The organism is Larkinella sp. VNQ87 (assembly GCF_049445795.1).
Taxonomy (GTDB): Bacteria; Bacteroidota; Bacteroidia; order Cytophagales; family Spirosomataceae; genus Larkinella.
Window position 1 is genome coordinate 1 of the sequence record NZ_JBMSDT010000007.1, and the last position, 230,686, is coordinate 230,686.

A 230,686-nucleotide genomic window follows, 5' to 3' on the forward strand; every position below is an offset into this window, starting at 1 on the left:
CGCAACGCCCCCACTTAGGCTACCGCAACATGGGACGCAGGCCCATTGAAACCGTCGAGCAGTTTTGCACTCAGCAAACAAATATCAAAAGTAAGATTGTCAAACAAGAAAGTTAAGAGTACATTTTATTAAATACAATACCGGCACCATCGCATAACTCAACCATTCCCATTTCTTACCTTGATCGATCAACTCCTGAATACGCTCGTAGCTTAGCTGATCGGCGAGGCTATTGAAATAGAGTTGATCTGATACCAGAAAATAACTGAAGGCCCACTGAAGAAAAAAGGCTATTAAACAAAGTAAGAAGAATCGATATAAATTTGCTGACAATACCATCATATATACTGTTTATTTTACATATACATCGTTTAATTCTTTGTATTTCCACGCTCTATCTTATTTGATAAATAGACTGTAAGTATACCTATAAAGAATCCTAATATTGCCCATATGATATCTAGGCTATTTCCAAAAAAATAGGTATACTTTACTCCTGCTGGTAGATAAATAATTATAGAAATCACAATAAATACTATTCCTAGATATCTACTAATACCAATCCAAATGTTTTTCTTATTCATGGGTATAAATAATGCGATATTTGATAGGGCAGTTATTGGAAACTACCCTATCAAAAAATCAATATGATGTATCCCCGGCGAGACATAAGGCGGCTCCTACCACTACGGCTCCAATACCTACAGGTCCCAATACCCAACCAAAACTTAATGCAGTGCCAACACCTGCAGCCCAACCTACACAGAATGAACGTAAGCTACCACCAACATGTTGGCTCATTTGGTCATTTTCAATTGTTTTCATTGCTCCTTTGAATTTGGGAATAATTACAAATAAATTCTTTTGAGTAAAGAACCGGTACAAAAAGTTCCGATAGACGCTCCTATAAATCCCCAAGTTGCGTAAGCAATTGGAGCGGTGGTAAGCGCAGCTACTGTACCAACGCCTATTGCAAATCCACAGGCAGCATCTATGTCACCTCCTTGCAATTGCTCCAATTGTTGTATTTCTAGTCTTTTCATAATAATGAGATTTTTAAGTGAAAACATACTTCCATCAGCGCTGATGACCCAAACATCGCACTTCGCACTGCACTAAAAATGCAGTCGCAAAAAAATTAAAGAATTTTAAGCTTTTCTTTCACCAACTGCCGCAGAAAAGACACGGCTCTCATCAAAGTGCTCCAACTGGCCCCGTAAGTTTTCTAACGCCTGTTGGTAAGTTGGCTCAGTCAGCAGTTGCCTTATCTTCCGCTCCATGTCCAGCGAACGGTCTTTTCGCAGATCACCCATCAGTCCGCAACCGTGATAAACCAGCCGGGCCGTTTGTCCATTCTGATCCCAGGTATCGTTGAGCGGATAGGCCAGCATCGGTACCCCACCTAAAACTCCCTCCTGAATCGAATTGCCACCACCGTGCGTCACAAAGACATCGCAGTGCCGGAGCATATGCAGTTGCGGAACGCGCCCGTAAATCCAGCCGTTGGAGATACGCGCCGGGAAAGCGGTTTGCAATTCCGGGCCTACGGATGCAATAAGCCGCCAATTCGGGTGGCTGGCCACGGCTTCGATGAGCGTTTTATAAAAGCGCCTGAGTAAACGCGGTTTGGCATGAGCGTTCGAAACCGTACCCAGTGAAGCATAGACTATTCTCAGTTCCGGGTTCGCCGACTTCTCCTGCTCCAGTTGCTTTCGCATCGTTATGTAAGCAGGTGACAACTCCTCCACGCGGTCCGTGTCGACCATCAAGCCCAGGTATTGCTGAAACGAATGAATGGTTCGCTGCGGAAATTCAAACGCTTGCGGATACAGAATCCATTCCGGTACCTGATCGAACCCGGTGTGAAACGTTTTATCGCTTCGAATCCGATACCGATCCGGCACCTGATTTTGCCGAAATTTCTGCCGAATAATCCGGTGATTACTCCGCCCCAGGTATTTGATGGTCTGCCATCCCCATTTTAACCCTCGTAGCCGGTAATACTGACGCCAGGCTCCCCGAATCGACTCCGGCGTATCGACACCCGGAATCCGTCGGCTGGTCAGGGGTGGCGTATCCGCATCTTCGTAGACGGAGAGCATGGTTTGCAGGATCACCACCTTGACTTTTTTATCCTTGATGAAGGGATAGAGCGTAATAAAATCCGTGCTATAAAAGGCGTCAATGAAAATCCATTCCGGTTTGAACGTCTCAACTATCCGTTGTAAATCCGTAGATCGCATACGAAATGTTTTATCGGTAAACCGGTCGAGTAACGACTCCAGATAGGATTCTCTTTTTTCTTTGTGCGTCGCTTCTTCCACCCCGATTCCAAAGGGTAAGCTTTGTAACCAATGCACCGTAAACCCTTGCTGATGAACCTGCCGGGCTACTTCCGGCGTTCCCAGATACCCATACACGATTTGATACCCATTCGCTTGCAGTTGCCGGGCCAACTTAAAGGTAAGATTCAGGTGCCCATATGCTGGCACCATCAGGAACAGAGCAGTCATAATCCGGAGGTTAGGGTTAAAAGGTAAGGATGACCCCAAAAGGGCTTACAACCGCCAGTACCATAGTTCATTCCCCAATCCGACCCTCCCCCCGACAGCCTTCCCATCTGCTCAGCATCCAGTTTTCGCCTAAACTGAAAGACAATCTCGCCTTCTTCCGTGTAGTAATACGTCCGGCGAATGGGGCAATACGCCAGTGGCACGCCCAGGTCGTTGACCAACTCGTCGCGGATTTTGTACCAGGCCCGTTCACTAATGCCTAGTTTTTCGGCTAATTCTTTAGGAGAACCGGTTGCGCGTTTCCGAATCAGGTAATTCAGGGCTTCGTAGCGGTTGTGAAGTTTTGCAAGCATGGGATAAGAAACGTTTAGGATTGGTTGTCAGACGTTTCCTATCTGCCAAAAGTCACACCCTGCTGGTTATTTTTTTTGAAACGATGAGCAAACGGTTGGCTAGCTAAACCAACCAAGCAATTTGGTATCTTGAAAGGCATAAACCAAAAGGAGTCGGCCACAACGTGACCGACTCCTTTTGGTTGTTTTCAGACAGTTTTTTACACGAGCACCGCGTTCAGCAACTGCTCCAGAATCAGCCGTCCGTCGGTATTGCCCAGAAGCGGATCGGCGGCCCGTTCGGGGTGCGGCATCAGGCCGAAGACGTTTTTGCGCTCGTTGGCGACACCCGCAATGTTGTCGAGACTGCCGTTCGGGTTAGCTTCGTCCACGATGTTTCCGGCTTCGTCGCAATACCGGAAAATGACCTGGTCGTTATCGTTCAATCGCTTGAGGGTGTCGGCATCGGCAAAATACCGGCCTTCGCCGTGGGCGATGGGAATTTTATAGGCCTTATCGTCCAGTTCCGCCGTAATCAGGGCGCTTTTCGACTGCGGACGCAGGTAAATATTCTTGCAAACGTATTTCTGGTTCGTGTTCCGCAGCAGGACGCCCGGCACCAGCCGCGCTTCGGCCAGAATCTGAAAACCGTTGCAGATGCCCATCAGGTAACCGCCCCGCTCGGCGTGTTTGATGACCTCGTTCATGATCGGCGAAAACCGGGCGACGGCACCCGTGCGCAGGTAGTCTCCGTACGAAAAACCGCCGGGCAGAATGATGAAATCACAGCCTTGCAGGTCGTGATCTTTGTGCCAGAGTTTGACAACGTCCTGCTTGAGTTGGTCCCGCAGGGCGTGAACCGCGTCGTCGTCGCAATTGGAACCGGGGAATACTACTACACCGAATTTCATACGTCATTGATTTACGTACAAAAGTAACACTTCTCAGGCAGAAAGTTGGCGAAAATTTACATTCAAACCATCGCCCGGCTTTCCTGCACTACTTTTTCGTAATAGGCCTCGTACAGCGGCAGAATCTTTGAGATTTCAAACGCCTTGGCGCGTTCGAGGGCATTCCGTTTGAAAACCGGCAGGTTGTTGTCGTCCAGGATGAACAGGGCGTTTCTGACCATATCATCTACATCGCCGACGTTGCTCAGAAAACCGGTCACACCGTGGACGTTGAGTTCGGGCAAACCGCCCGCGTTCGACGTAATCAGTGGCACTTCGCAGGCCATCGCTTCCAGGGCCGCCAGCCCGAAACTTTCGTTTTCAGAAGGCATCAGGAATAGGTCGGCCACCGACAGCACTTCCTCGACGGCATCAAGTTTGCCCAAAAACCGCACATCACCGTAAATGCCCATGTCGCGGCACAGCTTCTCGATCCGAACCCGCTCGGGCCCATCGCCAGACAACAGCAACTTACTGGGAATCTGCTGGTTAATTTTATGAAAAACCTGCACCACGTCGTCAATGCGCTTCACCCGCCGGAAGTTCGACGTGTGCACGATCAGCTTTTCACCGTTGGGGCAAATGGCCATCTTGAAATGATCTTTCTTCTGCCGCTTGAAGCGTTCGAGGTCAATGAAGTTCGGAATGACCTCAATATCCCGGCGAATGGCAAACTGGTCCAGCGTTTCCTGCCGGAGATTTTCCGAAACCGCCGTGACACCGTCCGACTCGTTGATGCCGAACGTAACGACCGGTTCGTAGGAAGCATCTTTACCGACCAGGGTAATGTCCGTGCCGTGCAGTGTGGTAACAAACGGAACGTGCCGCCCCTGCGACCGCAGAATCATCTTCGCCATGTAAGCCGCCGACGCGTGCGGAATTGCATAATGGACGTGCAGCAAATCCAGCTTTTCGTACTGCACCACGTTGACCATCGCGCTGGAAAGCGCTGACTCATAGGGCGGAAACTGGAACAACGGGTACGTGGGTATATTTACTTCATGGTAAAAAACATTTTCGTTGAAAAAGTCCAACCGGGGCGGTTGCTGGTAGGTGATAAAGTGAATTTTATGACCGGCTTTGGCCAGGGCTTTGCCCAGTTCAGTCGCGACAACACCACTTCCCCCGAACGTCGGGTAACATACGATGCCAATTTTCATAAATCAGATGTGTGATTGAGGGACTGAAAAACCGAAGGAGTGATGGATAATTTCATTACGCCTTCGCCCCTTCAGTCATTTCCCATAACATCAATTGCGGCCAATTGTGTTCACGGATTGGAAGCTGCAGAGAAAGATTTTAATGGCAACCCGGATTCACGTATCTTTGACTAACTGAATGTCTCTCTGGCCATGAACCCAAACGTTCGGAGCAGTTCGGCCCGTACGGGTACTCCGCCTTTTCATGTTTTTGTGTTGGGATTCCTGCGGTTGATCCGGGTGCAAAACCTGCTGATCATCGTGGCTACGCAGTATTTTGCCCGCGTCACGCTCATTGGCCCGCGCGACAACTGGCCCAGCCTGCTGCTGGACACCAAGCTCTTTTTGCTCTCGCTTTCAACGGTTTGCATTGCCGCAGCCGGGTACATCATCAACGATTATTTCGACATCAAGATCGATATTGTCAACAAACCGGAGCGGGTCATCATCGGGCGGTATCTGAAACGGCAGATTGCGATGGGCGCTCATCAGGCCCTGAATTTTCTGGGCGTCCTCATCGGTTTTTACCTGAGCAAATGGATTTTCGTGGTCAACGTGCTGTCGGTCACGCTGCTCTGGTTTTACTCCTCCAAATTCAAACGCGAACCGTTCATCGGCAACTTCGTCGTGGCCTTCCTGACGGCTCTGGCCCTGATCGTGCTGGCGGTTTACTACCGAAAGCAGGTTGATTTACTGCTGATTTACGCCCTGTTCTCGTTTGTCATCACGCTGGTCCGCGAGATCATCAAAGACATGGAAGACGTGAAGGGCGACGCCCGCTTCGGCTGCCGGACGCTGCCCATCATCTGGGGATTGCGCCGAACCAAACAGGTGTTATACGGCATCATTGCCGCGTTCATCCTTTCGCTGTTTGCCATCGCGTACCTGCTCGGGAATGAACAGTTATTCTGGATGTTCGTGATTCTGCTGATCCCGATTGCCTGGCTAGTCTACCGGCTGTTCCGGGCCGATACCAAACGGGATTTTTCCTACCTCAGTTCGCTCTGCAAACTGATCATGCTCATCGGCGTTGTCAGCATGGCCTGGGTTTAACTTCCGCTTACTCAGTTGTTTGCTTCGAATGGCCGAAAAGTATTTACCTTTCGAATGCAATTTTTTCTCTCTAAATATGAAAACACTTTTTCTTCTCTTATGCCTGGGATTCCTTACCCGGGCAGACCACTCACAGGAATGTCTGGGAATCAAATTTAAAGCGGGTGCCAGCTACGAAATGCTTTCCTACAACGCCAAAGACAAGCCCGTCGGACGGCTGGTGTACACCGTCAAAGACGTTAAAACCGAGGGCGGATCGACCCTGATCAATGTGGTGATGCAGTCATTCGATGAGAAAGGAAAACCGGCTCCGGAAATGAATATCAAGTATAGCTGCACCGGCAATGAACTGATCGCCGATCTGTCGGGCTCGATGCTCTCGGCCTACGAAGCCATGAAGGACATGGAAGTCCGGGTCAAGTCCAACAAACTGATTTACCCCAAGCAATATACCGCAGGCGCCAAACTGCCCGACGGCGAACTGATCGCGGAGACGTACAACAAGGACACCAAAATGATGGACATGGATCTTCAGGTGGTCAACCGGCAGGTCGAAGGCCAGGAGAGCCTGACCACGCCCGCCGGAACGTTCAGTGTGTATAAAATCAGTTCGGACATGAACATGACCAACCGCACAATGGGCATTCCAATCCGGGTTTCGTTCCGGACGGTCAGCTACCGAGCCAGCGATGTGCTGTTCGACATCAAAAGCGAAACCTACAACAAAAACGGCAAACTGAAAGTCTATTCGGTTTTAAACAAACTGAGCGGCCAGTAAATCCGGCCGCTCAGGATCGCTTCGTTCTTCTATCGTCGGTTTGGCGCTTACTGAACCGTCAGATCAAAGTTCAGGTCAACATCATTGCTCCCCGGCGTAGCCGTCCCGTCTTTGGTTCCGGGCTGGTGGCGAAGCTGCACACGCAGTTTTCCGGTCGCAGCAGCATTCGTTTTCAGGGTACCTTCCAGCCCGATGGGCAGGTTATTGGCATCCTTGTCGCCGTAGGTATACGTGGCCAGCGTGGCCGGATTGGGCGTAAAAACAAACAGATGTTCGTCGCTTTCTTCTTCCACTTCCTCCGTCATATCGACGGCCGGATTCTTACTTTCGTCCAGTAACTCGACGCTCAGGTTGTAGGTCGTGTTTGGCTTAAGCGTAATCCGGTCAAATTTCGTCGGAGCCTGCCCGCCTTCGCCGTCGGCATCGCGGTAGGAAAAGGTTTGTGTCGTGGTCGTTCCCTGCTCCGTAAATTTCAGGTTGACCGTCGTGATTAGTTCGTTTTCATCCGCCGGTTCGGGGTCATCCGCGTTATCGTTGCAGCCCGTAAACAACGCCATCAACGTTCCCAGCATCAGTACCCAACTCAATTGCCGCGTAGCTTTTACCTTGCTTTCCATATAATTCATCGTTTGCAGACGAAAACCGCCTGAATAGTTGCATCAAGGTTGCAAAATTAGAAGGTCGCAACAAGGTTGCAAAAATTAATGCAACTTTATTGCAACTATTTTTGTCTCCTACCAAACCAACCCTTTATTTTGTCGGTTGTAAGAGACAAAGCCACGGCGTATGAAACTGGACGTATTGAACAAAAGAGCGGATTATATCGGAATTAGCGGATCTGTTTTATGCATCATCCATTGCCTGATTACCCCTGTTTTGCTGGTTTCCTCCTCTTTTCTGGCCAACGATACGGTTCGCGTTGGTTTTTTAAGCCTTGATTACCTGTTCATTGGGGTTAATATCCTGGCGGTTTACTTTGCTACCCGGCATTTCACAACGCCCGCGATCAAAATCGGTTTATGGTTTTTCCTGAGCGTTTTTGCCGTTGCCATCCTGTTGGAAGATGTCAACGAATCGTTTGAATACCTGGGCTACGCAGCGTCCCTCGGGTTGGTAACGACCCACCTGGTCAACATCCGGCTGCACCGGCTGCGGCACTCGCATTAACATTCTTCATCTAGCGGCAGTGGCAACCAGAAAACCGGTGACCAAACTGTGCGAACGCAATGTAGCACGGACCGCTGGTCCGTGGAAGGCTTGATTAACCAAGCTGTACGAACAGTTGGCACGCACATTAGCTTTAAGCGGTTTTCCTTCCAAACAGATACCCAAATCAAAAAATAAGCAAATTACTTGCATTACTAAATTTTGCTTCCGATTTTTCGGGTACGTACACGATTCTACTCTACCCTCCTCTTGATAAAATATTCTATGCCTAATACCCTTAACCGCCGAAACTTCTCGTTACTTACGGCAGCAACCGGCCTGGGCGCTTACCTGCTCCCATTGGCCGGTTTTAGTCCCCGGCGTTCGGAGCCGGTTGCCGGGAAACGGGTGGGCATTATCGGCCTCGACACCTCGCACAGCATCGCCTTCACCAAAGAACTCAACAGCCCGACGCCCAACCCCGACTGGGCAGGCTACCGCGTGGTGGCAGCCTATCCGAAGGGAAGCAACGATATCGAGAGTAGTGTCAAACGCATTCCGGGGTACATCGAGGAAGTCAAAAAAATGGGGGTTGAAATCACCGACTCGCTGGAATCCCTGCTTGGTAAAGTCGATGTGGTGCTGCTCGAAACCAACGATGGTCGGCTGCACCGCGAGCAGGCGCTGAAAGTGTTTGCAACCGGCAAACGCGTGTTTATCGACAAGCCCATTGCCGCTTCCCTGACCGACGCCATCGCTATTTTTGAAGCCGCCAAAAAGAAGGGGCTCACCACCTTTTCGGCTTCGTCGTTACGCTACATCAAAGGCCTTCAGGGACTTGACAAAAGCCAGGTCGTCGGTGCCGACACCTTCAGCCCGGCGGTTCTGGAAAAAACACACCCCGATCTGTTCTGGTACGGCGTCCACGGCGTCGAAACGCTGTATACCGTGATGGGGCCGGGTTGTCAGAGCGTCGTGCGGGTGCATACGCCCGATACCGACGTGGTGGTCGGCACCTGGAGCGACGGGCGCGTGGGCACTTTCCGGGGCACCCGGACCGGCAAGCACGAATACGGCGGAACGGTTTATACCAAAAACGGAAATGTGACGCTGGGCCCGTACGGCGGCTATAACCCATTGCTGAAAGACATTATTCAGTACTTCGAAACCGGCGAAACACCCGTCAAACCCGAAGAAACGCTGGAAATCTTCGCCTTTATGGAAGCCGCCGACGAGAGCAAACGCCGGGGTGGCGCAGCGGTCACGCTGGAAAGTGTGATGAAAAAAGCGCAAAAAGCCCTGTAAGTCCGCCGGATTTCGTTCATTTAATTCCAGGCTCCAACGATTCGCCAAACCGCCTTCTCATGACCCACCCCGGCAACGGGCCGCAACGCCTTAAAATCACCAACGGCCGCATCCTGACGCCCTACCGGCTGCTTTCGTACGGAACGGTTTTGATTACCGGCAGTACCATTACGGAAATCAGCGAGCGCGACATCGAGGTGCCGAATGCCCTGGTCCTGGATGCGGGTGGCGCGTACATATCGCCCGGTTTTATCGATTTGCACGTCCACGGCGGAGGAGGTCACGACTTCATGGACGGCAGTGAAGAGGCTTTTTTGCGAATTGCCGAAACGCATGCACACTACGGAACCACCGCGCTGGTGCCGACCACGCTGACCAGCAGCCAGGAGGGCCTTTTCAACACCCTGGGTCTGTACGAGCAGGCCAACCGCCGGAATACGGCGGGCGCCCGGTTTTTGGGCATGCACCTGGAAGGGCCCTATTTTGCCATGAGCCAGCGGGGGGCGCAGGACCCGCGTTACATCCGTGATCCCGATCCGGCCGAATACCAGGAAGTGCTCGAACGCTCGTCGTCGGTAACGCGCTGGAGTGCGGCTCCCGAATTGAACGGAGCACTGGCCTTCGGGCGGTTTTTGCGCTCGAAAGGGGTGCTGGCGGCTGTCGCGCATACCGACGCCGTGTACGACGAAGTGCTGGCCGCCGTCGAGAACGGCTATTCGCTGGCCACGCACCTGTACAGTGGCATGTCGGGCGTCAGCCGCCGAAACGGTTTTCGGTATGCCGGTGTCGTTGAAAGCGCTTATCTGCTCGACGAGATGGACGTGGAACTGATTGCCGACGGCATTCACCTGCCCGCTCCGCTGCTGAAACTCGCCTATAAAATTAAAGGCCCCGACCGAGCCGCCCTGATTACGGATGCCATGCGTGCCGCCGGGATGCCGCCCGGCATGAGCAGGCTGGGCAGTCTGCACGACGGCATCGACGTGATTATCGAAGACGGTGTGGCCAAACTCCCCGACCGGCAATCGTTTGCGGGCAGTGTGGCCACCGCCGACCGGCTGGTTCGGACCGTCACCACCCTGGCCGATATTCCGCTGCCGGACGCCATTCGGATGATCAGCAGCACGCCCGCGCGCATCATGGGCGTGGCCGACCGGAAAGGCGTGCTAGCCCCCGGAAAAGACGCCGATATTGTGATTTTCGATGCCGACATTGCCGTCCAACTGACGATGGTGGAAGGGCGGATCGTTTACCAGCGCGACACCATATCGGTTCTGCAAAACCAATCGCACGACTCCTAACTTCCCACGAATGCTTAGTTCATCCCAAACGAACCAACTGACCGTACGCCGGTTTCCGACCCGGGCGCTGCTGGGTGAGCAGGCCGCCCAAGCTGCCAGCGAACGGATTCGCAGCCTGCTGGCCGAACGCGAAACCATCAGCATCATCTTTGCCGCAGCGCCTTCCCAAAACGAATTTCTGGCCGCGCTGGCTCCGGAAACAGCCATTGACTGGAGTCGAATCCATGCCTTTCACATGGACGAATACGTCCAATTACCGGACGAGGCTCCGCAACGCTTCGGCAACTTTCTGAAAGAGCGGCTTTTCGACCGTGTCCCGTTCCGGTCGGTCAATTACCTGAACGGCAACGCGCCCGACCTGGCGGCTGAGTGTGAGCGGTATAGCAGCCTTCTGCGCCAGTACCCGGTCGACATCGTTTGCATGGGCATCGGCGAGAACGGCCACATTGCCTTCAACGATCCGCACGTCGCGGATTTCAACGACCCGGTTTGGGTGAAAGTGGTGGACCTCGACCCGGTTTGCCGTCAGCAACAGGTCAACGACGGCTGCTTCGACCAGCTTGCGGCCGTTCCGACCCACGCCTTGACCCTGACGATTCCGGCACTGATGCAGGCACCCCATATTTTCTGCATGGTGCCCGGCATCAACAAGGCTTCGGCGGTTTTTCACACGCTGCACTCGCCCGTGAGCGAAACGCACCCGTCGACCATCCTGCGGCTGCACGAAGCCGCCACTTTATTCATTGACGACAAGAGCGCTTCCCAACTTCCGCAGTGAGTACTCCGTAAAAAACAGATTATAGTTTATGGTCTATAGTTCACGGAATCAACTAGCTGATTATAAACTATAAAAAGCTAGTTTTTCTCGATATTAATAAGGCGAAATTTTGATCTTTATTTTTTTAATCTCAGAAATTAATTTTTCTTTATTCGAGGGGTCATACTTCGGAAATAAAAGATGATAAATAGTTGCTAAACTATCGGATGGACAATACCCAGACTGTATTTTTTTATTTTTTGTTGTTCGAGTCAAAACATCCTGAAATAACCATTCCTGTCTTAAATCAAGAAATGTATTTTGGATAACCGCAGCATCTTTATTACCAAGCACCTCTTTAGTTAAATTCAACAAAAGCACATCAATTTTCCTCAAATTTTCATAATACTTTTCTTCCTGTACAATAGCTTTATTGCAAAACTCTTTATTATTATCTTGAGTTTTACATTTACTTACACAATATAAATATACAGGCAGTAAAGCAATAGATTGCTTCGACAATTTCATATCTTTCTGCGTCGTCAATAGAAGGTTGGCAACTTGAATCGAAAAGATTTTTAACAATTTTGCACTTACTGAGCCTAATAACCCCGGCCGGTTTTTACGGGGTTATATTCTGTTAACTCCGTAGATTATGGTTTGAACCCTAATGCTCTTAGAAGCGTTGTGGTGGATAAATCAAATAGCCTCTAATCAGTACATAGAGTAATTTAACCCGTTAATGACGCTGTGAGATTATGATTAATTGAAGGAGTCTCTGAATTCCATTGGAGTGAGTTTGGTTTTTGCCTTGAACAGCTTGCTAAACGATTGCAAATGCTCGAATCCCAGTCCATAAGCAATCTCACTAACGGACATTTCGGTTAACGATAATTTTTCTTTTGCTTTAGCAATTAATTTTTCATGAATGTGTTGCTGGGTTGTCAGGCCTGTCAGTTGTTTCAGCATACTTCCCAGGTATTTACTGGAGATATTCAGGTTGTCGGAGATGTACTGAACTGTCGGTAATCCTTTTAGGGCTAAATCATCGCTATTGAAGTAATCCGAAAGCAGTTTATCCAATCGGTCTAATAGTTGATGATTCGTTATTTTCCTTGTTATAAATTGACGTTGATAAAAACGTTCCGCATAATTCAGAAACGTTTCAAGATGCGAAATAATAATATCCTGGCTGAATTGATCAATATTTGAATTGCACTCCAGCTTGATATTTTCGCCTATTGCATTAATGATCGCTTCTTCTTTTTGCGAAAGAAACAAGGCTTCATTCACAGCATACCCAAAGTAGTCATACTTCTTTATTTTTTTTGCAAGCGGGGTACCCCAAAAGAAATCAGGATGTACCAGCAATATCCAACCGACAGGCCGGGTATCGGAGTCATGATCCTGACCACTTATGATTTGGTTGGGTGCCACGAATGACATTACACCTTCGTCGAAATCATATTTTTGTTGTCCATAGGATAGCGTATTGCAGTTTCTCTTGATGGAGATCATATAGAAATCAAGAACTACACTAATATTCGGCACACTTTTGATTTCGCTGGTTTCTATGATGCTGATGAACGGATGTGATGGTGGCGGCAATTCCCGCAGTTTATGAGCCTGGGATATGGTACTAACTCTTATAGGTGGCTTATTCATCTTGTTAAGGATTAAAATTTATATAGATTGATACGCGGCTACCCTTCTGCTCACAACGAAGCAGGCAGTCGCCGTAAGCAGACTGAAAACCGGTGTTACGAACAGGCCGGCTTGTAAACCATTTTCAACACCTTTTGCGGTTGCAGCATCACTGATCATTCCCACCAAAAGTGGGGATAACGTTGCCGAAAACAGCCCTGAGCCCAACATCAACAGCCCTGAAGCCAGGGCTTGGTTTCCGGCCCCCGCGATCAGGTGCCCGGCTCCGAAACCGTATGGCAGCAGGAATGCAAATGAAAACATCGCGGGCACAAACAGGGCAATCGATAGCCAGCTTACGGGTACGAACAGTGCCGCCAGAGTTGTGGTGGCCGACAGGCCAAAAATAAGGGCGGGTGGGTTCAACAACGTGTCGGAGCCCCGGTTTACAGCCCTATCGAACAATCTGCCGCCAAGAAGTGTCCCTGCAATCCCCATCAATCCCTGCAAGAGCCCGAATGAAATACCGACTTCGCTCGCCGTAAGCCCGTGTGTCCTGATCAGGAAAGGAGCGGCAAACGCGTAAAATGGCGCGGATGCAAATCCCAGTAAATTAGTGGCGATGAATAACCAAAGGAACGCCGGTTTTGCCAACAGTTTTCGGGCAGATCTATAAAAGTTTTCACCTGCCTCCCGTTTCATCACGCTGTTCTTTTCGGTAAAAAGTATCACCAGCATCACGACCACCACACCGAAAGCACCTGCCCCAAAAAGCGCCTTGCGCCAGCCAATATGGTCGCTTGCCCATCCGCCAAGGGCAAATCCCACCATCGTACCCAGCGGAATACCCATCGCGAATAAGCCGATGGCACGCCCACGGAGTTGTTCCGGAATTTTGTAGACGATCAGGGCGTGACTGGCGGGTGTCCCTCCGGCTTCCCCAAGAGCGACCCCAATGCGTGAAAGCGCCAGAGCCGTAAATCCGGTCGCTAAACCGCCCAAACCGGTCATGGCGCTCCAAATCAGGATACACCCCACCAAAACCTGCCTGGCCCAGCCTTTGTCCGACAACCGTGCAAGCGGCAGAGAAGCCAGTGAATAACTAAGCGAAAAGGCCATGCCCGTAATGAGCCCAAGCTGCGTATCACTCAACCCCAAATCCGCTTTGATGGACTCGGCCAGAATAAAGGGCAAAATCCGGTCTACCTGACTGAAAATGCTTACCAACACCAGCGTTAGCAACAGTGCGGTTCTGCGCCAGCCATCAACCCACTGGCTTTCTCCGATTGGACGTGATGCGACTTCACGGTTCATCGTAATTTTCTCATGGCTGTGTGGTAAAGCCTGCTTATTTCAATTTCTGGCATTCTCGGTGTCCAAATTTAAGCAGGGAATCTGGCGTAATTTGGCTCATTATAGGCTTATTACAAAACCTGTCCAATGAGGTGTTATAATTCAACCCTTACGCCGAAGGTGGGAAATATCCCTAGTCCGATATTCGATATTCTGCCCGTTTCGGGAACGAATTGCTCGGAGTTGATATTAAACCGGTTGCTGACGTTGACCAAATCGACAAAGGCGGAAAAAGTGCCCCATGCTCTTTGTACATTGTAATCCGCTCGTAAGTCCAGACTGATAAAGTCCGGTAACCTTTCGCCATTTACGGCGGTTATTTCCTGCGAATACCGCATCATGCTGGGATCATTCAGCACGTTGGAATGAACGATAAACCGGTCCGTTGGTCGCCCTGTGCTGTAGCGAAACTTCCCGGAAAAGACCCACTTGTTGCTGGGCTTGTAGCTCCCTAACAAACTGATGGTGTGCGGAATGTTGAAAATGTAATTGTATTCGCCTAACCCATCCTGGTCATCCCTTTTACTTTCCATATAGGAGTAGCTTATTTGCCCGTAATAATTTTTAGACAACCGTTTTGTCAGGCTTATATCTGCGCCGTAGGCATAGCCGGTTCCATTGTTGGTTAAATAGCTTTGTGACCGGTTGGGTTGCACGACCACATCGTCAAATTGCTTGTGCCAACCTTCGGCCACCAATTTTAAATCGCTCGAAAATTGGATTTTGTAGCCAAGAATGGATTGAATAGAGCGTTCATTTTTAAGTTTGTTAGCCGCATGCTGCCCGGCAACATCCGAGTAAGCTGCATCCTGGTAGTAGATGCCACTGGCAAAATTCAAACTGTGCCGGTCGCTCAAGGCAATGCTGCCGCTCAGTCGTGGTGATAGCGTATGCTGTTGGGTAAAACCGGTATAATCATACCGTAGGCTGGGATTCAGGGTAAACCGATCCGTGATCCGCCAGGAAGCCGTGAGGTACCCTGATCCGTTAAAGGCCCTGTCATCAAAAGCTGAGTTAAAAAGGGAGGGATCTAACACTTGATAATAGCGCGCCGGGTTGGTGCGGATGTCTCTGGTGCGGAATGTATACACCGTGTCAGTGCGGCTCAGACTTCTTTCGTAATCCAAACCGATTACCATCGCATCGATCCCGGCCGTCAGTGTCAGCTTATCGAAACGCCGGGTGTAGATGGAACGGTACCCAAATTCCTGTTGGTTGTTTTTGATACGCCTTAGATTCGGTTCGTACGTACCATAACTTGGGTCAATAATAACGCCCTCAGGGTCAAGCGATGGATTGAACCTGCCAAAATTGTTGTCGACAGTGGATGCCCGGTAATAGAGCACATTTTTTAAATAGCTGCTGGAACTGATCAGCGTTCGCAAGTTAAGGCCTACAACCGTTTTGCTATCCCGGTGATTCCAGAGGATGTTCCGGCCGCTATTGTCGTCGTTGATATTGATTCCGGCTTCCAGATCATCCCTGGTTTTACTGGTTCTTTCGGGATTATACATGGCAATAACCGAAAGTTTGTTCTTCGCATTGAGTTGTGTGGTGGTCTTTAAGATGTAATCGCCGAAGGAAATCGTTGATGGGGCTACACCCAAAAGATTGACAAGCATGGCAAAGTTTTGATACCGGCCAGAGGCAAATACACTTGTTTTTGGAGATATGGGACCGTCTGCGATCAGGGTCGCGCCCAGCAAATCGAACTGCCCGCTGAATGACCAGGTTTCTTTATTCCCTTCCTTGACGCCAAGATTCAGCAATGAGGATGATCGCCGTCCGTTGACCGCGTCAAAACCGCCGTTTTGAAACTGCACGTTATCGATGATCCGCGGTGCGAAAATACTGAATCGTCCTCCGTTTGGATCGTTAAAACCCGAGTTAAACCCCTCGGCCTCCAAGTGCGAGAGATTGAACATCGGTATGTCATCCACCATATAGATGTTGTCCTGCGTGCCTTGCCCCCGTGCGGCAATGGCTGAAAATTGGGAACCACTGCTGACAACGCCCGGCAAACTGGAGAGCGCCCGCATAATATCACCCTGCGCACCGGGATTTCTGAAAATTTCTTCTCTTGAATAGGAGTAGGCAGAAACCGGGGTGAGTGGATTGACTTCTCCTTTGAACGCGCTGATGGTGACTTCATTGAGCGAAGAGGCATCTTCCAGCAGCTCAATTTCGGAGTAGTAGGTTTTATTGGATGTGATGAGGATCTCCGTGATGTTTTTTGTCTGAAAACTGATACTGGATATCGTTACGGAATGCGTACCCGTGGGAATGTTGCGGATGATGAATACGCCGTTCGTATCCGTTGAAGCTCCGAGTTGGGTGTTGTCGATGCGGATACTGGCCCCTATAATTGGCTGTTTGGTCGATTGCTCCAGAATTTTCCCTTTGAATTCGCCGGTTGTCTGTGCCGCAGTAAGCGCACTCACCAGGCACAGGGACAGCAAGAGGATAAGGCTGTTTAAACTGTTTTTTACTTCCATTTTTCGGCTCTTTGTTGGTAATGCAAAGTTGCAACCGCTTTAGAAGACGGATTTAGCCGAAAGTCGGAATGTTTTAGCCAAAAGGGAAGGTATTTGAGAGGGGCGGTTTTGACGGCACCCCGAAGTTGCCTAATTTCCAAGGCTTCGCAGCACCGCACTCGCCAGAAAATACGGCAAAATTTGAAAACCTAGCCAGACCATCAGGATAACAACGCCTGTATTTTTCAGCAAGCACCTGACGTTCAAAGCAGGGTTTTGCGAGAGAAGAACAGAACTATCAGGCATTTACAGGGTTGCTGTCCTTTCTCGCAAAACCCGCTTCAACCCTACAGTATTTGTTCCTGCACGGCCTGATAGACCGTCCTGACCGTTGGCTGGAAGCCGAGACGGCGAGCCAGTGAACCATCACTGTGGAGGTACCAGGGGTTCATAAGCGGCTCGGAGGAGGATTCCAACTGCTCACCGACCAAGTGGGCTAATTCGTACACCGACACCGGCGCTTCATCGGAGATATTGACAACACGACCGTCCAGCGCACCGGACAGGGCCAGGTTCATCGCGGTGGCGATGTCGCGGTGATGGATGGTACTGATTTTCATAGCGGGATGCCAGTTGGCCGCTTTCACATGCTTCGGTAGCGACTCCAGATGCCCGTCTCCGTCACCGTAGACAAAAGGAAAACGTAAAATCGACCAATTGAGGCCACTTTCGCGCACTTCCTTCTCAGCCGCAACCTTACTGGCAGGGTAGGGATGTTGCGGTTCGACCACGTCGTCCTCACGGCCCGGATGCGGATTGTTGGTAGCGTAGACGTGGGTCGTACTGGCTAGGATGAAACGTGCGTCGGGCGCATGGGCCGTGGCCGCAGCAATCAGGTTGCGCGTACCTTCGAGATTGCTTTTCCAGATCAAATCAGTGTCCGTGCTGCGAAACACGGCTGCCAGGTGAATAACCGCCGACACATCCCTGACCGCCTTGGTGAGTGAAGCCGGATCAAACAGATCGCCTTCTACGACCTTCACCCCGGCCGGAACGTCTTTGCCCCCGCGCACCAGCGCACAGCAGTCAAAACCCGCTTCCACAAGACGCGGCAGAAGACGAGCTCCGACAAGTCCGGTTACACCCGTCACCAGTATTTTACCCAATGCGTTGTTCATGACTTTAAAAGTTAGTAATGAACAAAGCTCGTTAGCGCGCCGTAAACCCAGCCGGACGAAAGCCGACGCGTTCAGGACAAATCCTGAAAAAACTCGGCGACGGTTTTACCGGTTACCTTTTTAAACAAGCGGGAAAAGTAATCAGGATCATTGAAGCCGAGTTCAAAAGCCAGTTCCTTGACCGAAGACCGCTCGCCGTAGTACATCCGGCGTCTGGCTTCCAGGATCAGACGATTCGTCACAAATTCTTTCGGCGAGAGTCCCGAATACTGTTTAACCAACTGATACAAACTATCCGTACTGAGGGCAAGCTCCTGGGCAATATCCTTAATGGCCGGGTGGTCGGTCAGGTTGTTTTCGACAAATAATTTGAACCCGATGTATTTGGTCAGTCGGTCATCGGCCGGTTTTCGCGCCCCGGCAAAATAAGCCGCATTAATTTCCGTCAGGAGACTGTTTAAATGGGCTAAGATGAGTTCAGGCTCCGTATCCGAAGCCGTTAATAACCCCTGAAGGAGTCCAAAAATCGCCTGAACCCGACTCGCTGCCACCGGTGAAAACTGTATTTTTTGCTGATTGAGCGGATTCAGCAGGAACGGAAATTGCCGGGGTAATCGGGACAGGCATTCGTCATCAAAGCCCAATTTATAATAATTGTCCCCGTGCACAGCCAGATCCAATTGTTGAATCTGGTGCGGCAGGGAGAAAAGTAACTCATGCGTTCCAACGTCGAAGGTTTCCCCATCAACGCCATACCGAACAGAGCCATCCAGGACAAACAGCAGGAAATAATAGGGTAAGCGGTGGGTGGGTCCGTAGTTGGCTATGGCCTCCGGAGACACGCGACCAAAATTCGGCGAAACGATCCGAATGGGCAGTTGGTTATTCTGGCTAAAATCCTCCGGTAACGAATTGGGACTGGGCATGCTCGCGACTACCTAACCGTATTGTATCCAAAATTACATTCCTTACCCGGAAAAGAAAATGCGGAAGTATCGGGATGCTCCTGAACTAATATTCCAGATCGAACGATTGGGTCGACGGTTTGAACTGAATCCGGTGCATCCGGCCTTTCACCACTTCCAGTTTCTGCCCCGCAAACGAGCTGTTCAGGATTTCCAGAATCGCCACCGGGCCGCTGAACTTGGACGCCAGCGATTTGCGACTCGGCAAGGTGTACGACTCCAGTTTTTTGCCGGTCGGCGAACTGATCCGGAACTGAATCGGCTGGCTGTAGGCGTTGTAAATAACCGCCCCCGCGTCGATCAGGCTGGCGTGCGCGCCCCGCGTCGGGTGCGGATCGGGCTCGTTCAGGTCGACCACCGTCACGTAATCGACTTCCAGGGTATCGCTATCGGTTTTATTCCGGTTGCGGTCCGGCCGACTCACCAGCCGCAGCGGTTCGGGGCTGTCCGGTTTTCGGCGCTTGAACAGAAACTCCCCGTAGTAAGGCGGCAAGCCCTCAATTTCGCCGAACCGGGGGCGTTGCCGGTTTGGCGTGTTGTTATGCACGGGGTATTTCAAACTTTCGTACAACTCACTGCCCGTGATGTAATCCTCGGTGTTATCGCGCAGCCGTTTGGTGAGGTAATTGATAAAAATGCTGCTGTCGGGCACTTCGGCCTGGTGGCTGCTGCTGAACACCTGACGACTCTTTTGATTGTAGACTTCCTCCCAGGTCCGGGCTTCGGTGCTCTGGTCCGTAAAACCGCGCCGGACCATCAGGTTGGAGCCAAAACAGGCATCGACAATCACCAGCAAATGCTGAACCCGCAACGGACGCAGCAAACTGACCAGATCGTCGTTCGACAAAAACGTGGTCAGGTCGCCGTCTTTGGCATCCTGTAAGGCCCAATATCCTTCTTTTGAGGGCGACTGAATGCCGTGACCGGCAAAATAGATCAGCAGGTTATCATCCTTGAACAGCGTGTAGGCCAGCGCCATCAGCGAGTCGCGCAGTTCTTTGCGGGTCGGGTCGATCATCGTCGTGATCGTGCTGAATTCGTACTGCGACCCCAGCACCCCGGACAGCTTCGTGATGTCGATATCCGGGCCTTTCAGCCGCAGCGCCGGGTCGCGGTAGTTGGTAACACCGATCAGCAGGGCGTGGTATTTGGCGGTTTTGAGATCCGGTTTGTAAAGCGTCGGCGACTGAATGCCCAGGTTGTTGATCTTCTTCTTTTTGAGCGAAACCTGCAAATCGACCTGCACCGGCGAACGGTTATTGCTCTTCACATACACATACATCTCCTTCACGTTGGTGTTGTCGAAATACGTGGTGTCACCCTGCTCGCTGACCACGGGGGCCTGTTCTTTGATCAGAAATTTCGCCGTATTGTTCTTCAACTCGCTCAGTTTGGCGCTGAAAACTGTGTAGCCGTTCGTCTTGGTCTGCCCGGCCTGCTCGTTGATGCCGCAGGGCCCGTCGCAAAACTTGAGTTCGACCGTGATGCTCCGGGGATTCACACCCTCTTCCGGTGTTACGATCATTTGCAGCGTATCATCAACGGCAATGTTATTTTGTTCAACGTGAAACGCCACCCCACCAAACGGCATGCTCCGGCCGGTGGCATCCGAAAACGTCGCGGCCCGGATTTTCATTCCCTTGATCGTGATCGGCAGGGGCGGATAATACGTACTGTCCCGTTCCTGCCCAACGGCCTGTAGGCCAAGCGAAACGAGAAGCATGCTACTGAGACAACGGAAAAAAAGGCTCATGGTCGGTAATTGTTCAACAAGCTGCTTGTAAACCATACACGTTTCCTAAAAGTCCAGCAACGAGGTCGTAATCCCGTACGTTGTCTGAACCTGCGATTTAATTTCTGCCCGCTGCTGCGGGGCATACCGGCTTTTCAGCCAGCCGTCGATACGGGCCGGATCGGGCCAGATCATCGCCCGGTCGCGCAGGGCCGTTACCCAAAAACCGCCCCGCTCGGGAACGGCCAGATGATGAACCGGGGCCTTAAAACCGGCGATCGGGTTGCCGTCGGCCGTCCAGATTCCCAGGGTGGTCCCGGCCTGCGTCAGAATGGTTTCCTGGGACGAAAAATACGCATCCCGAACGAATGTCAGATGATCGAGGTGACGAAAAACGCCCGTATCCAACTGCACGAGCAGCACGCGTTTATCCGCGCCACTGAACAACAGCACTCTTTTTCCGTCGGGCGAAAACCGGGCCATTCCGCTCACCGTCAACACCGAATCCCGGCCCGTTTGCCGGTTCCGGACGTGAATCGTTTGATTTTTCTTTTTGTACAAAACCGTACGACCATCCGGCGACAGTTGGGCCACCGGCGACGGAACGGCCAAAACCGGACGCCACGGCCCCCGCCCACCCGAGCGTTGCCACAAGGAACTACTGTCGGTCGTGTTCAATACCACCGACTGCCCATCCGCCGACAACCCGGCCTCTGTAAGCTGTTTGGCCGGAAAATGCGCCAGCCTTCGCCCCTGCCGGTCCCACAAAAAGGCTTCCGTGGCCGTGGCCGTCAGCAGAACGCTGCCATCGGTGGCTGCTCTGACAAGCTGCACGTCGGCGGGGTGCGGGAGCGTGACAAACCGGGGGTCCTGCCGGGGCCAGAGGTAAACGTCGCCCGGTTCGGTGAGACACAACACGGTTTTTCCATCGGGCGAAAACTCCGCCAACTTCACGCCCTGGGGATTTCGGTAGCTATCCACCGGGACGCCCGCCCGGTTCCAGAGCTGGAGCAGTCCTCTGTCGGTATTCGAAAGGGTGAGCATCGTCTGACCGTCCGGCGAAACATCCATCACCCGCACTTCCGAATCGAACGGGAGCATCGTCGGTTTGCTGCCGTCGGGATGGCAAAAATAAGCCTTGCGACCCTCCACCTGAATCACCATCGTTTTTCCATCTTTCGCCAAAACCGGCACATCGACCTGCGGCTCGTCGGGCAAAAAGCGGGTCGGTGTCCGCTGGCCCGGTTGCCAGGTATACACGCCCGATTGATCGTAAAACAGCAGGCGTCGGCCGTCGGGCGTAAACGCAAACCAGTCGATCGGACCGGAGGTCTGCAAGCGGCCCCGTTCTTGTTTCGTTGGCCAATCCCAGAGCCGGAACCGGGTTTGGACCGCATGATCGACGGTCTGTTCCCGCAGCAAAATCGTCCGGTCGTCCGGACCGAATCCACCGACCGACGCGGGCAGCGGGTCCAGCACCTTCCCGTTTCGGTCGCGCAGCAGGGTTCGCTCGTCGCGCATCCGCGTGAGCAGCCGTTGGCCGGAAGGTGAAAATTCGGCCCCGACCACCGACGAATCCTGCGCCAGCCAGAGCGGTTTTTCCCGCAACGGCCAAAGACCGGTTTTTCCATCGGCGGTCCCCAGCACAACCATCTGATCACCAGCGATGTCATAAAACAAAACCGCCCCCCCAACCGGCAAACTGTCGAGGAGCGTCTGCGTCCGGCAATCCCAGCGATAAACCCGGTTTTCGGTGATGAGCAGCAACGTGGTTCCATCGGGCGAAAACCGGGCTTCCTGCACGGGCGAAGGCAACCGGAGCCGGTTTTCGTACGGGCGGCCGTTGTAAAAAGCATTGTACAACGCTCCGGTCGTGAGGTCGTTCGGATTGGTGTCGTGCGCCCAGGCACTCATGATCAGGGCGCTGACGGCATCCATCTTGTCCATTAGAAAAACCACACTCTGGGCGGTCGATTTCTGCCATTGCGACCAGGCCAGCCCCACGGCCATCAGCGCCAGAACCGCCAGCGCCGACACCCCCGCGACGGTCAACCGCAACCGCCGGTTCCGGCGCTGTTGCTGCTCCAGTTCGGCGCGTTGCAGTTTTCGGTGGTATGTCTGACTGATTTCCACATATTTCCAAATCGCGTCGTGGTCGGGGGCGTTGCGGGCCAGTTCAGTTCGGATGGCATCGGGTTTCCAGCGGATTTCGGTGAGTCGGCGCGGGGACAACAGCAGATCGTCGGCATGGCCCTTCTCGGTCCACTCCCGAAAATCGTCCTTTAGCCGCCGGAGAATATCGTTCAACTGCCGCTGCTCGGCCGACCGGCCGCTGTCGATCACTTTCGCCAGGCTGTCGTGCGCCAGTTCGTAGGTATCCTCTTCGCGCCGGAGAATGCGCGACCGTTCCAGGCCATCGACCACATTCTCCAGCAGCGGCAACAGCAAATTGGCGTAAGCGCCCAGCGATGGCAACGTCTGCGACTGGCGGGTTCCTTCGTAGGTTACAAACGCTTCCAGCACCGTCGCGACCGGTTTTTCATCGCCCGCCGAAAACCGGATCGCCAGGGCGGTTTTTTGTTCAGCCAGAAAAAGTTCGAGCACATCGTCGACCCGCCCCACCTGCTCCACCAGCGCGGGCGTGATCGTTACGGCTTCTCCCGGCTGTTCGGGCTGCGCCCGACGCCAGAGCCGATCCAGATACACCTGAAGATACGGCAATTGGAAGGAATGCGACCCGTTCTGGTTGTTCTTCAGAATCGCATCGACCGTTTTCGACTCCTCTTCCACCCGCAGTCCGGCGATCTGCCCCAGCGTGCCGATAATGACCTTGCGCAGGTTGGCGGTATTCATCGGCTCTACACGCAACCGGAAATCGAACAAACCCGGCAGCCGGTCTTCGAGCGGGTAAAGCGGGGCCAGAAAATCTTCCCGGATCACGAGCAGGACTTTGCAGGGCGCGGACGTACGCACCAGGGCCAGCAGAAAAGTGCCAAACCAGGCCTGTTCGTCGTGGTCTCCGCTGATGTACAGTTCTTCCAACTGATCAAAGATCAGGTAAACCGGCCGGAGCAGCCGCCGGGCCAGTTGGGCCACCAGGGCTACGGGATCGGTTTCGTCGGTGGGGGGCAACAAACCGCTCAGCGTCGCCAGTACCGACTCCCGGAGGTCGGTTTTCCGACGAATCAGCAACAGGAAGTAATCCGAAGCCGGGAGGTCTTTGGCCAGTCCGCACTGCACCAGGCTGGTTTTACCCGTTCCCGATTGGCCGTAGACCAGCACCAGCCGACACCGGGCCAGCAGTTCGAGCAGGCGGTTTTGCTCCCGATCCCTCCCGAAAAACCGCTCGGTATCGTCGGCGGTGTAGGCGTCGAGGAATTTAAAAGGGCTGGCGACGGTCGGAGAAACAAGCATCGTTATTGGCCGGGAAAATCAAATAAATCGTCTTCATCGGCCGGAGCCGTCACGGTTTCGACCGGCGCTGCGGTCTGCGAAATAGCCAGCAACTGGTGAATGGCGCTGAACTGGTCCCGCAGTACATCGTAGTCAAACCGGAGTTGGTCGTCGGTGGTTTCCAATCCTAATTTATCGTCGTGCAAATCGTCGTTCATCTTGATTTTCAACAACTTCAACTTCGGCGAAGCTACCCGTTTAAACCACAGTTCGCCCGCCCGGAACGAATGAAAACTGTACAGATCAAACACACTGTTGTCGCTCCGGCAATAAGCATTCTGGTCGATGATCAGGGGAGCAATGTTCAGAAAACCGCCCGGAACCGGCTCTTCCACCGAACGATCGTCAATCAGCCGACGCTGAATTTTGACCAGCAAAACCGACTGGCATTCCCAGAGATCTTTCAGCCGGTCTTCCTGAAATCGCCCCCGGTTGCTGCCTTCGTACACTTCCCGCAGCACCACTTTCTGGTGCCGGTATTCGGGGGAGCGGTGGAAAAACCGCACCACCTGAATGGTTTTGAAGGATTCAAGCCGGTAATTGGCCCAGAAACCGAGCTGGCTGCAAAACGCCACGAGATGGGCTTCACCCCGCTGGCAAAGACTGCCGATATGGCCCAGGCCGTCGCCCGCGTCCAGTTGTTTTCGCAGTCCGTGAAAAAAAACAATACTTTGCAGAAAGGCATCCTGTTCGTCGATTAAACGGGCCAGGTCGCGAATTTCCGGGATAAACAACTCCTTCTGCCCGGGCGCGACGAAGCGGTACAAGGTCTTCAGGGTAGCCACCAGACGTTCGGGCGGCAGGTCGGACCAGCCTTCGGTGAGCAGTGGTCGTAACAGTTCGGCCTCGCCCTCGGGCAGGGGATTCGGGTCGTTTTCCGACAACCGGAGCAGCGGCCCCGCCAGCACCTGCGCCAGCAGCGTACTGACGAGCAGATCGACCACCGATTCGTACAGGTTGACGTACTGGGTTAGCCGCTCGACCGTCGCCGGAATCGGAATCCATTTCCCGTCTTTCCCGATGGCGGGGGCCAGAATCCGGCGCAACGGCTCGAAAACCGGGTACGGCAGCCTCGACTGAATCTCGCTGTTGAGCCACAAAATCTGGTCTTCTTCCGGCATTTTCAGCTTTCGCTGGAGCTGATACAAAGCCGTCAGCGTGGGGTCATACTGCCGCAGCGCCTTGAACAGTTCGAGCCGTAGCGTAAAATTGGGCGTGTATTGCGGCTGTCCCTCCGGCACCGTGACCGGCCATTCCCAGCCAGCCGCTTCCTCGTCCGGCGCGTAGAAATACCACTGGTTGCGGGTAACGGGTTTGGTCAGCCGGATACTGCCCCGGTCGATGCTTTCGATGGCAATCGGTTCGGCCAGGGCGAGCGTTTTCCGGGCCGAATCCAGGGCTTGTTTGATCGATTTCTGGTAGATGAGCAACGCTTCGTAAAACGCCAGCGAAAATGTTTTGGCAGCCCGGTCCTCCACCGGCGTCTGGGTCGCGATGATGCAGCCCCGAACGTTGTGCTCAACGAGTAAGCGAATATGGTCGAAGGTGGAGCAGCCATTCAGAAAAATCAGGGCCAGATTGGGGCAACCGGCCAGCAAACCGGCCAGCCCTTCGCCCCGGGCCGTGGTGTCTTCCAGTTCGAGAATGGTGCTTCCGGCGTGGCCGCTGAAGTGAAAAATCATCAGCGACGGCTGGTTATTCAGGATTTTCTGCGCTACCGCACCGGTCGTCGCATACGACAACCGCTCCTTCACCACAACCCCATCTTTGCTGCGCATATCCAGCAGCCGGTCGATGCCCTCGTCTTCTTCCTGCAACACCCGGAGCCGACGGCTGGGATCGTCATCGTTGGCAAAGCACAGTAAAATGGTATTCATAGCGTTGCTTTCGTCAATTCATGGGCTTGCCCGACCGTGTTTTCGGCCGCTTCCGGCAGGCTTTCTTCCGCAAAATACATATCCAGTTCCTCTTTATTCTTGACCGGCACCTTGCCCCGGTACGTACACCGGAAGCGGTTTTTGACCAGTTGGTAGGTGGTTTCGGAAATATTGACCTTATCGACTTCGCCGTGCTGCTCCATCCGGGCGGCAATGTTGACGGTGTCGCCCCAAATATCATAGACGAATTTTCGGACACCCACGATGCCAGCGACGACCGGCCCGGAATGAATGCCGATCCGAAAATCGAAAACCGGCTGGCCGTTGCGCTGGCGTTCGAGTCGGCTCTGTTGCAGGAATGCCCGGATGTCGAGGGCCGCCCGCACCACTTCCTGCGCGTTGTCGGGGTAGGCCACGGGCAGTCCACCCGCGCACAGGTAGGCATCGCCGATGGTTTTGATTTTCTCGATCCGGTAACTATTCAGGAGGGTGTCGATGGATTGGAAGTAAAAATCCAGTTCGCTCACGAGTTGCTCGGGCGAGAGCTGCTCCCCGGCTTTCGAGAAGTTTTTGATGTCCATAAATAATACGGTCACCGGGTCGAACCGGCGCGGAACCGAATGCCCGCTCAGCTTCAGTTCCTCCACGATCGGTTCGGGCAGAATGTTGAGCAGCAGGTCTTCGGAGCGTTGTTTTTCCTGTTCGAGTTCGTGGGTGCGCTGCCGGACGCGTTCTTCGAGTTCGCTATTCTGTTCGCGCACCAACCGTTCATTTTCCACCAGCAGTTCAATTCGCTCCCGAACGGCTTTCTCGCGTTCGAGTTTCAGCAGGTTGACGCGGTAGGTGAGCGCAATCGTGAACAGGATGATTTCGACCCCGACGCCGAGGTGCATGCTTTCATAGGTCCAGAACCGGTGGGGAAGTTGGCCGGACGTGTACAGCAGAAAAATAGAAATGGCGACGTAAAACGCCAGATTCCCCAGCACGTAAAGAAGGGCCGGTTTGAAGTTTCTCCGGTAAACAACAATGCCTGCGGTGACGCTAAACACCCCTTCCAGCAGGGCCACCACCGGCACGATATCGCTGTTCCGTCCGAAGGGTTGCCCCAGCACGGCGACGATGGTGTTCAGAATGATCCCGACGGCATAGAACCCCAGCACACCCAGCCCAATTTTATAAAAAACCGGGGCCAGTCGGCGCAATTTCAGGAAAGACAGCGTAAAGAGGACGTGCAGCATGCCGGTCATGCCAGCCAGCGCCGTCGCGTAGTGTTCGGCAACGGGGTTGGCAGGCCAGAAGGCTTCGTTGGTATGGCCCCGAAACAGCGCCAGTTGCAGCCCGATAAACAGCACCCAGAGCGCATACCGCAGGTTATTGGCTTCGCGCAGCCGGAAAAACAACAACAGATTGTATACAAAAATGATCAGGATAAACCCGTAGTACAAGCCGTAAAACAGGTCGGTATGGTGCTGGCGTTCCAGCAGTTTGGGAGCCGCAAGGCAGAAAATCGGCAAACGCTTCGTATAGACGCCTTCGACATACACATAGACCGTGTGAGCCTCACCCCGGGCCACCGTCAGCGGACAGAACGGGTTGCTTTTCCGGAACGGGTAGGCGGTTTCCGACCGCAGCATTCCGAGTTGATGCGTCGCCAGGACCCGGTTTTTGTCAGTTTCAAAAACCGTTAGCCGTTCGGCCCCCAGGACGATAAATTGCAGAAACAGCGGTTCGGTAGTTTCGTTCTGAATCTGAAAAGTGTACCAATAGCCGAAGCGGTGGTTGTACGGTTCGATCAACCGGCTGTCGGTGGGCGAAAACCGGTAGCGCTCCGGCTCGTTCAGGAGTTGCTGAATCGACACACTCCCGGCGGGCACCTGCCTCATCCGGCTGACGGACCAGACGTCGTAGACCTGCGCGGGGTCCTGAATGCGAATGGGAGCTGCCGGGGCAGTCTGGACCAGAAAAAAAAGCAGCAAAAACCGGGTCAGACGAGCAACGAGGTCATTCCGCACCGGGCGGGCTGTGGAGGACGGCCGGTTTGCCATCGGGCGGGAGGGGCAAAACAGAGGAGCTGGTTTCATCGTCGTTCAGGAAACCGTGGGCATCAGAGCCGAGCGCAGCATCACATCGACCTTGTGGGCCGTGGTGCCAAATTCTTTCCGGGCAATGTATCGCAACGGCAAATGCAGCAACCAGGGCGGCCGGATAATTTTGCGCCCCAGCGCAGCCGACGCCGTTTCGAGTTCGGCCCGCAGTCTTTCTCTTTCGGTTTCGGTGATGGCCTTAGCCAGTTCGATACTTTTCTGCCAGGCCAGCGTGCGCCCCCGTTTCATGTACGCCTTTTCGGCATTTTTAAGCTGTTCATCCAGATACGTCACCACCAGCCCGAACGGGCGGTAAATCCGGGCGATGTTGTCGTTCATCTGATCGTACATATCGTCGAACAACTGATTCATCCGGTCGTAATCGTTCCGGAAGCGGTGAATTTCGTCACCCGGAAACAGGTCCGTGACCACCAGGCTGAGGTCGTACGTGATGTGGGCGTTGGCGGCTGCAAAAATATGCTGGTTGGTCGTGATCATCTGGCGGGCCGCATCGAACGAAACCTGCCAGGGCGCCGAGGCCGGTTCGTCGTCGAAGTAGTGATTCAGGGCTTCGAAATACCGGTTGCCAAACCGCACATCGACCTCCTCCATCTTTGCATTATTCTCGAAAAGACCCATCCGGATGCCATCGGCCACGCGCTGAGTGACCATCCGGTACACCGCCGTAAACAGGCCGATGGGGTTGTTCTGTGCCCGGAAATGCCGTAACACGTTGTCGAGGTAAAAAATCACTTCGTCGATGCGTTGAACGGTCGGAATCCGAAACTCCGGTTTGCTGGCCTGCCAGGTGTCGGTCAGGGCCGAGGGGAGGTAAAACTGTTCGTTCTTGCTGCCATTATGGTAATCGAGCACCATTTCGATCATTGTACTGCTGAAAGCGCGGCCCAAAGCGGCCACCAGCACGCTCCGCTCCGAAACGCTTCGAAACCGCTTGTCGAGCCATTGCATGGCATTCAGCGCGAAGGAGTCGTCTTCGGCATCTTCCCGCCGGACCTGGAGCATGTCGGCATAGGGATCGCCGATGAAAAACCGGACCAGCACATGCGCCACTTCCCGGAATGGTCCGAACGATAACCGACTATCCATCAAATCGATACAGGCATCGGTTAGCTCCGTTCCTTCCACCGACGGACCCGCCTGTTGCTTCAGGATCGCATCCATGAGCATCCGGCATTCGTCGGCATCCTCCGAGTTCAGGTCGTCATCAACGCCGATCAGGTGGCCCACCACCCGCCAAAGGTGAAAGTAAGCATCGCTTTCCTCGGGCGTCAGTTCAATGTCCAGTTGCTTCAAGCCATCGACAATGACCACGTTGAACGACAGCAACGTGCCGACCAAATCCTCCTGATTAATCGGGACTCCGTAGGTTTCCAGATCCCAGCCGCGTTCCTGGGCGTGAAACCGGATGGCCGCGTGCATCAGCCGCACTTTCTGGATCGACAGAATCGCGTCGCCATTGTGTTCAAAACTGTTGGGTTGCAGAATGTTGACCACAAACTGGGCGGTTTCCATCAACCGGCGCGTAAACGAATCCAGCGACCCGTCGTGGACGCGCAGCCGCCCCGTCCGGTAGAGCACCTTCGCACCCCGCCAGCAGGTGTAACAGAGCGGCAGGGATTTGCAAAGCAGAATCATCAGGATTTGGGGGCCGTACTGCCGGAACACATCGGCGGCAATCATGAGCTTGTACGGTTTTGCCCAGGTCGGCAATTTGCGGGTTGCCACAAAATACTCCTCCACCACGGTTTTCACGTCCATTGGCAGGGCATCGAACGCCGGGTTCGGGAAGTCCCGGTTTCGGACCAGCATCTGAAAAATCTGGTCGATTTCGCCTTTCTGGTTCCGGTCGAGCAGCGTCTGGATGACAGCATCGGCCGGAGGGTCGCCGACCCGGCGTTTTTGCCACAGAAAGTCATCGGTCCAGGCGGCTGCAAGTGGGGACGTCATATACGGTGGAGAGAGAAGTGACTCATTGTTACCGAAATATAAGGAAAAGTTAAGAATAACCGTTCCCGCTTACACCATCGGACAGCTACACCGCATCGGCCTCGTCCCAGGTCAGTAAACCAGGTTCGTATTCATCTTCATCCAGTTCGACATACGGTTTGCTCTCGGGCGGAGCGCCAGCGCCCCGAACTTCCACCGCTTCCCGCAATTGAATCAGTCCCGTAGCCGGATCGACGTGTAACCGAACACACGAAAACGCAAAGGTCAGGTATTCTTCACCTTCGAACGAAAGCGACGATTTGTCGCCCGTCACCCGTTTCAGGCTGGTCTGGGCTTTCGCCAGGTACTCGCTCCAGGCTGGCAGTCCGGCTTCCAGGCTTACCTCGCTGCCCGACTCATTGTTGATGCCGATCAGGTTGCTGACAATCACATCCGACACCAGCAGCATTTCGTAGGCATCGTCCCCGAAGAAAAGCCCGACGGAAGGGTGTTTCAGGTTGATCCGCTGCCCGATGAGCGCCGAGCCCAGCGAGTTCAGATCGGCGTACCGGCGCTTCACATTCCGGAAACTGAACGATAGGGTTTTCACCCCTTTCAGAGTAGCCTGCACCGGTGCCGAATCGGCTTTCAGGCCCTGCAAAAAGCCCTGAAGCAACTGCAAACCGATTTCTGCATCCACCTTGCGGGTCCGCTCCAGGGCCGCCGACGAAACCGGATCTTCGTTCAGCGCGAACGACCAGTCGTTGTTTTTAAGCAGAAATTTCAGTTCCCCACGAAACTGGATGGCATCCTTCCGTCGGGCTACCACTACCAGCGGTTTTACCCGCGCTTCCGGAACCCGGAGGGGCGTCGCGCCAAACGTCTCCCGCAGCCACTGCGTGGTATCATTCTTACACAATCGAAAACGAAAGCCCATAGGGAGTTAAGAATTAAGAGTTATGAGTTATTTGGGAAGCTGGTTGAGTGGATACTTCCGTTAATGTTAAATGTAAAACGCTAAATGCTGAATGTAAAAGTGAAGTAGCCGGAATTAGCAGCGCCAACCGCCGGGCGGCCCCGTCTTAACTCATCACTCTTAATTCTTAACTCATCTCGTCTATTCGTTCGAAAAACCGGGATGCGACGCTGAGAAACCCTTTGTCGTTGGGGTGGATTTCGTCGTACCAATTGTCTTCCAGCCGCTCGGTGCGCCGGACGGTGCCGCGCAGGTCGAGGTACGAAGCCTGCTTGAATTCGCCAGCAACGGCCGCCAGGCGTTCGTTGAAAGCGTCGATGATGTACCGGATCAGGGCTTCGCGGTCGGCCTGGGCGCTCATGCCCCGCTCGATCATGTACCGGCCCAGCCAACTGCTTTTCTTCGGATAGAGCGCCGTATCGATCGGGATAATGTAGTCGTACCCGTGTACAATGACTTTCACGTCCGGGTAGCCCAGTTCGACCAGCCGGAACAACCGGCGGTAATGCTCCTGGAGTTTGTCCAGCGCCGGGATCAGGTTGTCGTTCAGGTGACGTTCCGGAAACGGCAGCGAGTCGTCGGGCTGGTCGCGCAGGTAATCGCGGAACTGCTCGCCCAGGATATCGTTCCCACCACCGCTCAAGAGCAGGAAAGCCGGTTTTTGCTGGGCCAGTAGTTCCAGAAAAGCCGGTTTTTTGAGGTAATTCGCCAGCAAATCACCCGCCGACGCGATGCTGTAAACATTGTGGACCCCGGACAGGTAATCGATAATGTCCTTGACCAAAAACGGATACTGAAACCACGAATCGCCCTCGGCCACGATCCGAAGCCGGTCGGGATACTGAAACAGGTTTTCTTTGTACTGCCGGAGTCGCATCCGGTTGGCAATGGGGTTCACGACGGCCAGTTTGACATCCATCCAAAGCCCCTTTTGGCCGGGCTGTTCGATCACCTGAATGTCGGGCTTTACCGCAAGCTGCGACTGCCAGGCGTTGCCCGGTGCCGTTTCGTAATACAGCCCGAGCGTACAATCGGCCAGCACATCGGCGGCCAGCGAACCCGGTTCATCACCCCGTCCTGGTTGAAGTCGGGCCTGTAATTCGTAAGCCGCCACCTGGTTATGGAGCGGGTTGATGATCCGAACATCCAATCGCTGCGTCCACCATTTCGGGAACACCTGCGGAGGGCGAATCGAACCGGCCCGCACCGTCGAATCGGTTTCTTCCGTGCTTAAATCCGGGAGGGTGGGCGGACTGGGCAGCGCGTCCAGCGTCAGAAAGGCCAGCGTCGTTTCTGACAGTGGGTCGGCCGTCAGGATAAACTGGTAGTGCTCGGTTGCCCCGGGCCAGTTGTATTGCCGGATCACTTCTTCCAGAAAGAACGACACGGTTTCGTCCCGCTTGTTGAGGTTGTACGGGTCGGGCTGGCCAAGCACCAGCGTCTCACCCGGCAACAGTTTTTGGTTGGTTTCCAAAAACGACGTATTTGACATAAAATCCCGCGAGAGGTACAAAACCGTGCAGTACAGCGGCTGCCGGGTCGGATTGTGCAGCCGGATGACGGCCGAGGCACTCCATTCTCCGGCGGTTTTTTGCAGCGTAATCGGGATGGGTTCCGCGCCCGGCTGCGTCAACCGGACGGGCGTTCCGTGGGTAGGAATCACCTCGATTGGCAAAAAAGGCGGCTGGGCCTCCGTATTCCGGAGTTCTTTCAGGTAGTGCCAGCGGGCCAGGTGCTGCAAGGTTCCGGCGAGTTGTGTCAGGGCCGTTTCTTCACCGGCCACAATCGGCTGAACCAGGGGCCGGTACGGGTCAAGCGGGCGGGTCAGGTAATAAAGCCCGTTGCGCATCCACAGGGCAAAATCGGCCTCCGATTCCTGCTCCTCCGGGACAAAAACCGCCCCCGCTTTTTCGGACAGGGCCGCTAACAGGGCCACCGCTCCGGCTGCGTCGCTGTTGACGGCAAGGTAGAGCCGAACCGGACGGGTTAGCAAACCGCTGACCGTGGCCCGATACACCCGATCCCGGTTGAGCCGCATCCGCAGCGCATCCGGCAGGTCCAGAATCGTGTAATCCGGCCCGATCAGGCTGATACCCACCTCGTTGGCCTGCCCGGTTTCGGGATCGACCACCTGGATGGTTCCGGTGGTTTGGCCCACGCCGTGAATCGCGCCGACGTCCATCTGCCAGCCTTCTTTGCTATTGCGGGTCACTTCCACCACCTGCGCGTCAACCGTGCCCGGGCGGTTCAGGAAAAGCGTTTGGAGGCTTTGGCCGTTCGCGCTCCCGGCCGCATAGATGCGGGGGCGCTGCTGGTAGCCGAAGCGCATGTACTGACGAACCCGGTTGTGCAGCGTTCCGTAGGAAATCAGCCCCCCGCTCGTCCGCAAAACATTCAGTAGGTTTTTGGTAAAAATACCTTCCGAACCTACTTCCACTGCCGATTCGTCGGATTCGCAGGCGGCTAGCTGAAGGTGTGCATCCTGGGGCAAAACCGCGTCGATCCCCTTGATTTTCAGGTCATTTTCTGTAATGGAATCGCTGAACAGAAAACCGCTCCAGGGCCGAAGCGGGGCCAGGGCGCTCAGGCGTCGTTCGCGCACTTCGACTGAGCCCAGCGAGGCTTTCAGCCAGGAGAAATTCCGGGTGTTGTCACCGGAATGGCAGCAATCAAAAATGGTCACGATATGCGCTCCGGTTTGAGTCAGTTCGTGTATCAGATACCGGAGTTCTTTGTCGGCCAGCAAGTAGTCCCAGGGCTGCTCCCCTGCCCCATCGTAACAGACCAGGCATTCCAGGCGTCCGTCGGTTTCGGCGGCCCAGCGTTCGCGGTCGGCTTCTTCCTGGGTGCCGTGTCCGGAAAAATAAAACAGGATCGTATCTCCGGCCGTGGCTTGCCGCAAATGCGTCCGAAAAGCATCGATCAGGGCGGTTTTGGTTGCTTCTTCATTGCACAGCCTCCGCACGTTGAGTTGAAAGTCCGGCTGATCGCGCAGATACCGCTCCACCGCCTGCACATCCGCTACCGGGCCGCTCAGCGCGGGGGCCTGCCGATACTGATTGATTCCGACTAACAACGTATACAAACGAAGGGAGGAAGGAGCCGGGTCGGGCGTCGTAGAGAGGTCTGCCATCATATGTTATCAGTGGGCTTAGGGCCGTGTTAAGATAGAGGATTTGCGTGAACTCCCTGTCAGCCAGCGTCTACTTTTATGCAAACGGCATTTCGGGGACCGACCAGGCAGGGATTTCCACCGGAAAATCCCCGTAATCTGCTTCAATAGCGGTTTGGCTCCTAACAAATAGGTTAGTACGTCGGTTATAGATGCTATCATATATCCACGACAGAGATGCCGCCTACATTTACAGACTATGCCGAGCATTTTCCTCTTTTTTACCAGATCGTATCGGATAGCCAGACCGGTGTTGTGGTTTTTGAAGCCATACAGAATGAAGCAGAAGAACTGGTCGATTTTCGGTTTGCGTACATCAACCCGGCCGGTGCGGCCTATTTGGGAAAAAAACCGGAGCAATTACTGGGTCAACGTTATCTGGCGTTTTTCTCCGAAGCCCACAGCAGTGGCCTGTTCGACGCCTATTGCCAAGTGTTGAAAACCGGCGAGCCGCTCCGGTTGCCGGAAGTTTACTACAATGCCGACGGTATCAATGGCTGGTTTGATCTGCGAATCAGCAAGTTTGACCATGCGGTGGTGGTCAGCTATTCCAACATTACCGCTCAAAAGCAAACCCAACTGGCACTTGAAGCCCAGGCGCTGCAACTCCGAACGACCCTCGATGCATCGATCAGCAGCATTTTTTACATGACCGCGATTCGGAATGAACAGGGTCGCATCATCGACTTTCTGATGGTCATGTCCAACAAAGCCGTGCTGCGCAGCAACAACATGACCCCGGAGCAGGTGGAAGGCAGGCAGTTGCTGAAAGTTTTTCCGGGGAATGTCGATAACGGTTTTTTCGACCTCTATGTACGTGTGACCGAAACCGGCCAGCCCGAAAGCAATATTAGTTATTACCGGGACGACCTGGGGCTGGAAGGCTGGTTTGAGGTGTCGGCCGTCAAGCAGGACGATGGTGTCGTGGTGACGTTTATGAACATCACCGACCAGAAACGGACTGAAAACGAGTTGCAGCAGAAAAACGCCGAACTCCAGCGCTCAAACCAGAGTCTGCAAACGTTCGCCTACATCGCCAGCCACGATTTACAGGCTCCGCTGCGGAAACTCCAGGCGTTCAACAGCGTACTGACGCATCAATTCGGAGCCGATCTAAAACCGGAAGCCAAAGACATTCTGGACCGCATGAACGTGGCCACGGCCCGCATGTCGAGCCTGATTCACGATTTATTGCTGTATTCGCGGGTGACGACCCAGCCGCACAGCCTTACCCGGATTTCGCTCATCGAGGTGGTGGCCGATGTGGTCAGCGATCTGGACCCGATTATCCTGGAAACCGGCACTTCCATGCAGATTGATCCGTTGCCCGAAGTAACCGGCAACGCGGTGGAGCTGGGGCAACTGTTTCAGAATTTGCTGGGCAATGCCCTGAAGTTTCGACGGCCGGGTGTACCGCCGGTGGTGTCCGTCACGCACTCGCTGGTCGTGGGGCCGGAACTGCCCGAGGTTCTGAAACCCAAACAGACCCCGGCACGTTTTCACCGCATTCGGGTAGCCGACAACGGCATCGGTTTTCAGGCCAAAGACCGCGACCGTATTTTTCAGATGTTCCAGCGTTTACACCATAAAAACGAGTTTGAGGGAACCGGGATTGGCCTGGCGATCTGTCAGCGGGTGGCCGAAAACCACGGCGGCACCATCATTGCGGAGGGCCGACCGAACGAAGGGGCGGTTTTTGACGTGTACCTGCCTGTCTGATCGAATTCTTTTTCAGATTTTTTTTTGGACAGAAAGTAGTAAATGAACGGCTTTCGCTTTTGGAGATACGAGTTCGGTCCAGGGAATCATTTTGACGACCGAGGCCTACACTCACCGGATTATTGTCCACCTACCAATCTCTGTTAGCAAGCGCCCGGACCCTCCGTCCGGGCTTTTTCTATGGTAACGCGTTCAAGACTCAGCCCCACTTGGCCTGCCGGATGTGGTCGATACTGATTTTGATGCTCTCCAGCGGGGGGCGTTTGCAGACATCCTGCTCCACGAAGTAGTGCGTCAACCCGGCTTTTTTAGCTTGCTTAAACAAGGCACCAAAGTCGATTGAGCCCGTGCCGACTTCGGCGAATTCTTTCTCCGGGGTTTTCGCCATGTCTTTGACATGCCAGAGCGGGAACCGGCCCGGATACTGGGCAAAGTAGTCAGTGGGCTGTTCCCCGGCTTTCACCATCCAGTACAGGTCGGCTTCCATCTGCACGCTGGTGTTTTTCAGGAGCAGGTCGTACGGTTTTTGCCCGTCGACGCGCTCGGTAAACTCAAAATCATGGTTGTGGTAGCCCAGGATCAACCCAGCTTTTTTGGCCGTTTCCTGACCTTTACCCAACAGGTCCACCAGTTGCTTGTAATCCTCCGGTTTGCGTTCATTGGGCATCAGAAAGGCGATGATGATGTATTTCTGGCCCACGGCGGCTGCATCGTCGACCACACGCTGCCAGTTGCGGGTCAGGCCGTCTGTTGCCCCAAACTGGTTCGAGCGCGCCGTGAGCGTGTGCCCGCTCACGGCCGACAAACCGTTGTCTTTCAAAATCTTGCTGTATTCGGTTGCGGTTTTCCCGAAAAACTTGCCATCGTTGTACCCAAAGTTCTCGACTTCTTTGTAGCCCAGTTTGGCTACGTCGGCGAGTATTTTTTCAATGCCTTGTTTCTGAATATCGTCCCGGAGCGTGTAGAGTTGCAGGCCCACGGTTTTGGCTTTGGCGCTGGCCAGCGTGTTGAGCGACAGCAGCGAAAGCGCACTGAGGCCGAGGGAGGTTCCGAGAAATTCTCTGCGTTTCATCATCTTGTATGGTATTCTAAAAGGTTGCTTTTGTTGGTTGCTGGATGAACTGGATAACTGGATACTGGATAACTAGAACTTCGTTGTCGCGAGCGACAATGAAGACTTTTCGGTGAAATATCTACATGATCCCTTACGCTCTGATCCAGCATCAGCTATCCAGCATCTCCTGTCTGCCTTCAAAACTGCCCCGCCCATTCAATACCGGCCACGATATGCGGCATGGCGTTGGGGTCGGTAAAGGTTTCGGGGGTGTGCCCCAGGCCAGTGTAAAAAATCCGCCCTTTTCCCACGGTGTTTGTCCAGGAAATCGGGTGATCGCCCTCCATCGCTTTCGGCCATTTGGCGACGTAGGACTGCTCATTTAACGTCAGCAGCACCTGAATGCGGTTTTTGCCCCGGACGCTCTGCTTAAAATTGTACCATTCGTCGGTTTTTCCCCAGCGGGCGGGCAGATGCCGGGTCGTCGGGTGCGCGGGCGCATCGGTCCGGATCTCGGCTTCGGGCGTATGGTCCGGGTACAGCGTGTGGTCGCGGAAATGCGTGCCAAGCATCTGATCGTACCATTGCCAGTTGTATTCCGTATCCGAAGCCGAGTGAATGCCGACGTAGCCCCCGCCGTTTTCGATAAACCGTTCAAACGCCTGCTCCTGCTCCGGTGTCAGCACATCGCCCGTCGTCGACAGAAAAACGACGACTTTGAACCGCTTCAGATACTCGTCGTTGAAAAAGGCTCCGTTTTCAGTAGCCCGGACATCCCAACCCCGCGCTTGGCCGGTTTTCTGCAAAGCCGCCAGACCCGGTTCGATGGACTCGTGCCGAAACCCGTTCGTCTTGGAAAAAATCAAAACGCCTTTGGCCCCAATTGCTCCCGGGTCGGCCGGACGCTCGGTTTCGAAGACCGGTTTTTGCCACGGCAAACTGCGCGTGAGCGAAAGGGCGTATAAAAAACCGGCCCCCGCCAGCAGCAACACGGTGACAATCAACCCCAGTACGATTTTGACCAGTTTTCGGAGCATGGCGTTACGGGATAAATTGTACCGTCACCGGCACAAATAACGTGTTTTTGGGCGTTTTTTCGTTTTTAAACACAAAATACAGATCGTGTAGCCCGGTGGTCGGCGTCAGCGCAGTTTTGACCATCTGCGGCTGAAACATCGCGGCTCCCGATTGTTCTTTTCCAGGAACGATCTCATCGGTTTTGCCAACCAGTTGGCCCGTCGGCGAATCCAGCCGGACTTCGATGCGCCCGCCCACCGGACTGATCTGCGAGGGCATTGCCACCGCAAACAGCAGTTCCCGGATGCTGGTCAGGTCAAGCTGATTGAATTTGACGTACGTATCCGACGCCTGAACGATGGTCATTGGGTACGGCTGTGGGCCCATTTTGAACAGCATGATGTTTTTAGACTGGCTATCGCTCGACCCCAGCGCGACCGTCGGGTTGCGCAGCGCCAGCACCTCCTCGGTCGTTTGCGCCGGAATGCCGTTCGCACCTTTGTCCTTATACGACGCCCGTATCACCAGCTTGCCTTTGGCGTTCGGATCGATGGCGTAAGTTCCCTGAAGCGGTAGGCTCGGCGCAGCGGTTTTGGCGTCAGCCAGCGTCAGAATGTATTTCACCATTTCGCCCGCGTCGGCTGGGCTCAGTTGCGGGTGGGCCGTCATGATGGCGTCGCCCCAGACGCCCCCGCCCCCTTTGATGATCTTGTTCGACAGACTCGCCACGGCGTTGGCATCGCCTTTGTAGTGTTTAGCGACCTCAACAAAAGCCGGTCCGACCGACTTTTTATCCGTAAAATGACAGGCTTTGCAGTCGCTTTTGTCCATGAGCGATTTACCCACGCCCAGGTAAGCCGCTTCGCTGAACTGGTGTCCGGCCTGGGCCGGAGCGGTTTCGTCTTCGTAACCGGCCCACACCAGCACCTGACTAGCCAAAATGCGGCCGTTCGCCAGGCTACCATCTTCTTTGTCGCTCACAGTCACCTGGTACGCGATGGGCTGGTCGGGAAAGTAAAAGCTGCGGTTACCTTTCATCGACAGACTCACCTGCGGGGGCTGATTGCCCGCCAGAATCTCCATCTCGCGAGTTTCCTTCGAGCCTTTCGTGTCCGTAACGGTCAAAACCGCTTTATACCGACCCGGTTTCTGAAACGTGTACGTCGGGTTCGGGGCGCGCAGGGTCACAGGCTGCCCGCCGGTTTTCGGACCAATCTTCCATTCATAAGTCAGCTTGTCGCCGTCGGCATCCTGCGTTCCGGCCGACGACAGCCGAACGGTCAGCGGCACGGCCCCGGCTTTCTGGTCGGCGGTCAGTTGCACCACCGGTTTGCGGTTGCCGCCGTTGTATTCGATCCGCACCAGCCGCGAATCGTCGTTCTGCGTAAACCAGCCTGTGCCGTATTCCAGCACGTACAGATCGCCGTTCGGCCCAAACGCCATGTCGATGGGGTGGCTAAATGGCATATCGGGCAAAAACCGCTCTAACTGACTCATGTTGCCCTGTTGATCGAACGAAACCGTCAGAATCATGTCGCGCATCCATTCAAAAAGGAACAGTTTGCCGTTGTAGTAATCCGGGAAAGCGCGTTTGGCGTTCGGGAAATCGGCTTTGTAATACACCGGTCCGGCCATTGCGCTGCGTCCCCCGCTGCCCATGATCGGAAAATGCTGGCTTTCGGAAGCCGGGTACGAGATCATGGCAGGCTGGGCCGGGGGCAATTCGCGCAAACCCGTGTTGTTCGGCGACTCGTTGATGGGGTGCGCCGGGTCGAAAATCGCGCCGGATTGGTTGGTGGCAAAATCGACATTGTAATAGGCTTTGTTGGCGCCCACGAAATACGGCCAGCCGAAGAAACCCGGTTTTTTGGCCTGGTTGTATTCGTCCTCGGCGGTCGGGCCGACGTTCACAGAATCCACCCCAGCATCCGGCCCCACGTCGCCCCAGTAGACATACCCCGTCCGCTTGTCGACCGAAATCCGGTAGGGATTTCGGTGACCCATCGTGTAGATTTCGGGGCGGGTTTTGGTGCGGTCCGACGGGTCGGTTCCTTTCGGGAACAAATTGCCGTTCGGGATGGTGTAGGTGCCGTCAGCTTCGGGATGAATGCGCAGGATTTTGCCCCGCAGGTCGTTGGTATTGCCCGACGATTTCTGGGCATCCCAGGGGCCGCGACCGGGCCGCTCGTCGATGGGTGCGTAGAGCGTCGCGCGCGGACTGGTGTTGTCGCCGGTCGAGAGGTACAGGTTACCGTCGCGGTCCCAGTCGATGGAGCCGCCCGTGTGGCAGCACTGTTCGCGCTGCACCGGCACGTCGAGCAGGATTTTTTTCGACGCCAGCACCAGCTCTTCGCCCCGCAGTTCGTAGCGGGTCAGGATGTTGCGCGACGCTCCGGGATCGGAGTAGAACAGGTAAATCCAGTGGTTTTGGCTAAAATTGGGGTCCAGGTTCAGGCCCAGCAGCCCATCTTCGGCTTCGGTTTCGGTGCCCTCCTTATCTTTGTACTTCGTGCTAACCGGAATCGTCGCAATGGTTTTCAATTGCTTCGTGACCGGACTGTACAACCGGACGGCCCCGTGCCGCTCGATGAACAGCACCCGCTCATCGGGCAGGATGGCCATTTCCATCGGTTCGTTCAGTTTTTCGGCCAGAACTACTTTCGTGAAGCGGTTCGTTTCGGGCACCTCCGCCGACGACTGCCCCAAAGGCCGGGCCGAATACGACCACAGCCCAATGGCCCCGGCCAGTAAGCCAACGCCCAACCCAGCAGTTTTTACCGGAAGTAGATTCTTTTTCATCATAGAATTGTGTATTTTCAACACAATAATACAAGATTTCAAGTTATTGTGTACACATTACACACTACAAATAAGTAAAATAAATCCGTATGAAGTCCAGTACTAGCCAGGAAATACAGCTAAAATGGAATGCCGACGCGTTTGTGCCCCGCGTCTCGATTGATCTGGTCATCTTCGGCTTTCACGACGGGCAGTTGAAGGTGCTGCTGCTACGCTGGAAAAACGGGGAAGACTGGATGCTCCCGAGCGGTTTTATTCTCCACGAAGAAGATATGGAAAATGCCGCTCACCGCAGCCTGCAACAACGGACGGGCCTGCAGTCGGTTTTTTTGCAACAGTTTCACACCTTCGGCGAAGCCGACCGCTTCAAACACTTCAGCAAACAGGAAACCATGCGCCGACTCGGTTTTCCGGGCGATACCGACGAACCGCTTTTTCGGCGGCATGTGTCGGTGGGCTATTACGCGCTGGTGGAGTTTGCGGAGGTGGTGCCTACGCCGGATGAACTGACGGACGAATGCCGCTGGTGGGATGTCGAGGAAGTGCCGCCGTTGCTGTTCGACCACAACGACATGATTCGACTGGCGCTCAAAGTGTTGCGTCGACAGTTGAGCTACCAACCAATCGGCTATAATCTGTTGCCCGAAAAATTCACGATGCCCGAGTTGCAGCGGCTGTACGAAACCATCCTGGGCCAGCCCCTCGACCGCCGGAATTTTCAGAAGCAAATGCTGGGCTACGGTATTCTGGAGCGGCTGGAAGAACGCAAAACCGGGGGTGCGCACAAAGCACCGTATCTTTACCGGTTTGATAAGGAAAAATACGAACAAGCCCTGGATGATGGCATGAGTACCCACGGACTTTAGTCCGTGTGACCCAGTGTACCATTAAGTTGATACCAACTACTAGATCATAAAAGCTCACACGGGCTAAAGCCCGTGGGTACGTTAGGCTAAAACCGGCTTCACGACCTTCCCGGCCACGTCTGTCAAGCGGAACGGGCGGCCCTGAAACTGGTAGGTTAGCTTGGTGTGGTCGAAGCCCAGCAGGTGCAAAATTGTGGCCTGAAGGTCGTGGACGTGTACCTTATCTTTGGTGGCATAATAGCCGATGTCGTCGGTTTCGCCGTAGCTGAATCCGCGTTTGACCCCGCCCCCCGCCATCCAGACCGTGAACGCGTCGAGGTGGTGATCGCGGCCCATAAACGGCAGCGTCTGGCCGTCGCGGTTTTCCTGCATGGGTGTCCGGCCAAATTCACCGCCCCAGACCACGAGCGTTTCGTCGAGCAGACCGCGCTGTTTGAGATCTTTGAGCAAGGCCGTCACGGCCTGGTCAGAAGCGGTGCATTTATCCCGCAGGCCGGTTTCGATGGACCCGTCTTTGCTCGTGCCGTGCGTATCCCAGCCCCAGTCGAACAGTTGCACAAATCGCACCCCGCGCTCTACTAACCGCCGGGCTAACAGACAGTTCCGGGCAAACGAGCCTTTGTTCGGATCGACGCCGTAGGCATTCAGAATGTAGTCCGGTTCGCTCTTGATATCCATCGCGTCGGGCACCGACATCTGCATTTTGAACGCCATTTCGTACTGCGAAATCCGGGTCAGAATCTCCGGGTCTTTCACATCTTCGTACTGCTGCCGGTTGATGTCGTTGATGGCCTCGATGGTTTGCTTCCGGATGTCACGGTTCATGCCCTGCGGATCGGAAACATACAAAACCGGGTCGCCGTCGGTGCGGCACTGAACGCCCTGGTACACCGTCGGCAGAAAACCGCTGCCCCAGACCGACTTGCCCGCGTCCGGCTGTTTGCCGCCCGACGCCAGCACGATAAAACCGGGTAAGTTGTCGTTCTCCGAGCCCAGGCCATAGGTCACCCACGAACCAATGCTCGGCCGACCCAGCCGGGCCGCGCCGGTGTGCATCAGGAGTTGCGCCGGAGCGTGGTTGAACTGGTCGGTGTACATCGACTTGATGAACGTAATATCGTCGGCCACGGTCTGCAAATGCGGCAGGTAATCCGAAATCCAGGCCCCCGACTGGCCGTGTTGGGCAAACTTGCCCTGCGGGCCGAGCATTTTCGGTACCCCCCGGATGAACGCAAACTTCTTGCCTTCCAGCAACTCCTGCGGACAGTCTTTGCCGTGGTATTTGACCAGTTCCGGTTTGTAATCGAACAACTCCAATTGCGAGGGCGAACCGGCCATGTGAATGTAAATCACCCGCTTGGCTTTCGGCGAAAACTGCGCCGGGCGCGGTGTCATCGGCTCATTGGAAGCCGGGGCATTGGCTGCCGTTTGGCTTTCTTTTTTATCGAAAAAACCGCAGCTCGTCAGCGCCGAACCCAGCGCCATCGCGCCCAACCCAGTGGAACAGGTGTGCAGAAAATGCCGCCGAGTTTCGCGCTGCAAAGCCGCTTCCTGAAGTTCTTTGAGTAGCTTGTTCATCGGGTTTATTCTTTGGTAATCACCTCGTCCAGATTGAGCATGGTGTTGGCTGTCACGGTCAGAGCCGCCAGTTGGGGCGTCGCGTCGGTGCAGGCCAGCAGTTTTTTGGCTTCGTCGGGATGTTGCTGATAATACGTTTCGGTATTCCGGTATAGTTTGGTCAAAACCGCCAGTTTCTTCGGGGCCAGATCGCGCAGCATCACCAGCCGGAAACCGGACTGAATCTGTTGTTCGGGCGTTTTACCGCGCCCTTTCATCGTTTCGGCCAATCGCTGGGCGGCTTCGACGTACACCGGGTCGTTGAGCGTCACGAGCGCTTGCAACGGCGTGTTCGTCCGCAGTCGACGCAGTTGACAAAACTCCCGGCTGGGGCTGTCGAACGTAATCATCGACGGATACGGGGCCGTGCGCTTCCAGTAGGTGTATAACGCCCGGCGGTAGCGGTCTTCGCCTTCGCTCAATTTCCAGCTTTCCCCGCTGTAGGGCGACTGCCAGATGCCGTCGGGCTGCACCGGCATGACGCTGGGGCCAAACTGCTTGCGGCTCAATAAACCGACCACGGCCAGGGCCTGATCGCGCACCTGCTCGGCCGCCAGCCGGACACGCGGGCCACGCGCCAGCAACTTGTTGAACGGATCTTTCGCCAACAGTTCGGGCGACGCCTGGGAACGCTGGCGGTAGGTAGCCGACATGACCATGCGTTTCAGCAGTTTCTTGACGTGCCACCCATCGGTTTCCATGAACTCCACGGCCAGCCAGTCGAGCAGTTCGCGGTGCGTGGGCGGAATGCCCTGCGTGCCGACATCCTCGACGGTTTCGACAATACCGGTGCCGAAGAGTTGTTCCCAAAACCGGTTGACGGCCACCCGCGCCGTCAGCGGATGCTCGCGGCTAACCATCCATTTGGCTAATCCCAGGCGGTTTTTGGGTAAGTCTTGTGCCATCGGCGGCAGCGATTTCGGCACATCAGGCTTCACTTCTTTTCCCTTGACGAGCCAATTACCGCGCTCAAAAACGTGCGTTTTCCGGGCCAAATCGCCGGTGCCTTCGTACATGATGGGCGTCGACTCGGGCCGGGCGTTCAGGAGTTCGGCCAGCTTCCGATCCATCTCGCCCAGTTCGTGGGCGGGCTGGTCGGGCAAAGCGGCCTGAAACGATACCCATTTGATTTGTACCCAATCCTTCGGTGTTTCCGGGCTTTTCAGGCTCAAGTACAAGTTATGCCGTCCCGAAACCGGCGGCAGGGCAAAAATCATGGTCGTGTCGCGACCGCTTGGCACCGGCGAAGCGAGCAAAACCGGGCCGTTTAAACTATCCTGGTGTACTGTCAAAACCGCATTTTTGGCCTTCGTGCCCCACTGCATGATCAGGCGGTTTTTGCCCGTCAGATTCACGTTTTTGATCCGCCCGGAGCCGCCGTCCTGCACCCCGAAAAACTTGGCATCCAGCAGCGAGGCATTGACGTACTCGTCAAAATCGTGCGAGTTGATTTTGGGTTCGGTGATCCGGACGAAGTGCATCCAGTCCTGCACCTGCTTCGGATGTTTCAGCCGGTTTTTCAGCCAGCCGTACAGTTCCTGCACCTTGACCGAATCTTCTTTCTTGTAAAACCGCAGAGTCGGCGTTTCGGTGGTCACATCCTCGTCGCGGGAGTTGTTGAAGAACGCCAGATACTTATAATATTCCTCATTAACGAATGGATCGTACGGGTGGCTGTGGCACTGCACACACGAAAAGGTGGTTCCCTGCCAGACATCCCAGGTCGTGTTGACGCGGTCCATGACGGCGGCCACCCGGAACTCCTCGTCCTGCGTGCCGCCCTCGTCGTTGGTCATCGTGTTGCGGTGAAAACCGGTGGCAATCAGTTGATCGTCAGTCGGGTTCGGCAGCAGGTCACCCGCCAGTTGCTCGATGGTAAACTGATCGAATGGTTTATCCTGGTTGAAGGCCTTGATCAACCAGTCCCGGTAGCGCCAGATATTCCGGCCGGGGTCGCGTTCGTAGCCTTTGGTGTCGGCGTAGCGGGCCAGATCGAGCCACATGCCGGTCCAGCGTTCGCCGTAAGCCGGAGACGCCAGCAGGCGATTCACCACTTTCTCGTAGGCATCGGGCGATTGGTCGGCCACAAAATCAGCCACTTCTTTTTCCGTCGGCGGCAAACCCGTCAAATCCAGCGACACCCGGCGGATCAGCGTGGCGCGGTCGGCTTCGGGCGAGGGTTTCAGGCTTTCAGCCTTGAGCTTATCTAGGATAAAATGGTCGACTTCGTTTTTGGCCCAGTTCAGCTCATCATTTTCAACGATACCCAGCCGCGACCAGAACGTGCCGATCTGGGGCACCTCCGGTTTTTCGACGGGCTGGTAGGCCCAGTGATCTCCCCATTCGGCACCCTGGTCGATCCATTTCCGCAGCAGTTCGATTTCTTCCGGTTTCAGCGGGGGCGCATCCAGCGGCATCCGTTCGTCGGGGTCGGTGAGCGTCAGTCGCCGGATGAATTCACTGGCGTCGGCATCGCCCGGAACAATGGCATGTTTGCCGGATTTGGCCGGAGCCAGGGCTTCGTGTTTGAACAGCAGGCTAAAATTGGAGGCTTTCTTGACCCCGCCGTGGCAGGCAATGCAATTTTTATTGAGCAGCGGTTTGATTTGGGTATTAAAATCCACCTTGTCCTCAAAAACACCAAGGAACGAGGTTAGCGTGAGGGCTACCACCACGACCAGCCCGCCAACGACGATGAGTTGAGGCTTCATAATTCCAGATTCAGATTTCAGGTACTACTCTCATTTACAAAGAGAAAAGAAATGGCCCTATATACTTACACAGCTTACAAAATTTATAAACTTTTGCCACTTTTCCTCATGAAATAAGTGAGAATGACTGACCGGAACCTTCGCAGATTGCTGGAAGATCAGGGCAAACCGACCCTATTCGCTCCGTAAACTGTTCACCGGATTTGCCAGGGCGGCTTTTATGCCCTGCAACCCAACCGTCAGCAAGGCTACGATAAGGGCCAGCAAACCCGCCACCGCAAAGACCCACCAGGCCGGATCAAGCCGGTATTCGAAGCTCTGAAGCCATTCATTCATGGCGTACCAGGCGACAGGCGTTGCCACAGCAATGGCCATGCCGACCAGCTTCAGAAAGTCTTTTGATAACAGCGCAACAATACTGCTCACCGATGCGCCCAGCACTTTCCGAACCCCAATTTCCTTCGTCCGTTGTTCAGCCGCAAAAGCCGCCAGCCCGAACAGGCCCAGACAGGCAATCAAAACCGCTAATACCGTGAAGGTCAGCAGAATCTCGCCCTGCTTCTGCTCCGCTTTGTATTGTTGTGAAAAATTTTCGTCCAGAAAATGAAACTCGGGTGAGTTGGCCGGGTCGAAGGTTTTGTAAACCGCCCGGATGTGGGCCAGGGCTTCCGTCACGTTACCGGGTTGAATCCGGACATACACATTGTCTTTTTCAAACGGGGCAGGCATTTGCAAGACCAGCGGTTCAATTTTATGCTGAAGCGAATAGGTATGAAAATCCCTGACAACCCCCACTACGCGGGCTTCGGCCGTGTTTTTCTCATTGTCAATGTAATACTTCAGTCGCTTGCCGACCGGTTTTTTCCAGCCGAGTTGTTTCACCAGCGTTTCATTAACCAACACCGCCCCCATCCAATCACTTTTGAACGATTCCGAGAAATTGCGACCGTCCAGCAGCTTGATTTCCAGCGTCTTGAGGTAATCCGAATCGACCGAAAACTTCTGAACGACCTGCGAACTGGGCGAAATCAGGCCGTTTTGCTCGAAGAACATCCCACTGCCGCCAATGTTGTTGTTGCCGATCGGGTTACTGGCCGCCGACGCGCTCTCGATCAACGGGCTTTGCACCAGGGCTTCTTTGAGGGCCTCCACCCGTTTCCGAACGTCTTCGTTGTCAATGTGAAACGTTAGCACCTGCTCTTTGTTGAATCCCAGATCCTTCTGCATCACAAACCGCATCTGGCGATACACCAGACCCGAGCAGGCAATCAGGGCAATGGCCGCCACAAACTGGAAAACGACCAGCGACTGCCGGAACAGGGTACTTCCCAGACGGTCGCCAACCAGCCCGCGCAGCGCCGTTACGGGCCGAAAACCCGACAGCATCAGGGCCGGGTACAGGCCGCTGAGCGCACCAAGGACCAGCGAGAGCAAAGCCGCCCCCAACAGCGTCGCCAGGGAGTGATCAATGGATAATGACTTATCGGCCAATTGGTTAAAAAACGGCAACGCGGTTATGACCAGCACCATACTGACCAAACCGGCCAGAAAGGTCATGAGCATCGATTCGGTCAGGAATTGCCCGATCAGTTGCCAGCGGTACGATCCAATGGCCTGCCGAACGCCGACCTCGCGGGTGCGTTTCAGGGAACGGGCGGTGTAAAGATTCACGTAGTTGATACAGGCAATCAGCAGGATCAGCGCAGCCACGCCCGCGAAAATGGAAACCGTACGAGAATTACCGTTCGGACTGATTTCGTAGTCCAGGTGCGAGTGCAGGTGAATGGCCGTCAGCGGCTGAAGTTCGATGCGGTAATCGACGTTGCCCATTTCCGGTTTGATGTATTTCTCGAAAAAACCGGGCAGTTTCGCTTCCAGCGTTTTAGGATCGCTGCCTTTCGCCAGCAGCAGGTAGGTATACAATTCAAAATTCTGCCAGCCGCTGGTGTAATTGGTCGGCATGGAGCGCAAGGCGCTAAATCGCAGGTGCGAATTGGTCGGGATATCTTCAATAACGCCCGTAACGGTATTGGGAAAATGGTTGCTGAACTCGACGGTTTTGCCGACGGCTTTGCGGGCATCCCCGAACAGGGTTTCGGCCAGGCTCCGGGTTAACACAATCGTTTGTGGCTTTTGCAGGGCCGTAGCCGGATCGCCGTACAGAAACGGCAGGGTAAACACGTCGAACACCGCCGGGTCGGCGAAAAAAATGTCATTGGCCTCGATCTTTTTGTCATTGAACGTCAGCGTTCCTCCACCTTCCGGATGAAGCCGAACGGTTTTTTCCACCTCCGGATACTCCTTTTGCAATGTGGGTCCGTAGGGCGCCGAGGTGGGTGCCAGCTTCAGGTTGCCGCCCGACCACTGGGCGTAGTGAACCACCCGGACAACGCGGTCGGCCTGGGCATGAAACCGGTCGTAACTCCACTCATCGATCACGTACAAAGCCATCAGCCAGACAGCCGCCATGCCAATGCCCAGCCCAACCACGTTCAGCCCGCTGAACAGTTTGTTTTTCCAGAATGTCCGAAGCGTGATTTTCAGGTAATTGTGTAGCATGTCCGTAAACCGTTGAAGTGATGAAACCGCAGTCCTGCGTTCCGGCCAATCAATTCCCAAACACCGTACCAAAATGCCAACTCATTGATTAGCAACAATTTTACTAGCAGTCATTTCGAACCTGTCCGTAAATGGACGGTTTCGCTGACCGGTACTGGACATCCGCTCACCGCACGGCCGGTTCGAGCATTCGCAGGGTTCCGGCATCGGCGTCTATCTCAGCTTCGATGCCCACGGGAACCGTAAACTTGTGCGTGATGTGCCCGATCATGGCACCTGAATACGCCGGTTTTTTGAGCGGAACGATATGGTCGCGGAAGACATCTTCCAGCGTCAGCGAACCGTAGCCTTTGCCGGGCTCGCAGTCGGTACATTTCCCGAACACAAACCCGCTGATCTGGTCGAGGACGCCCGCCAGTTTGAGTTGCGTAATCATGCGGTCCATCCGGTACACATCTTCGTTGATATCCTCCAGAAACAGAATGCTGCCGGTCCAGTCGGGCAGGTATTTCGAGCCCATCAGGTGGCTCAACACCGTCAGGTTGCCGCCCAGGAGCCGCCCGCGTGCCTTGCCGGGGTGCAACGTCATCACCCGGTCTTTGGTCTGGGTAAGCAAATCGCCCTTGTCGCGCGGATTCTCCATTAAAACCGCCTGTCCATCCAGCAGCGTTTGCCGGAAATAATTGACCGTGAACGGGTTGAAGGTCGCCGAACCGACGGGGCCGTGCATCGTCACGAGGCCGGTTTGAGCGTGAATGCCGAGCAACAGGGCCGTGATGTCGCTGTAACCCACCAGGATTTTCGGATTCCGCCGAATCAGGTTGTAATCCAGCAGGGGCAAAAGTCGCGCACAGCCCCAGCCGCCGTGCATGGCCATGATGGCGTTCACACCGGGGTCGGCAAACATCGCGTTGAGGTCGGCGGCCCGGTCGGCATCGGTCCCGGCCAGGTAGCCGTAGCGGTCGAAAACGTGTTTGGCCACGACGGTTTTGAAGCCCAGCGCCTGCAACGATTCGATCCCGATCTGCACGGTTTCGTGCGTGAAGGCCGGAGCCGCCGGGCCGACCAGGGCGACGGTATCGCCCGCTTTCAGTCGGGGCGGTTTGAGGGTAGGAACGGGAGCCTGAAAAACCGAGGTGGCTGCGGCAGCCGTGAACGCTTGGAGGAAGTTTCGGCGGGAAAGCGACATTTTTGATCGATCAATAGTACAGGTGACGATGAAAACCGTACCAAGATAAGCCGGAATCCGGCGCAATTCCGTACCTTTTAGAAAGGAATTATAGTTTTTAAAAAATTTTAAAATACTTTTATTGGTGTTCCCAAGAAGTATACCGAATTTTGCCGCTCCGCTCGAACCACAATCTACTATCCGTTATGATTTCTGAACCTTCCGTTATCGAGAACGCGTCAGGTCGTCAACCCGGTGAGCCCGTTCAGTCGGCCATCACCTACGAAAAAATCCCCACGCACATTTACGCCGATGCGAAAGACGCGTCCCGCGCCGTAGCCCGCGAAATCGCTGAACTCATCCGCGAAAAGCAGGAAAAAGGAGAATTGTGCGTACTGGGTCTGGCCACGGGTTCGTCGCCCAAGACGGTGTATGCCGAACTGATCCGTCAGCACCGCGAAGAAGGACTGAGTTTCCGGAACGTCGTATCGTTCAACCTCGACGAATATTACCCGATGGAACCTGACTCGCTGCAAAGCTACTGGCGGTTTATGAAGGAGCAGTTGTTCGACCACGTCGATATTCCGGAGGGCAACTACTTTATTCCGGACGGAACGATTCCGGTCAATAAGGTAGCCGAATTCAGCCGGGCGTACGAGGAAAAGATTCAATCGTACGGCGGTCTGGATTTTCAACTGCTCGGGATCGGGGGGAACGGTCACATCGGCTTCAACGAACCGGGTTCGCTGATCAACTCGCACACCCGCCTGATGATGCTCGACCACTCGACGCGTGCGGCCGCGGCCGGGGACTTCGGCAGCCTGGCGAAAACGCCCAAAAAGGCCATTACGATGGGGGTTGCGCCGATTTTGAGCGCGAAACGAATTGTGCTGCTGGCCTGGGGGGAACGCAAAGCACCGGTGATCCGGGCCGCACTCGAAGGCACTGTCACCGAACAGGTTCCGGCTTCGTACCTGCAAACGCACCCGAATACGCTGTTCGTCATCGACCAGGCGGCTGCCTCCGACTTGACCCGGATGCAAACGCCCTGGCTCGTCGATACCGTCGAGTGGGATAACCGCATGATCAAGAAGGCCGTGACGTATTTGTCGCGCTCGCTGGGCAAACCGGTTTTGAAGCTGACCAACAAAGATTACAACGACAACGGGATGAGCGATCTGCTCGCCCAGGTGGGTCAGGCGTACGATCTGAACATCGACGTTTTCAACCAACTTCAGCATACGATTACGGGCTGGCCGGGCGGCAAACCCAACGCCGACGACACAAACCGGCCCGAACGCGCCCTGCCCGCCAGCAAACGTTGCCTGATTTTCAGCCCCCACCCCGACGACGATATCATCTCAATGGGTGGCACGTTCCAGCGCCTGCACGACCAGGGCCACGAGGTGCACGTAGGTTATCAGACCTCCGGCAACATTGCCGTGGCCGACGACGAAGCGCTGCGGTTTGCGGATTATGTGGTCGATTTCAATGAGAAGTTTGGCATCGATAGTCCCGAAGCGACCCGGATTTTCAAAGACGCGGCTGCTTTCCTGCGCGAGAAGAAAGACAGCGAAATGGATACCGACGAAGTGCGGTACGTCAAAGGGCTGATCCGGAAGGGTGAAGCCAAAGCGACCTGCCGGTTTGTCGGGATTCCGGTCGAGAACGCCCACTTCCTGAACATGCCGTTTTACGAAACCGGCAAGGTGGAGAAAAAACCGCTGGGCGAAGACGACATTCAGGTGGTGATGGACGTGATCCGGCAGGTCAAACCGCACCAGATTTATGCCGCTGGTGACCTGGCCGATCCACACGGAACGCACAAAGTCTGCCTGGATGCCATCATGGAAGCCGTTCGCCGGTTGAAAAACGAGGAGTTTATGAAGGATTGCTGGGTGTGGCTCTACCGGGGCGCCTGGGCCGAGTGGGACATTCACGAAATCGAGATGGCGGTGCCGATGTCGCCCGACCAGTTGATGCGGAAACGGCTCGGGATCTTCAAGCACCAGTCGCAGAAAGACGGCGTGGTGTACCAGGGCACCGACTCGCGGGAATTCTGGCAACGGGCCGAAGAGCGCAACCGGGCGACCGCGGGCCTGTATAACCAGCTCGGTCTGGCCGAATACGAAGCCATGGAAGCCTTCGTCCGCTGGCATTTCTAGTACCCACGGACCGCCGGGCGGCCCCGTTTAGTCCGTGTGAATTTTCAGTATCCAGGAGATAAATAGCCGTGTGACTTCATGCTATGATCGCCGTCTTATAGCATGGAGACACGGACTAAAGTCCGTGGGTACGGATGAAAATAGAATACCGCCGTAACTTGCCCCATCTGCAATATGTTGGGGCAACGTTTTTTATAACCTTTTGTCTGAAAGGCTCCCTGCCAGCCGAGGTCGTCCGGCGACTCGTGGACGAACGGCAGGCGGCTCTCCGTCAGATTCAACAAAAACCGCCCACATCAGACGAAATTGTCAACGTCCACAAACGGTATTTTGCCAAAATTGACCGCATCCTCGACCAGGGTACATCCGGGAATCGATGGCTTCAAAACCGCTCGATTGCCGAACTCCTCGCCGACAAAATCAAGTCGTACGACGGCGAATCGTATGATCTGATCGCATTTTGCATTATGCCCAATCACGTGCATCTGGTGGTCGATTCGTCGGTGCAACTGGAAAAGGTAAGTGGTCTTTCGCAACCTGACGACCAGCATTATCGCCAGTTGTTTACGGTTTTGCAACAAATCAAAGGTAGTACGGCGTATGGTGCCAACCGGATGTTAAACCGTACGGGAGCGTTCTGGCAACCGGAAAGCTATGATCATGTCGTGCGGAATGTGCAGGAGTTAAAAAATATCGTTAATTATACACTCCAGAATCCCGTCCAGGCCGGTTTGGTAACCGACTGGCGTGACTGGCCGTTCAGTTTCCTGAACGAACGTATTTATTAACGTACCCACGGACTTTAGTCCGTGAGTTGCTAGTTTCTCCATGAGATAACTAACACTCACGGACTAAAGTCCGAGGGTACGTTAGCCAACTGATTTTTTATGGAACCACTCACCATTCCCGGAAAACACGGACTGAAGTCCGTGGGTACGTCAAGACTGCTCTCCCTCGACACCTTCCGGGGCATCACCGTCGCGGCCATGATTCTGGTCAATAATCCGGGCGATTGGGGGCACATCTACGCCCCGCTCGGGCACGCGAAGTGGCACGGCTGGACACCCACGGATTTGATCTTTCCGTTTTTTCTGTTCATCGTCGGCGTGTCAATTTCGTATGCACTACAAAACAAAGAACGGGCCGGGCTGGTGGGCAAGATTGTGCGCCGGAGCCTGATTCTGTTCGGGCTGGGATTGTTCCTGAACCTGTTTCCAAAATTCGATTTCACGACCGTCCGGATTCCGGGCGTCTTACAACGGATTGCGCTCGTTTACCTGGCCTGCTCGCTGATTTACCTCAAAACCGACACCCGCACGCAGGGCTGGCTGATCGGTATGCTGCTCGTGGGGTATTGGTTGCTGATGACGGTCGTACCGGTCCCGGATTTCGGCCCGCCCAACCTGGAACCCGAAACCAACCTCGGCGCGTGGCTCGACCGGACGCTGCTCGGCGGGCACCTCTGGAAAACCGCCAAGGTCTGGGACCCGGAAGGTATCCTGAGCACTTTGCCCGCCATTGCCACCGGTTTGTCGGGCATTCTGGCCGGAGCGCTTCTGAAATCCGACCGACCGGAAGCCGAAAAAACCGCCTGGCTGTTCGTCGCGGGCTGTTTTTCACTCCTGGGTGCGTATGTCTGGAACGGTTTTTTCCCGATTAACAAATCCCTATGGACCAGTTCGTTCGTGCTGTTGACATCCGGATTGGCATTACAGGCGCTGGCATTGTGTTACTGGCTGATCGACGTGCAGGGCTACCGACGCTGGACCAAACCGTTTGTCGCATTCGGTGTCAATGCCATTACGGTTTTCTTCTTGTCGGGTTTAATTCCGCGGATTCTGAACCTGATCAAAGTGCAGCAGCCGGATGGTTCGGAAGTTGGCGCGAAGGAGTGGCTCTACCAAACATTTTTCGTCCCGTATTTCGACAGTCCGTATAATGCCTCGCTGGCGGGGGCGCTCACCTTCGTGCTGATCTGGTTTGGGATACTTTACGGGATGTATCAGAAAAAAATCATTATCAAAGTATAAATAATACCAGTAATTTCGGGTACCATACGGCAAATGCGTTAGAACCGTATACACCTGATCCAATGAACAAACTATTGGCTACCGGCCTTGCCCTGGCCCTGCTGGCAACCGGTGCAAATGCCCAACAACCGGCGAAGACAACACCGAAAAAGAAACCGGCTACCCCCGTTAAAACCGTTGCAGCCGGTATTCCCGCCGAATTGAAACAGCCGATTCCATTTGATCCCGACGTAAAAGTCGGCAAGCTGGCCAACGGCCTGACATATTACATCCGCAAAAATACCGAACCGAAAAACCGGGCCGAACTGCGACTGGTGATCAATGCCGGATCGGTGCTGGAAACCGACGAGCAGCAGGGTCTGGCGCACTTTCTGGAGCACATGGCCTTCAACGGCACGAAGAATTTCCCGAAAAACGAACTGATCAGCTTCCTGCAATCGTCCGGCGTCCGGTTTGGGGCCGACCTCAACGCGTCGACCGGGTTTGACGAAACGATTTACCAGTTACCCGTTCCGACCGACTCGACCCGGCTGTTCGAACGGGCATTTCAGATTCTGGAAGACTGGGCGCACAACCTGACAATGGACCCGGCCGAAATCGAGAAGGAACGGGGCGTCATTCTGGAAGAAGCCCGCTCGGGGCGCGGGGCCGGGCAGCGGATGCGTGAGAAGTATTTCCCGCTGATTCTCAACAACTCCCGCTACGCCAGCCGTTTGCCCATTGGCAAAGATGAGATCATTAAAACGTTCAAACCGGAGGTATTGCAGCGGTTTTACAAAGACTGGTACCGCCCGGATCTGATGGCCGTGGTGGCCGTTGGTGATTTTGATGTCGCGCAGGTCGAGGGGATTATTCAGGAGAAATTCAGCCGCATCCCGGCGGTGAGCAATCCAAAACCGCGCGTAAAGTACCCGGTTCCGCCCCACAAGGATACCAAAATCGCCATCGTAACCGACCCCGAACAGCCGAACACGCTGGTGCAAATCATGTACAAGCAGCCCGAAACCAAGGAGAAAACCTTGTACGACGTGCGCGAAGCCATCAAGCGGGTGTTGTTTAATTCGATGATCGGCAACCGGATCAATGAACTTACTCAGCAGTCGGACCCGCCGTTTCTGGCCGGATACAGCAACTACGGCAGTTTCCTGGGCGATCAGGACGCCTTCAGTTCGTACGTGATTGCGAAAGATGGGAACGTGGAACGAGCCGTGACGGCAATTCTGGACGAAACCGCCCGCGTCGACCGCTTCGGCTTTACCGAAACCGAGTTGGAACGCGCCAAAAAACAATACGAAAAAGCCATTGACCGGATTTACCGCGAACGCGACAAAACCCGCTCGGCCAATTATGTCAGCGAATACGTCGAGAATTTTCTGCACGGCGATATTCCGGTCAGCATCGCGTTCTACCGTGAGTTTGTTGAGAAATACCTGAAAGGCATCACCGTCGGCGACGTCAACAACCTGGCTAAACAGTTCATTACCAAAGAAAACCGGGCGGTGGTGATCATGGCTCCCGAAAAAGATAAAGGTAAACTGCCGACCGAAAAGCAAATCCTGGCCCTCATCGACAATGCCGGGCGCAACGTGACGGCCTACGTCGACAAAACGCTCGACAAACCGCTGCTGGCGACGCTGCCGGTCGGTAATCCGGTGACGAGTGAGAAACAGATCAAGGACATTGGCGTGACGGAGTGGACGCTGCGCAACGGTGTCCGGGTCGTACTGAAACCGACTGATTTCAAGAATGATCAGGTTATTTTTTCGGCGACCAGCCTGGGCGGCACTTCGCTGTACTCCGACAAGGATTACGAGTCAGCCCGGTTTGCTTCGACGCTGATGCAGATGAGCGGCATCGGGGATTACAACCAGATTCAGTTGGGAAAATACCTGACCGGCAAAACCGTCAGCGTAGCCCCTTACATCAGCGAATCGGCCGAAGGCGTCAGTGGCAGCACCACGCCCGACGACCTGGAAACCGCCCTGCAATTGGTGTATGCGTACTTTACGGCTCCCCGCAAAGATCCGGAGGTGATCAAAGGTTTTTTGTCCAATCAGAAAAGTTTCCTGCAAAACCAACTGGCAACCCCGACTCCGCAGAAGGTGTTTCAGGATACCGTCCAGGCCGTTTTGGGCGCGTACAATTTCCGCCGATTGCCCCTGACACCCGCCCGTCTGGAACAAGTCAACGTCGACCGCGCCGAGGCTATCTACAAAGAACGGTTTGCCGACGCCAGCGACTTCACATTCTTTTTTGTCGGCAGCTTCAAGGAAAAAGACCTGAAACCGCTGATTGAGAAGTACCTGGGCGGTTTGCCGTCGATTAACCGGACTGAAAAATACCGCGACCTCGGCATCCGGATTCCGGCGGGCAAAATCGAAAAAACGGTCACGAAAGGACTGGAACCCCGGACGACCGTACAGATGGTCTTCAGCGGTGATTTTGTCTGGACCTCCGAAAACACGACCCAGATCGACGCTTTGGCCGAGGCACTCGAAATCAAGTTGACCGAAACGTTACGGGAAGAAGAAAGTGGCGTTTACGGCGTTGGCGTCAATGGGGCCTACGCCAAAATACCGGCGCAGCGGTATACGTTCCGGATCGGTTTCAATTGTGCGCCCGAGAACGTCGACAAGCTCATCAACCGGACCCTGGCCGAAATTGAGAAGATCAAGCAAAATGGCGCCGATCCGAAAGATATTGAGAAGTTTAAAGCCGAAACCCGGCGCGAAACCGAGGTTCAGTTGAAGCAAAACAATTTCTGGCTGGGCTACCTGTCCAACCAGTATTTTAACAACGACGATCCGACGGAAATCCTGCACGAAGACGAGTTTCTGAAGCAGGTGACGCCCGAAAGCACCAAACAGGCGGCCAACCAGTATTTCGGCAAAAACTTCATCAAGCTGTTGCTGGTGCCCGAACGGAAACCTTAGCGACAGCGGTTTTAGCGAAAGGTCAATTCGCTGACCTTTCGCTAAAATGCTTGAGGCCTGGTTTCATAAAAAACCTAACTTGCTATGAATCTGCGCTTCTGTCATGCATTATCAGAAATATCAGCCCGCTGCCCACCTGCGCCCGTTTGTCGAATGTTACTACATTTGGGAGAACAACCAGGTGCTAACACAACCCATCACCGTCGAATCGCCCCCCAACGGCTTCGGTTCGCTGGTTTTTAATTTCGGAACACCGTATCAGCTTCAAAGCCCCCGGCGCGGTACGATTGCGGTTCCGACCTCTTTCCTGAGCGGCCAGTCGACCAGTAGCTATCAACTCGGTTTACAAGGGCAGATCGGGATGGTTGGGGCGGTTTTCCGCCCGGCGGGCCTGAACAGTCTCTTCGGCTTGCCGATGTATGAATTTACGGACGAGCGCGTGGAACTGGCGGCTGTTCTGGGCGATCGAATTCACGTCATCCAGGACCAGATTAAGGAGACGCCGGACAGGGCCGGGCGAATTGGATTACTGGAAGCCTTTTTAAGCAACCAGTTGATCCAGCAGGGCGCGGTCACCGACCGCACGGATTACGTAGCGAACCGAATTGTTGACCAGCGCGGCATCATTAATATTCCCTCGCTGATGGAGGAGTTATACGTTTGCCGGCGGCAGTTTGAGCGGAAATTCCTGCAAAAAGTCGGCGTCAGTCCCAAGTATTACGCCCGCATCCGGCGGGTCGGGTACTTGTGTTCGCTGCTGGCCAGCCAGCGCTGGAACGTGGCCGACTGGCACGATGTGATTTACCGGGCCGGGTATTACGATCAATCGCATTTCATCCGGGAGTTTACCGGTTTTACGGGGCGCGTACCGTCGCTTTATGTGCGAAACAATGCCGAACTGGCCAACTTTCTCACGGCCTGACCGGTCGGCAGAATGTCGCATTTTTACAATAACGCCCGATCAGCTTCCGGTAATTTTGGTCGATCATTAAACCAAAACGACAATGAAAATCACGCAAACTGAATCACTGACCGACCTGACCCGCAAAGGCACCAGCATCGAATTTTTCTCGGCCTACCAGGAGCGCGACATCGAGCGCATGATGGCCCTGTTTGATCCCAACGGCGCGTTCTGGCTGATGCCCCTCGGCCCCGAACCGCAGGGCACGATTGGCGAGCTCGGCCGGAATTTCTGGACGGGCGTCATGGCAGCTTTTCTGGACATCGACAATACCGTCGACAAGGTAACCGCCGACGGCGACCGGATTGTCTGCAACGTCGTTCTGTTTGGAACCCAGGCCGCTGATTTTGCGGGTATTCCGAACAAAGGGTTGCGCTTCAACAGCGACCACATCTTTATTTTCCACTTTAACGAAGACGACAAAATCGCGTCGGTGGCCATCGACTGGGACCACGCGCGTTTCCAGCAGCAACTGGGCATATAATGTTTTTAGTGACAAAAGAGTGAAGACATGAGAGCAAGGAGTGATGTTTCGAAAGTAGTCTTTACTCTTTGCTCCTCTTTCTACCAACAACAAAGCTTTTGAAGATGAAACTTCTGAAAAAAACGGTGATCAAAACCCGGCTGCGGATCAACTGGCAGCGGTTTTGGCGGTACCGGTTTTTCTAAATTAGGCCAATATCGTTTGGATAGGAATGAATCTGCGTGACTCGTTCCTATCCAAACGCTCGTTTACCTCAGCCCCGCAATACTGGTCAAACCGACAACTGCCAGCGAGCCTGCGTGAAAACGCCCCAGGCCAACATACACTCGTGATGGTCAGCGACGTGTAAAGGCCACTCCGATTAAGTTACCTCCCTTCCAACATAGGCGGCCATAAGCAAGAGTACGGTCATCAAACCGGACCCCACCGCAGCAACGGGTGCATGAGCTACCCGGCAAAGTAGCGAGAGCAGCCGCAAAACTCCATTTCCAGACCGACCACTTCACCAACCGCCCGGGAAAATCAGCGCCATCGAGAGCGGTTCGTAGCCCCTTAGTTTCAGAAATACCCTTGATACACGCATCAAAGCCGTCAGCGCGGTGCAGACCCGGCAAATCCTGGGGGCAGTTTTAAGGTAAAATCAGATAAAGTTCTTTGCTATTCGACCGGTTAGTAAATAACACGCCTGTTTTAAACACCCTGCGGTGTAAATTATACCGAACAAGCTGATAAACAACGGGATAACATATAAAAAAATGATACCACTTCTAAAGTCGAGTCTGTTGACACTGGCTCTGATTCTGACGTTTGTCGTTGGCTGGGAGCTGTATTGGCGCAGCCAGAACCTCGGGCTTTCCTACAATGACGACGAAAGCCTGTGGGCGCACACCCGGAAAGAGATTTACCGGAGCAGTCCGTCGAAACCAGTTATCATTGGGTCATCACGCGTCAAGTTCGACCTGGATCTGGCTACCTGGGAAGCCATGACCGGCGAAAAACCGGTACAACTCGCTCTGGTGGGGACAGCCCCCCGACCCTTGCTGACGGATCTGGCCAATGATCCGAACTTCAAAGGAACACTCATCATTGGCGTTACCGAAGCTCTTTTCTTTGCGCCCGACGGTTCGTTCCCGGAACGGGAGGCTACCAAACGGGTTACTTTTTATCCCAAGTGGTCGCTTTCCCAGCAAATTAGCTTCCACATCAACCGGGCACTGGAACCCTGGCTTTACTTCTTGGACGAAGAACGACTGGCGCTCAGGCCCTTGCTGACCGACCTGCCCATTCCGCCCCGCCCGGGTACCTGGGGTGGGCCGAAATTTCCAAAGGAATTTTCGATTACTAAGTCCGACCGACAGGAAGCCATGACGGATGCGATCGTGGCTGATACCGCCATTCAGAACAAAGTGAAAGCGGTTTGGCTGGACATTGGTGCCCACAGCCCGAAACAAACCATGCCGGATGCGATGCTAACGGGCATTTTCGATTCCGTCAAGAAGTCGGTCGACCAGATTCGGGCACGGGGTGGTCAGGTGGTTTTTGTCCGGATGCCTTCGGACGGTCTCTTCTACGAAGTCGAAAAAAGGAGCCACCCGCGGGCCAAATACTGGGATCGGCTGCTGGCGCATACCCGGACACCCGGTATTTACTTTGCGGATTTCCCGGCATTGTCTAAATACCGATGCCCGGAGTGGTCGCACCTGGCGCCGAACGATGCGGTCACGTTCACGCGGGATTTCATTCCGATTCTGAAGCAGAAAACCGGCTGGGCCATCCCGATCCGACCGACCCAAACGCCCGTCGTTACCGCTTTGCTTCTTCCCCACCAATAGCTCAAAACGATCATGGTTTTCAACTCCTACAGTTTCGCCCTCTTCTTTGTGCTGCTTTTGGTGCTGCACAACCTTCCTCTACCCTGGAAGATAAAGAAGGTTAACTTACTACTGACCAGCTACTTATTTTACGCCCTCTGGAATCCGCCCTTCATTTTGCTGCTCTGGCTCTCAACGGTGGTGGATTTTTACATGGCCCGGCTGATTTCCTGCGAACAGCGATCCGCCCCCCGCAAACTCCTCCTGACCGTCAGCCTGTTGCTTAACCTCGGCATGTTGAGCTACTTTAAATATGGCGGTTTTTTGCTGGAAAATTTTACGGCTTTGCTGTCGGCGATGGGCATTGTGTTTCAGGCAGCCAAACCCGATATAATCCTACCCGTCGGTATTTCCTTCTACACCTTCGTAACACTTTCGTATACGCTGGATGTGTACCGCCGGAAAGCTGAGCCGGAACCTTCTTTTCTGAACTTTGCCCTCTTCGTTACGTTCTTTCCGCACCTGGTAGCGGGGCCGATTGTCCGGCCCGAAGACCTGATTCCGCAGTTTAAGGAACCCCACCGCGCCACGACTCAGCAGATGACCTGGGGGCTTTTTCTGCTGTCGCTCGGGCTGTTCATGAAAGTCGTGGTTGCGGATACGCTCCTGGCCGACTCCGCCGATACGGTTTTTGGGGTACCTTTTCCGGTGCAGCCGCTGGATGCCTGGATGGGCGTCATGGCGTTTTCAGGACAGATCTTCTGTGATTTTGCGGGCTATTCGACCTGCGCCATCGGCATTTCGCTGTGTCTGGGGTTTGTCCTGCCCGACAATTTTCGGTATCCGTACGCGTCCATCGGTTTTTCGGATTTCTGGCGTCGGTGGCACATTACGCTCTCAACCTGGCTGCGCGATTACCTCTACATTCCGCTGGGCGGAAACCGCAAGGGAGCTACCAGAACCTATATCAACCTGATGATCACGATGTTGCTGGGCGGATTGTGGCACGGAGCCTCCTGGAATTTTGTGATTTGGGGCGGGTTGCACGGTGTTTTTCTATGCGCCGAACGGCTGATCCGGGATTGGTCCGGGAAACGGCAGCGTAGTTTTGCCGGAACAAATCGGCCGGATTCGGCCTTGGTTGGGTCCGTTGCACAGGCTTCGATGCTCCCGGTTTCGTGGAACGGCAAAGTGGGCAATTTCGGTCTGGCGCTGCTCACGTTGTTTCTGGTCGACATCACCTGGGTGTTTTTCCGCACGCCCGATTTCGGCAGTGCGATGCGAATTCTGCTGTCGATGTTTGGCGTCATTCCCAACGGAGCAGCCCTGCTCACATCCCTCGACATCCTGAAAGTCAGCTCAGTGACGACGATTCTGATTGCCTGTCATTGGTCGATGCGAAATTCGTCGCTGGTGAAACTCGGAGCGCGACTGCCGTGGTGGCTACTCGGCCTGGTCTGGGCGGGCATGGTAATTTTACTGATTCTGACCCAGAAAAGCACGAACTCGTTCATCTATTTCCAGTTCTGATAACCGCCCTAAATCCGTATGACCTCACCGGGATTGAATACGCGCCGGTGCTGAAGACCCCATTGGGCAATTTTCATTGGCTACCCGGCACCTACAACACGTCCCGTACCCCGCCCAGGCTGCGGGGGTATCTTTTCCAGTGTATAGGAATTTCCGGTTAATCGATGAATTGCAGTAATTCGATGCGGTTCTGGAAGGGATCGTGGAAGAAAAACCGCTGCCGCCCGTCGATGTCGGACGAGTACGTAATCTCGATTCCCTGATTGGCCAGTTCGGCCCTGGCTTCGTCCAGGTTCGTGATTTCAAAAGCCGGATGCCGTTTGGAATACGGTCCGGGGGCTTCCTCGCGAAGGTGAAGCTCAATGTCACCGATCGAAAACCAGAGCGCCCCGCCCGGATGTTCGCCGGGTACTTCGGTCAGGCCCAGCACCTGAGTGTAAAAGGTGCGCGCTTCCTCCCGTTTGCCTTCCGGGATCGCAATCAAAATGTGGTCTAATCGCTTGAATTGAATCATGTTTCGTTGAACGTTGCGGCCCTGGTAGCCCGGAGTCTGCAATATCGCACCAGAACGGCTTTTTTACCAACGAAAACCGGCTTGTAAATTTTGTAAACGGCTTTTCCTCAGCGTACGCGGTTTTTCTTAACTTGCCCACGGCCGATCAGCCACTGACGCAACCCTTACATTTCATGTCTCTCGAACAGCTTCTTGACTCGGTAGCGACTGCCCGAAGCCGGTATATTGGTGATGTGCAACAACTTACGGAAGCACAGGCCCGCTGGAAACCCGACCCGGATGCCTGGAGCGCCGTTGACATCACCGAACATCTGTACTGGGCCGAACACGGCGGCATCTGGGGCATGTGGCGGATTTTGCAGGACAAACGCGACGGCAAACCGCCCGTCTGGACCGGCGAACTCATCCACCGAGGCTTACCGATTGAAGAAATTGTGGCCCGGACCTGGCAAGTGAAAGAAAAGGTGCCACCCATTGCCGCACCCCGCATGGGTGGTTCGGTGGCGTTCTGGCTGGCTGCGCTGGAGAGCCTGCAACAACCCCTGACAAAGCTGAGTCAGGAACTGGCCGATGAAGATTTCGAGGCCATCATTCACCCGCATCCGATTTCGGGTCCGCTGGATGTCGGGCAGCGGTTTGAATTCCTGCGGTTTCATATCGACCGCCACCGGAACCAGGTGGCGGAGTTGCGGGCGCAGATGCCCGTGTAGAAAACCGGTTTGCTTCTTTTTGAAAAACCGGCAAACCGGTTCAGATAAAATTTCCGGCGCTTCACATAGAACCGGTCCCCTTCTCCCTTTTTTCTGCCTTCTTTTGGGGCTTGAATAGCGGCTTCCGCCCGAAGGTCCGCGCGCAAATACCTGTACGCAACAAATACAATGAACACCTTCACGAATGCACTTCCGCTGGCCAACTGCCTGCTGGCGGTGGCCCTGCTGGCCGGATGCAAAGGCGATGGCAGCGAGCTTTCGCCCGATCAACCCAAAAAAGGCCACCTGACCGGCAAGGTGACCGATCCGCAGGGAAAACCGCTGAAAGGAGCCGAGATCGTGGCCGACAATACCTGGCTGTACAACAGCAACCTGGTCACCCGAAGCGACGCGAACGGCGCGTATTCCATTGCCTTACCGGCGGCTGCTTCCACGTATCAGGCCACAGCCCAGCTTCAGGTCAGTTACCACGGGCAGACCTACGAGCTTGATCTGCGCCCTGACGAGCCCGAAGGCTTCACCCAGGACGGGGCCGTTCGCAACTTTCAATGGGCTTTGAACGGAGAATACCCCGATCATGCCGGGCGGTTTTACGGCGGAACGATTACACTCGACAAAGAAATCGGGAGTGAGTTGTACGACGTTGAAAACATCCTGTTCACGCTGACGCCGGTGGGGCCGCTGATCGACGGTTCGACGGGCAAAACCCTGAAACTCAAAAGCGGCCAGCCCCGGACTAATTCCTACGGAAAACTGGTCGACGTGCCCATCGGGCGGTACCGGATTTCGGCGGTGCACGAACCGAGCGGGGCTAAAATCCGGGTTCGCAACAAAAATGGCACCTTCGCGGCCGACGGCACCGTGACGCTCGATTTTTACGGCAACCAGTCGCCCTGGTACTGCTTTAACTGCATGGTGATTGAATATGGCGAGTAGACAAGGGTCGGTTCGGCGGAAAAACTGAAAATTCGGGGGCTGTTTATACCGGTTTTCATAGGCTGCGGTTATCTTGTAGCGCCTAAACCAAAACCGGCCATGAACTTCCAGATCTTCCCCGACTACAATGCGCTCTCGCGCCATACCGCCCAACACATTGCCGATTTGTTGAACCGCAAGCCCGACGCGCTGATCTGCGCGGCCTCCGGCGATACGCCCGTGGGCACCTACCGGGCGCTGGTCCAACTGGTCCGAGAAGGTAAAACCCGCGTCGACCGCTGCACCTTTGTCGGGCTGGACGAGTGGGTGGGGTTGGGGCCGGAGAGCGAAGGGAGTTGCGCCAATTACCTCCAGCGCGAACTGTTCGGGCCGCTGGGCATTGGGCCGGAGCAATACCGGCTGTTCGACGCCCAAGCCGCCGATCTGGAAGCCGAATGTGAGCAGATGAACCGGTTTGTCGACGAGCGGGGCGGTTTTGATCTGATTCTGGTGGGCGTCGGGCTGAACGGCCACATTGCCCTCAACGAACCCGGCACGCCCTTCACCCTGAAAGCCCACGTTTCGGAACTGGCCGAAACAACCATTACCGTCGGGCAAAAATACTTCTCCACGCCCACCCCGCTGACGCTCGGCATTACGACCGGCCTGCAACAACTGATGGACGCCCGCGAAGCCATCCTGATTGCCAGCGGCTCCAAAAAAGCGCCCGCGATCCAAACCGCCCTGCAAGGCCCCGTCACCGAGGAGTTTCCGGCCAGCATCATGCAGACCCACCCGAATGCGTTTGTCTGGGTAGACCGGGAGGCTGCGGGGAGGTGATCTAATTCCCCTCCACCGTCACCAGCGCCCGACCTGTGGGGATTCCGGCTCCGCAGGAACTGCTTAGGGATGTAACCGTATATTCGGTCGATTTGGTCGGGGCCACGGTCAGCACATACGGGTTCAGGAAGGTCCCGTTCACTTTCGCACCGTCGGATAGCACGAACGACCAGGGCGGCAACCCGTTTTTGAAAGCCACCCGCACCTTGGCGGTCTGGCCGGGCCGGATGATGCCCTCGCCCGATACCACCGCCTGACTCACGTTCGGGGCCAGCACCTTGATCGTAGTTTCCGAACCGGCCACGGCTGGGCTGGTCGAGGTAACGCGCAGCCGCACGGTATTCAGCGTATCTTTCAGGTAGGCCGGGTTCACGACGGCTTTCAGCACACCATCTTTATACGTCGTGGGCAAACCGATAAACCGCCCGCTGGTGTCGGCCACCTGTACAATGTATTTGTTGTTGGCATAAAACCGCCCCCCGGTCGTAAATGGCACCGTGATTTCGGAACCGTGGCAGATTGTACGGGCCGACAGGTTGCCGGTCGTGATGGTCGACGGCGGAATGTTAACCTTCACAAACGCCCGCCCACTGTATTCACCCACCCCGCAGGCCCCACCCGCCGAGGTGATGGCGTACGGCGTCGGATTGTTCGGCGTCACCCGGATCGTGTGCGGACTGCGGGTGATGTTGTTTTCGTAGGTTCCGTCGGACAGCAGTACAAACCACGGCCCTCCCCCGCCAAAATCGACGGTCAGTTCAGCGGTTTTTCCTTCGTCGATCCGAACGGTATCGTTCCGCAACACCGCGACGGCCTGGGCCGCGACAGCCAGGTTCTCGGTTCGGCTGCTAACCGACGGCAAGGTCGCCATCACGCGGATTTTGTACGAACCTTTGGGCGAAATCCCGTACGGCAGCCGGGCCACCAACGGGCTGGCCGTGCCGGCGTTAGAAATCGTCGTCCAGTTGTCGGTCGAGTCGGCCAGTTGCACCACAAAACCGTTCCCGGCCTGGTATTTGCCCGTTGCCGTAAACGCTACTTGAAAGGGCGTTCCGGTACAAATTCGGTAGCCGCCGTTTGGTGCTTTGAGGGCAATTTCCGGATTCGGGTTTTCATTGACATTGACAATGATTTCGCCCGAAACCGTACCCGTACCGCACGGCCCGCTGACGTTGACGACTTTGTAAACGGTCGGCTTATCGGGCGTAACGGTCACTTCGTAGGGCGTGGTCATCGTGTTTTGCACCTTCGTGCCGTCCGACAACACGAACGACCACGGCCCGTGCCCGCTCAGGGCCACGCGAAAGGTCGCCGGTTGGCCGGGCAACACCGTCACGGCGTTGCTGCCGTCGGCCAGTTCGATCCGGGCGGTGGGCGCGGGCAACACCCGCAAGGCTTGCAGCGTGCCGTTGACCACCGGGTTCGTCGACGACACCCGCAGTCCGTACCGGCTCCCGGCGGCCGTATTGACCGGAATCACGCCCGACAACGTGCCGTTCCCGAAGGCCCCGGCTTTGGCAGGTTCACTCAGGTTGGTTACTTTTCCGGCGGCATCGACCAGTTGCAGCACAAACTGGTTATCGGGCGAAAACCGCCCGCCCGACGAGGTATAGGGCACCGAAACCGGTGACCCGGCACAAACCGCTAATCCATTTAAATCGCCCGTTACTACGTCCGGCAGGGCTACTTTGTGGCTGTCGGCCTGGGCCTTCAAAGCCGCCGAATCGACGCGAAACGTGGTGTCGCGCCGAAAAATGGCTTTGTAGGCGCTGTCTCTCAGGTATTTTTCAATCAGCGTATCTTTCCGAATCTCGATCAGGGTGTCTGCCGAAAACCGGTGATACCCTGCACGCGGGCGGTTTCCCGATGCCCCGAGGGTGATCAGGCCGACGACGCCCAAAAGGATACTGACCAATGTAAACTTATTCATACCACTGCGGGTTGACGTCAAAACAGGTGTGTGATTCCGTATAAAAACTAAACTTTGCGCAAAAACCGCTTTTAGTCTGTAAAGGTCGCTAATCTATAACGGAAATTTGGCAGACCGCCGTACAAAGTTATCAAGCCCACATGAACGAGGACGTACTTCTGCTCCAGGTAACCGAAATTATTTCGGAAACACGCGACACCAAAACCCTGATGTTACAGCCGACCGACGGCCGACCGGTGCCCTACCGCGCCGGGCAGTTCCTGACGCTGCTGTTCGATCACCTGGGGCACGAAGTTCGCCGGTCGTATTCGCTCAGTTCGGTGCCGGGCGAACCGCTCACCCTCACCATCAAGCGGGTGGAAAACGGCGAGATTTCCCGGTTTTTGCTCGATCACCTGCGCGTGGGCGATGTACTCCGGAGCCTGCCCCCGGCGGGGCGGTTTACGCTCGATCCGCAACCGGAACGGCAACGCGATCTGGTGCTGATCGGGGCCGGAAGCGGTATTTCACCCTTGTTTGGTATTCTGAAACAGGCCCTGCGCGACGAACCGCAAAGCCACGTTACGCTGCTCAACTGCAACACCAGCGAGCAAACGATTATTTTTTACGACCAACTGGAAGCGCTGCGCAACCAGTACCCCGACCGGTTTCAATTGATTCATCTGCTCAGCCAGCCGTCGGACGATTGGCGAAAAGCCGGTAACATCCGGCGCGGGCGGCTAAACAACTGGCTGCTGGAAACGATGCTGCCGGAGTTGGTCCGGTTTGAACGGGCTAAAGCCCGTTGGTACGTGTGCGGGCCGTTTGCGTTCATGCGGATGGTGCAGTTTACGCTGGTGTACGCCGGGATTCGGCCGGACGCCATTAAAAAGGAAAACTTTGTCATTGAGCCAGTTACGCGCACGCCCCCGCCCGAACTCGCCAAAGACCACCGGATGCTACTGCGGTTTCGCGGAACCGAATACGACATCGACGTACCGGCTTACAAATCGATTCTGCAAGCGGCCCTGGATCACGGTGTTCACCTGCCGTATAGCTGCAAGGGCGGCCGGTGTTCGAGTTGTGCGGCCCGGTTGCAGGCCGGGCAGGTCCATATGACGATCAACGAGGTGCTGACGGAACACGACCTGGCCGAAGGCTGGGTGCTGACCTGCACCGGCTACCCGGCAAGCGAAGGTCTGGTACTGGAGGTGTAAAATTCTCCTGAAACGGATAATTACATAAAACAGAATCAAATTTTGTTTTATGTAATTATCTTCTTAGATTTATCCATCACCTACAAAAGCCAACGTTATGACAGTTTTTATCACTCGACCCGCTAGACGTAATGCGAGTTATTGCGAAGAAAGCTATCAACGAATATGCGCTGGCCAACGCTCAGGCAACCGACGCCCTTAACGAATGGTACCTAAAAACCGTGGCCGCCGATTGGAATAGCCTGACGGATATCAAGAATACCTTTAATTCAGTCGACTATGTCGGAAATGATCGATTTGTCTTTAACATCAAAGGCAATCAATACCGGCTGGTTGCCATGATCTTTTTCAATATTCGCTCGGTGTACATCCGCTTTATTGGAACCCATGCCGAGTATGACAAAATCGATGCTTCTTCCGCATGAGCCATGTGGCAGGCACAAACAGCTAAGGGGTAGCTATGATTCTTGAAATTAACACGAACCAACAGTACCAGCAAGCGATGGAAGCGATTGAAGGCTTCCTGGCGAAAGGTTCAGCCGGGCTCAGTGAGTCGGAACTGGCCGAATTACAACGACTCTCCCTGCTCGTTGAGAAGTATGAGGACATTCATTATCCGATGCCCGTCGAACCGGCTACTTTACCGGAAATGATCCGCTTGCGGATGTTTCAGGAAAACCTGAAGCAGAAAGACGCGGCCAGGCTGTTAGGCGTTACGGAAACCCGGTTATCGGAGGTTTTATCCGGAAAACGGCGGGTCAACATGGATATGGCTAAGCGACTGAACGACAAGTTGAAGATTCGGGCTGAATTTATTTTGCAAAGGGCGTAAATCGGAACCATAACCTACAATTTTTGGCTGAATGTAGCTTAACTCTACGTGAGTTCTCTACTTGAGAACAGCTACCCAACCCGATCCAGGCGGGCAAAACCGCCCCCGAAAGAAGTCCCCCGGATTACTTTCCTCTGCCCGAAACTTCATAACTTTATTTTCTGTTAGGGTTTAGAATAAGGTTTTCACAACGTGACGGAAAATAACACCCCCGCCCGAACTGCCGGGCTTACTGACATTGACCTGACGGGCTACGAACAGATTGAGGTATTGGGCGCCCGCGAACACAACCTGAAAAACATTGACGTTACTATTCCCCGCAACAAACTGGTGGTCGTGACCGGCATCAGCGGCAGCGGCAAATCGTCGCTGGCGTTCGATACCATTTATGCCGAAGGGCAACGCCGGTACATGGAAAGCTTTTCGGCCTACGCCCGCTCGTTCATCGGCAACATGGAGCGGCCCGATGTCGACAAGATCAACGGGCTGAGCCCGGTGATTTCCATCGAACAGAAAACCACTTCGAAAAACCCGCGCTCGACCGTCGGCACCACGACCGAGATTTACGACTTTCTGCGGCTGCTCTACGCCCGCGCCGGGGAAGCCTTTTCGTACGTCACGGGCCGGAAAATGGAGCGGCAGTCGCAGGACCAGATCATCGACTCGATTCTGACGCACTACGCCACTAAAAAACTGACGCTGCTGGCGCCCATCGTGAAAGGCCGAAAAGGACATTACCGCGAATTGTTCGTGCAGGTCGCCAAACTCGGCTACACCAAAGTGCGCGTCGACGGAGCCGTGCAGGATATTGTGCCCAAAATGCAGCTCGACCGGTACAAGGTTCACGACATCGAGATCGTGATCGACCGGATTGTACCCAAACCCGAAGACCGGTACCGGCTGAGCCAGTCGGTGCAGACGGCGCTGAAGCAGGGCAAGGGTGCCATGCAGATTCTGGACGAGAAAAACCAGGTGACGTATTTCTCCCAAAACCTGATGGACCCCGAATCGGGCATCAGCTACGACGAGCCATCGCCCAACACGTTTTCGTTCAACTCGCCCTACGGTGCCTGCCCGGTTTGCAACGGCCTGGGCATCATTGAAGAAATCACTGAAGAATCGGTCATTCCCGACAAATCACTGAGTATCAGCCGGGGAGCCATTGCCCCGCTGGGCGAATACCGCGAGTTGTGGTTTTTTCGGGAAATCGAAGTCATTCTGAAAAAATACAAACTCAGCCTGACGACGCCGGTGGAAAAATACCCGCCGGAACTGCTGCACGCCCTGCTCTACGGAACCGAAGAAGACGCCACGATGCCGTCGAAAAAGTACCCCGGGCAGGATTACTACAACTTCAAGTTTGAGGGCGTGATTACCTTCCTGAAACGACAGCAGGAAACGGCAGACGGGGCCGGTCGCTCCGACAAAATTCAGGAGTGGCTGAAGGATTTTACGGTCGTGAAAACCTGCCCCGAATGCGAGGGCGCACGGCTGAAAAAAGAGTCGTTGTATTTCCGGATCGACAACAAGAACATCTCGGAACTGGCCCGAATGGACATTGCGGAACTGGCCGTTTGGATGACCGGTCTGGAAAACCGCCTGTCGGACCGCCAGAACGTGATTGCCAAAGAGATTCTGAAGGAAATCCGCAAACGGATCGGTTTTCTGCTCGACATCGGCCTGGATTACCTCATGCTTGACCGCCCGCTGCGGACGCTCTCCGGTGGCGAAGCGCAGCGAATCCGGTTGGCCACCCAGATCGGCACCCAACTCGTTGGTGTTCTGTATATTATGGATGAACCGAGCATCGGCCTGCACCAGCGCGACAACGTCAAGCTGATCGATTCGCTCAAAAACCTGCGCGACCTGGGCAATACGGTTTTAGTTGTTGAGCACGACAAGGATATGATGCTCGAGTCGGACTTTATTCTGGACATCGGGCCGGGCGCGGGTCGTCACGGCGGGCAGGTGGTCGGGGCCGGAACGCCCGTGCAATTCCTGACCAACGGCAGCACCACGGCGGCTTACCTGAGCGGTCGGCGGGCCATCGACGTACCGAAAAACCGGCGGAAAGGCAACGGCAACTTCCTGACAATCAAAGGCGCAACGGGCCATAACCTCAAGAACGTCACGTTAAAGTTACCGCTGGGCCAGATGGTTTGCATCACGGGCGTTTCGGGCAGCGGCAAATCGTCGCTCATCCACGAAACACTGTTTCCGATTCTGAACAAGCATTTTTACAAATCGAAGCGCGAAGCCCTGCCGTTCAAGTCGGTCGAAGGACTCGAACACCTCGATAAAGTGATTGAGGTCGATCAGTCGCCGATTGGCCGGACGCCCCGCTCGAACCCGGCCACGTACACCGGCATGTTCTCGGACATCCGCAGCCTGTTTGCCGAACTGCCCGAAGCTAAAATCCGGGGCTACAAACCGGGGCGGTTTTCGTTCAACGTCAAAGGTGGGCGCTGCGAAGAGTGCGAAGGAGCCGGGATGAAGAAAATCGAAATGGAGTTTTTGCCGGACGTTCACGTCATGTGCGAAACCTGCAAGGGCAAGCGGTTCAATCGCGAGACGCTGGAGGTACGGTTTAAGGGGAAATCCATCGCCGACGTGCTCGACATGACCGTGGAGCAATCGCTGGAGTTTTTTACGAGCCAGCCGAAAATCCTGCGCAAAGTCCAGACCCTCAACGACGTCGGTTTAGGCTACATTACATTGGGCCAACACGCGACCACGCTCTCGGGTGGGGAAGCGCAGCGGGTGAAACTGGCCGAAGAGTTGTCCAAAAAAGATACCGGCAAAACGCTGTACATCCTCGACGAGCCCACGACCGGGCTGCATTTCCAGGATATTTCGCACCTGCTCGACGTGCTGAACAAACTCGCCGACCGGGGCAATACGGTTCTGATCATCGAACACAACTTGGATGTGATCAAGGTCTCGGACCACGTCATCGACCTCGGCCCGGAAGGTGGCAACAAAGGTGGCCAAATCATCGCCGAAGGAACACCGGAGAAAGTAGCCAAAGCCAAAGGCAGCTATACCGGCAAGTTCCTGGCGCTGGAGTTGGCCGACAATGGAAACCGTTGAAACGAGTCCTCAAAACTCATCCTAAAGCCTATATGCGCGAACGGGCTAGTTGACCCGCAACCTGGTTATTTTTCTTTTCCTGCGTCTGCCTCCCAGCGTAGTCTTCGTTTTTCGGGTAAACTAATCCGGCGAATGAGTTTTCGTCGCCGGTTGTCGTTTTTACGCGGCTATCGACATCGAAAATGCAGAAAAATCATCCGGTCTGACGGCCCTTCCCGGTCGCCCTTCAACGGATCGTTGATTTGGCTACAACAACCGTTGATTTAGCTACTTCCGTGATTTACAATCCTGCCAACTTTGTAGTGTAATCATTAACAATTAAACACTTAAAAAAATGGACACGAAAAAAGTATGGTTTGTAACCGGAGCATCAAAGGGGTTGGGATTATCCCTGGTGAAAAGATTATTGAATGAAGGCTACCAAGTAGCCGCTACTTCCAGAACGGTTGAAAGTTTGGAAAAAGAAATAGGCAAATCCGCTAATTTTCTTCCGTTGGAAGTAAACGTAACCGATGAAACAAGTGTAAGTAGCGCCATTGCTAAAACCGTGGAAGTATTCGGCACTATTGATGTCGTCGTGAACAATGCGGGCTATGGCCAGTTAGGTACTTTGGAAGAATTGAGCGACAGCGAAGCGCGTGAAAATTTTGACACGAACGTCTTTGGTTTATTGAATGTAATGAGAAATGTAATGCCTCATTTACGTAACAAAAAATCAGGACATATTATCAACATTTCTTCCATTGCCGGATTTTTAGGAGCGTTCCCTGGCTGGGGTATTTACAATGCAACCAAATTTGCCGTTGCCGGATTAACGGAAGCATTTTCGGCAGAAGCAAAATCGTTGGGGATAAAGGCAACGATTGTTTATCCCGGCTATTTTAAAACAAATTTTCTGTTGAAAGGCTCGCTTCGCCTAGCCGAAAATCCGATTGCCGAATACAAAGAAGCAAGAGATCTGGAAGTCATCCACGATACCCAAATCATAGGCAATCAACCAGGTGATCCTGAAAAAGCAGCACTGGCTTTTATCCAGTTGGCAGAAAATGAAAATCCGCCACTTCACTTCTTTATGGGCAGCGATTCTTTTGGAATGGCCAAAAATAAAATTGACATTTTACTAAGTGAATTGAGTGCCCATGAAGCATTGAGCAAATCCACCGATTATTAATGCCAGCTACGAGCTTCCCGGCCACCTAACGGCCGAACGTGCAAACCCCGCATGAGCCCCGCCTTCCTTTAAGTACGAAATTATCACCTTTGTTATCCGCACCTAAAGGAAGGCGAGGGCCTTGTTGACTATATATTTTACTAAAATAATATGGCTATGGACAGTACAAATACGAAGGGAACCGTATTAATTGTCGATATTAGCGGATACACAAAGTTTATCAATAACATCGATATACAAAACGGTGTTCAGATTGTCAGAACATTACTTAATACCATCATAAAACAAGACAGGCTATCACTCTCCATAGCTGAAATAGAAGGCGATGCCGTTTTATTTTACAAGCTTGGAAAACCATTTCCTATTCAGCTTTTGATGGCTGAATTTTATTCAATGTTCAATGCATTCAAAACGGAAATCGATCTTTTGGAGAAGCAATTCCCTGCTCTAAAAGATTTAAGTTTAAAAGCGGTAACCCATTATGGCAGTATAGAACAATACACTATTGGCGGATTTCAAAAGTTATATGGAAAGGTTTTGGTAGATGCACACCGATTACTTAAAAATAGCATTCCTACCGATACATATGTGATGATAACCAACCATTACTTAAACGCATTAACGGAATCAGAAAGCCAATACATTTTATTCAACGGTTACCAACGGTGCGATTTATATGATGTAGGAAAACTATGCTATACTTATATTCCGTTTCCAAAAACCGTCTATAAATAACAACCTTGTAATGCGTTGCCCATAAATTTAGCATGGCAGAACAATTGATTTCCTGAAAAGAAGTTTACCTTTAATTACTTTCCTGATAAAGACATGAAGAACAATAAGGTACATACATTCAGCTCGATTAGCCAGTTTCATAAGATGAGCAATTTACCGAAGCCAGAACACCCGTTGGTAAGTCTGGTGGATTATGGCCTGGTGGAATATCAGACCGATGAAAAGGAAATCAGTTGGGTACAGAATTTTTATACTATCGGATTGAAACGGAATATACAGGGTAAGTTTCGTTACGGGCAGCAGCAGTATGATTTTGATGAAGGACTATTATCGTTTGTTGCATCAGGACAGTTGGTACATCTTTCTGTCGAAAAACCTACCGTAAAACCATCCGGCTTCCTGTTGCTGATTCATCCTGATTTTATCTGGAATACTTCGTTGGCTAAGACTATAAAACAATGCGATTTCTTTGGCTACGCTGTCAATGAAGCCCTCTTTCTTTCAGAGAAAGAGGAAACCGTCATTACCGATATTTTCCTGAATATTCAGCGGGAATACCACTCTAATATTGATAAATTCAGTCAAAAAATCATTATTTCACAAATAGAACTGTTACTAAATTATTGTGAACGGTTCTATCAACGCCAATTCATAACCCGAAAGAAAAGCAGCCACCAAATACTTGAAAGACTGGAAAATATACTTGATGATTATTTTGGCAACGATAATCTGATAGACAAAGGGTTACCCACCGCTCAATACATTTCAGATTCACTGAACGTATCGCCCAACTATTTGGGCAGTTTGCTCAAAACTCTGACCGGACAAACTACCCAGCAACACATTCACAATAAACTAATCGAAAAAGCAAAAGAGAAGTTATCAACTACTAATTTATCGGTCAGTGAAATTGCTTATACATTGGGCTTCGAACATCCTCAATCATTCAGTAAAATGTTTAAGTCCAAAACCAATCTTTCGCCTTTGGAATTTCGAGCTTCTTTCAATTAATGGGTCATTCGTAAAGCTGTCCATCGAAGTCCGGTTTTTGGGTCTGCCTTTGAACCCAACAAACTCAAACGGGCTTTAGCCCGTGGGTACGTTACCAGCGGACGGACTGGAATTTCCAGCCGGGCTGCACTTTCTGCATTTCGATTTCGTCGTCCCGCTTCGTTAAGCCGCAGTCGAGGTAATTCTGGTGCAGAGCCGCCAGGGCTGCGCGGTCGAGTTCCACCCCCAAACCGGGTTCCTGCGGAACGGCCACCGAGCCTTCCTCAAATGAAAACCGCCCCCCGACAATCACCTCGTCCGACTGCCAGGGATAGTGCGTGTCGAGCGCGTACGGTACCTGCGGCAAAGCTGCTCCGAGGTGCACCATCGCGGCCAGCGAAATGCCCAGATGGCTGTTGGAGTGCATCGACAAGCCACGCCCAAACGTTTCGCAAATCCCGGAGAGTGTCATCGAGGCCCGCAAACCACCCCAGAAATGGTGATCGCTCAGAATGATGTCTTCCGAACCCACCGCGATGCTATTCGGAATGTCGTCGAACGAGGTCGTGCACATGTTGGTCGCCAGGGGTGTTTTGATGGCTTTTCGCACCCGGGCCATGCCTTCCTGCCCGCGCGTCGGATCTTCCAGGTATTCCAGAATCGGTTCCATTTCCCGGCCATACTGAATCGAGGTCTCAACCGTCCAAAGCGCGTTGGGGTCAATTCGCAGCGGTACATTCGGCCCAAACGCTTCGTGCAGCGCAAACATGGCGTTCACCTCCTGCCGGGGTTCAAAAACCCCGCCTTTGAGTTTGATCGACTGAAACCCGAACTCCGCGCACATGGCCTGCGCCTGCGCTACGATTTCGGCCGGGTTCAGACCGCTGGCTTGCCGGGCAGCCGCCCAACCGGTTGCGTTCGGGTCGGTTCCAAAACCCAGTTTTCCGCCCGCGCCTTCGTACTTATAAAACAGATAGGCCGAAAATGGCACCCGGTCGCGCATTTTACCCCCGAGCAGATCGACCACCGGGCGACCCGTCACCTTCCCGATGATATCCAGGCAGGCCACCTCAATGGAACTGAAAATGTGCACCATCTTCCGCTGATCCCAGGGCGTTTCGCCCCGCTGGGCGGCCGTGTCGGTCCCGAAATGGTTCACCAGCACCCGCCGGATTTCGTTGAGTTGAAACACGTCCCGACCCATCAGCAAATCGCGGGAGGCTTCCAGCGCCCGGTCGATGTCGCGGTTGCCCGGTATTTCGCTGATGCCCGAAACTCCATCATCGGTCAGCAGTTCCACAATGGTCCGGAGGGCGTACGGCGCGTGCAAACCGGCCGCATTCAGCAAGGGCGGATCGACAATGGCAATGGGTGTTACGGTAATTTCTTTGATTCGGGGACCGGTTTTACCGGAAAAATCGGGCGATGTGCGCATAGAAAAACGGGGTTCAACTGACTTCGTCGGATACGGCCTGAAGCAGTCCTTTGATGTATCCGTATGCAAAAGAAAAAGCCTGCAACGTACTACCCGGATCGCGGTGGTGCGGCACATGATCGGGCATCACCATACCCGAAAAACCGACATCACGCAGCGCCCGGACGACGTGCAGAAAATTCATATCGCCGTTGTCGGGGTACACTTCCTGGAAGTTATTCCAGCCGCCTTTGATGTTCCGCAAATGGACGTTGAAAATCTGGTTTCGCTCGCCCACCCACTTGATAATCGGCATGATCTCGGTTTTCGGGTCTTTCAACCCTTCGGCAATGGAGCCGATGCAGAAATTAAACCCGTGGTATTCCGAATCGTAGAGTTTGGCAAACCGCTGAATGCCTTTAAACACGTCCGGGCTGTTCCAGCGCGTGATGCCCCGGTAGCCCACGGGCGTCGGCGGATCGGCAATGTGGTTGGCCATCTTGACCTTGTATTCCTTCGCCACCGGCAGAATCCGGTCGAGCATGTACGTAATCCGCTCAAACATCTGATCGATCGAGACATCACCCGCGACGGTTTTCGGATGGTTCTGTTTCAGGGCTTCCTCGTAATTCCAGGTGCTGTAATCGGCATTCCCGCGTTTGGGGTCGGTGGTCCGGCCCGTCCGCAACACCGGCAGAATCGTTGTGTTGTAGTTCAAAACTTTAATGCCGGTTTTCCCGGCGACCTGAATCATTTGTTGCAGGATCTCGATTTCGCGGTCGCGCTCGGGACTTTTGCCGAGCATGATGTTGGGGTATTCCACCTTGTCGATGCCCGCCGACGTCAACGGAAAGTGGTAGGCGTCGAGGCTGATTCCGTATTTTTCGCAGGCTTCCCGCTTCCGCATCGAATCGTCGAGATCCCAGCCCTTGCCGGGAATGGTTTTGGGCGATCCGCCGTCGAGGTTGTAGACGCCGTGCCGGGCCTTGAACTCCAGATTTTCGACCGTCGTGCCGCCCGACTGGCAGCCCACTTTCATCAGGACTTTTTTGGGCACGACCCGGTTTTCGGCTTTCGCCGATTCGGGACCAAACGCAGCCGCTCCGACGGAACCGGCCGTAACCACTTGGAGAAATTCTTTCCGTTTCATCTTGGTAAGGGCTTAAAAATGAATGTTTAGGTACTTACAACCCCAACCCTCTAAAGGGAGCTTTCAAATCCGGATTCATTAAGCCCCCTTTAGGGGGTTGGGGGTAAAATTATTATTCCTTCTCCAACTGCCTGACAATCGCGCTGTGGTCCAGTTCGCCATCTCCGGCCTCCAGAGCAGCTTTCATCTGTCCGGCCACCAGCGCCGTCGCTTTCAGCGGCACGGCAAATGCTTCGCCGGTTGCCAGCGCAATGCCGAGGTCCTTGTTATGCAGTTTGATTTTAAAGCCGGGGGCAAAATTGCGCTCGATCATCCGTTTGCCGTGCAGGTCCAGAATGCGGCTTTGGGCAAAACCGCCCAACAGCACTTCCCGCATTTTTTCGAGATCGACACCCGCCTGCTTCGCCAGCGTAAAGGCTTCCGAAACCGCCTGAATCGTGATGCCGACGATGAGTTGGTTGCAGGCTTTGGTGGTTTGCCCGGCACCCGGTTCGCCGATCCGGACGATGTTTTTGCCCATTGCCTGAAAAACCGGCAGGGCGCGCTGGAAAGCCGCTTCGCTTCCTCCGACCATGATCGACAAGGAAGCCGAAACCGCCCCCACCTGCCCCCCCGATACCGGCGCATCCAGCGCTTCGACGCCTTTTTCCTGCATCCGTTGGTACAGCGTCCGGGCCGTCGCCGGCGCGATGGTCGACATGTCGATGAACAGAGCGCCCGGTTGAATGCCCGCCAGCACCCCGTCCGGCCCCAGCACTACCTGTTCCACCTCCGGCGAGTCGGGCAGCATCGTGATCACGACGTCGCTGGCCTGCGCCAGCGCCTGGCTGGTGGGAAATGCCTGCGCACCGGCCTCCACCAGTTCGCCGGATGCCTGGCTCGTTTCCAGCACCGCCACTGGATAACCGGCTTTCAGTAAATTCAACGCCATGGGCTTTCCCATGATGCCTAAGCCAATGAAACCTATTTTTTCCATATAACGTACCCACGGACTTTAGTCCGTGTGAGTTTGTACTAACTCCTGGATTTAGAATCTTCTACACGGACTAAAGTCCGTGGGTACTAGACGAGTGGAAACAATTGCGCGCCGATCAGGATGACGATCAGACCCGCCAGGCCCATGACCACCAGCAAGGGCGAAATGGTCTTGAGGGCTTCCTGCTCGGTCAGGTTACTCAGTTTGCAAATGATCCAGAAACCGGCGTCGTTCATCCAGGGCACCAGCTTGGAACCGCAGCCAATGGCCAGCCCCAGGTAAACCGGGTGAAATTCGAGGTTCGCATTACTGGCCATGCCCGACAAAATCCCGGAGGCCGTGATCAGCGCGACCGTGGCCGAACCCTGGGCCGTCCGGACGACGGCGGCAATCAGGAACGCCAGCGGAATCAAGGCCATCTGGTAGTCTTTGGTCATGTCGGCAATGCGGGAGCTGATGCCGGTTTGCTGCAACATCCCGCCGAACGCGCCCCCGGCCGCCGTGATCAGGATAATACCGCCCCCGCTCATCAAAGCCGCCTGCACAAAGGGCGTCAATCCGTCCTTGCTGTTTTTCTTCTGACTCGCCAGAATCAACAGGGCCACAATGCCGCCCGTGACGATGGCAATGTTTTTATCCCCAAAAAACCGGATCACTTTCAGAATATTGTTCAGAAAAGCCGAGTCAGTCAACGGTTGGCCGGGCGTGGAGAGGGCGTTGATGGCCGTATCGGCACAAATGAACACGAGCGGAATCAACACCGGCAGCAGCGATACGCCCAAACCGGGCAGGTGATGGTCTTCTTTGGCCGCAATCGATTTAATGTCTTCCAGCTTCGCATCCAGCGAGTCCCGCAACGGAATCGGCCACTTTCGGTTGGCCCAGAGCGCGAAAAAGTAGCCCGCCGTGATCGTGAAAAGCCCCACGATGGTTCCGGCGATCATCATCAGGCCAATCGGAATGTGCATTTCACCCACCAGAAACAACGGCCCCGGTGCGGGCGGCACCAGCGAGTTGGCCATTGCGGCCCCGGCCATGATGCAGAGCACCAGCAGCAGGTAGTTTTTCCCAATCCGTAACGTCATGGCTTTGGCGAGCGGCATCATCAGGAAAATAACCGTGTCGAAAAAAACCGGGATGCCCAGAAAAAAGCTGCTGACGAGAAAGGCGATGGGCGCTTTTTCGATGCCAGTGAGCCGCAGCATCGACCGGATGATGCGTTCGGCGGCCCCGCTTTCGAGCATACACTTCCCGATGATGGCGGCCATCGCGATCAGGATGCCGATCTTGCCGCAGGTGTTGCCAAACTCGGTGGCGATGCGCTCGCCGATGCTTTTTTTCGCCAAGGCCTGCGCAGCCGCCGGAGCGGTCCCCTTGGCAATGGCAAACTGTTCGATGGCCGACGCGGGCGTGAGCAGGGCAACGATGAACGCTCCGAGGAGCAAGGCCAGAAACGGGTGCAGTTTCAATCCGATGATGCCTCCGACAACAATCAGAACACCAACGGCCAGGATAAAGAGCGGATCAGACATTCAGGCGGTTTTTAGGGGTTGAGGAGGTTTGAGATTTGAGGTTATTACACCGAGTTAATCAGAGATCATCAGAGTTAACCAGAGTATCCCTGATAACTCTGATGATCTCTGATTAACTCGGTGTAATAACTAGTTACTTATAAACACTTCGAAACGCATTCAACTTGGCCGCCAGGGTCCGGGCGCCGTCGGCTACGAAGGTTCCGTCGGAGCCGCAGGCCAGGAACCGGATGCCCAGGTCATGGTAGCGCTGGTAATCGTCCGGGTTGAAAAAGAGAATGCCGGTCGCTTTCCCGGCTTTCCGGGCCGCGTCGACGGTTTCCTGCAAAGCCTCCTTGAACCGGGGATGATTGAATTGCCCGAAAATCCCCAGTTCCATCGACAAATCCGCCGGGCCGATAAACAGCACATCCACGCCCTCCAGAGCCGCTACTTCGTCCAGGTGGTTCAGTACTTCGACGGTTTCGATCTGCAACACGCCCAGCGTGGTATCGTAGGAGTCGGCGTAATACCGGTCGAAGTGCTGCGCAAAACCGGTCGCCCGGACCATCTTGGCAACGCCCCGATGCCCGTGTGGCGGATAATGCAGGCCATCGACCACCTTCTGCGCATCTTCCGGGTTCCGGATTTTGGGGCACATAATCCCCTCCGCCCCCATGTCGAGCACCCGGTGAATCCGCTGGCTTTCGGCGCTTTCCACGCGAACAATGGCTCCGGCCCCGGTGTGTTCCAGGGCCTGTAATTGATACAGCACGTCCTTTTCCGAACCCGCTCCGTGCTCGAGGTCGATCAGCACCCAGTCGAAACCGGCCTGGCCCACTATTTCGGCCGTCAGCGAACTGCCCAGATTCAACCAGCATCCGTTCAGGGTTTCCCCTTGCTTCAGTCGTTTTTTTAGATTTTTCATGGATAAGAAAGAAAAAATCGAAGCGGGTTTACTTCTTATCCCACCAGATACGCGTGTCGAGCAAATTCGGTCCCTGTCGGCTAATGGCCTGATCGACATTGGCTTTGTTGACGTTCAGTTCGGCGTCCGTATACGTCAGCCGACGGATGAAGTCTTCGGTTTTGAGGTCTTTGCCGGGATACGGATTCGGTTTCAAAACCGGGTATCCGCTCCGCCGGAAATTGGCCCAGGTTTCGGGCCCGATCAGAAACGACGCGACCCAGTATTGGGTGTTAATTTGCTCCAGTTCTTTGCCAATCGCCAGCGGATTCGCGTCGACATAAGCCGTAATCGCGCTTTCCGAAACGGCAGTATTGGCTCCATACGTCGCCAGTTGCTGCATGTGCGCCCGAATGCCGTTGGTGTATAACGTCGCCGGATTGCCCGTGGTCCATTTCCGGAAAGCCGCTTCGGCCAGCAACAACTGCGTCTGGGCGTAGGTCACCAGGAAGCTCGGGGCTGTCAGCGACGCCATGCGCGTCCGGTCGAGCTGGCTGTAATCCCACAAACTCGCCAGTTTGCTGGCCGTTACAGCCGCGCCGATGGTCGTGTTGTCGTAGCCCTGCGGAGCGCCAACCTGCACGGCGGGCGTCCGGTTGGCCCGCGACTCGACCTGCTGCGCCCCGCTAGTGGCCCCCACGTAGCGAACCGCAATCGACGCCAGCCGGGGGTCGTTATTTTTCTGCAAAAAACTCACAAACTCCTCATCCAAATAGAAAAAAGCCGACTGCCCGCCGTTCAACTGGCTCCCGACGGGGTTGGTAAAGCTGGCCGTATGCCGGATAATCGCGTTGTCGGCATTGGACTGCATGACGCCCCCGGCCACGGCTTTGGCCACGTACTCGGCGGCTTTGGTCGGGTTGACTTTCGAAAGCCGCATGGCTGCCCGCAGCAGCAGCGAATAGCCCAGCCGCTTCCATTTGACCACATCGCCGTCGTACAGTACGTCGCTGGCGACCTTCGTCTTGGCCGCATCCAGCCCCGCCGAAGCCGCATCCAGCTCCGTTAATATATCGGTATAAATGGCCTCCTGCGTGTCGTAAACCGGTTTTACGATGCCTTCGAGGTAGCTTTTCCCGGCCTGAACATACGGCACGTCGCCGTAGCTATCCGTCACGACCATGAACGAATACGCTTTCCAGATCCGGGTCATGTTGTAGAGATTCGAGCGAGCGGGATCGTCTTTCGTTTTGGTGATGACGTCGACCAGTTCGCGGATGACGGTCCGGTAGTACGTGTTCCAGTTGCCATTCGAAACGCCCCGGTTGTCCTGGTTGAAATTAGCCGCCGAGCCCTGTCCGCTGAACGGTGTGATCATTTGCTTGACAATGGTGGTTTCGTAGCTAAGGTTGCCGTAGCCGGGTGCGCTGTTGACGATGGCGGTGTTGAGTTGAAACGCCGGTTCGACGGCCGTGAGGGCAATCGGGTTGATGTTCATCTCATCGAACCCCTCGTCGCAGGCAGTGAGCAGGAAGGCCAGGCTTATGAGTATCTTTTTCATGGTTGTCGTATGGGTTGGAGGAGGGTTGTTACACAGGGTTAATCAGGGGACATCAGAGGTTATCAGAGATTCCCTGATTAACCCTGATAATCTCTGATTAACCCTGTGTAACAATCCATCTCGTTAAAATTTCACATTCAGGTTAAAACCGATGCTTCTGGTGATTGGCAGGCCCGTAGCTTCGAGCCCCACGAGGTTGTCGGACGGGAAACCGAACTGCTCGGGGTGGATGTTCGGCACCCACTTTTTAAGCACCGCGACGTTATTCGCCACCGCGTTCAGCCGCAGGCCCTTGATAAACCGGGCATTCGTCGGCAGAAACTTCGTGAAATCGTAGCCCAGCGTGATCTGCCGCAACTGCCACAAACCGGCGTTGTAGACAAACTCCTCGGCGATGTTCTGCGACCGCACGGTTTCGTAAAACGCCTGCACGACCGACCGGGTCTGGTTGACTTCGCCGTTCGGGTTGACGCCCTGCCCGATGACGTAGCCCTGCTCCCGGCCCACCAGCGTCGCTTTGTGCAAACCGTGCCGCCAGGCGTTGTGGTTGGTGCCCGAAATCATCTTGTGGCCCAGTTTGAAATCGACCAGCACCGAGAGGTTGATGCCTTTGTAGCTAAACCCGTTCGTAATCCCGCCCACCCACTTGGGCAGGGCGCTGCCAAACGGAATCTGCGTGGCCGTGCGCAGAGGACGACCGTTTCCGGCGTCGAACACCTGACGGCCCTGGGCATCGCGGAGGTAGCCAAACCCGTAGAGCTGGCCCATCGGCTGACCGACCACCTGCCGGAGTTCGCCCGTAAACTCGCCCGTGCCGACCGTGATCATGTTGTCGCTCACGCTCGAACCCAGATCCAGCACCTTCGTGACGTTGTAAGCCGCGTTGAAGGTCAGGTTCCAGGTAAAATCCGTGCGTTTGACCGGCGTCAGGTTGACCAGCATTTCCAGTCCTTTATTGCTGCTTTTGCCGACGTTGATCAACTGCGTCTGGTAACCGCCCGCGTCGGAAGTTTGCGCCCGCAGAATCTGATCGGACGACACTTTGTCGTAGTACGTCAAATCCAGGCCGACGTTGTTGTTGAACAACCGCAGTTCCAGCCCGATCTCTTTTTCGGAAACCCGCATCGGGCGCAAATCGGCGTTCGGAACGGTCGTGCCGCTGATGCTGGCCAAGGGTTGGGCCGTGCCGCTCGGCGACGGAAACTGCTGCGGGTTGATGCCGTAAAACAGGTTGTTGGCGTAGGGCGACACATCGGTATCGCTGCCCACCTCGGCATAAGCCGCCCGGATTTTCCCGAAGGTCAGCCAGACGGGCAGAGACGTTGCAAAAGCCTGCGAGAACACAAAACTGGCCGTTACGGACGGGTAGGCGATGCTCCGGTTGGCGGGCGAAAGCGTTGAAAACCAGTCGTTCCGAACGGTTCCGTTCAGGAAAAGAAAATCTTTGTAAGACAGTTCGGCCGAACCGTACAGCGAATTGACCTGCCGTTCGGACAGTTCATACACCGCATCCCGCTGGCGGCCGTTGCCGATCGTGTAGAGATCACGGGTGTAAAAGTCCTGCACAAACACGTTGTGGCGGCTGATTTTCCGGTACATCTGGTTGCCGCCCAAGTTCACGTTCACGCCAAAAACCCCGAACGTCTTGTTGGCATTCAGCAGGAAATCCGCGTTCAATTCCCGGACATGGCGCACATCCTGCACATACTGCCCGTTCACAAAACCGGCGGGGGCGGCAGGTTGTCGCTGGGTGCCGGTCGGCAGGTTGTACTCCTGTTCGCGGGCGTAGAAATCCTGCCCGATCCGGGCTTGCAGAAACAGCCAGTTGGTGAAATTATACCGGGCCGTCAGGTTGCCAAAAATCCGGTCGGTATCGATGTTTTCGAAGCGTTTAAGGGCAAAATATGGGTTGGTCCGGTTCGTAAACCGCGACCAGACGGTTTCGTTACCGTTGGCATCCGTCGCGTATTTTTCCAGAACATCCAGCGGCATCGAATTCGCCAGGTTGTAAATGATCACCGGGCTGTAATCCTGCTCGGCAATGTTCGGCGGATTCTTCCGAAACTCCTTGGAATAGTTGATATTACCAGACACCGTCAGCTTCTTCGCCAGCGTCTGCGTAAAGCCCAGGTTGAGGTTTTTACGGTTGTAACTGGACCCCGGCAGAATCGCCCGGTTGTCCATGTTGGCAATCGACAGGCTAAAACCGCCGTTTTCTCCGCCGGAGGAAAGCGTCAGGGTGTTGGTCCAGGTATTGCCTTTTCGGTAAAAATTGGTGATCTGATTCCGCTGCGGCTCGTAAGGAACTGTGACGTTATCAAACAACACCTGCGTCATGCCCGGCTGGAATTTTTCGCCGAAACTCCACTGTCCGGACGTCGGGAAGGGCGTGGTCGGCCGAACGCCATTTTCGCCCTGCCCGTATTCGTACTGGTAATCGGTGTAATCCAGGGGTGTGTCGGACGTGAAGTTGGTGTTGTATTCCAGCCCGATGCCGTTGCCCGAACCCCGGTTTTTGGTCGTAATCATGATCACCCCGTCTTTGGCGCGCGACCCGTACAGGGCCGAAGCGGCTGCGCCTTTCAGCACCGTCATGGTTTCGATGTTGTCGGGGTTGATGCTGCTCAGACCGTCACCACTGTCGGAAGTCCGGTTGCTGCCCCGGTCTGACACATCACCCCGGGCGCCGTAATTCGTGTTGTCGATGGGCACGCCATTGACCACAATCAGCGGAGAGTTGTTCCCCCCAAACGACGACTGCCCGCGAATCCGGATTTTGCTCGTTCCGGCCGGTCCCGAGCCCAGCGGAGTGATGTTGACGCCCGCCATTTTGCCCTGCAAGGCATTCATGAAATTAGCCGTCCGGTTGATGGTCATTTCCTCCGACCCCACCGTGGCCGTGGCATAGCCGAGGCTTTTTGCCTGTTTCTTGATGCCCAAAGCCGTCACGACCACCTCGTTCAGCGCCTTGCTTTCGGGCGCGAGGGTGATTCGCAGGCTGGTCTGACTGCCGACCGTCACCTCCTGGCTGACGTAACCGACGTAACTGAACACCAGAACCGTACCGGGAGCGTCCGGAACGTCGAGTTGGAAATTCCCGCTGGCGTTGGTGCTTGTGCCGCGCTGCGAGCCTTTGATCAGGACGGTTACCCCCGGCAGACCCGCGCCTTTTTCGTCGGTCACGCTGCCCGAGACGGTTCGCTTGGGAGCCTGTTCGGCAAACCGCTCCCGAATGTCGGGCAACCCGGTTTCAAAACCGGGGGCAGTGCTGGCCGATAACACCACCTTTCGGCCCACCAGTTCGTAGTTCACCGGCAACGGCTTGAAGTATTTCACCAGTACTTCTTCCAGCGTCGAGTTGTTAGCCTGGATGCTGATCTTCTGTCGGGGTTCAATCACCTGCGAACTGTAAACGAACTGCACATCCGTTGCTTTCTCAATTTCCGCCAGAACTCGCTTGATATCCTGGTTATCAGCGTGTAACGTCAGGCGTCGGCTCAGGTATTCCTGCGCTCGGCCCGGGTGAGCAAACGACACGCCCACCAGCGAGACCATAACCAAACTTTGAGTTAGTGAAAACCGCATAAGTTTCAACCAAAGTTGCCCGGAAAGGTGTTTTTGCATAGTTTTGTTAAGGTTGAGGTGTTCTGGAATGGGACGCTTTTCACTGAGCGGTTACTTTGGCGAGCGACACTCAGCGAATAGACCTGATGGGCGGTGGCATAGTCACTGCCCTTTTTTATGAATTTTAGCGGTATCCTTTTCGGCTGATCACAATCTGACCGTCCGTAATTTCATAGTTGGCGGAGGAGGCTTTACAAAGCAAGTCCAGCTTCTCATAAAGCGATTCGCTCGACAACACCGCCGTGATTTTGCACCGCTCAAACGTCTGTTCGTCGAACTGAATCGGAATGCCGTAGCTTTTCTCCAGTTCCCGCAGAATCACCGGCAACGGCACTTCGTCGTACACAAACGGCGTTTCGTTGACTTTCTTTGCAAGCGGGGCCGGATTGGCCACCAGCGTTTTGGTCAGGTTTCCGTCGACCTTCTCGAAAATAGCCGCCTGATTAGCGTTCAGGATCAGGCCGTTGACCTCCCGGTTTTCGGTTGGTGGCTCCGTTTTCTTTCGATACACCGAGACTTTTCCCGACAATACCTGCACCGTCATCTTTTTGTCCTGATCGAACGCCCGGACGACAAACCGGGTACCCAGCACTTTAGTCACCATCTGGCCGGTGTAGACCATGAACGGTTGCCGCCGACGCCGGACCGAAAAGCTGCCTTCCCCCTGTAAATAAACCGTTCGGGTGTTTCCGGCAAACTGCGACGGATACCGCAGGCGGCTTTCCGGACTCAGCCATACTTCTGAACTATCGCTTAACACAACCCGGAGCAATTGCCGGGTGTCGTTGCAAGTTTCGACCAACGCATCCGATGAGCGTTCCGCCGGACGCGACGCCAGCGAAGCCGCCTGATGCCGGGCCAGATACTGGTCAACGCTCAGCACCAGTGCCAGCACGGCTGCGGCTGCCAGCCCCCACCGAATGGCCTGTCGAATGGCTGGCCTGTTCGGCCAGTGCCGGTATTTGAAGTAACGCTTATCAGTATACGTATCAGCCCGTTCCAAAAACTTTTCCGTTTCTTTCCGAACCTCGGCTTCGCTCAAGCGCTCGGGTACCGCCGTTGCTGCCCGGATGAGTTGTTCGGCCTGCCGGAAGGCATCGCGTTTTTCCGGATAGTGACGCAAAAACGAACGCCAGAAGTCTTCCCAATGGCTACGTCCCTGCACCCAGGCCAGAAAATCTTCATCCAGCAGGAAGTCTTCCACCGTGTAAGAGTTGTAGTTTTTCATCATTGTATCGGTATTCGGTATCCGGTACGCGGTTTACGGTTTTCGGTATTCAGTTCCTGCGCTAGCCACCAAAAACCGTATATCGAATACTATAAACTGCCAACTGCAAAAACAGGAATGCTATGCTGCTCACGGTCCAGTTTTTCCGCAGGCTGGTCAGCGATTTCTGGAGCAGATTGTACACCGACTGACGACCCAAATGCATCACGTCGGCGATCTGTTCAAAACTCAGGTTCTGGTAAAACCGCAGGTAGATCAGTTCTTTCTGGCGGTCGGGGAGGTGGTTGATGACACGCTCCAGCTTTCGAATCTGGTACACTTCATTTTCTTCTTCGATCCACTGCACGTCGGCCGCAAACTCGACCGAAAAAGCGTACTCGTCGGACAGGCTGGCCTGGTGGGTGGTGTGCTGGCGAGCAAGGTCGCGCAGGATGCGGGTTTTGAGCACCACCAGCAGATACGCCCGCACGTTATCGACCACGTTAGCAGTACCCTGTTGTTTCCACAAGTTCAGGAAAATCTCCTGAATACAGTCTTTGACGAACTCGCGGTCGGGGTGCAGCCGCATTCCCCAGTGGAAGAGGTCGGCGTAGTAACTCTGCATGATGCGGGCCAGGGCGTACATATCGCCCGCCCGGTACTCCTGCCACAGTTGGTGGGCTTCTTCTGAAGGTAGCCGTCTGCTCATACGTTCAGTGCCTGTTACTAGCAAGATCCGGTTTTTCGAAAAACTTACCCTCTGTTTTAAGATTATTTTTCTAAATAATTAGAAATTATTGATAAGGGCTTGCCGGTGGTGAAGAAAACCGCCCTAGTTTTGCTTCTGTAGTCGGCACAATGGTAACTTATGGGTCTTCAGGCATGCATGACGGTGCATGATGAAATCCTAAGCCCGATCTCCTTTCTTGAGTGTGTAGTTATTCCTGCCCGATCGACCCGCCGATTTTCCGTACTCATTTTCCAGGATCTATCCCGTAGCAGCATGCATTCCAGAACATCCCATCCATTGGCTTTGCCGGTCGGCACCACGCTCGACCGGTACATTATGAACCGGCAATATGCCTTTGCCTACGCGACCGGCGAGTTGTCGCAACTGCTGCGCGACATTGCGCTGGCCGGAAAGATTATCAACCGCGAAATCAACCGGGCCGGGCTCATCGACCTGACGGGCGGCATCGGCGCGCAGAATGTGCAGGGCGAGAATCAGCAGAAACTGGATGTGATTGCGGACATCCGCTTTGAACGGGCGTTGAAGAATGGCGGGGAAGTCTGCGCTATCATTTCGGAGGAGGAAGAAGAGATTATTTTTACGGGAAACAACCACGCCAAATACGTGGTCGCCATCGATCCGCTCGACGGCTCTTCCAACATTGACGTGAATGTGTCGATCGGCACGATTTTCTCGATTTACCGGCGCGTAACCCCCATCGGCACCGAACCGACGATGGACGATTTTTTGCAGGGTGGTCACGAACAGGTCGCTGCCGGATACATTCTGTACGGTTCGTCGACCATTCTGGTCTACACGACCGGCCACAGTGTCAACGGTTTTACCTACGATGCCTCGCTGGGCGAATTTATTCTTTCGCACCCCGACCTACAAAGCCCCGCCGACGGCACCATTTACTCCTGCAACGACGGCAACGCCGATCTGTACGAAGAACCGGTTCGGGCCTACCTGGCCGACTGCCGGAAGAAACAATACACGGGCCGGTACATTGGCTCGCTGGTGGCCGATTTCCACCGCAACCTGCTCAAAGGCGGTATTTACCTCTACCCGCCCACGCCCAAAAATCCGGAGGGCAAACTCCGGCTGCTGTACGAATGCTATCCGCTGGCCTTCATCGCCGAACGGGCGGGTTGCCGGGCCGTTACCCGCACGGAATCAATTCTGGACATCAAACCGGACAGCGTCCACCAGCGGACGCCGATTTTCATGGGCGCGCCGAAGATGGTGGACGATTTGCTCAGCCGGTTTTGAAAAAGAGACAACAGAAAAAAGACAAAAGACGATAGACAGGAGAATACAACCCGGAAGCAAGCCCCTCTCTTGTCTATCGTCTCTTGTCTCTTGTCCATTTCACGGCACAAACCGTAGCCGAACCCACTGCACGGCGTTCCGGTCGGGCCCCGTACGGACGACTTTCTGACCGACTAGCTGGCGGGCCAGCGACTCGTTTAAGCCCCGGTCGCTGGTGTGCACCTGAAGGTCGGCCAGCCGGTCGTCGGCATCGATTCGAAAGCTGATGAGCACAACGGCTCCCTGCCTGCTCTGGCGCAGCGCGTCGGGGAGTTGCAAATACCGGGATAATTGAGTAGCCAGATTTCGCTCCGGTTTTGTTCTGAACGCATAGGCCTGGGCGACTCCAAAGAGCAGCAAAAGAAGTAAGAGAGAAGCAAACGTTTTCATAAATAGCTGTTTTATAGTTGTTTACCCCTCAAAAGTAGAAAGCCGATGGAGCCGCAACGCGCCCCTACGACGCAGGCCGGTTGAAAGACGGCCTTGAACGGCTGAAATCCCGGCTTTGGGCGCTGCTTTAGGGAACGGTCATCGAAACCGCCTGACACACGAAGGGCATATGACGGCTGTCTTTACAAGCGACGGGAAAACTTCATCAAACCATAATCTCGAAACTGCCCAAAAATCCGGGTTTTGCCGCAATTTGCGTCCTGCAAACGCTCCGAAAAGCGACTCTTTTACGTTTTGTATAATCCGCTGTTATGGCAACTTCCGATTTTTCAACGTTACCCCCGGCCGACGATTTCGCCGACCAGCTCGAAGACTTTCGAACGGCTCTCCAAAGCGCCATCGTTCAGGCAGTTCATGAGTTGGGCGAGGAGGCCGATGCTTCCGAATTCGATTTACGGTTCCTGCCCCTGACGCTCAATGATGCCGACCTGGAACTGCTGTCATTGCGGCTGAACGACGACGAAACCGACCCGCTGACGCTGCGTTTCAGCGACAATACCGACATTGAACTCGATGAGCTTTCCACCGATGATCTGGTCAATTTGTATCAGGTGATGCGCGATCTTCCCGACGATGATGAAGAGGATGAGACGGAGGAGGAAGATGACGAAGACGATTTATAAACGCCGAAACTTCATACATATAGGATAAAAAAAGTACAAACCCCGGCTGATTGCTGGGGTTTTGTATTTGGCAGGCCCAAAGCCGCCTTCCCTAAACCGTTCCCGTAATGTAAAAACTGTTCGACTTCAGGACCAGCGTGATGTCACGGTAATGGTCTTCAAACAAGTCCTGAAGTTCATGAACGTATTGGATATACCGCCGGGTCGTCGTACACAGCCAGCAGTTCATACCTGCCACCAGCCGGACGTTGCCAAAAATCCAGGAATGGGCCGGGCGGTCGGGCTGGAAACCAAACGCAAGCAGCCAGGGCTTGGTTAGTTTGATGGGCCGGGGCGGCTCTTCGGCGGGTAGTTCCAGCAGGTCTTTTTCCGTGACTAAAACCGGTTCTTTCTGAACAATATAATACCGGTTGGGTTTGAGGCTATGAATCATTGTGCAGGTGGCTTGTGTCTTTCCCCTTCTACGGCCACCCGGTTGCAATATTGCCTTTTCGCCTGAAAACCGGCAAAACGTTAGGGAACGGCACCCGGCCGCGGTTCTTTACGGCTGCTTTACACACCGGTTTTTCACGCAGGCGAGCCGCTTTTTGTGGGCCATTTTATTTAATTTGCGGCCCTACACACCCGGTTTTACGATGGATCTGTTTTCGCTGATTACCCTTCTGATTGTTATTGCCGCACTTTTTGCGTACCTCAATACCCGCCTGCTGAAGCTACCTGATGCCATCGGAATCATGGTCGTATCGCTCGGTTGTTCGCTATTACTGATCGCGCTTCACTCGGTGCGGCCAACCTGGTTTACGCTCGCCCGACAAACCGTTGCCGCTATCGATTTCAACCGGGTTTTGTTCGATGTCATGCTCAGTTTTCTGCTCTTTGCCGGGGCTTTTCATACCAATGCCGCCCTGCTGCGGGTGGAACGTCGTTCGGTGATGTTGTTTGCGCTGATCGGAGTTTTGATCAGCACGGTTCTGGTCGGTACGGGCCTGTATTACGCGGCCTACTGGCTTGGCTTTGGTTTTTCGTATCCGCTCTGTCTTTTGTTTGGCGCCCTGATTTCGCCAACCGACCCCATTGCCGTGCTGGGGATCTTAAGCCGGTTCAAATTACCTAACAGCGTTAAACTCAACATCGTGGGCGAATCGCTGTTTAACGACGGCGTGGGTGTGGTGGTTTTTGCTTCGATTTACCGCCTGGTCTTGTATGGAACAGATGGCATCAGTACCAGTAGCATCACGCTGCTGTTTGTGCAGGAAGCCGGGGGCGGACTGCTCTTTGGCATGGCGCTGGGATACGGCATGTACTGGCTGCTTCGTTCCATCAACCATTACCAGACCGAGGTCATGCTGACCATTGCGGGGGTCATGGGCGGCTACCTGCTGGCGCAGCAACTGCACATCTCCGGCCCGCTGGCGATGGTGGTCGCGGGCCTGTTCGTCGGCGACCGGGCGCGGCAGGACGCCATGAGTCACCAGACCGAGGAGTATGTCGATAAATTCTGGGAGCTGATCGATGTTATCCTGAATGCGCTGCTGTTCGTGCTCATCGGCATTGAACTGTTAATTATTGAGTTTGAAACGTCGTACTGGCTGATTTGCCTCTTTAGTGTTTTGATTGTGCTGATCGCCCGGTTTCTGGCCATCTGGATTCCGTACCGGCTGGCCCGGCCCTGGCTGACGCTCGACTCCAAAGCGCCCTTGATGATGACCTGGGGCGGGTTGCGGGGCGGTATTTCGGTCGCGCTGGCCCTGTCGATTGATAATGCGGTTCCGAACAAACCGATTATTGTCGCCATCACCTACGCCGTCGTGCTGTTTTCGGTCATCGGTCAGGGATTGACGCTGGAACGGTTAATTCGGCGATTGTACAAAACCGATTAGAAGTTGATCCGGGACCGGTCAGCCTGCCTGTCCCGGTGAAAGAAACCTTGGAAACGACGGTTTCCCCATTGCCTCACTCCCCATTGTTTTTACCAACCATCGGCCAGCGGTGCGGTTAGTCTGGGGTAATTTAACCGTCTGTAACCGCATGCAAACCTTACAAGATCCCCGTCAGCAGTATCCCGTTCCACCCTACGATCAATCGCCCCAGCCCCATCCCGGCTCCGACCAGAAGATGAGTCCGCAGGCCGACCACGGCGAAACATCCTATCAGGGCAGCGGGAAACTCTCCGGCCGGAAGGCCCTGATTACCGGCGGTGACAGCGGCATCGGGCGGGCTATTGCCCTGACGTTTGCCCGCGAAGGAGCCGACGTGCTGATTGCCTACCTGAGCGAAGAAAACGATGCGCAGGAAACCGTGCGGCTGGTGGAAGAAGCCGGTCGGAAAGCCATTGCCGTTCGGGGTGATATTCAGGACGAAGCGCATTGTCAGCAGTTGATTCAGCAGGCCGTCGATGACCTGGGCGGGCTGGATATTCTGGTCAACAACGCGGCTTTTCAGATGAACCATGATTCGATTGCGGAGTTGTCGTCGGAAGAGTTCGACCGGACGTTCCGGACCAATGTCTACGCGATGTTTTACCTCTGCAAGGCCGCGCTGCCCGTTATGAAACCCGGCAGTTCGATTATCAATACGACCTCGATTCAGGCCTACCAGCCCGAACCAACCCTGCTGGCCTATGCCGCGACGAAAGCGGCCATTGCCAACTTCACGAAAGCCCTCGCCAAAGAAGCCATCGAAAAAGGCATCCGGGTCAATGCCGTGGCCCCCGGCCCGGTCTGGACACCGCTGATTCCGTCGACCATGCCCGAAGAAAAAGTGAAAAGCTTCGGCGAAGACTCGCTGCTTGGGCGCGCGGCTCAACCCATTGAAATTGCGCCCATTTTTGTTCTCTTGGCTTCGCAGGAAGGTAGTTACATCACCGGCATGATTTACGGCGTCACCGGTGGCCGCCCCATTGCGTAAACCACCCGCCCAAACGCTATGCTACCGGATCAACAACCCAGCGAAAATTCTGATGTCGGCCAACGCCAGACGATTCCCGTGATTGAGGAACAACTGGTCGTGGACAAAAAGGTGATTGAAACCGGTCATATCCGAATCACCAAACGGGTGTTCGAAGAAGAAAAAACCTTTGAGTTCCCGGTTTTAACCGAAGAATTCGACATCGAACGGGTTCCGGTCAACCAATACATCGACACCGCTCCACCCGCCGTTCGCTACGAGGGCGATACGATGATCGTGCCGGTTTTGCAGGAGGTGATTGTGGTGGAAAAGCGCCTGCTGCTGGTCGAAGAGGTGCACATCCACAAGCGCCAAACGATGTCGAAAACCACTGAGCAGGTGACGCTACGGCGGGAAGAGGTACACATCGAACGAAATCCGGCTTCGCCCGGATCGGAAGAGCAAGTACGTAGTTAATTCATATCCATCTATTCAACGTTAAACTTCAACAATCATGGCACAAACGGTAATTGGGATGTTCGACAACGAAACGGAAGCGCGGCAGGCCGTCGAACAGTTGGTAAGCAGAGGCTTTACCCATGATGACATTGATCTTTCGGTTCAGAACACGACCGAAACCGAGCGGGCCTACCGCTCGGACGATGATGATAACGATAGTTTCAGCGATAGCATCGGCAATTTCTTCGGATCGTTGTTTGGCAGTAATGATGAAGCCGATCGGTACAGCCAGGTTGCCCGGCGTCTTCGGTCGCTCGTTACCGTCCATACGCAATCGGTCGAGGAAGCCGAGCGGGCCGCCGATATTCTGGACGATGCCGGGGCCGTGGATGTCGATGAGCGCGCCAGTCAATACGGTTACACGTCCGGTACGAACGCTACCACCGGAGCCGCTTATCCGGCAACTGACCGGCTGACAACGGATACGGATTATACCGTAGGGACGGATCAAACCGTTCGGGATACCGATCGGACCTACGACCTGCCCGACACGACCCGCACCGACGCCGACCGGTCGATTCCGATCATCGAAGAGAACCTGCAGGTGGGAAAACGGGAAGTGACGACGGGGGGAGCCCGGATTCGGAGCCGGATTGTGGAGCGTCCAATCGAAGAAACGCTGCGGCTGCGTCACGAACGCGTGAACGTGGAACGCACGCCCGTTGACCGCCCGGCCACGGCCGCCGATCTGGCAAATTTTCAGGAAAGTGAAATCGAGCTGACCGAGCGGGCCGAAGTTCCGGTGGTGAACAAGGAGGCCCGGGTCGTCGAAGAAGTGTCGCTGAACAAGGAGATCGAAGAACGCGACGAAACCATTCGGGATAGCGTTCGCCGAACCGAGGTAGACGTTGATAACCTCACAGACGACCCGTTACGCAATCGCACCGACGACCCATTGCGGGACCGTACTCTTTGAAGGAAATAGTTTTTAGTCTATTGCTCAGTACTGGACATTTGTACAACGGAGTGGTACTCCGTTGGGTTAATGACTTCGTTAACAGCTACTTGTTAAAGTCCAGCAACGGAGTACCACTCCGTTGTACATTTTATGTCCAGTACTCAGGTCTATTGTTTATAGTTAAAGCAATCCGTTGCAGATCAATTGCTTACAAATAAACCTGTAAACTTGTCGATCCGTAGAAAAGCGGTGACCCAACCCAGGTCACCGCTTTTTTTATGTCCACCCGGTTTTGATCAGGACCGAAACCGCAGTACCATCTGCGCACCGGTTGAACGGTCGACTACGGAACTGGGCGTTGGCCCATTCGCTCCGGCTTGTTTACCGAACAACCAAAATAGTCACCTCGCTTTCCAAAACCGGGATCGCTGCAAAACTCACTCCGGCTTTAACTCGCCCGTCCGAACAGCCTACGCTACCCCTAAAAACTGTCGCAACTCACTGTATTTCTTATTACCGACTTCTAACAATTCAACGTAATCCAGCCAACTCGCTGGCAAAATGGCCGGATTCGGAACAATTTTTGCGGAGTAACTTTTTTTATACTTAAACGATTATCGCAAAATTATCAGACAACAGTGAAGTGTTTCAGCAATTGTCTGTTAACTTTCCGGGCTATTTTCTCTGACTTGTGCACACTACCCTGATTCATACCCTGGTTGAAGAAGCGGCCCGCCTGTATGCCCACCAAATTGCCGTTTTTTCCCAAACCGGCACCTTGACGTATGCAACCCTGAACGAACGTGCCGACCAGTTGGCCCGCGCCATTCTGAAAGCCGCACCACACGCCAGCATCATTGGAGTGAGTACGACCCGCTGTCCGGAGATGGTGGTGAGTGTGCTGGCGATTCTAAAAGCCGGGAAAGCGTACCTTCCGCTCGACCCGACGTACCCGGCCCAACGCCTGGAACATCTGATCACGGAATCGGGCCTGAAGGTCTGCCTGAGCCCTGCCGCCGATGAAGCCCATTTTACGGAACTCGGCCTGTCGGTCATCCGGGCAGATCAGACGTATAACCTTACAGCCCAACCCATTCTGTCACAAAACCCGACGGCCTGCATTTTATATACATCCGGTTCGACCGGCCAGCCGAAGGGCGTTTGCCTGGAACAGGCCGGGCTGGTGAATCTGTTGCAGTGGCAGCGGAACCATGCCGTCGTCGGGCCGGGGCTTCAGACGCTGCAATTCTGCCATTTGAGTTTTGACGCGTCGTTTCAGGAAATCTTTGTCCCGCTCATCACCGGCGGCACGCTGCACCTGATCGACGACAGCTACCGGCTGGATGCCGGACGGCTGCTGGGCTACATCCGCGAGCACGGTATTCACCGGCTTTTTCTGCCCTACGTCGTGCTTCAATACCTGGCTGAAGCCGCAGAAGCCGAACCCGATGGACAGGACAACCTGCTGGAAATCATTACCGGGGGCGAACTGCTGAAAATTACCCCGTCGATCGCCCGGTTTTTTGCGACCCGGCCCGACTGCACACTCATGAACGTCTACGGCCCGACCGAAGCAAGCGTCTGGGTGACCGAACTGCGGCTCAAAGGCGAGGCCCTGAACTGGCCCGAACTGCCCTCCATTGGGAAGCCCATTGCCGGAATCGACGTGCTGATGCTAGACGAAACCGGTCGGCAGGTGCCGGAGGGCGAGGTGGGCGAAATCGGCATCAGTGGCCTGTGTCTGGCCAGCGGGTACCTGAACCAACCCGAACTGACGGCCGAGAAATTCGTTGCCTGGACGCATCCGGAGAAAGGCCCGGTGACGGTTTACCGCACCGGCGACCTGGCCCGCTACCAGCCCGACGGTTCGATTGAGTTCTACGGTCGGAAAGACGATCAGGTCAAAATTCGGGGCAACCGCGTCGAACTGGGCGAGATTGAAGTAGCGCTTGCGAAACAACCGGGCATCCGGCAGGCCGTGGTGGTCGCCCGCGAAGACGTACCGGGCCTGAAGCAGTTGATTGCTTACGTTATCACGCCGGACACACTGGAAACTAGCGCGTTGCGCAAAGCTCTGGAGCAACAACTCCCCGATTTTATGATCCCGGCGCAATTTGTCCGGCTCGATGAATTTCCGCGCACGACGAGTGGGAAAGTCGACAAGAAACAACTGCCCAAGCCGGGCAACCACCGCCCGGAACTCGGCATCCTCTACCGCGAGCCGGTTTCGGACTTGGAAAAACAACTCGCGGCCTTGTGGGCCAGCCTGCTGGGTTTCGACCGCGTGGGCCTGGACGACAACTTTTTCGAATTGGGTGGCAATTCGCTCCTGGCCCAGAAAACCGTCGCGGCCCTGCAACAACTCGGCCGCACGCTGCCCGTCACGAAACTTTACCAGCACCCGACCATCGCCGGAATCATTGCGGCATTGGAGCAAAAACCGGCTTCCACCGACTGGCTAACTACCCATTCATCAACAGCAAACCAATCCGCCGACGTTGCCGTGATCGGGATGGCGGGCCGCTTTCCAGGCGCGGAGACCATCGACGCCTTGTGGACCCTGCTGCAAGAAGGTCGCGAAACCATCCGCTTTTTCAGCCCCGACGAACTGGATGCCTCCCTTCCGGATTCGCTCAAAACCGACCCGGCGTATGTCCCGGCCCGGGGTATTCTCGACGGCATTCAGGAATTTGACCCGGCTTTTTTCGGCCTCACGCCCAAACTGGCGGAAGTGATGGACCCCCAGCAGCGGGTTTTTCTGGAAATTGCCTGGGAAGCACTGGAGCAAACCGGTTATTTACCTTCATTCTACTCCGGGCGCATCGGCGTCTACGCCGGTTGCGGCAACAATACGTATTACCTGAACAATGTCCTGCCGAATCAGACCGCGCTTGATCAGGTCGGGGCATTCCAGGCCATGACCGTCAACGAGAAGGACTACATTGCCTCCCGAACGGCTTACCAACTGGACCTGAAAGGCCCCGCCGTCAGTGTCTATTCGGCCTGCTCGACCTCGCTGCTCGCCATTGCGCAGGCCGTCGACGCCATCCGCAACGGCCAGTGTGAACTGGCGCTGGCCGGAGGAGCCAGCGTCACAGCCCCCGTCAACAGTGGTCATCTCTACCAGGAAGGGGCCATGCTGAGCCGGGATGGGCACTGTCGGTCGTTCGACGCCGATGGCACCGGTACGGTTTTCAGCGACGGTGCGGGCGTGGTGTTGCTCAAAAACCGGGAAGCCGCCGAGCGCGACGGCGACCGGATCTATGCTGTCATCAAAGGCGTGGGCGTCAACAACGACGGGGGCGGAAAAGGCAGTTTTACGGCCCCAAATGCCGAAGGACAGGCCGGAGCCATCCGGATGGCTCTCAACGACGGCCAGATCGACCCGGCAACCGTCCGCTACGTCGAAGCACACGGAACCGCTACGCCCCTGGGCGATCCCATTGAAATAGAAGGCCTTACGATGGCTTTCGGGCCGCAAACTCAAAAGCAGTACTGTGCAATCGGGTCGATCAAAAGCAACATGGGCCACCTTACGCAGGCCGCCGGGGTCGCCGGTTTCATCAAAGCGACCTTGTCGTTGTATTACCGGAAACTCCTGCCGTCGCTGGGTTTTGAGCGGCCGAACCCCCACATCGATTTCGTTAACAGTCCGTTTTTTGTCAATACCCGCCTGACCGACTGGGAATCGGACGAGGTGCGCCGGGCGGGCGTCAGTTCGTTTGGCGTCGGCGGCACCAACGTTCATGTGGTGCTGGAAGAAGCCCAAAACCGCCCGACCGAATCGGATGCCGGGCGTCCGGTGCAGTTGCTGACCTGGTCGGCCCGATCCGCGGAGAGCGCCGGAGCCTACGTCGACCGGCTGGCTGAGTACCTCGGGCAGCATCCCGGACAGCCCCTGACCGACCTTGCTTACACCCTGCAAACCACCCGACCCGGTTTTCCGCACCGGCGGTTTGTGCTGGCGTCCGACGGCCCGGAAGCGATCCAGACCCTGCCCGACGCCTACGCGCACACATTGACACAGCGCCCCACCGAGACGGTTTTTCTGTTTCCCGGACAAGGAGCGCAGTACCTCAACATGGGCCGGACGTTGTACGAAACCGAAGCCGTTTACCGCCGGGCCGTCGACGAATGCGCCGAACTGCTCCGACCCGAACTGGAGGTTGATTTACGGACCGTTCTGTACCCCGAACGCCCGGATGCGCAGGCCGAAGCCCGGCTGACCGATACGCGCTATACCCAACCGGCCTTGTTCGTGACCGAATACGCCCTGGCGCAGTTGTGGCTAAGCTGGGGCATTCGGCCGACGGTTTTGTGCGGCCACAGCATCGGCGAGTTCGTGGCGGCTCATCTGGCCGGTGTTTTTTCCTTAGCCGATGTCCTGAGCCTGGTGGCCGCCCGGGGCCGGATGGTGAGTGAACTGCCTCGTGGCAGCATGCTCTCGGTGCGGCTGGATGCCGATGCCCTGGCCCCCTTACTCCCTGATACCCTGTCGATAGCCGCCATCAATGCCACGCGTCTGTGTGTGGTGGCCGGACCCGACGACGCCATCCGGGCGTTTTCCGGACAATTGACCGCCGATGACATTCCGAACCGGCTGCTGGTTACGAGCCACGCCTTTCATTCGGCCATGATGGCCCCCATCATCCCCCGGTTTACCGAGTTGGTCCGGGGTATTTCCCTGCAAAAACCGCAGCAGCCTATCGTCTCGACCGTCACCGGCACCTACCTGACCGATACCGAAGCCATCGACCCGACGTATTGGGCCAACCACCTCCGGCAGCCCGTACGCTTTGCCGATGCGCTGGAAACGCTGTTCACGCGCAGCCAGGCGGTTTTTCTGGAAGTCGGGCCGGGATCGGTTGCCACTACGCTGATCCGGCAGCAGGCCCAGTCGGGCAAGGCGCGGCCCACGGCGATAACCGCCCTGAACAGCCTGGAACCGCCGAAGGAAAACCGGTCGGATTACCAGACAATCCTACGGACGCTGGGGCAACTTTGGCTGCACGGCCTCGAACCCGACTGGACCGGTTTTTACGCCGGTCAGCAACGCACCCGGCTGATTTTGCCTACCTATGTTTTCGATAAAAACCGCTGCTGGATTGATCCCATTCTCCCGCAGCCAACCAAACACGTACAGCCTCAGCTATCTGCCCCATCCGAACTTGAACAACCGGAATCGATGAGAAGAACCGTTCTATTGACAAAAATTAGGGACATTATTGAAAACGCTTCCGGCCTGGAGTTATCCGATGTTCAGCCCGACCGGAGTTTTGTGGAATTGGGGCTGGATTCCCTGCTGTTGACACAGGTGGCGATGACGCTCAAGAAAGAGTTCGATGTGCCGCTGACCTTCCGGCAACTCAACGAAGAATACGCCACGCCGGAGCAGTTGGTTGCTTATCTCGACGGGCAATTACCCGGCGACGTTTACCAGCCCGCACAACCCACCGCAGCACCACCGGCCCCAGCACCCGCCCCGATGCCGGTCGCGCCGGGCCAGACACCCGTGAACGGGGTCGCTAATACCAACTATACCAACCCGGCGCTCGGTCTGATTTCGCAGCAATTACAGCTTCTGGCCCAACAGATCGCCCTGTTGCAGGGGACAAGTCCGGTTTTGCCGCCTGCCGTTCCGGTAACTGCTCCTGTGGTTCCCAGCACGGGTTTCCATTCCAATGGAAACGGCAAACCGAAAGACCTGACGCCGGTTTCCAAAGCAGCTGAACTGACGGCCGAAGAAGCCGTTGAAATCAAAAAACCGTTCGGTGCAGCCGCCCGCATCGAACGGCAGGTGACCGAATTAACGGACACCCAACGGGATTTTCTCCGGCGACTTACCGAACGCTACACGCAAAAAACCGGCGGCAGCAAGGCCTATACCCAACAGCACCGCCCCCACATGGCCGACCCCCGGGTGGTGTCTGGGTTCAAGCCGCTGACGAAAGAACTGGTGTATCCGATTGTTGTCAACCGCTCGAAAGGGAGCCAGTTGTGGGACATCGACGGCAACGAGTACATTGACGTGCTGAACGGTTTTGGCTCGAACCTGTTTGGGTATCAGCCCGATCACATCCGGGAAGCGTTGCACGAACAGGTCGACGCCGGTTTTGAAGTCGGGCCACAGCACGAACTGGCGGGCGAAGTCTGCGAGTTGGTTTGTGAACTGACCGGTTTTGACCGGGCGGCCCTGTGCAGCACCGGCTCCGAAGCCGTTTTGGGAGCCATGCGGATTGCCCGAACCGTCACCGGCCGGTCGCTGATCGTGGCCTTTACCAGTTCGTACCACGGCATCATCGACGAGGTGATTGTTCGCGGAACCAAGAAATTAAAGTCATTCCCGGCCGCGCCCGGTATCCTGCCCGAAGCCGTGCAGAACATGCTGATTCTGGATTACGGCACCGACGAAAGCCTGGCCATCCTCCGCGAGCGGGCGCACGAAATTGCCGCCGTGCTGGTCGAGCCGGTTCAGAGCCGCCGACCGGAGTTTCGGCCCGTAGAGTTTCTGAAAGAACTTCGTGCCCTGACCGAAGCCACCGGAACCGTCCTGATTTTTGACGAAATCATCACCGGTTTTCGAATGCACCCCGCCGGAGCGCAGGGTCTGTTTGGCATCCGGGCCGACCTGGCGACCTACGGCAAAGTGGCCGGGGGCGGTTTACCCATTGGCATCATCGCCGGAAAAAAACCGTTCATGGACGCCCTCGACGGCGGTTTCTGGCAGTACGGCGATGCGTCGTTTCCGGAAGTGGGCGTCACGTATTTTGCCGGAACCTTCGTGCGGCATCCACTCGCGCTGGCAGCCGCCCGGGCGTCGCTGCGCTACCTGAAACAGCAGGGGCCGCAGTTGCAGCGCAGCCTGACCGCCAAAACCGAGCGATTGGCCGACACGCTCAACGCGAGTTTCAACCGCCAGCAACTGCCGTTTTTCATAGCCCAGTTTGGGTCGCTATGGAAATTGAAATACCACCAGGAAATTCCGTACAGTGAACTGTTGTTCACGCTGCTGCGCGAAAAGGGCATCCACATCTGGGACGGTTTTCCGTGTTTCATGACCGAGGCCCTGACCGATGCCGAGATTGACCGGGTGATCGAAGTCTTCCACGAAAGTGTGCAGGAGCTAATCGAAGCCGGTTTTTTTGCGGCTAAACCGCAGGAAAACAGTTCGAAAAGCGCAGCCGATGCGCTGAATGAACCGCCGGTCCCGGGTGCCAGGCTGGGCCGGGATGAGGCCGGGAATCCAGCCTGGTTTGTTGCCAACCCGGATAGGCCGGGAACCTACCTACACGTTGAAACCCGCTAGACGCTCATGGTTGATTTCAAAGTCCCGGTCAGCGTCAAGGCGGTTGATTATAACCCGTTTGCAGGACCGGAAATTGAACGGCTGATTCCGACTTCCGAACCCCAACTGGAAATCGGCATGGCCTGCCTGCTGGGGGGCAATGACGCCAGCCGGGCGTACAACGAGTCGGTCTCCCTGCATTTTCGGGGGGTGCCCGACCGAACGGCCCTCGAAACGGCGGTGCAGCAGCTTGTCCGACGGCACAAGTCGCTGCGGGCGGCTTTCAGCGCCGACGCCCGGCAGATGATTGTTTTCCGCGACCAGCCGGTTGCCGTCCACTGGGCGGATTTGTCGGAACGCTCATCCGCTGAACAGGCGCAGGCTGTGGCCGATTATGTCCGGCAGGAGGCTGAATTCTGCTTCGATCTGGTCCACGGACCACTGTTTAAAGTTTCGTTGCTGAAGGCATCGCCTTACGAATCGCACCTGATCCTGACGGCCCACCACATCGTTTGCGACGGCTGGTCGATGGGCATTCTGATGCAGGAATTGAGCGCGCTGTACTCGGCCCATGTTCAGAACCAGTTCGTGGCGCTACCCGATCCGGTTTCGTTCAGCCAGTATGCCGCCGAACAGGCAGTTTTTGAGCAAAGCGCCGACTACGCCCGAATCGAAGCGTTCTGGCTCGATCAGTACAAACCGGGCGTTCCGGTGGTTGACGTGCCGACCGATTTTCCGCGCCCTTCCCCGCGCACGTACCAAAGCGAGCGGCTGGATTTCGAGCTGGATGCCACGCTGGTCGCGGCCCTGAAAACGATGGGTCGCCAGGCCGGATGCAGTTTTGTAACCACCCTCGTCACGGCGTTCGATGCCTGGCTGCACCGGCTGACGGGCCAGCAAACCATCGCCATCGGTTTGCCCGCGGCCGGGCAGTCGGCAACGGGCCATTACCGGCTGATCGGGCACTGCGTCAACCTGCTGCCCCTACGGTCGGAATTGACGGAATCGGTGCGGTTTATCGATTTCCTGAAACGGCGAAAATCGGAATTGCTGGCGGCTTACGACCACCAGCGGCTAACCTTTGGGCGCTTACTGAAAAAACTCGGCATCGCCCGCGACCCCGCCCGCATCCCGTTGGTGCCGGTGGTGTTCAACGTTGATATGGGCCTGGCCGACGGGGTGGATTTTTACGGATTATCGTATCAATTGAGTAGCAACCCGCGCGCTTACGAAAACTTCGAGATCTTTCTGAACGCGACCGGTTCCGAAACGGCCCTGACGCTGGAGTGGTCGTACAATACGCAGTTGTTCACGGCCGAAACCATCCACCGGATGATGGCGGGCTTTGAAAACCTGCTTCGGACGCTCGTGGCTGACCCGGCCGTGCGCGTCGATACGCTGACCTGGGCCGTGGTCGACACCCCCGATCAAACTTCGGATGGCCCAGAAACCACGACGCCCTATCCGAGCGAAACACCGCTCCACCGGCTGCTGGCTGAAACCGCCACCCGGTTTCCCGAAAAAACCGCCCTTGAGTTTCACTATCAGCAGTTTAGCTACCGGCACCTGCACGAAACCGCCAACCAACTGGCGCATTACCTGATTAACCACGGCATCCGTCCCGGCGATGTCGTGGGCGTGTCGGTCAGTCGGTCGCCGGAAATGCTCATCACGCTGCTGGCTGTCATGAAATCCGGAGCGGCTTACCTGCCCCTCGACCCGCTGTATCCGCACGACCGGCTGGCCTTCATGCTCACCGATTCGGCGGCCCGGATGCTGGTCACGTCGCGGAAATACGCTGGTCGGCTGAACATCCCGGCCATCGAACGGGTGGTGGAAGATGCGCTGACGGAAGCAGCGGTTTTGCCGACCACCGAACCGGGCATTCCTCTCAGCGGCAGCGACTTACTGTACATGCTGTATACCTCCGGCTCAACCGGTCAACCCAAGGGCGTGCTGATTGAACACCACAACATGGTCAATCTGCTGATGAGTATGGTTGCCTGGCCGGGCCTGACGTCGGACGACCGGTTGCTGGCCATTACGACCATTTCGTTCGACATTGCGGGGGTCGAACTGTTCCTGCCGCTGCTGACCGGAGCCACGATTGTGCTGACCGATACCGACACGACGCGCGATGGCCGATTGCTACTCGAACTCCTCGAAAACGAGCGAATTTCGGTGATCCAGGCCACACCCGCGACGTACAGGATGATGTTGGCGGCCGGTTGGGAAACCGCCCTGCCCCTGAAAGTGCTTTGTGGCGGAGAACCGATGTCGAAAGACCTGGCCGAAAAACTGACGGCCCGCTCTGCGTCCCTCTGGAACCTGTATGGCCCCACGGAAACGACGATTTATTCAACCGGAAAACAGATTTTACCCTCCGACCCCGTCATTACCATTGGCCGCCCGATTCAAAACACGCAGGTGTACATTCTTGATGCCGACGGAAACCGACTGGGCGTGGGGTCGGTGGGCGAAATTACGCTGGCCGGAGAAGGTGTGGCCCGGGGCTATCATAACCGACCCGAACTGACGGCGGAGAAGTTTGTCGAAAACCGGTTTGGACCGGGCTTGCTGTACCGCACCGGAGACCTTGGCAAATGGACTGCCGACGGCGAAATCCACTGCCTGGGCCGGATCGATCAGCAGGTGAAAATCCGGGGCTACCGCATCGAACCGGGCGAAATTGAGTCGGTGCTGATCGGGGCCGACGACATCCGGGAAGCGGTCGTCGTCGCGCGCGAAGACCGGCCCGGCGATCCGCACCTGATTGCGTACGTGGTGCCGAAAACCGCCCCAACCGAAACACCGGTTCTGGCATCGCCGGATCAGAAGCAGCAGTGGAAACAACGGGCGCGGGCCGCTTTGCCCAAGTTTATGGTGCCGACGGAGTTCGTGCTGCTGGCGCAACTGCCGCTGACGCCCAACGGGAAAATTGACCGGCAGGCTCTGCCAAAACCGGACGAAAAACGGCCAGCGTCGGAGGCTGGCCGGGGCCGGACACCGGAGGAAGAATTGGTGGCGGCCATCTGGTCGGATGCGCTCGGGCTGGAAACCATTCAGGATACCGACGACTTTTTTGAGCTGGGCGGGCACTCGCTGGTGGCCGTGGAGGTGATGACCCGCATTGAAAAAGAAACCGGGAAACGCCTGCCCCTTTCAACCCTGTTTCAATACCCGACGATCCGTAAGCTGGCTATTCTGCTTCAGAAAGAGGAACGGGTAACGACCTGGAAATGCCTCGTCCCGATCAAACCGACCGGAACCCGCCCTCCCATTTACTTTGTTCACGGCGACGGCCTTAACGTGCTGATTTTTAAAGGCATTTCTGACCACATGGACCCCGATCAGCCGGTATACGGTTTTCAGGCGCTGGGCCTCGACGGACAGGATGAGCCCTTAGAGAGTATTGAAGCGATGGCGGCTTTTTACGTCGGTGAACTGCTTGAACAGAATCCGACGGGCCCCTATAACCTGGCCGGTTATTCGTTTGGTGGGTATATTGCCGTCGAGATGGCCCGGCTACTGGATGCCAAAGGGAAAAAAGTCAACATGGTGATCATGCTGGATACGGATGCGGAAATTATCACCTCGAAGAGCCTTACTACCAGCACGTTGTACAAACGGCTTCGGCGTCAGTATCCCAAGCTGAAATGGCTGATCGGTTCGTTTTTCACCAACCCCGCCGAAACGGTTGCCTACCAGAAACTGTATTTAACCCGGCGAATCAACGGCCTCCTGATTGCCCTTGGTTTGCGGGAAAAACCCACTGAAGTACCGCTCCAGATGAGCGGCATTTACGAAAAACAGGAATGTGCCTACCGAAACTACGTGCTCAGACCGTTCAATGGTCATGTCGTCTTGTTACGGGCGGACAAACGGGTGTATTTCGTCATGGATTTCACCTTTCTGGGCTGGAAGAAATACGCGCTTCAGGGTGTTACGGTCTACGAAGTTTCGGGCGATCACCGCACCATGTTCGACGCGCCGAATGACCAGAAAACCGCCCGAGTCATTCAGGAAGCACTGATCCGGAGGGAACACGAAACCCGAACATCGTGACAACTCAATCTTCGCTGGTTGAAATCGATGATCTGGCACAACCAGTTGACTGGCATCCGGTGTCCGATTGCCCTGTCACACCGGTTTTGGTCGTTATGCGGGCCAATCTAAGCCGGTTTGAAGCCTTTGTTCCACACCTGGCCGCCTGCCTGTCACCTGCTGAACGGGCGCGTGCGGACCGCTTTGTGCGCCCGTTCGACCAGGCCCGGTATGTGGTTGGCCGGGGGCTTCTGCGCCAGTTGCTGGCCGGATTTACCCAGCAAAAACCGGCTACGGTGGTGTTCAAACCGGATGCTGGCAAACCCAGTCTCGCCCATGCGGAAGGGCCAGCGTTCAATGTTTCCCATTCCGGTGACTGGATCGTGTATGCGTTCGACAGCCAACCGGTTGGCATTGATGTGGAGCAAGTCAATCCTTCCTTTACCCACACGGATATTGTTCATTCCCATTTCACACTGGCCGAACAGCAGGTTGTCCGAGAAAATCCCGCTCATTTTTATACCCTCTGGACCCGGAAAGAGGCTCTGTTGAAGGCGTTGGGCCGTGGCCTGGACGATGACCTGCGGAGCGTTCCGGCCCTGGCTGGCTCCCATCCATTGAGTATCAAACCGGGCGAATCAGGTGGCACCTGGACGGTACGGTCTTTTGTCTGTGCTCCTCAATATCCGGCGGCCCTGGCCTATCGGAAACCGGCGGAGAGTCGTGAGGTGACGTTTTATGAGTTGGATGAGACGGTATTGGCCTGGTGCTAGCTTCAGTGCCCGGCATCAACTATCTTTGGTAGTTGGAGGCTTTAAGCATTCGCCCAAAAATTACTCTTTTTAGGGTGGATTTGACGGTTTTAAAAACAGGGCTGGTTCCACCCAGGTAGGCTATCAGACGAAGCAGGGTCCAACTGGCCAGGACAACGGTTCCACCTATCACCTTAATCGGATTCAGGCCAGAACGTTTCAGATAGCCATACAACACCCGGAAAGCCTCCAGGCGCTGGCGGGCTCCATCCTTCCATTGGACATGGGTGCTTTCCCGGTAGAACCGTTTCAGGCAAGAGCACTCTGGTACCGGACCAAACCGTCCCAACAAAGCAACGCCAAACATCCAATACACATCCGGAGCCACGTTGTCCTTTGTGGGATGGATCCATAAATTCGCGCGCAATAGGGGCTCGCGTCGGAAAAGGCCACGAAATGGGATGCCAATTGTCCAGAACATGACCATCCAAAGCGCTTCACGCAACGGATAATAATGGCCCGTCAGGGTCGGCACCGGTTGATTACAAAAGGCCGGTACGGGTTGGGCGCCATCGTAGCTGATGCCATTAAGTTGACCAAAAGCGACTATACGGTCGGGGTTGTTTTCCAGGTAATCAACTAATTGAGAAATGTACTCGGCTGGGTATGAGTCATCGTGGGGCATCCAGCAAAAATAAGTGCCGGTGGCCAATCGCAACAATTCATTGTAATGCGACACCCAATCGATCTGATCCGTGGCCCGGATAAATCGAAAGCGGGAATCGTTTGCATACTGCGCCTGAAGTTGGGCAAGCGCGTCGTCGAACCCATGCCGATCCGAGATGATGATTTCCAGGTTAGGATAGGTAAAAGCCGCAATGTTGTCCCTGATAACGGATAGAAACCGGGCTGACCGATACAGCGGAAAGGCAAGTGTTACCAGAGGATAATCCGTGGCCATTGCTGAGTCAGGAAAGGTAGTCCAGCAGTTCCCGGGCAAACATAGGCGCGCAGGTGAATTTACCGGTATCAATGGAAAAGTAACCATCAAAGGAATTGACGCCAATATTATACCGGCGATGTAATTCACTGACCGGATCATCAATATCGGTTTCACCCCAGGAAAAAATAACGCCAGCATCTACCTTTTTCACCTCGAAATGGCGCAACCCCGGAAAAATAGCATTAAACTCCTGTAAGGCTTCTGCCAACCAGGGGATCTGGTCAACGTTTTGAGGGCCGGGATTGGCCGCTTCCCATTCCGGGGGAGGTTGTAGTTCGGTTGACCAGCCCCGCATGCACGTTGGATACCAGGATACATACGTTAAGCCGTTGGGATAGGTGACCAAATCGCCGAAAGGTCCTAACACCACCGTGTACGACGCCTTAATTTTCATAGTAATCGGTAAATGGCCCAACAGACGATATTTCAGCCGGTATACCCAGTTCCTGGCGGGCTTGATACCCAGCGAAGCGTCAATTTGTAACCGCCCATCCCACAGACAATTCACCACAATTCCACCTTCTTCCGACCAGGAAGTTCCATCAGGTCGTCGCCCCCGGACCCGAAATCCACTGGCTGTTCGCTCGACCGACTCGATTTTCCGGTTCATGCGCAAGCAGACACCCTTTTGTTTTACGATCTGGCTTAGAAGGGGACCGAATTCAGCGGTATGAAGTGCCGTTTCCTGCGTCTGGATGCTGGCTTGGGCGAAGTCAGGATTCAGGGAAGCAGGTAAAGCTTGTGACTTCACCAGGAGTTGTTCCGGATGCTGCCCCAAATAATGCAAACCGCCCAGTTTATATTCCTGGTATTGATCCCCAATTCGGTTGTAATGCGCGATTAATGCATCCGGTGCCAGCATGGAATTCCGGTGAACGACATAGGTAAAGGGCGTAGAACATAAATCGGCCCAGGGCAGTTGATTGTCGGTCCAACGATCCAGCAAAGGAGCAAAGTGCATCGCGGCCTTCAGCAGTAAAGAGGCTGTTTGAAAAGAGGAATCATTCGCATAGACATAGCCTAAATGAATTTTAGCTTCTCCACAAAAACTAGTCCGGCTGAATGGTTCATGGCATTGATCAAGTAAGGTTACCGCGTAGCCTGATGCTCTGAGAGCTAATGCGCAGGAGATACCCTGGATACCTGCCCCTAAAACTAACACCTTCTCTTTCATTGAGTTTTAAAGGAATTGAACACCTTGTCGTGTTCTCTAAATCAGGCTATTTACCCCAGTGGTCGGATTCAAATATAAGAATCAATGTCTAGTTAAACACCCACCGATGATGGTATTTCAATCGAAAGTGACTTCAAAATAATTTCACAGCAACCTCATTATCACTCAACTCGTTCGCCAACGGGCCGTGGGGAACGAGAACAACCAGAGGGCTTCGGCGCTGGTAAGTAAGCACGGCCGTCAGGGTAAGACGTTGGCCGTCATCGCAATTACCTTTTAGCGCAACCGGGTAATAATCGAAATGAACGGGTATAAAAGTAGAGACGGATTTACAAAACCAGTATGGATGAAACGACAAGAAACGACCCGTAGGCGGAACCAAAGGAAAATGCGAAGGCTCTAAAACACAAAAAGCCCTGATTTACAGAGCCTTTTGTTTCTTTTATTTTCCCTTGTTAGCGGGATTGGGTACCGGGAACGGGAATCGAACCCGTACGGACATTACTGCCCACAGGATTTTAAGTCCTGCGCGTCTACCTGTTCCGCCATCCCGGCGCGGAGTACCGCATTTACAAAAAAAGCACCTCGAAGGGTGCTTTGAGCGAAAGACGGGGTTCGAACCCGCGACCTCGACCTTGGCAAGGTCGCGCTCTACCAGCTGAGCTACTTTCGCGTATCACGCCGTGTTTGGCGTTTTGTGGATGCAAATATAAGGGGCTAGCGTCGTTTGGCAAGTACTTTTTTGAAAAAAATTTAAGTCTGACGGCTCAAACGGCCCTTCATTTCTGATTATGAACGAATTAAAACCAGCAGAAAAACAAAGAAACCATTCAAACCTGTACCCGACAATAACGTCATGGTCATGGCCGACCGAAAATCGGCCTGGCCAGCGTCCTGATGAACCCGGCGGTACCAGAACAGAAAATACAAAATGCCCGGTAACAGACAAACCGGTAACAACCAGAATTCCGGTTCGCCCTGAAAATACACATAAAAACCGATCAGCGAGGCCATAAACCACCCCAATGCGTTCAGGAACGTTCCCCGAACGCCGAGCAGCCGACTCATCGTCAGATCACCCCGGCGGGCGTCTTCCTCGTGCTGGTAGATCTGCGTAATCGGGTACACCGCCAGCAAATTCAGGGTGCAAAGCAAAGCCGCCAGCAACGGGCGAGCCTGCGTCAGTGCCGAAACCGGCAACTCGTCGATGGCCTGTAAAGTCATCAGGTACGTAAAACCGCCCTGAAACAGGCCGATAACCAGCCAACTCAAAACCGGGTATTTTTTTAACCGGATGACCGGATGGCTATACGCCTTGGAAATCAGCCCATAAATCAGTAAATAGGCTACGAAAGGCCAACCGATCCAGCTCCCGATCAATAACGCCAGCCCATCGAGCGCCCAGGCCACGTAAAACAGCGTTTTATCGACGGCCGGGGGCGTTTCCAGAATGCCGATGCTCCCTTCGTCTTTATCGAAATAACTGTTGTAGGCATTGCTGGCGGGATACAACAGCAGGTGAATGACGGCCCAGACGACCGCAACCCGTCCCCAATCGAGTGTTCCCGCCCGAAGCGCCGACGACTGCGTGAGGGCAAACAGAAAAACCGGCAACAGAAAAAAAGAGAACGGCACCCGCAGATGGAGCCAGACAGCACGAAAGGTCATAAAGCCGGAATCGCTAAGAATGAAGTGGACTATCTAACATTCAAGTTAGGCGTTTGGTTATAGACTGACTAACCCGGCCGAGGCCGACACCCAGGATCTGGATTACATGGATAGCTACATCACCGCCATTGGCACGGCCGCGCCCAAACACGGCTTTTCGCAATTGCAAATTGCCTCATTTATGGCGAACGCGCTTCAGCTTGACGAATCCGGACGCCGAAAGCTTCAGGCCCTTTACCGCCTGACCCGCATCGACCGGCGGCATTCGGTGCTGCCCGACTACGGCGCTTCGCCGGATCAATATACATTTTTTCCCAATACCGCTGATCTTGAACCTTTTCCAACGGTTGGGCAACGGATGGATATTTACCGAAAGGAAGCCTTGCCACTGGCCTTGAAAGCTATCCAGGATGTCCAGCAAAGCCTGACTCAGCCACTTCGGCCCACGCATCTGATTACGGTAAGCTGCACGGGCATGTATGCGCCGGGGCTAGACATTGACCTCATCGAAACCCTGCACCTGCCGACCACGATTCACCGGACAGCCATCAACTTCATGGGTTGTTACGGGGCCTTCAACGCGCTGAAAACCGCCGATGCGCTGGTGCGGGCCGATCCGTCTGCCCGCGTCCTGATCGTTTGCCTGGAACTGTGCACGATTCATTTTCAGAAAAAAACCGACGACGATCAGCTTTTGTCGAACGCCCTCTTTGCCGATGGTGCTGCCGCCGTGCTGGTCGAAGCGCAACCCGACCCGGAGCAACACACGCCCGCGTTCCGGATGCGGACGTTTTTCTGCGATCTGTTTCCGGAAGGCAAGCACGAGATGGGCTGGATCATCAACGATTACGGTTTTGAAATGACACTGACCTCCGAGGTACCCACCGTTATCCGGCAGGGCATCGGCAAAGCGCTTTCAAGGCTGCTGGAACACGGCGGTTTGGCCATCGAAGACATCACCCATTACGCCATGCACCCCGGGGGGCGGAAAATACTGGAAGTCATCGAGCAGCAGTTGGGCATCGATTCGCACGAAAACCGGTTTGCCTACGAGGTGCTGCGTCGGTACGGCAACATGTCATCGGCCACGGTGTTGTTTGTCCTGAAAACCATTCAGCAACACCTGCTCGATGACTCCAGCACCGGCAACATCCTGAGTTGCGCCTTCGGCCCGGGCCTGACACTAGAGTCGATGATTCTGGAGATCGTCCGCCCAAAAACCGTAATACCCAAAACCGTCCAGAACCGTCTTGAACTTGGATTACACGGATTGTCTTGAACTGGGATTCCACAGATTAAAAGATTAACCGGGATGGCTGCCGCAATCTTTTATATCCTTATATCCTGTTTAATCTTTCAATCCGCGTAATCCGGGTTCAGACAATACTCTCCACCGCAGTATTCCCCATCGGTGCAGCCGGTAGCGCATCGAAACGGCCAGCACGCCCAGGCCATAAATGCTGCTGCGCCGGAAATTGATCGAAGAAGCTTCTTCAAAATATTTCGTGGGGCAGGTGACTTCAGCGATTTCGTACCCTTTGTGGAAAATCTGGGCGATCATCTCGTTATCGAAAATGAAATCGTCGGAGTTGTGCGTAAAATCCAGACTCCGGAGCACTTCACCCGAAAAAGCCCGGTAACCGGTATGGTACTCCGACAGTTTCTGGTTCATCAGGATGTTCTGCGTCAGCGTCAAAAACCGGTTGGCAATGTACTTATACATCGGCATCCCGCCTTTCAGCGCCCCTTTCCCCAGAATTCGCGAACCGAATACGACGGGGTATAAGTCGTTGCCGATCAGGCTCACCATCGCGACAATCAGCTTCGGTGTATACTGATAATCAGGATGTAACATCACTACAATATCGGCCTTTAGTTCCAACGCTTTTCGATAACACGACTTCTGATTACCGCCGTAGCCTTTATTTTTCTCGTGGCGGATAACATGCCGGATGCCCAGGCGGTTAGCTTCTTCAACGGTATTATCCGGGCTGGCGTCGTCAACCAAAATCACCTCATCGACAATATCGAACGGTATTTCGCGGTAGGTACGTTCCAGGGTCAGCGCGGCCCGGTAAGCGGGTAAGACAACGACAACTTTCTTGTTATGATACATATTTGCAAAAATAAGGAATCAACCCAAATCATAACCTGTTACTGATTAGCGCTATATTGCGATGAGTTTCACCAATGCTTTTATTTGTTTATACAACTATCAAATTCCCGGCCAATTTTGTGCCAAAGTCAATTCCGGTTTTCTGGAAGAAAGTACCTAAAACGCTAATTTTATTGATTTTCGACGCATGAGTTACGAAACCATATTTTTTGCCTGCTTTGCTCTCTTTGTGCTGGTGGTCATGGCCTTCGACCTTGGGGCATTCTCGAAGCAGAAAAGCCACATAGTCAGTTTTAAGGAGGCCGGTACATGGAGCGCCATCTGGGTCGCCTTGTCCATCGGTTTTTACTTTTTCATTAAAAACTACGGCTACCTCGTCCACGGCATCACCGACATGGCGCGGCTGGAAGAAGTCCGCAACCTGTACGCCGACCACGTTGCGCTGATTCCCGGCAATTTTGAGCAGAGTCTGGCGGTTTTCCAGAACAACATGGCGCTGGAATATATCACCGGTTACCTGGTCGAATACTCCCTTTCGGCCGATAACATCTTCGTGTTCATCATGATCTTCGCATCGTTCGGCGTCCGGGAGCGATTTTACAAAAAGATTCTGGTCTGGGGGATTCTGGGGGCCATCATCCTGCGGTTTATTTTCATTTTCGTAGGCTCGGCCCTGTTGCAGCGGTTCGACTGGATCATTTACATTTTCGGGGCCTTCCTGGTCTACACGGGCGTAAAGCTGTTCTTTGAGAAAGAAGAAGATCAGCAAATGGAACCCAAAAACCATCCGGTGGTGAAGCTGACGGCCAAGTATCTGAACGTCTACCGACGGAATGTGATCGACCACTTTTTCGTCCGCCGGAAATCCGACCGCAAGCTGTTCGTGACACCCCTGTTCATCGTCGTTATTGTCGTCGCCTTCACCGACCTGGTGTTTGCCGTCGACTCGATTCCGGCCATTTTCTCGATCACCAAAGACCCGTACATCGTCTTTTTCTCGAACGTTTTTGCGATCATGGGGCTGCGGTCGATGTTCTTCTTCCTGTCGAGCATCATGAGCAAGTTCCGGTTCCTGAAAACCGGTCTGGCGGTTTTGCTGACCTTCATCGGGTTGAAGATGATCTTCCACAGTTGGCTGGAAGAGCACGGTTTTGAGACGGTTTACTCGCTGTATGTCATCCTGACCATCCTGGGCGTTAGTATTGTGGCGTCCTGGCTGATTCCGGAGAAAACCCCGAAACAGGAAGAGGAAGTGCAGGTCTAACGTACCCGTACCCACGGACTTTAGTCCGTGTTTCTTAGCTTTCTACTCGAAAAAGTTAGCCATTAAAACACGGACTAAAGTCCGTGGGTACGTTTAAAACTTGAAATCATGGTCACGGATGTAACGCAACAAGTCGATCAGATTGCCAGCCAACTGGGGCTGACCAAAGACGAAGTGATTCAGCAGAGTCTGCGGTATTTTCTGGAAGGAAAACTGCGGGAGTTATGGGCTGAACGGGTTGAACTCCAGACCCAGTACCACGTTACCACCCCGGAAGAATTTGAGCAGTTGTACAAAGACGATCAAGTAGACGAAGCCTCTTCCTGGCGGGATTATCAACGGTTTGAAACACTGACCTTCAAAATTGAACAATTGAAGACGCGATTCGCGAGTTTATGCAATTCGTAAGGAATCGTCTGGTGAATTAAAATCGTATGTTGTCCCAAACCGTCCTCAAAGCATATCTCAAACGACTGACCAACCTCAGCAGCCGCAACCGCTCGCTGCTGCTGACGAGCCTGCCCGCCGAGCAGTTTCTGGATCTGCACGAGACGGATTTTCTGGACAACAAACCCTCGTTCGACCTCATCCGGCAGTTGATCGCCCGGCGGCCGGCCATTCCGCTCTGCGATGTGCTCGACCCCCGGCTGGAAAAAGTCAACGAGGTGAGCAAAAAGCTTCGGAAAATTGCCCGGACGGACCGGTTTATCGAAGAAGAACGCGGTTCGGAGGATTTGTACGTAGGCTATCCGTTCGTGCGGGGCAAGCTGGCCGACGGTTCCGTCATCCACGGCCCGCTGGTGTTTTTTCCGGTTCACCTCCAGCAACAGGGCAACAGATGGCTGCTGGTCCGGCGCGCCGACGAGTCGATTACGCTCAACCGCAGTTTCCTGCTGGCATATGCCTATTACAACCAGTACATCCTGCCCGACGCGGTGCTCGAACACACGCTGGACGAATACGACAAAGACGCGACGGTTTTCCGCACCCAGCTCTACGAATGGCTGAAAACCAGCCCGTTAGAAATCAACTTCAACCAGGAACTGTTCACGGATCAGTTGCAGTGGTTCAACGCCCTGAAAAAAACCGACCTCGACCAGCTCGAACGCACCGGCGAACTGAAGCTCTACCCCGAAGCCGTGCTGGGCATTTTTCCGCAGGCCGGTTCGTACCTCGTGCCGGATTACGAGACGTTGCTGGGGGCGGAGGGCATGGGGCAGAGGGCAGAGGGCAGAGGGCATGGGGTGTTGGGTATGGAGAGTGAGGAAGGAGAGCCGGATGCTACCTCGCGCCTATTGCCCCCTGCTCAAACCCCGCTGCCAACCATTCGGGAAGAGACTCTGCACACGCCGTTGCCCATCGATGCCTCGCAGGAGGAAGCCATTCGGCGCATCAAAGCCGGGAAGTCGATGGTGGTGCAGGGGCCGCCGGGCACGGGAAAGTCGCAGTTGATCGGCAATTTGATGGCCGATTTTGCCGCGCAGGGCAAGCGGGTGTTGCTGGTTTGTCAGAAACGGGCGGCTCTCGACGTGGTGTACGAACGGCTGCGGCAGGTCGGGATGCAGCCGTTCTCGGCCCTGATTCATGATTTCAAGAACGACCGCAAGACTTTGTACGACCAGATCGCCGGGCAAATCGAGCGCGTCGAAGAATACCGCAAACAGAATTACGGCCTGGATGCCATTTTGCTGGAACGCAATTTCGATCAGGAAAGCCGCCGAATTGACCAGACGCTCAGCGAGTTGCAGGCTTTCAAAACCGCCTTGTTCGACGAATCCGAAGCGGGCGTTTCGGTCAAACAACTGTACCTGAGCAGCGATCCGACGGCGGCGGCTATTCCGCTCCACGATTTATATCAGCAATTTCGACCCAATTCGGTCGGCGGTTTTGTCGAAAAACTCCGCGAATACGGCGCTTATCGAGAGCGACTTGGCCCCAACCACCCCTGGGCCGACCGGCTTTCCTTCGCCGGTTTTTCGTTCGGCCAGGTACCGGTTTTGAAAAAGTTGCTCCATGAACTACCCGGTTTTGTCAAAACCGTCACGGAACAGGCCCAAACGCTGACCAACCGCCCCTACTTGCTAACCGACTGGCAAACCGTGCAGGAAGACGAATGGGAAACCACCACCCTGCTGACGTTCCTGAGCGCCGAGCCTGCTGATGCCCGCTGGCAATGGATTCGCCGGTTGCAGCAACAGCCTCATCACCCGCTGGCCCACACGGAGCCGGACGAACTCGAACGGCTGGAAAACGAGGTTCGGGAAGTGCTGGGCGGCAACGGCATTGAGCGCAGCCTGCCGGTCGGCGACTTGCCCAATGCGGCCCAGCGATTGCAGGAAGCCATCGCAAGCCGATCGTCGTTCGTGGGCCGGACGTTTTGGGGCTTGTTTAGCAAAGACAAGACTGGGTTGCAACAACTAGCAGCCGCCAACGGCCTGACGCTTTCAGACGAAACTCTGCCGGTTTTGCTCGAAAAAGTACAGCGTCGCATCCGGTTTGAACTGCTCCGCCAGCAAATCGGACAGAAAACCGGGGAAGCCATCACACCCGAAAACGCCGGTCAAACCGTTCGGCTGATCCGGCAGGCGCTCGAAGCCAGCCGCCGACTGACCGCCCTTCCGTGGCTAGCCCAACTCCCCGAAAACCGGCTCGAACGGCTGGGCGGTTTTATCGAAACCGCCCGGCAACTGCTCGAAACCGGCCGGAAGATCACGGCGCAACGGAATCACTGGCAAGCGTTGCTGAGCGAGTCGCAAATCCAGCGGCTCTGGCAGGAACCGGCCCAAACCGATGCGCTGCTACAGAGTTTGGAACAGGACATTGATTTGCTGGTTGAAGCCGACCGGTTGCGGGAAAACTTTACAGCGGCCGAACGCGAGGTGGTGCAGCGGCTGGGCGAACCGCTGTTGGTCGAGCGGTTTCTGAACGGCCTGCACCTGGCCTGGATCGAGCATCTCGAAACTGCAAACCCGATCCTGCGCGGGGTCTCGTCGCTGAAAATCAACCAACTGGAAGCCACGCTTCAGGAAAGCGTTCAGAAAAAACAGGCCCTCAGCCGCCAGATTCTGCTCGTCAAACTCCGCGAGCGGACGTACCAGAATTTGGCCTTCAACCGCCTGAACAACCTCGTCACCTACCGCGACCTGAACCATCAGGTCACCAAAAAACGCAATATTTGGCCGGTTCGGAAACTGATGGAGCAGTTTTCGGACGAAGTGTTCCAATTGGTGCCCTGCTGGATGGCGTCGCCGGAGTCGGTGTCGGCCATTTTCCCGATGCAACCGGGGCTGTTTGACCTCGTTATTTTCGACGAAGCCTCGCAGTGTTTTGCCGAAAACGGCATTCCGGCGATGTACCGCGCCAAACAGGTGGTGATCACCGGCGACAGCAAGCAACTGCAACCGAGCGATCTGTACCGCATCCGGTTTGAAACCGCCCCCGGCGACGAAACGCCGGTCGAACTGGAAGTGGAATCACTGCTCGATCTGGCCACGCATTATTTCCCGCAAACGCAGTTGCGCGGCCACTACCGGAGTCGGTCGATTGACCTGATTGATTTCTCAAACCGGCTTTTTTACAAAAACTCGCTCCAGCTTCTGCCCGATTTCCACCAGCTAAACCGCCGGGAACCCGCCATTCGGTATCGGAACGTCAAGGGCGTTTGGGAGAACAACACGAACGAAGCCGAAGCCCGCGCCGTGCTGGAACTGATCGATCAACTGAAGACCGAATTGCCGGGGCGCACCGTCGGGGTCGTTACGTTCAACTTTCAGCAGCAGCAACTGATCCAGGAGTTGCTGGAGGAACAGGCGCTGGCGGTTTTGCAGGCTGGTTCGGCATCTACTCAATCCTCTCAGCCTGAGCCGGTTGCGGAAGGCACGTTTGTCAAGAACATCGAAAACGTACAGGGCGACGAGCGCGACGTGATCATTTTCTCCGTCGGTTACGCGCCCGACGCCCGGGGTCGGTTGTCGGCGCAGTTCGGGAGCCTGAACGCCAAAGGGGGCGAAAACCGCCTGAATGTGGCCGTCACGCGGGCGCGGGAACGGGTGTATGTGGTCACGAGCATTTACCCACAGCAACTGACTGTGGAGAATACCGCCAACGAAGGCCCCAAAATCCTGAAGCAATACCTCGAATACGCCCTGTCGGTGGCCGAAGGTGCCTACGTGCCCCAGCCCCGCCGGACCGACCGCGTGCCGGGCGCGCGTTTGCTGAAAGACGAACTGAAAGATGGACAAACCGGGCTGGTGGAAGAACTCCCCTTTGCCGACCTCACCCGCAAAACCGCCGACCACTACGCCGGGCTACTGCTGACCGACGACGATCTGTACTACGAAAGCAGCCCGAAAGATGCCCACGCCTACACGCCGTTTGCGCTTCGGATGAAAAACTGGCCCTTTCAGCGGGTGTACAGCCGGGAGTACTGGCGGGGGCAGTTGGGAGGTGGCGTTACGGATTCGGCGCGGGAATAGCCGTTTGGGATTGCCGGGAAAAACCAGCGCTGGCGAGCACAAATTGAAAAATTACGGGATGTAGGAGGTGAAACCGATCATGTATAGGCTTTCTAAAAGAAGCGCCTATTCGTAAATGTCCCGCCGGTGGCCGATAGCCACCACTTCCACTACTAAGACATCATCGTATACATCATAGATAATCCGGTAATCACCCTTCCGCACCCGGTAGCCCGCTCGCCCTTTGAGCTTTTTGCAACCGGGTGGGCGCGGATTCTGGGCCAAACTTTGCATTGCTTCCAGGATGGGGCCAGCAACAGCATCCGAGAGTTTGTCTAGCTGTTTTTGAGCAGTACGGGTTAAAACAACCTGATACTCAGCCATTGGTGCGCTGCTGACGTTTTTTTACATACTCATCCAGTGGAATTGTCGGTTCCTGACGAGCTTTAACTTGATCATACTGGCGAATATCATCAAGTTCTTCCAATTCTTCAAGCACGTGTTGCCATTGTTGAAGGGGTAACACCACCGACACGCGGTTGCCCTGGGCGTCAGTAATGTATTGGGGTTTAATCGCTTTCATAGTTTTCCGGTTTTTGATCTGCATGCTACCATAAAGTTGGCGAATAAGTAACGAAATTAAGCCAATTCTGGCTAGTTTATGGTTATTCCAGTGTAATCGCCTTACTCACTCCCTGTACCAACGGCTTCCTCCCCCGCATCAAACGGCCATTACTTCCGGATTTTGGCGGTAATCCGGAAGGCGACGATGCCCAGCCCACTCACCGTCAGGCCGGAGAGCATGAAGGGCCAGCCGACGATGACCCATAAAACCGGCGGGGGCGGATTACGGTTTCGCCGGATTCCATAACCGAATAAATTCAGCGGTGTCTGAGCCAATATTGAGAATGCTGATATTTGTACTTTTTCAGAATTAGCTGATTAGTATTTTTATGTTGAGTGGAATCCCTAAGAGTAGTCTTATCCTGAAGAATGGCACTTAAGTAGCTTTTATTCTACCAATTACTGCTGATATTATTACTTGAACGTCCTTAAAAAATCTGTTAAGTTGTTACCCACTTCTTTAGAATAGTTGCGATCTATCATATCCAGTTCGTAGAACACCCGATCGCGAACTCCATAGTGAAAGTAGCCTGTGGAACCAATAATGACGAACTCCTTGTAAGGGTCATCGTCAGCTTGAAGAGATTGTGTCACTTCAAGTACGTCAGCGATCGGCCACAATGACAAATAGTTGTCTCCAACAAGCCCATCAGCCCCATTATGTAGCCTAATAAATTCTAAGTAGTCAGACGAAAGAACAGAACTGTATCGATCAACCAGTTCGGAAAATTCGTTGTTATTCGGCTTGTCATTCAAGGACAGATTACTAATCAACTCTTCGTACATACTGATGAATTTGCTGTCGTATAAGTGCAACATAGTAACCCAGAGCCATTTTCATCATGGTTCAGGTACATACCAAAACGGAATCGACACCAGCGGATCAGCTTCTTTTTTTCGGGGGTCTTGCAGGGCCACGCGGAGCAGGTTGTGACCTGTTTTAAGATTACCCGGTACCAACACCGTTTGCCAGCCACGTTGCTCCTGCGTCCCGGCTTTGGCAAATAGCAGGTTGGGTTGGGCATAGGCCGAATCGTTGACCGTGATGCGGATCAGCTTTCGAATCTGCTGGCTGCTCCAGATCGCATACTGCTGCCGACGCGCTTGCCTCGACAGCGTATCGCTCCAGGCTGGTTCGGGGGCTACCTGTTTGAGCAAGGTGTCGAGTGCTTTGGGATAGGCAATGAACAAGCGCAGGTACGGTTCCCGAATCACGTCTGCCTGGATGGAAGCCGCGCCAATAAAGGCCCCCTCGGGGCGCTGATTGTCGTAGACCGTAGGCTCGATGTAGAGACTATCGACACGATCCGAGTAAAGGTGTCGGCTGTTGAACGGCGATATCCGCCCATTGACACGGGAAAAATCGTTGGTGTATTCGAGGATAAACACGCCAAAAAATACCAGCATAAAAATCACTGCCGACTGAACTAGCTTGCCCGACCGGATATTGCTGTAGAACGTATTGGTAACATAGGAAGTGTGTCGGTAAAGGCCCATCATCATTAGTTGCATCAGCTTCGCAAGCCGGTAGTGGAGTCGAATGCCCCTGGGACTTTCTTTCACCTTCTTCTGACTCAACAGGATAATGGCCAGGTAGAACACGGCCACCAGCGCGCCTAATGCAATTTTGACTCCCAGCCAGACGTTGGCCGGGACGTTGGGTTGAATAACTAAGTAGATCAGTAACCCCAGCAAGTACAATAAGGCGACCACCACCAGAAAGAAGACGAACTGGAAAGCGAGGGCAAACACGATGTTGCACCGTTTGTCGAGCCAAAGAATGTAGCGGTCCAGGGGACCCAGTTCGTCGGCCATGCGTTGCTGGGCATACGGCGTAGAGAAGGGAATCCGGTCGTAGCGAATGCCCGAGGGAAAAACGGCCAGGAGACCGACCAGCCCTACCCAAAACGCCCGCATGACAAAATTGGCCAGAAAAGCCGCAAACAAGACGTGGCAAGTGGCCCGAATCAGGCTGTAGGCCAGCGACGGAAACATCATCGCAGCGCCCGTGGTATGCGTCATGTAATTATACCGGAGGTAGCTGAAGACCGACTCCAGCAGATCGGGCAATTGCAGGATGGCGAACATGGCCACCCCGGAGATCGCTAATTCGAGGTTCCAGCTTTGGGTGGTCAATTCCCGGAGTTTGTCCTGCTCATCGGGCGTAAGTTGCGAAACAGGCGATGGGGTGTTATCAGACATGAATGATCGCGTATGCTGATGAAGATAAGGTATATAAAAAAGCGACGATGCTCAGCCCGATCACCGCGAAAAGGGTTAATAATGATACCGGCACTGAATAATGTGAAGTCGATCATCAATGACCGTGTAGACTAACCGGTGTTCCTCGGTGATACGGCGCGACCAGTACCCTTGTAAATTTTCCTTCAACGCTTCCGGCTTTCCGATCCCCTGAAACGGGGTGCGTAAACAATCCTTAATTAGTTCATTGATTCGCTTGAGAACGTTTTTATCAGTTTTCTGCCAATACAGATAGTCCTGCCAGGCATCGCGATCCCAACTTAAGGTCATTTCATTCCTCGATTAAATCATGGGACTGATGATCACCCTCTTCGCTGCGGGAAATGGCATTCAGAAGACGTTGGCGGTTTTTCTCGGAACGTAACAAATGCATCGTCTCGATCCAGGAGTTGTATTCGGTCAACGAAAGGATCACAACGGCCTTGTTATCGGTTCGATTCACAATCACGGTATCGCCATTATCCGTCACGTCATCGAATTTTTCCCGTAAGTTCTTCCGAAAATCCGTGTAATTAAGCACTTGCATAATTTTGCGTAGTTAATTCAGTACGTATTTACGTACCTGAATGAGAAACGCAAGATACAGTGAATTAATTACAAATGGCAACGATGAGACACATTAAGCCCATTTTCAGCCATGTTAGTAATAAAGAAAGTCGAAAAATCCGGTTTTCAAAAACCGCCTGACTCATTTCCCAACGGCTTGCTCCCCCGCGTCAAACGGCCACTGCTTCCGGATTTTGGCCGTCATCAAAAACACGATGATGCCCAGCCCGATGACCGTCAGGCCAGAGAGCATGAAGGTCCAGCCAGTCGACAGGAAGATGTAGGTCCAGACGGCGATGACCAGCAAAACCGGCAGCGGATAGAGCGGCATCCGGAACGGGAAGGCGCTGGCCGGTTTTCGGCGGTGCAACAGCAGCAAGCCCACGGCCTGCCCGATGAACTGAACGACAATCCGCATCGCCAGAATAGCCGTAATCACGTCGGACAAGCGGAATAGCAGGCTAAACCCGAAGCCCAAACCGCCCAGAAACAGCAGCGAAATGTAGGGAAACTGGCGCGTCGGGTGTAGTTTGGCAAAGACCCGGAAAAACTGCCCGTCGGCGGCAGCCGCGTAGGGCACCCGCGAGTAGCCCAGCAAAACCGCAAACAAAGACGAAAAAGCGACAATCAGCACCATGAGGGTCGCGACGGAACCCGCCCGCGTGCCGTACAACCGCTCGACAACCGCGCTGATGATGAACTCGCTGTGCTGCGCTTCCTGCCACGGAATCACGCTCACCACGCTCCAGTTCATCGCCAGGTACAAAACCGCAATGCCCACCACCGACACCAGCATACTGAGCGGAATGATGCGCGCCGGATTGCGGATTTCGCCCCCCAGGTGACAGACGTTGTAATAGCCCAGGTAGCAATAAATCGTTTTGACCGACGCAATTCCCAGACCGGCTCCGAACAGTCCTGACAGCGAGTCGCCCGAGGGCAGGGCCAGCGAAACCGGCTGTTGACCGCCCGTCAAACCGCCCCAGATGATCCAGCCGAGCGTCGCCAGTACACACACCCACAACAGAATACTAATCCGGCCAATCGACTCAATTTTACGGTATAACAGGGCCGTAATCAGAATCACAACACCCCCCGAAACCGCCTTGCGTTCCCAGCCGTCGAGCGGAATGAGGTACGAGGCATACTGCGCAAAACCGATGGCTCCCGAGGCCACCACCAGCGGGGCCTGGATCATGGTTTGCCAGACATACAGAAACGACAGCATCCGGCCCCAGCGCTTTTCACCGTAGGCGATTTTCAGAAAGTTGTAGCTCCCGCCAGCTTGCGGGTAAGCCGCGCCCAGTTCCGACCAGACCAGCGCATCGATCAGCGAAATGACCGCACCCAGAATCCAGGCCCAGAGAAAATGCGGTCCGCCCATGAGCTGAATCACCAGCGGCAAGACCACAAACGGTCCGATGCCGACCATATCAATCATGTTCAGGGCCGTGGCCTGCCAAAAGCCCAGTCGCCGGGGCAAGGGCGCTGAATCGGGAGAAGAAGACACAAACGGTTTGGTTAAAGAGGAGACATTCAGGTTTGTTCAAATCCGGTCGAAACCCGGTTTTCAGGCCGGACACATGACCGCGTAGCCGTCCAGTTCGCGCATGTACGACGCCAGCTTTTCAATGAATGCGCCGGTATACGGGGGCAATTGCTTGTTTTTCAGCGTGGCCGCATACCAGGTCCGCAGCAGCCGTTTTTCGGTCAGCGAAACTGCCGCCAGTTCACCCGAGCGCAGGTACGGCCGAACGACCCAGTTGGGCAGCATCGCAACACCCATACCGGCTTTCACCATCTCCAGAATGGCTTCCGTCAGCGTCATTTTGTACACGCGCCGGGGCCGCCGGTTTTTGAAAAGCAGCTTGTAATTAGAGCTTTCCTCTTCCGGAATGTTGTACATGATGTAATTCTGGTCGGCAAACTCCTCCAGTTCGACCCAGCCCCGGTGCGCCCACTCGTGGTCGGGGGCCACAATCACCATGAATTCATCCTGAAACAAGGGTGTGTACGTCAGTTTGGGGTTGTTGGATTCTTCCAGTATGGCGACGTCGATCTTGTTTTCGAGCAAATGCTGCTCGGCATAATGCGTGGCTTCGATGTCGATTTTCACGTCCACTTTCGGGTATACATCCCGGTACGTCCGCAAAAAACCGGACAGCCAATGGTAGGACGTGTAGCATTCCGTACAGAGCCGCACCTCGCCCGCATCCTTGTCGGTCAGGCACTTGACTTTCGCTTTGGTTTCGGCCACCTCCTGTAGAATCTTCCCGGCGGCTTCCAGCACCACGGCCCCGGCTTCGGTCAGCCGCATCTGCTTTTTGTCCCGAATAAACAACTGGGTGTTGAAAAAGCCCTCAATTTCCTTCAACTGATGGCTCAGCGCCGACTGGGTCAGGTACAGCCGCTCGGCGGCTTTGGTGAGGTTGCCCGAGGCCGCTACCTCCTTCACCATTTGCAAATGCCGGATTTCCATGATGAGTAAAATTCATGATTTCAACAAAAATAATTCGTTTTGCTAATATTCCAAAACTCCTGACCTTTGTCACGAACTTAAACAACCACACATCATGAAAACGATTGCACAACAAGTACTAATGATTCTTTTTTTCGGCTTGATTGTCCCCGTATCGAACGCCCAGGGGACCGATGGCAACGATGCCAAAGCGGAGCAAAGCGCCTTTGACGTGAACCTGTTTCTGGGCCAGCGCGAAAAAATCAACCTGATGCTGGCGGTTCGTCAGCCCAAGCGCGTGACGATCCGCCTGAAAGACGCCCGCAACAGTGTGCTCTACCAGGAGTCGGTGGGCAAGTCCCGGGCCAGCCACTGGCGGAAGTTTGATTTTTCGGGGATGAAAACCGGAACGTACTACTTCGAAATCAGCAGCGGCCAGCACGTCATCGTCCGCCAGGTCGAAGTGGGTGCCATCCCCGCCACAGAAGCGCAGCGGTTTATCAGCTACGCGAATTGAGTTGGTTCCGCTGAATGCAAAACCGGCTTTCCTGTGTCAGGGGAGCCGGTTTTTGTTGGTTTATGGAATCAGTACAGTATTTTCAAGTGTCTGTTCGAAGGGCTACAGTTTCCGAAACTCCACCCGCCGGTTTTGCCGTCTGCCATCGGGGGTGCTGTTGTCAGCAATGGCCTCACTTTCACCCTTGCCGATGATTTCCAGACGGTTTTCAGCAATTTTGAATTTGTTTGCCAGGTAGTTGCGCACACTCAACGCCCGTTGTTCCGACAGCTTCTGGTTGGTCGCCACGTCGCCGTCACTGTCGGTATGTCCGACAATCAAAAACCGGGTCTCTGGCTTACCAGCTAACACCCGCCCTATTTTATCCAGTAAGTCGAACGATTCCGCTTCGATTCGGTCCGACCCCGTTGCAAACAGAATACTGGAGGTGGTAAACCGTCCCTCTTCCATCAACTGCGTCCGCAAGTCTTTTTCAACGGCGACAATTTTCACATTCGATAAAATAAAGCGCTGATTCTGTTCTTTTTTCGTACCGTTCAGTCGGAAATTAATGGTCGTGGGTTGAATGCCCGAAAGCAGATTAGGTGAGTCGGCCACTTTTGTGCCGTTTATGAACAACCGTAACCGGCTTTTATTCACCAGCGCCACCCAATGCGTCGTTTTGCCAATTACTTGATCGGCAATGGCGTACGGTATTTTCTCTTTTATTTCAAACGACGTATTTCGATTGAAAAGATCAAGCTGATGCTCCCTGGCATCTCCCCACAGACTGAACCCAAAGGCCCCGTACCGGTTCTTCGGATCGTTGTGTTTCAGGCCGCTGAGTGTCTGGAAATAGACGTTAAAGTAGGTATTATACAGGCTTGCCGGTACATTCTGAAGCGTCAGATCGAACTCCAGCGCCACGTGCTCCGGCAACGATTTCAGTTGCGGCACCGTATTGCTGTTCGGATACAACCACAGGCCACTTCCTGGGTCCAGGGCCACCACCTCCCCGCCCGAACTGCTCACAAATGTCCCCGGGTAATCGCCTTTCGGCGTGTCGGATAAGTGATCCGTAAAGAGCACCGTTCCGACATAATTCAAGGCCGAATCCTGTTCAGATTGTCCTGAAGGAAGGGTTGAGGTTTCTTGTGGGTTGCCCTCGACCGGCCGGGCCGCCCGTGACGGATTTTGCGGAGCCGAACTCCGGGAGTCGGTTTCCGGACTGGCAGCCGGTTTAGGCGTAGGAACTTGTTTTTTCGGACCATCGCCCAGAATGACATCCAGGGCCTCATCCGTTTTCTGAGCTGATTTCTGCTCCACTCTGCGTTCGAGGGTGCGTTCTGCTCCCCTTGTCCCCGCCCTTTCTACCCTTTTCAGAACATTTTGGGAATAAGCCGTTGAGAACAAAAAAAATGACAGGAGAAATAAAAAAGCCGTTTTTTCCATAAGCGAGAGGGCCTTAGACCCGTTTACAGGTTGCCCAAGGGAATTTGAACCCACCATGAAGCACATCCGAAGGTAAGCGGGTGGAAAGAAACGCGGTTGTAAAAAACCGAAAAAACGACTTCCTTACTTAGTGCCCGGAAGCACTGACCATCGTCAGATACGGGCCATTGTCAATCAATTCCAGCAGGAGTTGAAACTGTCGGAGTTGAAGAGTCGTAGGCGCTACTCCAAAAACTTTTTTAAAATCCTTATTGAAGTGAGAGGCATCGTAATAGTTATACAGCGCCGTTATAAAAACCAGGTCGTGTTTTTCCTTCCACTGGCGGTATTCCAGAAAAATGTGGTTGAAACGGATCATGCGGGCGTAAGCGGACGGTGAAACGCCCACCTGGTTCTTAAACAGCAGTTGAAGGTATCGCTCGCTCACCGGTAGGCACCGGCAAATTTCAGCCGTGGTCACGCATCCCTTACGCCGGTAGATTTCATCAAGAGCCGCGTCGACCACCGTAGCCCGAAACGACTTTCCAGCCACAAAACTGAGCAAAAAATCGGTAAGAAGCGCCACCCGATCTTCGTTCCGGGTTAACCGCTCATACCGGGCAATAAGGAGGTTGAAGCGGGCACCGAACAAGGACGCGCCTTCCACGACCTGGTTGGTCAGCCGATGGACGGGGACATCAAACCATTTCCACAATGCCGTGGGTTTGAAGCTCACGCCCACAATGCCGCAGACCGGCTGAAGCGGAACCAGTAAGTAACTGTTGGTTTGCTGACCACAAATATAATACGGTACCAGGATGCCCTTGAGTACCGGTGAAAGCACACTCCAGTTGCCCTCATACTGCATACCCAAAATGCAGGTACCGGACGGCATCAGCATTTCCGGTTCCAGGACAGGTCCGGTCTGGCGGGTTTCCATCGAATAGAAAAACGAAACAAAGGGCTGCAACGCTTCGGGAACGGGGTATTGCTGGTACATAGCCGCTTTGATCAGGGAGGAACAGGAGTTGTTCTATTGGCAAAAAGGTTGCCCGTGTGGAGGCAACCTTTTTTATGATAAACCACACCCGCTACACATCGCAAATCTGGATGCTTTCCCGCAACGAGGTCAGCGGGTCGCGTTTCGGGATGAATTCCTGGGCCACGAAACCTTTGTAGCCGGTATCGACAATGGCTTGCATGATAGCCGGGTAGTACAATTCCTGGCTGTTGTCGATCTCGTTTCGGCCGGGGTTGCCGCCGGTGTGGTAGTGGGCAAAATACCGGTGATCGCGCCGGATCGTCCGGATGATGTCGCCCTCCATGATCTGCATGTGGTAAATGTCGTACAGCAGCTTGAAGTTTTCGGAACCGACGCGCTTGCAGAGTTCTACGCCCCAGGCCGATTTGTCACACATGTAATCTTTGTGATCGACTTTGCTGTTGAGCAGTTCCATCACCATTGTCACGCCGTGCTTTTCGGCGCTGCTCATGAGCCGCTTCAGGCCCAAGGCGCAGTTTTCCAGTCCTTTTTCGTCGTCCATCCCCTTCCGGTTGCCCGAAAAGCAGATAACATTTTTCAACCCGGCTTCTTTCAGCTTCGGGAAAATGGCTTCGTAACTCGCCACCAGCTCGTCGTGCAGCTTCGGGTCGTTGAAGCCATCGTTGATGCCTTTGCCGGCCCCCTGCGCCATCGAGCAGGTCAGGCCGTATTTTTGCACGACGGGCCACTCGTTGGGGCCGAGCAGGTCGACGCCGGTCAGGCCGATTTCTTTGGCGGCTTTGGCGAAATCCTCCAGCGGAATTTTGCCATAACACCATTTGCAAGCCGAGTGATTGATGCGGCCTTTCAGCGCCGGAGCGGTTTTTTCGGTAGCGTCCATCTGAGCAGCGAAAGAGTCAATAGCAGAAAAGGTCAGGGCGGTGCCAGCCAGGGTTTTGATCGCCGACCGGCGGGAAGATGATTTCATAAGGTTGGGAATAATGAATATTGAACATTGAATAACGAATATCGAAATAACCCAGCGTCACATCGATATTCGCTATTCAATATTCGTTATTCGATATTTTCTAGAGTTCACGAATCCGGATGTTCCGATACCACACTTTGTCGCCGTGGTCTTGCAGGGCGATGCGGCCTTTGTCAAATTTGTTGAAGCCTTCCCAGCCTTTAAACTTGCTGTCGTTCACCATCTTCTCCCATTCGGGGCCGCTGGTCTGGTATTCCACCACTTTCTTGCCGTTCAGGTAGTGCTCGACTTTGCCTTTATTGACCACCAGCCGAACCTTGTTCCATTCGCCAGCCACTTTCTGGGCCGAGAAATCCGAGGGCGGCAGCATGTCGTACAGGGAGCCCGACGTACGGTTTCCGTTTTTACCGGCCTTGGCGTCCGGGTGCCGCTCGTTGTCGAGCACCTGCATTTCGGGGCCGGTTTGGTAGGTAGCTTTGAACTTCGGGTCTTCGTGAACACGGTAAATGATGCCACTGTTGCCTTTCTCCGAAATCTTCCATTCCAGTTCGAGTTCGTAATTCTCAAACTCCTGGTCCGTTACCAAATCGCCCCCGCCCCGGCCGGTCAGCGCAATGGCGCCGTCTTCAACCTGCCATTTGTCCGAAACCGGCTGCCCCTGCTTCAGGTACGTGTGCCAGCCAGCGAATGACTTTCCATCAAACAGTTTAACCCACTTGCCTTTTTTGGGTCCCGACGCCAGGGTTTGGGACGTATTCACAACGGTAAGGATCAGGGCCAACAAGACCATACGGGCCATGATGCTGAGCGTACTTTTCATAAAAAATGAATTTGAGTGTATGATTGCGTGCTGCACGATTGACAACGGAACAATATTAGAAAACCGCCGTCGATGCAGCAACTATTTTGGTAAAAAGCTACCGGAAAATACGTTTATTACAAGATTGATAGAATTTTACACCCAAATTCCCGCAACGGCCCTGCAACTTTGCCGCCATGAAAACGCGCACCGAAATCGACTGCGGCAACGGAATCACGCTGGCGACACTTCAACCCGCCGATGCCGAAGCCATTGCTCAACTGGCCAACAACCGCACCATCTGGCGCAATCTGCGGGATGCCTTTCCGCACCCGTACACGCTGTCCGATGCGGCTTCGTTCCTGGATGCGGTCGAAAACGGCTATCTGGGGCTGGTGCTGGGCATTTATGTGGAGGGCCAATTTGCCGGAACGACCGGTGTGGTCCCGCAAACCGACGTTCACCGGCTGTCGGGTGAAATCGGCTACTGGCTCGGCGAACCGTATTGGGGCCGGGGAATAGCGACGGTTGCCGTCGGTCACCTGGTTCGATATGTATTTGAGACAACCGAGCTGATCCGGCTTTTTGCGGGTATTTTTGCCTACAACAAACCGTCGATGCGCGTGCTGGAAAAGAGCGGTTTTACGCTGGACAATGTCAAGAAAGCCGCCGTGTACAAAGACGGGAAGGTGTGGGATGAATACCGCTACAGCCTGCTCGACGAGAAAAAAGTAACCGCCCTACGGCCATGACCATCGCCGAAAAAATCCTGCAACGCATCAACCGGCCCGAGTTGCTGCGCATCCTGGCGGATGAACTGACGCCCTCGGAACTGAACACGGTGCTGCTGGAGGTGTTCGACCGGCAAACCGCCCGGTTGTCAGCCCCTGAACTGCTGAAACAGTACCAGAAAAACCGCTTCGTCAAACCGGCCGACCTGGCCGTGATGGCCCTGCGCGGCTTGGAAACGCGGCTTTTGCAAATCTTCGAAACCTTCCGGTTTCAGCCCATCGAACTGTCGCCGGTAGCTCCGCTGGGTTCGTGTTCGGTGGTGGCCACGGCGGATCAAAAGAAAATCCTGTCGGCCCTGCGCGGTACGGAAGTGCTGGCCGACGCGACGAATGCACTGGCGCTGCACGTGGCCGATCTGAAAAAAAACGGCCGGTGGCAGCCGGTTTCGCCCACCGACCAACTCCGGTTTTCCACCATTCACCGGCACGTCCGGACGCCCGAAGTGACCATTCCGGGCCACTCGCAGCATTTCAAGATTGCCTGCCTGATTTCATCGGGACGCGATACAGGGAGTTTTCAGTTTGAGCGCGAAAGCCTGGCCGAGCACCTGGCCGTGATGACCGCCATCTTGCGCGATAGCCTGCAAATCAGCACCTTGCGTTTCCGGCTGATCCGGCGCAGCGAAGACGAGGATGGGCGGCTTTTGGAGCAGGTAAGCAATCATATTCGACAACTCCGGCCCGATCTGGTACTGGAAACCGACCGCACGCCCAGCCACGAAAACCGGTATTACAAAGGCTTGCAGTACAAGGTGTTGCTCACGGTGCGGGGTCAGGAGATTGAGATTGGCGACGGCGGTTTTGTCGATTGGACGCAGCAATTGCTGGAAAATAAAAAAGAGCGGTTTTTGATTACCGGTTTGGGAATCGAATTCCTGGCTCGCTTGCAGCCATGAATCAGGGACGGGTGATTTACGAAGATGAAGCAGAACCGCACTTCCGGCTGGCGTACCCCGGCCCGGCGCTGGCGGCTTTTGTGGATTATTATTTCGAAGTCAACCAACCCGCCACACTGGCAAACCCACTGTACTTGAACGGCTTACCGAACCTTTCCAACTTACTAACGATTAGTTTACAGCCCCAAAGCTGGCTGTCGATCAACCCGAAAACCGGGGCGCTTAAAACCGTCAAAGGCTCCCGGTTTTTCGGCAACCTGACCGAGCTTCACACGTCGATCTACCCCGGGGGCGTCCACGAATTTTACGTCAAATTCAAACCGGGGGTACTCGGCCACCTGTTCCGAATTTCGAGTGTCGAGATTGAAAATGCGAACGAAGACCTGTCGGTTCTGCTCCGGCCCGATGAACTCGAAGAACGCTTGCAGGCAGTTGGTCATTTTCGCGAGCGGGTCTACCTAATGGAAGCTGTTTTGCAGAAACAACTTCAGGCCTTCGAGCCAGACTACCGGTTTCGACTTGTTCAGGTAGCGTTGACGCACTTTCATCAAACCATTGACAATCAATTCGTTCACCTGCATCAGCTTTGCCGCGATCTGGGTGTTTCGTACCCATCCCTGCACCGGTATTTTACCGATACGCTCGGGTATTCACCCAAGTATTGTCAGAAACTGATCCGCTTTAAAAAAGGGTTACAGTTCTATAAACGACACGGCAGTCAGTATCCGTTCGAAGAGGTTGGTTACACGGATTTCTCTCACTTTGTGAAAGAAGCCCGGCAGCTGACCCAACGACCGCCTTCAGAACTATAAAAAACGGCCTGCCAAAGCTGACAGACCGTTTTGCAAAGTTCAACTTACTTACGACTTATTGCTTCTTTTCGTCATCGTCTCCATTGCCATAGCCCATGTGGTGCGGGTCGTAGCCATCCGCAGGCTTGTCACCTTCCTCCAGCATGGTGGCTCCCTGCCGAACAAACAGCGCTTCGTCCGACGGGTTGTCGGGCAATCCTTCGACGCTGCTCGGCAAACCGCTTTCCACCTTATCCGGTGCCGTGGCCGCATCCTGCCGGTTTTCAGCAATTACATTCGGATCAACATCCCATTCCTGAAACGATCCGTGCGTGTCCGGCCGGTTTTCCGGTTGGTGGCTTCCGCCAAAGGCTTCTTTGTTTGCTCTCAGGTCGTGGGTCGTTTCACTTTGATCGTTCGCCGTTACGCGCCCCTCCCCCGTTCCAACGCCTTCGCTCGGGTTGCCGTAATCCGACGTGCCGTGCTGATAGGGATTTTTGGAATAATATGATTCATCCCGCGCCTGCGGATCGAATTGGTCCAGATTATCGGTTTGGTCCAGATTATCGGTTGTGTTGTCCATAGTCATGATGGTGAGGTTGATTTCACTTCATAACTCGGAAAACCGGGAGAAGGTTTAGAGTTTACCAGTTTATGGTTTATGATCTATAGTTTTCATCCATAGCAACCATAAAACTATAGACCATAAAATCATCTTCCCATCCAGCCGCCGTCGACGGTCAAAATAGTGCCGTGGACGTAGTTGGAAGCCTGGGAGGCCAGGTAGACGACAGCCCCCTGCAAGTCGGCCGCTTCGCCCCAGCGCCCGGCGGGGATACGGGCCAGGATGGCCGGATTGCGGTCGGCGTCGGCCCGGAGGGCGGCCGTGTTGTCGGTGGCAATGTAACCGGGCGCGATGGCGTTGACGTTGATGCCTTTAGCCGCCCATTCATTCGCCAGCGCCTTCGTCAGCGACCCGATGGCACCTTTGCTGGCCGCGTAGCCCGGCACCGTCACCCCACCCTGAAACGTCAGCAGCGAAGCCGTGAAGATGATTTTCCGGTTGTAATCGACCTCCTGCGTGAGCATTTCCCGGCCAATTTCGCGGCTGATCACAAACTGCGCGTTCAGGTTGATGTCGATGATTTCGTCCCAATACTCGTCGGGATGCTCGGCGGCCGGTTTTCGGCGGATGTTTCCGGCGTTGTTCACCAGAATGTCGACAGGCGGACACTCCCCGCGCATCGTTTCCAGAAACGTGTAAATGGCCGCACGGTCCGCGAAATCAACCGGAAAAGCGTAAAACTTCCGGCCCAGTGCAGTTACAGCCTGCTCTACCTCACTCCCTGGTTCGAGCGTAGCCGATACGCCGATGATATCCGCCCCGGCTTCAGCCAGCGCAATGGCCATCGCTTTTCCAATGCCGCGCTTGGCGCCGGTGACAAGGGCGGTTTTGCCCGCCAACGAAAATAAATCAAGAATCATGAAGAACAGCTCAGTAGATGAATACCCGTAAAGGTACAAATAGGCCCTCATCTACTCCAAACGAACCCAAGTACTTTAGCCCGTGTTTTAAAAGCAATTCAATTGTTCAATATAATTGAATTTACAAAGACCATTCTTTCCACTCTCAGCGAAGTCCTGTGTTTTAACGTACCCACGGACTTTAGTCCGTGTGAGCTAAAATGATCTGATAGATGATATAAACTAAAGGTCATTCTGGCTCACACGGACTAAAGTCCGTGGGTACGTTAGAAGGCCGGAACGAATAGCACAGCGTCGGCCACAACCGGGCCGTCGGGTTGGGTTGCCGCAATTTCCACAGATGCGGTTTTGCCTTTCGGCAGTTCATATTCGCCCAGCGCGACCCACTCGCCGGAGGTCTGCCCGACCACCACAATGTCCGACGGTTTGATCGGTATGGTTTTGGTCGCTTTGCCGTCTGCCACCGTGATGCCCAGTTCAGACGCGCTTTTGGGCAGGCGCGGGAAGTAGGTGTAAATCTTGTATTTACCCGCTTTGGCAATTTCCGGTATAAATCGCACGGCCCCGGTTTCGCCGGTTTCGTTTACCAGGTACGACGGGCCGTAACCGCCTTTGCTCTTGCTTTCCAGCCGCCAGTTGCCGTTGGTATTGACCCGCGTTTTGTCGTCGTTGTCCACCAGAATTTCGGGCGTGCTGCCGTCGGCCAGCGGATCGGTTTTCAATCGCTGTTGCAGTTTGGTGACATCAATTTTTTGCACGCTCGTTTTGGCATCAATCGCCATCGAGGCCGCCAGCGCCGTCGATTGGCCCAGCACCATAAAAACCGGCTCCATTCGGATCGACCCGTAGGCAATGTGAGAGGCCGACAGACAAACCGGCACCAGCAGGTTTCGGCACTCGTTTTCTTTCGGAATCAGCGCGCGGTACGCAATCGGGTACGGACCAAAACCGCCCACTTCGACGTTTCCTTCATTCTTCGCCATTTTCTGGCCGTTTTTCTCGATCACGATTCGCTGAATGTTGTGCGAATCCATCGTGTAAGCCGCCATGCCAACTCCGTCCGTCACGACTTCCTTGCCCTGGCAATTGGCCTGCGTCATGACGTATTCGCCCACCATCCGGCGCGCTTCCCGGACATACAGTTGCGGTGACCAGTTACCCGTGTCCATGTACTCATCCTTGGGATAGCCCCACTTCAGCATCTGCTCCCGAAGCTCCTGCGGTACGCGCGGGTCGTGGCCGAAGAAGTACAGCAAGCCCTTGGTATACAGCGCGTGATCGCGGATGATCTGCGCCCGTTTCTCGTAGCTGCCGTCCGGGTACTCGTAATTCATGCCGATCATGTCGGTCGAAAAACCGTTGCGGTTGTTGATGTCGGTTTTCTTGTTCGGCATCCCGCTCCAGATAAAGTAGTCGTTGAGCGTGCGTTTCTGCGGTTGGGCCGCGATCAGCCGGACGAGCAATTCGTATTTCGTCGAATCGTAGCCCGCCGGACGCGTGATGGGCACCTGGTTGGCCGGGTCCGACGAGAGGCAGATGCGGTAATTATAGGCCTGCACCTTGGTATCGCCGGTGCCGTTGGGTTCCAGCTTCGCCGGGCTGACCCCCCAGACCAAACCGGATTCCGGTTTTCCGGGCGTTTTGAACGGGTCGATGCCGTCGGGCAACTGGTGGCCGGTCATCAGTTGCACTCCACTGAGGGTCTCGTTGTACTTCGAGTTGTCTTCCCGCCCAACGATGTACGAAACGCCCGCTTTCGCCAGCAGATCGCCTTCGTACGTGCAGTCGATGAATATTTTGGCCCGCACGGTGCGTTTCGCAGACGGATTATCGGCATTTTCCAGCGTGATTTCCTGGATCTGGTTCCCGGTTTTCTTTACGCCAGAAAGCCGGTGGGCATACAGCACATCTACCTTGCCGCGCTTGACGTAATCCTTGAACAGGTCCTCGGCAACGTGCGGCTCGAAAATCCACTGTTCAAACTTGCCGTAGTGCTGGCCAATGCGCCGGTAATAGTCGCGAGCCAGGCCCGTGATGGCGTATTTGTTGCCGATGTCGGTCAGGCCCAGGCCACCGGAGGTCATGCCGCCTAGGTGTTTGCCGGGCTCGATGAGCAGCACGGTTTTCCCGGCTTTCCGGGCGGTGTAGGCCGCAATGACGCCCCCGGACGTGCCGCCGTAGACGCAAATGTCCACCTGCTGGGCCAGGGTTGAAGTCAGGAAAAGGAGGTTGAGGCAGATTAGGATGATGTAGCGCATAGTTTGGAAAGAGTTGTTACACAGGGTTAATCAGAGGACATCAGAGTTAATCAGGGTGTTTCTCTGATAACCCGCCGGACGGCCCCGTCTGATGTCCTCTGATTAACCCTGTGTAATGATTTTATTTTTTCAAAGCCGCCAGTTGATTCGCTTCAAAGTTGGGATCGGCGACGGAAAGCCCCTTCTCGTAAACCAGAATCGCTTTCTGTTGAAGCAGTGACTTCTGCAAGTCCGGCACCGCCAGCGCGTGCACCGACTGGGCTTTCTGCACGCACAGGGCCGCAGCCGTACCAGCCGCCTGCCCGAGCGCCATCCAGCAAGGTTCCATCCGGAGCGTCGAGAAACCGATGTGCGTGGCCGAAGCCGGAACGGGGGCCAGCAGGTTTTCGAGGGGCGAGTCCGGCACGATCACCCCGAACGGAACAGTATACACCGCCGACGGGTAGCTGATGAAGCCGTCGAGGTGAATCCGGCCCGGTTCGCGCTTCCGCACGGCGTGCGAATCGAGCGCGTAGTGGCTGGCCGTGATGCTGTCGGTGTGGAGCGGGGGCCGTCCGCCCGGTTTTTCGGGTTGGGCATCCTGCGCCTTGAAGATGTACTTGCCCTTCATCCGCCGGCCTTCCCGGACGTAGAGTTGGCGGGGAAAATGGCCGTTGTCGGTGTATTCGTCTTTGGCCCAGCCCCATGCCGAGCACTCCTTGCGGAACCATTCGGGCAGTTCGGGGTCGTTTTGGGCGAAATAAAACAAGCCTTCCGTGTACTCCCGCAAGCGTTGGGCGAAACGGTCCCGCCAGTCCCAGCCAGAGGTCGGATACGGCCAGTTTTCTTCCGGTAAATCCGTCGAAATGAACGCATGGTGCTGGTTGTTGCCATCGTTTTTGCCGTTGGGGAGTTTCACCATGTTCGTCAGCCAGGCGATGCCTTTGGGCATTCCGGGGACTTCGGGCGGCAAACCGGCTTTGGCCCGGCGCAGGTTCTCGACCCGCTGCGCATCGGGCAGTTTCATCATCGCGACGCCGGTGTAGTGACCAGTTTTCACGTCGTCGATCAGCGAGACATATTCCTCGCGGTTGTAGCGGGCTGGTTTCGGGATTTTGAACCGGATTTTCGGATCATTCGTCAGGCACAGGCGATAATTGTACGACTGGACGGCATTGTCGCCCTGAAACGTCGACCCTTCTCCTTCCGGCCCGGCCCAGTATTTGTACACCCGCCCGGCCCCAACTTCGCCGTACTCCGATTTGCCTTCCCGACCGAGGAAAAACGGCACCCCGGCGGCCGCGATCAGGTCGCCTTCGTACGTTCCATCGATGAAAAACCGACCCTGGTAGATTTCCGTCTTCTGGGTCGTGCGGTTCAGGACGCGAATGCCCTGAATGCGGTTTTGCTGGATCGTCAGGTTTTCCGGCTCAAAATCAAACTGCCGCATCGTCAATACCGTCACGTTGGGGCTTTCTTTCAGGAAATCGTTGAAGATTTTAGCCGCCACCGCCGGTTCGAAATGGTAACCGTCGGAGCAATCCTTTACCTGCTGCGAATCCGCACCGTATTTCTGGACATAATGCGCTTTGATTCGCTGGACAAATTCCAGAAACAAGCCGCCCGTAGCACCCCGCGTCGCGATGTCGGTAGCGCCCAGGCCGTTGGCGGGCAAACCGCCGATGTGGGCCGTTCGCTCCAGAATCAGGGATTTGCGACCGAGCCGGGAAGCTGCCACAGCCGCCATGATGCCGCCGGGCGTGGCCCCAACGATAATCAGGTCGTATTGAGTATCAGCGGTTGAGAGTGCATAGAGTTCAGGAAGCTGGGTTGTCAGGGCCAGACCGCTCAGGCCGGACACTTTCAGAAAATGACGACGGGTTGTGGGCATAGGAATGGATCAGCAAAGATTAATAACCGGGATTCTGCGTGAGCGCCTTGTTCGTGACGGTTTCGATGTACGGAATCGGCCAGAGGTAATCCCGGTTGGCTTTGAAAATCCGGACTTCGACCACCCGCATATCGGCTTTGTTGGGCACGTTGCTGTAGTCGGGTGTTCCGTTGGCGTCGATCACCGGGGCCGTCGCCAGCAGTCCCTTCGGAATCCGGCCCAAAAAGTTGCCGTTCAGGAGTTTGTCGGCCAGCTTCCAGCGCCGGATGTCTATTAACCGAAAGCCTTCATTCGTCAATTCATACTTACGTTCCTTCCGAATGATCGACCGCAGTTCGGCCTGCGTCTTACCGGTTTTGATCGGCGGCATGTTCACCGTCGGGCGTTGGCGGACGGCGTTGATGGCGTCGTATACCGATTGGTCGATCTGGTTCCCTTCTATTTTAGCTTCGGCGTAAATCAGTAACACCTCGGCGTAGCGGATCAGTGTCACGTTCAGTTCCGAGTTGTTGCGATCGTCCTTGTCGGTCAGGTCGGTGTATTTCCGCCAGCAGTAGCCTGTGTAGGTGGCAAACGCGTGAATGGCGTCCTGGTTGTCGATCCGCGCGCCGGTCGCGTAATTGACGGTTTTGACGCTGTCCTTGTGGGTTTCAAACTTGAAATTGAAGAAGTTGGAACCGGGTACCGCCACTGTGAAATCCAGCCGGGGATCACGGTTTTTGAACGGATCTTTCGGATTATACAGCGGAGATTTATCAATCGTCAGCCCGTCGGTACACTCGTAGGCATCGATCAGCGCCTGGCCCGGCACCTTGTTGGAAGCCCCCTGCGCGTTCCGCGACAGGAAATTCTGCGGAGTGCTATGAACGACGGTGCTGGTTTTCAGGTACTGCAAGGCAAAAATAATCTCGCTCGACGTCTGGCCCCGGTACGAAAACAGTTCGCCGTAGTTCGGATGCAGTTTGTAGACGTTCAGGTCCATCACGGCTTTGGCGGCCTGGGCGGCTATCTCCCATTTTTCGTTGTAAAGCGCCGTCCGGGCTTTGGTCGCCAAAGCCGCTCCTTTCGTGGCGCGTCCGACGTTGCGGGCGTCGTAGCTTACCGGCAGGTCTTTGGCGGCTTCGTCCAGTTCGGTCAGGATGAAATTGACGCATTCTTCCTTGCTGCTTTTCGGCACCTGAGCGTCCGACAACCCCAGCGTTTTGGTCACCAGCGGCACCCCGCCGAACAACTCGATCAGGTAGTGGTAGGCGTAGGCGCGGACAAACCGGGCTTCGGCACGGAAACGGGCTTGCAGGGCCGCATCCATTTTGCCGTCCAGCTTGCCGATGTTGTCGAGAATAAAGTTACAACGGCCAATGATTCGGTAGGAGTTCACCCAGACGGAATTTACAAATCCGTTGTTGCTGTCGTGGCTACCCTTGCCGATCTGTTGCAGGGCGCTGTTGTTACGGTCCCAGCCCAGGTCGGAGCAGTCGTCGAGCAGCAGTTGCGTCGGCATGTTGTCGCTCGGGTGAAAGTTCATGCCTTTGTAGGTGCCGTTGACGGCCAGTTCCAGTTCGCTGGCGTTGGTAAAATACGACTGGTCGGCAGGGCCTTCCAGCGGGTAGCGTTCGAGGTAATCTTCGCAGGCCGTCGTGCTGAAGAGTAGACCGGCCGCTAACAGAAGGTAATGTATTTTTTTCATGGAAAGATGTCCGATAAAGGTGGTTTTACCCCCAACCCCCTGAAGGGGGTTTTTACTACGTGGGCCAAAGCCCCCTTCAGGGGGTTGGGGGTGAGCATTTAGAAACTGACGTCAAGCCCGAAGCTGACCATTTTGACCTGCGGGTAGCTGCGACCCGTGCCGACCGGCGACTCCACGTCGTAACCGTCCCAGAACTTATCCCAGGTCAGCAGGTTCTGGCCGTTGACAAATACCCGCGCGTTGCTGATGCCCGCCCGCTGCGTCAGGGTCGTGGGCAGCGAGTAGCCAAGCTGGATGTTTTTCAGACGCAGGTAGGCGGCATTGCGCATCCAGAAGCTGGAGTTTTTCTCGTTGTTGGCTTCGCTGAAGGCTAACCGGGGAAAAGTCGCATTCGGGTTTTCGGGCGTCCAGTGGTCCTTGTGCTGCTCCTGCACGGTACCACCCAGGAAGAACGGCATGATGCCCTGCTCGTTCAGCAACCCGTCGGCTTTGCCCACACCCTGCAAAACGATGTTCAGGCTAAAGCCTTTGTAGTAGCCGTTGAGCGTGGTTCCGTACGTAAACCGGGGAATCGTGCTGCCGATCACGACGTTGTCGTCGCCGTTGATGATGCCGTCGCCGTTCTGGTCTTTGTACTTGATGTCACCCGGTTTGATGACGCCAAACTGCTGGGCGTGGGCGGCCACCTCATCCGCCGTTTGGAACAACCCTTCGGCCTGCAAGCCAAACAGCGAGCCAATCGAATAGCCTTCCCGGTTGACCGTCAGGCCGGTTTGGTTGACCCCGCGCAGATCGACCACGGTATTTTTGACATCCGAAATATTGAATCCAACGTCGTACCGAAAATCCCGGATGGCCCCTCTATAATTGATCCCCAGCTCCCAGCCCTTGTTGTCGACCACACCCGCGTTCTGGAACGGCGCTCCCAGGCCGACGATGGCCGGAATATCCAGCGCCAACAGAATATCCCGCGTCTGTTTGGAAAAATAGTCGGCCGTGATCGACAGGTTGGAAAACAGGGTGGCATCCAGCCCGATGTCGGTCATCTCGGTGGTTTCCCACGAAATATCAGCGTTTGCCAGGGTGTTGAGCGCCACCACGTTGACAATCTGCTTACCCAGCGTATACGGCCCGAATTGCAGCGACGACATGAACGGATAATTCCCGCCCGGAATATTCTGGTTGCCCAGTCGGCCCCAGGAAGCGCGGACTTTCAACTCATTCACTACGTTGGTCAGCGGTTGCATAAAGGCTTCCTGCGAAATCCGCCAACCGGCTGATACCGAAGGGAAAAAACCGTATTTATTTCCTTTCGAAAACCGCGACGAACCGTCGTACCGGGCGTTGGCTTCGAGCAGGTATTTCTGTTTGTAATCGTAATTAATCCGCCCGAAAACCGACTGCAACGCCCATTCCGACGCCCCGCCCGAGGCCCGCTGAATGTCGGAAGCTCCGGCGTTCAGCACCTGGTAATCGGGCAGCAGAAAACCTTCGCGAAATGCCGAGGTATTGTCGTTGCGGAAATCTTCGCGGGAAAAACCGCCCAGCACCTTCACACCGTGGTCACCGTACACCTTGTCAAAGGTCAGCGTTCCGCGCAGGGTGGTGTACATCGACCGGTTCGTCGTTTCGGTTAAACTGCTTTTCGCCGGAGCCAGAAAGCTGAGCGTACCGTCGGGTTTGTAGGCCTGCACGGCCTTGTTGAAGTTTTTGTCAATGGACAGCGCGTATTTCGGCGAATAGGCAATCTCGGCCGTCAGCGACTCGACAGGTTTATACACCAGAGCCGCGTTCAGCAGTACGTACGGGCTGTTGTTTTTGCGGGTTCCGCCATCGCGCGACATGGCAATCGGGTTGTCGCCGTTCCAGCCGTCGCCCCAGGTGCCGTTGGAATTGATGCCGATCTGGTTGGCCGGAATCCGGTTCATCCAGTGAAACACTTCTTCCGAACCCCGCCCCGGTTCGATGGTCGTGGCGGCTACCACCTGCAAATCGGCGCGGGCGCTGAATTTTTTGGAAAGCTGGATGTCGGTGTTGTTCCGAAGCGTATACCGCCGGAAGCTTGAATTTTCGATGATGCCTTTCTGGTCAAGATAACCGGCCGAGGTCAGAAACCGGATGCGCTCGCTCCCGCCGTTGATGCTGAAAAAGTGGCTTTGCTGCAAACCGGAGCCGGTCAGCACCTCTTTTTGCCAGTCGGTATCGGGGTATAAATCCCGATTTGTCGGCCCTTCCGTGCGGTATTTCTGGATCAGGTCGTCGGAGTACAAGGGCGCCCGGCCCACGTTGACGTACGCTTCGTTGGTCATCAGCATGTGGTCGATAGCGTTGGCCATCTTGGGCAAGTTGGTGGGTGTTTGCCAGCCGATGTAGTTGTTGTAATTGACCGAAATCCGGTTGGCTTTGGCCCGTTTGGTCGTCACCAGAATTACGCCGTTGGCCGCCCGCGACCCGTAAATCGAGGCAGAAGCGGCATCTTTCAGGACCGAAATGGATTCGATCAGGTTCGGATCAATGCTGTTCATGGAGCCTTCGATACCGTCGATCAGGACCAGTGGGTCAGGGCTGCTGCCGCCCAACGTCCCGACGCCCCGAATCCGGATGGTTCCGGCATCGCCCCCCGGTCGGCCCGAGCGCTGCGTGACGGTCACGCCCGGCATCAGGCCCTGCAAGGCCGCCGAGGTCTGCCCCACCGGCCGCCGGGTGATGTCCTCGCTCGTGACCGACGAAACCGCCCCCGTCAGGTTTACTTTTTTCTGCGTGCCGTAGCCCACCACGACCACTTCCGACAGGGATTTGGTGTCGTTTTCGAGCTTTACGGCGATGTTGTTGCGGTTTCCGACCGTTACTTCCTGCGAAATGTAACCGACAAAGCTGAACACCAGCACGGCGGTTTCATCGGGCACCGTCAACTGGTAAAAGCCCTTGCTGTCGGTGGTGGTGCCGCGCGTCGTTCCTTTCAGTACCACGCTCACGCCCGGCAAACCGGCCCCGGTTTCGTCGGACACGGTGCCGCTCACGGTCACGTCGGCCACGACGGTTTGCCGGGGCGCTACCGATTCGGGCGTTGCGAAAACCGGGTGGTCGTCGGGTTCAGCGGGCGCGTTCGACGCGGCCGGTTCTGCTGCGTTGCTCCGGTTCGAGAGGTCGTTTTTTTCGCGCCGGGCTTCCGAAATCACGAACGTATCCTTGCGAATCTTTTTGACCCGCAAGCCGGTATTTTTCAGCAAGGTTTGCAGCGCTTTTTCGACCGAACCGTTCAGGTTGACGGCATCGGCGGCCACATTTCTGCCGACCATGATGCGGTCTTCAAACACAATTTCGACGCGGTAATGGCGCTGCAAGTCGAGCAGCACGTTTTTGAGTTGCACGGGGGCGCTGCGGCCGGTCGACCGTTGGACGGGCTGCGCCGACGCCAGCGTCTGGCAAAAACCGGCGATCGGGTAGCAGGTCCACAAGAGGGTTAATACGCCCAAGTGGTAGACAGTTTTTTTCATGGTAGAATGACAAAAAAGGGAATAGGAATACTCAGTGTTCTTTCAATACATAGGTATTTCCGGTCGAATCGACCCGGATTTCGGAGGTTGCAACCAGCAGGTCCAGCAGCTCAGTGGCCGTGCGGGCGCGGTAGTTGCCCGAAATGGTACGATAAGCCAGTGAATCGTCGGCGATTTCCACTTTTTTACCGAAGTGTTCTTCGATCAGGTAGCAGGCTTCCCAAAGCGAGGTATCGCGAAACTGGAACAGATGCCCGTTTTCGGCCGGGTTTTTCCGAACCGGCGCCAGCTTCCGGAGTTGCATGGCTCCCTGTTGGCTCAGCATCACCATCTCACCCGGTTTCATCACCAGTTGCTGGTTTTTGGTAGCGGTTTTGTAATCGACCCGGATTTTGCCGCGATCCAGCACCACGTTCGTCTGCTGTTTCCGGGCGTACACCGTAAATTCAGTGCCCAGCACTTCGATTTGAAACTGGTCGGAGGTTTTGACCACAAACCGCTGGTGATCCGGTTTGTGCGTGACCGAAAACCGCCCTTCGCCGGTCAGCGTCACCCGGCGCACATCACCCCAAAAGCCAAACCGGGGCACCTGCAAGGCAGAGTTGGGCCGGAGCGTCACGTCGGTACCGTCTTCCAGCCGGATCGTTCGCTCCTGATTGGCCGCGGTCTGGTAGGTTTCGTAAAGCAGTTTTGTCCGGAGCGGACGCACATTCACGCCCAGCAAGAGCAGGGCCATAGCCGCCACCAGGTAGGCCCGCCAGCCCCACCGGCGAAACGGCAGTCGGGGAGCGGCTACCGGTTCGGTTTCCGGCGATGGTTCTTCGACCTGATCAAGACGCCGGGAAAGTTTTTCAAACGCCTTGTCGGCGTCGGGCCGGAATTGCAGCGACTGCATTTCCCATTCGAGCAGCCAGGCGTGGAAGGTTTCGGTATTGGCCGGATTTTTCAGCCATTCCTCCACGGTTTGCCGTTCGAGGGGGTTAGCCTGCCCCGACAGGTAGGCAAAGAGTGTCTGTTTCGATACCAGATGATTCATGGTTGTACGGGTTGAGTAGCAGACTCAGAAAACCGGTTTTTCCCTTAGTGTAGTGGAAAAAAGGCGAGCAGCACGAACAGTACTGTCCATTCGTCCCGGAGTACGTGCCGCAGGTGTTTAAGCGCTTTGGAGATGTGGACTTCGACGGTTCGGGGCGAAATCTGGAGTTCGGCGGCAATCTCGTCGTACTTTTTGTTCTCGAACCGGCTCAGCAGAAAAACCCGGCGGCACTGGAGCGGCAACTGCCCGATGGCGTCGTTGACGGCCAAAAACAGGTTGTTGAAATGCACCTCGGAGTCGGGCTGAAGCTGATGACCGGCCAGGTGATTTTCAGTGGTCGTTTCGATGGAGTCGGTTTTTCCGAATTCCCGGCGGAGATGGGTATACGCTTCGTTTCGAACCGCCCGAAACAGGTAGCTCATGTACGACGAACGCACGTTGCGGTAGGCTTCCGTGCGGTAGAACTGGTAAAACACCTCACTCACCAGGTCCTCGGCCAGTTGCCGCGCATACACAAACCGCACGGCGTGGCTGCACAACGGGGTGTAATATTGCCGAAACAGCAGTTCGAACCCTTTGCGGGGTTCTTCCTCAAAGGCTTTCCGCAGAAAAAGTTCGGAATCGTACACCGTTGACATAGGCGGTTCGTCGGGTAGGGATGGCCCGGGCCGGTGGTCAGGCAGTGGTGTCGGGTACAGGCGGTTAAAGGTAGCCATTAATTCGCAGGATGCTAAAACGAATCAAAGACTTAATTGCACTATTTTACCCGTAGTCGGTTTTCAAAAAAAGTTGACTTTTTTTGAAAACGTCTTTTGCTGACACAGAAAGGCGGTTTTTACAAAACACAAAAACCCGGTTTAAAACCGGGTTTCAGCATAGTTCATTCCGTTCTGCACATCTTACTTGCGTAAAGTAAGCGTCCACATCCGGAATACCGTTTATTATCTTGTATCTTGTATCCCTTTTGTCTCCCTCTCTATTATACGTACTGCTGACGCACCGTCGGTACGTGGAGTTGGCTCGGCTCTTTCAGCAGTCGGAGTTCGGTGTATTCGTATTCTTCTTCGAACAAATCCTGCAAATCATGGACGTAATACAAATACCGGCGGGTTTGCACACATAGCCAGCAGTTCATGCCCGGCACCAGGCGCGAATCTTCATACAGCCAGGAGTTGGCCATCGGGTCCGGACTGAAGCCAAAAGCCTGGAGCCATGACTTGGTTAACTTGATCGGTTGCGGACGGTTGGGTGGCTGAAGTTCCTTTAAAAGTCTTTCAGTTAACAGAACGGGCTCGTTATGGATCAGGTAATACCGATTGGGTTTGGGACGGTGGACCATTGTGCGGATAAGAAAGGGTTTTACTAAACTATATAAAAAAGTGTAATACAAGTAACTTACATTGATAAATAGTTATATTAAGTTTAGTAAGCGGTCCTTATTCCTTTCATTTTGACGGTTTTACCTTACAACAACAGCGCGTCCACGCGGTGCGCATGCACCATCCGGTCGCTGGGCGACCAGGCAAAGATCGTAAACCGGCCATCCTGCGAAGCCACCAACGCTACCGCATCGCGCTGATCGAACACAAACTGGGCCGCCGACAAATGCCGCGTACCGCCCGTCTGGGCCGGATGCACCACCACCGCCTGATTGCCCACCACCGGTTCGGTGACAATAATCTGCTCCACCCGGTCGCTGACTGCCGACCGTCCGATTTTGGCCCCAAACCCGAGCACTTCATACCGGTCGTTGATAATCGTGGCTCCGTCTACGGCCGTCAGGCCCGCAATCCAGTCGACGGCCTGGTTGACCGATCCCCGCCATACGTTGGGGCCAACGGCTTCCGGTTCCTGCCGCAGCAAGTCCCGAAGTTGCGAAAACACCGGCACCACCGGATACGAAATCGGATCGATGATGGATTCCCGCCAGGTTTGGCTTCCCGAGGGTACCACCAGCAACGAGCCGCCCCGCCCATGCGCCCGCATCGATACCGCCAGTTGGACCAAGACATTCATCGAGTCGTTCCAGAACGAAGGCAGCGTAAAACCGAGCATCGAACTGACCACATTCGGACAATCGGGTGTCCGGGCCGTTCCCTCGTCGATGATTTTGATCTGATCACCTTTTAGAATTGCCACATTGACAAACTTGCCAAAACCGTCCATTCGGCGGTGTTTGATCACCAGTAAACCGGGTTCGATGACTTCCAGCACGAAGCAGTTCCCCGGAATGTCGCGGGTGGTGCCCCAGATATACAAGGCATCGTTCTCATACCAGACGCCGAGGTGAATGCCCGGCCGTTCGACGGCCGGGGCCAGTTTGGTCAGCGTCGCGGGAGTCAGCCCCAGGCGGTGTCCGAACAACAGCGGGCTTCCCACCTGATCGGGCGGTAACAACGCCAGCGAGACCTTCGGCGAATTACCTTCTTCGTGTTGTAAACTGGCCCAGAACGCCGAATCGATCACGGCCTCGATCATAGCAGCATGCGGCTGATGGGCCGTATCCGGCTCCCCGTTGAGCGTGGCCGTGGCAAAATGGTGATCAAAATAGGTTTCTAATGTTTCGGCCACCAACCGGGCTCCCTGGTATGTCGATTTAAAGTACATATAGTAGACTGCTAGATAATAGAGAAAAGATGTGAGACTAACGTTCTGGTTTTTAACTAACTAGGCGCTTGTCTATTCTCTTTCTTCTTTTGTCTGGGTATAGTTTGAAGACGTCTTTTCTCTTCAAAGAAGAGCTGTTAACCAAATTTAAGTTCCAACCACAACCCGGACCTTGTAGGTCAGGGCCCTGTCTGGCCTAAAATAGCACAAATAATACGTTGATAATCAGTAAATTTTCTATACTTACCGGTTCGCAATTTTGTAATGAGGCCGTTGCGTCTTTGTATAGCGCCTTTCCGCAACGTACTTTCCTGGTACGGTTAAAAGAAGTTCGGCGGCATTTCTTTATCTTTAGGATTACATTTAGACCTGCGCGAAGGCACCCACCTGTGAATACCGATTTAAAACCGACGAATGAATTATTCGAGTTATTAACCAAAGCCACTCGGGATGTTGTCTGGAACTGGGATCTGGAAGCCAATACGGTCTGGTGGAATGAAGCATACACAGCCGTATTTGGTTATCCGCAGCCCACACCGGAACCAGGCCCCGAATCCTGGTATGATTACATTCATCCGGACGATCGGGAAGACGTTCTGGAAAGTATTCACCAGGTCATTGACCAGGCCGGTTCGAACTGGTCGGCGGAATACCGGTTTCGCCGGGCCGATGGCTCTTACATCATCGTCTACGACCGTGGGTATGTCATGCACCGGCAGGGAAAGGCCGTTCGGATGGTCGGCTCCATGCAGGATATTACCGAGCGGGTTACCCTGCAAAAAGCCCGCCATGAAAGCGAAGAACGGCTCCGCTTTGCCCTGCAATCGGCCCAGCTCGGAACCTGGGATTTGAATCCTGCCGACCAGACCATTACCTGGGATGCCCGTTGCCAGGCTCTTTTCGGTTTACGAGATGCTAATCCGTCGGCCTACAGCCAGGTAGCAGTCCACATTCATCCCGACGACCGGCAGCGGGTTGAGGATGCCGTTCAGTGGGCTTTGAATCCGGAATCGGGCGGTTATTACGACATACAGTACCGCACCATCGGGGCCGATGATGGCGTCATGCGCCAGGTTCATTTCATGGGCCAGGCCTATTTTACCGAAACCGGCCAGGCTTACCGGTTTTCGGGCGTAGCCCGCGATATCTCGGACGAGGTGAAAGCCCGCGAAAAAACCGCTCTGTCGGAACACCAGGCTCAACTGGCCCTGGAAGGGTCGGGAGCAGGGTCATTTTCCATTGATCTGGAAACCAACGCCATCGTCTATTCGCCTGCGCTTTCGCTGCTGCTGACCGGAGAAGCCCGCACGGATCTGACCCGCGACGTTTTTGTCAATCACCTCCACCCCGACGACCGGTCCATTCGCGAAAAGGCGTATCGGGTCGCCATGCGCACCGGAAACTTACACTACGAAGCCCGTTTTGTATGGAACAACCGGGAGATTCACTGGATCAAGGCCCTGGGGCAGTACTTTTACAACACCGCCGGAAAACCGGTTACTTTCTCCGGCATTGTCATCGACATCACCCAGCAGAAGGAAGCCGACCAGGCCATGCACAAAGCCGAGGAACGGTTTCGGAACATGGTGGCCCAGGCACCCGTCGCCATCGGCATAGTGAGTGGAGAAAACCTGATCATCGAAACGGCCAACCAGGCTATGCTGGCGGTGTGGGGAAAAGAAAGCAGCATTCTGGGCCTGCCCCTGATCGAAGCTCTGCCCGAAATTCGCGATCAGGGTTTTATCGAACTTCTGCAAACCGTTTATAAAACCGGCGTTGCTCACTACGGTTTTGAGACACTGGCCCGGCTTCAGCGCAATGGGCAGTTGGAAGAAGCTTATTTTAACTTCGTCTATGCCCCGATCCGCGAGGAAAGCAACCGGGTCGGCGACATCATGATTCTAGCCATTGAGGTCACGGCACAGGTCAAAGCCAAACAGGCCCTCGAAGACAGCGAACAGCGGCTGCGCTCTCTCATTGAAGAAGCCCCGGCCGCGATAGCGCTGTTTACCGGTCCGGACATGGTGATCGAACTGCCCAACGAAGCCATGATCAAGTTCTGGGGAAAAGGGCCTGCCGTTGCCGGGAAGCCGCTGCGCGAAGCCCTGCCTGAGCTGGTCGGCCAGCCTTTTCTCCACATTCTGGATGAAGTGTATCGCACGGGTATTGCTTACACCGCTCAGGAGGACGAAGCCATGCTCATTGTGGATGGCAAACCGGGCATCTATTATTTCAATTATACGTATAAACCGCTGCGTAATGCCGACGGCGAAGTATATGCCATTCTCGAGGTCGCCATCGACGTGACGGAGCAGGTACTGGCCCGTCGGAAAATTGAAGCCAGCGAGCAGCGATTCCGCACCTTGCTGGAAGCCATCTCGCCCATGACCTGGACGAATACACCGACGGGGGAAGCCACTTTCTTTAACCAGCAGTGGTATTCATATACGGGTTTAAGCCTGGAGGAGTCGATCGACTGGGGTTGGGAAGCGGTTCTGCACCCGGATGATCTTCCGCATACCCTTGCGTTATACCAGAGGTCGCTGGAAACCGGGGAAATTTATGTGTCGGAAAACCGCTACCGGCGGGGGTCCGATGGCATGTACCGCTGGCACCTGAACCGAGCCTTACCCATCCGCGACGAAACGGGAACAATTATGTTCTGGGTAGGAACGGCTACCGATATTCACGAACAGAAACGCATCGAGGCCGAGTTGGAAAGCCAGGTGCAGGTCCGCACGCGGGAGTTGAACGAGTCGAACCAGCATTTGCTCCGCTCTAATGAAAACCTGACCCGGTTTGCCTATGTGGCCTCGCATGATTTGCAGGAACCGTTGCGCAAAATTCAATCGTTTGGCAATTTGCTGGAAAGTCAGTATGCCGCCGGTCTGGGCGAAAGTGGCATTGATCTGATCAACCGGATGCAATCGTCGGCTGGGCGTATGTCCGAACTGATCCGGGATTTACTGGCGTATTCGCGGATTTCAACCCGCCAGCAGTCATTTGACCCGGTTTTGCTGGAAGATGTTATCCTGAACGTCCGGGAAACGCTGGAATTGCAGATTCAGCAGGCTGGCGCCGTGATTGAGAGCGACGTGCTTCCGACGGTGCATGGAGATGCATCGCAGTTGGGCCAGCTCTTCCAGAACCTGCTATCCAATGCCATCAAGTTCGGTCGTCCGGGCGTTCCTCCGCACATTTGGATTACGTACGAACTGTTGCCCGGCAACGCCTTGCCCGCTACCGTCCAAACCGCCCGTTACGCCAGTCAGTACCACCTGATTTCGGTTACCGACAACGGCATTGGGTTCGATGAAAAGTATGCCGACCGGATTTTTGAGGTTTTTCAGCGGCTGCACGGCCGGACATCCTATGCAGGTACGGGCGTCGGTTTGGCCATTTGTCAAAAAGTAGTGGAAAACCACGGCGGAGCCATCAAGGCCCGCAGTCAACCCGGCCAGGGCAGTACGTTCAGGGTTTATCTCCCTGCCTGAACATCGGGCAGCACCGTGTTTCAGGCAGCCAATACCCCACACATCTCGCGCACAAACGCCTGCCAGGCCGGGTAATCGTTCGGTTTTACCCAACACCAACTGACATTCAGCTTCTGACAGGGCTCTTCCCAACTCGGATCAATCTCCGAGCTCATCCAGGCTACCGGTATGGCCCGCAACGCCGGTTTGGCCCGTAGCCCTTCGGTCAGTTCCAGGCCGTTTATTCGGGGCAAGTGGTAGTCAATCAGGATCAGACTAGGCGCTCTCCGCATCCTATCCAGGTAACTGAGCACACTGGAAGCATCTGAAAAAGGCCTAATCTGACAGGTGCCGCCTATCTGCAGCATGGCTTTCTGGATGAGCCACAAATCGTCTTCATCATCATCTACTACCCATATCCGTGGCTTCATAGGTATTTGTCGACGGGTTAACACCTGTCAAACAGGAGTGTGGTTGAACGATTTCAAAGGTCTTCAGAAACCTTTCATCTTAAACCGGTTTTCACCCCATTTGTTTGCTACTTCAACGCCGTGCGCTACACAGTCCCGGGCGGTTTTTACCGAAACAGCAACGGAGCATATTCATGGAGATATTGCCGCCAGTTGGTCCAGGTGTGGCCCCCATCGGTTTCCTTGTACTGGTACTTGATCCCGTGTTTATCGAGCAACGCCAGCGTCTTTTTGTTGGCGTCCATCACAAAATCATCCTTCCCGATTTCGATCCAGAACAGCTTTTTGTTCTTGTTGAACGACGCATCATTCAAAACGCTGGCGTATTTGGTTTCGGCCTCATCGATAGTAGCCCCAAAAAAGCCGGAGCTGAACACCCCCACGTAATTGAACAGTTCCGGGCGGCTCAGGGTCAGATCCAGCGTCTGAAAACCGCCCATCGACAGCCCCGCAATGGCCCGGTTTTCGCGGTTGGTCAAGGTCCGGTACTGCTTCTCGACCTGCGGCATCACATCGTTCAGCAATTCCTGGGCAAACAACGCCCGCATTTGCTGCATTGCAGCCTGATTAGGCATTCCCGATGAAGGCGGAAGCGGCATACTGCCGTTCGGCATCACCACGATCATGGGTTTGGCCTGCCCGGCCGCGATGAGGTTATCGAGAATAAACCCGGCCCGCCCGACCGTCGGCCAGCCCGAATCATCGTCGCCCCCGCCGTGCAACAGGTAAAATACCGGGTATTTGGTGTTGCCTTTTTCGTAGCCGGGCGGGGTGTAGACGTGCATCCGGCGCATCATGCCGAGCGTTTTCGATTGGTACCAGACCTGCCGCATCTCGCCGTGCGGAACGGGGCGGTTGTCTTCAAAAACCGTCTCGGCACCCGGCAGCGCCATCACGTTTTCCAGGCTGCTGATCCCCTGCTTAATGACCGGGTTTTTGGGGTCCATTGTCCGAACGCCATCAACGGTCAGCGTATACGTGTAGTAATCCGGCTTAAGTGGCCCGACCGTTACCGACCAGACGCCGTTTGCGTCTTTGGTCAGATTCAGCGGTTTCATCACGGATAGGAAATCACCGACAACGGTTACTTCGCTGGCTTTGGGCGCGTAAATCTGGAGCATCACCCGGTTGTCGGGCAGTACGCGGGGCGATTTGAGCGTATCGTTCGGCGTCGGTTGCCGCTGGGGCGTTTGAGCCAGCGCCTGTACGCTCAGCAATAAGGTCGTCAGAAGCAGGGAGTAGCAAAGCAGTAGTCGGTTCATGACGGTTTCGGGAAAAGGGTGAACGGCAACCAAAGTCAGTTTCCCAAAAGTAGAAAATGTTTCTTTCCGTAAAAAGTACGCAAAGGTTTTTTGATCTATTCTCGGAGCAAGTAGTACGATTTGACCAGAAACAGACAACTCGCAGACTGGATGCTCCCGGTGGTTATGCCGCAATCCTTTCCGTTTATTCACCCAAAACCACCCGGTATCGTTTGCAGGTAGACACCCGGTTTTCAATGCGGTAGCTTTGTCGGACACAACAAATACACACTCATGAAAATCATACCCATTGCCTTACTCCTTTTAAGTCTAATGGTTTCAACAGCCGCTTCGGCCGACTGCCCCCCTGCCCTGATCGACGGGAAACTTCACGGTATTTTACCGGTGACCAACCAAAAAGTAGCGTATACCGAGGTGGTCGATTGCGGGAGTGTCTCGCAACTGGACGTGTTTCGCCGGGCGCGGTTGTGGGCGGCCCAGTCGTTTCTGACGCCAGGTGAAACGTTCAGCCTGAGCGATAAGGAAACCGGCGATCTGGCCGGGAAAGCCGTACAAACCGTAACGCTGCCCCGGACCGAAACCTCCGCTGGTGGGGTATTTACATTTCGCTACAGCTACGTCATCGAGTGCGCCAACCGCAAATACCGGGCAACGATCACCCGCATCGAACTGCTGGAAAGCGGTTCAGGGTCCAAGGCACTTCCGGTCGAAACATATTGCCCGAAAAATACCGATGATTTGCGGGCTGCTTATGCCGAACTGGATAAAAAACTAAAAGCAACCCTCGCGTCGCTTCAGAACGAGGTCAAAACCTACGCGGCTTTTTAAGCCATGAATCGCTCTTTCACCCATCTGCTGGGGCCGGAACTGATCTGGCTCCTGTTGAGCGTGCTGGCCCACGTTCTGGCCAGTCGCAACCAGCCCACCACCGAAGCCGGAAATGATCAACTGCTGACATTGGCCTGGGTGCTGCCGTTCGGGGCTATTCTGCTCTCGTTTATCAGCCTGGCCTGGGCACCCGGAAATTCGTGGTGGTGGCTTCTCCGGATCGGTCTGGTGGGCCTGTTTGGGCTTGTTTACCTGACCAACGTGTTGTGCGGAGCCATTGATTACCACGACAGCCGTAATTCCGGCGTTGGAACCGGCTTTATCATGTATGTGATCTTCGGCGGTTTCTTTCTGTTGGTCGGGATAGCCATCACGGCGTTATTCCTGCTTACTCGCTGGAATTTCATGCCGGTTTTGAAATGGAGCCTGATCATTCTGGGCGGCTTAACGGCCTTTTTCAGTCTTGTTTTCTGGATTGCATCGTTTGGGAAGGGGGCAGAGGGGTAAGGGCGTGGGGCAAAGGGTATAGGTTAATAGCATGCGTCAGCCACCCCATGCCCTCTGCCCTTACCCCTCTGCTATTTCAACGCGATGGTGAAATCCAGGTTGTCGGATGTTTTCGGTTTCAGGACATCGAAATTGATGCGATAAATGGTATCGCCCCATTTGGTCAGAATGCCCTGATCTTCGGGCGTGGTCAACTTTATTTTTTCAATGGAAGGATGCATTTTCCGGGCATCGTAGCGAACCACAAAATCCTTCGCTTCGCCCGTTGCCGGTTTGTAATGAATGATTAATTCGCCGTTTTTACCGATTTCCGGCAGATGACTGGTCATCAGGTGTTGCGTCACCGATTCGGCTTTTTTCAGCTTAATTACATCCCCAATCTGTACGTTTTTACCCCGGTTTAATCGCACCGTTCGCTGCCAGGTTATAACCCCGGCTTCGGCCGGATACGCTTTCGAAATATCAGCCGAAAACTGCGTCGTTAAATCATCTTTCTTGTATAAAATCTGACTGGCTTTAAAACTACTCCCGGGCGGTTGCGTCTGGCCGTTAATCGTCGGCAGGTTGTGATAATTCGAACAGTTATACCAGATTTCGTAGCGTTTATTGCTGAATGTTTTCGCAGTATAAGTCCCTCTTCCGACATCAATTAAAAGCGGTTGACCGTCATAATAAACCACATAATTACCGATATCGTTATGATTGTGGCTTTCGTCGTTATGCCCTCCTTTGGCCGCTACATAAAAGCCTTTGGTCGTTCCGGTCTGATCGCGGGCGGCAAACACCTGAAGATCCGGTAGCCAGACATCTTTGGGTAAGGGCAGTCCCTGCGGGGCTTTCCGGTAGGCATCCTGATTGAACAAGGCATAAAAGTTCCGGAAGTAATGAAACCGGCCCAGACTCCCATCCGATGGTTTACGGTAAAAAGCGCCGAATTTCACCATGTCGGGGTCGTTGATGTCGGTCCCATACCGGTAAATCATGCTGGCGGCCATCCCGGGTTGCGGGTCCGCGTCGGCAAAGTTCAGGAAGTAATTTTCGCTGATCTGGGCGCGGTAAATGAATTTGCCCATATTCCGGAATTTCTCATCGGCATATACATATTGAAAAGCGTTATTACTCGCCAGATTCAGCATGGCAATGTTATCATACAACGACGCAGCCGCAGCGCCCCAGTAACTTGGTCCTTCGTCACAGCCCCCGTCGTTCGGATACGGGTTCACAAATTCGTCCAGCACGGTCAGCAATTTATGAACGGAAGCCGTCCGTTTTTCCTCGTCTTTTTCGAGCAACAGCACGGCATTCAGCCAGTTGGAACAAATCCAGGGGTTCCAGTTGTTCGGCGGTCGGCCGTTGGCGTTTTTACTCATCCAGCCGTGATGCTGCTTCATGAGTGGCTCGAAAATACGGTAATTCGTTTCGTGGTAAATCCGCTTCCGGATCTGGGGCGAAACCGCGTCGAGCTTCTCGCCCAGGTAATAATCGACCCAGGCCAGGTAAGTAGCCGTTTCGGCCGCAAACAGATCGACAAACGGGCGCGACACGTCCATCAAACCCGCATAGTCTTTCGATTTGGGCAGGTGAGCCGAAGCGCCCCAGAACGACTCCTCGCAAATCGACCAGACGCCGTCGATGATCGGATCAACAAACCGCCCTTTGTTCTCGTAAATCTCGGCCAGTAGGAGTGTTCCGAGCACATCGCGTTTCTGAAAGCTAATCGCCTGGTACTCATTGCGATCACCAGTGCGTTCAATCAGCAGCGATTTGGTGGCTGGCACCGACGGCCACTGATAATTCTGATAACTCTCCGCTTTTTTCAGGAAGGCTTGCATCATTTCCGGGTCGGCTTTTGCCCAGCCCGCCCGATCATTGAGCCTTGGAAAAGGAGTCCACTGCGCCTGCGGAATCAGGACGGTTTTTAGGGCTGTCGGCGCATACTTTCCGCTCAGCAGATTGGGCGGCTGTGCCAGCGAGAGAGCACAAACTGGCAGGAGTGATAACCAAAGGATCAACCGTTTCATGGAGTTTTTAGCACAATAACCGGATCGGACCGGTTATAAGGGTTTAGGAAGACAACTACCTTTTCATAAAGGGCATCCGGTTTTAAAGGCCCTCATGTTCTGAATTTACTGAGTTTAAGCTTGCATAATTTATGTGTATATACAAAATTAAACAAGATCACTTTTTTGTATTAGAAAAAAAGATAGTTGCGTTGACAATTACTGTGCCAAAGCTTTCTCCCAAGCGATTTAACGCAGCAACTGATTTAAAGAAATTTAATCGCAATCGCGCAACGATTTTTTATTTGACTTTTTGACAAAACTTTATGAATCGTTTTAATTGTCATACAAAATGGCATTGTAATTGGGCGAAAATTGAGGTAACCATTCCGCACTGTTTTGTGCCCTGCCAACCCGGCCAACGGAGCAGGGCCTGAGACAGGCGATTTACTCACCGAAACATGTCTTTCTGGTTTACTCAACAACCCCGTATACCCCTTGAAGTTTCCGAATCCCCGGAACGGCTGCCTTCTACCGATGCATCTGTCGGCATGACAAGTCCTGTCGGGGGGCTTCTTACCCATTTCCAAAGCTGGGAACAGCAACGGCTCTCGCTCTCGCAAACGCTGGAACGGGCCCGCTGGTTTGTGCTTTGGCATCAACCCTCCGGCGATTCAACCCCGTTTGGCTTTGCGGTATTGGAAGAATGCCCACGGGCCATTTATGGATACAGTTTATGGGCGCGTCGGAATGGCCGGATTCAACGGATCGCGACTGCCATTCATAAACAGATGCTCGACGAGTATCTCCAGGCCGAACGCTGCGAACTCACCTCCCAGGCCAGGGAAGTTCGTTCGTTTTTACAGACCGTCGCTCAGCAACTGACGATTAGTATGTGATGCAACAACCCGTAAGTTCGCTGTATTTAAGAGGGTATAAAGCTCCGTTGTCCATCTCCGATCTTCTTTGGCTGGAGGGCAATAGTAATTACAGCCTGTTGCACCGCCACAACGCTCCCAAACTCATGACGGCCCGCACGCTGGGCCGGTGGCAGAAAATGCTACCTGAGTTTATTCGCATCAGCCGAAGTGCCCTCGTCAATCCACATCACATTGCCCGGCTACACCGCCTTTCTACCTATCTAGTTGAAATTACCCTGACCGACGGCACGGTTTTACCCGTGGCCCGTCGGCGGATTGCGGATGTTTATAAAGCCATCAAATCAATTGAATAGCACGATCAGTTACTGCGTGGAGTACGTTAAATCAACGCCAATCGCAAAGTCGGTTTTTGCCTGATACGTTGCGCCGTACGAACCCGCCTGAGCGCCAAACAATACCTGCCCTTTCTCACCGGCGAGCTTGCCGACCCGCGAAGAATTATCGGTCAATACCTTGAAGGTAAAATTCTGATTCAGCGGTTTTTTAGTCACTGGCATTCCGATAAAAACCGGGCGGACGGCCGTATTGAATTTGAACCCGAACTCGCCGGATAAACTAATGACATTGTCTTTCTTATCAATCTTTAGTTTGTCAATCGATTTTTGAACGGGATTTTCGCCGGATTCTGCCTTCAGCGTGACGATATCGCTGGCCCGAAGCCCCTGTACTTCGCAGCTTGCCCAGTCGAGCAGATTCCCATTCGCATACGACGATTTCCGGACAAGGGCCATCAGGTTTTTCAGCTTAACGGCACCGCTACTGCCGAAGGTGTTGTCGCGCACCTGCAAGCCCGTCAGTTGCCGGTCGATTTCTTCAAAGTAAACCAGCACCGGATTGGGGTCAGCTCCGCCCAGGGCGTTGAACACAAAGTGATTACTCTGGATCAGGCATTTCTGCCGAACGCCATCCCCGTAAATGCCGTAATTCCGGACAAAATCGAAGGTATTGTTTTTAATCACGATCTGTCCGTCGGCCAATAGTGTACTGGCCAGGCCAATCACCGCACGTGGATACCGGCTGTAGTCCGGATTTTTTTTGTCCCCGATCAGCGAAGTATATACATTACCGGTAACCGTATGGTTTTGGCCGCCGGACAACGAAATGGGCACTTCGCTCATGCCGAGGATTTTGTTATCCCGCAACGTGACATTCCGCCCCCGAAGCTGAAAACCGGTCCGGCAATTGACCGCTGTATTACCCTGAATCAGAATGCCGTCGGCTCCTCCGTGCGTCGCGACACAGAACGACTGGACCCTGAACAATTCGTTGCCCCGGTTGGTCGTGCCGTCGCCCACGGCCACGTTGCCGATGGCCTTGCTGTTGCGGGTAGCCCCGAAGCGGCTGTCACCCGAAAAGTCACAGAGCTTCCGGCACCCGTACGACCGGTTGTCGTGAACGTTGTACAAGATGCCGCCCACCGTGGCCAGGCCATAGCCCTGCCCTTCTTCGTTGGCTTTTTCAAATACACAGTTGGCGATTTCCGTATTGTAACAGCCGTAAAACTGGCTCGATGCATATTGGGCGTTCCGGATCGTCACGCGGTCGATCACGCTGTTCTGCATGTTCATTACGCCCAGGCCGACGACGGAGTTGTTACCCGTCTGGCGCACCCGGAATTCCAGATCCTGCAGACGCAGTGTGGCGGGTTGAAAATTGACGACCTGCTTGATCTCAGACGCTTTGTAGGTATCCTGACAGGGTTGCCGGAGCGTAATAACCTTTCCCGAAATGGCCTCTACCAGATTGCATTCGGCTTTTTTCGTATCACTTTCAATCGGCCAGTCGGACGTCGAGCGAATTACGATGAGATCGCCCACCTTCAAACCGGATGTCGAAGCGACGGTGATGGTTTTTTCACCGGCTTTGATGTCTTTGGTCACTTTCGTGTTCAGATCACCTTCGCGGGCCGACAGCAACACCGGGAACAGCTCGGTGTCCGGCAACAGAAAAACCGCCAGTTTACCGATCGTTTTGGATTTAATGGCCAGCGTTCCGGCAAAGGCGTAATCAATGGGAGTTTTGAGGAGGTAGGTTTTCGTCGGATCGACCAGCAAACCGACCTTGTTGGTACGGCAGTAGTCAAAAGCGTGCAAGAGCTTTGGTGTATCGTCGGTTGTACCGTTTCCCGCCGGTTTAAACTGCGCAAAATCCACCCAACCGTCGGCCCCGACCCGGTAGCGCCGTGAATCGGCGGTTCCGACGGCGTTGCCGCTCTCGGGATGACTACCAACATTTTGTGCCCGTACATTCAGAAAAGTAAAGAGTATCAAGTAGAAAATCCCCAATTTTTTCATAGTTAAGGCCGGATTTAGTAACAACGATTATCCAGCAAGCAAACAATGCGCCAATCTGAAAACCATCGGGCTGCTTCCGCCCTAAACCGCTCATCTTGTGATTATTGGGTACGATACCGGATATCGACCCCGGCGGAGTAGCGCGTTCCCGCGTTGAACGTTCCGCCCAACGACCCGGTTTGCGCCCCGAAAACAACCTGCCCGGTTCCGGCCGTAACACGCCCTACATAAAGCGAGGTGTCATTCTGTAACCCGAACCCGAACGTGAGCGGCAGTTCAGTCGCGGGCAAGCCATCCAGCACCGGCTGAACGGCGTTTCGGTAGCGGAAACTGAAGCTCCCGCTCAGGCTGACGGTATTGTCTTTTTTATCGATATACAACTGCTGAAGCGACTGCTGCGTGGGCGTCTCGGCGGTTTCGGTGGTGAGTCGCAAAACCGCATCGGCCCGCAGGCTCTGCACCTCGCAGGTAGGCCAGTCGAGCAAGTCGCCGGTTGGATACGAATCGGCCCGGACCAGCGTCATCAGGTTGTTTACCTCCGTCAAGTCGCCGGAAGGCCGGTTGAATGTGTTGTCGCGCACCCGCAATCCGACCATCCGGGCAGGCACCTGATCGACCAGCAACAGCACCGGATTCGGACTACCCCCGCCCAAGGCGTTGAACTCAAAATGATTATACTGAATCAACACCCGCTGCCGAACACCGTCCATATACACCCCGTAATCCCGAACAAAATCGAACGAATTATTCTTGATCGTCAGGTAACCGTCGGCCAGTAGCGTATTGGACAGGCCGATTACCGCCGAGGGGTAATTGGCATAAGCCGGGGCTTCACCGGAAGAACCATCCAGCTTCAGCAGACAATGGTAGGTGTTGTTGGTAACCACGTGGTTTTGTCCACTCGTCAGCGAAATTGGTAACTTGCTGCGGCCCAGAATCCGGTTGCCGTTCAGCGTAATGTCTTTGCCGCGCAACTGAAAACCGGTCCGGCAGTTGGTGGCCGTGTTGCCCTGGATCAGAATCCCTTCGGCCCCGCCGTGGGTGGCGATGCAAAACGAATCGGTGCTGAACAGGTCTTTGCCCGTATTGGTAGTGCCTTCGCCAATGGCGACGTTACCCACCGCCTGGCTGAGCCGCGTCGGCCCGCCGATGGCCCCACTCGAAAAATCACACAATTTCCGACACCCGACCGAGCGGTTTTCGTGGACGTTGTACAACAGCCCGCCCACCGTCGCGATGCCGTAGCCCTGGCCTTCCTCGTTTGCATTTTCAAACACGCAGTGGGCCACCTCGGTCGCGTAGCAGCCGTCAATTTCCATCGCCGAGTACTGGGCGTTCCGGATGGTGACGCGGTTGATAATGCTCGATTGCAGATTCGCCAGCGAAAGGCCGATGACGGAGCGGTTGCCGGTTTTTCGGACACTGATTTCAATGTCCTGCAAAAAAAACCGGGCGGGCCGAAAGTTGGTGATCGCGCTGACTTCCGAAACCGTGTAACTGTCCTGACAGGGCTGTTTCAGGGTGACGGTGTGGCCCGAAATGGCCTCTACAATGTTGTATTCGCCTTTTTTGGTGCCGGTTTCGATGGGCCAGTCGGTGCTCGACTGAATCAGAATCAGGTCGCCGACACTCAGGCCGGTCGTATTGGCAAGCACCATCGTTTTGTCGCCCGCGAAGATGTTGACGGCCGGTCGGCTGTTGAAGCTCCCGGCGGTGGCCGCCATCCGAAACGGCAGACGGCGGGCGTCGGGCAAGGCAAAAACCGCCGGTTTGCCCGGTCGTCTGGATTTGATGGCAATGGTACCGTCGAAGGTGTAATTGATCGGACTTTGGAGGAGATACGTTTTCGTCGGGTCGACGAGCAAACCGAGGTTGCGGGTGCGGCAGAGCGTCAGGGCCTGGAGCAGTTTGGGCGAATCGTCGGTCACACCGTCGCCTTTCGGCTGGAACCAGGCAAAATCCATCCAGCCCACCACATCCAGGTCCAGGTTGGTGGTTGTGTCACTTTGTTCCGTCCGGTCTTCGTTCAACCGCAGCGTGGGTTGTGTCCAACCGGCCAGCGCCAGCAGCAGCCCCAGACACACCAGCCCAACTTTTATCACGCTCCTTACTTCCATGACATTCCTTTTGAAAAACCGCCTGTTTTTTTGTCATTCCGACGACAGGAGGGATCTTCGGGTGCCGGAGGGAATGTCAGTCTCGCTCGAAGATCCCTCCTGTCGTCGGAATGACAAAACGCACTCATTTGGTTGTCTCCATTTTCACTTACTCCGCGCCCGTTTCCACAAAATGTTGTACACGATTCTGCCCAGATACCGCAGGTCCGTCCGGAGCGGGGCTTTGGCGTAAGCATCCAGATACCGCCGTTCGGATTCCACGATTTCGGCAAAATTCTGCGGCATATCGGCGTAATACGGCGGTAACAAACCCGGTTTGAATTGAAAACGAGCCTGTTGTACCTCCTCCGGATACAGGCTCAGGTAATGCGCGCTCAGCGGCCGGACGCCCACCAGTTTCATATCGCCTTTCAGCAGGTTGATGACCATCGGAATTTCGTCGATCCAGTATTTTCGCATCCACTTGCCCGGCGTGGTAATCCGAAAATCGTTCCGGAATTTACCCCCAGTTTCCAGGCCGTTGGTCTGGATCAAATACTCCTGCAAATGCTCCGAATACGGGTGCATCGTCCGAAATTTGTAGACACAGAACGACCGTCCCCCCCGGCCCACGCGCCACAACCGCAGCAACGGCCCTTCCGACGAAGGCCGACGTTCGGTGTACTGCTCGGAGGTTTTTCGGGCAACAATCACCAGATGATCAGGTGCTTCCAGGACCGTATCGACCGAAAAACCGGCGTAATACAGGCGACCGATCACCTCGGCTTTCGAAATGGCCCGGAGCGAGACGAAGAGTTTGCGGTACAGCGTCCGGGTCAGAAACAGGCGCGGAGCCACGCGGTGCAGCGCGTAATCGCCCAGGTAGTACACCTGACGAATGCCGCCGGGCAGCTTCCGAATCAGGCGCTGCTTGCGCTGCTGCGAGGTTTCGAGCCGACACACCAGAAAACCGCCGGTTTGCAGTTGTTCAAACATCGACCGAAAAACCGCATTCAGGTCGGCGGGCAACCGGAGCAAATCCGGAATCACCACGGCCCGGTTCGAGCCGCCAGCAACCGGACTAAGTTCGTCCTCCGTGAACAGATCCCGCAACACCGCCGGACTGACCACCCCTTCCGTAGCTTCCTGCATCTGCCGGACTTCCTCGGCGCTGAACACGCCCTCGCCCGTTATTGGTGGCAGCAGGGCCGGTTCGGGGACCGTTTGAATGCGTTCCGTCGCTGTCGTCATGATGTTCCTAAACCGGGTTAAGCGTCAACCGAAACGTATCCTCCACGGCCGGGTTGGCCCGCAGTTCGGCCACGCTGTGGGGGTACTTCTCGACCAGCCAGACCATGAAAGCCGTCACGTCGATTTTCTCGGCCAGCATCGCCTGCCGTCGTTCCTGCCAGACCTCCCGCGACGAACTGCTTAGCAAACTCATCGCTTTTTCCAGGACGCCATCGAAGGTGACAAACAATTCCTGCAAACCGTATCTTTCCAGCTCGATGTGAACGCCCGGACACGTTTCGGGAGCCAATAAGCTATTAATCAAAATATTGGGGACACCCAGCAGTGCGCATTCGCTGGCCGTGGTGCTGCCTTCGCCGATGTATAGGCTGGCAAACGCCAGCAGATGATGCAGTTTTTCGGGAGCCAACCGAAACCGGTGCGCTTCCAATTCGGGCGGCAACGCGCCTTCCGACGAAATGAAGACTTTAGCGTAGCGGCTCAATTTCTCTACCAACTCCACTTTCTGATTGCGGTTCATGCCCTGTTGCCCGACATCGTGGCTCGCTCCCCAGGAGATGAAGCGCAGAATCACAAACCGATCCTGCCGGGTCAGTCCGAGTTCGGCCAGCACGCGCTCATCGGGCCGGAACTGCGTGGGCGCCAGGTGGCAGAGTTCGATGAAGCCTTTGTATCGGAGTTGCTTCGCGCCCAGGTCTTTGCGGAACGGGCCGGGTGTTACCACCGTATCGGTAAACGGCAGATACATCAGGTGTTCCAGTTTGGCGTGTTCGGTATCATCAAACGCGATATGCGGTTTTCCAAACAGCTTCGAAACCTGGGCCGCGTAGGGGGAGCCAAAACTCAGAAACAGATCGGGCCGAAACCGCCGGGCCACGCGGGCCAGGGCGGCATTGCCTTTCAGCAAATACAACAGCTTGCCAAGCAGTCCTTTCCCGCCCGCTCCGCGCGACACATACGGCAAGCCATACGCTTGTAACAAACTGAATGTCACTTCTTTGTCGCGGGCCGTAATCACAATCTGGTGGCCTTTCTGCTCCAGCAGCCGAACGGCGTTCCGGAAATAATGAACGTGGCCCGGATGCCCGATGTCGATCAGAATTTTCATGGTGGGTTTAGCTCGTCAGGTAGAGTTTTCGCAAATCGGTCTGGGTCGGAAAGTTGATCAAAACCGCCCGGCGCGGGCCGTGGAATACAAACAGGCTCCCGGCAGAGGCCGCCGACGCCCCGCCCTCAGAAACGACTTTCTGCACATCGTCAAACGTACCGCAACCGCCCAGCGCCACCACCGGCACCGGCACCGCTTCGGCAATTTTCCGGACCAGTTCGAGGTGGTAGCCGCCCATCATCCCGTCGTGCTCAATGGATTGAATGACCAGTTCGCCCACGCCCAGATCGGCCATCTGTTTCGCCCACTCCAGCGGAGAGCGGCTGGTCGATTTGGTACCCGCATGGCTGTAAACCAGCTCTTTGCGGAACAGATTTTTCTTTACATCCAGACAAACCACGATGGTCGACGCGCCGAATTCGTCGGAAGCCTGCTGCACAAACGCTGGGTTTTCAAGCGCGTACGAATTCAGGCAAACTCGCTCGGCCCCGGCTTTGATGAGGGCTTCAATGGCCTTCAGCGACCGGATGCCCCCGCCAACCGTAAACGGCATGTTGGTTTCGTCGCCGATCTGCCGAACGAGTTCCGGGTCGATGGTGCGGTTTTCAGCCGTGGCCCGGATGTCCAGAAAAATCAGTTCGTCGGCCCGCAGGTCGTTGAACAGCTTGACGGCGTTGATCGGATCGCCGAGGTAGCGGTGATTGCGAAATTGCACGCTCTTGACCAGGCCCTTATTCTGTAACAGCAGGCAGGGAATGACTCTCGGACGGTACATGCGTCGGTTCGTTTACGAGTTGGATGAAATTCCGGAACACCTGAATCCCGGCGTCCTGGCTTTTTTCGGGATGATATTGAAAACCGAAAATGTGGTTGCGCTGCACAGCGGACACAAACTCATAGCCGTAGTTTGTCACATGCAAGGCATCGGTCGGGTCGGTCAGGCTTACGTGGAAGGAGTGCACGAAATAAAACAGCTCGTCCTGCGTCAACCCGTCGGAAATGGGGTGTGGCCGGGCCTGCCGGATGCTGTTCCATCCGATATGCGGAATTTTCAGCGTCGGCCGGTCGTCGAGCCGAAACCGGATCGTGTCGCCCTTAATCCAGCCCAGTCCTTCGGCGTCGCCTTCTTCGCTGTGTTCCATCAGGAGTTGCATCCCCAGGCAAATGCCCATCACCGGTACCCGATCGTCCTGCACGCGCTGGTTCAGCAAGTCGAGCAGATCCAACCGGCGCAGTTTGTCCATCGCCCGCCCGTAATGGCCTACCCCCGGCAGAATCAGGCCACTGGCCTCCTCAACGGCACGCGGTTCGGCGCTAATCTCACACGCAACCCCCAGCTTCCGGAACTTATTCAGCACCGAGCGCAGGTTGCCCATTCCGTAATCGACGATGACAATTTTCATAATAGTTTATAGTATGAGGTTTATCGTTTATGGTTGCAAAACCGCCGATTTTACAAACGTGCGAACTATGAACTTTAAACCATAAACTTTAAACTTGCTGTTAACTCGCGTATTTTAAATACAGAATATGCGGCAGCATCCGCAGTTTGCAGGCCACCCAGATGGGCAGGCGCAGCAGCTTGATCAGCGGCAGGTATGTCTTGAAATCCTTGTGCGAACGCGGAGCGCGGTGGTAGATTGTCTCCCACTCTTCGAGCGTCCAGCCCAGTTTCGAAATCGCGTAGGTCACCACCGAGCGGTCGTATTCGTAAGCGCTGGCTTCCAGTTCGGCAATGGCGTCTTCGCGCGTGATTTGCCCGGAACGGATCAGGGCCGACAACTCGGTTTTGCGTTTGTCGATGTTGAATTTGTTCGGCAGCAGAAACGACTGGAAAAACTTGGTGTACAGGTTTTCGTGGTGATGGCCCCCGTAGTAAACCCAGCCCAGGTCGCGGGCCAGCACCTCGTCCACTTTTTTCTTATTGTAATCGACGTATTCCAGCAGCCGCACCTCCCGAATCCGCTTCACGAAGCTGCAATAGAGCAGATACGGCATCATCATCACTTTGAAGCTCCTGACCACGCCCGTGCCGAATTTCTTGTGGACATCTTTGAAATACCGGCCGTCCATGTAGGTCCAGCTAATCGGCGAGGTGCCTTCCGTCCGGAACGAATGCCCGTTCAGAATATAACCGACGCCCTCTTTGGCTGCCGTTTCGTACAGCACCGAGTAAATGGCGTAGTCGGTCGGGATGTCGGCATCGGGCACGGATGCTTTCAGGAACGCCCGCTGCAACCCCTTGAATTCCTCCCAGTCGGCCACTACCGTATGCAGGTCCACCCGGAGCAAATCGGTGGCTTTCCGGATGTTCGACACCGCAATGTCGGAGTTCCAGCCGTTGTCGAAATGCACCGCCAGGGGCCGCAGGCCCAGTTTCCGGGCCATGTAGAGCGTGTAGGTGCTGTCGCGCCCCCCGCTCACGCCCACGATGCAGTCGTACGGTTTGTGCCGACCGTCTTTTTTGATCTTTGCCACAATCCGCTCCAGATCGGCCTGCATGGTTTCCTGGGGATGGAGCCGGTCCATCTCGTCGTGAATGTGGCAGTATTTACAAACGCCCTGGGCATCGAACCAGATGTCGGCCACGGTCGTGTCGAGCACGCAGCGGCTGCACCTCCGGTAGTCGGTCAGCGGTCTGAAAGTCAATGAGTTGGTCGTAGCTTCCATAACGATACGTTTTTAAGGAATAAAAAACGGGTTAAGCACCCCGCTCTTCCATTTCGTAAAAAATCTTGGGTTTGGTCGGCAACACCCGTTTCAACACCGGCACCACCAGCCGCAGCATCCGTTTCATGATCGGATAATACGAGGGGTAATCCAAAAACGACTTGTTGGGCGCATTCCAGACGGCTTCGAACTGCTCGGGCGTGATGTCGAGTTTTTTGATGACGTAGGCCCGGTCGGCTTCCATCTGTTCCGGCGCGTAGGGCGGCTGGTTGATTTGCTCCAGCGCCTGTTCGCGGGTAATTTCACCGCTCACCGCCTGGGCCGAGAGCGTAATCCGCCGTTTGTCGATGTTGAACTTGCGCGGCAGCCAATAGGCCACCACAAACTTTGTGAACAGGTTTTCGTGGTGATGCCCACCGTAGTATTCCCAGCCGTAGGTTTCTTTCAGAAGCTGCTGCGCCTGTTTTTTCTGGTACGGCAGATAATTGAACGGCGAAATCAGCTTGATGCCTTTCACATACCCCAGGTACATAATCTGCCAGAGCGAAAGCCGGGGATACGTTTTGAGCTTCATCCGCCCGAACCGCCCGTGTACGTGTTTCAGTTGGCGCAGGTCAGTGTAGGTCCACTCGGTGGGCTGTTTACCTTCCGAGCGGAAATCACTGCCAATCAGGACGTACTTGATGTTTTCCTGGTCGGCAATCTGGTACAAAACCGACTGAATCGCCAGGTCGGTCGGGCCGTCGGCCCAGGGCAAACCGGCCAGCAAATACGACCGCAGAATGTCTTTGATTTCCTCGTAATCAATGACGTACGTTTCCAGATCAATGTCGAGCGCGGAAACCATTTTCTTGATGTTCTTGACGGAAATGTCGGAGTTCCAGCCGTTGTCGAGGTTGACGGCCAGCGGATTCAGGCCGTATTCCTTCGCCAGGTGCAGCAGGTACGAGCTGTCGGTGCCACCACTGACGCCGATCAGGCAATCGTATTTCGAGTTCGGGGGCGCTTCCGTCTTGATTCGAACCACCAGGTTGATCCAGTCCTCGTAGCCTTTCTGGCCCTGCGGAAAAGCCGCCGACAATTTTTTCTGAAGGCTGGCGTAGTTGGATACGCCCCGCTCATCGAACCGGATGCCCGGCACGGAGGTGTCCCAAATCCCTTCCTGACAAATCTGCTCGGTATTCATAAATGCTGTACTACAGGTGACGCGGTTTTTTTTGCTGAAAATTTGCCCAGGAAATGGGCAGTTTCGATCCACTGCCAGATGTCGCGGGCAATGTTGATCCGGCCATCCTTGTGCAGTTTTAACCGCGACCGGCATTCTTTCACATCGAAATAACCGGACTGCACAAAGGCCGGATCGGCCAGGGCTTCTTCAGCTTTGCGCTGGAAAAGCGAACTCCGCATCCAGGCGTCGGCCGGGTTTTCAAAACCGACTTTATCCTGCCGCGTCCGAATGCGTTCGGGCAGGCGGTTGCGCATGGCTTCGCGCAGAATCCACTTGGTTGTGCCTTTGTTCATGAGCATCTCCGTCGACGACGCCAGCGTTTTCTCGACCAGCCGGTAGTCCAGGAACGGTTCCCGCAGTTCGATCGAGAAGTACATGCTATTCAGGTCGTTCCACTTCAGGTTGTGTTCCAGTTTGCTCTCAAAATGTTGCAAGAGCGACTGCCGCAGGGTTTTCGGGCTGAACAGGGCTTCGTGGATGGTCGATTGGCGGGATTGTTCGCGGTAAAAATCGCCGTTGATGAACTGCGCTTTCCAGTACGTAGCCGCAGCTTTCAGGCGGTTCGGAGCCATGTAGAACGCCAGGTACGACAGCGCGCTCAGCGACCGATGGTTGCGGTAATAGGCTTTCCACTCCTGCGCCAGCCGCCCAAACTGGCCCGACTGCAACAATTCGCGGAAAAAGCTGCCGAAGAAGTAGACGTAACCGGCCAGTTGTTCGTCGGCGCCCTGCCCGTCCATCAGCACCTTCAGGTACCGCGAAGCATCCTTCATCACCTTGAATTGCGAGTAGATGCTCAGCCCGCCGAACGGTTCGAAGTGGCAGCGCATCAGTTCCTCAAAATCGGCCAGCAAGGTGGTTTCGGTGGGCCGCACGTACACCAGATGGTCCAACTGGTTTTTGTATTCGTTGATAAACCGGCTTTCGTCGCCCTGCAAGCCGTCGCCGTACACCGCCGAGAAGGCGTAAAAGTCGGTTTTATGCAGGCCTTTGATGAGCGTCGACGCCACCGACGACGAATCCAGCCCTCCGCTCAGACAGATGCCCACCGGCACGTCGCTCCGCAGCCGCAGGGCCACCGACGATTCGAACACACTGTAATATTCTTCCGGGCTTTCCCAGCCGGTGTGCAGGTTCGACGCCAGATCGTACCAGCGCGTAAGCTGCACCTGACTGCCCCGGACCCGCATGGAATGCCCGTGCTCCAGCTTCTTGATTTGCCGGACGAAGGTATCGCCGTTGAGATCTGTGCGCCCGTACATCAGGTAATTGTACATACTCGTGTCGTCGGGCGACAGCGCCTGCCGACGGGCCTGAACGTACTCAAAAATGGGCGGTATTTCGCTGGCAAAGACCAGACAACTGCCCGACTGGTAGTAGTAGAACGGCTTTACGCCAAACCGGTCGCGGGCGGCAAACAGCGTACGTTCGTGCCGGTCGTAGATGGCAAACGCGAACATGCCGTTGAAGCGGTGCAGGCAGTCGGCACCCCAATGGCGGTAGGCGTTCAGCAGCACCTCGGTATCCGAGTGCGAGCGGAACGTGAAATGCGGCAGCAATTGCTGCTTCAGTTCGAGGTAATTATAAATTTCACCGTTGAAAATCAGCACATACCGCTCGTCGTCGGACATCATCGGCTGGTGACCGGCGGGAGACAGGTCGAGGATGCTCAGCCGCACAAAGCCCAGCCCGACGTGGTGTTCGAGAAACAGTCCCTGATCATCAGGCCCCCGGTGGTGCTGCCGTTGCAGCATAGCCGCCAGGGCCGGCGCTTCGACCGGTTCGCCCGAGAAATGGATGATGCCTGCAATTCCGCACATAGCCTTCGCGTTTACGGTGTTACGGTTTTAGTTACCCCCAACCCCCTAAAGGGAGCTTTCCGACCCGGATGTTTTAAAGCCCCCTTTAGGGGCCGGGCCGACGCTTCGGTTGGGGGGCAATCTTTTTCAATTACTACTGCCCTGTCAACCGACGGCGCAGGTACGCTTTCTGTTCTTTCCGAATCTGCCGCGTGATAAAAGCCGGAAACGGCCGCTCCCGGCGAATAAACCGGGTCTGGACATAGCCCCATACCTGTACGAAGGGTGCCAGAAACAGCGGAAGCTCAAACAGTTTGGAAAACGCTTTAAGCATGAAATACCAACTCACGTACGGGATTCGCCCGTTGGCGAGGCCGGTCCGGTAGTGGTTATAGAGTTTCGATCCGGCCTTGGAACCTTCCGGTTTCAGGTGCTCGAATTCGTAGGGCAAAATCCGGGTTTCCCAGCCTTTGGCCCGGGCGGCCGCGTTGTCGATGGTGTCCCAGCTCGTGTACGGATACAGACCGCCGATGTCCGTCAAACAGATTTTCCGGTAACATTTAGTGGCTCCCCGCGTATTGCCTGCGCTCAGGTCGATTTTCTCGCGAACGCCGTCGATGGTCAGAAAACCGGAGGCAATACCCAGACGCGGATGCTGCTCAAATTCGCGCAGGATGCTGGCGAAGAAATCCGGTTTGAACTGCACATCGGCATCGAGTTTCACCAGAATCTCGGCTTCCGTGCTCAGCAGATCCAGCCCGTAATTGATCAACTGAACCACCCGCGAGCTGTAATCACCTTTCAGGATTTCGGGGGCCGTCACCAACCGAATGTGCCGGTTTTCGGGCAAATACCGCCGTACTACATCCGCCGTTCCGTCGATCGAGCGGTCGTCAATGATCAGCCATTCGCGCGGTTGCACAGTCTGGGCAATCACCGACTGGAGCGTGGTTCCAATCCGCTCCGCTTCATTTTTCGCCGGGGTAATAATGACGTAATCCATGTCAGAACAAGGCCCGTTTAACCGGCATTAAGTACAAGTAAACCATTGATTTCCAGAAGGATTTTTCCATATCCTCCCGCTCTTCCAGCGTCGGCGACTGCAAGCTGGGGGCAATGCCCATCGTCCGTTTCAAACCGGAATTTTCGGCCCGGAGCCGCCGGTCCCAGGCTGACCTCGGACGAATCCCAAACGGGTACGCCAGAAAATGGACCGGCTCGCCCGAACGTTGGCGGAGTTCGCCGACGGCATCGACTGTTTCAGCCTTCAATTCCTCCCAACTCAGCAGCGAACAGTCCGGGTGGCTGCGGGTATGGCCCCCGATGGCGTGCCCCTGCCGGGTCAATTCCTTGATTTCCGTCCAGTTTAGGTAGAGTTTCCGGCGTTCCAGAAATTCGCGAACCGTACCCAGGCCAGCCTCTTCCCAAAGCCGGTCGGCCAGGTGGTCTTTCAGGGCCATCGGCCAGGTCCGCGACCAGTTAAGCAGGCTCAGGGACGATTTCGGAACCCATAATTGATACGTTTCGGCAAGCTGACCGATCAGCCGGTTTTGCCGGTAACTGTCCGTATGATGCTCGACATACCGGATTTTATTCCGCCACATCATATCCTGGTTGTCAATAAAATTATTATTGAGAAACAAGGTCAGCTTGCCATTGCATCGATCCAGAATCTCGGCGAAAACCAGGTTGTCGGCAAGGCCGTCGTCCGTCGTGACGCAGAGGGTTTGTTTCAATCCGTTTTTTTCATTCGACCGTTCCAGGGCTTCGTTCAACGTAATCAATTCATACCGACGGCTCAACAGCTCGACCTGACGCGCAAAATCCTGGCGCGTGAAAGCCGGGTCCGAAAACGAGAGTTCCGGAAAGCTGCTGTAGAGGCCGTGGTAGTAAATGATCTTACACATGCCGCTTCAGCCGGTATTTGAAATACGTGTAAATCGACCCTGCCACCAGCGAGGTGTAGGTAATGGGCAGCGCCCACTTCTTGCCGTATTTCGTAACCACATACAAGCCGTTCTTCAGGTACGCCGGGGAATACCGGTTGAACAGCATGCTGAGGTAGGTCAGAAAAGCCGGTAACTTGTAGACACTGCCCTCGCCGGTCAGTTCTTCATTGCTGAAGACCACCGCCAGCCAGCACACACACACCTGAAAACCGAGTTTGATGGCCCGCAGACAGTATTCATCGTCGGACGAATACTGCACGAGTTTTTCGTCGAACAGCCCGATATTGTTCATCACCTGCCGGTTGATCAGCATACCCCGGCCCGGCAGCACCCAGGTTGGCGACAACGGATTTTGATCATTCACGTTGTACGGCCGACCCGGCTGCTGGTACAATTTAAAGCTGTAGGTCAGCCAGTTGATATCGCGAACCCCCGAAAACAAAACCGGGTGGGGCGGTTTGACGGACGCCGTAACGGACCCGACAATGGCCGGTTTTCGGATGCTTTCCGCGTGATGCACCAGCGTTGCGACGTACTCCGGCCCGATCTCGACGTCATCGTTCAGGCACAGAATGTAGTCGGGTTGTCCCTGCAACGCTTTTTGAAAACCGGCATTCATGCTTTTGGTATACCACCAGTCACCGGTTCCGAGCACTACCTGCACCTGCGGATAGGCCGAGCGAAGCATTTCCAGGGTTCCGTCGCTCGATCCATCGACGACGATGACGATGTGTTGCACGATGCCGGTCAGGTGTTGCGCCAGCAACTGATCGAGCATCTTTTGCAGATACTTTTTCCGATTATAGGTGGGTATGACAGTCGTTACGGTAATCATGCCTGGCTGTTGGTTAAATGAGTACGCGCCGGGGTAACGGCCGGTTTCTGAGCCTGAATCTGCCGCAGCCGGTCGGCCAGAAACAGAAACGCCAGCAACATGGCGCGGTCGAAAATGACTTGCGAAAACCCGGACGACAGGACGGACAGAAAAGCAAAAACCGCAAACAAAACCGGAAAACCGACCCGTTTGCAGTAACGCCAGAAAAACAGGAAAAGCAGCGTAAAATAGAGCAGCGCGGCCGGAACGCCGTAGGTAATCAGCAGCGAGGTCACGCCGTTGTTGCGGTGAATCGACAGATCCTGGCTGACGGCCGCCTGCCCGAAGCGGTTTTCGGCCAGACGACCAAAACCGATGAATGGGCTGCGGCCCAGATCGATCAAATCGAGGTAGGCACTCCCGAAACGCGAGGTATTGTCCTCGCGCGTCAGGCTGATGTTTTGCTGGATTTTTTCTTCCATGAAGGCTGCCCGGCTGTAGAAAATACCGGCCGCCGGGACCAGCAGCAGCAGATACGCCAGCTTGGTTTTGTCGCTGATGGCCCGGTTGGTCAGCAGGTAGCCGATGGCGATGATGAACAGGGTGACGTACCCGGCCGTCGAGAGCGTGGTCGCCAGCGCCAGCATCATCCAGACGTTCTGTTTGTTAATCAGGCTTTTCCGGCGAATGGTGTTCAGGGCAATCGCCAGGTTGAGCATGACGCCGAACGCACCCGGTTCCCAGAATGGCCCCGAGTTCCGCTTGACGATGGACGAGCCAATGATCTCGAACGCAAATGGGTTGAAGTTGTAAATCAGGATCGTCGGACCGGTGGTGTACATCCCTTCATCAATGTGGAAAATCGGCCGAAAAAAAACCTTGGCGATGTTTTCGATCATGAATGACTCGGCTCCCGGCACGAACGTCAGCACGTAGATCGGCAAGCTGATTAGAGCCGTTACGTAGATGATGTCGACAAAGAGTCGCACGGTTTTCAGTCCGCAGATGTGCATAATCAGGTACACGACGGCGAGCCGGATCATCATGGCGATGATCGAGGTCGGCACAAAATTGCTGAACTGCACGGCCTGGAGTTGTTCGAGCAGAAAAACCGCCAGGATAATGACCAGCGGTCGCATGGTCAGGGCGGTTTTCCGAATCATCGCCACCAGACAGGCCGCCAGAAACAACAGCACGACGTACTCCTGGCTCCGGTAAAAGAATTCGATCCCCGAAACGGCAATCAAACCGTACACGAGGGCGTATTCAGACCAGGAAGAAGGTTTCGTCAGTTGTTTCATACAAGTACCTACGGACCGGGTCGCGCAGACTTTAGTCCGTGTGAGTGGGCATTACCAAATTGGTTGAATAAACTCAAAAACACGGACTAAAGCCTGCGTGGCCCGGTCCGTGGGTACATACGTCAGGCGGTTTGCAGAACGTCTTTTTTGAGGTAATTCCGCAGGAATTCTTCGTCGATTTTCTTGATAAACCGGGCCGGGTTGCCGCCCCAGATTTCGTCGGGCGGTATGGACTTGGTCACCACCGAGCCGGAACCCACCACCGAACGCGCACCGATCCGGACGCCTTTCATGACCGTGCAGTGGCTCCCTACAAAACAGTCGTCTTCGAGCACCACGGGCTTCGTACCCACGTTATCCACAATTTCGGGATTCGCCGTCCGTTCAGCCGGGATCAGCGAGTGAAAATCGCTGTCGCAGATGCAGGTGTTCCCGCCAATCCGGACGTTGTTGCCGATCGTGATCCGGTTCGTACAAATCACCGCAAACGAGCTGACAGCTACGTTGTTGCCAATTGTCAGTACCCCACCCTCTTCGACCGAGAACAAGCAGTCCTGCTCCCGTCCGGCCATGTTGTGGTAACGGCCGTTGTTCATGTAAAACCGCTCGCCTACTTTCATTTTGCCGCCTTTGGCGATGTACACATCCGGGATGCCTTTACTGTGCAGCCCCCGCCCGAACTCAACGCCGTGCATGGAAAAAAGCCAGCGGGTGTAGGCCGGATCGATCAGCGCCCGGATGCGCCGGTAAACGCCGTGAATGATTTTATAAAGCAAAAAATCGGGTCTCATAAGTGTCCAGTTTAAAATAGTTTAAGGTTTATAGTTTAAAGCTAACAGAATGATGATCAGACAATTATCTTTAACTATTAACAACAAATTAAAAACGATAAACTACGTATAAATGACGGTTTTAATGACTTAAACTTGATTTCCAACCAACACCGGGGCCACCTCGGCCGGAGCGTCGGCGGCCATGCGGTTGATGACGGTTTTGGCTTCAAACGGCGCAATCAGGACGCTGTAAAACGAGCAAATCATGATCGCAATCAATACGCCGAGCAATTCCAGTTGCAACCACTCGACCAGCACGTAGGTCAGCGGAACAATCAGCAGGGCGCTCGCAATGGCCGCTACCAGTTGCAGCCGAACTTTTCCGATGCCGTTGAGCAGGTTGACATGAATGCTGCCGTAGGTGTACACCGCGTAATACAGCATCATGCCCACCGTCAGCGTTGTTGGTAGCACAAACGTCCGGCCCACCCAGAGGGGAATCACGAAATCGGCGACGAGAATCAAACCGATTTGCCCCGCCGTGATCAGCAGCCAAAGTTGTTTGGTTCGGGTGAGGGTTTTCCGAATCCAGGCGGCATCGTTGGTGTGATACGCCTGCCCGAAGGCCGACCACAACGGCGTCTGAATGATGCTGAACACCATCGGCAACAAACCGAAATACCGGAAAGCAATATCGTATTCGGTCACGTAAGCCGGTCCGAGCAGCCGCGTGATCATCATATTGGCCGTCGTGTAAACGATCACGTACGACAATTGCACCACAAAAAACGAAAGGCCCAGCCCCCCGAACGACCGCAGGCTCGCCCAGGCATTCGGTTGCCAGCGCGGACGCAGATAGCGAAGTTCCCCGCCGAAGAAATAGAGGTGAAAACCGGCCAGCACCAGCAGTTGCGGCACCAGCAGCAACAAGCCCACCTGCAAAATGGACCCGCTGACATACGGTTTTAATACCAGCAGCAGCACGAAGGTTATCAGGCCCGAAAGCGTCGGAAACAGCGATTGCAGCGCCGATTTATGCACCGCCAGCAGGATAAACGTAATGTTCCGCAAGACCAGTTGCAGCCCGAAGGACGTGAACAACACGAACGCCAGCATCTGGATTTCGGCCTGATGCTGCCGGGGTACTTTCAGCAACGATGCCCAGTCGATAAACGGGTGAACGGCGCAGTACAACAGCCCAAACGCCAGACAGATCAGGCTGGTAGCCGTATAGAGCGTCCCGACGTTTTGGCGGGCTTCGTCGCGTTCTCCCCGGGCCAGCAGTTCGGTCAGCTTATTCCGCAACCCGTTACCCAGGCCGAAGTCGATGAACGTAAACCAGGTCACCATCGAACTCAGCGTCAGCCAGACTCCGTACAGCTCCTTGGTGAGCATGTTCAGGGTGAGCGGAACCAGCGCCAGATTGAGCCCAATGCTGGCGGCTTTGATCAGAAGAGAGAAAACAACGTTCTTTCGTACGGTTTTCGTCAGGGCATCTCCACTCCGGTAATAGGTTCGTAGTTTCGTTACCATAGTCCAGTCGTGTACACGTTTTTTCGATAGACTATGTGTTTAGGGGTAAACCCGACGAACGCCATTGACCGGGGCCGACAGGAACGAATCAGTATCTTTCAGGACTTTCAGCGGCTGCGCCCGGGGATAATCGATGGTGCGCTGCACCGGTTGATCGGCCTGCTCGAGGTTGGCGGCTTTGTAAATCCGCTCGATAATATCAACGACTTTGAGCCCTTCCATGGCGTTGGTCGTGATGGTAGCCCGGCCACGCAGCACGTTCACAACGTTATCGACCACGTAGTTGTGATTCTGGGCCGAGCCTTTGTACGCGCCGTAGTCGTTGCCGGGGTTGGTCGGGGCCAGTTCGGGCATGGTGTAGTTCCGGATGTGGCAGTATTCGACTTTGTCCATATACTGTCCACCCACTTTCACGCTGCCGTTTTCGGCAATGACCGTGATACTGCTTTCGAGGTTGCTGCCCCAGACGGAGGTGGAGAAGTTCAGACAACCCATCCCACCGTTCAGGAACTTGAACGAGACAAAACCGCTGTCTTCGAAATCGGTCAGGTGCTGGTGGTTGAAGTCCATCAGTCGGGCTTCGATCTGGGTGACGTCGCCGAACAGCCAGTACATGATGTCGATGAAGTGCGAAAACTGGGTGTAGAGCGTGCCGCCGTCCAGTTCACGGTCGCCGTGCCAGCTTCCGGTGGTGTAATACCGCTCGTCGCGGTTCCAGTAGCAGTTCATCTGCACCAGGTAAATCTTACCCAGTACGCCGGACTCAACAATCTCTTTCAGCCAGGCCGAGGGGGGCGAATACCGGTTTTGCATGACGGCAAACACATCCCGCCGACGCGACAGAGCCTTGTGCAACACCTGTTCGGCATCCTGCCGACGCAGCGCCACCGGTTTTTCGATGACCACGTGCTTGTTGGCTTCCAGACACTGCTGAGCCTGGGCCGCATGGAGTCCGTTGGGCGTAGCAATCGTCACGACGTCTACGTCCGGCGATGCGTGCAGCATATCGTCCAGCGAGCGGTAAAAGGGCACGTTGTACCCATCGAGTTTGAGGTCACGATGGTGTCTGACATCGACCAGAGCCGCCAGTTCGGCCTCCGGGTGTTGGGTAATCATTTCGGCGTGGCGCTTGCCAATGTGGCCACAGCCCACGACGGCAAACCGGATCGGTTTTTCTGAAGCGTTCATCTCGCAATAATTTTTTCTTTAGGGTAGGGATCGTACGTGTTTTATCGGACTCGGGTTACTTCATTCTCGTTCAGAACATACTCCTGGCCGCTTTCCGGACACTGGGCCCGCTGCCGGGCGTCGAAATGCAACCGATGGCCGTATTCACTTACCCAACCGGCAAACCGGGCCGGATTGCCCATCACCAGCGCGTAGGCCGGAACGGGTTTGGTCACCACGGCTCCGGCTCCCACGAGCGCGTAAGGCCCGATGGCGTTGCCGCAGACGATGGTGGCATTCGCGCCGATGGACGCCCCCCGGCCGACGTGCGTTTGCTGAAACTGGTCCCGGCGAATAATGGCGCTGCGTGGGTTGATGACGTTGGTAAAGACCATCGACGGCCCCAGAAAGACATCATCCTCGCAGATGACTCCGGTGTAAATCGAGACGTTGTTCTGCACCTTGACATTACGCCCCAGGACAACGCCGGGCGATACCACGACATTCTGACCGATGGAACAGCGTTCACCGATGACGCAGCCCGACATGATGTGCGAGAAATGCCAGACCTTCGTTCCGTTTCCGATCACACAATCCTCGTCGATCACCGCCGTCGGGTGAACCGTAATCGTTTCTATTGTCATGCCTGTATGAGTTTTTTATCCGTCATAAAATCGCTGATGACCGACGCGATCAATTCCTGTTGTTCGGCTACCATCTCCGTATGAATCGGTAATGAGAGCACCTGCTGGCTCAGGCGTTCGGCCACCGGAAAACTTCCGGCCGGAAACCGTGCATCATAGTACGCGGGCTGGAGGTGTAACGGCAAGGGATAATACACCATTGAGGGAATACCGTGGCTCTGCAGATGCGCCCGAAGTCCGTCACGCATTTCCGTCGGAACCGTCAGCGTATACTGGTGATAGACGTGCGAGGACGAAGCAGTCACAACCGGCGTCTGAATTCCAGGAACTTCTTTCAGTAGCGAATCATAGCAAGCCGCAGCAATTTGCCGTTGCCGGTTGAAGTCGTGCAAATGTGGGAGTTTGACGTTCAGAACGGCGGCTTGCAGCGTATCAAGCCGGGAATTGACCCCAATGATTTCGTGAATGTATTTTTTGCGCTGGCCGTGGTTAGCAATCATCTGCAGCCGGTCGGCCAGGTCGGTATCGTTGGTGATCATGGCACCACCGTCGCCGTAACAGCCCAGGTTCTTCGATGGGAAGAAGGACGTACAGCCCACATGCCCTATCGTTCCGGCCGATTCCACCGAGCCATCGGCAAACTCGTACTCGCTGCCCAGCGCCTGGGCCACATCTTCGATCACGAACAGCTTGTGGGCCGTAGTCAGCTCAAGCAGCGGCTCCATGTCGGCACATTGCCCGAACAGATGCACCGGCACCACGGCTTTCGTGCGGGAAGTCAGCGCCTTTTCGACGTTCTCAGCCGTTAGCGTAAAGGTGTTCGGATCAACATCGACCCAAACCGGCGTCAGGCCCAGCAGAGCAATAACCTCCGCCGTGGCGACGTACGTAAACGCCGGAACGATCACCTCGTCGCCCGGTTTCAGTCCCAGGCCCATCATCGCCAGTTGCAGGGCATCGGTGCCGTTGGCGCAGGTAACCACCCGGTTAGCCCACAGGAAAGCTGCCAGATTCTGCTGAAATTCGCGAACCGCCCCGCCGTTGATAAAGTCGGTCCGGTCCAGACACTGCTGAATGGCTGCGTCGATTTCGGGCTTCAGACGTTGATACTGCGTTTTCAGATCAACCATCTGGATGTTTTCTACCAGCGTTGCGCTCATGGGTTACAGGCGGGCGTCTACCAGCGTTCGGTCTAAACAGGCTTTGCTATCGAAAATAACGGCATTTTCGGTTTTCAGGCTGGCGAAATCCAGATGCAGAAACTCGCGGTGAGAAACCGCCAGGATGATAACCTCGTAAGGCCCCTGCGGTTGTTTGATCAGGTCGATCCCGTACTCTTCCGCGACGACTTCCGGATCGGCCCAGGGGTCGTAGACCTCCGCCCGGATGCCGAACTGTTGCAGTTCGCGGTAAATATCGACCACGCGGGAGTTGCGCGTATCGGGGCAGTTTTCCTTGAAGGTGATCCCCAGTACCAGCGCCCGGGCGCCTTTCACGCGCAGGTCTTTGCCCAGCATCAGTTTCACCACCTTATTGGCAATGAACATGCCCATGTCCTCGTTGATTCGCCGACCCGACAGAATCACCTGCGGATAATAGCCCAGGCTCTCCGATTTGTACATCAGGTAGTATGGATCGACGCCGATGCAGTGGCCGCCCACCAGACCGGGCTTGAAATTCAGGAAGTTCCACTTGGTCGCAGCCGCTTCCAGCACATCCGTGGTGTCGATACCCATCCGGTCGAACATAATCGCCAGTTCATTGACAAACGAAATGTTGACGTCGCGCTGGGCGTTTTCGATGGCTTTGCAGGCTTCGGCGACTTTGAGCGTCGGGGCCAGGTGAATACCGGCCTCAACGATGCTACCGTAAAGTTTTCGGAGGTACTGCCCGATTTCGGGGGTGCTGCCGCTCACCACTTTTTTGATGCGGGTCAGCGTATTGACCTTGTCGCCCGGATTGATGCGTTCCGGCGAATACCCGCAGAAGAAATCGACATTAAAAGTCAATCCGCTGATGGTCTCCAAAACCGGCACACATTCTTCTTCCGTGCAACCCGGATAAACCGTTGATTCATAGACGACAATGTCGCCCCGCTTCAGCACCCGCCCCACGGTTTCGCTGGCTTTCAGCAACGGCGTCAGATTCGGACGTTTGTAGCGATCAACCGGCGTCGGTACCGTGACAATGTATACATTGCAATCCTGTAAGGCTCCCAGTTCGTCGGTCAATACCAGTTTCTCGGCCGCCCGAAGGGACTCAGCGTCGGTTTCGCCGGTCGAGTCCGCACCGTCTTTCAGCTCATTAATACGCCTGGTATTGATGTCAAAACCGATAACGGGATAGTGCTTGGCAAACTCGACGGCCAGCGGCAGACCCACATAGCCCAGCCCAAGCACCCCAATCACCGGCGGTGTTTGACCAACCGGGGAAGAACCGGCCACACCGGTTTGCTCGCTAAGTATATCCGTCGGGAACCCCGGTTCCAGGGGCGTCGGTGAAGGGGAAAAAGTTAAGTTCATAGACAGAGAATAAGGGTAGGTTAACTTTTTACTGGCATTAGCTGCTCAATGCAGCAGGTACTTTCGGAGCAGATTGGGCTTGTCGTTCCCCGATCGGCGGTAGTAATAATAGCGATAATCGTACGAATATTTATTCTTAACCGAATTTAGGACAATATTCAAATTCGGAAACCGCTTCTCCTGATGGAGCGAGTCGACAAATTTAAGGTAGCTCCGGTGGGTGATGTTGTGCCGGATGGCATAGAGCGTCACGTCAGCAAACGGCCCAATCAGTTGGGCGTCGGTCACCAGCCCGACCGGGGGCGAGTCGATCACGATGTTATCGAACCGAGGCCGCAATTCCTCAATCAGCTCTTTCAGACGTGGGCCGCTGAGCAACTCCGACGGATTCAGCGGAATTGGCCCACAAGAGATGATAAAAAGGTTTTCAAAACCGGGTACCTGTTGCAGAATATCATCGACCGTTGCATCGCCCGTCAGGTAACTACTGCTCCCCCGGAAGTTGAGCATATTCAGGGCTTTGTGCAGTTTGGGCCGGCGCAAATCCAGGTCGATGATCACCGTCGGCCGGCCCACCAGCGCCATACTGACAGCGACATTCAGCGACAGGAACGACTTTCCTTCACCGCTCAGGCTCGACGTAAATAGCACTACCTGGCTGTCGTCGGGATTTTCGCGCAGGAATTGCAGGTTTGTCCGGAGCGCCCGCACCTGTTCGGCTGCAACGGACCGCTTGCGACCGTTGACAATCACCGGAAACTCGTGCCGGACGTAGGCGATTTCGCCAATAACCGGGGTTTCGGTCGTTTCGACAATCTCGGCCTTGCCCGAAACCCGCTCATTGAACAGTTTCCGAATTCGGATGACAGCCGCCGGAACTACCAATCCCACCGTTCCGAACAAAATCAGAATCAACAGCTTGACCGGTTTGACCGGGTCCGGGCTGCTGCTGGCGGCATCAATGATCTGGCTGTTGGACACAATGGAAGCGTAGGAAAGCGCCGTTTCTTCCTGTTTCTGCAACAGATAGGTGTACAGATTATTTTTGATGGCCTGCTGGCGGGTAATGTTCATCAACGATCGCTCCCGGCCTGGTATCGTACGGATCTGAGCTTCATATCGTTTGTTGGTCAGGATTAGTTGACTACGTGTATTTGTCAGAATGTTGCGCAGGGTCGCGACGGTTTCCCGAATACTGGTTTTGGTTGCGTTAATCTGATCGTCGAGCGACCGTAACAGCGGGTTCGATTCGGAAGTGGTCCGCACCAGTTGATTCCGTTGCAATTCCAGCTCGGTTACTTTGTTGATCAGCGACGTTAACGTCGGATCGTTGAAGCTCATCGTCGAGGGCACCATGCCCCTGCCCTTGTCTTTTTCCTGAATATATCGCTCGACATCACCCAATGCACTCAGTTGAATGGCAACCTGATTCAGTTGAGCGTCATTCGTTTGCAGATTATTCAACAGCGCCTGTGCATTCGCCCCGATGTCGGTGATTTGATTGACCGACTTGTAGTTTTCAATCGCCTTTTCCAGTGACGCCAGCTCACCAGACACCAGTTTAAGCCGCGTTTGGATAAAATTCAGCGTATTGGCAACCACCCGGTTTTTATCCTCCGTGGCGGTTGAGTTATAGTTGGCGATCATCTGATTAAGAATAGCCTCTCCTTTCGCCGGAACCGCATCCTCAATCGTGAGCAAAACTACCGTCGATGATTTGCTGCTGGGTTCGACTTTCAGTTTGCTCAAGTAATACCGGATGGCCTGAGTCGTGGGAGCTACCTGTACGACCAGCGGCTCATTGGTATACCTAACAGGCTGCTTAATAACGATTTGCAGCCGACCAAACGGTGTGTTTATCACCTGATTCGCGGGGTAGACCCAGTCGTTCAACCGTACCGTTGTCGGGCTGATAATGCTGATCTGTAATTCGGCGCGGTAGAGATTCGGTGTCGGATCGGTCAGGACCAGCCGGACGGGGGCATCTTCGTAAATTTCCCGTTTCCCAAATGGGGTACTTCGAAAGTATCTTACCGTCAATCCAAGTGTGTCGACGACCTTCTTCATCAACGTGTTGGACTTCAGGATTTCGATCTCATTTTCAACGACTTTGTTTTCGCTGTAGAGGTTCAATTCCTTCAGGATTCCATCATCTGACATTCCTTTCTGCTCGTCCTTTACCAGCAGGCTGGCCTGAATTCGGTAGATAGGTTCAGTAAACCAAATGTATACAAAACCCGCGACGATCATGGTAATCAACGACACCAGAAACCACTTCCAGTGCTTTACATAATCCCGCAAGGTTCCCTGCACATCCGACGAGTTAATTTCCCCTTGCGGATACATGGGATATGTGTACATATTTGATGACTTCATGAATACCTTTACAACAATTTGTCAACACTATCGACGCCAGAAGCAGTCGGATGTAAGTAATTGATTGCTAAAAAATTATGGAGGAATTCTGATTATTGTTTCACTTCCCGTCCACGTAGGCTGAATAAGTTAACTTATGTATTATGCTTCATCATCAGCGAATAAACGATCGACTTCATCTGTCTTAACTATATTGAAGCAATTGTTATCTTTCTGGAAGCAAAAAATACTTAAGTATTTAAACTCATACACCTTGACACGTTGAGAAGCTATTCAATGATCGTTGAGCTAAGATGTTTTCCTGCTAAAATGTGCTAATCTGGGCAGGAAAAGGAAGTATCATACACGTTATGGTAACTAAATCGAGTAGTTATCCCAGAACAAAGCTACATGAATACTCTAATATCTAGCAAATAGTAAACTCTAAATTTATTTAATGGCGGCAGAAATAATTTACCATTTTTTTGTTGTATGTATATGCACAATTAAAACTGGTGTCTTTTTATATTCTCCAGCTTACAACCATGTCTAACTTGCCGCGGGAACCAAACGGATTACATAAAAGCCAGATTAGCAACTCATTACTGCCTGCAATTGAATACCAGACTGTGCGGATATGAAGTTACCCTTTACTCAAAAACGCATAAAAAATTTCTCAGCCTGTCTGGTAATTATACACAATAGATACTTACCCTCTAAAAAAAATCATGAATCTACTCCTAAGCAAAACCACTTGGAGATTAAACTGATAAAAAGCCAGAAATGCGTCCGATTATTCTTCTTGCAATCAACTAGCTACTCATAAAATCTGAAACTATTCCTTGTTTTGGCAGTTGATTACCCGAAACTGTTGGCGAACTGCCGCAAAGGGGGTAATTTAGGCCCACCTTCTAAAACGCATCCTTGAAAACGAATGGAACAACTGTTCTCCGCTGAAAACCTGGTCAGTCTCTTAACACTGACATTTCTGGAAATTGTCCTCGGTATCGACAACATCATTTTTATCTCCATCGCTGCCAATAAGCTTTTGCCCGCCGACCAACCCAAAGCCCGCAACCTGGGCCTGGTGCTGGCCATGATTTTCCGGGTGGCCCTGTTGTTCGGGATTTCTATCCTGATTTCACTCAGCAAACCGTTCATGCACTACGAAAGCGGTTGGTTAAGCGCGGCTTTTACCGGACAAAGTATTATTCTGATCATCGGGGGCCTGTTTCTGCTCTACAAAGCAACCTCCGAAATTCATCATAAACTGGAAGGGAATTCGGATGAGGAAGAAGACGCATCGGCCGGTAAAGGCAAATCGACGCTCTCGGGCGTTGTGGCCCAGATTGCCATTATCAACATCGTGTTTTCGATTGACTCCATCCTGACCGCCGTTGGACTTACCCAAAACATTACGGTCATGATTGTGGCCGTTGTCCTGTCTATTCTTATCATGATGTTTTTCGCCGGGCCGGTCGGCAAGTTTGTCAACGAGCACCCGAGTATTCAGATGCTTGGTCTGGCGTTCCTGATCATGATCGGTTTTATGCTGATCGCTGAAGGAGCGCACCTGGCCGAAATCGTCATTTTCAATGCCGAGATTGGTTCAGTGCCCAAAGGTTATCTGTATTTTGCCATTGCGTTCTCCCTTCTGGTCGAATTTCTGAACATGCGTCTGCGGAAAAAGCAACAACCCGTACAACTTCGCGGCTACGAAGAACGCGCCAAAAAGCAGGGAGTTCTTTGAGAGACAAAAGAGGAAAGACAAGAGACCTGATTGTCAGAAGTCTCTTGTCTTTCTTGTCTCTATTTCCCGTTATACCCTTCCAGCAGCGTGATCAGATTATTTTCGCTACTGAGGTTTAAATCCTGCTCCTTGATGAGCTTTTCAACCCGGTCTTTCTGGTCTGATAAAGCCGCCAGTACAGATTTTTTATTTTTCTGAATTCGCTGCATCGAGCCATCCGGTTTGGCAATGAAGTAAAACTCCTGCTTCTGAAATTCTTTTGTGACGGTGGCCGAGTTGAACGGTTTGTTTTCCACCAGGTTAATCTTGAATTGCTTCAGCAGTTTGGTCGGCCCATCGACCAGCACCTGATAAAACGTGCTTGGCGTATTGTTGTTGACAGCCGCAAAACCGTTCCGGAATACCATCTCGTTTCCGTCCATGATCCGGAATTCCTTCATGGCGGCCGGGCTTAACCGATAAGTTTGGTCTTTCTGTTGGTATTCAAGCTCCCCGGCATAAATGTCGTACCGCACTTTCAGGTTCGGGTACGATTTGCTGTTGGCGGCCGTGACAGCCCCCTCCTTCCAGGCTTCGTTGAGATAGGGCGATCCCTGCACATCCACGTATTTGTTCGCCCGAATGATCTGCCCGTTGACGTCCGTCAGAAAAACGCCCTGAGCCTGACAGAGCGTCGTCAGAGCTAGCAGTAGCAGCCCCCCAATCAGCCTGATTTTCATTTCAATAATCGCCTTTTTGTTGTTGCATAAACCGGGAAATGGCTTTCCCGGTACAAGATAACGAACCAATCCCAAAAGCAGTACGCTTTTTTCGTACCTTTGCCGCCATCAAAATCCGCCTAGTTGGCTGCGCCTTGCAACTCCTTGATCAACTGAATGATAGTATTCTGAGCTTGTCGGGCTTCTGGCCGGAAATAGCGCTGCTGGTAGCAATCGGGATCATCGTGCTGACAGACCTGGTGTTTATGCCCCGCTCCGAGGACCGTCTGTCCGTGGCTACGCCGGGTGTTTTTCTGCCAGCAAACGCCGGTGCCGCTACCCGCAACCGCACGATTCAATACGGTCTTTCGCTGCTGGCGGTTTTGGTCACCGGTGCCTTTGTCATCGGGCAGGGTTCGCTCGAAAAAGGATATCTTTTCAACTCCGTGCTGCTGCTCGACAACCAGGCGGTTTTTTACAAGTTTGTGGTCACCCTGGCTGCGGGTTTTGCCATTTTACACGCCTGGACGGTTCGCCCGAAAACTGCAATACCGCTCGACTGGCTTCCTTTGCTTCTGAGCCTGTTACTCGGACTTTACCTGATGGCGATGTCGGTCAATCTGCTGACGATTTATCTCAGCATCGAACTGGTTTCGATCAGTTCTTACCTCCTGACAGCGCTTTCAACCAGCCGCAAGGCCTCGGAAGGTGGCTTGAAGTACCTGCTTTTCGGGGCCGTTAGCTCTGCTCTGATGCTGTACGGCATGTCGCTGCTCTACGGCCTGACCGGCACCCTCGCCCTACCCGACACACTGGATCAACTCAGCCGCAACGATTCGCTGGTCATTTACGTGGCCGGTTTTCTGACGCTGGCCGGTATTTTATTCAAACTGTCACTGGTTCCCTTTCACGTCTGGACGCCCGATGCCTACGAAGCCGCGCCCACGCCCGTGGTGGCCTTCTTCTCGGTTGGCCCCAAAGCTGCAGCCTTGCTGGTTCTGATGCGGGTGCTGACGATTCTGCCGGCTGGTTTTCAGACACCGCTTGCCGTCATTGCCTTGGCCAGCATCACCTTTGGGAATCTCTCCGCACTCTGGCAAACCGACGCCAAACGGCTTTTGGCCTACTCGTCTATTGCCCATGCCGGTTTTCTGCTTGTGGGCGTCGTGGCTTTTAACGAAACTGGTTTTGAAGCCGCAACCTTTTACGTAGCCACCTACGTGTTTATCAACATGGCGGCTTTTCTGCTCATCGACTTACTCAACCAGCAACAGGACGAAAACCTGACTATTCAAAAATTCAGCGGTTTGGGCACCCGGCTTCCCTTCCTGAGTGCGGCCCTTACTGTCGTGATGATTGCGTTGACGGGCTTGCCACCAACGGTCGGTTTTACAGCGAAACTGCTCGCTTTTTCGTCCCTGCTGGAAGCTTATCAGACGGGCGGAAACCCCTGGTTACTGGCTCTGTTTGGCATTGGACTGCTCAACGCCGTGGTTTCGCTGTTCTTTTACCTACGCATCCCATTTCTGCTCTATTTCCGGCCTGCTTCAACGACTGACTTACCTCACAAAACGACACCTCTTTCACCGCTTATTCTGGCCAGTGTGCTGACGCTTGCGGTTCTGCTGCTGTTTTTCAAACCCGACTGGGTACTGCGCTGGATTACAAGGTTATAAGCCGGGTCGTTTTTCTTCACTCAAAATGCGCCTTCAACTCTTCTGTCAGCCTGATCAGAAAAAAGTCTGGTGAAGGGTGTGCCATTGCCTATGTCCTTTTCGTAACTTTGCCGTAACTTCATTTGAACGAAAACCTTTCTTCGGGAGTTACGTTCGTAACAACTAAAATATCCGGCATGAGCGACGCCATCAAGCACGAGTGCGGTATTGCCCTAATACGGCTCCGCAAGCCATACCAACATTACATCGATAAGTATGGCACTCATTTATACGGCATCAACAAACTGTACCTGCTGATGGAGAAACAGGTCAACCGGGGCCAGGATGGAGCCGGGGTTGCCAACATCAAAATCGACGTACCGCCCGGCCACCGCTACATCAGCCGCTACCGCTCGGTAGCCAGCCAGCCGGTCGCCGACATCTTCCAGAAGATTAACAAGAAATTCCGCAAAGCACTTAAGAACAACAAGGATAAAGCCCGCGATGCCCGCTGGTTGCAGGAAAACCTGGCGTTTACCGGGGAAGTCCTGATGGGGCATCTGCGCTACGGCACCCACGGCGCCAACGAAATTGAGAACTGCCATCCCATGCTCCGGCAGAACAACTGGCGCAGCCGGAACCTGGTGATGGCCGGAAACTTCAACATGACCAACGTCGATGACCTGTTCAAAAAACTGGTTTCGCTGGGCCAGCATCCGAAGGACGAAGTCGACACGGTAACGGTTATGGAGAAAATCGGACACTTTCTGGACGAAGAAAACCAGCGGGTGTTCGACCGGTTCAAGGGCATTTATGAAAATCCCGATCTCTCGGATATTATCGAAGATAACATGGATCTCCAGCGGGTGCTGCACCGCTCCTGCCGGGATTTCGACGGGGGTTATGCGATGGTCGGCATGACGGGTTTTGGGGCCGCGTTTGTGGCCCGCGATCCGGCCGGAATTCGCCCAGCCTATTATTATGCCGACGATGAAGTCGTGGTGGTAGCCTCCGAAAAACCGGCTATCAAAACCGCCTTCAATGTTGAATACGATCAGATCCACGAAGTAAAACCCGGCCACGCACTGATCATCGATAAATACGGCGAATACGATGAATATGAATTCATTCAGCCAATCGAGAAGCGTTCGTGTACGTTTGAACGGATTTATTTCTCCCGGGCTTCCGATCCGGATATTTACAACGAACGGAAAAAGCTTGGGAAACTGCTGATTCCGCAGATTTTACAGGAGATTGACTACGACCTGGAAAACACGGTTTTCTCGTACATTCCCAATACGGCCGAAACCGCCTTTTTTGGCATGGTGGAAGGTATCGAAGAATACCTGGCCAAACAGCGCAAGAAAGCCATTATGGAAGGGATCCTGTTCGAACAGGACCTCGACCGGCTGCTGTCTTTCCGGCCCCGGATCGAAAAACTGGTATCGAAGGATGTCAAGCTCCGGACGTTTATTACCGACGATTCCCAGCGCGACGAGATGGTTTCGCACGTTTACGATACGACGTTCGAAGTCATCCGGAAAGGCATCGATAACGTTGTGGTGATCGACGACTCCATCGTTCGCGGTACGACCCTTGAAAAGAGCATTCTGAAGATGCTCGACCGGCTGGGGCCCAAGAAAATCGTCATCGTTTCGTCGGCTCCGCAGATTCGCTTCCCCGATTGCTACGGAATCGATATGTCGAAAATGAAAGAGTTTGTGGCGTTCCGGGCTACACTTCAACTGCTGAAAGAAAGCGGACTCGATAACCGGGTCGACGAGATTTATGCGCAGTGTGTTGCCGCCATCGAATCCGGCAATGCCTCAACCACGAACTACGTCAAGGCGTTGTATGAGCCGTTCACCCACGAGCAGATTTCGGAAAAAGTGGCCGAAATCGTTACGCCGAAAGACTTAAATGCCGAGGTGTCGGTGATCTTCCAGACGGTCGAGAACCTGCACAAAGCCTGCACCAACCATACCGGCGACTGGTACTTTACGGGTAACTACCCTACCCCCGGTGGTAATAAAGTAGTCAACAAGTCGTTTGTCAACTTCATGGAAGGCAAAGGCGTTAGGGCTTATTAAGAGTTAAGAGTTAAGAGTTAAGAGTTAAGGGAAAGACGGACCGGGAAGGATATACTTGCTGATCCGTCTTTTTTATTTCTTCCACTTCAGGGCGGCCACATGCTGCCCGATGCTTCGGCCCATGCTCAAGCCGGTTTCGTTGTCCTGCTCCGTGTGAATGCCGCCCAGAAAACGGGAATAGGCCGACTCCTCGGCGGCAGCCCAGAACGAGGTAAAACTTCTTGCTTTGAAATCAACGCTGCGTTTGACATCCCGCACCCGGCTGACGTGCGAATCGTCGGTAAAGGCAAACGATTCACCGAAGACACTCCCCAAAACCGTCGCACTGGCCGCCGACTGCGTCGCGTGCCCGGACGCATACCCCGGAAACGGCGGAGCGGGCCAGAACGGTATCCAGTAGGGGTCCATCGTCCGGCGGACGAAAGTATACGGCCGCTCGTTATGGAACATGTATTTGGTCTTCCAGCAAATCGTAAAGGCATCGGCAACGGCAATCCCGGTTTTGGCCAGGGCTTCGGCGGCTTTGCCCAGATCCGCCTGGGCCGTTTGAATGGCAATCCGGGCCAGGTTATACGAGTGCCCGGGCGGGGTAAACGTCTCGCTGGGATCGTCGGCCCACCAAATCGAGATTTCTTTCTCATTTTGCGTCAGCGACTTATTTTTGACGTACACATCCTGGTATTGCAAAAAATACGGTGACTTCACCTCCGCCGAAACCGGTAGCGGCTTCGGGATGGGCAGGAGGGCATTAACAGCGACAAACGTCCGGTTTTTACCCCAATAAGGCTGCATTGGAATTTTTCGCCCGTTTTCGGTTGGTTGCCAGGAGCCATTAAAAACCGGCACCTGGTAATCAGTCGGAAAATTCCGGTTGTAGCCTTCGTGCCCGCCGTCGGTTTTCGACCAGTCAAAAATAGCGTCGGCGATTTGTTTCCCATACGCAGCCGACCGCTCCACTACCTCGCTGGCAACTCCTTCGGTAGCAAACTCCGTCACAAGCAACTTTTCCAGCGAGTCGATACGCACTTTATTGTCCTCACTGGTGTTGGCAAACAGATTCCGCAGGATTTGGGCCTGGGCTGCATTGGCCGATGCGGGCCAGTGGTAAATGGCGGTTTCGTCAATTTTTGGCAAACTGCTCAGGTTAGTCAGTTGTCCGGCCAGCGACTGATGCGTAGATAAACCCGGCACCACGGCTTCGTAGAGGGCCAGCCCCCCGTACCCAAACGCCCTTGAAGCCACCGGCGGGCTAAAACCGGCCGTATTCCGGGTTAAATATAACTGCATTGCCGACCACCGTAGTGCCAGGTCGGCGCTGAATTGATCCGCCGGTTTTGATTGTGGACTGACAGCGTCTTCCGCCGAGTCTTTGTTACACGCGTTCAAACCGATGAGCAAGAAAGCGACTATAGGCAATTTTATTGCTACTACAAACAATTTTTGTAGACAACAATGGTTGACTTTTTTCAATAGATGCGGTACCATAATATCCTGAATTTGGTCGAAAAGTGAGCCCCTCTGAAAAACTGATATTAGCAAAAACGTTGCCAAAAGCGGGTTGCGTTATGTACCTTTGATCTATGCGTATTCCCGAGGAAACCATCGACCGCATCCGCCAGTCGGCGGACATCATTGATGTGGTCAGCGATTATGTCTCGCTCAAAAAGCGGGGGCAAAACTGGATTGCCTGCTGTCCTTTCCACAACGAAAAAACGCCGTCGTTCAACGTTTCGCCCGTCCGCCAGATCTACAAATGCTTTGGCTGCGGCAAGGCCGGTGACCCTGTGCGGTTTGTGATGGACATTGAGAACATCGGGTATCCGGAAGCGTTGCGCCACCTGGCTAAAAAGTACGGGATCGAAATCGCCGAGGAACAGCTTACACCGGACGAACTGATCAAGCAAAACGAGCGCGAAAGCCTGTTTATCGTCCTCAACTTTGCCAAGGATTTCTACCATACTCATTTGCTGCAAACCGACGAAGGCCAGAGCATCGGGCTCAGTTATTTTCGGGAGCGCGGTTTTCTGGACAATACCGTTGAGGCCTTCGAGCTTGGCTACAGCCCGGATCAATGGGATGCCTTTTTGCAGGAAGCCAGCCGCCGGGGGTATCGCCCGGAGTTGCTGGAAAAAGCCGGGTTGATTCTGTCGAAAGAAGGTGGAAAAACCTACGACCGGTTTCGGGGCCGGGTGATTTTTCCGATTCACAATGTGGCGGGCCGCGTCATTGCATTTGGAGCCCGGATCTTAAAAACGGACAAAAACCAGCCGAAATACATCAACTCGCCGGAGACGGAAGTTTACCACAAAAGCCAGGTATTATACGGCATTTTTCAGGCGAAGAATGCGATCCGCCAGGAGGACGTCTGTTACCTAACGGAGGGCTATACGGACGTGATATCGCTGCACCAGGCTGGCATCAAAAACGTGGTGGCTTCATCGGGTACGTCGCTGACAATTGAGCAAATCCGGTTGATCAGCCGGTTTACGCAAAATGTAACGATTCTGTACGATGGCGACGCAGCCGGGATCAAAGCCGCCCTGCGCGGACTGGATATGGTCCTGGAAGAAGGCCTGAACGTCAGCGTAGCGACCTTCCCCGATGGCGATGACCCCGACAGCTACGTTCGGAAAGTCGGTGCCGAAGCCTTCCGGAATCACCTCGGCCAGCATACGAGCGATTTCATCACGTTTAAAACGGCGATGTTGCTGAAGGATGCGGGCGATAATCCGTTCAAACGGGCGGAGATCATCTCGGAAATCATCCAAAGCATTTCCAAAATCCCGGACCCGATCAAGCGACAGGTGTTTTTCCAGAAAACCGCCCGCCAGTTGCAGGTCGATGAGCAGACGCTGATTTCGGAGAGCAACCGGATGCTGCTCAATCAGCAAAAACAGCAGCTAAAGCAGCAGGAAAAAACCGGACCGCGACCGGCTGGACCCACTTCGTTTCCCGAGGAGTTAACCGAGATCCTGGGTGACTTTCCGCCCGATGCCCCCCCGGTTGAACGCAATCCGGTGGAAGCCCGCCCGTCGCAAAACCGCTCTCCCCTTTTTAAACAGGAAGAAGAATGCATTCGGTTGCTCGTCAATTACGGAGCGCACGAACTGGAACCCGACATTTCGGTCTGTCATTACATGCTGAGTGAGCTGGGCACGATGGAGTTTGTAACGCCGGTTTTCAACGAAATGCTGACGGAAATCCGGGAGGGCTTCCTGGCGAGCGAAATCCGGACGGCCGATTATTTTTTGCAGCATAAAAATGCCGAATACCAGCACCAGACGATTGGCCTGGTCACGGTAAAACACCAGCTCAGCGAGAACTGGCAGAAGCACGAAATTTACGTTCCGACGGAGGTGGATAAACTGGCGGATGCGGCTTTTACAAACATCCTGCGGATAAAGAAACTAGTTGCCGAACAGCGGATGCGGGAAATCAAACAACTCATCAACCAAACCGCCGATCCGACCGAGAGCGACCGGCTTATGCTCGAGTACATGCACTTTAAGAAGGTAGATATCGAAATCAGCAAATTGCTGGGGACGGTTATCTCCTAAGAGCTGTTTACCCATGAAGTTGTGGAGAGACTTCATGGATAAGCAGCGTATTTATACTGACAATCAGGCAGCCATGCTGTCCATTCTCGATATTTTCTTTACAAAGCGACGCAGTGTGTCCTGGCTGACAGGCTTTGGCAGCTCGTGATTGATTTGTTGCAATACCTGACGCGGTTCTTTGGGATACGTTTTCAGCGCCTGGATCACTTTTTCAACGTGTTGTTGGTCGGCGGGGTTCAGCTTGGGTTTCAGGCCACGACCAGGTTTATCCTGCAAGCCCTGAAGACCATCCTGCTGCCAGCGGTTCATCCAGTTGTAGATGCTCCGGCGATCAACGTCAAACATTTCCATGAGTTCACTAACCGTCAAGCCATAGTAGCTGTACAGGACACACTGGCAACGTTTCCGTAAAACATTGCTTTGGCTCTCACGAATCGTCTGCCGGAGTTGCTCCACTTGTTGTCCAGTTAAATTCTTAACGTTCCGCATTGTTAGTAGTATTAATAGTTAAATTCTTGTTTTCGTCTTGTTCTCGCCGTAATTACAAGTGAAAACTACGTCACTATTTTTGACTGAAAAAGTCATTTCGTACGGAATGACTACTTTTTCGCGTGAAATAACCAAATTTGCTGTATCTAGCGACCGAATCCCGCTGGTGGTTTTTCCGCCTTTCTTATTCGAATCCGACCGGGTGGCGTTTCTGAATGTCTAATCTGGAATTTTGGTTATTTCAAACAAAAAAGTATTGATTTCATGTAACTTATCGAATGAGTGAGGGCCATTAAATTGTAGCTTCAACTGAAAGGCTGCTATCTTTATTATGAACAATGTGAATTCTAAATCGGAAACGTCTTCTCCTCCTTCGTTTTCTCTTCGACGAAAAGATTTTTCTATCCTCGTAGCGCAAGCTGAGCTCTTCAATTGCGAAGTGCTTTGTCAACTGCTTAAGCAGCAAGGCTACAATGTGGTTGGAAAAGCCATTGAAATGGAGGACACTCTCCAGCAGATTCGGGTCAAACAACCCCAATGTGTTATTCTGGAATCGGAAATTTCCGGCCGACGCAGCGTTGACATTGTGCAGCAGGCCCGTTCGGACAACCAGCGCACAAAATTTATTTTATACACCAGCAAGCCGGACCTGAAACTGGTAGCCAGTGCTATGCAGCAGGGTTTCTACGGTTTTCTGTATGCGAACGATGGTCTGGACGAGCTGTACAAATGTTTTCAAACCATCAGTAGTGGTGGTTTTTATTATAGCCCGGGTTTTCTGCTTCTTCTGAAGAACTACGGGATGAACGTGATGACGGATGAAACGAAGGAGCAATTGGGTCGATTGAGCAGCCGGGAGCTTGAAATTCTGCGGTTGGTGGCGCATGGCGCAACCGGGTATGAGATTGCCGATCAATTACACATTAGTTACCGGACACTGGCCAACCATAAAATGAACATTGCCCAAAAGCTGAAGCTAGGTAGTTGCCGCAATCTGGCGCGTTACGGCATTTCCGTGAAAGAATACTTATAAGGCTAAAGACCGGAAAGACAATCTATGAAATTTCACTCTTAGGGGGCGTATAATCGACTTCCTGAGCGGAGAAGCGCACCAGGCGGTTTTTGAATTCCTGCAAACGGGCACGCGGCATGTCTGTTTCGTCGTTGTTTGGGGTTTGCATTCGAATACTGTATTTACCATTTTCCCAATAGGCGTAACTGGCAACGAAACTGAGATTGATGATGCAGTTCCGTTTCGTTCGAAAAAACACCTCGGGATTCAGTTCCGCTTCGAGTTCATTCATGGTTTTGGTAATGGAAAACCGGCCAGCCGGATGAACGGCGTAGTAATTTCGGTCCTCGGTTTCGAACCAGTAGCAGTCCTGAACGGCAATGATCGTCTCGCCGAAAGTATTTTTGCCTTTCAGATGCGTCAGAAAAGCGCCCGGTTGCGGAGTCAACGATTGGAAGGGGTCGGTGGCAGGTTCGGCACTGCGTTTTCGTTGTCGGCGTTGTTCCAGAATATCAACAAGCAGAGAGCCATTAACAGACCCATAGCCCATAATCAGAACAGGAATGAGGTAAAAGAAATAATACTTGATGTTATAAGTACCCTGAAGATAATTCTCCAGGTAAAGGTCAATGTCGTAATTTGGGAATTCAACCAGAAAATACCGAACCGTTTGCGTAACCGGATTGAAGAGAAAAAACGCAAACAGCATGACAGGTAAAATTTTTACCTCATATTTAAGAATTGTACGAGGAGTTAACTGAAGGAGTTTTATTCGGCAAGCTTCATGGTAAATATTCAGAAGCATGAGCAGGATTATAAGTGTCGATATTTCCGGCAAAACCATCCCTCTCAGGAAAAGCCATAAATAGCCGGCAACCCCGCCAAACTTTTCAACAATACTTAATTTCTTGTCAAAAGCAAATAGCCAATTGAACGCTTCAAAAGTGAATACCGCCAACAGGAGAATATTCAGACTTTTAAAGGGTCTTCTTATATACGTCAGATTCAGCGGGACTTCAACCATTGCTACTCCAAATCAGCGCCCTACTCTTTGGACTGTGCTAAGTTACTAACAAAAAATAGTAATTAGTTACTAAAGCTGCATAATATTTTAGACAAAAGTCTCCATTCTTTTGCCTGCCCCCAGCCGATAATTTTGTATCAATCAATCGGCCAAACAATCCCGGGTAGAAATGACCGATTGATGAACAACTCTAAAATCACTTTAACATCATCTATCGTCATGAAAAAGAACTTTGTTATCAGCTCCGCTAAACAATTATTGAACTCTGCTTCTGTAAACCTGAACGTTGCCGCCAAAAACGAAACCAACAGCAACATCCGTTTGGCCACCAAAGGGAAAGACGAACAAATCTGCTGCGAATGGATTCCCTCGTTCCACGGTCTGCAACCAAACGGTTCGGATAAACTGGTACTTTCTTAATCGCATTCTATTATGAGCAACTTCGTGCATCAATATCAGAGAGAATTAGATCGTTGCCGACAACAATTTGAATCTCTGGATCTTCGGAAAGAAAAAGGATACCTCTTCAAGTTCACAACGTTCTCGGCCAGTGTCCAGAACATTCTGCCCGAGATCCCGATAGAGAAGCACGAGGACCTTTTCCAGAAATTGCTGCTGCAACAAGTTTATACAACTTTCGATCAGCAATTTCTGTCGGCAAACGATCTTTTGCAAACCAAAGGTCCAATCCGGACTCTGCTGCAAAACCGCCAGCCGAATATCTATTGTACATTTCATTTGGGTTCTTACCGCCTGCTGACCAGTTATTTGTATCGAAACGGCGTCGATCTGGCCTTACTGGTCAGCAGGGGTACCTACCAGGAACAGGGTAAAGCCATCTGGGATACCATCAAGGGACTCCAGAAAAAGCACAACCTGACCAATTCGTTCCAGATTCTGGATGCCGAGCAGACGTCTTCAACGCTGCAAATCATCCGTGAGCTACGGGCCGGAACCTCCCTGGTGATCTTTATCGACGGTGTTACCAGTACAACAGGCCTGAACCGTCAGGAGGATAAAGAAATCCAGGTTCGGTTTGGCAACCAGAACGTGTGGGCCCGGAAGGGAGTCGGTTTTCTATCGTATGTAACCCAAACACCGATTGTTCCGGTGATCAGTTACCGCGAAAAAAACCTAAACAATGTTCTCTCGTTCCTCGACCCGGTGGTACCCGAACCCAATTGTGACCGCGAATCGTATTGCCGGCACAGCCTTCAACTTCTGTATGACTCCTTTTGGCAGTATCTGACCAAGTACCCGGAGCAATGGGAAGGCTGGAATTACATCCACAAGTTCCTCGACCAGCACGAACTCGAGCAGCAGGCCGAAACGAAGCCCCTACGGCGGCAAACCAAGCGGGTAGCTTTCAATCACGAACGGTATTCCGTCTGCGATTTAGAAGACTCTCCCATTCTGTTCGACCGTCGGCTGTATGTAACGTATGAAATTTCATCGGATCTGCGCGATTTTCTGCTGCAAATAGGAACAATCGACACGCCGGAAGAGGTACTGGGCACCGACCTTTACCTGGACCTCCTGTCTAAACAAATTATAACCTGATAGTAGACACTCCCTCTAGTTTAATTCTTGTTTTCGATTATCGAAGTCGGATCAACGAACATCTGTTCAGATCCGACTTTTTTTTTGCATTATCCCGATAACAAGAAGGCCAAAACCTACGCTGGCATAACTTTTGCGACCCTTATAATTACTTGTAACCAAAAAAGGACATGTCTGTTAACCAGGAAAAAAATATTTTCAAAACTTTGATTATACAGAGTTTAAATGATAAAAATCCTACTTAACATTTATTTTACGCGCAAAAGTCTTGTTTTATACCAATTTCCTTTATATTTGAAGTACTAATCAGCTAAAGCACAGCATCAGAATTTCTTTTTCCGTTGACTGATAATTGCGACTTGAGCTGACCAATAAGAAGAATTGGAATGAGGAAGTTTACTTGCCTCTTCGTTTACATGCCGTGATTACCTGACTGTGTAATCACCTCTCTGTCTACCATGCACAATGCACTAAGGTGACTTCCTTAGCTGCTCCGGTTGATAGGCCGATTCAGCCCGGCAATTCAATGGAGGAACGTCTCCAGACTAATTGACGGTTGAAAGGTCTTTATCAGAAGTGACGGATGACTGACCCTCTGTCGCTGTAACGGCCGGAAAATTCAATTGCAAGAGCGTTAAAATTTTGGCCAGCGTTCCATCGCGTTGCCACCGCCGAAACCGATCATAAATGGTTTTCCAGGAGCCGTAGCGCTCGGGCAAATCCCGCCAGGGAGCACCTGAGTTCAAAATCCAGAGGATTCCGTTGATCGATTGCCGGTGAGAACGCCACGGGCGACCGGGACGATTGTTGGAAGGCATCATGTCCTTTAATTTTTCCCATTGGGAGTCAGTTAGTTCATATTTACGCATAGCAAAGCGGACAAGAGATAAAGTTTAAATAGGGACAATATAACTAAGTAATAGCAAAAAAATTTTCAAGTTTCGACTTACTCAACGTGTTAATTTAATTAGCAACTCGTTAGGGATCATTCATTAAAAAGTCTGACAACTAAATTGATGCCGAAAAATGAGAAAATATTTCTGCATTTCCTAACCGATATGAGTATATATTTAGGATACGGCATGCTTTTGGTCGATGTTTACCCACGAAAAACACGAAATTTTTTCTGCGTCAGCCGACCATTAAGTAGAAAAAGCAGGCTAGAGGGTGTACATTGACAGTCTATCCTCTCCAAAATCTGGAATTTTCTGTCGGACAAATCGCTAAAATCACTGAACCGTTAACTATTGATCGAACATTACAGCACATGAAGAATTGGAATTGGTTTACTTTCGTTTTTTTGATCGTTGGTTTCTCGTCCTGCATCTCTCAAAAACAGATCACTTACTTTCAAAGCCCGGTTGCCGATAGTTCGGCAACCGCACAGGAAATTACAAACCGGTACGTCGTAACGATTCAGCCTAACGACCTGTTGGGTATCAATGTCAATAGCCTAAACCAAGAGGCAAGCAGTTTCTTTAATCCATATGCTGGCCTGGAGCGTACAACTTTTCAGACCTATAACGGTCAGATTCCGGTTACGGCAGCAGTAGGGTATCTGGTAGATCCTGAAGGTAATATACAATTGCCCTTGATTGGAAAACTGAAAGTAAGCGGGCTTTCCTCCATGGCCGCCCGGGATTTGATTCAGGAGAAATTAAAAAATTATTTGAAAGAGCCGACCGTTGCGGTCCGATTTTTGAATTTCAAAGTATCCGTCCTGGGTGAGGTAGCCCGGCCGTCGATGTTCAGCGTACCCAATGAACAGATGACGCTAACCGAAGCACTGAGTTTGGCAGGCGATATTACGATTTACGGTCGCCGGGACAATGTGATGATTATTCGGGAAACCAACGGCAAACGGGAGTTTGGCCGGGTCAACATGAATCAGCGGGATCTGTTCAAATCACCTTACTACTACCTGCATCCCAACGATGTAGTCTATGTAGAACCGGGAAAAGCCCGTCTGGCCTATGCCGACCGCTTTTACACGATTTTGCCATCGATCATCGGCGCGCTATCCCTGATAGCGGTTATTATACGCCGGTAAATACGCATTACCGCTAACCGGGCGAAACGGTTCGGTTAGCGAAACGATAGTACCTAATTACTCAACAACGTTATGATAACAACTCCGTACGTTTACCATCAGCAGGAGGAAAAAGAGCCAGACCTCCGGCTGATCATCTTCCGGTATTTGAAAAACTGGAAATGGTTTCTGCTCTCACTCGTTGTGGCCCTAGCCCTTGGGTACACCTACCTTCAGTACCAGGTCCCTATCTATAAGGTCAAAAGCAGCATTTTGATCAAGGATGAGAAAAAAGGGATTTCGGCAGACAACATCATGAAAGAGATGGACCTCTTCACGGATTCGAAAGTGGTCGAAAACGAGATCGAGATTCTGAAATCGTATACCATTATGGAAAAGGTAAACGATGCGCTGGCACTGGACGTAACGTATTTTCACGACACGCCCGTGGGTCCGCGCGAAGTTTACACGTCCGCTCCGTTCCGTCTGGTCGTCGAACAACCCAAACCGCTTCTGTACGAAGAGGAGATGACAGTAGCGCTTGTCGATCCTAAAACGATTAAAATTGGTGAGAAGACCTATCCGGTGAATGCGAGCCTTAACACGGAATACGGCCGAATCCGGATTTTCACGAAACCCACTACGAAACTCGATATGGAGCCGGTTATCGTCCGCGTGGCACCCAAACAGGAGGTTATTCAGAACTACGTGGAAGACCTGAAAGTGGAGGCAACCAGCAAGCAATCAACCGTGCTGGTTCTGAGCCTGGAGACCCCCGTTCCGGAAAAAGGCCGGAACATTCTCGATAAGATTGTTGAGGAATATAACGAAGCTGCCCTGAAAGATAAGAACCTGGTGGCCGCCAATACCCTGGACTTTATCGAAGAACGGCTCAAGTTGATCTCCGGCGAGCTGGCAACGGTGGAGCGCGATGTAGAAAGTTATAAATCGGCCGAAGGAATTACCGACATTAGTACGGAATCGCAAATCTTCCTGCAGAGTGTTCAGCAAAACGACGCGCAGTTGAGCCAGGTCAACATTCAACTGGGTGCGCTGGAAGATATAGAGCGGTACGTCCGCAGCAAGGCCAGTGAGCGGGGGGCTGCTCCTTCTACGCTGGGCTTAAGCGATCCCACACTGCTGGGCCTGATTACCAAGGTTTCGGAACTGGAACTGCAACGGGAAAACCTGGTCAAAACTACATCCGAAAATAACCCGCTGTTGCGGTCGGTGGATGAGCAAATCCGGGCGACCAAAGCGAACATCAGCGATAATATTCAGACCATGAAGAACATCCTGACGGGAACCCGTCAGAAGTTAACCGCCCAGAATCGCAAATTTGAGTCGATGATCCGGTCGGTTCCCCGCAAAGAAAGAGCATTGCTGGACATTACCCGTCAACAAGCCATCAAAAACAATTTGTACACCTACTTGCTGGCCAAACGCGAAGAAACCGCCCTCTCCTACGCGTCGGCCATTGCCGATAGCCGGACGATTGATATGGCCCGCAGCACCAGCAAACCGATCAAGCCCAAAAAACCGCTCATTTTTCTGTTGTTCGGCGCCTTTGGTTTGTTGATCCCGGTTGGTGTTTTTGCCGCCCGCGATATGCTCAATAACCGGATTGGCAAACGGACGGACATCGAAGAGCTGACCAGCACACCGATTGTGGGTGAAATTGCCTATGCCAAGCACAAATACCCGCTGGTAGTAACCTCCAGCAGCCGGTCAATAGTCGCTGAACAGGTACGCGCCCTTCGGACGAACCTGCAATTCCTGCGGTCGAACAACGAAAGCCTTGCGATCCTGTTTACCTCCAGCATCAGTGGGGAAGGGAAATCGTTCATTTCGCTGAACCTGGGAGCCAGCCTGGCGCTGATCGATCGCCCGACGGTTATTCTGGAGATGGACTTGCGCCGTCCGAAACTGCATTCCATGCTGAACATGCCAAACACCGCCGGGCTCAGCAACTTTCTGGTGGGACAGGTGACGCTGGATGAGATTCTGCAACCCGTTCCGGGCCTGGACAATTACTACATCCTGACCAGCGGCCCCATTCCGCCAAACCCGGCCGAATTGCTGGTGAGCGACAAAGTGGATGAGCTGTTCCAGCAATTACGCGAGCGCTTCCAGTACATTATTGTCGATTCGCCCCCGATCGGCCTGGTCACCGATGCCCAGATTCTGGCCGACAAAACCGATGCCACCATGTATGTGGTTCGCCATGACGTAACGCCGAAACAGCACCTGAAAATGGTGGATGTCATGTACAAGGAGCAACGTTTCCGGAAACTGAGCCTGATCCTGAATTCGATCAACGAAGGAGGAGGCTACGGTTACGGCTACGGTTACGGCTACGGCTACGGCTATGGCTACGGCTCGGGCGGCTACTATGAGCAGGATTCCGACAAGAAAAAACCATTCCTGAAACGTTTGCTGCCTGGCAGTTAAGGCAGATTCCGCTGCGATTACCCACAGATTTATTGGATTTTACTAACCGGGGCAGGGTTTAAAGTCCCGGTTAGCAAGGCCCATGCCTACCTGTATTTACTCAACTGGAAACGTTATGATTAACTTACTACAACCGGACTCTTCCTATTACGTTGTCGATGAGACAACCGGAAGTAAACCCCAATCGGTAACAAAGCGGGCCTTTGACATCACCGTATCCCTTCTGGTTGCCTTGTTGATTCTTTCCTGGTTTATTCCATTGATCGGGTTATTGATCCGACTCGAATCCAGGGGGCCTGTCTTGTTTGTTCAGTTGCGTTCGGGCCGAAACGGTCGCCCTTTTCCGTGTCTGAAATTCCGGACGATGAAATACCAGAAAAATGCATCCTTCAAACAGGCAACGCATAATGACGTCCGTGTGACCCGTCTCGGCAAAATTTTGCGAAAAACGAATCTGGATGAAATGCCCCAATTTCTGAATGTTTTAGTTGGCCATATGAGTGTCGTTGGTCCCCGGCCACACGCTCTCCAGCATGATGCCCAGTTCTTTCACCTGATTCAGGACTTTCCAAAACGATACGCCACGAAGCCCGGAATAACAGGCCTGGCACAGGCCCGCGGTTTACGGGGAGAAACAGGCCTGCAGGAGATGACTCACCGCGTAAAACTGGATTTATGGTACATCCGGAACCAGTCCTTTTTACTCGACATAAAAATTTTTTACTGGACAATTGAAAAAATGATAAAAGGGGATAAGAAGGCGTATTAAGCTGATCATGTACAGTAGAATCTGCAACGAATTAGAAGCTTATGACTTGTAGTATCATCATACGCGCCTTTAACGAAGAAGCCCACATCGGGAAGTTGCTGAACGGAATCCGTCACCAGGAAACCGGTGCAAATCTGGAAGTAATTCTGGTCGATTCGGGCTCGAAAGACAGTACGGTCCGGATTGCCGAAAGTTACGGGGCCAAAATCGTCCGGATTCGGCCCGAGGAATTCTCGTTCGGCCGGGCGCTCAATATTGGCTGTCAACAGGCTACGGGCGATATTCTGTTATTTGCCAGCGCCCACGTGTATCCGGTGTACACCAACTGGATTGACCAGATGTTAAAACCGTTCGATGACCCGAAGGTTGCCCTTTCGTACGGACGGCAGATTGGGAATCAGGCCAGCAAATACTCTGAGCAGCAGCTTTTTGCCAAGTGGTTCCCGGCGGTTTCCAATTACAATCAACAGATTCCCTTTTGCAACAATGCCAATACCGCCATCCGCCGTTCGCTTTGGGAGGAACTGCCTTACGACGAAACCTTGACGGGGTTGGAGGACCTGCACTGGGCCAGCCAGATTCTGCACCGGGGCTACAAGATTGCCTACGACGCCGATGCCATCATCGTGCATGTTCACGAAGAAACACCCCGCAAGATTTTTAACCGGTATTACCGGGAAGCGATTGCCTTTAAACGCATCAAGCCGATGGCCCGTTTTGGCTTCTGGGACTTTGCGTACCTGGCGGTTTCGAACCTGATCAGCGACTACGCGGCCGCGCTTCAGGAGCGGGTTTTCTGGCAACACATCGCCGAGATCCCGGTTTTCCGCATCCTCCAATTTTGGGGAACGTATCAGGGGTACCGTTTTGTCGGAACCCTCGACCGAACATTGCGCGAGCGGTTTTATTATCCGAATGAAGTGTTCCGGCGCGAAAAGCCCGAACCGTCTGAACAGGTCGCGATGAAACAAATTGCGTATGAATAGTCCGGAAGGCGTCCCCTGCCGGGCTGTATTGACTAAACTTAACGTTACTTATATGAGCTATTCTGTTGCTGCCATCGTACCCATGCGCCATTCCAGTGAGCGCGTACCCGGAAAAAATTACCGTGACTTTGCCGGTAAACCCCTGTTTCACCGCATTATCGACACCTTGCTGGAATGCCCGTCGATTACGCAGGTCGTTATCGACACCGATAGCCCAACGATCATTGAACAGACACAGGAATACTTTCCAACCGTCACGGTCCTGGAACGGCCTGCGCATCTGCGCGACGGCGCTATTCCGATGAACAACGTATTGCTGAACACCTGCGACCAGATTCCGGCCGATTTTTACCTGCAAACCCACAGCACCAACCCGCTGTTGTCAGCCGAAACCGTTGAAAAAGGCATTCAGCAGTTTCTGAAAAATTACCCGATTTACGATACGCTATTTGGCGTCACCCGCCTTCAGGTCCGGCTGTGGGACCAACTGGCCCGCGCCGTCAACCATAATCCGGCCATTTTGCTCCGGACGCAGGATCTGCCGCCCATTTACATGGAAAACTCCTGCATGTACCTGTTTAAAAAAGAAACGCTGATCCAGAAACATAACCGCATCGGTGACCGCCCCTTCATGTACGAAATTCCGGACATCGAAGCCCAGGACATCGACGTCGAACTGAATTTTAAAGTAGCTGAATTTCTGTTTACCGAACTCTATCCTGAACTCGCCCTATGAAAGTCCTGATTACCTGCCCGCCCATGCTGGGTCAACTGGCTGAATTTCTGCCCATTTTCGAAGAAGCCGGTATTGAAGTGGTGGCTCCGAAAGTTGTCCAGATTCTCTCCGAAGAAGAATTGCTCGAACTCGTTCCGACCGTCGACGGCTGGATCATCGGCGACGACCAGGCCACCGAACGCATCTTTCGCGCCGGAAAAGCCGGAAAGCTGAAAGCCGCTGTCAAATGGGGCATTGGCGTCGATAACGTCGACTTCAAAGCTTGCAAGGAATTAGGCATTCCCATTACCAACACCCCGATGATGTTTGGAGCCGAGGTAGCGACCATCGCTGTGTCGTACGTGCTGGGGCTGGCGCGCCAAACGTACTATATCGACCGGGAAGTACGGGCGGGCAACTGGGTAAAACCGGCTGGTATGTCGCTGGCGGGCCACACCGTCGCGCTGGTCGGTTTCGGCGACATTGGTAAAGCCACCGCCCGGTTTTTGAAAGCCTTCGACATGCACATTAACGTATACGATCCGTTTGCCAAAAAAACAGAAGAAGACGAAGCCGCCTACCGGTTTTTGACCTTCCCGGAAGAACTGGAAACGGCTGACTTCGTAGTCACGACCTGTGCCCTGACGCCCGCGACCAAGCACCTGATCAACGCCGAAACGATTCAACGCATGAAAGACGGCGTCCGGATTGTAAACGTTTCACGCGGACCGATCATCGATGAAGCAGCTTTAATTGAAGGACTTAAAAGCGGCAAAGTGCATTCGGCGGGCCTGGATGTGTTCGAAACCGAACCCCTCCCGATGGATTCGGACCTGCGCAAGTTTGACCGCTGCATTTTCGGAACGCACAACGGTTCCAACACGATTCAGGGCGTTCGGCGCGCCAGCCATCAGGCCATCAAGTCGATGTTTGAGTATCTGGAAGTAGGTGTAACGGCTTAACGCAATGAAAAAAGCACTCATCACCGGCGTATTAGGCGGCATTGGCAGCGCGCTGGCGCAAGCCTTCCGCGAAGCCGGGTATTACGTATACGGTTTGGACGTTCAGCACTCGGACAACCACCAGGCCGACCGGCTGATTCAGTTTGACCTGCATCAGTTTAGCACGAACGAAGAGTACCGGAACGAGTGGAAGCACACCTTCAACGTCCTGATTCCGGAGTTGCACGTGTTGATCAACAATGCCGCCGTGCAGATGCTAGGCAGCCTGGACGACCTAAAGCTGAGCGACTGGAACCACACAATGGCTGTCAATCTGACCGGACCTCTGCTGCTGAGCCAGCACTTTCTGGAACCATTGGAAGACGTCAACGGCTGCATTGTCAACATCGGCAGCATTCACCAGCAACTGACCAAACGCCGGTTTATCAGCTACGCGACCTCGAAAAGCGCCCTGATCGGCCTGACCAAGGCGTTGGCCGTCGATCTGGAAGGACGGGTTCGGGTGAATGCCATCAGCCCGGCGGCCATCGAAACCGACATGCTGTTGGCCGGTTTCAATGGTAACCCAAGCGCCCTGGACGAACTCCGCAAGATTCACCCGGTTCAGCGCATTGGTTATCCGAAAGATGTAGCCAAGCTGGCCCTTTTCCTGGCGTCGGAAGGCTCCGGTTTTATCCACGGCGCGAACCTCTCGCTCGATGGCGGGATTAGTTCGGTATTGAAAGATTTGTAGAGGAACTACCTGGCGGAAGAAAAGAATATGCAGATGACAACCACCCAATACCGCTTCGCGCTTACCTCATTATGCGGGGTAATCGCCTTGTGTGGCTACGCCCAGGAGCCGGTACGGTATCCCGTTATTCTTTCTTCCCGCCAATTTCATCCTTCTTCCTCACAGGATACCCTCAGCACAATCCGGATGATAGAACTTTACCATCCGGATCGAATCGACTGGATGTATTGCACGGATGCCAAACAGCTTGCTCAGTTACAAGCCCGAAAAGTCCCTTATAGCCTGGCCATCAATCCACAGGTACCGGATTCAGCGGGCTATACAGTCCACGGGCGGGTGGAAGACCTGAATGGCCGGAAACTGGCCGCGCCCTGGATGCGAAACTGGAAACTCAAAAATCCGTATTGGGGTTGCGTTAATTCGCCGGAATTTCAAAAGTTGTTCCTGGATCAGTCTCGCAAGCTGATTGATCTGGAAGCCTACGGGCTGTTTGTGGATGATGCCCGGTTCAATGATCAGGCGACGGAATGGGGCGGATGTTTCTGCGACCATTGTGTAAGCGGTTTTACAACCTACCTGCAGGATAATGGTGCCGACACCCTGTCGTCTACGTTCAATTACCGGGACTATTTACGGAGCGCAGGAATCGATTCACTTCCTGCTAAAAACCGCCAGGTTCCGCTTTGGACACTCTATCGGGCGTTTCAAACTAAGTCGGTCATTCGTTTTTTGACAAGCTGGCGAAAAAGCGTTGAAAACTACGCCCGGCGACCCGTAACGTTTTTAACAAACAATTACGGGGGGCAGTGGACTGGGATCTACCAGATTTTTGACATTGGTGTGGCCGAACTACCCGAAAACCGATTAAACCGGGATTACATCCTGGCCCGCACGTCAGAAGCTGGTCGACTGAACAAGAAACAATACTTTACGCTTTCTTCTGACGACGAAAGCAAGCAGCTAAAGGCGCTTTTTCTAACCTATTCGGCCAACAGTGCCCTCATTATTCCGTGGGATGTGCACGTTCCTGGCAAATCGCAAAAATCCGCAACAAGGTTTTTGGGGAAGAACCAAACGTTTCAACCCGTTTACAAACTGCTTCGGGAAGATGAGAGTAAATTTTCGCAAGCGGTTATCAAAAGTAACCAGACACGCAGAGCGACTCCATTGCAAATCGTTTCAAAATCGAAGGCCGATTCTCTGCACATACAAAGTTACGATTTGGAAAGATACAAGATTATTATGATTGAAGGTAATAATCGTCTAAAGAGTCACATAATCACTATTCAAGCTGGCAAAACCATTAAATTAGAAGATATTAAAATTTTGTTCCCTAATCCAAATATTGTTCAAGTTCGGAAAGAAGAACATAATTATAAAGTAGAGTTCTCTAATGAACTAATCATTTTTAGCTTAAAAAAATGAAAATAAAGGATACTTTTATATTCTTAACCAACAAAATATGGAATTCACCTACGGCCACAACGTGGATGAGTTTCCTAACAAAATCATTCAGCGTTACTATCATCATGCCGCTGGTATTAAATAGATTAAAAATTGGGGATATAAATTTATGGTATTTATTTACAAGCGTTATAAGTCTACAAGTATTATTAGACGCAGGGTTTGGATCAGCTTTTGTTAGAGTAATTGCGTATGGCACCGTTGGAATGAGAGATTTTTCTACATTAAAAGGGTCTATATCAGAAAAAAACACAGGAATATTTGACGAAACATTTATTAAAACAACCTATGACTTAATGACAAAAGTATACAAAAAATTATTATGGATTAGTTTTTTTACTCTTGCCATATTTGGCTCATGGATCTTTTTAAAGCCTATTGAAAATTCTACAGACCCATTTTATGGATGGATAACTTGGATCTTTTTTACAATTACTTTCCCTATTATACTACAAGGAAATATATATATTAATTTATTACAAGGAACTCACAATGTCCCGCTTGTACGTAGATGGGATACTTTATTTAATTTGCTTAATTCATTATTCTGCATAGCCTTACTTCTACTATTGCCTAATATATATTTACTAATTATCATAAACCAATGCTGGCTTCTCGCAGCGACAATAAGAAATCGTATTTTAGCACACAAAAGGTATACATTTATAAATATACTCCCTACTGATAACTTATTAGAAAATGAAATACAAAAAAATGTTACTCCCAACGCCCTTAAAAGTGGAATCGGTATATTAATGTCACAAGGTATTATACAAGCGTCAGGTTTTATATATGCGCAATTGTTAACCCCAAATGCTTTAGCATCTTATCTAGTTGGTCTTAATCTAATACAAGCTATTAGAAATTTTTCTCAAGCCCCATTTTACAGCCGTTTACCAGAGTTATCTTCTTATTCTGGCAAAGGAGACATGTTAAAGTTAAGAACTACTGCCCAAAAGAACATGTTCAGAGTGTACCTAATCTTTAGTATTGGCTTTTTAGGAGTTTCTTTCTTGCATGAACCACTTTTTAAATTAATAGGCTCTAACGCCCAATTCCCTGACTCATTATTATGGAACTTGCTAGGCTTTGCTTATATAGTTGATAGATATGGTGCCATGCATTTACAGTTGTATAGCACAAGTAATCATATAATTTGGCATAAGCTAAATGGAATAACTGGCATATTGATGATTACTTTATCACTTTTCTTATACCAATATATGAATGTATATGCACTACCTTTAGGAATGCTAATTTCATATATACTTTGCTATTCGTGGTACGCTCCTTATAAGTCGTACCAGTTTATAAACGTTAGTTTCTGGAATTTTGAGCGAACAACTTTTATTCCATTTATCGTTTTGTTTATTATCATTTCCTTCTTTAACTTAATTTGATATGGCTATCTTCTTATACACAATAGGCTATTTTATTCTATTACTTTATCTGCCCAAAATTGCTGATAACACATTAGTAAAGGCTTTACCGCTAATCTTTTTTTCTTTATTTTATCTCTACATAACGATCATTAAAAAAAGGTCACCTTTTTTACCAATTAAGAAAAACTATTTACATATATATATCGCAGCATTTTTACTTATTGTTGGTTTATTTAGGACTAATAAGCCCGATGTGGATCTAATAGGTTCTATAGTAAAAGTTCTACTATTCTCGTCTTTCTTACTTTGCACAATAAAGTTTGCGGAGTGGTATTCGGTAAGAATTCAAAAAAAATTTTCTAATCTTTTTTTCATAGTCAATATTGTCCCATATGCCTTATACTGTATAATGAATATTGTTTTCTGGTTCTTAGGAGTAACAGTAGGGCAATTTGAAGAAACCAATATAGGACAAGCGTTAATTATTTCAAAAATTGGAATCAATATTGATAGGGTAAGGTTTCCTTTAGCAACTGGATTTAATAGCTTCGCTACTTTGTTAGGTGGATTACTTACAATTTCTTTAACCTCCATAAGATTTATTCCGAAGTATAAACTCATTTCGATATCTTCGTCAATAATCTTCTTTGTGATGCTTTTGTTAATTGATTCAAGAGCAGCTATAATATACCCGATAATTATATTTATATTAACAAATATAATTTACAAGAAAAACAACATTAAACTTATTCGATTTTCTCCTTTGATACAAATAGGAGGCCCTATTTTATTTATGTTATTTTTTCAATTTGCATCACAAATAGCTTTATTCGATTCAATTTCTAGATCTTCAGAGGAAGTGCAAACAGGAAACTCGCGATCGCTAATCTGGGCGATTTCTATTTCCAAATTTCAAGATTTTAATATATATAGTTTACTAGGACATGGCGAATATGGACATTACGCGTCTGGTGCATCCATAGCTTGGGGATCCTTTTTTGGTCGCTTTGAGAACAGCGATTTAATGCACCCTCATAATACTATACTAATGATTTTATTTGACTATGGTCTATTAGGAATAATAATATATTTATACTTGCTTAATTGTAGCATAAAAATGATAATAAAATCTTGGAAGTACGATAAAAAATTTAACATATTAATAATTAGTTATTTGTTATACTTTCTTATAATAGGTATTACAGAATCCTTCTTTGGATTTTATTACCTAAACACTTATTATCTCTTTTTCTCAGTTTTAATAATCCAAGCAGTAGCTTACCCTTATCTTAGCTCCGAAAAAAATAAGGTAAGAGTAGCACCGCATCTTTACACTCTTTCAACTTTAGAGACATGAGAATTAAACTAAACGAAATCACTCCTACTCGCGTTGTACAGGCAATTGAGCGCAGAATAAAAAACATTCCGCATTCCAATGAATGGCTTTACTCCCAAATTGGAAAAAATAATCAGCAACTACTACGACAATATCACAACAAACACAAAGGAAAGCGCTGCTTTATTATTGCCAATGGCCCGAGCCTGGCAACCATGGATCTGTCGCCTTTGAAAAACGAAATCACGTTTGGCATGAATCGGTTATACCTGATTTTTGACAAAATCGGGTTTGTTCCCACTTATTATAGCGTGATCAATGAACTTGTCATCCAGCAATTCGCCAAAGACCTGGAAGCCCTGCCAACGACACTCTTTTTGAACTGGACCGAGCGGGGGCTGTTTGCCAACAACTCCTCCTCCGTTAATTACCTGCGTAATTATTACGACCTGGAAGATAAGTTTTCCCGCGATATTACCCAGGGCATTTATTCGGGCGGGACGGTTACGTATGCCACGCTCCAGGTGGCCTATTACATGGGTTTTTCGGAAGTTTATATCATTGGCATGGACCATAACTTTGCTGATAAAGGCCGACCCAATGCCACGGAGGTCCGTAAAGACGCCGAAGATAAAAACCATTTTCACCCTGACTATTTCCCCAAAGGCATGAAATGGCAGTTACCGGATTTGTATCGGTCGGAACTGGCCTATGCTCAGGCTCGTCAGAGTTTCGAGAAGGAAGGTCGTAAAGTCATTGATGCTACGGTGAATGGGAAATGTACCATATTTGAAAAAGGTTCTTTCACTGATTTGTTCCGCTAACCTGGAATTTGCTTTAAACGAAGAAAGCGTGCCGATGCCGGCACGCTTTCTTCGTTTAAAGCAAGTCGTGTTTGAATTTATCTTTTATTCCACGTTTTTCGCAAGCTTATCCACCCGCCAACGGAATTGGTATATAAACGTCCCTGATCCAGGGCTATCGCGGTCTGTAGCTCGCTTCCCCCCAGCCAGGTCAACGGCCAGGTCAGCCAAACGCTACCCGAAAACTGCCTAACCGTCTGTCCGAACGGGCTTCTGAAAATTCCGTAATTGCGGCTCAGCGAGAGCTTCGATTGAATCTGAACCCCCGATGAGAAAACACCGGCCAGTCCCAGATGTAAAAGTTGCACCCGATTATTGACGATGGCTAAAGTGTGTGTTCCGGGGCGGTTTTGCCAATCGGTTTTTACATCCTGCCTCCGGCTTATAAACGGAGTTCCCAGAATCTGGTTTTGGTACGTCCACCCATTGAGGTATTGAAAGTTATTGAAGTAATCGTCAATCCCTTCATACAACCGGCTACCGATGTCCAGCGTACTGCCGCTTTGGCTCATCGTTGTCAAGTATTCAAACAAAACCTGATTGAGTTGAAAAAAAGGGGATGACTCAGTGGCTCGGCGTTTTAACTTTAGCCCGTATAATCCATCTGGCAAGTTCACCAGCGCAACTCCGGATTTATCCTCGAAAGGATGCTGGTAATAGGCTAAAGCATCCCAGTGAGAAAACGCGATTTCCGCTCCCATGTCGATTGAGCCAACATGATTGCCAAACTGATTGACGAGATCATGATTGGAAATGTTATCGGTACTGGCCGGTTGCTTCGCTACGATGATGTGGAGATAGTCGTTGAATGATGACGGGAGCCTGCCACTGGTGGAATGTCCCGTTCCCAGATAAGCGGACTCCCCCCCCCACTGAACATTGTGCAAAATACCCCCGTAGAACTTTATTTTCCAGTGTGGTTTTCCAATCCGTCCATAAACCCCTTTCTGATGCAAATACGAGTTTCGGATTGAATCGGTATTGGCAAACCAGCCGTGCGCAAAGAAGGCATTGATAGCGATTAAGTCCCGGGTAAAATGCAGGGGGACGAAACCCCGGGTTCCAATCTGAATTTTAGGGATCGGAATGGCATTGCCCGACCAGGCATACGAACCCGACGACAAGGTCGTATCCACCAACCCCAACACTTCTTTACGACGGCCGACGACCAGTTCAACCGAGCGATACCCGATGTTGGCGTATGCTTCCGGCAGAAGCAGTTGGTTACGCGGTCCGGCATTGGCAACCACCTCTGCCCGATAGCCCAAAAACCAACCCCGTCCGCTTGTATCCCGACGGAACAAAGCCGATGTCCCCAGTTTGATTGTGCCCGCCGGAGCCACCAAAGGAACCGTACCAAACTGGTTGGCCCGCAGCCAAAAGGGCGTACGACGAGCCGATGACGCCATAGCTCCCACTTCAGCGGAATACTGGATGGAGGAAGAGCCCGATTGTTGGGCGTACGAGCCAAAACTGACTAGTAAAAGAAAAAAAAGGCCAACTAGCGAGGTTCGCATCATGAGGGGAATCGGTTTAAATGATGCTTGCGGTTACGCCATGCTTGTCGTATGAGTCAACTTCATCATCGCTATTTTTGCCTGTTCTACAACCCAGGCAACTTGCTCATGAATTGCCATAAAAGAGGTGTCGAGCAGTTGTGCATCGTCTGCCCGTCTCAGCGGACTTTCCGTTCGGGTGGTGTCGTTATGATCCCGCTTTTTTATATTTTCAACGATTTCCGACAGTTCGACACACTCACCTTTTTCCCGTAATTCCAGTTGACGGCGTTGGGCACGGATCAAGGGATCGGCACTCATAAAAATCTTAAGTTCGGCTTTCGGAAAGACGTGCGTTCCAATATCCCGGCCATCCATCACAACCCCCCGCTTGTGACCCATCAACTGCTGTTGGGCCACCATCGCTCGACGGACTTCCGGAATGGCACTGACTTCGCTAACCGAATTCGCTACGTATTGCGTTCTGATTTCCCTTTCCACATTCAATCCGTTCAAATACGTTTCATTGCATCTCGATATAGGATTGAAGTTAAATTCGATGCGAATGGCATGTAGGGCATTTTGCATTGCGGCCGTGTCGTTTAACTCAATTCGATTCTGCAAAAGATAAAGGGTAACAGCACGATACATGGCACCGGTATCGATATACGAATAGTTTAGTGCTGCGGCAACCTGCCGGGCCGTTGTGCTTTTGCCACAACTGGAATACCCATCAATTGCGATAATAATTCGATTGAAAGGGTAAGTCTTATCTACTACCATCGTATTGAATAATTAGGATGTAAAAAGGCGTAAGGATCGGTTTGTACACAAAACCGATCCTTTGCAAGGCTAATTACCTTTGACTAATTGCTTCACCAAATACCAGGTATACAGGCTATTGGTAACGGCGTAGCGCTTAAACAACCGCCGGGGCTCCTGCATGAGCCTGAACAGCCATTCCAGCCCGGCCCGCTGCATCCAGACGGGCGAACGTTTGATATCACCGGCCAGAATTGGCAGCGCTCCGCCAATACCCAGCAGAATAGACGGGATTCGATCCTTCATTCGGGCCATCCACAATTCCTGCTTGGGACATCCCAGGGAAACAAACACCAGGCCTGCGCCCGACTGTTTAATCTGCTCAATCACCTGCTCATCTTCTTGCGGTGTCAGCGGCCGAAAAGGCGGTGAAAGCGTACCGGCAATGGTCAATGCCGGGTATTTTTCCCGGCAGACCTCGACGGACCGTTGAAGAACTTCGGGAGTAGAGCCGAAAAAAAACACCGGGATATTGTTGGCACTTGCTTTTTCGAGCAGATCAGGCAGCATATCCAAACCAGCCGCCCGATCTTGCTTAATGCCATACAGCCATTGCATGCCCCAAAGCAAGGGGACACCGTCGGGTAAAACCAAATCCGCATTATTGACAGCCGCAGCGATAGCCGCATTGAACTTGGATTCGATAATCATGTGGACATTGGCGAAGCACACGGTTCCGGTTTGCCGTGTTTTGGCCGCATCAATGATTTGATCCTGAAAATAGCGGTAACTGCCTAATGACAGGTTAAGACTAATAACCTTTGCTTTGCCATTCTCGTTGAGTGACATCAGTACTAAAAGTTTCGTAACGTTGAGTTGAAATCAGCTACTGAAAGCATCCGTTCCAGCCTCCCGAGAGGCTGGAACGCGGTTTATTCGAAATAATTCAAGACCAGGTGGCCCTCTTCAGCCAGCAATTGGTCGCGCCGGAACAAATCAATGTCGGCCTGCATCATGTCTTTTACCAACCCGGCCAGATCATACTTGGGCTTCCAGTTCAATTTCGTCATCGCCTTCGTCGGATCGCCCAGGAGTAAATCCACCTCGGTTGGCCGGAAATACCGCTCATCGATGCTCAATACTTCCTGACCGATGGCAACTGGAAAATCCGGATTGGAGGCACTCACGACGTAGGCCTTCTCGTTGACCCCCTCGCCCCGGAACTCCAGTTCGACCCCGATTTCAGCAAACGCCATTTTTACAAAATCCCGGATCGTCGTCGTTACCCCAGTTGCAATCACGAAGTCTTCCGGTTTTTCCTGTTGCAGAATCAGCCACATGGCCTCCACATAATCTTTGGCATGACCCCAGTCGCGCAGCGAGTCGATGTTGCCCAGGAACACTTTGTCCTGTAGGCCCAGACCAATCCGCGCTACCGCCCGGGTGATTTTGCGCGTCACAAACGTCTCTCCCCGCAAGGGTGATTCGTGGTTGAACAAGATGCCGTTGCAGGCATACATGTTGTAGGCTTCCCGGTAGTTGACCGTAATCCAGTAACCGTACAACTTAGCCACCGCATACGGTGAGCGGGGATAGAACGGCGTGGTTTCGGACTGGGCGTGACCCTGCACCCCACCGTACAGTTCGGAGGTCGAGGCCTGATAAATTCGGGTTTTTTCGGTCAGACCCAGCAGCCGGACCGCTTCCAGGATACGAAGTGTCCCGATGCCGTCGACCTGGGCGGTATACTCAGGCTCATCGAAACTGACGCGCACGTGCGACATCGCGCCGAGGTTATAAATTTCATCGGGCTGCACTTCCTGAATGATGCGGATGATGTTGGTCGAGTCGGAGAGGTCGCCGAAATGGAGCTTAAACCGCACATCTTTTTCGTGCGGATCTTCGTATAAATTATCAATTCGTTGCGTATTGAATAATGAACTCCGGCGTTTAATGCCGTGTACTTCATACCCTTTTCCTAATAATAGTTCAGCCAAATAAGCTCCGTCCTGGCCGGTGATACCTGTAATAAGTGCTTTTTTCATACGTTGATTAACTGTAGTTTGATTTTTAAAGGAGACTAAACATAAGCTTCCTGATTGCGCAGGAAATCCTGATAGGTTGCGGCAATTCCCTCGGTCAACTCAATGCGGTGCTGCCAGCCGAGTTGGTGTAGTCGCGAGACATCCATTAGCTTCCGGGGTGTTCCATCCGGTTTGTCGGTGTTCCAGCGCAGTTCGCCTTCGTAGCCCACGGTTTCTTTGACCAGTTCGGCCAACGCCCGAATGGTCACGTCTTCGCCGGTTCCGATGTTGACAAATGCTTCGTCATTGTAGGTTTCCATCAGGAAAACGCAGGCGTCGGCCAGGTCATCGGCATGGAGGAATTCCCGGCGCGGTGAACCGGTTCCCCACACTTCCACGAAAGGCTGATTCTCAATTTTGGCCTCATGAAATTTGCGGATCAGCGCGGGCAAAACGTGGGAGCCCTGCAGGTCGTAATTATCGTTGGGGCCATAGAGATTGGTCGGCATGGCCGAGATGAAATTGCAGCCATACTGACTCCGATACGCTTCGCAAAGTTTGATTCCAGCAATCTTGGCAATGGCGTACGGTTCATTCGTTGGCTCTAGATAACCGCTCAGCAGATACTCCTCTTTCAGGGGTTGCGGAGCCAGTTTGGGGTAAATGCAGGAGGAGCCCAGAAACAACAATTTGTCAACCTGGTGGCGGTAAGCGCTGTGAATAATATTGGCTTCAATCAGCAGGTTATCGTAGAGGAAATCCGCCCGGTAGATGTTATTGGCCCAGATACCGCCCACTTTGGCGGCTGCCAGAAAAACATAATCCGGTTTTTCCTCCGCGAAGAAGTCGGCCACGGCTGCCTGGTTGCGGAGGTCCAGTTCCGAAGAGGTCCGGGTTATAACGTTATGATAGCCTTTGTTATGTAAACACCGGGTGATGGCCGAACCCACCATTCCCCGGTGTCCGGCAACATATATTCTAGAGTTTTTATGCATACGAATATGGACTAGTTATACTCTTTTATTTTATGGGTTTTATACTGCCGATAAACTACTTAGATGCAGTTTTTTAATACGTCAGATACGATAAAAGACAAGCTTATTTACAAAATGAGTAGTACTAAATAGTACTCTTTCCAGCGTAGCAGTTGATGACCTTCACACGTTCATTATAAAGACAGAAAACCAAATGAGTACGGCTTTTTAGCGCGGGGCCGAAGGCTGTCGAAGTAGCTTTTAAGAGCTTCATTCAAAGGATGAAACTCAGCTAAATGACGGAATTGCTCAACTTTTTTATGTTCCTCACCAACTGCAAGTAACTCTATCACATCATCCGTGAGTAAATGGGGATATTTTTCAAAAAAAGCCCCTGCCGTTAAGGCAATCCAATCTACATACCGTCGGGTATCCGGATGCGATTTAAATTCTTTACCGGATTCGAATCGTTCGGCATATGACATGAAACATGCAGCAATATCTTCGCGCCAAAGACTGATCATTTCGTTGAGTAAGGAATATGGATTTATCTCAGTAAGTAAGCAACTCGCTTTATCTTGGCACTAATTGTTCCCTGCCGCACCAGCGGAGCAAACCGCTTGCTTATAACGGCGTAGTCGTTGTGCCGGGGCATTGGTTAACGTCAGGAATAGAACCTACCTCAGCGACTTCAAGACCAGCAGGCTGGTCGTGGAGCGTGGGTGCCCTTCGGCGGTGTTACGGTTAAACAAGACCCTGAACCGGGTTCGTGCATCGAGATGATGCCGTTGGTGAGTTTCTGAACCTTGCCTTCATCGACATCCACGCAGGTCAACTGATTAGCGGTTTCGGCAAAGCATGTTCCGGTCATCAGACCGGCATAACCGGTCCCTACGATTGAAGTTTTCATAACGTTGAGTAAAAAATATTAGCAACTACTTGTGACTATGCTCGCTAAGAAATTAGTACGTATAGCTGGCGTTATTCAGAAAGTCAAGAGCCGGGACGATCTAAAAAATCACTATTTAATTTTAAAAAGCAGACAGAGAGGTAAAAGCTCTTTATGAAGATTATAGGTTAAACCTATAAAAATTGAACGAGATTAACTATACATTCTTCTATGATTTTTGTCGTAGACGGTAAAAAATCTTAAAAAAAGCCAATAAATCATTTTTTACAGAATACTCTTGGACTAAACAGGAAATAAACTGTGCAAAGTTTTTTTCTCATTTAACAGACACAAGATAGAGTCTAAAAAAACAAAAACTATGCCGCTATGGTACCAAAAGTAAAAAAATGGTGACATCCTGAACAACTACCCGGATAGAGTCAATTAATCAAATGAATAATCCTATGTGAGCAGTTTTTCGTTCAAAAAGGAGTGCGATTCCAGCCAATTCATTTCTTTGGCATGAAGCAGTTGGGTGAGTTTTTCGGCGTCCCGGACCCGGTGCAGGTCAGAGCCCAGGAAGTCGACCAACGAGTCATCGAGCAATTGTTTGGCCTGTTGCTGCACCCGGCCCCCGTACTGCCCCAGGAGTGAAAGCAGATTCAGTTGCAACAAACAACCCTGCTCTTTGAGCTTCCGGATACGCTCGGGCTGGTCTTTGAAGTACGAGTACCGTTCGGGGTGCGCCAGGATGGGTACGTACCCTTTTGTACGAAGTTGAAAAATAATATCGTCCAGGTTCAGGGGGGCATTTGCGAACGACAACTCGACCAGCACATACTTCTGACCAAATGTCAGCAGGTCATCCGCCTGCAGCAGGGTCATAAAATGGTCGTCGATCAGGTATTCGGCAGCCGCTTCGACCTGAATCGTCAGTTCCGTCTCGGCCATGGCCCGACGGAGTTCAAGGAGCCCCTGGCGGATGGTATCGCTGCTGTTAGGGTAATAATCCCGCAAAACATGCGGAGTCGTGATTACTTTCCGGTATCCCAATGCTTCAAAGGCTTGAAGACACGTTAGGGCCGTTTCAAGATCAGGAACACCATCATCGATTCCCGGGATCAGGTGCGAATGAAGATCAACGGCCAGGAATCCGAAATCGGTAAAAGCAGGTCGTTCCGGCCGGCGTTTAAAAAACGAGAACATAGGTAAGTGACAGTGGCGTCGCGCGTCTGACGTCTTCAGCCCTCCGCTGACAGATCAGAACGTCGGCTGGTGTACGAAAGACTGATAACTTTTTCTTTTCCAACCAGTTCTTCCAGCTCCTGACGGAGCAAATCATTGGTCTGCTGTAACAAAGCTACACGTTCGTTCAACTGAAACAAAAGAAACTCCATATTTCGCATCCGGTCGTCGAGGGTCAGAGCCGCCAGCGGGGTCTGGGGCAGCGTCCGAAACATGAGCCCTTCTCCGCGCAGCAGCCAGTCGGCATTCAGATTCGGATGCGTAAGCAGAATTTTCTCCAGCGTCTCGTAGCGGGGCTTTAGGCGTCCGTGTATGATATGGTATATTTTTTCACCCCGTTTCTCGCCCAACTGCCGGGCGAACTCCAGAACGCTGATTCCCAACACATCGATCAGTTGCTGCAAACGGGCTCCAATGGACATAGCAAAACGGAGGATTACACAAAACCATGTAATTTCTGCCCTTCAATTCATCCCCGGGCACCGAGGGACAGACTGGTTACTAGGAATAATTTTTTGAAGGCCTGACAAAAGAATAACAAAAAAACGAATTTTTCACACTTATAGGGCACGACACTAATTTTTGCCAAATCTTTTTATCCGTCATTTTGTATTATACATAATAGTGTGTATATTTAAACTAAAATATAAACCCCTATAAAAAGGCAAAAGGGATCGCATAGCGGTCCCCCTGTCCGAACAGTAAACAACAAATACTAATGAACACACAAAAAAACAACACAGGCGCAACAAATCAAAATGGTTTGGAACTGAAAGTTTATCAGAAGGTTAACGAGACGACAGGCGAGATCGTTAATGCTCCGGCCAGCAGTCCGTTCAAATACCTGGAGGGGCACCCCCGTCAATATCGTTTTGACGCCAAGGAAGGCATTTTTAACATCAACGGCACCGAAAAACTGGGTGGTCCCGCCAACGGTCGCAGCCTGACCTTCCAGCCCATCGCCTGGCGCATTTTTACCGATAATATTTTAAACATGGGTACCAAAAACTGGGCCGAAATCTTTTTTATCGATGAAAAAAATTGTGTTTCGGCGGTTTTGTTCCACGGGTATTCGGTCGACAACATCTTCCGGCTGATCGAACCGCTTTTCTACGACGACCTGACGCTGGCCGATGTCGTTATTACCGCCACCGCCGAGAAGAAAGAAAATACTAAAATCCAGCCGAAAGGCGTCTATTACATCGCCACCTTCAGCTACCAACTGGCCGATCCGGAACAGACAAAAATCCTGAAAACCTTCGGGCAGGAAAACCGTATATTCCGCCAGGAGACGCTGACCGACATCGCCAACATCAAAACGGCCTACAACTATTACAACCCGTTCAACAGCCCCAGCGAGGAGTTGCTGACGGACAATGGCCTTCATCTGCTGAACTAATCATGATTACTGAACTCATCGATTACCGGTCGATTCCCCGGGTCTCGAACTCCGATCTGACCCGGTTGAAAGAAGAATGCCTGGGGTACACGCCGAGCCGGTTTGTGCCCCAGCGGGCCATGCAGTTCGGGCGGGCGTTTCATTCGCACCTGCTCGAACCCGAGAGTGTCGGCGGGATTATCGACCAACTACTCCCGGATATGAAACCGGTGGAATCGGGACGACTGGAGCAACTGACTGAGCAGGTCCGGCGCGATTCGTTTTGCCGTCGGTATCTGCGGCAGTCGGACCGGGAGCGGATCATTCTGTTTACCGATCCCGAAACCGAATTGGCCTGCAAGGCCCGCATGGACATGGTCTATACGAGTCCAAAAAAACGGAACGCGCTGATTCTGGATTTTAAAACGACCTCGGCCCGCACCCAAAGCCAGTTTCTACAAAGCTGCTACGATTACGACTACGACCGGCAGGTGGCTTTTTACGTCGATGGGCTGCGCCATGCCGATAGCCGGGAGTGGGCGCAAACCCGCCAGTTTCGGTTTATTCTGATCGGCGTACAAAAACAGAAGCCCAACCGACTGTTTGCGGTCGATGCCACGTCCATTCCGAATTTTGTGGAATACGGCCGGAAAAAATACCGCTTCTGGCTCCGCAAATGGAAAGAACAACAAGTAGAAACCGTCAATCCGTGGTTGCGTCAGGCATCGTAAGGATGTCCCGGTAAGTTGTTTTTCGTTCGATATTCATATTCACGCTTCATTCGTATGACGACCCAAACGCCCGTTATCCATCTTCCTGCGGAGCCATCGGCACCTCCCCTCTTCGACTGGGGCACCGACGGCCTGGTGATCTGGCTGGAAGAACTGGACGGTTTTGGTAGCCTGATGGCGTACATCGACCAGGCGCTGGCTCAGATTGCCTTTGCCATCGAACTCCAGACTGGCTGGGATCACCGGACGGACAGCCATACGTTCCACCCGCTGTACGGCTACCGACTGCTGCTCCGCGATGCGACCGGTTTGTGGTACGCGATCCGGATGGACGAAGCCGGAAAATTCAGCGACTTTGTTCCACTGGAAGAATTCGATTACGAAACCGCCTACCAAAAAGCCCTCTGGGTTCCCTAACGTACCCACGGGCCGTACCCACGGACTTTAGTCCGTGTTTTAGGAGCTAGTTACTCGAATAGCCAGGTAAAACACGGACTAAAGTCCGTGGGTACGGTACGGGTGCAACCTTTTGCGTCCGGTTTTCATCTTTGAGAAAAATAACGCATCTCCTGTATGAAAACCGCCCTCTTTGCTCTCTTCTTTGCCGTGATTTCCCTTCCGGCAGCCCTGGCCCAGCGCACGATCAGCGCCAAAGACATTTTGGCAAAACTGAACCGCCATGAGTCCATTACATACGACAACTACACCATCACCGGCGATCTGGACCTGACCGAACTGGCCAATAAAAAGCGGGTTTCCGATAAAAGCTGGGCCGACAGCGAAGTCTACGAAAGCTTTGTGGAAACGCCGGTTACGTTCCGGAACTGCACGTTCAAGGGTGACTTTGTAGCGTATAAACACCTCGAAAAAGAATGGTACAAAGGCAATGGTGTGACTTATAACGCGCATTTCAACGAAGCGGTCACGTTTGAAAACTGTACGTTCGAGCAGAAAGCCGAATTTAAATACTCGGACTTCAAACAACGAGCCTTGTTTACCGGGAGCGGTTTTCGGAAAGAAGCCAATTTCAAGTACGCTAAATTCCGCGCTTCGGCCGACTTTAGTGATGTCCGGTTTAGCGCATTGGCTAACTTTAAGTACACCGGTTTTAAAGAGTCGATCGCCTTTCGGAATGCCCGGTTTGGGGAATATGCCGACTTCAAATACACTAAGTTCGACGAAGGGGTTCTTTTTCAGCAGTCACGATTCGACGGCATGGCCGATTTCAAATACACGCACCTGCCGCGCAACTCCCGCTTTGACGACGCCGTCTTCGATGGCCCCGCCGACTTCAAATACGCAACCCTCGACGGCCGGAAATTCTCCCCGACCCGCCGGTAATTTCGTACCCACGGACTTTAGTCCGTGTAAGCCAGCCTAATCGTTGAGTTGGTATTAACTCTTGGACTAAAGTGGCTCACACGGACTAAAGTCCGTGGGTACGGGGACGAACCCTTTGGCTGATTTTCAGTTTACTAGGCAACATCAATTTTTGTTGCCTTGAAACGATCCACAAAAATCATTCTGGCGTTTGTCGTTCTTTTAATCGTCGCCAGATTACTGCTGCCTTATTTTGTCCTGCGCTACGTCAATAAACTCATGGCCGATATGGGTTCGTACACCGGCCATGTCGAGGACGTCGATATTGCGCTCATCCGGGGTTCCTACCAGATTAAAGACCTTGAAATCCGAAAAATCAACGGCAAAATCAAAGAACCGTTTCTTTCTGTCCCCAAAATAGACCTGTCCGTGCAGTGGAAATCGCTTTTCAAGGGGGCTTTGGTGGGTGAAGTCGAATGTTACCAGCCCGAATTGAATTTTGCATTCAGTAACAACGAAGCGGCCAGCCAAACCGGGAAAGAACTCGACTGGACCGAGCTGGTCAAAGATCTGTTGCCGATCCAGATCAACCGGTTTGCGGCTTACAATGGCAAAATAGACCTCGTCAATGTTTTCGAAGCCACCAATACGGATTTCTCGCTGGAAAAATTCAATGTCGACATCCGCAACATCCGCAATGTGGAAGACACACCGGGTCGGCTCCCCTCGCCCGTGACGGCTTCCGGCAACGTGCCCGGTTGGGGCGGAACGATGACGTTCAATGCCGGGATGTATCTGCTGAAACAACTGCCGGACTTCAACTACAACCTCAGCTTCAACGATCTCCAATTGGTTAAACTCAACGATCTGGCCCGTAAATATGGCAATGTGGACTTCGAACGCGGCACGGTAAGCGTCGTGAGCGAGATGGCTATGTACGACGGTCGGCTGGTGGGGTATTTCAAACCACTGACCAAGGACATGAAGATTTTCAAACTGAAAGAACCGGGTGAAAAACGAACGGTGGGCCGTTTTTTTACGGAACTGCTGGCCGAAGGCGGCAGTGAACTGCTGGAAAATCAGAAACGCGATCAGGTCGCCACCCGCATTCCGCTGCGGGGAACCGTTGAGGACACCAAGACCGAGATTTGGCCCATCATCATCGGCGTGCTGCGAAATGCCTACGTCGAAGCCTTTACGAAGGAGTTTGACAATACCGTTACCTTCAAGGACGCCGTCGAGAACCTGAAGGAAGATTACCAGGAAAAACGCGCCGAGAAGAAAGCCGAACGCCAGGAGCGCCGGGAAGAGCGGAAGCAGGAGCGGCAGCAAAAACGCGAGGAACGGAAAGAGGCTCGGAAAAAAGAATGAAGAGGACGCCGACAAAATCAGTAGTTTAGCAGCTTTTCCTGTACACTTCACCATGCTTCAACCGAAATACGCCCGCGAGTCGCTGACGACCATGACCGAGATGGTCCTGCCCAACGATACCAACACCCTGAACAACCTCATGGGGGGCCGACTCCTGCACTGGATGGACATTTGTGCGGCCATTGCTGCCCAGAAGCACTCCAACCGCATTGTTGTCACGGCGTCGGTCGATAATGTTTCGTTTTCCGAACCGATCAAGCTGGGCAACATCGTTACGATGCAGGCCAAAGTGACGCGCGGTTTTAATTCATCAATGGAAGTCAACATTGAAGTCTGGGCCGAAGACATTCCGGCCGGTACGCGCGTCAGCACCAACCGGGCGTTCTATACCTTCGTGGCTGTCGATCAGAACGGGCGGCCCATCGAAGTCCCGCCGGTTATTCCCGAAACCGAGCAGGAACAGCAGTTGTTTGAAAGCGCCCTCCGTCGCCGACAACTTCGGCTGGTCCTGGCCGGGCGCATGAAACCGCAGGAAGCCAAGGAGTTGCGGGCCTTGTTCGGCGTGGTGGATGGGGAGTAGCCTCACTTCGGCATTCGGTGTTCGTTATTCAATATTCGCTATTTAAGCTTTTCAATAGCAAATATTGAATAACGAACACCGAATATCGAACACCGAATAACGAACCGCTTACTGCACCCTGATCCGGCTAACGCCCACCACCGGCCGACCATCGGTGGTGATGCCCTGCACCACCACCCGCAACGTCCGGACAACGTCGGAAAGTGGAAAGGCCAGATTAGAGAGTCCTTTCGCATCGGTTTGCATGAGCGGTTTCCAGTACAGCACATCGCGCCGATCAACCGGAGCATTCAGGTCAGGCGGTGTGGTTCCGGCGGTCTCGTCATAACGCGGGACATAAAACTCGCGTTGAGGGGCAAAACCGATAAACGGCACCTGATTCAGGCCCGGGCTAGGTTCGGATTTTTTCCGGGAAAAACCGCGCCGGGTATAAAACGCGATGACGCCATTGCCCCCGCGGGCGCCGTAGATCGCGGCTGTGCTGGCGTTTTTCAGCAACTCGATGCGCTCAATGTCGTTCGGGCTGATGCTCAGGAGGATGTTGCCTTCGGGCGTTTCGGTCAGGTAGGAGCCGTCGAGCAAGTACAAGGGTGTCTGGCCTTCGATGGCGTTGCCCTGCCCGAACGCAAACGACCCCCGGATGTTGACGCTATAGCCATTCTCGGTTTGGGTGACCTGCACACCCGGCACGCGTCCGCGAATCATCTCGTACACATTGGCGTAAGGTTGTGATCTTTCGTCGAACAGCAAAACCGCATCCGGTGCCCCGTGAATGCTCATCCGCTCAATGTCTTCCGGCCGATCACGCTGCCGTTGCCCCCGAACGGTCACTTCTTTCAACTGCCGCACCTGCCGGTCGCGATAGAACGTGGGGTCAGCCTCCTGCCGCATCCGGGCTACTTCCAATTGCTGCTGAAACCGACGCCAGTCCGGCGACGGCTCAACCAGCCAGCGACTTGATGCCCAGACGGTTCCGGCCGTATCAACCTCCACCCGCCCCTTGATGGCTTTGAACTGGGTATTCATCACCTGCACCAGCAGTTGCAGCGTATCGGTCAGGCTCAAACCCGCCATCCGAAACCGCCCATACCGGTCGGTCCCGATCGAACCGGGAATCGACTGTTTCGAACCGGGAGACGCCACCAGCAATTCGGCAAACGGAATGGGGTTGCGTTTTTCATCCACCACCCGGCCACTGAACACAATGCCGCCCAGGGTATCGCCCGGCGATTCCGGTTTTCGCAACCCGATCCGACGCCAGCCCTGCGTCAGCAACAGATCGTCCAGCGCCTGGCGGGTGGCCCGGCTGGTATCGCTGAAATAAAAACCGGGTTGCTCAACGCGACCCCGCAAATCACCGGTCAGCAATAGATGCGTCCGGATGTCGGCGGCCATCGAGTCGTCCGGCACCTGATCGGCATCCGTTACGGATGCCGACAAGGTAGCCACCATCGGAGCGCCCGGCTGATCGGTCAGCTTTAGCTCCAAAACCGCTCGTTCGCGGGGGGTGTAGCGGTTTTTATCCATCGTCATATCCACCCGAACCGAAGCTAGTTGCTCCCGGACATACACCAGCCGCTCGGCCCGGGGCTTGCCGTACGCATCGTAAAGCGTAATCTGGCAAAGGCCGGGCGGCAACACAGCCATCGGCAGGTTCAGCCGCGCTTTCCCATCCAGTAGCTTCATTTTGGTCCGCTGCACCAGTTGCCCGGAACTCTGGAACGTCAGGTAGATCACCGGATCAGGCTGCGGCCCGATGGTCAGAATCTGCACACTAAGTTCCGTCGTGTCGTTCACGGCATCGGCTGTGAACGCAAAGCCTTCCGGTTCGACCATCGGGAGCGTCACCCGCTGGGTCTGTCCGTCGCGCTGGATTTCGGCCTGATACGTTTGCCCGGTTTTGGGTGTCAACACCACACTGCCCATCCCCAGCCGATTGCCGAAAAACCGGGTCACCTCCTGCCCCTGCCCGTCCAGAATCCGGCCCGACACAGGTTGCCCGCGTCCATCCGGCCCAACAGCTTTGAAGCCCAGCCGATTCGGAAGACCGGCCACCCAACGCCCGCCTTCCGGTAAAAACTGCACATCAAGCTCCGCCGAAGCCAGCACGGGCCGGTCGGCCGTTCCGCGCAGCAGATTATACACGGCCACCGTACGTTCAAAAGCCGGGCGGGTTGAGGCATAATCTTCATCGGTATATGCCCGCAGCCGGTACATGCCGGTCGATAAGGTATCGGAAAGCCGAAAATCACCCGCGGCCCGGCCGTCGTTGATGCGCAGCCACTGGTGTTGTACGAGTTTTCCGGCGGGTGTCAACAGATCGACATGCAGTGCCCCCTCGCCGAACAACACCTGCGAGGTTGTCGGTTCCAGCACGAAGGCACTCAGCCAAAGTCGGTCGCCGGTCAGGTAAAAAGATTTATCGATCTGCACAAAAACCGTCGGAGCCTGGTAGGGATGTGCCAGTTTCCAGTGCCGTACGAGCGAATCGAGCCGATAATCCGACGCCAGGATCTGGCCTTCGATGGGCGCAGTCTGTACCGAATCCGGTTTTTCGTCCAAAACCGCATTCGGCTGCCAGTCAGCGGGCAGTAGCAGCGAAAACCGGTCGTTGCCCAGATGCCCCATAGCCACCATCCCGAGCGGCAATGTCACCCGCCCATCGACCGTCACCTCACTCATACCCTGCGGAAATCGGAATTCCGTAAAGGCATACGGCGCGTCGCGATAGGGTGAGTAGGGCGAAATGGTCCGGTTGTAAAAAACTTTCAAGGGAGTCGGGCTAACGAGTTTGCGCTCAAACGGCAAGCGGCCGGGCCGGATCAGCGAATCAAGTTGAATCGGCAGCAGATGGCGGTTTAGATCCCAAAACAGGCTCGTATTGTTCGTGTGGGCGGGAAACTCAGGGTTGATGCGATAAACCATGAAACCCTCTTTCTCGTACGTTCCGGCCACCAGGCTGGCAATCAGATGGCGCGTCGAACCCCGATAAGCCCGTTGCCGGTTGGTGCGCCAGCGTTCGGCCTGCCGACTGTCCGTCGGTTTCAGTTCTTCGAAGCGGGTGGCCCCGGCAAAATACATCGCCCCTTTTTCCGTGACTTCGAAGTGCTGCATGTCATACTGAATGCGGTAGCCCAAGGCCCGGTTTTCGATGATCACCGGCTCGGTCGCCGTTGCCAGCAACCGGCGGTTTTCTTCCGTAAACCGGAGTGTGTTCGGATTTTTGATTTCACACTGGTTTCGGAAAGGCGTATTGCCCAGCAGTTCGCGTTCGAATGTCCGGAAATGGCGCTCCCAGGTTTTATCCCGCTTCGCCTTGACGGTTACATCCGACAGCGTTACGCCCGTGCTTTTGAGTTCGAAGTTGATCACCCGCGCCTGGCTGTTGTTGAGCCGCAGCGATTGCCGACCAGGTTGGTAGCCCAGAAACGAAGTAACCAGTTCGACGGTGCCGAGCGGCACATTCGTGAGTCGGTAACGGCCTTTTTCGTCGGTCGTCGTGCCGCGCGTTGAATTATTCAGGTAGACATTCGCAAACGGCAGCGGTTGCCCCGAATGCCACTCGGTCACCCGGCCGGTAATCGTCACCGTCGGTTCCTGCGCCCAACCCTTTAGAAATGCAAGGCAAAGCAGCAGCCAGAGGACAAGCCGTTTGCCAAAACCGTCGGGATAAAAAGGCTTCATGAGGCTTCAGGAAAGAATACCTAAAAATAGCTCTTTCTTAGCAGAATACCACAAAAACCTGAAAACCGTCAAGGCTGGTTTTGAGGTCAATTCATAACCGTTTCCAGGCTTTCCAGCGAAAATGCAGCGGGCCGTTCGGCAAATAACACTTTGGTGTCCGCCCAGGTCGTTCGGAAAAGCTCCGACTGGCGATACTGTTCCAACGCTTCCGGCGATTCCCAGTGGCTGTAGGTAACGAAAACCGCCGGTTGATCCCGATCCCGGAGCAATTCGAGATGGCAGCAACCCGGAAACGCCCGAATCTGCCGCTTCGACCGCTCGAAAATGGCCAGAAAATCACCGGTTTTCCCTTCCTGAAACGTCATTCGTACCACCCGGATCAACATTTTTAATTAAGAGTTAAAAATTAAAAGTTAAAAGTAGCAGCGAATAACAGTACTTTTAACTTTTAATTTTTAACTCTTAACTGATTATGCAATACCGCACTTTTGGCCGGACGGGCTGGCAGGTGAGTGAAATAGGCTACGGCATGTGGGGGCTGGCGGGCTGGACCGGCTCCGAACGCGAGGAAGTCGACCAGGCGCTGGACCGCTCCGTTGAACTCGGCTGTAATTTTTTTGATACCGCCTGGGGTTACGGCGAAGGGCTGAGCGAGCGAATCCTGGGCGATTTGCTGAAGCGCTACAACGACAAACGCCTGTATGTCGCCACCAAAATTCCACCCAAAAACCGCATCTGGCCGTCGAAGCCCCACTTTACACTGGACGAGGTGTTTCCGGCCGATTACATTGTGGAGTACACCGAAAAAAGCCTGAAAAATCTGGGTGTCGAAACGATTGATTTGCAGCAGTTTCACGTCTGGGAAGACGGCTGGGCCGAGCGCGATGAGTGGAAGGAAGCCATCACGAAGCTGACCAAAGAAGGGAAAGTACAGGCCTGGGGCGTGTCGGTCAACCGCTGGGAGCCGGACAACTGCCTGAACACGCTGCGCACTGGCCTCATCGACGCCGTGCAGGTGATCTACAACATTTTCGACCAGGCCCCGGAAGACAACCTGTTTCCGCTCTGCCGCGAGCTGAACATTGGCGTCATCGCCCGCGTTCCGTTCGACGAAGGCACGTTGACCGGCACGTTCACGAAAGAAACCACGTTTCCGGCCGACGACTGGCGCTCGACGTATTTTGTCCCGGAAAACCTCAACGCCAGCGTCGACCACGCCGATGCCTTAAAACCGCTCATTCCGGCCGGGATGACAATGCCCGAAATGGCCCTGCGCTTCATCCTGAACAACTCAGACGTTGCCACCACCATCCCCGGCATGCGCAAACTCCGCAACGTGGAAGCCAACATGGCCACCAGCGACGGCAACGGTTTACCCAACGAACTGCTCAATGAACTCAAAGGCCACCGCTGGGACCGCACGCCCACGGAATGGAGCCAGTAGGGAGCTAAGAATTAAGAGTTAGGAATTAAGAGTTGGCTCCGCCGTTTCCTGTAAAGTGGCGGAGCCAACTCTTAACTCTTAATTCCTAACTCTTAATTCTAGTAAGTGAATCGGACGGTTACGCCATAGGTGCGCTGGTCGCCCACGATACCGGCGTATTGACCGGCGCTGCCGGGAGCGGCCAGGAGTTGCTCATAATAGTCTTTGTTCAGGAGGTTTCGACCCCAAAGAAAGAACGTAAGCCCGTTGGAGGCCCGGAAACCGAGTCGACCATTGGTCAGGCCGTAGCCTTCAATATTCAGATACTGCGAAGGTGACGCGCTGGAGGAGAACTCCGACCGGAAGAACTGATCAATACCCAGGAAGTAATTTCCTTTGAGGCCCATGAAGGTGCCGCGAGCAGTGGCTTCACCCCCGACCGAACCCGACCATTTCGAGATACCGGGTAGCCGTCCCCCCGAAATATCTTTGAAAGCCTGCGGGCCACCTACTTCTTCCAGCGGCACCGGCGCGTTGGTAAACCGGACGTATTCGCCGTCGGTGTAGGCTACAGCCGCATTCAGAACCAGATTGGTAAACCGAACATTCCCGTCCAGCTCGAACCCCTGCACCCGTACTTTTTCGGCATTCGCCAGATAGCCCCGGTTTACGCCCGGTTCCGGCGTCTGGACCTGCGTCTGGTAATCCCGGATGTCGGACCGGAAGAAGGTCAGGTTCAGCACCGAATTGCCCGACGGTTTGGTTTTGACGCCAAACTCCTTGTGGTCTACGTATTCGGGTTTCACATTCGCCAGATCAACCAACACTTGCCCGTTGGCCGTTGGCAAACCGCCAACGTTGACGCCAATGGGCTTATAGCCAATGGAATACGTCGCATAGGCATTGAAGTTCGCACTGGCTTTGTATTGAACCGAAAGCTGGCCCGAGAAATTGCCCTCCGCATAATCTGTGTTGAAAGACTGATTGGTGTATACGCCATTCTTCAGCGCAATCAGGGCCGGGTCCGTCGTTTGCAGTCCGCCGTACGTCACCCGGCTGTAGTCTACCACCTTTCTGTCATAGTTATACCGAGCCCCCGGCAGAATATGAATCCGGTCGGTCACGGCCCAGTCGGCCTGAGCAAAAACCGCCAAACTCGTACTCCGGATTTCGTTGGTGGTCCGGATGCCGAAGTTGTCAAACAAACCGGGCGTTCTCCAGAGGGCGCTGGTCGAGCTTTGGGCAAACCGCCACTGGGCCGAACCGGCTTCCTCCGTTTGAACGGGGTCGGATTTCAGGTCTTGCCAAAGGCCAAACAGACCGACGACGCCACTCAATTTCGACGACACTTTTCCGGAATACCGGATTTCCTGCGACCACTGATCGTGTACCGAGTTACCCGCCGAAATCGTAAAAACCGGCAGACCGATATAATCGCGGTCGTTCAGGGGCACCCATTTCCAATACCGCCAAGCCGAGGTAGAAGTCAGGGTTCCGTTCCCGATTTTGATGTCGGCATTGACCGAAACACCGCCCAACTGGTTGTCGGCCTTCGAGGGCGTATCCAGATCCACAATCCGCTCGAACGCACTGGAATACGGGAGTTTGTAATTCAAATCAGCAATAATGGCATCGAACTGGCGGTAAGCAGCCCGCTTTGTCTGAACCACGCCCGCGACGGGCCAGCCGTAGCCAGTCGGTTTTTGGTCCGACACATCGCCGATGACCGTGATGGTCACCTTGTCGCTCGGTGTGTACAGAAACTGCCCCCGGACGCCGATGTTGTTGATGTCGTTGATGGGCAATTGCGTATGCGTGTTGAAAAACAAGCCGTTCCGTTGCGTACCGGTGAAGGAAAGACGCGCGGCCAATTTTTTACCCAACGGCCCCGTCAGCGAGCCTTTCGCCTGAATGAACCCGAAGTTCCCGTAACTCAGTTCGAAGTTGGCGCCGGGCGTGAAGCTGGCTGCCCGCGTCGTAATGTTGAACGCCCCCGCCGTGGTATTCTTCCCGAAAAGCGTTCCCTGAGGGCCGCGCAGGACCTCAACGCGCTCAATGTCAATAAAATCGAGTGCCGTGGCCGCCGGACGCGCATAATACACGCCGTCGACGTAAAAGCCCACGCCCGGGTCAACGCCGTCGTTGGTTAAGCCATAGGTCGATCCGAGTCCGCGAATGTTCAGGGTGGTGTTTCGGGCATTGGACGCATACAACTGCACCGTCGGGACCAGTTCTTTCAGGCGGTTTACGTTGAACGCCCCGGCGTCTTCAGCCCGTTGCCCGCCAACCACCGAAATGGGAATCGGCACTTCCTGAGCGGCTTCCTGACGGCGACGCGACGAAATGATGACATCTTCCAGTTGGGTCGTATTCGCGTCCAGCTTGATTTCAACCTTACTTTCGTTGATCAGCACTTCTTTTTTGAGATAGCCAATGTAGGAAACGACCAGGGTAAAGGGTAAGCGCTGACCGGTAACGAGGTTAAAATCGCCGTTGGCGTCGGTCGCGGCTCCGTTGGTCGTTCCTTTGATCGTAACCGTTGCGCCTATCAGGGGTTCGTTGGTACGCGCGTCAACTACTTTTCCGGTAATGGTCGCATTGATGGTGGGATTCTGAGCGGCTAAAAAGAGAGGTAAAAGTAACGCTCCTATCAAAAAAATGGACTTCAAATATCGTTTCATTGTAGACTCTGTTTGGTAGTAATTTGCTTAAGTCTTCCCGGTGAGTTTTCTATAGTATTCCTACAGAATTTATAGGTAATAAAAAACGAACGCCGTTTTGAGGAAGACTAAAAATTGATAATCAGAAAAGTAAACAGACCGCTACAGCGTCAACAGGAGCGTTGACAGAGAAAAGCAGGTAGTGAATGACGCATTGGTGGTTGATTAAGTAGTGAATAGTACTTACGCAAGTAGATAGACTTTTCGGACTTTTTAGTATTCAAAATCTATTGACTTGGTAGTTTGGTGCGCAAAAAAAGAGTGCCATTTGTCGAATTGCAACAAATGGCACCAAAACTTTTTTCAAAAACCGTATTTTCTTTAAAAAATACTATTGCATCTTCAATCAGACCCAGGATTAGGCGACTTTCTTCACCGGAGTCCGGCGAGTCGCGCGCAGGGCGTCATTCTTAGCACCTTCCAATACGGCGTCGGAAATAATTTCCAGTTGATGCGCCCGTTTCAGCACCGATTCGAACGGCAGGTTAAAGTAATTGGAAACATCCGTCCGGAAGCTATCCGGGAAACGCGACAGCCGCACGCCGAAAAAGCTCCGGATTTCGGTTTCGGGCAGTAAAGCCGCCAGGGCAACGCGCTCGGCTTCGGCCAGCAAGTCGTTGCGGTTGGCATACAGATGATCCAGGCCAATGGCCGCCGTCAGGATATGCAGGTAAAGCTGTTTGTAAGCGCCCGACAGTTCATTGGGCAAAATAACCCAACCCTGCTCCCGAAATTTGGCGGCAAAACCGGTCAGGCTCGGCACTCCGCGCAGGTCGCCCGCGACGATTTCCTCGGGAAACTGCAACCGCTCGTCGGTTTTCGATAAGCGGTAGACGACCGCTTCGACCGGGCTTTTCTGGAACAGCAGGTCGGCCGGGAGCTGGCGGTTGTTTTCCCATTGGTCGCTCAGCTTGACAAAGAGGGTTTCGTTGACGAGCGAATTCTGAGAATCCCCCAAACTGACGAGCATACGCCGAAACGCAGCCAGAAAGTCGATCTGAAATTGATTCGGATTAAATTTTGTGCGTCTCATACGTGATGTTCCTCTGGCGTCTGTCCGCCGGGGTTCGTGAATGTCAAGGGGTTAAACGCCCGAAAAGGGCTATAAAGATACGAAATACCGGAAAGTTTGCAAACCATTGTAGCCAGCACAAAGAAGCTATTTACTCGCAACCTGCCCCGATTGCCAGCGCAGGGTCTTGAGCAGATGCACCACATCTTTCCGAACGTAATCGATCACCGGAGCCAGCGAATCGTTTTGCGTAGCGGTGTTGAAATAGAGCGCCCCGCGCAGGAAATGGGCAGTGGTGTCGGTCGTGAAAAACTGCAACTGGCTCGGCACCTCGCCCGTAATCGACAGCACGTCGGCTTTTAGTCCCGACGGCAGTTGGATCACTTCTTCCTTAAACCCGTAGGCTTTTTCGTTGTGCATGGCCGCCAGTTTGTACGAATCGGCAATCATCCCAGCCAGCCGCTTTTCGCTGCCCTGGACGGGGTGATAGGTCAACTGCACACTGGCTTTGAAGGCGGGATAATGGATAAAAATCCAGTGTGGCTGCGCGCCCCGGAACGTATCGGGCAGGATGCGGGCCTGTTTGGAGTACTCGAAGGTGTACGGATGCACTTCCGTGAGTGGCTGGTAGCCGTGCGGAGGCAGGTCGATGCGGTTGTACCCTTTGGGTTTGGGCACGTATGAATCCGACGTACGGCTGCTGCAAGCCGCCAGCCAAACCGCTACAAGAACAAACAGAAATCGGGTCACAGACGATAAACGGTTATACAGGAATAAACGAAAAAGCCCGGCGGTTTCGTGCCGGGCGCTTTCCAAACCGAATCGGTTTTCGAAAACCGATTCGGTCGTTTAGCCTTACGAATTGATCATTTCCAATTCTTCCTGCCGGACGGGCTGGCCCAGCAGTGTCCGGAACCGGTTGATATTAAAGGTCGGTTCAAACCAGACTTCGCCCAACACCGGATGCCGCACCGGCACGTCAGGGTTCTGGATTTCGCCC

General features: G+C 53.7%; 182 protein-coding genes and 2 tRNA genes (1 of these 184 cut by a window edge). 73 read left to right on the forward strand and 111 right to left on the reverse strand.

Annotation, left to right across the window (positions count from 1 at the left end; all coding sequences use genetic code 11):
• Positions 1–848: 848 nt before the first annotated feature.
• The 5 genes from ACO2Q8_RS13145 to bshA form a co-directional block, all read right to left on the reverse strand.
• Positions 849–1,043, reverse strand: a complete 195-nt coding sequence (locus ACO2Q8_RS13145) for a hypothetical protein (protein WP_423345279.1) — start codon at positions 1,041–1,043, stop codon at positions 849–851.
• 105 nt (positions 1,044–1,148) lie between these two features.
• Positions 1,149–2,513, reverse strand: a complete 1,365-nt coding sequence (locus ACO2Q8_RS13150; protein WP_423345280.1) for a nucleotide disphospho-sugar-binding domain-containing protein — start codon at positions 2,511–2,513, stop codon at positions 1,149–1,151.
• Positions 2,510–2,866, reverse strand: coding sequence for a hypothetical protein (locus tag ACO2Q8_RS13155; RefSeq protein WP_423345281.1), 357 nt, complete (start codon positions 2,864–2,866; stop codon positions 2,510–2,512). The genes ACO2Q8_RS13150 and ACO2Q8_RS13155 overlap by 4 nt, the downstream gene beginning before the upstream one ends.
• Before the next feature lie 200 nt (positions 2,867–3,066).
• On the reverse strand, positions 3,067–3,756 hold the full coding sequence (gene purQ / locus ACO2Q8_RS13160; protein WP_423345282.1) for a phosphoribosylformylglycinamidine synthase subunit PurQ: 690 nt from the start codon (positions 3,754–3,756) through the stop codon (positions 3,067–3,069).
• Between the two features lie 62 nt (positions 3,757–3,818).
• Entirely contained in the window at positions 3,819–4,955 is a 1,137-nt protein-coding gene (bshA, locus tag ACO2Q8_RS13165) for an N-acetyl-alpha-D-glucosaminyl L-malate synthase BshA (protein WP_423345283.1), read from the reverse strand.
• Positions 4,956–5,147: 192 nt separating this feature from the next.
• On the opposite strand from bshA, the gene ACO2Q8_RS13170 reads away from it, so the two are divergent.
• Complete coding sequence (locus ACO2Q8_RS13170) at positions 5,148–6,047, forward strand: geranylgeranylglycerol-phosphate geranylgeranyltransferase (protein ID WP_423345284.1); 900 nt, start codon at positions 5,148–5,150, stop codon at positions 6,045–6,047.
• Positions 6,048–6,123: 76 nt separating this feature from the next.
• Positions 6,124–6,825, forward strand: coding sequence for a hypothetical protein (locus tag ACO2Q8_RS13175; protein ID WP_423345285.1), 702 nt, complete (start codon positions 6,124–6,126; stop codon positions 6,823–6,825).
• 47 nt (positions 6,826–6,872) lie between these two features.
• Here the strand turns inward: ACO2Q8_RS13175 and ACO2Q8_RS13180 are convergent, their stop codons facing one another.
• On the reverse strand, positions 6,873–7,442 hold the full coding sequence (locus tag ACO2Q8_RS13180) for a hypothetical protein (protein WP_423345286.1): 570 nt from the start codon (positions 7,440–7,442) through the stop codon (positions 6,873–6,875).
• Positions 7,443–7,611: 169 nt separating this feature from the next.
• Between ACO2Q8_RS13180 and ACO2Q8_RS13185 the strand changes: the two genes are divergently transcribed.
• The 4 genes from ACO2Q8_RS13185 (at position 7,612) to ACO2Q8_RS13200 (ending at position 11,355) form a co-directional block, all read left to right on the forward strand.
• Positions 7,612–7,992, forward strand: a complete 381-nt coding sequence (locus ACO2Q8_RS13185; RefSeq protein ID WP_423345287.1) for a MerC domain-containing protein — start codon at positions 7,612–7,614, stop codon at positions 7,990–7,992.
• A 264-nt stretch (positions 7,993–8,256) separates the two neighbouring features.
• On the forward strand, positions 8,257–9,276 hold the full coding sequence (locus ACO2Q8_RS13190) for a Gfo/Idh/MocA family protein (RefSeq protein WP_423345288.1): 1,020 nt from the start codon (positions 8,257–8,259) through the stop codon (positions 9,274–9,276).
• A gap of 59 nt (positions 9,277–9,335) precedes the next feature.
• A complete protein-coding gene (gene nagA, locus ACO2Q8_RS13195) occupies positions 9,336–10,577 on the forward strand; it encodes an N-acetylglucosamine-6-phosphate deacetylase (protein WP_423345289.1) in 1,242 nt (413 codons plus the stop codon).
• Between the two features lie 10 nt (positions 10,578–10,587).
• Positions 10,588–11,355 (forward strand): glucosamine-6-phosphate deaminase, encoded by a 768-nt coding sequence (locus tag ACO2Q8_RS13200; protein ID WP_423345290.1) that lies wholly within the window; start codon positions 10,588–10,590, stop codon positions 11,353–11,355.
• 93 nt (positions 11,356–11,448) lie between these two features.
• On the opposite strand, the gene ACO2Q8_RS13205 is transcribed toward ACO2Q8_RS13200, so the two are convergent.
• From ACO2Q8_RS13205 to ACO2Q8_RS13265, 13 genes are all read right to left on the reverse strand, one after another.
• The gene (locus ACO2Q8_RS13205; RefSeq protein ID WP_423345291.1) at positions 11,449–11,862 is read right to left on the reverse strand and encodes a hypothetical protein; all 414 of its coding nucleotides are present in this window, start codon (positions 11,860–11,862) and stop codon (positions 11,449–11,451) included.
• 234 nt (positions 11,863–12,096) lie between these two features.
• Positions 12,097–12,999, reverse strand: a complete 903-nt coding sequence (locus ACO2Q8_RS13210; RefSeq protein ID WP_423345292.1) for a helix-turn-helix domain-containing protein — start codon at positions 12,997–12,999, stop codon at positions 12,097–12,099.
• 18 nt (positions 13,000–13,017) lie between these two features.
• Complete coding sequence (locus tag ACO2Q8_RS13215) at positions 13,018–14,292, reverse strand: MFS transporter (RefSeq protein ID WP_423345293.1); 1,275 nt, start codon at positions 14,290–14,292, stop codon at positions 13,018–13,020.
• Positions 14,293–14,426: 134 nt separating this feature from the next.
• A complete protein-coding gene (locus tag ACO2Q8_RS13220; RefSeq protein WP_423345294.1) occupies positions 14,427–16,826 on the reverse strand; it encodes a TonB-dependent receptor in 2,400 nt (799 codons plus the stop codon).
• Between the two features lie 326 nt (positions 16,827–17,152).
• Complete coding sequence (locus ACO2Q8_RS13225) at positions 17,153–17,983, reverse strand: NAD-dependent epimerase/dehydratase family protein (protein WP_423345295.1); 831 nt, start codon at positions 17,981–17,983, stop codon at positions 17,153–17,155.
• A gap of 71 nt (positions 17,984–18,054) precedes the next feature.
• The gene (locus ACO2Q8_RS13230; RefSeq protein ID WP_423345296.1) at positions 18,055–18,909 is read right to left on the reverse strand and encodes an AraC family transcriptional regulator; all 855 of its coding nucleotides are present in this window, start codon (positions 18,907–18,909) and stop codon (positions 18,055–18,057) included.
• Between the two features lie 85 nt (positions 18,910–18,994).
• Positions 18,995–20,671 carry a caspase family protein gene (locus tag ACO2Q8_RS13235; RefSeq protein WP_423345297.1) on the reverse strand — a complete coding sequence of 559 codons (1,677 nt, stop codon included), beginning with the start codon at positions 20,669–20,671 and terminating at the stop codon, positions 18,995–18,997.
• Between the two features lie 75 nt (positions 20,672–20,746).
• A complete protein-coding gene (locus tag ACO2Q8_RS13240) occupies positions 20,747–24,094 on the reverse strand; it encodes an NACHT and WD repeat domain-containing protein (protein ID WP_423345298.1) in 3,348 nt (1,115 codons plus the stop codon).
• 2 nt (positions 24,095–24,096) lie between these two features.
• Entirely contained in the window at positions 24,097–26,010 is a 1,914-nt protein-coding gene (locus ACO2Q8_RS13245; protein WP_423345299.1) for a CHAT domain-containing protein, read from the reverse strand.
• Entirely contained in the window at positions 26,007–28,091 is a 2,085-nt protein-coding gene (locus ACO2Q8_RS13250; protein WP_423345300.1) for an adenylate/guanylate cyclase domain-containing protein, read from the reverse strand. The genes ACO2Q8_RS13245 and ACO2Q8_RS13250 overlap by 4 nt, the downstream gene beginning before the upstream one ends.
• Positions 28,092–28,097: 6 nt before the next feature.
• Positions 28,098–30,062, reverse strand: coding sequence for a DUF5995 family protein (locus ACO2Q8_RS13255; RefSeq protein WP_423345301.1), 1,965 nt, complete (start codon positions 30,060–30,062; stop codon positions 28,098–28,100).
• Positions 30,063–30,147: 85 nt separating this feature from the next.
• Positions 30,148–30,978: a hypothetical protein gene (locus ACO2Q8_RS13260; RefSeq protein WP_423345302.1), complete on the reverse strand. Its 831-nt coding sequence runs from the start codon at positions 30,976–30,978 to the stop codon at positions 30,148–30,150.
• Between the two features lie 166 nt (positions 30,979–31,144).
• Positions 31,145–34,150: a caspase family protein gene (locus tag ACO2Q8_RS13265; RefSeq protein WP_423345303.1), complete on the reverse strand. Its 3,006-nt coding sequence runs from the start codon at positions 34,148–34,150 to the stop codon at positions 31,145–31,147.
• A 216-nt stretch (positions 34,151–34,366) separates the two neighbouring features.
• Here ACO2Q8_RS13265 and ACO2Q8_RS13270 point away from each other — a divergent pair, with 216 nt between their 5' ends.
• Entirely contained in the window at positions 34,367–35,908 is a 1,542-nt protein-coding gene (locus ACO2Q8_RS13270; RefSeq protein WP_423345304.1) for an ATP-binding protein, read from the forward strand.
• Between the two features lie 199 nt (positions 35,909–36,107).
• Here ACO2Q8_RS13270 and ACO2Q8_RS13275 read toward each other — a convergent pair whose 3' ends face one another.
• From ACO2Q8_RS13275 to ACO2Q8_RS13285, 3 genes are all read right to left on the reverse strand, one after another.
• Positions 36,108–36,980, reverse strand: coding sequence for a sugar phosphate isomerase/epimerase family protein (locus ACO2Q8_RS13275; protein ID WP_423345305.1), 873 nt, complete (start codon positions 36,978–36,980; stop codon positions 36,108–36,110).
• Between the two features lie 179 nt (positions 36,981–37,159).
• Positions 37,160–37,999 (reverse strand): ThuA domain-containing protein, encoded by an 840-nt coding sequence (locus ACO2Q8_RS13280; protein WP_423345306.1) that lies wholly within the window; start codon positions 37,997–37,999, stop codon positions 37,160–37,162.
• 4 nt (positions 38,000–38,003) lie between these two features.
• Positions 38,004–40,778 carry a PQQ-dependent sugar dehydrogenase gene (locus ACO2Q8_RS13285; protein WP_423345307.1) on the reverse strand — a complete coding sequence of 925 codons (2,775 nt, stop codon included), beginning with the start codon at positions 40,776–40,778 and terminating at the stop codon, positions 38,004–38,006.
• Between the two features lie 89 nt (positions 40,779–40,867).
• Between ACO2Q8_RS13285 and ACO2Q8_RS13290 the strand changes: the two genes are divergently transcribed.
• Positions 40,868–41,644: an NUDIX hydrolase gene (locus ACO2Q8_RS13290; protein WP_423345308.1), complete on the forward strand. Its 777-nt coding sequence runs from the start codon at positions 40,868–40,870 to the stop codon at positions 41,642–41,644.
• A gap of 81 nt (positions 41,645–41,725) precedes the next feature.
• On the opposite strand, the gene ACO2Q8_RS13295 is transcribed toward ACO2Q8_RS13290, so the two are convergent.
• From ACO2Q8_RS13295 to ACO2Q8_RS13310, 4 genes are all read right to left on the reverse strand, one after another.
• Positions 41,726–43,222, reverse strand: a complete 1,497-nt coding sequence (locus ACO2Q8_RS13295) for a DUF1501 domain-containing protein (RefSeq protein WP_423345309.1) — start codon at positions 43,220–43,222, stop codon at positions 41,726–41,728.
• Between the two features lie 5 nt (positions 43,223–43,227).
• Entirely contained in the window at positions 43,228–45,972 is a 2,745-nt protein-coding gene (locus ACO2Q8_RS13300) for a DUF1553 domain-containing protein (RefSeq protein ID WP_423345310.1), read from the reverse strand.
• A 174-nt stretch (positions 45,973–46,146) separates the two neighbouring features.
• On the reverse strand, positions 46,147–48,531 hold the full coding sequence (locus tag ACO2Q8_RS13305) for an ABC transporter permease (protein ID WP_423345311.1): 2,385 nt from the start codon (positions 48,529–48,531) through the stop codon (positions 46,147–46,149).
• A 166-nt stretch (positions 48,532–48,697) separates the two neighbouring features.
• Entirely contained in the window at positions 48,698–49,720 is a 1,023-nt protein-coding gene (locus ACO2Q8_RS13310; RefSeq protein ID WP_423345312.1) for a S66 peptidase family protein, read from the reverse strand.
• A 185-nt stretch (positions 49,721–49,905) separates the two neighbouring features.
• On the opposite strand from ACO2Q8_RS13310, the gene nagB reads away from it, so the two are divergent.
• The 8 genes from nagB to ACO2Q8_RS13350 all read left to right on the forward strand — a co-directional run bounded on the left by nagB (position 49,906) and on the right by ACO2Q8_RS13350 (position 61,613).
• The gene (nagB, locus tag ACO2Q8_RS13315; RefSeq protein WP_423345313.1) at positions 49,906–51,864 is read left to right on the forward strand and encodes a glucosamine-6-phosphate deaminase; all 1,959 of its coding nucleotides are present in this window, start codon (positions 49,906–49,908) and stop codon (positions 51,862–51,864) included.
• A gap of 134 nt (positions 51,865–51,998) precedes the next feature.
• Positions 51,999–52,652 carry a transposase gene (locus tag ACO2Q8_RS13320; RefSeq protein ID WP_423345314.1) on the forward strand — a complete coding sequence of 218 codons (654 nt, stop codon included), beginning with the start codon at positions 51,999–52,001 and terminating at the stop codon, positions 52,650–52,652.
• A 99-nt stretch (positions 52,653–52,751) separates the two neighbouring features.
• Complete coding sequence (locus tag ACO2Q8_RS13325; protein ID WP_423345315.1) at positions 52,752–53,894, forward strand: acyltransferase family protein; 1,143 nt, start codon at positions 52,752–52,754, stop codon at positions 53,892–53,894.
• A 62-nt stretch (positions 53,895–53,956) separates the two neighbouring features.
• Positions 53,957–56,827: a M16 family metallopeptidase gene (locus tag ACO2Q8_RS13330; RefSeq protein WP_423345316.1), complete on the forward strand. Its 2,871-nt coding sequence runs from the start codon at positions 53,957–53,959 to the stop codon at positions 56,825–56,827.
• 103 nt (positions 56,828–56,930) lie between these two features.
• Positions 56,931–57,749 carry a DUF6597 domain-containing transcriptional factor gene (locus ACO2Q8_RS13335; protein ID WP_423345317.1) on the forward strand — a complete coding sequence of 273 codons (819 nt, stop codon included), beginning with the start codon at positions 56,931–56,933 and terminating at the stop codon, positions 57,747–57,749.
• An 82-nt stretch (positions 57,750–57,831) separates the two neighbouring features.
• Positions 57,832–58,272, forward strand: coding sequence for an ester cyclase (locus ACO2Q8_RS13340; RefSeq protein ID WP_423345318.1), 441 nt, complete (start codon positions 57,832–57,834; stop codon positions 58,270–58,272).
• A 755-nt stretch (positions 58,273–59,027) separates the two neighbouring features.
• Entirely contained in the window at positions 59,028–60,104 is a 1,077-nt protein-coding gene (locus ACO2Q8_RS13345; RefSeq protein WP_423345319.1) for a hypothetical protein, read from the forward strand.
• A gap of 12 nt (positions 60,105–60,116) precedes the next feature.
• Positions 60,117–61,613 carry an MBOAT family O-acyltransferase gene (locus ACO2Q8_RS13350; protein ID WP_423345320.1) on the forward strand — a complete coding sequence of 499 codons (1,497 nt, stop codon included), beginning with the start codon at positions 60,117–60,119 and terminating at the stop codon, positions 61,611–61,613.
• Positions 61,614–61,770: 157 nt separating this feature from the next.
• Here ACO2Q8_RS13350 and ACO2Q8_RS13355 read toward each other — a convergent pair whose 3' ends face one another.
• Entirely contained in the window at positions 61,771–62,127 is a 357-nt protein-coding gene (locus tag ACO2Q8_RS13355) for a VOC family protein (protein WP_423345321.1), read from the reverse strand.
• A gap of 173 nt (positions 62,128–62,300) precedes the next feature.
• On the opposite strand from ACO2Q8_RS13355, the gene ACO2Q8_RS13360 reads away from it, so the two are divergent.
• The 3 genes from ACO2Q8_RS13360 (at position 62,301) to ACO2Q8_RS13370 (ending at position 64,592) form a co-directional block, all read left to right on the forward strand.
• Entirely contained in the window at positions 62,301–62,837 is a 537-nt protein-coding gene (locus ACO2Q8_RS13360; protein ID WP_423345322.1) for a DinB family protein, read from the forward strand.
• A 168-nt stretch (positions 62,838–63,005) separates the two neighbouring features.
• Entirely contained in the window at positions 63,006–63,773 is a 768-nt protein-coding gene (locus ACO2Q8_RS13365) for a carboxypeptidase-like regulatory domain-containing protein (protein ID WP_423345323.1), read from the forward strand.
• Positions 63,774–63,872: 99 nt separating this feature from the next.
• The gene (locus ACO2Q8_RS13370; RefSeq protein ID WP_423345324.1) at positions 63,873–64,592 is read left to right on the forward strand and encodes a glucosamine-6-phosphate deaminase; all 720 of its coding nucleotides are present in this window, start codon (positions 63,873–63,875) and stop codon (positions 64,590–64,592) included.
• A gap of 1 nt (position 64,593) precedes the next feature.
• Here ACO2Q8_RS13370 and ACO2Q8_RS13375 read toward each other — a convergent pair whose 3' ends face one another.
• Positions 64,594–66,522, reverse strand: coding sequence for a hypothetical protein (locus ACO2Q8_RS13375; protein WP_423345325.1), 1,929 nt, complete (start codon positions 66,520–66,522; stop codon positions 64,594–64,596).
• Between the two features lie 140 nt (positions 66,523–66,662).
• Here ACO2Q8_RS13375 and ACO2Q8_RS13380 point away from each other — a divergent pair, with 140 nt between their 5' ends.
• From ACO2Q8_RS13380 to ACO2Q8_RS13410, 7 genes are all read left to right on the forward strand, one after another.
• Positions 66,663–67,718, forward strand: coding sequence for a 2Fe-2S iron-sulfur cluster-binding protein (locus tag ACO2Q8_RS13380; RefSeq protein ID WP_423345326.1), 1,056 nt, complete (start codon positions 66,663–66,665; stop codon positions 67,716–67,718).
• 131 nt (positions 67,719–67,849) lie between these two features.
• Positions 67,850–68,143 carry a type II toxin-antitoxin system HigB family toxin gene (locus ACO2Q8_RS13385; RefSeq protein WP_423345327.1) on the forward strand — a complete coding sequence of 98 codons (294 nt, stop codon included), beginning with the start codon at positions 67,850–67,852 and terminating at the stop codon, positions 68,141–68,143.
• A gap of 35 nt (positions 68,144–68,178) precedes the next feature.
• Complete coding sequence (locus tag ACO2Q8_RS13390; RefSeq protein ID WP_423345328.1) at positions 68,179–68,550, forward strand: helix-turn-helix domain-containing protein; 372 nt, start codon at positions 68,179–68,181, stop codon at positions 68,548–68,550.
• Positions 68,551–68,742: 192 nt separating this feature from the next.
• Entirely contained in the window at positions 68,743–71,640 is a 2,898-nt protein-coding gene (uvrA, locus tag ACO2Q8_RS13395) for an excinuclease ABC subunit UvrA (protein WP_423345329.1), read from the forward strand.
• Between the two features lie 334 nt (positions 71,641–71,974).
• Positions 71,975–72,811, forward strand: coding sequence for an SDR family oxidoreductase (locus ACO2Q8_RS13400; RefSeq protein ID WP_423345330.1), 837 nt, complete (start codon positions 71,975–71,977; stop codon positions 72,809–72,811).
• A 156-nt stretch (positions 72,812–72,967) separates the two neighbouring features.
• Positions 72,968–73,546, forward strand: a complete 579-nt coding sequence (locus ACO2Q8_RS13405; protein ID WP_423345331.1) for a DUF2652 domain-containing protein — start codon at positions 72,968–72,970, stop codon at positions 73,544–73,546.
• A gap of 93 nt (positions 73,547–73,639) precedes the next feature.
• Entirely contained in the window at positions 73,640–74,557 is a 918-nt protein-coding gene (locus tag ACO2Q8_RS13410) for a helix-turn-helix domain-containing protein (protein ID WP_423345332.1), read from the forward strand.
• Between the two features lie 91 nt (positions 74,558–74,648).
• On the opposite strand, the gene ACO2Q8_RS13415 is transcribed toward ACO2Q8_RS13410, so the two are convergent.
• The 9 genes from ACO2Q8_RS13415 to ACO2Q8_RS13455 all read right to left on the reverse strand — a co-directional run bounded on the left by ACO2Q8_RS13415 (position 74,649) and on the right by ACO2Q8_RS13455 (position 87,595).
• Positions 74,649–75,971 carry an enolase C-terminal domain-like protein gene (locus ACO2Q8_RS13415; protein ID WP_423345333.1) on the reverse strand — a complete coding sequence of 441 codons (1,323 nt, stop codon included), beginning with the start codon at positions 75,969–75,971 and terminating at the stop codon, positions 74,649–74,651.
• A gap of 13 nt (positions 75,972–75,984) precedes the next feature.
• On the reverse strand, positions 75,985–77,100 hold the full coding sequence (locus ACO2Q8_RS13420) for a mannonate dehydratase (protein ID WP_423345334.1): 1,116 nt from the start codon (positions 77,098–77,100) through the stop codon (positions 75,985–75,987).
• Between the two features lie 112 nt (positions 77,101–77,212).
• The gene (locus ACO2Q8_RS13425; RefSeq protein WP_423345335.1) at positions 77,213–78,076 is read right to left on the reverse strand and encodes a 2-hydroxy-3-oxopropionate reductase; all 864 of its coding nucleotides are present in this window, start codon (positions 78,074–78,076) and stop codon (positions 77,213–77,215) included.
• Between the two features lie 86 nt (positions 78,077–78,162).
• Complete coding sequence (locus ACO2Q8_RS13430; RefSeq protein WP_423345336.1) at positions 78,163–79,608, reverse strand: GntP family permease; 1,446 nt, start codon at positions 79,606–79,608, stop codon at positions 78,163–78,165.
• Positions 79,609–79,741: 133 nt separating this feature from the next.
• Positions 79,742–80,515 (reverse strand): HpcH/HpaI aldolase family protein, encoded by a 774-nt coding sequence (locus ACO2Q8_RS13435; protein WP_423345337.1) that lies wholly within the window; start codon positions 80,513–80,515, stop codon positions 79,742–79,744.
• Positions 80,516–80,543: 28 nt separating this feature from the next.
• Positions 80,544–82,055, reverse strand: a complete 1,512-nt coding sequence (locus ACO2Q8_RS13440) for a SusD/RagB family nutrient-binding outer membrane lipoprotein (protein WP_423345338.1) — start codon at positions 82,053–82,055, stop codon at positions 80,544–80,546.
• Positions 82,056–82,178: 123 nt separating this feature from the next.
• The gene (locus ACO2Q8_RS13445; protein ID WP_423345339.1) at positions 82,179–85,679 is read right to left on the reverse strand and encodes a SusC/RagA family TonB-linked outer membrane protein; all 3,501 of its coding nucleotides are present in this window, start codon (positions 85,677–85,679) and stop codon (positions 82,179–82,181) included.
• 124 nt (positions 85,680–85,803) lie between these two features.
• Positions 85,804–86,907 (reverse strand): FecR family protein, encoded by a 1,104-nt coding sequence (locus ACO2Q8_RS13450; RefSeq protein WP_423345340.1) that lies wholly within the window; start codon positions 86,905–86,907, stop codon positions 85,804–85,806.
• 61 nt (positions 86,908–86,968) lie between these two features.
• A complete protein-coding gene (locus ACO2Q8_RS13455) occupies positions 86,969–87,595 on the reverse strand; it encodes an RNA polymerase sigma factor (protein ID WP_423345341.1) in 627 nt (208 codons plus the stop codon).
• Positions 87,596–87,889: 294 nt separating this feature from the next.
• Between ACO2Q8_RS13455 and fbp the strand changes: the two genes are divergently transcribed.
• Entirely contained in the window at positions 87,890–88,888 is a 999-nt protein-coding gene (gene fbp / locus ACO2Q8_RS13460) for a class 1 fructose-bisphosphatase (protein ID WP_423345342.1), read from the forward strand.
• 99 nt (positions 88,889–88,987) lie between these two features.
• Here fbp and ACO2Q8_RS13465 read toward each other — a convergent pair whose 3' ends face one another.
• Positions 88,988–89,317 (reverse strand): hypothetical protein, encoded by a 330-nt coding sequence (locus ACO2Q8_RS13465; protein ID WP_423345343.1) that lies wholly within the window; start codon positions 89,315–89,317, stop codon positions 88,988–88,990.
• Positions 89,318–89,628: 311 nt separating this feature from the next.
• Here ACO2Q8_RS13465 and ACO2Q8_RS13470 point away from each other — a divergent pair, with 311 nt between their 5' ends.
• Positions 89,629–90,000 carry a hypothetical protein gene (locus ACO2Q8_RS13470; RefSeq protein ID WP_423345344.1) on the forward strand — a complete coding sequence of 124 codons (372 nt, stop codon included), beginning with the start codon at positions 89,629–89,631 and terminating at the stop codon, positions 89,998–90,000.
• Between the two features lie 91 nt (positions 90,001–90,091).
• Here ACO2Q8_RS13470 and ACO2Q8_RS13475 read toward each other — a convergent pair whose 3' ends face one another.
• On the reverse strand, positions 90,092–90,433 hold the full coding sequence (locus tag ACO2Q8_RS13475) for a hypothetical protein (protein ID WP_423345345.1): 342 nt from the start codon (positions 90,431–90,433) through the stop codon (positions 90,092–90,094).
• A gap of 202 nt (positions 90,434–90,635) precedes the next feature.
• Here ACO2Q8_RS13475 and ACO2Q8_RS13480 point away from each other — a divergent pair, with 202 nt between their 5' ends.
• The 7 genes from ACO2Q8_RS13480 to ACO2Q8_RS13510 all read left to right on the forward strand — a co-directional run bounded on the left by ACO2Q8_RS13480 (position 90,636) and on the right by ACO2Q8_RS13510 (position 106,405).
• Entirely contained in the window at positions 90,636–91,880 is a 1,245-nt protein-coding gene (locus ACO2Q8_RS13480; protein ID WP_423345346.1) for a cation:proton antiporter, read from the forward strand.
• Positions 91,881–92,028: 148 nt separating this feature from the next.
• Positions 92,029–92,907 carry an SDR family oxidoreductase gene (locus ACO2Q8_RS13485; RefSeq protein ID WP_423345347.1) on the forward strand — a complete coding sequence of 293 codons (879 nt, stop codon included), beginning with the start codon at positions 92,029–92,031 and terminating at the stop codon, positions 92,905–92,907.
• Between the two features lie 18 nt (positions 92,908–92,925).
• Complete coding sequence (locus tag ACO2Q8_RS13490) at positions 92,926–93,363, forward strand: YsnF/AvaK domain-containing protein (protein ID WP_423345348.1); 438 nt, start codon at positions 92,926–92,928, stop codon at positions 93,361–93,363.
• A gap of 37 nt (positions 93,364–93,400) precedes the next feature.
• On the forward strand, positions 93,401–94,321 hold the full coding sequence (locus ACO2Q8_RS13495; protein WP_423345349.1) for a YsnF/AvaK domain-containing protein: 921 nt from the start codon (positions 93,401–93,403) through the stop codon (positions 94,319–94,321).
• Positions 94,322–94,994: 673 nt separating this feature from the next.
• The gene (locus ACO2Q8_RS13500) at positions 94,995–101,609 is read left to right on the forward strand and encodes an amino acid adenylation domain-containing protein (RefSeq protein WP_423345350.1); all 6,615 of its coding nucleotides are present in this window, start codon (positions 94,995–94,997) and stop codon (positions 101,607–101,609) included.
• Positions 101,610–101,615: 6 nt separating this feature from the next.
• Positions 101,616–105,653, forward strand: coding sequence for a non-ribosomal peptide synthetase (locus ACO2Q8_RS13505; RefSeq protein WP_423345351.1), 4,038 nt, complete (start codon positions 101,616–101,618; stop codon positions 105,651–105,653).
• The gene (locus tag ACO2Q8_RS13510; RefSeq protein ID WP_423345352.1) at positions 105,650–106,405 is read left to right on the forward strand and encodes a 4'-phosphopantetheinyl transferase family protein; all 756 of its coding nucleotides are present in this window, start codon (positions 105,650–105,652) and stop codon (positions 106,403–106,405) included. The genes ACO2Q8_RS13505 and ACO2Q8_RS13510 overlap by 4 nt, the downstream gene beginning before the upstream one ends.
• A gap of 19 nt (positions 106,406–106,424) precedes the next feature.
• Here the strand turns inward: ACO2Q8_RS13510 and ACO2Q8_RS13515 are convergent, their stop codons facing one another.
• From ACO2Q8_RS13515 to ACO2Q8_RS13535, 5 genes are all read right to left on the reverse strand, one after another.
• A complete protein-coding gene (locus tag ACO2Q8_RS13515; RefSeq protein ID WP_423345353.1) occupies positions 106,425–107,345 on the reverse strand; it encodes a glycosyltransferase family 2 protein in 921 nt (306 codons plus the stop codon).
• 7 nt (positions 107,346–107,352) lie between these two features.
• Positions 107,353–108,561, reverse strand: a complete 1,209-nt coding sequence (locus ACO2Q8_RS13520; protein ID WP_423345354.1) for an FAD-dependent oxidoreductase — start codon at positions 108,559–108,561, stop codon at positions 107,353–107,355.
• A 469-nt stretch (positions 108,562–109,030) separates the two neighbouring features.
• Positions 109,031–109,116 (reverse strand) — tRNA-Leu (locus ACO2Q8_RS13525).
• 45 nt (positions 109,117–109,161) lie between these two features.
• Positions 109,162–109,234, reverse strand: a tRNA-Gly gene (locus tag ACO2Q8_RS13530).
• 116 nt (positions 109,235–109,350) lie between these two features.
• On the reverse strand, positions 109,351–110,229 hold the full coding sequence (locus tag ACO2Q8_RS13535) for a UbiA family prenyltransferase (protein WP_423345355.1): 879 nt from the start codon (positions 110,227–110,229) through the stop codon (positions 109,351–109,353).
• Between the two features lie 106 nt (positions 110,230–110,335).
• Here ACO2Q8_RS13535 and ACO2Q8_RS13540 point away from each other — a divergent pair, with 106 nt between their 5' ends.
• Positions 110,336–111,508: a type III polyketide synthase gene (locus ACO2Q8_RS13540; protein WP_423345356.1), complete on the forward strand. Its 1,173-nt coding sequence runs from the start codon at positions 110,336–110,338 to the stop codon at positions 111,506–111,508.
• A gap of 69 nt (positions 111,509–111,577) precedes the next feature.
• Here ACO2Q8_RS13540 and ACO2Q8_RS13545 read toward each other — a convergent pair whose 3' ends face one another.
• Positions 111,578–112,345 carry a glycosyltransferase family 2 protein gene (locus tag ACO2Q8_RS13545; protein ID WP_423345357.1) on the reverse strand — a complete coding sequence of 256 codons (768 nt, stop codon included), beginning with the start codon at positions 112,343–112,345 and terminating at the stop codon, positions 111,578–111,580.
• A 187-nt stretch (positions 112,346–112,532) separates the two neighbouring features.
• Here ACO2Q8_RS13545 and ACO2Q8_RS13550 point away from each other — a divergent pair, with 187 nt between their 5' ends.
• The 3 genes from ACO2Q8_RS13550 (at position 112,533) to ACO2Q8_RS13560 (ending at position 118,084) form a co-directional block, all read left to right on the forward strand.
• Complete coding sequence (locus tag ACO2Q8_RS13550; protein WP_423345358.1) at positions 112,533–113,609, forward strand: TerC/Alx family metal homeostasis membrane protein; 1,077 nt, start codon at positions 112,533–112,535, stop codon at positions 113,607–113,609.
• 108 nt (positions 113,610–113,717) lie between these two features.
• Positions 113,718–114,017, forward strand: a complete 300-nt coding sequence (locus ACO2Q8_RS13555; protein ID WP_423345359.1) for a hypothetical protein — start codon at positions 113,718–113,720, stop codon at positions 114,015–114,017.
• A gap of 26 nt (positions 114,018–114,043) precedes the next feature.
• A complete protein-coding gene (locus tag ACO2Q8_RS13560) occupies positions 114,044–118,084 on the forward strand; it encodes an AAA domain-containing protein (RefSeq protein ID WP_423345360.1) in 4,041 nt (1,346 codons plus the stop codon).
• 105 nt (positions 118,085–118,189) lie between these two features.
• Here ACO2Q8_RS13560 and ACO2Q8_RS13565 read toward each other — a convergent pair whose 3' ends face one another.
• The 9 genes from ACO2Q8_RS13565 to ACO2Q8_RS13605 all read right to left on the reverse strand — a co-directional run bounded on the left by ACO2Q8_RS13565 (position 118,190) and on the right by ACO2Q8_RS13605 (position 123,974).
• On the reverse strand, positions 118,190–118,447 hold the full coding sequence (locus ACO2Q8_RS13565; protein WP_423345361.1) for a type II toxin-antitoxin system RelE family toxin: 258 nt from the start codon (positions 118,445–118,447) through the stop codon (positions 118,190–118,192).
• Positions 118,440–118,646 (reverse strand): hypothetical protein, encoded by a 207-nt coding sequence (locus ACO2Q8_RS13570; RefSeq protein ID WP_423345362.1) that lies wholly within the window; start codon positions 118,644–118,646, stop codon positions 118,440–118,442. Before ACO2Q8_RS13570 ends, ACO2Q8_RS13565 begins: the two co-directional genes overlap by 8 nt.
• Before the next feature lie 149 nt (positions 118,647–118,795).
• A complete protein-coding gene (locus tag ACO2Q8_RS13575; RefSeq protein ID WP_423345363.1) occupies positions 118,796–118,963 on the reverse strand; it encodes a hypothetical protein in 168 nt (55 codons plus the stop codon).
• 138 nt (positions 118,964–119,101) lie between these two features.
• On the reverse strand, positions 119,102–119,473 hold the full coding sequence (locus ACO2Q8_RS13580; protein WP_423345364.1) for an SMI1/KNR4 family protein: 372 nt from the start codon (positions 119,471–119,473) through the stop codon (positions 119,102–119,104).
• Positions 119,474–119,527: 54 nt separating this feature from the next.
• A complete protein-coding gene (locus tag ACO2Q8_RS13585; protein ID WP_423345365.1) occupies positions 119,528–120,889 on the reverse strand; it encodes a hypothetical protein in 1,362 nt (453 codons plus the stop codon).
• Positions 120,890–120,964: 75 nt separating this feature from the next.
• Positions 120,965–121,219, reverse strand: coding sequence for a Txe/YoeB family addiction module toxin (locus ACO2Q8_RS13590; RefSeq protein ID WP_423345366.1), 255 nt, complete (start codon positions 121,217–121,219; stop codon positions 120,965–120,967).
• A 1-nt stretch (position 121,220) separates the two neighbouring features.
• Positions 121,221–121,475: a type II toxin-antitoxin system Phd/YefM family antitoxin gene (locus ACO2Q8_RS13595; RefSeq protein ID WP_423345367.1), complete on the reverse strand. Its 255-nt coding sequence runs from the start codon at positions 121,473–121,475 to the stop codon at positions 121,221–121,223.
• Between the two features lie 162 nt (positions 121,476–121,637).
• Positions 121,638–123,005: an APC family permease gene (locus ACO2Q8_RS13600; protein WP_423345368.1), complete on the reverse strand. Its 1,368-nt coding sequence runs from the start codon at positions 123,003–123,005 to the stop codon at positions 121,638–121,640.
• Positions 123,006–123,065: 60 nt separating this feature from the next.
• Entirely contained in the window at positions 123,066–123,974 is a 909-nt protein-coding gene (locus tag ACO2Q8_RS13605) for a LysR family transcriptional regulator (RefSeq protein ID WP_423345369.1), read from the reverse strand.
• A gap of 94 nt (positions 123,975–124,068) precedes the next feature.
• Here ACO2Q8_RS13605 and ACO2Q8_RS13610 point away from each other — a divergent pair, with 94 nt between their 5' ends.
• On the forward strand, positions 124,069–124,470 hold the full coding sequence (locus tag ACO2Q8_RS13610) for a hypothetical protein (RefSeq protein WP_423345370.1): 402 nt from the start codon (positions 124,069–124,071) through the stop codon (positions 124,468–124,470).
• A gap of 102 nt (positions 124,471–124,572) precedes the next feature.
• On the opposite strand, the gene ACO2Q8_RS13615 is transcribed toward ACO2Q8_RS13610, so the two are convergent.
• The 4 genes from ACO2Q8_RS13615 to ACO2Q8_RS13630 all read right to left on the reverse strand — a co-directional run bounded on the left by ACO2Q8_RS13615 (position 124,573) and on the right by ACO2Q8_RS13630 (position 128,640).
• Complete coding sequence (locus ACO2Q8_RS13615) at positions 124,573–125,775, reverse strand: OmpA family protein (RefSeq protein WP_423345371.1); 1,203 nt, start codon at positions 125,773–125,775, stop codon at positions 124,573–124,575.
• 253 nt (positions 125,776–126,028) lie between these two features.
• On the reverse strand, positions 126,029–126,880 hold the full coding sequence (locus ACO2Q8_RS13620) for a helix-turn-helix domain-containing protein (RefSeq protein WP_423345372.1): 852 nt from the start codon (positions 126,878–126,880) through the stop codon (positions 126,029–126,031).
• 91 nt (positions 126,881–126,971) lie between these two features.
• Positions 126,972–127,850 carry a hydroxypyruvate isomerase family protein gene (locus ACO2Q8_RS13625; RefSeq protein ID WP_423345373.1) on the reverse strand — a complete coding sequence of 293 codons (879 nt, stop codon included), beginning with the start codon at positions 127,848–127,850 and terminating at the stop codon, positions 126,972–126,974.
• Positions 127,851–127,950: 100 nt separating this feature from the next.
• The gene (locus tag ACO2Q8_RS13630; protein ID WP_423345583.1) at positions 127,951–128,640 is read right to left on the reverse strand and encodes a 3-keto-disaccharide hydrolase; all 690 of its coding nucleotides are present in this window, start codon (positions 128,638–128,640) and stop codon (positions 127,951–127,953) included.
• Positions 128,641–128,846: 206 nt separating this feature from the next.
• On the opposite strand from ACO2Q8_RS13630, the gene ACO2Q8_RS13635 reads away from it, so the two are divergent.
• From ACO2Q8_RS13635 to ACO2Q8_RS13645, 3 genes are read left to right on the forward strand one after another with little or no spacing between them, the layout of a single operon-like run.
• Entirely contained in the window at positions 128,847–129,401 is a 555-nt protein-coding gene (locus ACO2Q8_RS13635) for a GNAT family N-acetyltransferase (protein ID WP_423345374.1), read from the forward strand.
• Positions 129,398–130,336, forward strand: a complete 939-nt coding sequence (locus ACO2Q8_RS13640) for a hypothetical protein (protein WP_423345375.1) — start codon at positions 129,398–129,400, stop codon at positions 130,334–130,336. Before ACO2Q8_RS13635 ends, ACO2Q8_RS13640 begins: the two co-directional genes overlap by 4 nt.
• Complete coding sequence (locus tag ACO2Q8_RS13645) at positions 130,333–131,148, forward strand: hypothetical protein (protein WP_423345376.1); 816 nt, start codon at positions 130,333–130,335, stop codon at positions 131,146–131,148. Before ACO2Q8_RS13640 ends, ACO2Q8_RS13645 begins: the two co-directional genes overlap by 4 nt.
• A gap of 55 nt (positions 131,149–131,203) precedes the next feature.
• Here ACO2Q8_RS13645 and ACO2Q8_RS13650 read toward each other — a convergent pair whose 3' ends face one another.
• The 10 genes from ACO2Q8_RS13650 to ACO2Q8_RS13695 form a co-directional block, all read right to left on the reverse strand.
• Positions 131,204–131,710 (reverse strand): hypothetical protein, encoded by a 507-nt coding sequence (locus ACO2Q8_RS13650; protein WP_423345377.1) that lies wholly within the window; start codon positions 131,708–131,710, stop codon positions 131,204–131,206.
• A gap of 128 nt (positions 131,711–131,838) precedes the next feature.
• Positions 131,839–132,612 carry an SDR family NAD(P)-dependent oxidoreductase gene (locus ACO2Q8_RS13655; RefSeq protein WP_423345378.1) on the reverse strand — a complete coding sequence of 258 codons (774 nt, stop codon included), beginning with the start codon at positions 132,610–132,612 and terminating at the stop codon, positions 131,839–131,841.
• Positions 132,613–132,878: 266 nt separating this feature from the next.
• Positions 132,879–134,870 (reverse strand): FAD-dependent oxidoreductase, encoded by a 1,992-nt coding sequence (locus ACO2Q8_RS13660; protein ID WP_423345379.1) that lies wholly within the window; start codon positions 134,868–134,870, stop codon positions 132,879–132,881.
• Between the two features lie 121 nt (positions 134,871–134,991).
• Complete coding sequence (locus ACO2Q8_RS13665; RefSeq protein WP_423345380.1) at positions 134,992–136,740, reverse strand: FAD-dependent oxidoreductase; 1,749 nt, start codon at positions 136,738–136,740, stop codon at positions 134,992–134,994.
• Positions 136,741–136,759: 19 nt separating this feature from the next.
• Positions 136,760–138,427: a RagB/SusD family nutrient uptake outer membrane protein gene (locus ACO2Q8_RS13670; RefSeq protein ID WP_423345381.1), complete on the reverse strand. Its 1,668-nt coding sequence runs from the start codon at positions 138,425–138,427 to the stop codon at positions 136,760–136,762.
• 98 nt (positions 138,428–138,525) lie between these two features.
• Complete coding sequence (locus tag ACO2Q8_RS13675; RefSeq protein ID WP_423345382.1) at positions 138,526–141,924, reverse strand: SusC/RagA family TonB-linked outer membrane protein; 3,399 nt, start codon at positions 141,922–141,924, stop codon at positions 138,526–138,528.
• A 31-nt stretch (positions 141,925–141,955) separates the two neighbouring features.
• Complete coding sequence (locus ACO2Q8_RS13680; RefSeq protein ID WP_423345383.1) at positions 141,956–142,960, reverse strand: FecR family protein; 1,005 nt, start codon at positions 142,958–142,960, stop codon at positions 141,956–141,958.
• Between the two features lie 44 nt (positions 142,961–143,004).
• Entirely contained in the window at positions 143,005–143,676 is a 672-nt protein-coding gene (locus ACO2Q8_RS13685; protein WP_423345384.1) for an RNA polymerase sigma-70 factor, read from the reverse strand.
• A 263-nt stretch (positions 143,677–143,939) separates the two neighbouring features.
• Positions 143,940–144,299: a hypothetical protein gene (locus ACO2Q8_RS13690; protein ID WP_423345385.1), complete on the reverse strand. Its 360-nt coding sequence runs from the start codon at positions 144,297–144,299 to the stop codon at positions 143,940–143,942.
• A 125-nt stretch (positions 144,300–144,424) separates the two neighbouring features.
• On the reverse strand, positions 144,425–145,567 hold the full coding sequence (locus ACO2Q8_RS13695) for a putative sensor domain DACNV-containing protein (protein WP_423345386.1): 1,143 nt from the start codon (positions 145,565–145,567) through the stop codon (positions 144,425–144,427).
• 389 nt (positions 145,568–145,956) lie between these two features.
• Here ACO2Q8_RS13695 and ACO2Q8_RS13700 point away from each other — a divergent pair, with 389 nt between their 5' ends.
• Positions 145,957–149,061: a PAS domain-containing sensor histidine kinase gene (locus ACO2Q8_RS13700; protein ID WP_423345387.1), complete on the forward strand. Its 3,105-nt coding sequence runs from the start codon at positions 145,957–145,959 to the stop codon at positions 149,059–149,061.
• 20 nt (positions 149,062–149,081) lie between these two features.
• On the opposite strand, the gene ACO2Q8_RS13705 is transcribed toward ACO2Q8_RS13700, so the two are convergent.
• Both ACO2Q8_RS13705 and ACO2Q8_RS13710 read right to left on the reverse strand, forming a co-directional pair.
• Positions 149,082–149,471, reverse strand: a complete 390-nt coding sequence (locus ACO2Q8_RS13705; RefSeq protein WP_423345388.1) for a response regulator — start codon at positions 149,469–149,471, stop codon at positions 149,082–149,084.
• 146 nt (positions 149,472–149,617) lie between these two features.
• Entirely contained in the window at positions 149,618–150,772 is a 1,155-nt protein-coding gene (locus ACO2Q8_RS13710; protein ID WP_423345389.1) for an esterase, read from the reverse strand.
• Positions 150,773–151,045: 273 nt separating this feature from the next.
• On the opposite strand from ACO2Q8_RS13710, the gene ACO2Q8_RS13715 reads away from it, so the two are divergent.
• Positions 151,046–151,600, forward strand: coding sequence for a DUF4468 domain-containing protein (locus tag ACO2Q8_RS13715; protein ID WP_423345390.1), 555 nt, complete (start codon positions 151,046–151,048; stop codon positions 151,598–151,600).
• Between the two features lie 3 nt (positions 151,601–151,603).
• Positions 151,604–152,107, forward strand: coding sequence for a hypothetical protein (locus ACO2Q8_RS13720; RefSeq protein ID WP_423345391.1), 504 nt, complete (start codon positions 151,604–151,606; stop codon positions 152,105–152,107).
• Positions 152,108–152,178: 71 nt separating this feature from the next.
• Here ACO2Q8_RS13720 and ACO2Q8_RS13725 read toward each other — a convergent pair whose 3' ends face one another.
• Entirely contained in the window at positions 152,179–154,128 is a 1,950-nt protein-coding gene (locus ACO2Q8_RS13725) for a heparinase II/III domain-containing protein (protein WP_423345392.1), read from the reverse strand.
• 530 nt (positions 154,129–154,658) lie between these two features.
• Here ACO2Q8_RS13725 and ACO2Q8_RS13730 point away from each other — a divergent pair.
• On the forward strand, positions 154,659–155,006 hold the full coding sequence (locus ACO2Q8_RS13730) for a hypothetical protein (protein WP_423345393.1): 348 nt from the start codon (positions 154,659–154,661) through the stop codon (positions 155,004–155,006).
• Positions 155,006–155,341, forward strand: coding sequence for a LytTR family DNA-binding domain-containing protein (locus tag ACO2Q8_RS13735; RefSeq protein ID WP_423345394.1), 336 nt, complete (start codon positions 155,006–155,008; stop codon positions 155,339–155,341). Before ACO2Q8_RS13730 ends, ACO2Q8_RS13735 begins: the two co-directional genes overlap by 1 nt.
• Before the next feature lie 9 nt (positions 155,342–155,350).
• Here the strand turns inward: ACO2Q8_RS13735 and ACO2Q8_RS13740 are convergent, their stop codons facing one another.
• The 20 genes from ACO2Q8_RS13740 to ACO2Q8_RS13835 form a co-directional block, all read right to left on the reverse strand.
• Positions 155,351–157,342, reverse strand: coding sequence for a hypothetical protein (locus tag ACO2Q8_RS13740; protein ID WP_423345395.1), 1,992 nt, complete (start codon positions 157,340–157,342; stop codon positions 155,351–155,353).
• Between the two features lie 101 nt (positions 157,343–157,443).
• On the reverse strand, positions 157,444–159,459 hold the full coding sequence (locus tag ACO2Q8_RS13745) for a right-handed parallel beta-helix repeat-containing protein (RefSeq protein WP_423345396.1): 2,016 nt from the start codon (positions 159,457–159,459) through the stop codon (positions 157,444–157,446).
• Between the two features lie 144 nt (positions 159,460–159,603).
• Entirely contained in the window at positions 159,604–160,689 is a 1,086-nt protein-coding gene (locus ACO2Q8_RS13750; protein ID WP_423345397.1) for a sugar transferase, read from the reverse strand.
• 7 nt (positions 160,690–160,696) lie between these two features.
• Entirely contained in the window at positions 160,697–161,797 is a 1,101-nt protein-coding gene (locus ACO2Q8_RS13755; protein ID WP_423345398.1) for a DUF354 domain-containing protein, read from the reverse strand.
• A 7-nt stretch (positions 161,798–161,804) separates the two neighbouring features.
• Complete coding sequence (locus tag ACO2Q8_RS13760; protein WP_423345399.1) at positions 161,805–162,572, reverse strand: AglZ/HisF2 family acetamidino modification protein; 768 nt, start codon at positions 162,570–162,572, stop codon at positions 161,805–161,807.
• Entirely contained in the window at positions 162,529–163,200 is a 672-nt protein-coding gene (hisH, locus tag ACO2Q8_RS13765) for an imidazole glycerol phosphate synthase subunit HisH (RefSeq protein ID WP_423345400.1), read from the reverse strand. Before hisH ends, ACO2Q8_RS13760 begins: the two co-directional genes overlap by 44 nt.
• Before the next feature lie 100 nt (positions 163,201–163,300).
• Positions 163,301–164,467 (reverse strand): N-acetyl sugar amidotransferase, encoded by a 1,167-nt coding sequence (locus ACO2Q8_RS13770; protein WP_423345401.1) that lies wholly within the window; start codon positions 164,465–164,467, stop codon positions 163,301–163,303.
• 31 nt (positions 164,468–164,498) lie between these two features.
• Positions 164,499–165,653, reverse strand: coding sequence for an N-acetyl sugar amidotransferase (locus tag ACO2Q8_RS13775; protein ID WP_423345402.1), 1,155 nt, complete (start codon positions 165,651–165,653; stop codon positions 164,499–164,501).
• A complete protein-coding gene (gene asnB / locus ACO2Q8_RS13780; RefSeq protein WP_423345403.1) occupies positions 165,650–167,515 on the reverse strand; it encodes an asparagine synthase (glutamine-hydrolyzing) in 1,866 nt (621 codons plus the stop codon). Before asnB ends, ACO2Q8_RS13775 begins: the two co-directional genes overlap by 4 nt.
• A 133-nt stretch (positions 167,516–167,648) precedes the next feature.
• Positions 167,649–168,497, reverse strand: coding sequence for a glycosyltransferase family A protein (locus ACO2Q8_RS13785; protein WP_423345404.1), 849 nt, complete (start codon positions 168,495–168,497; stop codon positions 167,649–167,651).
• A gap of 1 nt (position 168,498) precedes the next feature.
• Positions 168,499–169,401, reverse strand: coding sequence for a polysaccharide deacetylase family protein (locus ACO2Q8_RS13790; protein ID WP_423345405.1), 903 nt, complete (start codon positions 169,399–169,401; stop codon positions 168,499–168,501).
• On the reverse strand, positions 169,394–170,278 hold the full coding sequence (locus ACO2Q8_RS13795) for a glycosyltransferase family 2 protein (RefSeq protein WP_423345406.1): 885 nt from the start codon (positions 170,276–170,278) through the stop codon (positions 169,394–169,396). Before ACO2Q8_RS13795 ends, ACO2Q8_RS13790 begins: the two co-directional genes overlap by 8 nt.
• Positions 170,275–171,558 carry a hypothetical protein gene (locus ACO2Q8_RS13800; protein ID WP_423345407.1) on the reverse strand — a complete coding sequence of 428 codons (1,284 nt, stop codon included), beginning with the start codon at positions 171,556–171,558 and terminating at the stop codon, positions 170,275–170,277. The genes ACO2Q8_RS13795 and ACO2Q8_RS13800 overlap by 4 nt, the downstream gene beginning before the upstream one ends.
• A gap of 122 nt (positions 171,559–171,680) precedes the next feature.
• Positions 171,681–172,349, reverse strand: coding sequence for an acyltransferase (locus ACO2Q8_RS13805; protein ID WP_423345408.1), 669 nt, complete (start codon positions 172,347–172,349; stop codon positions 171,681–171,683).
• A 129-nt stretch (positions 172,350–172,478) separates the two neighbouring features.
• Complete coding sequence (locus tag ACO2Q8_RS13810) at positions 172,479–173,864, reverse strand: lipopolysaccharide biosynthesis protein (protein ID WP_423345409.1); 1,386 nt, start codon at positions 173,862–173,864, stop codon at positions 172,479–172,481.
• 39 nt (positions 173,865–173,903) lie between these two features.
• Positions 173,904–175,052 (reverse strand): Gfo/Idh/MocA family protein, encoded by a 1,149-nt coding sequence (locus ACO2Q8_RS13815; RefSeq protein WP_423345410.1) that lies wholly within the window; start codon positions 175,050–175,052, stop codon positions 173,904–173,906.
• A 41-nt stretch (positions 175,053–175,093) separates the two neighbouring features.
• Positions 175,094–175,675 carry an acyltransferase gene (locus ACO2Q8_RS13820; protein ID WP_423345411.1) on the reverse strand — a complete coding sequence of 194 codons (582 nt, stop codon included), beginning with the start codon at positions 175,673–175,675 and terminating at the stop codon, positions 175,094–175,096.
• Positions 175,672–176,835, reverse strand: a complete 1,164-nt coding sequence (locus ACO2Q8_RS13825; protein WP_423345412.1) for a DegT/DnrJ/EryC1/StrS family aminotransferase — start codon at positions 176,833–176,835, stop codon at positions 175,672–175,674. Before ACO2Q8_RS13825 ends, ACO2Q8_RS13820 begins: the two co-directional genes overlap by 4 nt.
• A gap of 3 nt (positions 176,836–176,838) precedes the next feature.
• Entirely contained in the window at positions 176,839–178,197 is a 1,359-nt protein-coding gene (locus ACO2Q8_RS13830; RefSeq protein ID WP_423345413.1) for a nucleotide sugar dehydrogenase, read from the reverse strand.
• A gap of 45 nt (positions 178,198–178,242) precedes the next feature.
• Positions 178,243–180,558, reverse strand: a complete 2,316-nt coding sequence (locus ACO2Q8_RS13835) for a GumC family protein (RefSeq protein WP_423345414.1) — start codon at positions 180,556–180,558, stop codon at positions 178,243–178,245.
• A 928-nt stretch (positions 180,559–181,486) separates the two neighbouring features.
• Between ACO2Q8_RS13835 and ACO2Q8_RS13840 the strand changes: the two genes are divergently transcribed.
• Entirely contained in the window at positions 181,487–182,302 is an 816-nt protein-coding gene (locus ACO2Q8_RS13840) for a TerC family protein (RefSeq protein WP_423345415.1), read from the forward strand.
• 59 nt (positions 182,303–182,361) lie between these two features.
• On the opposite strand, the gene ACO2Q8_RS13845 is transcribed toward ACO2Q8_RS13840, so the two are convergent.
• Entirely contained in the window at positions 182,362–183,021 is a 660-nt protein-coding gene (locus ACO2Q8_RS13845) for a hypothetical protein (protein WP_423345416.1), read from the reverse strand.
• A gap of 134 nt (positions 183,022–183,155) precedes the next feature.
• Between ACO2Q8_RS13845 and ACO2Q8_RS13850 the strand changes: the two genes are divergently transcribed.
• The gene (locus ACO2Q8_RS13850) at positions 183,156–184,676 is read left to right on the forward strand and encodes an NADH-quinone oxidoreductase subunit N (RefSeq protein WP_423345417.1); all 1,521 of its coding nucleotides are present in this window, start codon (positions 183,156–183,158) and stop codon (positions 184,674–184,676) included.
• A 176-nt stretch (positions 184,677–184,852) separates the two neighbouring features.
• Positions 184,853–186,745, forward strand: a complete 1,893-nt coding sequence (locus tag ACO2Q8_RS13855; protein WP_423345418.1) for an amidophosphoribosyltransferase — start codon at positions 184,853–184,855, stop codon at positions 186,743–186,745.
• A gap of 72 nt (positions 186,746–186,817) precedes the next feature.
• Here ACO2Q8_RS13855 and ACO2Q8_RS13860 read toward each other — a convergent pair whose 3' ends face one another.
• Positions 186,818–188,131: a vanadium-dependent haloperoxidase gene (locus ACO2Q8_RS13860; RefSeq protein ID WP_423345419.1), complete on the reverse strand. Its 1,314-nt coding sequence runs from the start codon at positions 188,129–188,131 to the stop codon at positions 186,818–186,820.
• Positions 188,132–188,325: 194 nt separating this feature from the next.
• Here ACO2Q8_RS13860 and dnaG point away from each other — a divergent pair, with 194 nt between their 5' ends.
• Entirely contained in the window at positions 188,326–190,302 is a 1,977-nt protein-coding gene (gene dnaG, locus ACO2Q8_RS13865) for a DNA primase (RefSeq protein WP_423345420.1), read from the forward strand.
• Between the two features lie 63 nt (positions 190,303–190,365).
• On the opposite strand, the gene ACO2Q8_RS13870 is transcribed toward dnaG, so the two are convergent.
• Complete coding sequence (locus ACO2Q8_RS13870) at positions 190,366–190,791, reverse strand: helix-turn-helix domain-containing protein (protein WP_423345421.1); 426 nt, start codon at positions 190,789–190,791, stop codon at positions 190,366–190,368.
• A 331-nt stretch (positions 190,792–191,122) separates the two neighbouring features.
• Between ACO2Q8_RS13870 and ACO2Q8_RS13875 the strand changes: the two genes are divergently transcribed.
• Positions 191,123–191,824: a LuxR C-terminal-related transcriptional regulator gene (locus tag ACO2Q8_RS13875; protein ID WP_423345422.1), complete on the forward strand. Its 702-nt coding sequence runs from the start codon at positions 191,123–191,125 to the stop codon at positions 191,822–191,824.
• 22 nt (positions 191,825–191,846) lie between these two features.
• Here ACO2Q8_RS13875 and ACO2Q8_RS13880 read toward each other — a convergent pair whose 3' ends face one another.
• Entirely contained in the window at positions 191,847–192,512 is a 666-nt protein-coding gene (locus ACO2Q8_RS13880; protein ID WP_423345423.1) for a LytTR family DNA-binding domain-containing protein, read from the reverse strand.
• A gap of 534 nt (positions 192,513–193,046) precedes the next feature.
• Here ACO2Q8_RS13880 and ACO2Q8_RS13885 point away from each other — a divergent pair.
• A complete protein-coding gene (locus ACO2Q8_RS13885) occupies positions 193,047–193,247 on the forward strand; it encodes a hypothetical protein (RefSeq protein ID WP_423345424.1) in 201 nt (66 codons plus the stop codon).
• 12 nt (positions 193,248–193,259) lie between these two features.
• A complete protein-coding gene (locus tag ACO2Q8_RS13890; protein WP_423345425.1) occupies positions 193,260–194,387 on the forward strand; it encodes a hypothetical protein in 1,128 nt (375 codons plus the stop codon).
• Positions 194,388–194,932: 545 nt separating this feature from the next.
• Here the strand turns inward: ACO2Q8_RS13890 and ACO2Q8_RS13895 are convergent.
• Entirely contained in the window at positions 194,933–195,256 is a 324-nt protein-coding gene (locus tag ACO2Q8_RS13895; RefSeq protein WP_423345426.1) for a transposase, read from the reverse strand.
• Positions 195,257–195,654: 398 nt separating this feature from the next.
• Between ACO2Q8_RS13895 and ACO2Q8_RS13900 the strand changes: the two genes are divergently transcribed.
• The 11 genes from ACO2Q8_RS13900 (at position 195,655) to ACO2Q8_RS13950 (ending at position 208,038) form a co-directional block, all read left to right on the forward strand.
• Complete coding sequence (locus ACO2Q8_RS13900; RefSeq protein ID WP_423345427.1) at positions 195,655–196,437, forward strand: polysaccharide biosynthesis/export family protein; 783 nt, start codon at positions 195,655–195,657, stop codon at positions 196,435–196,437.
• Between the two features lie 72 nt (positions 196,438–196,509).
• Entirely contained in the window at positions 196,510–198,867 is a 2,358-nt protein-coding gene (locus tag ACO2Q8_RS13905; RefSeq protein ID WP_423345428.1) for a GumC family protein, read from the forward strand.
• A 115-nt stretch (positions 198,868–198,982) separates the two neighbouring features.
• Entirely contained in the window at positions 198,983–199,636 is a 654-nt protein-coding gene (locus ACO2Q8_RS13910; RefSeq protein WP_423345429.1) for a sugar transferase, read from the forward strand.
• A gap of 41 nt (positions 199,637–199,677) precedes the next feature.
• Positions 199,678–200,622 (forward strand): glycosyltransferase, encoded by a 945-nt coding sequence (locus tag ACO2Q8_RS13915; protein ID WP_423345430.1) that lies wholly within the window; start codon positions 199,678–199,680, stop codon positions 200,620–200,622.
• 52 nt (positions 200,623–200,674) lie between these two features.
• Positions 200,675–201,358: a cytidylyltransferase domain-containing protein gene (locus ACO2Q8_RS13920; protein WP_423345431.1), complete on the forward strand. Its 684-nt coding sequence runs from the start codon at positions 200,675–200,677 to the stop codon at positions 201,356–201,358.
• Entirely contained in the window at positions 201,355–202,299 is a 945-nt protein-coding gene (locus ACO2Q8_RS13925) for a phosphoglycerate dehydrogenase (protein ID WP_423345432.1), read from the forward strand. Before ACO2Q8_RS13920 ends, ACO2Q8_RS13925 begins: the two co-directional genes overlap by 4 nt.
• Positions 202,300–202,303: 4 nt before the next feature.
• Positions 202,304–203,032 carry an SDR family NAD(P)-dependent oxidoreductase gene (locus tag ACO2Q8_RS13930; RefSeq protein ID WP_423345433.1) on the forward strand — a complete coding sequence of 243 codons (729 nt, stop codon included), beginning with the start codon at positions 202,304–202,306 and terminating at the stop codon, positions 203,030–203,032.
• A 375-nt stretch (positions 203,033–203,407) separates the two neighbouring features.
• Positions 203,408–204,457 (forward strand): hypothetical protein, encoded by a 1,050-nt coding sequence (locus tag ACO2Q8_RS13935; protein WP_423345434.1) that lies wholly within the window; start codon positions 203,408–203,410, stop codon positions 204,455–204,457.
• Complete coding sequence (locus ACO2Q8_RS13940) at positions 204,454–205,896, forward strand: hypothetical protein (RefSeq protein ID WP_423345435.1); 1,443 nt, start codon at positions 204,454–204,456, stop codon at positions 205,894–205,896. Before ACO2Q8_RS13935 ends, ACO2Q8_RS13940 begins: the two co-directional genes overlap by 4 nt.
• Positions 205,897–206,287: 391 nt before the next feature.
• Positions 206,288–207,235, forward strand: coding sequence for an O-antigen ligase family protein (locus tag ACO2Q8_RS13945; protein WP_423345436.1), 948 nt, complete (start codon positions 206,288–206,290; stop codon positions 207,233–207,235).
• A complete protein-coding gene (locus ACO2Q8_RS13950) occupies positions 207,232–208,038 on the forward strand; it encodes a 6-hydroxymethylpterin diphosphokinase MptE-like protein (RefSeq protein WP_423345437.1) in 807 nt (268 codons plus the stop codon). The genes ACO2Q8_RS13945 and ACO2Q8_RS13950 overlap by 4 nt, the downstream gene beginning before the upstream one ends.
• A 77-nt stretch (positions 208,039–208,115) precedes the next feature.
• Here the strand turns inward: ACO2Q8_RS13950 and ACO2Q8_RS13955 are convergent, their stop codons facing one another.
• The 9 genes from ACO2Q8_RS13955 to ACO2Q8_RS13995 all read right to left on the reverse strand — a co-directional run bounded on the left by ACO2Q8_RS13955 (position 208,116) and on the right by ACO2Q8_RS13995 (position 215,889).
• Positions 208,116–209,597, reverse strand: a complete 1,482-nt coding sequence (locus ACO2Q8_RS13955; protein WP_423345438.1) for a capsule assembly Wzi family protein — start codon at positions 209,595–209,597, stop codon at positions 208,116–208,118.
• A 30-nt stretch (positions 209,598–209,627) separates the two neighbouring features.
• Positions 209,628–210,356 carry a (d)CMP kinase gene (gene cmk / locus ACO2Q8_RS13960; RefSeq protein WP_423345439.1) on the reverse strand — a complete coding sequence of 243 codons (729 nt, stop codon included), beginning with the start codon at positions 210,354–210,356 and terminating at the stop codon, positions 209,628–209,630.
• Between the two features lie 69 nt (positions 210,357–210,425).
• Complete coding sequence (locus tag ACO2Q8_RS13965) at positions 210,426–211,184, reverse strand: WecB/TagA/CpsF family glycosyltransferase (RefSeq protein WP_423345440.1); 759 nt, start codon at positions 211,182–211,184, stop codon at positions 210,426–210,428.
• Positions 211,185–211,267: 83 nt separating this feature from the next.
• Positions 211,268–212,380 carry a GDP-mannose 4,6-dehydratase gene (gene gmd / locus ACO2Q8_RS13970; protein WP_423345441.1) on the reverse strand — a complete coding sequence of 371 codons (1,113 nt, stop codon included), beginning with the start codon at positions 212,378–212,380 and terminating at the stop codon, positions 211,268–211,270.
• Positions 212,381–212,415: 35 nt separating this feature from the next.
• A complete protein-coding gene (fcl, locus tag ACO2Q8_RS13975) occupies positions 212,416–213,354 on the reverse strand; it encodes a GDP-L-fucose synthase (protein ID WP_423345442.1) in 939 nt (312 codons plus the stop codon).
• Positions 213,355–213,527: 173 nt separating this feature from the next.
• Complete coding sequence (locus ACO2Q8_RS13980) at positions 213,528–213,857, reverse strand: hypothetical protein (RefSeq protein WP_423345443.1); 330 nt, start codon at positions 213,855–213,857, stop codon at positions 213,528–213,530.
• Between the two features lie 167 nt (positions 213,858–214,024).
• Positions 214,025–214,243, reverse strand: coding sequence for a hypothetical protein (locus tag ACO2Q8_RS13985; protein WP_423345444.1), 219 nt, complete (start codon positions 214,241–214,243; stop codon positions 214,025–214,027).
• A gap of 441 nt (positions 214,244–214,684) precedes the next feature.
• Entirely contained in the window at positions 214,685–215,428 is a 744-nt protein-coding gene (locus tag ACO2Q8_RS13990; RefSeq protein ID WP_423345445.1) for a tyrosine-protein phosphatase, read from the reverse strand.
• Positions 215,429–215,463: 35 nt separating this feature from the next.
• Complete coding sequence (locus ACO2Q8_RS13995; RefSeq protein WP_423345446.1) at positions 215,464–215,889, reverse strand: helix-turn-helix domain-containing protein; 426 nt, start codon at positions 215,887–215,889, stop codon at positions 215,464–215,466.
• Between the two features lie 296 nt (positions 215,890–216,185).
• Between ACO2Q8_RS13995 and ACO2Q8_RS14000 the strand changes: the two genes are divergently transcribed.
• From ACO2Q8_RS14000 to ACO2Q8_RS14025, 6 genes are all read left to right on the forward strand, one after another.
• Positions 216,186–216,866 carry a hypothetical protein gene (locus ACO2Q8_RS14000; protein WP_423345447.1) on the forward strand — a complete coding sequence of 227 codons (681 nt, stop codon included), beginning with the start codon at positions 216,186–216,188 and terminating at the stop codon, positions 216,864–216,866.
• Between the two features lie 2 nt (positions 216,867–216,868).
• A complete protein-coding gene (locus ACO2Q8_RS14005; protein ID WP_423345448.1) occupies positions 216,869–217,576 on the forward strand; it encodes a PD-(D/E)XK nuclease-like domain-containing protein in 708 nt (235 codons plus the stop codon).
• A 54-nt stretch (positions 217,577–217,630) separates the two neighbouring features.
• On the forward strand, positions 217,631–217,993 hold the full coding sequence (locus ACO2Q8_RS14010) for a hypothetical protein (protein WP_423345449.1): 363 nt from the start codon (positions 217,631–217,633) through the stop codon (positions 217,991–217,993).
• A 156-nt stretch (positions 217,994–218,149) separates the two neighbouring features.
• Positions 218,150–218,917, forward strand: a complete 768-nt coding sequence (locus tag ACO2Q8_RS14015; RefSeq protein WP_423345450.1) for a pentapeptide repeat-containing protein — start codon at positions 218,150–218,152, stop codon at positions 218,915–218,917.
• 159 nt (positions 218,918–219,076) lie between these two features.
• The gene (locus ACO2Q8_RS14020) at positions 219,077–220,267 is read left to right on the forward strand and encodes a DUF748 domain-containing protein (RefSeq protein ID WP_423345451.1); all 1,191 of its coding nucleotides are present in this window, start codon (positions 219,077–219,079) and stop codon (positions 220,265–220,267) included.
• A 52-nt stretch (positions 220,268–220,319) separates the two neighbouring features.
• Positions 220,320–220,847, forward strand: coding sequence for an acyl-CoA thioesterase (locus tag ACO2Q8_RS14025; protein WP_423345452.1), 528 nt, complete (start codon positions 220,320–220,322; stop codon positions 220,845–220,847).
• Positions 220,848–220,955: 108 nt separating this feature from the next.
• On the opposite strand, the gene ACO2Q8_RS14030 is transcribed toward ACO2Q8_RS14025, so the two are convergent.
• Both ACO2Q8_RS14030 and ACO2Q8_RS14035 read right to left on the reverse strand, forming a co-directional pair.
• A complete protein-coding gene (locus ACO2Q8_RS14030) occupies positions 220,956–224,531 on the reverse strand; it encodes a carboxypeptidase-like regulatory domain-containing protein (protein WP_423345453.1) in 3,576 nt (1,191 codons plus the stop codon).
• An 86-nt stretch (positions 224,532–224,617) separates the two neighbouring features.
• Positions 224,618–224,917: a putative quinol monooxygenase gene (locus tag ACO2Q8_RS14035; protein ID WP_423345454.1), complete on the reverse strand. Its 300-nt coding sequence runs from the start codon at positions 224,915–224,917 to the stop codon at positions 224,618–224,620.
• Positions 224,918–225,003: 86 nt separating this feature from the next.
• On the opposite strand from ACO2Q8_RS14035, the gene ACO2Q8_RS14040 reads away from it, so the two are divergent.
• Positions 225,004–225,975 carry an aldo/keto reductase gene (locus tag ACO2Q8_RS14040; protein WP_423345455.1) on the forward strand — a complete coding sequence of 324 codons (972 nt, stop codon included), beginning with the start codon at positions 225,004–225,006 and terminating at the stop codon, positions 225,973–225,975.
• A gap of 98 nt (positions 225,976–226,073) precedes the next feature.
• Here the strand turns inward: ACO2Q8_RS14040 and ACO2Q8_RS14045 are convergent, their stop codons facing one another.
• From ACO2Q8_RS14045 to ACO2Q8_RS14060, 4 genes are all read right to left on the reverse strand, one after another.
• Positions 226,074–228,635: a TonB-dependent receptor gene (locus ACO2Q8_RS14045; RefSeq protein WP_423345456.1), complete on the reverse strand. Its 2,562-nt coding sequence runs from the start codon at positions 228,633–228,635 to the stop codon at positions 226,074–226,076.
• A 397-nt stretch (positions 228,636–229,032) separates the two neighbouring features.
• The gene (locus ACO2Q8_RS14050; RefSeq protein ID WP_423345457.1) at positions 229,033–229,707 is read right to left on the reverse strand and encodes a hypothetical protein; all 675 of its coding nucleotides are present in this window, start codon (positions 229,705–229,707) and stop codon (positions 229,033–229,035) included.
• Positions 229,708–229,833: 126 nt separating this feature from the next.
• On the reverse strand, positions 229,834–230,436 hold the full coding sequence (locus ACO2Q8_RS14055; RefSeq protein ID WP_423345458.1) for a gliding motility lipoprotein GldD: 603 nt from the start codon (positions 230,434–230,436) through the stop codon (positions 229,834–229,836).
• 105 nt (positions 230,437–230,541) lie between these two features.
• A protein-coding gene (locus tag ACO2Q8_RS14060) for a hypothetical protein (protein ID WP_423345459.1) crosses the window boundary here: on the reverse strand, positions 230,542–230,686 show its 3' portion. It continues 146 nt past the right edge of the window; 145 of the gene's 291 nt are visible here — the last part of the coding sequence; its start codon lies off the right edge, out of view; its stop codon occupies positions 230,542–230,544.

What these genes read in the sequence shown, in the direction of transcription:
- ACO2Q8_RS13290 (WP_423345308.1), top strand. Translation starts at nt 40,868, where the DNA reads ATGAAGTCCAGTACTAGCCAGGAAATACAGCTAAAATGGAATGCCGAC.
- ACO2Q8_RS13320 (WP_423345314.1), top strand. Translation starts at nt 51,999, where the DNA reads ATGAAAATAGAATACCGCCGTAACTTGCCCCATCTGCAATATGTTGGG.
- ACO2Q8_RS13650 (WP_423345377.1), bottom strand. Translation starts at nt 131,710, where the DNA reads ATGGACAACACAACCGATAATCTGGACCAAACCGATAATCTGGACCAA.
- ACO2Q8_RS13430 (WP_423345336.1), bottom strand. Translation starts at nt 79,608, where the DNA reads ATGTCTGATCCGCTCTTTATCCTGGCCGTTGGTGTTCTGATTGTTGTC.
- ACO2Q8_RS13695 (WP_423345386.1), bottom strand. Translation starts at nt 145,567, where the DNA reads ATGTACTTTAAATCGACATACCAGGGAGCCCGGTTGGTGGCCGAAACA.
- ACO2Q8_RS13820 (WP_423345411.1), bottom strand. Translation starts at nt 175,675, where the DNA reads ATGACAATAGAAACGATTACGGTTCACCCGACGGCGGTGATCGACGAG.
- ACO2Q8_RS13350 (WP_423345320.1), top strand. Translation starts at nt 60,117, where the DNA reads ATGGTTTTCAACTCCTACAGTTTCGCCCTCTTCTTTGTGCTGCTTTTG.
- ACO2Q8_RS13795 (WP_423345406.1), bottom strand. Translation starts at nt 170,278, where the DNA reads ATGATTACCGTAACGACTGTCATACCCACCTATAATCGGAAAAAGTAT.
- ACO2Q8_RS13805 (WP_423345408.1), bottom strand. Translation starts at nt 172,349, where the DNA reads ATGAGACCCGATTTTTTGCTTTATAAAATCATTCACGGCGTTTACCGG.
- ACO2Q8_RS13935 (WP_423345434.1), top strand. Translation starts at nt 203,408, where the DNA reads ATGCGAAACTGGAAACTCAAAAATCCGTATTGGGGTTGCGTTAATTCG.
- ACO2Q8_RS14030 (WP_423345453.1), bottom strand. Translation starts at nt 224,531, where the DNA reads ATGAAGCCTTTTTATCCCGACGGTTTTGGCAAACGGCTTGTCCTCTGG.
- ACO2Q8_RS13200 (WP_423345290.1), top strand. Translation starts at nt 10,588, where the DNA reads ATGCTTAGTTCATCCCAAACGAACCAACTGACCGTACGCCGGTTTCCG.
- nagB (WP_423345313.1), top strand. Translation starts at nt 49,906, where the DNA reads ATGATTTCTGAACCTTCCGTTATCGAGAACGCGTCAGGTCGTCAACCC.
- ACO2Q8_RS13490 (WP_423345348.1), top strand. Translation starts at nt 92,926, where the DNA reads ATGCTACCGGATCAACAACCCAGCGAAAATTCTGATGTCGGCCAACGC.
- ACO2Q8_RS13980 (WP_423345443.1), bottom strand. Translation starts at nt 213,857, where the DNA reads ATGATCAGTCTTTGGCGCGAAGATATTGCTGCATGTTTCATGTCATAT.
- ACO2Q8_RS13610 (WP_423345370.1), top strand. Translation starts at nt 124,069, where the DNA reads ATGAAAACGATTGCACAACAAGTACTAATGATTCTTTTTTTCGGCTTG.
- ACO2Q8_RS13560 (WP_423345360.1), top strand. Translation starts at nt 114,044, where the DNA reads ATGTTGTCCCAAACCGTCCTCAAAGCATATCTCAAACGACTGACCAAC.
- ACO2Q8_RS13470 (WP_423345344.1), top strand. Translation starts at nt 89,629, where the DNA reads ATGGCAACTTCCGATTTTTCAACGTTACCCCCGGCCGACGATTTCGCC.
- ACO2Q8_RS13885 (WP_423345424.1), top strand. Translation starts at nt 193,047, where the DNA reads ATGAAAAAGAACTTTGTTATCAGCTCCGCTAAACAATTATTGAACTCT.
- bshA (WP_423345283.1), bottom strand. Translation starts at nt 4,955, where the DNA reads ATGAAAATTGGCATCGTATGTTACCCGACGTTCGGGGGAAGTGGTGTT.
- ACO2Q8_RS14015 (WP_423345450.1), top strand. Translation starts at nt 218,150, where the DNA reads ATGAAAACCGCCCTCTTTGCTCTCTTCTTTGCCGTGATTTCCCTTCCG.
- ACO2Q8_RS13675 (WP_423345382.1), bottom strand. Translation starts at nt 141,924, where the DNA reads ATGAAAAAAACTGTCTACCACTTGGGCGTATTAACCCTCTTGTGGACC.
- ACO2Q8_RS13645 (WP_423345376.1), top strand. Translation starts at nt 130,333, where the DNA reads ATGAATCAGGGACGGGTGATTTACGAAGATGAAGCAGAACCGCACTTC.
- ACO2Q8_RS13225 (WP_423345295.1), bottom strand. Translation starts at nt 17,983, where the DNA reads ATGAACAACGCATTGGGTAAAATACTGGTGACGGGTGTAACCGGACTT.
- ACO2Q8_RS13170 (WP_423345284.1), top strand. Translation starts at nt 5,148, where the DNA reads ATGAACCCAAACGTTCGGAGCAGTTCGGCCCGTACGGGTACTCCGCCT.
- ACO2Q8_RS13410 (WP_423345332.1), top strand. Translation starts at nt 73,640, where the DNA reads ATGAAGAACAATAAGGTACATACATTCAGCTCGATTAGCCAGTTTCAT.
- ACO2Q8_RS13760 (WP_423345399.1), bottom strand. Translation starts at nt 162,572, where the DNA reads ATGTACCGTCCGAGAGTCATTCCCTGCCTGCTGTTACAGAATAAGGGC.
- ACO2Q8_RS13920 (WP_423345431.1), top strand. Translation starts at nt 200,675, where the DNA reads ATGAGCTATTCTGTTGCTGCCATCGTACCCATGCGCCATTCCAGTGAG.
- ACO2Q8_RS13815 (WP_423345410.1), bottom strand. Translation starts at nt 175,052, where the DNA reads ATGAACGCTTCAGAAAAACCGATCCGGTTTGCCGTCGTGGGCTGTGGC.
- ACO2Q8_RS13725 (WP_423345392.1), bottom strand. Translation starts at nt 154,128, where the DNA reads ATGAAACGGTTGATCCTTTGGTTATCACTCCTGCCAGTTTGTGCTCTC.
- ACO2Q8_RS13545 (WP_423345357.1), bottom strand. Translation starts at nt 112,345, where the DNA reads ATGTATCATAACAAGAAAGTTGTCGTTGTCTTACCCGCTTACCGGGCC.
- ACO2Q8_RS13495 (WP_423345349.1), top strand. Translation starts at nt 93,401, where the DNA reads ATGGCACAAACGGTAATTGGGATGTTCGACAACGAAACGGAAGCGCGG.
- fcl (WP_423345442.1), bottom strand. Translation starts at nt 213,354, where the DNA reads ATGCATAAAAACTCTAGAATATATGTTGCCGGACACCGGGGAATGGTG.
- ACO2Q8_RS13385 (WP_423345327.1), top strand. Translation starts at nt 67,850, where the DNA reads ATGCGAGTTATTGCGAAGAAAGCTATCAACGAATATGCGCTGGCCAAC.
- dnaG (WP_423345420.1), top strand. Translation starts at nt 188,326, where the DNA reads ATGCGTATTCCCGAGGAAACCATCGACCGCATCCGCCAGTCGGCGGAC.
- ACO2Q8_RS13190 (WP_423345288.1), top strand. Translation starts at nt 8,257, where the DNA reads ATGCCTAATACCCTTAACCGCCGAAACTTCTCGTTACTTACGGCAGCA.
- ACO2Q8_RS13475 (WP_423345345.1), bottom strand. Translation starts at nt 90,433, where the DNA reads ATGATTCATAGCCTCAAACCCAACCGGTATTATATTGTTCAGAAAGAA.
- ACO2Q8_RS13890 (WP_423345425.1), top strand. Translation starts at nt 193,260, where the DNA reads ATGAGCAACTTCGTGCATCAATATCAGAGAGAATTAGATCGTTGCCGA.
- ACO2Q8_RS13775 (WP_423345402.1), bottom strand. Translation starts at nt 165,653, where the DNA reads ATGAATACCGAGCAGATTTGTCAGGAAGGGATTTGGGACACCTCCGTG.
- gmd (WP_423345441.1), bottom strand. Translation starts at nt 212,380, where the DNA reads ATGAAAAAAGCACTTATTACAGGTATCACCGGCCAGGACGGAGCTTAT.
- ACO2Q8_RS13945 (WP_423345436.1), top strand. Translation starts at nt 206,288, where the DNA reads ATGAATATTGTTTTCTGGTTCTTAGGAGTAACAGTAGGGCAATTTGAA.
- ACO2Q8_RS13995 (WP_423345446.1), bottom strand. Translation starts at nt 215,889, where the DNA reads ATGTCCATTGGAGCCCGTTTGCAGCAACTGATCGATGTGTTGGGAATC.
- ACO2Q8_RS14040 (WP_423345455.1), top strand. Translation starts at nt 225,004, where the DNA reads ATGCAATACCGCACTTTTGGCCGGACGGGCTGGCAGGTGAGTGAAATA.
- ACO2Q8_RS13180 (WP_423345286.1), bottom strand. Translation starts at nt 7,442, where the DNA reads ATGGAAAGCAAGGTAAAAGCTACGCGGCAATTGAGTTGGGTACTGATG.
- ACO2Q8_RS13380 (WP_423345326.1), top strand. Translation starts at nt 66,663, where the DNA reads ATGAACGAGGACGTACTTCTGCTCCAGGTAACCGAAATTATTTCGGAA.
- ACO2Q8_RS13855 (WP_423345418.1), top strand. Translation starts at nt 184,853, where the DNA reads ATGAGCGACGCCATCAAGCACGAGTGCGGTATTGCCCTAATACGGCTC.
- ACO2Q8_RS13440 (WP_423345338.1), bottom strand. Translation starts at nt 82,055, where the DNA reads ATGAAAAAGATACTCATAAGCCTGGCCTTCCTGCTCACTGCCTGCGAC.
- ACO2Q8_RS13655 (WP_423345378.1), bottom strand. Translation starts at nt 132,612, where the DNA reads ATGATTCTTGATTTATTTTCGTTGGCGGGCAAAACCGCCCTTGTCACC.
- ACO2Q8_RS13215 (WP_423345293.1), bottom strand. Translation starts at nt 14,292, where the DNA reads ATGAACCGTGAAGTCGCATCACGTCCAATCGGAGAAAGCCAGTGGGTT.
- ACO2Q8_RS13835 (WP_423345414.1), bottom strand. Translation starts at nt 180,558, where the DNA reads ATGTACACATATCCCATGTATCCGCAAGGGGAAATTAACTCGTCGGAT.
- ACO2Q8_RS13785 (WP_423345404.1), bottom strand. Translation starts at nt 168,497, where the DNA reads ATGGATTACGTCATTATTACCCCGGCGAAAAATGAAGCGGAGCGGATT.
- ACO2Q8_RS13240 (WP_423345298.1), bottom strand. Translation starts at nt 24,094, where the DNA reads ATGCTTGTTTCTCCGACCGTCGCCAGCCCTTTTAAATTCCTCGACGCC.
- ACO2Q8_RS13415 (WP_423345333.1), bottom strand. Translation starts at nt 75,971, where the DNA reads ATGCGCACATCGCCCGATTTTTCCGGTAAAACCGGTCCCCGAATCAAA.
- ACO2Q8_RS13175 (WP_423345285.1), top strand. Translation starts at nt 6,124, where the DNA reads ATGAAAACACTTTTTCTTCTCTTATGCCTGGGATTCCTTACCCGGGCA.
- ACO2Q8_RS14000 (WP_423345447.1), top strand. Translation starts at nt 216,186, where the DNA reads ATGAACACACAAAAAAACAACACAGGCGCAACAAATCAAAATGGTTTG.
- ACO2Q8_RS13485 (WP_423345347.1), top strand. Translation starts at nt 92,029, where the DNA reads ATGCAAACCTTACAAGATCCCCGTCAGCAGTATCCCGTTCCACCCTAC.
- ACO2Q8_RS13520 (WP_423345354.1), bottom strand. Translation starts at nt 108,561, where the DNA reads ATGAAAGAGAAGGTGTTAGTTTTAGGGGCAGGTATCCAGGGTATCTCC.
- ACO2Q8_RS14050 (WP_423345457.1), bottom strand. Translation starts at nt 229,707, where the DNA reads ATGAGACGCACAAAATTTAATCCGAATCAATTTCAGATCGACTTTCTG.
- ACO2Q8_RS13435 (WP_423345337.1), bottom strand. Translation starts at nt 80,515, where the DNA reads ATGAAAAATCTAAAAAAACGACTGAAGCAAGGGGAAACCCTGAACGGA.
- ACO2Q8_RS13250 (WP_423345300.1), bottom strand. Translation starts at nt 28,091, where the DNA reads ATGAAACCAGCTCCTCTGTTTTGCCCCTCCCGCCCGATGGCAAACCGG.
- purQ (WP_423345282.1), bottom strand. Translation starts at nt 3,756, where the DNA reads ATGAAATTCGGTGTAGTAGTATTCCCCGGTTCCAATTGCGACGACGAC.
- ACO2Q8_RS13280 (WP_423345306.1), bottom strand. Translation starts at nt 37,999, where the DNA reads ATGCTCCGAAAACTGGTCAAAATCGTACTGGGGTTGATTGTCACCGTG.
- ACO2Q8_RS13740 (WP_423345395.1), bottom strand. Translation starts at nt 157,342, where the DNA reads ATGAAAAAATTGGGGATTTTCTACTTGATACTCTTTACTTTTCTGAAT.
- ACO2Q8_RS13270 (WP_423345304.1), top strand. Translation starts at nt 34,367, where the DNA reads ATGCCGCCTACATTTACAGACTATGCCGAGCATTTTCCTCTTTTTTAC.
- ACO2Q8_RS13400 (WP_423345330.1), top strand. Translation starts at nt 71,975, where the DNA reads ATGGACACGAAAAAAGTATGGTTTGTAACCGGAGCATCAAAGGGGTTG.
- ACO2Q8_RS13370 (WP_423345324.1), top strand. Translation starts at nt 63,873, where the DNA reads ATGAACTTCCAGATCTTCCCCGACTACAATGCGCTCTCGCGCCATACC.
- ACO2Q8_RS13360 (WP_423345322.1), top strand. Translation starts at nt 62,301, where the DNA reads ATGTCTCTCGAACAGCTTCTTGACTCGGTAGCGACTGCCCGAAGCCGG.
- ACO2Q8_RS13205 (WP_423345291.1), bottom strand. Translation starts at nt 11,862, where the DNA reads ATGAAATTGTCGAAGCAATCTATTGCTTTACTGCCTGTATATTTATAT.
- ACO2Q8_RS13825 (WP_423345412.1), bottom strand. Translation starts at nt 176,835, where the DNA reads ATGAGCGCAACGCTGGTAGAAAACATCCAGATGGTTGATCTGAAAACG.
- ACO2Q8_RS13955 (WP_423345438.1), bottom strand. Translation starts at nt 209,597, where the DNA reads ATGATGCGAACCTCGCTAGTTGGCCTTTTTTTTCTTTTACTAGTCAGT.
- ACO2Q8_RS13915 (WP_423345430.1), top strand. Translation starts at nt 199,678, where the DNA reads ATGACTTGTAGTATCATCATACGCGCCTTTAACGAAGAAGCCCACATC.
- ACO2Q8_RS13690 (WP_423345385.1), bottom strand. Translation starts at nt 144,299, where the DNA reads ATGGTCCACCGTCCCAAACCCAATCGGTATTACCTGATCCATAACGAG.
- ACO2Q8_RS13670 (WP_423345381.1), bottom strand. Translation starts at nt 138,427, where the DNA reads ATGAAAAAAATACATTACCTTCTGTTAGCGGCCGGTCTACTCTTCAGC.
- ACO2Q8_RS13570 (WP_423345362.1), bottom strand. Translation starts at nt 118,646, where the DNA reads ATGAAAGCGATTAAACCCCAATACATTACTGACGCCCAGGGCAACCGC.
- ACO2Q8_RS13895 (WP_423345426.1), bottom strand. Translation starts at nt 195,256, where the DNA reads ATGCGTAAATATGAACTAACTGACTCCCAATGGGAAAAATTAAAGGAC.
- ACO2Q8_RS13875 (WP_423345422.1), top strand. Translation starts at nt 191,123, where the DNA reads ATGAACAATGTGAATTCTAAATCGGAAACGTCTTCTCCTCCTTCGTTT.
- ACO2Q8_RS14025 (WP_423345452.1), top strand. Translation starts at nt 220,320, where the DNA reads ATGCTTCAACCGAAATACGCCCGCGAGTCGCTGACGACCATGACCGAG.
- ACO2Q8_RS13365 (WP_423345323.1), top strand. Translation starts at nt 63,006, where the DNA reads ATGAACACCTTCACGAATGCACTTCCGCTGGCCAACTGCCTGCTGGCG.
- ACO2Q8_RS13735 (WP_423345394.1), top strand. Translation starts at nt 155,006, where the DNA reads ATGCAACAACCCGTAAGTTCGCTGTATTTAAGAGGGTATAAAGCTCCG.
- ACO2Q8_RS13715 (WP_423345390.1), top strand. Translation starts at nt 151,046, where the DNA reads ATGAAAATCATACCCATTGCCTTACTCCTTTTAAGTCTAATGGTTTCA.
- ACO2Q8_RS13245 (WP_423345299.1), bottom strand. Translation starts at nt 26,010, where the DNA reads ATGAATACCATTTTACTGTGCTTTGCCAACGATGACGATCCCAGCCGT.
- ACO2Q8_RS13990 (WP_423345445.1), bottom strand. Translation starts at nt 215,428, where the DNA reads ATGTTCTCGTTTTTTAAACGCCGGCCGGAACGACCTGCTTTTACCGAT.
- ACO2Q8_RS13930 (WP_423345433.1), top strand. Translation starts at nt 202,304, where the DNA reads ATGAAAAAAGCACTCATCACCGGCGTATTAGGCGGCATTGGCAGCGCG.
- ACO2Q8_RS13340 (WP_423345318.1), top strand. Translation starts at nt 57,832, where the DNA reads ATGAAAATCACGCAAACTGAATCACTGACCGACCTGACCCGCAAAGGC.
- ACO2Q8_RS13480 (WP_423345346.1), top strand. Translation starts at nt 90,636, where the DNA reads ATGGATCTGTTTTCGCTGATTACCCTTCTGATTGTTATTGCCGCACTT.
- ACO2Q8_RS13330 (WP_423345316.1), top strand. Translation starts at nt 53,957, where the DNA reads ATGAACAAACTATTGGCTACCGGCCTTGCCCTGGCCCTGCTGGCAACC.
- ACO2Q8_RS13580 (WP_423345364.1), bottom strand. Translation starts at nt 119,473, where the DNA reads ATGTACGAAGAGTTGATTAGTAATCTGTCCTTGAATGACAAGCCGAAT.
- ACO2Q8_RS13965 (WP_423345440.1), bottom strand. Translation starts at nt 211,184, where the DNA reads ATGTCACTCAACGAGAATGGCAAAGCAAAGGTTATTAGTCTTAACCTG.
- ACO2Q8_RS13880 (WP_423345423.1), bottom strand. Translation starts at nt 192,512, where the DNA reads ATGCTGTTTGCGTTTTTTCTCTTCAATCCGGTTACGCAAACGGTTCGG.
- ACO2Q8_RS13390 (WP_423345328.1), top strand. Translation starts at nt 68,179, where the DNA reads ATGATTCTTGAAATTAACACGAACCAACAGTACCAGCAAGCGATGGAA.
- ACO2Q8_RS13540 (WP_423345356.1), top strand. Translation starts at nt 110,336, where the DNA reads ATGGATAGCTACATCACCGCCATTGGCACGGCCGCGCCCAAACACGGC.
- nagA (WP_423345289.1), top strand. Translation starts at nt 9,336, where the DNA reads ATGACCCACCCCGGCAACGGGCCGCAACGCCTTAAAATCACCAACGGC.
- ACO2Q8_RS13770 (WP_423345401.1), bottom strand. Translation starts at nt 164,467, where the DNA reads ATGGAAGCTACGACCAACTCATTGACTTTCAGACCGCTGACCGACTAC.
- ACO2Q8_RS13595 (WP_423345367.1), bottom strand. Translation starts at nt 121,475, where the DNA reads ATGCAAGTGCTTAATTACACGGATTTTCGGAAGAACTTACGGGAAAAA.
- ACO2Q8_RS13285 (WP_423345307.1), bottom strand. Translation starts at nt 40,778, where the DNA reads ATGAAAAAGAATCTACTTCCGGTAAAAACTGCTGGGTTGGGCGTTGGC.
- cmk (WP_423345439.1), bottom strand. Translation starts at nt 210,356, where the DNA reads ATGGTAGTAGATAAGACTTACCCTTTCAATCGAATTATTATCGCAATT.
- ACO2Q8_RS13625 (WP_423345373.1), bottom strand. Translation starts at nt 127,850, where the DNA reads ATGAAATCATCTTCCCGCCGGTCGGCGATCAAAACCCTGGCTGGCACC.
- ACO2Q8_RS13515 (WP_423345353.1), bottom strand. Translation starts at nt 107,345, where the DNA reads ATGGCCACGGATTATCCTCTGGTAACACTTGCCTTTCCGCTGTATCGG.
- ACO2Q8_RS13730 (WP_423345393.1), top strand. Translation starts at nt 154,659, where the DNA reads ATGACAAGTCCTGTCGGGGGGCTTCTTACCCATTTCCAAAGCTGGGAA.
- ACO2Q8_RS13830 (WP_423345413.1), bottom strand. Translation starts at nt 178,197, where the DNA reads ATGAACTTAACTTTTTCCCCTTCACCGACGCCCCTGGAACCGGGGTTC.
- ACO2Q8_RS13845 (WP_423345416.1), bottom strand. Translation starts at nt 183,021, where the DNA reads ATGAAAATCAGGCTGATTGGGGGGCTGCTACTGCTAGCTCTGACGACG.
- ACO2Q8_RS13720 (WP_423345391.1), top strand. Translation starts at nt 151,604, where the DNA reads ATGAATCGCTCTTTCACCCATCTGCTGGGGCCGGAACTGATCTGGCTC.
- ACO2Q8_RS13985 (WP_423345444.1), bottom strand. Translation starts at nt 214,243, where the DNA reads ATGAAAACTTCAATCGTAGGGACCGGTTATGCCGGTCTGATGACCGGA.
- ACO2Q8_RS13590 (WP_423345366.1), bottom strand. Translation starts at nt 121,219, where the DNA reads ATGACCTTAAGTTGGGATCGCGATGCCTGGCAGGACTATCTGTATTGG.
- ACO2Q8_RS13565 (WP_423345361.1), bottom strand. Translation starts at nt 118,447, where the DNA reads ATGGCTGAGTATCAGGTTGTTTTAACCCGTACTGCTCAAAAACAGCTA.
- ACO2Q8_RS13450 (WP_423345340.1), bottom strand. Translation starts at nt 86,907, where the DNA reads ATGAAAAACTACAACTCTTACACGGTGGAAGACTTCCTGCTGGATGAA.
- ACO2Q8_RS14035 (WP_423345454.1), bottom strand. Translation starts at nt 224,917, where the DNA reads ATGTTGATCCGGGTGGTACGAATGACGTTTCAGGAAGGGAAAACCGGT.
- ACO2Q8_RS13950 (WP_423345437.1), top strand. Translation starts at nt 207,232, where the DNA reads ATGAGAATTAAACTAAACGAAATCACTCCTACTCGCGTTGTACAGGCA.
- ACO2Q8_RS13800 (WP_423345407.1), bottom strand. Translation starts at nt 171,558, where the DNA reads ATGAAACAACTGACGAAACCTTCTTCCTGGTCTGAATACGCCCTCGTG.
- ACO2Q8_RS13335 (WP_423345317.1), top strand. Translation starts at nt 56,931, where the DNA reads ATGCATTATCAGAAATATCAGCCCGCTGCCCACCTGCGCCCGTTTGTC.
- ACO2Q8_RS13605 (WP_423345369.1), bottom strand. Translation starts at nt 123,974, where the DNA reads ATGGAAATCCGGCATTTGCAAATGGTGAAGGAGGTAGCGGCCTCGGGC.
- ACO2Q8_RS13145 (WP_423345279.1), bottom strand. Translation starts at nt 1,043, where the DNA reads ATGAAAAGACTAGAAATACAACAATTGGAGCAATTGCAAGGAGGTGAC.
- ACO2Q8_RS13900 (WP_423345427.1), top strand. Translation starts at nt 195,655, where the DNA reads ATGAAGAATTGGAATTGGTTTACTTTCGTTTTTTTGATCGTTGGTTTC.
- ACO2Q8_RS14005 (WP_423345448.1), top strand. Translation starts at nt 216,869, where the DNA reads ATGATTACTGAACTCATCGATTACCGGTCGATTCCCCGGGTCTCGAAC.
- ACO2Q8_RS13235 (WP_423345297.1), bottom strand. Translation starts at nt 20,671, where the DNA reads ATGCTTCTCGTTTCGCTTGGCCTACAGGCCGTTGGGCAGGAACGGGAC.
- ACO2Q8_RS13375 (WP_423345325.1), bottom strand. Translation starts at nt 66,522, where the DNA reads ATGAATAAGTTTACATTGGTCAGTATCCTTTTGGGCGTCGTCGGCCTG.
- ACO2Q8_RS13640 (WP_423345375.1), top strand. Translation starts at nt 129,398, where the DNA reads ATGACCATCGCCGAAAAAATCCTGCAACGCATCAACCGGCCCGAGTTG.
- ACO2Q8_RS13550 (WP_423345358.1), top strand. Translation starts at nt 112,533, where the DNA reads ATGAGTTACGAAACCATATTTTTTGCCTGCTTTGCTCTCTTTGTGCTG.
- ACO2Q8_RS13685 (WP_423345384.1), bottom strand. Translation starts at nt 143,676, where the DNA reads ATGGCTACCTTTAACCGCCTGTACCCGACACCACTGCCTGACCACCGG.
- ACO2Q8_RS13910 (WP_423345429.1), top strand. Translation starts at nt 198,983, where the DNA reads ATGATTAACTTACTACAACCGGACTCTTCCTATTACGTTGTCGATGAG.
- ACO2Q8_RS13660 (WP_423345379.1), bottom strand. Translation starts at nt 134,870, where the DNA reads ATGCGCTACATCATCCTAATCTGCCTCAACCTCCTTTTCCTGACTTCA.
- fbp (WP_423345342.1), top strand. Translation starts at nt 87,890, where the DNA reads ATGCATTCCAGAACATCCCATCCATTGGCTTTGCCGGTCGGCACCACG.
- ACO2Q8_RS13220 (WP_423345294.1), bottom strand. Translation starts at nt 16,826, where the DNA reads ATGGAAGTAAAAAACAGTTTAAACAGCCTTATCCTCTTGCTGTCCCTG.
- ACO2Q8_RS13155 (WP_423345281.1), bottom strand. Translation starts at nt 2,866, where the DNA reads ATGCTTGCAAAACTTCACAACCGCTACGAAGCCCTGAATTACCTGATT.
- ACO2Q8_RS13870 (WP_423345421.1), bottom strand. Translation starts at nt 190,791, where the DNA reads ATGCGGAACGTTAAGAATTTAACTGGACAACAAGTGGAGCAACTCCGG.
- ACO2Q8_RS13405 (WP_423345331.1), top strand. Translation starts at nt 72,968, where the DNA reads ATGGACAGTACAAATACGAAGGGAACCGTATTAATTGTCGATATTAGC.
- ACO2Q8_RS13745 (WP_423345396.1), bottom strand. Translation starts at nt 159,459, where the DNA reads ATGGAAGTAAGGAGCGTGATAAAAGTTGGGCTGGTGTGTCTGGGGCTG.
- ACO2Q8_RS13790 (WP_423345405.1), bottom strand. Translation starts at nt 169,401, where the DNA reads ATGTGTAAGATCATTTACTACCACGGCCTCTACAGCAGCTTTCCGGAA.
- ACO2Q8_RS13305 (WP_423345311.1), bottom strand. Translation starts at nt 48,531, where the DNA reads ATGCTACACAATTACCTGAAAATCACGCTTCGGACATTCTGGAAAAAC.
- ACO2Q8_RS13295 (WP_423345309.1), bottom strand. Translation starts at nt 43,222, where the DNA reads ATGAACAAGCTACTCAAAGAACTTCAGGAAGCGGCTTTGCAGCGCGAA.
- ACO2Q8_RS13210 (WP_423345292.1), bottom strand. Translation starts at nt 12,999, where the DNA reads ATGAATAAGCCACCTATAAGAGTTAGTACCATATCCCAGGCTCATAAA.
- ACO2Q8_RS13925 (WP_423345432.1), top strand. Translation starts at nt 201,355, where the DNA reads ATGAAAGTCCTGATTACCTGCCCGCCCATGCTGGGTCAACTGGCTGAA.
- ACO2Q8_RS13230 (WP_423345296.1), bottom strand. Translation starts at nt 18,909, where the DNA reads ATGCCCAGTCCCAATTCGTTACCGGAGGATTTTAGCCAGAATAACCAA.
- ACO2Q8_RS13345 (WP_423345319.1), top strand. Translation starts at nt 59,028, where the DNA reads ATGATACCACTTCTAAAGTCGAGTCTGTTGACACTGGCTCTGATTCTG.
- ACO2Q8_RS13420 (WP_423345334.1), bottom strand. Translation starts at nt 77,100, where the DNA reads ATGAAACGGAAAGAATTTCTCCAAGTGGTTACGGCCGGTTCCGTCGGA.
- ACO2Q8_RS13260 (WP_423345302.1), bottom strand. Translation starts at nt 30,978, where the DNA reads ATGGGCTTTCGTTTTCGATTGTGTAAGAATGATACCACGCAGTGGCTG.
- ACO2Q8_RS14010 (WP_423345449.1), top strand. Translation starts at nt 217,631, where the DNA reads ATGACGACCCAAACGCCCGTTATCCATCTTCCTGCGGAGCCATCGGCA.
- ACO2Q8_RS13630 (WP_423345583.1), bottom strand. Translation starts at nt 128,640, where the DNA reads ATGGTCTTGTTGGCCCTGATCCTTACCGTTGTGAATACGTCCCAAACC.
- ACO2Q8_RS13680 (WP_423345383.1), bottom strand. Translation starts at nt 142,960, where the DNA reads ATGAATCATCTGGTATCGAAACAGACACTCTTTGCCTACCTGTCGGGG.
- ACO2Q8_RS13940 (WP_423345435.1), top strand. Translation starts at nt 204,454, where the DNA reads ATGAAAATAAAGGATACTTTTATATTCTTAACCAACAAAATATGGAAT.
- ACO2Q8_RS13275 (WP_423345305.1), bottom strand. Translation starts at nt 36,980, where the DNA reads ATGAAACGCAGAGAATTTCTCGGAACCTCCCTCGGCCTCAGTGCGCTT.
- ACO2Q8_RS13505 (WP_423345351.1), top strand. Translation starts at nt 101,616, where the DNA reads ATGGTTGATTTCAAAGTCCCGGTCAGCGTCAAGGCGGTTGATTATAAC.
- ACO2Q8_RS13635 (WP_423345374.1), top strand. Translation starts at nt 128,847, where the DNA reads ATGAAAACGCGCACCGAAATCGACTGCGGCAACGGAATCACGCTGGCG.
- ACO2Q8_RS13585 (WP_423345365.1), bottom strand. Translation starts at nt 120,889, where the DNA reads ATGTCTGATAACACCCCATCGCCTGTTTCGCAACTTACGCCCGATGAG.
- ACO2Q8_RS13905 (WP_423345428.1), top strand. Translation starts at nt 196,510, where the DNA reads ATGATAACAACTCCGTACGTTTACCATCAGCAGGAGGAAAAAGAGCCA.
- ACO2Q8_RS13710 (WP_423345389.1), bottom strand. Translation starts at nt 150,772, where the DNA reads ATGAACCGACTACTGCTTTGCTACTCCCTGCTTCTGACGACCTTATTG.
- ACO2Q8_RS13425 (WP_423345335.1), bottom strand. Translation starts at nt 78,076, where the DNA reads ATGGAAAAAATAGGTTTCATTGGCTTAGGCATCATGGGAAAGCCCATG.
- ACO2Q8_RS13265 (WP_423345303.1), bottom strand. Translation starts at nt 34,150, where the DNA reads ATGGCAGACCTCTCTACGACGCCCGACCCGGCTCCTTCCTCCCTTCGT.
- ACO2Q8_RS13705 (WP_423345388.1), bottom strand. Translation starts at nt 149,471, where the DNA reads ATGAAGCCACGGATATGGGTAGTAGATGATGATGAAGACGATTTGTGG.
- ACO2Q8_RS13665 (WP_423345380.1), bottom strand. Translation starts at nt 136,740, where the DNA reads ATGCCCACAACCCGTCGTCATTTTCTGAAAGTGTCCGGCCTGAGCGGT.
- ACO2Q8_RS13185 (WP_423345287.1), top strand. Translation starts at nt 7,612, where the DNA reads ATGAAACTGGACGTATTGAACAAAAGAGCGGATTATATCGGAATTAGC.
- ACO2Q8_RS14045 (WP_423345456.1), bottom strand. Translation starts at nt 228,635, where the DNA reads ATGAAACGATATTTGAAGTCCATTTTTTTGATAGGAGCGTTACTTTTA.
- ACO2Q8_RS13465 (WP_423345343.1), bottom strand. Translation starts at nt 89,317, where the DNA reads ATGAAAACGTTTGCTTCTCTCTTACTTCTTTTGCTGCTCTTTGGAGTC.
- ACO2Q8_RS13535 (WP_423345355.1), bottom strand. Translation starts at nt 110,229, where the DNA reads ATGACCTTTCGTGCTGTCTGGCTCCATCTGCGGGTGCCGTTCTCTTTT.
- ACO2Q8_RS13150 (WP_423345280.1), bottom strand. Translation starts at nt 2,513, where the DNA reads ATGACTGCTCTGTTCCTGATGGTGCCAGCATATGGGCACCTGAATCTT.
- ACO2Q8_RS13300 (WP_423345310.1), bottom strand. Translation starts at nt 45,972, where the DNA reads ATGAAGCCTCAACTCATCGTCGTTGGCGGGCTGGTCGTGGTGGTAGCC.
- asnB (WP_423345403.1), bottom strand. Translation starts at nt 167,515, where the DNA reads ATGTGCGGAATTGCAGGCATCATCCATTTCTCGGGCGAACCGGTCGAA.
- ACO2Q8_RS13810 (WP_423345409.1), bottom strand. Translation starts at nt 173,864, where the DNA reads ATGGTAACGAAACTACGAACCTATTACCGGAGTGGAGATGCCCTGACG.
- ACO2Q8_RS13620 (WP_423345372.1), bottom strand. Translation starts at nt 126,880, where the DNA reads ATGTACCAGCAATACCCCGTTCCCGAAGCGTTGCAGCCCTTTGTTTCG.
- ACO2Q8_RS13325 (WP_423345315.1), top strand. Translation starts at nt 52,752, where the DNA reads ATGGAACCACTCACCATTCCCGGAAAACACGGACTGAAGTCCGTGGGT.
- hisH (WP_423345400.1), bottom strand. Translation starts at nt 163,200, where the DNA reads ATGAAAATTGTCATCGTCGATTACGGAATGGGCAACCTGCGCTCGGTG.
- ACO2Q8_RS13355 (WP_423345321.1), bottom strand. Translation starts at nt 62,127, where the DNA reads ATGATTCAATTCAAGCGATTAGACCACATTTTGATTGCGATCCCGGAA.
- ACO2Q8_RS13555 (WP_423345359.1), top strand. Translation starts at nt 113,718, where the DNA reads ATGGTCACGGATGTAACGCAACAAGTCGATCAGATTGCCAGCCAACTG.
- ACO2Q8_RS13840 (WP_423345415.1), top strand. Translation starts at nt 181,487, where the DNA reads ATGGAACAACTGTTCTCCGCTGAAAACCTGGTCAGTCTCTTAACACTG.
- ACO2Q8_RS13455 (WP_423345341.1), bottom strand. Translation starts at nt 87,595, where the DNA reads ATGAGCAGACGGCTACCTTCAGAAGAAGCCCACCAACTGTGGCAGGAG.
- ACO2Q8_RS13445 (WP_423345339.1), bottom strand. Translation starts at nt 85,679, where the DNA reads ATGCAAAAACACCTTTCCGGGCAACTTTGGTTGAAACTTATGCGGTTT.
- ACO2Q8_RS13750 (WP_423345397.1), bottom strand. Translation starts at nt 160,689, where the DNA reads ATGACGACAGCGACGGAACGCATTCAAACGGTCCCCGAACCGGCCCTG.
- ACO2Q8_RS13755 (WP_423345398.1), bottom strand. Translation starts at nt 161,797, where the DNA reads ATGAAAATTCTGATCGACATCGGGCATCCGGGCCACGTTCATTATTTC.
- ACO2Q8_RS13255 (WP_423345301.1), bottom strand. Translation starts at nt 30,062, where the DNA reads ATGACGTCCCCACTTGCAGCCGCCTGGACCGATGACTTTCTGTGGCAA.
- ACO2Q8_RS13310 (WP_423345312.1), bottom strand. Translation starts at nt 49,720, where the DNA reads ATGTCGCTTTCCCGCCGAAACTTCCTCCAAGCGTTCACGGCTGCCGCA.